At 61.2% G+C, this 230,686-nt stretch carries 177 protein-coding genes, 2 tRNA genes and 9 pseudogenes (1 of these 188 cut by a window edge); 128 read left to right on the top strand and 60 right to left on the bottom strand.

The window, feature by feature from the left end; translation table 11 throughout:
• On the bottom strand, nucleotides 1-833 hold an 833-nt coding region (locus BISU_RS07000), incomplete at its 3' end, for a helix-turn-helix domain-containing protein (RefSeq protein ID WP_162178598.1).
• Between the two features lie 56 nt (nucleotides 834-889).
• Here BISU_RS07000 and BISU_RS07005 point away from each other — a divergent pair.
• The gene (locus BISU_RS07005) at nucleotides 890-1,576 is read left to right on the top strand and encodes a DUF6037 family protein (protein ID WP_034535655.1); all 687 of its coding nucleotides are present in this window, start codon (nucleotides 890-892) and stop codon (nucleotides 1,574-1,576) included.
• Here the strand turns inward: BISU_RS07005 and BISU_RS07010 are convergent.
• The 8 genes from BISU_RS07010 to BISU_RS12535 form a co-directional block, all read right to left on the bottom strand.
• Entirely contained in the window at nucleotides 1,555-2,241 is a 687-nt protein-coding gene (locus tag BISU_RS07010) for a hypothetical protein (protein WP_024464174.1), read from the bottom strand. The genes BISU_RS07005 and BISU_RS07010 overlap by 22 nt on opposite strands.
• Nucleotides 2,238-2,594 carry a helix-turn-helix domain-containing protein gene (locus BISU_RS07015; RefSeq protein WP_033502829.1) on the bottom strand — a complete coding sequence of 119 codons (357 nt, stop codon included), beginning with the start codon at nucleotides 2,592-2,594 and terminating at the stop codon, nucleotides 2,238-2,240. The genes BISU_RS07010 and BISU_RS07015 overlap by 4 nt, the downstream gene beginning before the upstream one ends.
• Complete coding sequence (locus tag BISU_RS07020; RefSeq protein WP_024464172.1) at nucleotides 2,591-2,782, bottom strand: hypothetical protein; 192 nt, start codon at nucleotides 2,780-2,782, stop codon at nucleotides 2,591-2,593. Before BISU_RS07020 ends, BISU_RS07015 begins: the two co-directional genes overlap by 4 nt.
• Nucleotides 2,779-3,000, bottom strand: coding sequence for a hypothetical protein (locus tag BISU_RS07025; protein WP_024464171.1), 222 nt, complete (start codon nucleotides 2,998-3,000; stop codon nucleotides 2,779-2,781). The genes BISU_RS07020 and BISU_RS07025 overlap by 4 nt, the downstream gene beginning before the upstream one ends.
• Nucleotides 2,994-3,173, bottom strand: coding sequence for a hypothetical protein (locus BISU_RS07030; RefSeq protein ID WP_024464170.1), 180 nt, complete (start codon nucleotides 3,171-3,173; stop codon nucleotides 2,994-2,996). Before BISU_RS07030 ends, BISU_RS07025 begins: the two co-directional genes overlap by 7 nt.
• Nucleotides 3,173-3,433 (bottom strand): hypothetical protein, encoded by a 261-nt coding sequence (locus BISU_RS07035; RefSeq protein ID WP_024464169.1) that lies wholly within the window; start codon nucleotides 3,431-3,433, stop codon nucleotides 3,173-3,175. Before BISU_RS07035 ends, BISU_RS07030 begins: the two co-directional genes overlap by 1 nt.
• Nucleotides 3,430-3,918 carry a hypothetical protein gene (locus BISU_RS07040; protein ID WP_024464168.1) on the bottom strand — a complete coding sequence of 163 codons (489 nt, stop codon included), beginning with the start codon at nucleotides 3,916-3,918 and terminating at the stop codon, nucleotides 3,430-3,432. Before BISU_RS07040 ends, BISU_RS07035 begins: the two co-directional genes overlap by 4 nt.
• 139 nt (nucleotides 3,919-4,057) lie before the next feature.
• The gene (locus tag BISU_RS12535; protein ID WP_152580534.1) at nucleotides 4,058-4,303 is read right to left on the bottom strand and encodes a helix-turn-helix domain-containing protein; all 246 of its coding nucleotides are present in this window, start codon (nucleotides 4,301-4,303) and stop codon (nucleotides 4,058-4,060) included.
• 92 nt (nucleotides 4,304-4,395) lie between these two features.
• Here BISU_RS12535 and BISU_RS13545 point away from each other — a divergent pair.
• Nucleotides 4,396-4,647: pseudogene (locus BISU_RS13545) on the top strand (helix-turn-helix transcriptional regulator); the annotation flags it as partial.
• 65 nt (nucleotides 4,648-4,712) lie between these two features.
• Here the strand turns inward: BISU_RS13545 and BISU_RS07045 are convergent.
• Nucleotides 4,713-4,786 (bottom strand) — tRNA-Lys (locus tag BISU_RS07045).
• Between the two features lie 468 nt (nucleotides 4,787-5,254).
• Between BISU_RS07045 and BISU_RS07050 the strand changes: the two genes are divergently transcribed.
• Nucleotides 5,255-6,565 (top strand): glutamyl-Q tRNA(Asp) synthetase, encoded by a 1,311-nt coding sequence (locus BISU_RS07050; RefSeq protein ID WP_081672784.1) that lies wholly within the window; start codon nucleotides 5,255-5,257, stop codon nucleotides 6,563-6,565.
• A 947-nt stretch (nucleotides 6,566-7,512) separates the two neighbouring features.
• Here the strand turns inward: BISU_RS07050 and BISU_RS07055 are convergent.
• Entirely contained in the window at nucleotides 7,513-7,815 is a 303-nt protein-coding gene (locus BISU_RS07055) for an acylphosphatase (RefSeq protein WP_024464166.1), read from the bottom strand.
• A 415-nt stretch (nucleotides 7,816-8,230) separates the two neighbouring features.
• Here BISU_RS07055 and BISU_RS07060 point away from each other — a divergent pair, with 415 nt between their 5' ends.
• From BISU_RS07060 to BISU_RS07085, 8 genes and pseudogenes are all read left to right on the top strand, one after another.
• Entirely contained in the window at nucleotides 8,231-9,172 is a 942-nt protein-coding gene (locus tag BISU_RS07060; protein WP_024464165.1) for a YggS family pyridoxal phosphate-dependent enzyme, read from the top strand.
• A 630-nt stretch (nucleotides 9,173-9,802) separates the two neighbouring features.
• Nucleotides 9,803-10,618: a fumarylacetoacetate hydrolase family protein gene (locus tag BISU_RS07065; RefSeq protein WP_024464164.1), complete on the top strand. Its 816-nt coding sequence runs from the start codon at nucleotides 9,803-9,805 to the stop codon at nucleotides 10,616-10,618.
• Nucleotides 10,619-11,447: 829 nt separating this feature from the next.
• Nucleotides 11,448-13,055, top strand: coding sequence for an FTR1 family iron permease (locus BISU_RS07070; protein WP_051246232.1), 1,608 nt, complete (start codon nucleotides 11,448-11,450; stop codon nucleotides 13,053-13,055).
• Nucleotides 13,056-13,262: 207 nt separating this feature from the next.
• Entirely contained in the window at nucleotides 13,263-13,514 is a 252-nt protein-coding gene (locus BISU_RS07075; RefSeq protein ID WP_226839202.1) for an iron transporter, read from the top strand.
• Nucleotides 13,484-13,660: pseudogene (locus BISU_RS12070) on the top strand (ABC transporter permease); the annotation flags it as partial. The gene BISU_RS07075 and the pseudogene BISU_RS12070, both read left to right, overlap by 31 nt.
• An 11-nt stretch (nucleotides 13,661-13,671) precedes the next feature.
• Nucleotides 13,672-13,815 carry a hypothetical protein gene (locus tag BISU_RS12545; RefSeq protein WP_155803839.1) on the top strand — a complete coding sequence of 48 codons (144 nt, stop codon included), beginning with the start codon at nucleotides 13,672-13,674 and terminating at the stop codon, nucleotides 13,813-13,815.
• A 104-nt stretch (nucleotides 13,816-13,919) separates the two neighbouring features.
• A pseudogene (locus tag BISU_RS07080) lies at nucleotides 13,920-14,717 on the top strand (ABC transporter ATP-binding protein).
• A gap of 494 nt (nucleotides 14,718-15,211) precedes the next feature.
• Nucleotides 15,212-15,775 (top strand): FMN-binding protein, encoded by a 564-nt coding sequence (locus BISU_RS07085; protein ID WP_024464163.1) that lies wholly within the window; start codon nucleotides 15,212-15,214, stop codon nucleotides 15,773-15,775.
• Nucleotides 15,776-15,857: 82 nt separating this feature from the next.
• Here the strand turns inward: BISU_RS07085 and BISU_RS07090 are convergent, their stop codons facing one another.
• Nucleotides 15,858-16,874 carry a ketopantoate reductase family protein gene (locus BISU_RS07090; RefSeq protein ID WP_024464162.1) on the bottom strand — a complete coding sequence of 339 codons (1,017 nt, stop codon included), beginning with the start codon at nucleotides 16,872-16,874 and terminating at the stop codon, nucleotides 15,858-15,860.
• Nucleotides 16,875-17,447: 573 nt separating this feature from the next.
• Between BISU_RS07090 and BISU_RS07095 the strand changes: the two genes are divergently transcribed.
• The 11 genes from BISU_RS07095 (at nucleotide 17,448) to BISU_RS07140 (ending at nucleotide 27,288) form a co-directional block, all read left to right on the top strand.
• Nucleotides 17,448-18,674: an aspartate aminotransferase family protein gene (locus BISU_RS07095; RefSeq protein WP_024464161.1), complete on the top strand. Its 1,227-nt coding sequence runs from the start codon at nucleotides 17,448-17,450 to the stop codon at nucleotides 18,672-18,674.
• A gap of 467 nt (nucleotides 18,675-19,141) precedes the next feature.
• Nucleotides 19,142-19,654 (top strand): transporter substrate-binding domain-containing protein, encoded by a 513-nt coding sequence (locus BISU_RS13345; protein WP_267881522.1) that lies wholly within the window; start codon nucleotides 19,142-19,144, stop codon nucleotides 19,652-19,654.
• A complete protein-coding gene (locus BISU_RS13350) occupies nucleotides 19,546-19,857 on the top strand; it encodes a transporter substrate-binding domain-containing protein (protein ID WP_051246226.1) in 312 nt (103 codons plus the stop codon). Before BISU_RS13345 ends, BISU_RS13350 begins: the two co-directional genes overlap by 109 nt.
• Nucleotides 19,858-19,914: 57 nt before the next feature.
• The gene (locus BISU_RS07105; RefSeq protein ID WP_024464160.1) at nucleotides 19,915-20,568 is read left to right on the top strand and encodes an amino acid ABC transporter permease; all 654 of its coding nucleotides are present in this window, start codon (nucleotides 19,915-19,917) and stop codon (nucleotides 20,566-20,568) included.
• Nucleotides 20,565-21,299 carry an amino acid ABC transporter ATP-binding protein gene (locus BISU_RS07110; protein ID WP_275039969.1) on the top strand — a complete coding sequence of 245 codons (735 nt, stop codon included), beginning with the start codon at nucleotides 20,565-20,567 and terminating at the stop codon, nucleotides 21,297-21,299. The genes BISU_RS07105 and BISU_RS07110 overlap by 4 nt, the downstream gene beginning before the upstream one ends.
• A 102-nt stretch (nucleotides 21,300-21,401) precedes the next feature.
• Nucleotides 21,402-22,286, top strand: a complete 885-nt coding sequence (gene dapA / locus BISU_RS07115) for a 4-hydroxy-tetrahydrodipicolinate synthase (protein WP_024464158.1) — start codon at nucleotides 21,402-21,404, stop codon at nucleotides 22,284-22,286.
• A gap of 91 nt (nucleotides 22,287-22,377) precedes the next feature.
• Nucleotides 22,378-23,481: an iron-containing alcohol dehydrogenase gene (locus tag BISU_RS07120; protein ID WP_161787737.1), complete on the top strand. Its 1,104-nt coding sequence runs from the start codon at nucleotides 22,378-22,380 to the stop codon at nucleotides 23,479-23,481.
• 549 nt (nucleotides 23,482-24,030) lie between these two features.
• Entirely contained in the window at nucleotides 24,031-24,672 is a 642-nt protein-coding gene (locus BISU_RS07125; protein ID WP_024464156.1) for an amino acid ABC transporter permease, read from the top strand.
• On the top strand, nucleotides 24,672-25,331 hold the full coding sequence (locus tag BISU_RS07130; protein WP_024464155.1) for an amino acid ABC transporter permease: 660 nt from the start codon (nucleotides 24,672-24,674) through the stop codon (nucleotides 25,329-25,331). The genes BISU_RS07125 and BISU_RS07130 overlap by 1 nt, the downstream gene beginning before the upstream one ends.
• Nucleotides 25,332-25,543: 212 nt before the next feature.
• The gene (locus tag BISU_RS07135; protein ID WP_024464154.1) at nucleotides 25,544-26,407 is read left to right on the top strand and encodes a substrate-binding periplasmic protein; all 864 of its coding nucleotides are present in this window, start codon (nucleotides 25,544-25,546) and stop codon (nucleotides 26,405-26,407) included.
• A 110-nt stretch (nucleotides 26,408-26,517) separates the two neighbouring features.
• Entirely contained in the window at nucleotides 26,518-27,288 is a 771-nt protein-coding gene (locus BISU_RS07140) for an amino acid ABC transporter ATP-binding protein (protein WP_024464153.1), read from the top strand.
• Nucleotides 27,289-27,541: 253 nt separating this feature from the next.
• Here the strand turns inward: BISU_RS07140 and BISU_RS07145 are convergent, their stop codons facing one another.
• The gene (locus BISU_RS07145; RefSeq protein WP_024464152.1) at nucleotides 27,542-27,910 is read right to left on the bottom strand and encodes a hypothetical protein; all 369 of its coding nucleotides are present in this window, start codon (nucleotides 27,908-27,910) and stop codon (nucleotides 27,542-27,544) included.
• 692 nt (nucleotides 27,911-28,602) lie between these two features.
• Between BISU_RS07145 and BISU_RS07150 the strand changes: the two genes are divergently transcribed.
• The 4 genes from BISU_RS07150 to prdB all read left to right on the top strand — a co-directional run bounded on the left by BISU_RS07150 (nucleotide 28,603) and on the right by prdB (nucleotide 32,970).
• Nucleotides 28,603-29,898 (top strand): NADH dehydrogenase, encoded by a 1,296-nt coding sequence (locus BISU_RS07150; protein ID WP_024464151.1) that lies wholly within the window; start codon nucleotides 28,603-28,605, stop codon nucleotides 29,896-29,898.
• Between the two features lie 133 nt (nucleotides 29,899-30,031).
• On the top strand, nucleotides 30,032-31,858 hold the full coding sequence (gene prdA, locus BISU_RS07155; RefSeq protein WP_024464150.1) for a D-proline reductase (dithiol) proprotein PrdA: 1,827 nt from the start codon (nucleotides 30,032-30,034) through the stop codon (nucleotides 31,856-31,858).
• Nucleotides 31,859-31,936: 78 nt separating this feature from the next.
• A complete protein-coding gene (locus BISU_RS07160; protein ID WP_024464149.1) occupies nucleotides 31,937-32,125 on the top strand; it encodes a CBO2463/CBO2479 domain-containing protein in 189 nt (62 codons plus the stop codon).
• A gap of 116 nt (nucleotides 32,126-32,241) precedes the next feature.
• On the top strand, nucleotides 32,242-32,970 hold the full coding sequence (prdB, locus tag BISU_RS07165; protein WP_024464148.1) for a D-proline reductase (dithiol) protein PrdB: 729 nt from the start codon (nucleotides 32,242-32,244) through the stop codon (nucleotides 32,968-32,970).
• On the opposite strand, the gene BISU_RS13550 is transcribed toward prdB, so the two are convergent.
• A complete protein-coding gene (locus BISU_RS13550) occupies nucleotides 32,885-33,091 on the bottom strand; it encodes a pentapeptide repeat-containing protein (protein WP_081672781.1) in 207 nt (68 codons plus the stop codon). The two genes, prdB and BISU_RS13550, sit on opposite strands and share 86 nt — an antisense overlap.
• 211 nt (nucleotides 33,092-33,302) lie before the next feature.
• On the opposite strand from BISU_RS13550, the gene BISU_RS07170 reads away from it, so the two are divergent.
• Both BISU_RS07170 and BISU_RS07175 read left to right on the top strand, forming a co-directional pair.
• Nucleotides 33,303-33,881, top strand: a complete 579-nt coding sequence (locus BISU_RS07170) for a TetR/AcrR family transcriptional regulator (RefSeq protein WP_024464147.1) — start codon at nucleotides 33,303-33,305, stop codon at nucleotides 33,879-33,881.
• Between the two features lie 135 nt (nucleotides 33,882-34,016).
• The gene (locus BISU_RS07175) at nucleotides 34,017-35,186 is read left to right on the top strand and encodes a proline racemase family protein (protein WP_024464146.1); all 1,170 of its coding nucleotides are present in this window, start codon (nucleotides 34,017-34,019) and stop codon (nucleotides 35,184-35,186) included.
• A 145-nt stretch (nucleotides 35,187-35,331) separates the two neighbouring features.
• Here the strand turns inward: BISU_RS07175 and hypD are convergent, their stop codons facing one another.
• The 6 genes from hypD to BISU_RS07200 all read right to left on the bottom strand — a co-directional run bounded on the left by hypD (nucleotide 35,332) and on the right by BISU_RS07200 (nucleotide 45,799).
• Nucleotides 35,332-37,821, bottom strand: a complete 2,490-nt coding sequence (gene hypD, locus BISU_RS07180) for a trans-4-hydroxy-L-proline dehydratase (protein ID WP_024464145.1) — start codon at nucleotides 37,819-37,821, stop codon at nucleotides 35,332-35,334.
• Nucleotides 37,721-37,975 carry a hypothetical protein gene (locus tag BISU_RS12805; RefSeq protein WP_152599121.1) on the bottom strand — a complete coding sequence of 85 codons (255 nt, stop codon included), beginning with the start codon at nucleotides 37,973-37,975 and terminating at the stop codon, nucleotides 37,721-37,723. The genes hypD and BISU_RS12805 overlap by 101 nt, the downstream gene beginning before the upstream one ends.
• A gap of 266 nt (nucleotides 37,976-38,241) precedes the next feature.
• Entirely contained in the window at nucleotides 38,242-39,015 is a 774-nt protein-coding gene (locus BISU_RS07185; RefSeq protein WP_024464144.1) for a radical SAM protein, read from the bottom strand.
• A gap of 296 nt (nucleotides 39,016-39,311) precedes the next feature.
• Nucleotides 39,312-40,226, bottom strand: coding sequence for a TetR/AcrR family transcriptional regulator (locus tag BISU_RS07190; RefSeq protein ID WP_161787736.1), 915 nt, complete (start codon nucleotides 40,224-40,226; stop codon nucleotides 39,312-39,314).
• 51 nt (nucleotides 40,227-40,277) lie between these two features.
• Complete coding sequence (locus BISU_RS07195; protein ID WP_024464142.1) at nucleotides 40,278-42,635, bottom strand: YhgE/Pip domain-containing protein; 2,358 nt, start codon at nucleotides 42,633-42,635, stop codon at nucleotides 40,278-40,280.
• Entirely contained in the window at nucleotides 42,632-45,799 is a 3,168-nt protein-coding gene (locus tag BISU_RS07200; protein WP_024464141.1) for a YhgE/Pip domain-containing protein, read from the bottom strand. The genes BISU_RS07195 and BISU_RS07200 overlap by 4 nt, the downstream gene beginning before the upstream one ends.
• 828 nt (nucleotides 45,800-46,627) lie before the next feature.
• On the opposite strand from BISU_RS07200, the gene BISU_RS12810 reads away from it, so the two are divergent.
• The 3 genes from BISU_RS12810 (at nucleotide 46,628) to BISU_RS07215 (ending at nucleotide 53,276) form a co-directional block, all read left to right on the top strand.
• Nucleotides 46,628-50,779, top strand: a complete 4,152-nt coding sequence (locus BISU_RS12810) for an HAD-IC family P-type ATPase (RefSeq protein ID WP_152599119.1) — start codon at nucleotides 46,628-46,630, stop codon at nucleotides 50,777-50,779.
• Nucleotides 50,780-51,005: 226 nt separating this feature from the next.
• The gene (locus BISU_RS07210; RefSeq protein WP_051246240.1) at nucleotides 51,006-51,956 is read left to right on the top strand and encodes an alpha/beta hydrolase; all 951 of its coding nucleotides are present in this window, start codon (nucleotides 51,006-51,008) and stop codon (nucleotides 51,954-51,956) included.
• A gap of 249 nt (nucleotides 51,957-52,205) precedes the next feature.
• Nucleotides 52,206-53,276, top strand: a complete 1,071-nt coding sequence (locus BISU_RS07215) for a phosphotransferase (RefSeq protein ID WP_024464138.1) — start codon at nucleotides 52,206-52,208, stop codon at nucleotides 53,274-53,276.
• Nucleotides 53,277-53,314: 38 nt separating this feature from the next.
• Here the strand turns inward: BISU_RS07215 and BISU_RS07220 are convergent, their stop codons facing one another.
• Complete coding sequence (locus BISU_RS07220; RefSeq protein WP_202805569.1) at nucleotides 53,315-54,586, bottom strand: alpha-amylase family protein; 1,272 nt, start codon at nucleotides 54,584-54,586, stop codon at nucleotides 53,315-53,317.
• A gap of 340 nt (nucleotides 54,587-54,926) precedes the next feature.
• On the opposite strand from BISU_RS07220, the gene BISU_RS07225 reads away from it, so the two are divergent.
• Nucleotides 54,927-55,538: a TetR/AcrR family transcriptional regulator gene (locus BISU_RS07225; protein WP_024464136.1), complete on the top strand. Its 612-nt coding sequence runs from the start codon at nucleotides 54,927-54,929 to the stop codon at nucleotides 55,536-55,538.
• Nucleotides 55,539-55,592: 54 nt separating this feature from the next.
• Here BISU_RS07225 and BISU_RS12560 read toward each other — a convergent pair whose 3' ends face one another.
• Nucleotides 55,593-55,937, bottom strand: a complete 345-nt coding sequence (locus BISU_RS12560; protein ID WP_156100195.1) for a hypothetical protein — start codon at nucleotides 55,935-55,937, stop codon at nucleotides 55,593-55,595.
• A gap of 357 nt (nucleotides 55,938-56,294) precedes the next feature.
• On the opposite strand from BISU_RS12560, the gene BISU_RS11660 reads away from it, so the two are divergent.
• On the top strand, nucleotides 56,295-57,149 hold the full coding sequence (locus BISU_RS11660; RefSeq protein WP_024462914.1) for a hypothetical protein: 855 nt from the start codon (nucleotides 56,295-56,297) through the stop codon (nucleotides 57,147-57,149).
• Between the two features lie 279 nt (nucleotides 57,150-57,428).
• Complete coding sequence (gene aroA, locus BISU_RS07240; RefSeq protein WP_024462915.1) at nucleotides 57,429-58,868, top strand: 3-phosphoshikimate 1-carboxyvinyltransferase; 1,440 nt, start codon at nucleotides 57,429-57,431, stop codon at nucleotides 58,866-58,868.
• Nucleotides 58,869-59,087: 219 nt separating this feature from the next.
• On the opposite strand, the gene BISU_RS07245 is transcribed toward aroA, so the two are convergent.
• The 3 genes from BISU_RS07245 to BISU_RS07255 all read right to left on the bottom strand — a co-directional run bounded on the left by BISU_RS07245 (nucleotide 59,088) and on the right by BISU_RS07255 (nucleotide 64,971).
• Nucleotides 59,088-60,317, bottom strand: a complete 1,230-nt coding sequence (locus tag BISU_RS07245) for an acetate/propionate family kinase (protein ID WP_024462916.1) — start codon at nucleotides 60,315-60,317, stop codon at nucleotides 59,088-59,090.
• A 131-nt stretch (nucleotides 60,318-60,448) separates the two neighbouring features.
• Nucleotides 60,449-62,140, bottom strand: a complete 1,692-nt coding sequence (gene pta, locus BISU_RS07250) for a phosphate acetyltransferase (RefSeq protein ID WP_024462917.1) — start codon at nucleotides 62,138-62,140, stop codon at nucleotides 60,449-60,451.
• A gap of 353 nt (nucleotides 62,141-62,493) precedes the next feature.
• Nucleotides 62,494-64,971 (bottom strand): phosphoketolase, encoded by a 2,478-nt coding sequence (locus tag BISU_RS07255; protein WP_024462918.1) that lies wholly within the window; start codon nucleotides 64,969-64,971, stop codon nucleotides 62,494-62,496.
• A gap of 524 nt (nucleotides 64,972-65,495) precedes the next feature.
• Between BISU_RS07255 and guaA the strand changes: the two genes are divergently transcribed.
• Complete coding sequence (guaA, locus tag BISU_RS07260; protein WP_024462919.1) at nucleotides 65,496-67,058, top strand: glutamine-hydrolyzing GMP synthase; 1,563 nt, start codon at nucleotides 65,496-65,498, stop codon at nucleotides 67,056-67,058.
• Between the two features lie 130 nt (nucleotides 67,059-67,188).
• Here the strand turns inward: guaA and BISU_RS07265 are convergent, their stop codons facing one another.
• Both BISU_RS07265 and BISU_RS07270 read right to left on the bottom strand, forming a co-directional pair.
• Nucleotides 67,189-67,827, bottom strand: coding sequence for a response regulator transcription factor (locus BISU_RS07265; RefSeq protein WP_024462920.1), 639 nt, complete (start codon nucleotides 67,825-67,827; stop codon nucleotides 67,189-67,191).
• Between the two features lie 36 nt (nucleotides 67,828-67,863).
• Nucleotides 67,864-69,333 (bottom strand): sensor histidine kinase, encoded by a 1,470-nt coding sequence (locus BISU_RS07270; RefSeq protein ID WP_051245938.1) that lies wholly within the window; start codon nucleotides 69,331-69,333, stop codon nucleotides 67,864-67,866.
• Nucleotides 69,334-69,562: 229 nt separating this feature from the next.
• On the opposite strand from BISU_RS07270, the gene BISU_RS07275 reads away from it, so the two are divergent.
• The 3 genes from BISU_RS07275 to BISU_RS07285 are packed head-to-tail and all read left to right on the top strand — an operon-like array spanning nucleotide 69,563 to nucleotide 73,072.
• Entirely contained in the window at nucleotides 69,563-70,546 is a 984-nt protein-coding gene (locus BISU_RS07275) for an ABC transporter ATP-binding protein (protein ID WP_051245939.1), read from the top strand.
• An 8-nt stretch (nucleotides 70,547-70,554) separates the two neighbouring features.
• A complete protein-coding gene (locus tag BISU_RS07280; RefSeq protein WP_024462923.1) occupies nucleotides 70,555-71,745 on the top strand; it encodes an ABC transporter permease in 1,191 nt (396 codons plus the stop codon).
• Complete coding sequence (locus BISU_RS07285) at nucleotides 71,732-73,072, top strand: ABC transporter permease (RefSeq protein WP_081672609.1); 1,341 nt, start codon at nucleotides 71,732-71,734, stop codon at nucleotides 73,070-73,072. Before BISU_RS07280 ends, BISU_RS07285 begins: the two co-directional genes overlap by 14 nt.
• A gap of 93 nt (nucleotides 73,073-73,165) precedes the next feature.
• Here the strand turns inward: BISU_RS07285 and BISU_RS07290 are convergent, their stop codons facing one another.
• The 3 genes from BISU_RS07290 to BISU_RS07300 all read right to left on the bottom strand — a co-directional run bounded on the left by BISU_RS07290 (nucleotide 73,166) and on the right by BISU_RS07300 (nucleotide 76,752).
• Nucleotides 73,166-74,503 carry a hypothetical protein gene (locus BISU_RS07290; protein ID WP_024462925.1) on the bottom strand — a complete coding sequence of 446 codons (1,338 nt, stop codon included), beginning with the start codon at nucleotides 74,501-74,503 and terminating at the stop codon, nucleotides 73,166-73,168.
• Nucleotides 74,504-74,681: 178 nt separating this feature from the next.
• Nucleotides 74,682-76,031 carry a nucleobase:cation symporter-2 family protein gene (locus BISU_RS07295; protein WP_033502551.1) on the bottom strand — a complete coding sequence of 450 codons (1,350 nt, stop codon included), beginning with the start codon at nucleotides 76,029-76,031 and terminating at the stop codon, nucleotides 74,682-74,684.
• A gap of 142 nt (nucleotides 76,032-76,173) precedes the next feature.
• The gene (locus BISU_RS07300) at nucleotides 76,174-76,752 is read right to left on the bottom strand and encodes a xanthine phosphoribosyltransferase (RefSeq protein WP_024462927.1); all 579 of its coding nucleotides are present in this window, start codon (nucleotides 76,750-76,752) and stop codon (nucleotides 76,174-76,176) included.
• Nucleotides 76,753-77,069: 317 nt separating this feature from the next.
• Here BISU_RS07300 and BISU_RS07305 point away from each other — a divergent pair, with 317 nt between their 5' ends.
• The 11 genes from BISU_RS07305 (at nucleotide 77,070) to BISU_RS12565 (ending at nucleotide 91,441) form a co-directional block, all read left to right on the top strand.
• The gene (locus BISU_RS07305; protein ID WP_024462928.1) at nucleotides 77,070-79,805 is read left to right on the top strand and encodes an ATP-dependent helicase; all 2,736 of its coding nucleotides are present in this window, start codon (nucleotides 77,070-77,072) and stop codon (nucleotides 79,803-79,805) included.
• A 204-nt stretch (nucleotides 79,806-80,009) separates the two neighbouring features.
• Nucleotides 80,010-80,636, top strand: coding sequence for a 30S ribosomal protein S4 (gene rpsD / locus BISU_RS07310; protein WP_024462929.1), 627 nt, complete (start codon nucleotides 80,010-80,012; stop codon nucleotides 80,634-80,636).
• Between the two features lie 324 nt (nucleotides 80,637-80,960).
• Nucleotides 80,961-82,253 carry an urea ABC transporter substrate-binding protein gene (urtA, locus tag BISU_RS07315; protein WP_024462930.1) on the top strand — a complete coding sequence of 431 codons (1,293 nt, stop codon included), beginning with the start codon at nucleotides 80,961-80,963 and terminating at the stop codon, nucleotides 82,251-82,253.
• A gap of 15 nt (nucleotides 82,254-82,268) precedes the next feature.
• Nucleotides 82,269-83,153 (top strand): urea ABC transporter permease subunit UrtB, encoded by an 885-nt coding sequence (gene urtB / locus BISU_RS07320; protein ID WP_024462931.1) that lies wholly within the window; start codon nucleotides 82,269-82,271, stop codon nucleotides 83,151-83,153.
• A gap of 13 nt (nucleotides 83,154-83,166) precedes the next feature.
• Nucleotides 83,167-84,399: an urea ABC transporter permease subunit UrtC gene (gene urtC, locus BISU_RS07325; RefSeq protein ID WP_226839076.1), complete on the top strand. Its 1,233-nt coding sequence runs from the start codon at nucleotides 83,167-83,169 to the stop codon at nucleotides 84,397-84,399.
• Between the two features lie 14 nt (nucleotides 84,400-84,413).
• Nucleotides 84,414-85,352: an urea ABC transporter ATP-binding protein UrtD gene (urtD, locus tag BISU_RS07330; protein ID WP_024462933.1), complete on the top strand. Its 939-nt coding sequence runs from the start codon at nucleotides 84,414-84,416 to the stop codon at nucleotides 85,350-85,352.
• A 141-nt stretch (nucleotides 85,353-85,493) separates the two neighbouring features.
• Nucleotides 85,494-86,195, top strand: coding sequence for an urea ABC transporter ATP-binding subunit UrtE (urtE, locus tag BISU_RS07335; protein WP_226839075.1), 702 nt, complete (start codon nucleotides 85,494-85,496; stop codon nucleotides 86,193-86,195).
• A 469-nt stretch (nucleotides 86,196-86,664) separates the two neighbouring features.
• Nucleotides 86,665-87,954, top strand: a complete 1,290-nt coding sequence (locus tag BISU_RS07340) for an ATP-binding protein (protein ID WP_033502467.1) — start codon at nucleotides 86,665-86,667, stop codon at nucleotides 87,952-87,954.
• 85 nt (nucleotides 87,955-88,039) lie between these two features.
• Nucleotides 88,040-88,720, top strand: a complete 681-nt coding sequence (gene ureA / locus BISU_RS07345) for an urease subunit gamma (protein ID WP_024462936.1) — start codon at nucleotides 88,040-88,042, stop codon at nucleotides 88,718-88,720.
• Between the two features lie 21 nt (nucleotides 88,721-88,741).
• Nucleotides 88,742-90,463, top strand: a complete 1,722-nt coding sequence (ureC, locus tag BISU_RS07350) for an urease subunit alpha (protein ID WP_024462937.1) — start codon at nucleotides 88,742-88,744, stop codon at nucleotides 90,461-90,463.
• A gap of 339 nt (nucleotides 90,464-90,802) precedes the next feature.
• Nucleotides 90,803-91,441 carry a PBECR4 domain-containing protein gene (locus BISU_RS12565; RefSeq protein ID WP_152599031.1) on the top strand — a complete coding sequence of 213 codons (639 nt, stop codon included), beginning with the start codon at nucleotides 90,803-90,805 and terminating at the stop codon, nucleotides 91,439-91,441.
• 135 nt (nucleotides 91,442-91,576) lie between these two features.
• On the opposite strand, the gene BISU_RS12085 is transcribed toward BISU_RS12565, so the two are convergent.
• The 4 genes from BISU_RS12085 to BISU_RS07370 form a co-directional block, all read right to left on the bottom strand.
• Nucleotides 91,577-92,569, bottom strand: coding sequence for an urease accessory protein UreD (locus tag BISU_RS12085; protein WP_081672611.1), 993 nt, complete (start codon nucleotides 92,567-92,569; stop codon nucleotides 91,577-91,579).
• Nucleotides 92,570-92,574: 5 nt separating this feature from the next.
• Entirely contained in the window at nucleotides 92,575-93,183 is a 609-nt protein-coding gene (gene ureG / locus BISU_RS07360) for an urease accessory protein UreG (RefSeq protein ID WP_024462939.1), read from the bottom strand.
• A 107-nt stretch (nucleotides 93,184-93,290) separates the two neighbouring features.
• Nucleotides 93,291-94,331, bottom strand: a complete 1,041-nt coding sequence (locus BISU_RS07365) for an urease accessory protein UreF (protein WP_024462940.1) — start codon at nucleotides 94,329-94,331, stop codon at nucleotides 93,291-93,293.
• Between the two features lie 88 nt (nucleotides 94,332-94,419).
• Entirely contained in the window at nucleotides 94,420-95,181 is a 762-nt protein-coding gene (locus BISU_RS07370; RefSeq protein WP_024462941.1) for an urease accessory protein UreE, read from the bottom strand.
• Nucleotides 95,182-95,538: 357 nt separating this feature from the next.
• Here BISU_RS07370 and cbiM point away from each other — a divergent pair, with 357 nt between their 5' ends.
• The 3 genes from cbiM (at nucleotide 95,539) to BISU_RS07385 (ending at nucleotide 98,696) form a co-directional block, all read left to right on the top strand.
• Complete coding sequence (gene cbiM / locus BISU_RS07375) at nucleotides 95,539-96,786, top strand: cobalt transporter CbiM (protein WP_051245940.1); 1,248 nt, start codon at nucleotides 95,539-95,541, stop codon at nucleotides 96,784-96,786.
• The gene (locus tag BISU_RS07380) at nucleotides 96,783-97,634 is read left to right on the top strand and encodes an energy-coupling factor transporter transmembrane component T (RefSeq protein ID WP_024462943.1); all 852 of its coding nucleotides are present in this window, start codon (nucleotides 96,783-96,785) and stop codon (nucleotides 97,632-97,634) included. Before cbiM ends, BISU_RS07380 begins: the two co-directional genes overlap by 4 nt.
• A gap of 135 nt (nucleotides 97,635-97,769) precedes the next feature.
• Nucleotides 97,770-98,696, top strand: a complete 927-nt coding sequence (locus BISU_RS07385; protein WP_024462944.1) for an energy-coupling factor ABC transporter ATP-binding protein — start codon at nucleotides 97,770-97,772, stop codon at nucleotides 98,694-98,696.
• On the opposite strand, the gene BISU_RS07390 is transcribed toward BISU_RS07385, so the two are convergent.
• Nucleotides 98,691-100,328 carry a PucR family transcriptional regulator gene (locus BISU_RS07390; protein ID WP_024462945.1) on the bottom strand — a complete coding sequence of 546 codons (1,638 nt, stop codon included), beginning with the start codon at nucleotides 100,326-100,328 and terminating at the stop codon, nucleotides 98,691-98,693. The two genes, BISU_RS07385 and BISU_RS07390, sit on opposite strands and share 6 nt — an antisense overlap.
• A 316-nt stretch (nucleotides 100,329-100,644) precedes the next feature.
• On the opposite strand from BISU_RS07390, the gene BISU_RS07395 reads away from it, so the two are divergent.
• From BISU_RS07395 to BISU_RS07410, 4 genes and pseudogenes are all read left to right on the top strand, one after another.
• A complete protein-coding gene (locus tag BISU_RS07395) occupies nucleotides 100,645-100,887 on the top strand; it encodes a hypothetical protein (RefSeq protein WP_024462946.1) in 243 nt (80 codons plus the stop codon).
• Nucleotides 100,884-102,326, top strand: coding sequence for a sodium:solute symporter family protein (locus BISU_RS07400; protein ID WP_024462947.1), 1,443 nt, complete (start codon nucleotides 100,884-100,886; stop codon nucleotides 102,324-102,326). Before BISU_RS07395 ends, BISU_RS07400 begins: the two co-directional genes overlap by 4 nt.
• Nucleotides 102,327-102,329: 3 nt before the next feature.
• Nucleotides 102,330-103,754, top strand: a complete 1,425-nt coding sequence (locus BISU_RS07405; protein WP_024462948.1) for an amidase — start codon at nucleotides 102,330-102,332, stop codon at nucleotides 103,752-103,754.
• Nucleotides 103,755-103,822: 68 nt separating this feature from the next.
• Nucleotides 103,823-104,662: pseudogene (locus tag BISU_RS07410) on the top strand (nitrilase-related carbon-nitrogen hydrolase).
• Between the two features lie 333 nt (nucleotides 104,663-104,995).
• Here the strand turns inward: BISU_RS07410 and BISU_RS07415 are convergent.
• Entirely contained in the window at nucleotides 104,996-105,361 is a 366-nt protein-coding gene (locus tag BISU_RS07415) for a phage holin family protein (RefSeq protein ID WP_024462949.1), read from the bottom strand.
• 101 nt (nucleotides 105,362-105,462) lie between these two features.
• Here BISU_RS07415 and BISU_RS07420 point away from each other — a divergent pair, with 101 nt between their 5' ends.
• The 6 genes and pseudogenes from BISU_RS07420 to mltG all read left to right on the top strand — a co-directional run bounded on the left by BISU_RS07420 (nucleotide 105,463) and on the right by mltG (nucleotide 111,999).
• Nucleotides 105,463-106,137: a histidine phosphatase family protein gene (locus BISU_RS07420; protein ID WP_024462950.1), complete on the top strand. Its 675-nt coding sequence runs from the start codon at nucleotides 105,463-105,465 to the stop codon at nucleotides 106,135-106,137.
• A gap of 537 nt (nucleotides 106,138-106,674) precedes the next feature.
• Nucleotides 106,675-107,072 (top strand): annotated as a pseudogene (locus tag BISU_RS07425) (DUF948 domain-containing protein).
• The gene (locus BISU_RS07430; protein ID WP_024462952.1) at nucleotides 107,072-107,308 is read left to right on the top strand and encodes a hypothetical protein; all 237 of its coding nucleotides are present in this window, start codon (nucleotides 107,072-107,074) and stop codon (nucleotides 107,306-107,308) included. Before BISU_RS07425 ends, BISU_RS07430 begins: the two are co-directional and overlap by 1 nt.
• A 264-nt stretch (nucleotides 107,309-107,572) precedes the next feature.
• Nucleotides 107,573-110,251: an alanine--tRNA ligase gene (gene alaS / locus BISU_RS07435; RefSeq protein WP_024462953.1), complete on the top strand. Its 2,679-nt coding sequence runs from the start codon at nucleotides 107,573-107,575 to the stop codon at nucleotides 110,249-110,251.
• 6 nt (nucleotides 110,252-110,257) lie between these two features.
• Complete coding sequence (gene ruvX, locus BISU_RS07440; RefSeq protein WP_024462954.1) at nucleotides 110,258-110,740, top strand: Holliday junction resolvase RuvX; 483 nt, start codon at nucleotides 110,258-110,260, stop codon at nucleotides 110,738-110,740.
• A complete protein-coding gene (gene mltG / locus BISU_RS07445; RefSeq protein WP_024462955.1) occupies nucleotides 110,740-111,999 on the top strand; it encodes an endolytic transglycosylase MltG in 1,260 nt (419 codons plus the stop codon). Before ruvX ends, mltG begins: the two co-directional genes overlap by 1 nt.
• Here the strand turns inward: mltG and BISU_RS07450 are convergent.
• Complete coding sequence (locus BISU_RS07450) at nucleotides 111,996-112,472, bottom strand: prepilin peptidase (RefSeq protein ID WP_024462956.1); 477 nt, start codon at nucleotides 112,470-112,472, stop codon at nucleotides 111,996-111,998. The two genes, mltG and BISU_RS07450, sit on opposite strands and share 4 nt — an antisense overlap.
• Before the next feature lie 45 nt (nucleotides 112,473-112,517).
• On the opposite strand from BISU_RS07450, the gene aroC reads away from it, so the two are divergent.
• The 11 genes from aroC to BISU_RS07505 all read left to right on the top strand — a co-directional run bounded on the left by aroC (nucleotide 112,518) and on the right by BISU_RS07505 (nucleotide 130,430).
• Complete coding sequence (aroC, locus tag BISU_RS07455; protein WP_024462957.1) at nucleotides 112,518-113,705, top strand: chorismate synthase; 1,188 nt, start codon at nucleotides 112,518-112,520, stop codon at nucleotides 113,703-113,705.
• Between the two features lie 72 nt (nucleotides 113,706-113,777).
• Complete coding sequence (locus tag BISU_RS07460; RefSeq protein WP_024462958.1) at nucleotides 113,778-115,418, top strand: bifunctional shikimate kinase/3-dehydroquinate synthase; 1,641 nt, start codon at nucleotides 113,778-113,780, stop codon at nucleotides 115,416-115,418.
• A gap of 108 nt (nucleotides 115,419-115,526) precedes the next feature.
• Nucleotides 115,527-115,997, top strand: coding sequence for a type II 3-dehydroquinate dehydratase (locus BISU_RS07465; RefSeq protein WP_024462959.1), 471 nt, complete (start codon nucleotides 115,527-115,529; stop codon nucleotides 115,995-115,997).
• A gap of 324 nt (nucleotides 115,998-116,321) precedes the next feature.
• Entirely contained in the window at nucleotides 116,322-121,412 is a 5,091-nt protein-coding gene (pulA, locus tag BISU_RS07470; RefSeq protein ID WP_152599032.1) for a type I pullulanase, read from the top strand.
• A 195-nt stretch (nucleotides 121,413-121,607) separates the two neighbouring features.
• Entirely contained in the window at nucleotides 121,608-123,269 is a 1,662-nt protein-coding gene (locus BISU_RS07475) for a CTP synthase (protein ID WP_024462961.1), read from the top strand.
• A gap of 374 nt (nucleotides 123,270-123,643) precedes the next feature.
• Complete coding sequence (gene sufB / locus BISU_RS07480; RefSeq protein ID WP_275039966.1) at nucleotides 123,644-125,104, top strand: Fe-S cluster assembly protein SufB; 1,461 nt, start codon at nucleotides 123,644-123,646, stop codon at nucleotides 125,102-125,104.
• On the top strand, nucleotides 125,104-126,327 hold the full coding sequence (gene sufD / locus BISU_RS07485; protein ID WP_033502469.1) for a Fe-S cluster assembly protein SufD: 1,224 nt from the start codon (nucleotides 125,104-125,106) through the stop codon (nucleotides 126,325-126,327). Before sufB ends, sufD begins: the two co-directional genes overlap by 1 nt.
• A 2-nt stretch (nucleotides 126,328-126,329) precedes the next feature.
• Nucleotides 126,330-127,109: a Fe-S cluster assembly ATPase SufC gene (gene sufC / locus BISU_RS07490; RefSeq protein ID WP_024462964.1), complete on the top strand. Its 780-nt coding sequence runs from the start codon at nucleotides 126,330-126,332 to the stop codon at nucleotides 127,107-127,109.
• Nucleotides 127,110-127,717: 608 nt separating this feature from the next.
• Nucleotides 127,718-128,989 carry a SufS family cysteine desulfurase gene (locus BISU_RS07495; RefSeq protein WP_024462965.1) on the top strand — a complete coding sequence of 424 codons (1,272 nt, stop codon included), beginning with the start codon at nucleotides 127,718-127,720 and terminating at the stop codon, nucleotides 128,987-128,989.
• A gap of 133 nt (nucleotides 128,990-129,122) precedes the next feature.
• Entirely contained in the window at nucleotides 129,123-129,677 is a 555-nt protein-coding gene (gene sufU, locus BISU_RS07500) for a Fe-S cluster assembly sulfur transfer protein SufU (protein WP_024462966.1), read from the top strand.
• Nucleotides 129,678-129,815: 138 nt separating this feature from the next.
• Entirely contained in the window at nucleotides 129,816-130,430 is a 615-nt protein-coding gene (locus tag BISU_RS07505) for a metal-sulfur cluster assembly factor (protein WP_024462967.1), read from the top strand.
• Nucleotides 130,431-130,602: 172 nt separating this feature from the next.
• Here the strand turns inward: BISU_RS07505 and glgC are convergent, their stop codons facing one another.
• From glgC to BISU_RS07520, 3 genes are all read right to left on the bottom strand, one after another.
• The gene (glgC, locus tag BISU_RS07510; protein ID WP_024462968.1) at nucleotides 130,603-131,847 is read right to left on the bottom strand and encodes a glucose-1-phosphate adenylyltransferase; all 1,245 of its coding nucleotides are present in this window, start codon (nucleotides 131,845-131,847) and stop codon (nucleotides 130,603-130,605) included.
• 198 nt (nucleotides 131,848-132,045) lie between these two features.
• A complete protein-coding gene (locus BISU_RS07515) occupies nucleotides 132,046-132,921 on the bottom strand; it encodes a TrmH family RNA methyltransferase (protein ID WP_024462969.1) in 876 nt (291 codons plus the stop codon).
• A gap of 190 nt (nucleotides 132,922-133,111) precedes the next feature.
• Nucleotides 133,112-133,199: transfer RNA gene (locus BISU_RS07520), tRNA-Leu, on the bottom strand.
• A gap of 104 nt (nucleotides 133,200-133,303) precedes the next feature.
• Between BISU_RS07520 and BISU_RS07525 the strand changes: the two genes are divergently transcribed.
• From BISU_RS07525 to era, 6 genes are all read left to right on the top strand, one after another.
• Nucleotides 133,304-134,101 (top strand): 16S rRNA (uracil(1498)-N(3))-methyltransferase, encoded by a 798-nt coding sequence (locus BISU_RS07525; RefSeq protein ID WP_024462970.1) that lies wholly within the window; start codon nucleotides 133,304-133,306, stop codon nucleotides 134,099-134,101.
• Nucleotides 134,102-134,232: 131 nt separating this feature from the next.
• Nucleotides 134,233-134,571, top strand: coding sequence for a histidine triad nucleotide-binding protein (locus BISU_RS07530; RefSeq protein WP_024462971.1), 339 nt, complete (start codon nucleotides 134,233-134,235; stop codon nucleotides 134,569-134,571).
• A 7-nt stretch (nucleotides 134,572-134,578) separates the two neighbouring features.
• Nucleotides 134,579-135,865 (top strand): PhoH family protein, encoded by a 1,287-nt coding sequence (locus tag BISU_RS07535; RefSeq protein ID WP_024462972.1) that lies wholly within the window; start codon nucleotides 134,579-134,581, stop codon nucleotides 135,863-135,865.
• Nucleotides 135,862-136,404 carry an rRNA maturation RNase YbeY gene (ybeY, locus tag BISU_RS07540; protein WP_024462973.1) on the top strand — a complete coding sequence of 181 codons (543 nt, stop codon included), beginning with the start codon at nucleotides 135,862-135,864 and terminating at the stop codon, nucleotides 136,402-136,404. The genes BISU_RS07535 and ybeY overlap by 4 nt, the downstream gene beginning before the upstream one ends.
• Nucleotides 136,405-136,419: 15 nt before the next feature.
• A complete protein-coding gene (locus tag BISU_RS07545; RefSeq protein WP_024462974.1) occupies nucleotides 136,420-137,949 on the top strand; it encodes a hemolysin family protein in 1,530 nt (509 codons plus the stop codon).
• A gap of 226 nt (nucleotides 137,950-138,175) precedes the next feature.
• Entirely contained in the window at nucleotides 138,176-139,153 is a 978-nt protein-coding gene (gene era, locus BISU_RS07550; RefSeq protein WP_033502561.1) for a GTPase Era, read from the top strand.
• A gap of 119 nt (nucleotides 139,154-139,272) precedes the next feature.
• Here the strand turns inward: era and BISU_RS07555 are convergent, their stop codons facing one another.
• The 3 genes from BISU_RS07555 to BISU_RS13355 form a co-directional block, all read right to left on the bottom strand.
• On the bottom strand, nucleotides 139,273-141,309 hold the full coding sequence (locus BISU_RS07555) for an AMP-dependent synthetase/ligase (protein ID WP_024462976.1): 2,037 nt from the start codon (nucleotides 141,307-141,309) through the stop codon (nucleotides 139,273-139,275).
• Between the two features lie 219 nt (nucleotides 141,310-141,528).
• Nucleotides 141,529-142,602, bottom strand: a complete 1,074-nt coding sequence (locus tag BISU_RS07560) for an alpha/beta hydrolase (protein ID WP_081672612.1) — start codon at nucleotides 142,600-142,602, stop codon at nucleotides 141,529-141,531.
• A gap of 123 nt (nucleotides 142,603-142,725) precedes the next feature.
• Complete coding sequence (locus BISU_RS13355) at nucleotides 142,726-142,851, bottom strand: hypothetical protein (RefSeq protein ID WP_264298183.1); 126 nt, start codon at nucleotides 142,849-142,851, stop codon at nucleotides 142,726-142,728.
• Nucleotides 142,852-143,049: 198 nt separating this feature from the next.
• On the opposite strand from BISU_RS13355, the gene BISU_RS07565 reads away from it, so the two are divergent.
• The 3 genes from BISU_RS07565 (at nucleotide 143,050) to BISU_RS07575 (ending at nucleotide 146,172) form a co-directional block, all read left to right on the top strand.
• Nucleotides 143,050-143,679 (top strand): 50S ribosomal protein L25/general stress protein Ctc, encoded by a 630-nt coding sequence (locus tag BISU_RS07565; RefSeq protein ID WP_024462978.1) that lies wholly within the window; start codon nucleotides 143,050-143,052, stop codon nucleotides 143,677-143,679.
• 200 nt (nucleotides 143,680-143,879) lie between these two features.
• The gene (locus BISU_RS07570) at nucleotides 143,880-145,007 is read left to right on the top strand and encodes a branched-chain amino acid aminotransferase (RefSeq protein WP_024462979.1); all 1,128 of its coding nucleotides are present in this window, start codon (nucleotides 143,880-143,882) and stop codon (nucleotides 145,005-145,007) included.
• Between the two features lie 358 nt (nucleotides 145,008-145,365).
• Nucleotides 145,366-146,172: a trimeric intracellular cation channel family protein gene (locus tag BISU_RS07575; RefSeq protein ID WP_024462980.1), complete on the top strand. Its 807-nt coding sequence runs from the start codon at nucleotides 145,366-145,368 to the stop codon at nucleotides 146,170-146,172.
• A 309-nt stretch (nucleotides 146,173-146,481) separates the two neighbouring features.
• Here BISU_RS07575 and rpsT read toward each other — a convergent pair whose 3' ends face one another.
• Nucleotides 146,482-146,742, bottom strand: a complete 261-nt coding sequence (rpsT, locus tag BISU_RS07580) for a 30S ribosomal protein S20 (protein WP_024462981.1) — start codon at nucleotides 146,740-146,742, stop codon at nucleotides 146,482-146,484.
• Between the two features lie 259 nt (nucleotides 146,743-147,001).
• Between rpsT and lepA the strand changes: the two genes are divergently transcribed.
• From lepA to BISU_RS07655, 15 genes and pseudogenes are all read left to right on the top strand, one after another.
• On the top strand, nucleotides 147,002-148,879 hold the full coding sequence (gene lepA, locus BISU_RS07585) for a translation elongation factor 4 (protein WP_024462982.1): 1,878 nt from the start codon (nucleotides 147,002-147,004) through the stop codon (nucleotides 148,877-148,879).
• A gap of 360 nt (nucleotides 148,880-149,239) precedes the next feature.
• Nucleotides 149,240-150,592, top strand: a complete 1,353-nt coding sequence (gene hemW, locus BISU_RS07590; protein WP_024463953.1) for a radical SAM family heme chaperone HemW — start codon at nucleotides 149,240-149,242, stop codon at nucleotides 150,590-150,592.
• A 462-nt stretch (nucleotides 150,593-151,054) separates the two neighbouring features.
• Nucleotides 151,055-151,585: a YbhB/YbcL family Raf kinase inhibitor-like protein gene (locus tag BISU_RS07595; protein ID WP_051246193.1), complete on the top strand. Its 531-nt coding sequence runs from the start codon at nucleotides 151,055-151,057 to the stop codon at nucleotides 151,583-151,585.
• A gap of 105 nt (nucleotides 151,586-151,690) precedes the next feature.
• Nucleotides 151,691-153,274, top strand: a complete 1,584-nt coding sequence (locus BISU_RS07600; RefSeq protein WP_033502470.1) for a xylulokinase — start codon at nucleotides 151,691-151,693, stop codon at nucleotides 153,272-153,274.
• A gap of 240 nt (nucleotides 153,275-153,514) precedes the next feature.
• A complete protein-coding gene (locus BISU_RS07605; protein ID WP_024463956.1) occupies nucleotides 153,515-153,982 on the top strand; it encodes a VOC family protein in 468 nt (155 codons plus the stop codon).
• Nucleotides 153,983-154,519: 537 nt separating this feature from the next.
• Complete coding sequence (gene gltB, locus BISU_RS07610) at nucleotides 154,520-159,097, top strand: glutamate synthase large subunit (RefSeq protein ID WP_024463957.1); 4,578 nt, start codon at nucleotides 154,520-154,522, stop codon at nucleotides 159,095-159,097.
• Nucleotide 159,098: 1 nt separating this feature from the next.
• On the top strand, nucleotides 159,099-160,646 hold the full coding sequence (locus BISU_RS07615) for a glutamate synthase subunit beta (RefSeq protein WP_024463958.1): 1,548 nt from the start codon (nucleotides 159,099-159,101) through the stop codon (nucleotides 160,644-160,646).
• Nucleotides 160,647-160,846: 200 nt separating this feature from the next.
• The gene (locus tag BISU_RS07620; RefSeq protein ID WP_024463959.1) at nucleotides 160,847-161,302 is read left to right on the top strand and encodes a membrane protein; all 456 of its coding nucleotides are present in this window, start codon (nucleotides 160,847-160,849) and stop codon (nucleotides 161,300-161,302) included.
• A gap of 147 nt (nucleotides 161,303-161,449) precedes the next feature.
• Entirely contained in the window at nucleotides 161,450-162,685 is a 1,236-nt protein-coding gene (glgA, locus tag BISU_RS07625) for a glycogen synthase (protein WP_024463960.1), read from the top strand.
• A gap of 179 nt (nucleotides 162,686-162,864) precedes the next feature.
• Nucleotides 162,865-163,746: pseudogene (locus BISU_RS07630) on the top strand (ABC transporter ATP-binding protein); the annotation flags it as partial.
• Nucleotides 163,747-163,837: 91 nt separating this feature from the next.
• Complete coding sequence (locus BISU_RS12575) at nucleotides 163,838-165,106, top strand: tRNA (adenine-N1)-methyltransferase (RefSeq protein WP_411431490.1); 1,269 nt, start codon at nucleotides 163,838-163,840, stop codon at nucleotides 165,104-165,106.
• Nucleotides 165,107-165,195: 89 nt separating this feature from the next.
• Nucleotides 165,196-165,753 carry a SixA phosphatase family protein gene (locus tag BISU_RS07640; protein ID WP_024463963.1) on the top strand — a complete coding sequence of 186 codons (558 nt, stop codon included), beginning with the start codon at nucleotides 165,196-165,198 and terminating at the stop codon, nucleotides 165,751-165,753.
• Nucleotides 165,754-165,868: 115 nt separating this feature from the next.
• Nucleotides 165,869-168,199 (top strand): 5-methyltetrahydropteroyltriglutamate--homocysteine S-methyltransferase, encoded by a 2,331-nt coding sequence (gene metE / locus BISU_RS07645; RefSeq protein ID WP_024463964.1) that lies wholly within the window; start codon nucleotides 165,869-165,871, stop codon nucleotides 168,197-168,199.
• Nucleotides 168,199-169,086, top strand: a complete 888-nt coding sequence (gene metF, locus BISU_RS07650; protein ID WP_024463965.1) for a methylenetetrahydrofolate reductase [NAD(P)H] — start codon at nucleotides 168,199-168,201, stop codon at nucleotides 169,084-169,086. The genes metE and metF overlap by 1 nt, the downstream gene beginning before the upstream one ends.
• 60 nt (nucleotides 169,087-169,146) lie before the next feature.
• The gene (locus tag BISU_RS07655; protein WP_024463966.1) at nucleotides 169,147-172,311 is read left to right on the top strand and encodes a bifunctional [glutamine synthetase] adenylyltransferase/[glutamine synthetase]-adenylyl-L-tyrosine phosphorylase; all 3,165 of its coding nucleotides are present in this window, start codon (nucleotides 169,147-169,149) and stop codon (nucleotides 172,309-172,311) included.
• Nucleotides 172,312-172,344: 33 nt separating this feature from the next.
• Here BISU_RS07655 and BISU_RS07660 read toward each other — a convergent pair whose 3' ends face one another.
• From BISU_RS07660 to BISU_RS07670, 3 genes are read right to left on the bottom strand one after another with little or no spacing between them, the layout of a single operon-like run.
• Nucleotides 172,345-173,001: an ATP-binding cassette domain-containing protein gene (locus BISU_RS07660; RefSeq protein WP_051246195.1), complete on the bottom strand. Its 657-nt coding sequence runs from the start codon at nucleotides 172,999-173,001 to the stop codon at nucleotides 172,345-172,347.
• Between the two features lie 2 nt (nucleotides 173,002-173,003).
• The gene (locus BISU_RS07665; RefSeq protein WP_024463967.1) at nucleotides 173,004-174,770 is read right to left on the bottom strand and encodes a hypothetical protein; all 1,767 of its coding nucleotides are present in this window, start codon (nucleotides 174,768-174,770) and stop codon (nucleotides 173,004-173,006) included.
• Nucleotides 174,771-174,815: 45 nt separating this feature from the next.
• Nucleotides 174,816-175,100 carry a hypothetical protein gene (locus BISU_RS07670; RefSeq protein ID WP_024463968.1) on the bottom strand — a complete coding sequence of 95 codons (285 nt, stop codon included), beginning with the start codon at nucleotides 175,098-175,100 and terminating at the stop codon, nucleotides 174,816-174,818.
• A gap of 437 nt (nucleotides 175,101-175,537) precedes the next feature.
• On the opposite strand from BISU_RS07670, the gene BISU_RS07675 reads away from it, so the two are divergent.
• On the top strand, nucleotides 175,538-176,722 hold the full coding sequence (locus BISU_RS07675) for an ABC transporter permease (RefSeq protein WP_024463969.1): 1,185 nt from the start codon (nucleotides 175,538-175,540) through the stop codon (nucleotides 176,720-176,722).
• A gap of 11 nt (nucleotides 176,723-176,733) precedes the next feature.
• Here BISU_RS07675 and BISU_RS13555 read toward each other — a convergent pair whose 3' ends face one another.
• On the bottom strand, nucleotides 176,734-176,964 hold the full coding sequence (locus BISU_RS13555; RefSeq protein WP_161787724.1) for an Abi family protein: 231 nt from the start codon (nucleotides 176,962-176,964) through the stop codon (nucleotides 176,734-176,736).
• A 276-nt stretch (nucleotides 176,965-177,240) separates the two neighbouring features.
• Here BISU_RS13555 and BISU_RS13560 point away from each other — a divergent pair.
• Nucleotides 177,241-177,423: pseudogene (locus tag BISU_RS13560) on the top strand (type II toxin-antitoxin system RelE family toxin); the annotation flags it as partial.
• Between the two features lie 18 nt (nucleotides 177,424-177,441).
• Here the strand turns inward: BISU_RS13560 and BISU_RS07680 are convergent.
• Complete coding sequence (locus tag BISU_RS07680) at nucleotides 177,442-177,654, bottom strand: helix-turn-helix transcriptional regulator (RefSeq protein ID WP_024463970.1); 213 nt, start codon at nucleotides 177,652-177,654, stop codon at nucleotides 177,442-177,444.
• Nucleotides 177,647-178,093 (bottom strand): hypothetical protein, encoded by a 447-nt coding sequence (locus BISU_RS07685; RefSeq protein WP_024463971.1) that lies wholly within the window; start codon nucleotides 178,091-178,093, stop codon nucleotides 177,647-177,649. The genes BISU_RS07680 and BISU_RS07685 overlap by 8 nt, the downstream gene beginning before the upstream one ends.
• A 239-nt stretch (nucleotides 178,094-178,332) precedes the next feature.
• On the opposite strand from BISU_RS07685, the gene BISU_RS07690 reads away from it, so the two are divergent.
• The 5 genes from BISU_RS07690 (at nucleotide 178,333) to BISU_RS11665 (ending at nucleotide 185,373) form a co-directional block, all read left to right on the top strand.
• Nucleotides 178,333-179,499: a P-loop NTPase gene (locus BISU_RS07690; protein WP_033502567.1), complete on the top strand. Its 1,167-nt coding sequence runs from the start codon at nucleotides 178,333-178,335 to the stop codon at nucleotides 179,497-179,499.
• 48 nt (nucleotides 179,500-179,547) lie between these two features.
• Entirely contained in the window at nucleotides 179,548-180,426 is an 879-nt protein-coding gene (locus BISU_RS07695) for an ABC transporter ATP-binding protein (protein WP_211222957.1), read from the top strand.
• A 7-nt stretch (nucleotides 180,427-180,433) separates the two neighbouring features.
• Nucleotides 180,434-181,756: an ABC transporter permease gene (locus BISU_RS07700; protein ID WP_202805570.1), complete on the top strand. Its 1,323-nt coding sequence runs from the start codon at nucleotides 180,434-180,436 to the stop codon at nucleotides 181,754-181,756.
• Nucleotides 181,757-181,759: 3 nt separating this feature from the next.
• On the top strand, nucleotides 181,760-182,422 hold the full coding sequence (locus tag BISU_RS07705; protein WP_024463975.1) for a TetR/AcrR family transcriptional regulator: 663 nt from the start codon (nucleotides 181,760-181,762) through the stop codon (nucleotides 182,420-182,422).
• A gap of 878 nt (nucleotides 182,423-183,300) precedes the next feature.
• Nucleotides 183,301-185,373 (top strand): ATP-binding cassette domain-containing protein, encoded by a 2,073-nt coding sequence (locus BISU_RS11665; RefSeq protein WP_024463976.1) that lies wholly within the window; start codon nucleotides 183,301-183,303, stop codon nucleotides 185,371-185,373.
• A gap of 213 nt (nucleotides 185,374-185,586) precedes the next feature.
• On the opposite strand, the gene glnA is transcribed toward BISU_RS11665, so the two are convergent.
• The 4 genes from glnA to BISU_RS07730 all read right to left on the bottom strand — a co-directional run bounded on the left by glnA (nucleotide 185,587) and on the right by BISU_RS07730 (nucleotide 190,340).
• A complete protein-coding gene (gene glnA, locus BISU_RS07715) occupies nucleotides 185,587-187,023 on the bottom strand; it encodes a type I glutamate--ammonia ligase (protein ID WP_024463977.1) in 1,437 nt (478 codons plus the stop codon).
• Nucleotides 187,024-187,286: 263 nt separating this feature from the next.
• The gene (locus tag BISU_RS07720) at nucleotides 187,287-188,072 is read right to left on the bottom strand and encodes a DUF4191 domain-containing protein (RefSeq protein ID WP_024463978.1); all 786 of its coding nucleotides are present in this window, start codon (nucleotides 188,070-188,072) and stop codon (nucleotides 187,287-187,289) included.
• 128 nt (nucleotides 188,073-188,200) lie between these two features.
• Nucleotides 188,201-189,703, bottom strand: coding sequence for an FAD-dependent oxidoreductase (locus tag BISU_RS07725; protein WP_024463979.1), 1,503 nt, complete (start codon nucleotides 189,701-189,703; stop codon nucleotides 188,201-188,203).
• 28 nt (nucleotides 189,704-189,731) lie between these two features.
• Entirely contained in the window at nucleotides 189,732-190,340 is a 609-nt protein-coding gene (locus BISU_RS07730) for a DUF3043 domain-containing protein (RefSeq protein WP_024463980.1), read from the bottom strand.
• A gap of 358 nt (nucleotides 190,341-190,698) precedes the next feature.
• Here BISU_RS07730 and BISU_RS07735 point away from each other — a divergent pair, with 358 nt between their 5' ends.
• From BISU_RS07735 to BISU_RS07745, 3 genes are all read left to right on the top strand, one after another.
• The gene (locus tag BISU_RS07735; protein ID WP_024463981.1) at nucleotides 190,699-192,066 is read left to right on the top strand and encodes a dipeptidase; all 1,368 of its coding nucleotides are present in this window, start codon (nucleotides 190,699-190,701) and stop codon (nucleotides 192,064-192,066) included.
• A gap of 358 nt (nucleotides 192,067-192,424) precedes the next feature.
• Complete coding sequence (locus tag BISU_RS07740) at nucleotides 192,425-193,051, top strand: ECF transporter S component (protein WP_024463982.1); 627 nt, start codon at nucleotides 192,425-192,427, stop codon at nucleotides 193,049-193,051.
• A 240-nt stretch (nucleotides 193,052-193,291) separates the two neighbouring features.
• A complete protein-coding gene (locus tag BISU_RS07745) occupies nucleotides 193,292-195,973 on the top strand; it encodes an ATP-binding cassette domain-containing protein (protein WP_081672770.1) in 2,682 nt (893 codons plus the stop codon).
• 500 nt (nucleotides 195,974-196,473) lie between these two features.
• On the opposite strand, the pseudogene BISU_RS07750 reads toward BISU_RS07745, so the two are convergent.
• Nucleotides 196,474-197,199, bottom strand: a pseudogene (locus tag BISU_RS07750) (ABC transporter ATP-binding protein); the annotation flags it as partial.
• Between the two features lie 131 nt (nucleotides 197,200-197,330).
• Nucleotides 197,331-198,968 (bottom strand): ABC transporter permease, encoded by a 1,638-nt coding sequence (locus BISU_RS07755; RefSeq protein ID WP_033502473.1) that lies wholly within the window; start codon nucleotides 198,966-198,968, stop codon nucleotides 197,331-197,333.
• 239 nt (nucleotides 198,969-199,207) lie between these two features.
• Here BISU_RS07755 and BISU_RS07760 point away from each other — a divergent pair, with 239 nt between their 5' ends.
• From BISU_RS07760 to BISU_RS07840, 17 genes and pseudogenes are all read left to right on the top strand, one after another.
• Nucleotides 199,208-200,146 (top strand): TrmH family RNA methyltransferase, encoded by a 939-nt coding sequence (locus BISU_RS07760; RefSeq protein ID WP_024463986.1) that lies wholly within the window; start codon nucleotides 199,208-199,210, stop codon nucleotides 200,144-200,146.
• Between the two features lie 127 nt (nucleotides 200,147-200,273).
• Nucleotides 200,274-201,329: a phenylalanine--tRNA ligase subunit alpha gene (gene pheS, locus BISU_RS07765; protein ID WP_193039359.1), complete on the top strand. Its 1,056-nt coding sequence runs from the start codon at nucleotides 200,274-200,276 to the stop codon at nucleotides 201,327-201,329.
• Between the two features lie 7 nt (nucleotides 201,330-201,336).
• Nucleotides 201,337-203,946, top strand: coding sequence for a phenylalanine--tRNA ligase subunit beta (gene pheT, locus BISU_RS07770; RefSeq protein ID WP_024463988.1), 2,610 nt, complete (start codon nucleotides 201,337-201,339; stop codon nucleotides 203,944-203,946).
• Nucleotides 203,947-204,001: 55 nt separating this feature from the next.
• Complete coding sequence (locus tag BISU_RS07775; RefSeq protein ID WP_024463989.1) at nucleotides 204,002-204,691, top strand: hypothetical protein; 690 nt, start codon at nucleotides 204,002-204,004, stop codon at nucleotides 204,689-204,691.
• Nucleotides 204,692-204,942: 251 nt separating this feature from the next.
• Nucleotides 204,943-206,037 (top strand): N-acetyl-gamma-glutamyl-phosphate reductase, encoded by a 1,095-nt coding sequence (gene argC, locus BISU_RS07780; protein WP_024463990.1) that lies wholly within the window; start codon nucleotides 204,943-204,945, stop codon nucleotides 206,035-206,037.
• Nucleotides 206,034-207,200: a bifunctional glutamate N-acetyltransferase/amino-acid acetyltransferase ArgJ gene (gene argJ / locus BISU_RS07785; RefSeq protein ID WP_024463991.1), complete on the top strand. Its 1,167-nt coding sequence runs from the start codon at nucleotides 206,034-206,036 to the stop codon at nucleotides 207,198-207,200. The genes argC and argJ overlap by 4 nt, the downstream gene beginning before the upstream one ends.
• A 137-nt stretch (nucleotides 207,201-207,337) precedes the next feature.
• On the top strand, nucleotides 207,338-208,297 hold the full coding sequence (gene argB, locus BISU_RS07790) for an acetylglutamate kinase (protein WP_024463992.1): 960 nt from the start codon (nucleotides 207,338-207,340) through the stop codon (nucleotides 208,295-208,297).
• Nucleotides 208,287-209,630 (top strand): acetylornithine transaminase, encoded by a 1,344-nt coding sequence (locus BISU_RS07795; protein WP_081672761.1) that lies wholly within the window; start codon nucleotides 208,287-208,289, stop codon nucleotides 209,628-209,630. The genes argB and BISU_RS07795 overlap by 11 nt, the downstream gene beginning before the upstream one ends.
• Nucleotides 209,631-209,875: 245 nt before the next feature.
• A complete protein-coding gene (gene argF / locus BISU_RS07800) occupies nucleotides 209,876-210,841 on the top strand; it encodes an ornithine carbamoyltransferase (RefSeq protein WP_024463994.1) in 966 nt (321 codons plus the stop codon).
• A 215-nt stretch (nucleotides 210,842-211,056) separates the two neighbouring features.
• Complete coding sequence (gene argR, locus BISU_RS07805) at nucleotides 211,057-211,575, top strand: arginine repressor (protein ID WP_033502574.1); 519 nt, start codon at nucleotides 211,057-211,059, stop codon at nucleotides 211,573-211,575.
• A gap of 306 nt (nucleotides 211,576-211,881) precedes the next feature.
• The gene (locus tag BISU_RS07810; protein WP_024463996.1) at nucleotides 211,882-213,120 is read left to right on the top strand and encodes an argininosuccinate synthase; all 1,239 of its coding nucleotides are present in this window, start codon (nucleotides 211,882-211,884) and stop codon (nucleotides 213,118-213,120) included.
• Nucleotides 213,121-213,444: 324 nt separating this feature from the next.
• A complete protein-coding gene (argH, locus tag BISU_RS07815; protein ID WP_024463997.1) occupies nucleotides 213,445-214,938 on the top strand; it encodes an argininosuccinate lyase in 1,494 nt (497 codons plus the stop codon).
• A 129-nt stretch (nucleotides 214,939-215,067) separates the two neighbouring features.
• Nucleotides 215,068-216,393, top strand: a complete 1,326-nt coding sequence (gene tyrS / locus BISU_RS07820; RefSeq protein ID WP_024463998.1) for a tyrosine--tRNA ligase — start codon at nucleotides 215,068-215,070, stop codon at nucleotides 216,391-216,393.
• 756 nt (nucleotides 216,394-217,149) lie between these two features.
• A pseudogene (locus tag BISU_RS13190) lies at nucleotides 217,150-218,529 on the top strand (tetratricopeptide repeat protein); the annotation flags it as partial.
• A 519-nt stretch (nucleotides 218,530-219,048) separates the two neighbouring features.
• Nucleotides 219,049-220,095 (top strand): HAD-IIA family hydrolase, encoded by a 1,047-nt coding sequence (locus tag BISU_RS07830; protein ID WP_024464000.1) that lies wholly within the window; start codon nucleotides 219,049-219,051, stop codon nucleotides 220,093-220,095.
• A 14-nt stretch (nucleotides 220,096-220,109) separates the two neighbouring features.
• Entirely contained in the window at nucleotides 220,110-220,382 is a 273-nt protein-coding gene (locus BISU_RS13195; protein ID WP_024464001.1) for a hypothetical protein, read from the top strand.
• Between the two features lie 91 nt (nucleotides 220,383-220,473).
• The gene (locus BISU_RS07840) at nucleotides 220,474-221,244 is read left to right on the top strand and encodes a TlyA family RNA methyltransferase (protein WP_024464002.1); all 771 of its coding nucleotides are present in this window, start codon (nucleotides 220,474-220,476) and stop codon (nucleotides 221,242-221,244) included.
• Here BISU_RS07840 and BISU_RS07845 read toward each other — a convergent pair.
• The 3 genes from BISU_RS07845 to BISU_RS07855 form a co-directional block, all read right to left on the bottom strand.
• Entirely contained in the window at nucleotides 221,193-221,891 is a 699-nt protein-coding gene (locus BISU_RS07845; RefSeq protein ID WP_024464003.1) for a hypothetical protein, read from the bottom strand. The two genes, BISU_RS07840 and BISU_RS07845, sit on opposite strands and share 52 nt — an antisense overlap.
• Before the next feature lie 176 nt (nucleotides 221,892-222,067).
• The gene (locus BISU_RS07850) at nucleotides 222,068-222,721 is read right to left on the bottom strand and encodes a potassium channel family protein (RefSeq protein WP_024464004.1); all 654 of its coding nucleotides are present in this window, start codon (nucleotides 222,719-222,721) and stop codon (nucleotides 222,068-222,070) included.
• A gap of 29 nt (nucleotides 222,722-222,750) precedes the next feature.
• A complete protein-coding gene (locus BISU_RS07855) occupies nucleotides 222,751-224,109 on the bottom strand; it encodes a TrkH family potassium uptake protein (RefSeq protein ID WP_033502577.1) in 1,359 nt (452 codons plus the stop codon).
• Between the two features lie 171 nt (nucleotides 224,110-224,280).
• On the opposite strand from BISU_RS07855, the gene BISU_RS07860 reads away from it, so the two are divergent.
• The 3 genes from BISU_RS07860 to BISU_RS07870 all read left to right on the top strand — a co-directional run bounded on the left by BISU_RS07860 (nucleotide 224,281) and on the right by BISU_RS07870 (nucleotide 227,959).
• Nucleotides 224,281-225,282 carry an NAD kinase gene (locus BISU_RS07860; RefSeq protein WP_024464006.1) on the top strand — a complete coding sequence of 334 codons (1,002 nt, stop codon included), beginning with the start codon at nucleotides 224,281-224,283 and terminating at the stop codon, nucleotides 225,280-225,282.
• Complete coding sequence (gene recN / locus BISU_RS07865; RefSeq protein ID WP_024464007.1) at nucleotides 225,282-227,144, top strand: DNA repair protein RecN; 1,863 nt, start codon at nucleotides 225,282-225,284, stop codon at nucleotides 227,142-227,144. The genes BISU_RS07860 and recN overlap by 1 nt, the downstream gene beginning before the upstream one ends.
• Before the next feature lie 125 nt (nucleotides 227,145-227,269).
• Entirely contained in the window at nucleotides 227,270-227,959 is a 690-nt protein-coding gene (locus BISU_RS07870) for an HAD family hydrolase (protein ID WP_051922010.1), read from the top strand.
• A gap of 410 nt (nucleotides 227,960-228,369) precedes the next feature.
• Here BISU_RS07870 and BISU_RS07875 read toward each other — a convergent pair whose 3' ends face one another.
• Nucleotides 228,370-230,202: a cation:proton antiporter gene (locus BISU_RS07875; RefSeq protein WP_024464009.1), complete on the bottom strand. Its 1,833-nt coding sequence runs from the start codon at nucleotides 230,200-230,202 to the stop codon at nucleotides 228,370-228,372.
• A gap of 293 nt (nucleotides 230,203-230,495) precedes the next feature.
• On the opposite strand from BISU_RS07875, the gene BISU_RS07880 reads away from it, so the two are divergent.
• Nucleotides 230,496-230,686, top strand: the 5' end (the start) of a protein-coding gene (locus BISU_RS07880; protein ID WP_024464010.1) for a GntR family transcriptional regulator. Its footprint extends 262 nt past the window's final position; 191 of the gene's 453 nt are visible here — the first part of the coding sequence; its start codon is at nucleotides 230,496-230,498; the stop codon falls past the right edge of the window.

Here is a 230,686-nt window from a genome sequence, read left to right on the forward strand (position 1 = left end):
GGACGGCGCAGCGCCCATTCGGCCACGGCCAGGCTCAGGTCCGGGCCGTGCGCGTCGAGCAGGCTGCGGGCAGCGTGCAGCTCGCGCTTCGAGCGCGGCCCGCCATCGGCTCCCGGCTGCAGGCCGCTGGGCACCGGCAGCCCGGCGTCGGCCAGCAGCAGGCGGAACCGGTCGCACAGCCGCCCGGCATCGGCGTCCGGCTCCAAGCCGCCCGCTCCGGCCTCGAATCCCGATCCGGGGGATCCCCCGGTGGGGGGATGCCCCGTAGGGGCAGAGGGGTATTTGTTTGTTATTTGTCTATTGGTGGACATTTTCGACACTTTTCCGGTCAGAATGTCCACTCTCGAATCCGGCTCGGGGTGGGTGGACATTTTGTCACTGTCGAAAATGTCCACCCACGAATCCGGCTCCTCGCCCGCCGCGTCGGGCTCCTCGCACGCCTCGGCTCCGGGATACTCCTCCGCTGCCTGCACCGGCTCGGTCTCGTCGGGCTCCTCGATGTCCTCGGGCTCGATCTCGACGGGGCAGCCGCGCATGACCACGTTCCACACCGTGCACCGGTGCCCAGGCCTGACCGTCAGCCCCGTGCGCGGGTTGTGCGCGCTGAAGTCCTGATCGCCCGGCTCCAGATAGCCCTTCGCCACCAGGCAGTCCAAGGCGCGGCGCACCGTGCGCTCGTTGCAGCAGCACGCATCCGCGATGCTCGCCAGGGCCGGCCACGCGGCCTGCCCATCGTCGTAATACGCCTTCCTCGCCAGGAACACCAGAATGTTCTTCTCCGACGGCTTCAGCCCGCGCACCGTCCACGCCCACGCCTCGCACGCCCCGCTCATGACTCGCCCTCTTCGGATAATTCGCGCACGTCGCCGCGAGCGGGCACAATGGGATGATGGAACTCGCGGGGCTGACCAGAATCGTGGATACGGTCATGCGCGAGGAAGCCATCGACGCGCCCCGCCTGGCATGGGACTTCACAGACGGCCCGGCGGCCTTCCAGGCGACCTACGTCCATCAGATGGACCACAAGGACGAGTACGGCGATTACGCGCAGATGCTCGTGGCCCAGATCCTCAAGGACACCGGAGGCGAGCGGCCGTGGTCGCACATATTCCACGTGCATCAGGGCCGCGCCGGGCTGTGGATGAAGCCCTGGATCGGAGAGGACTACGCCACGCTCAAGAAGATCCTCGGCATCGAGGCAGGCCGGAACGGGCCGAGATGGTCGCCCGTCAGCTTCATCCAGCACATCGACGACGCGGCGGGCGCCATGCGCTTCCCAGGAAGGCATCTGATCAGATACGCGGCAGCGCTTCCCGAACGGCTCAGACGCGACGTGGACGAGGCGGACAAGACCATACTGCTCGGCTTCCGGCACAACACCGGAAACGCCCACCAGACCGCTGAGAACAATGACAAGACCAGAAGGCTGATATCCAAGCAGGTCGCCGACTACTGCCGGGAGACGAACCAGTCGAGCTGCTGGACCGACCAGCTGAGGAACGGGCAGAGGGAACTGCCCATACCCAGGAACGTCATGGAGCTGCAGAACTCGCATCAGTACAGCCTCCCCGCCTGAATCGCCTCGAGGACGCCCTGCACGGCCATATCCGCGCACTGCATGGCGAGCGGCTCCAAGCGCCTCTCGAACGCCTCGATATCGGCAGGCGGATCGGCCAGAAAGGCATGGACGCCCTTGCGCAGCGTGTCATCGAGAAACTCGTAGACCTCGTCCTTCATGGCCCGCTCCATGCTGTCCGTGAAGTCGAACGCGCGCGCCAGCACCAGCCGGTCGTGCTCGCTCAAAGCGGTCCGCGGATCGCGCCAGCTGCCATCGGAAGACGACTGCGGGCAGCGCTCCCTCACGGGAGGACGCCCGAGCGTGCCGGATTCCAACGCCTTGCGCGCCTGATCCGTCTCGCGCTCCACGCGCCTGGAATAGGCGTCGAACGTCAGCGACCAGCGCCGCTCGCGGCTGGTGCGCGCAGGGAGCTTCAAAAGCTGCTCGAATTCGAGGATCCGCAGGCAGTCCATAACCGACAGGTCCGGCGCATCCCGCTCCGTGGTCTGCTCGCGCAATCCTGTCTCCTCGGCCAGGCTCGCGGCCATGTCTCCTATCAGCGGGCCGGCGGGCGTGACATGGCCCTCGTCGTCGGCCCGGCCGGCCAATGCCAGCAGCGTGAGCTTCCCGCCCGGCCACGGCAGCCGTACCTCCAGCGCCCGCGCCATCATTCCCCAGCTCATAGCATTGCCTCCTTCGCATGCCTTCCGGATACAGGGTCCCTGCCTGGCAGCAGGTGCCAGTTCTCCTCCTGCAGGTCGTCGTCCCCGCCGCATCCCGGCCAGCCCCACATCGGCCGGCCGCGGCATTCCAGATAGTTCTTCCTGATCAGAGCCGAGAGCGCTTCCCGCACCTTGTCCTCGCTCAGGGCGAGGACGTCGGCGAGGTCGCCCACGCTCGCCCTGGCCTCGAGACGGCCGGGCGACGCGAAATGCGCCAGAAACGCCAGCACGAGCCGCGCGTTCGGCTCCAAGCCATACGCGCGCCACACCCACTGCGAGACGGCCTCCCGGCTCATCGGATCCACAACCCTCATCGCGACCACCACCCGAACATCGCTTCGAGGACATAGACGATCATGACGCCCGCCATGAGCGCCAGGAGCGTGGCGGCGAAAAGTATCCGGTCATGCTCCTGGGGGTCGCCTTGCAGACCGCGCACCACCACGCCGAGGCCGAGTTGGCAGGCCAGCAGGCCAATCAGCACAATGTAGAACCAGCTCATCGCCCGCCTCCCTGCGTCGGGGCGCCGCGCAGCGTGCGCTCACGCTCGGCCCGGATATCCGCGTCCATGCCCAGCGCCTCAGTCAGGGAGTCACGCAACGCCCTGGCCTGCGCCTCGTCCAGCGTCACCACCTGGCCGCGCAGCCCGTAGGCCGAATCGTCCCGGATGCGCACCTCGAAAAAGCCCTGCACGACCCGCACCGCAACCATGCTCAACATTCCGACCGCCTCCCCGCCGTCACCAGCCGGCGCAACGCGCCGACCATCACCTGCGGCACGCCGATTGTTGTGCTCACATAGCAGTCCATCGACCCGTCACGGGCGCTGGACGCCAATACCTGCTCGTCTGTCCTGCTCAAGCGCTTGCGCAGGCGCGTCACCGTCGACTCCATCACTCGGCCCCCTTATCGATCTCGGCCATCTCAGGCGCGACGATCAGCTCGTGTGCCAGGAAGGCGACCGTGGTGACGACGGCGAAGAATCCGCCGGCCGCGACGCACACCAGGTACGAGGGATGCCAGACACCGGCCAGGCCAATGAGGAAATAGAGCAGGAAGCCAAGCCCCGCATACACGCCCAGGCACATCGCCAGCACGCCCAGCCAGAACAGCACACCACGCAGCAGCGCGAAACGAGAAGAATCATTTTTCATCGGGATGCCTCCGAATCGGCAGTCGAGCGCCGACGCTCGGCGTTGAGGAAATCACGGGACGCCCGCCAGTCCAGGACGGACGCGGCCAGCCACGCCGAGCACCCCGCCAGAGCGAGGAACACGGCAGCGCCTGCGGCCAGGAGAGCGACGCCCCGCCCGGCGGACGAGACGCATTCGATCAGCAGCAACGCCAGGAACAAGGCCGAGACCGCGGCAAGCACGATATTCTGCATGTAGCGGCGCGCCCGGCCATGCCAGTACGCCACCTCATCCACCACATCGGCAGCATGGGAGACAGTCGGACGCTTATGCCCGCCGTTCGCGGGATGCGCCGCCATCGCACGCCGGCGCTCGGCCGACGACACGCCCGGAGCGGAAAAATCAGGAAAAGTGACGCATGCGCCCGCCACGCCCCGCACGACACGCATACCATTGTCATCAGGCACCAAGGAAAAACCCAAGGTGCGCCTGTTAAAATCAGTCATCGCAATGACTCCTTACTAGGGATCTGGACGGAAGAAGTTTCTGAAGGCTCATTCGTCCGGGTTCTTGTTATTGCACGCCGGCCCGGTGGTCCTAAACACCGGGCCGGCATTCTTTTATTTATCTGCAAAAGCAACTTGGCTACACGAGTACCTCGGCAGCGTATGGATTATCGGAAAAACCAAAAACGAAATCAGAAGAAAGCCCATATCGGTTATGGAGAATCGCAATATCCCTGCTGTTCCAAGTAACTTTCTTATTTACTTTTAGAGAGACGGATGAAGCGGACAGGCCCATTACAGTGGCGAGAGCTCGGTAGCTAATGTTCTGGTCTTTTAGCCATTGTTTCATTGGATTGACCGCCATTTCGCCCTTTTGTTCATCCACATTCAACAGGATAGCGTTGATTTTGCTTAAACGCAAATTAACAGATAGACTGTGTGTTGAATCAGTTCGAACAAATGACAAGAAGGATGAAAATGGCTTTGCAAACCGTGAATGGCGTTGGTCTCGACGCAACCCGCGTAGAGGAGACCATCTCCTTCAATGTGAAGATCCGACTTGCTGCCTTAGGCCTGAATCAGTCTGCGTTAGCGGATTACCTAGGTATTAAGCGTTCTACAATTTCTGTGAAATTAAACGGCAAAAGCGTATGGACTGTGCCTGATCTTGTTAATACTGCGAATTATTTAGAAACGACGCCTGAGGCTCTCATGGACGATTCCATGATGAGTCAGATGCCGAGCAGAAATAAAAATGCCGCAGTCGCTGATACGCGACCACGGCATTCGGCAAGTGCCCCCGCGGGGATTCGAACCCCGGACACGCTGATTAAGAGTCAGCTGCTCTAACCAACTGAGCTACAGGGGCATTGGTTAGTTCCTTGAACCGAGTGACTACTTTACTCGTAAATCACCCCGTCGCAAACCGGCGTGTCGGACCGTAAGCGAACAGTGCAGTGCGCTGTTCGTAGGTTCGACTGAGCAGCCGCTAAGGCTGCGAAGAGCGAAGCCGAAGGCTGAGCTACGGCTGGATGACTATGAGGCCGGGCCTACGGTTTTGTTTTGCACTATAAAGTCGAGCCGTTAAGCGGACAGTCCACGAACTGTCCGTAGGCGAAGTGAGGCTCCGCCAAAGCCGAAAGCTGGGCTACGATTAGCATGCTGTCAGACCAAAGCCTGCGGATCGCGGGGACCGTTAAACAGGCAACGCGGTCGTTGCCTGTAGGCTCGACCGAGCGCCCGCCAAGGCCGTGAAGCTGAGCGTTGAAGCGAGTAACGGTAACGCGGCGTCGGCTGGAATAGTGAATAATGGATGCGTGGAAACGAGGTGAGATATATGCCGGAATGCACAGGGCATGCGGGGCGTTTTGCGCCGACTCCCTCGGGGCGTCTGCACATCGGCAACGTCTACGCGATGCTGGCCGCGTGGCTGTCGGCGCGTGCTTGCCCCGGCGGCCGTATCGCCTTGCGCATCGAGGACATCGATGTGCCGCGCGTTGTGCCCGATGCTGACCGGTGGATCATGGACGATTTGGCGTGGCTTGGTCTTGATTGGGACGGCGAGCCCGTATACCAGTCGCAGCGCGGCGAGATTTATGAATCGGCGCTGCGGGCGCTCGCAAGCCGACCGATGCCCGAGGCGGCAGCCGCTGTGGCGATGGCTGCTTCGAGCGATTCGCACGAGAGTGAGTGCGGTCGAGCAGGAATCGATAGCACAGGAATTGGTGACGCGGGAACCGGCCCTCGCAACGCTATACGCGGTGTCCCTCTGACGGCTGATGCGGCAGCAGCGCCAACGGCCGCCGGCCTCGTGCACGATTCCTCGTTGATTTACCCGTGCTTTTGTTCGCGTGCGGAAATCCGCGCGGCGTCCGCGCCGCAGGAGGGCGATGGCTTCACCGTCTACCCGGGGACATGCAGACAACTGCTGCTCAAGAACCCCGACGAAGTGCGCGGCAGACTGGCCGCAGGTGCCCAGCATTCGTTCCGCATTGCGATGCCTCCGGCGCAGTCCCCGCTGGCGTCGATTGCATTCGAGGATCAGATTTTCGGCGTGCAGCGTTTCGACCTCGCCCGCGATGTGGGCGATTCGGTCGTGCGGCGCTCGGACGGGCTGTTTTCCTACCAGCTGGCCGTGGTGGTCGACGATCTGCTCATGGGCGTGGACGACATCGTGCGCGGGCGGGATTTGCTGCGCTCCACCGCGCTACAAATTTGGATTCGTCGCCAGTTGCTCGCAGCCGGATTCGGAGTCGACTCCATGCAAGGATTTGGTAGCGTCGCGGCTTCCGGCACGAATCACGGTGCGGTGCAGCAACCAGACCAAAATCCGAGCGCGGCGAACCCGCGATACACCCATCTGCCGCTGATCGATGACGGCACGGGCCGCAGACTCGCCAAGCGCGACCGCGATCTCGACATGGGCGCGCTGCGGGAGTCCGGGGCCAATCCGCGCCAAATCATCGGATACTGCGCGTGGCTGCTAGGTCTGCGCGAGCCGGGCGACCCCGTCCCTGTCCCCATGACGCCAGACGAGGCGCTGAAGTTGTTCAGGCGCGATGGTTGGAACGACCTACGCACGGATCCCACGGATCGTGAGATTAAGCCGGATACGATATCCCATTTCATGGATTGCAGGGATGCTTAACCATAGCCGAGCCGCGTATCTCGCCTATCTGTAGTGCATTTCGCGGGTTGCCTAGGTGTATCTCGCCTATCTGTAGTGCGGATATCGCGCCATTCCGCCTATCAGCGGCCGAAAATGGCTGTTATGGCTCTGTGATACCCGGCATGCTGTTACCGAGGCACTACACATAAGGGAGATAGATATCCGGATACTCGCAAATCAACTACAGATAGCGTAGATATGCCTTGTACGACCCGATTTCGGCGAGCGAAACAGATCTGTTGCTGCAATGAATCGAGGCGTTGCCTATTCGACGGATTCAGGCCATGAGTATGCACAAGTTTTATCGTAATATCGTTGTATTTTGGTCATTTCCCATGCTTTTGCATGGCGCGTAGCCTTTTCACGGTTCATTAGGCACATTTTCGGAAATATGCCATCGCGTGCAGCGAAATGTTCCTGCCTTACGTTTTGAAGAATGGCGGTACTCCGCCAAAGTAGCGAGTGCATGATGTGGTGTCTACTTGGCGAAGTGCCTAACGAGCGAAAAAAAGACCTAATGAATGACGATTGTGGCCGCCCGACTGCCCGACGCCATCCAAAGCCGACTCCCCGGCGCAAATGGCATGACGTAAACGGCATGACAGTGAGGCAGCCACTCTTGCAGCCGCGAAAACCCATTCATTAGGTCTTTTTTTCGTTCATTAGGCCTTTTCGAAAGTATCCGAATGTTTCGCCTTTCATGCAATCCCTGAAATTCCGCCGTTTCTTGGAATGCGGCGCAATCGGAAAAGTCCTTGCGCGGATGGGGTTGCGTAATAATGTGCCTAATGAACGACGGGTGAGGTGAGCGGGAATAGGCATTAGGCATCGCGGCATCGCTTGAAAACGCCTGAAAGCGCTTGAAATCAAGCAACTCAGGGTGTTTGAGCTGCTTCGAGGGAAAACCCAACACTGCGCAACCAGCCTCAGTACCCCGGCTCCACGCGGAACTCCTTGGCCCCGGCACCGTGGCGAAGCGCAATCGGATGAGCTTCCACGTTGTTCACTTGGGACCAGCGCGGGCCGAGCTTGAGCTGGGAGAGGAACTGTGCGATGGCCGTGCGCCCGCCCTGCGCTTCGGCTTCGACCGAACCGTCGACGCAATTGCGTACCCAGCCGGTGAGATTGAGCCGCCGCGCTGCATTGAACGCGAAGTAGCGGTATCCGACGCCCTGTACGAGGCCGGTCACCCGCACATGAATCCGAATCTCATCCGCAGTATCGTTCATTCGCAATGCCTCCGATTCGCAGTGGCTCCGCCTCGCGCGCAATCCGCAATGTCTTCGATCCATAGCCTCATAACGCCTCCATCTCGCAGGGGTGCCTATCCGTGTGCGGCCAAGGGTGGTGCCGCAACGGGTTCCCGGAGTCTGGCTCCACGCGATTGTTTGCGGGATGCGCCAGCCGGCATTGCCATTCGCGCCGAGGAATGTTTCGTCGCGGCCGACTCATGCCCTTGTCATGATTCACCATAACGCGCTTTGCGCACGCAATCCAATACAATCCAATGCACCCTCAATACACTCCATTACCAGCTATGGCAACGCGCCATAATCATGCGATATAGCGCCTTCGGCCAATTCCGCGCTCTTCGGCCGGCGCGCGGCTACCATAGGAACGGCGAAACGATATGGAGAGGCAATCATGACGTCGTATATGGAGCACAGGGATTTGGCGAATGAGACCATCGAGGCACCGCGCGCGCAGGAGATCGCCGATAATGTGCATCGGGTGCTCGACCGCGTGCGGGCGGCCGAGGAGTCCGCTGGCCGAGAGCCCGGTTCGGTGCGGCTGCTCGCGGCGACGAAGACCCGCGACGTCGGGGAGATCATGGCGGCGATTGATGCCGGCATTCGCATGATTGGCGAGAACCGGCCGCAGGAGATTGCGGCGAAGGCTGATGGCTTGCGCAAGCTCTGTGCCGAGCGCGGGTTCGCGTTGGGACGCAGCAAAGGCGGCGATGGCGGCGAGGGCGATGCGGCGGGTGTCGGCACTGCGACGGTCAGCGGTGCTCCGGTGGCAGCGACGGCGGCAAATAGTCAGGCGGCAGATGCTCCGCAGCCCGGGCAGCCCGGGCAACTGGCGCTCGCCGACTCAACCCACATCCCTTTCCACCTCATCGGCCAGCTGCAGACGAATAAGATTGGCAAGGTGCTTCCCGTGGTGGACACCATCGAATCCGTGGATTCGCTGGCGCTCGCCGAGCGCATCGCTCGCCGAGCGGTCGCGCGGGGCATCGAGGTCGGCGTGCTGCTTGAGGTGAACGAGTCGGGCGAGGAATCCAAATCGGGCTGCAACCCGAAGAACGCGATCGACATCGCGCAACGCATCGGCATCATGGGCGGTTTGCGGCTGCAAGGCCTGATGACCATCGGTGCGCATGTGGACGACGAATATGCGATTCGCAAGGGATTCGAGCGGCTGCGCAACACGCGCGAGCTGATTCTCGAGTCCAAAGCCCCGGGCGTCGAAGGCTGCACGGAGTTGTCGATGGGCATGACTGGCGATATGGAATACGCCATCGCCGAGGGCTCGACGATCGTGCGCGTGGGCACCGGCCTGTTCGGCGAACGCGAATTCATCTGAATTCGGGTAGAATTCGGGCTTCTGGTTGTGCGCGGTGACATCGTGCCGCGTGATTTTTTGGATGGTTCTTCCTGACTGATCATCTATTAAGCAGATTGCTGGGTGAAACCGCCTGTATGCGTCTCCTCGAAACGGTATCGGTTATCGAAGAATGGCTAGATTCCAAGGATTTCATGAAGTCCGAAACGGACGTGTACTTGCGTGAGGCGCTGAATAGACGAAAAAACTGCTGAATAAACGACCAACACCGCATATTGCGCGCATTTGGAGGGTATCGAAGGCGGCGAAGGGAGAGGGGCAGCGACCGGTGCCGCCTTCCATGCGATTCCACGCGCACATCTGGTGAAAATATGGCGCTGAGACAATCTTCTCAGCACTTTTTTCGTCTATTCAGCACTTGGCACAGTAGCCACCGAAATCGCGGAGCAGCATTTTGGCGGAATGCCGCCATTCCTGATTCCTCGTGGACGTGCGTTAGCGTTCGAATGTGGTTGAAAATGCATAAATCTGCTGAATTAATAATCCGCGAGGGGGAAAATTCGCGAATCTGCGAACTCTTTTTGCGATGTTTTTCGCCCTGTTTCACGCACTGATAACCCCGCTGACGCATGCCGGCGGTAGGGTAGTCGTATGAGAATCGCACGCTTTTCACATAATGACGTTCCGCAGTATGCCTTTGTGCAGCAGGACGAATCCGACGGCAGAGACTACCTGGTGGCGCTTGACGGCTTCCCCTTCGGCGCACAGCCGGTCAAGCCGACGGGCGACCGCTACGAGCTGGACGGCGAGGGCATCCGTCTGCTCTCCCCGGTGATCCCTTCGAAGGTCTACGGCCTGGCGAAGAACTACGAGGCTCATGCCGAGTTCATGCACGAGCACGGGCATTCCGACATCGCCCATGCCCCCGAAGACATGGTGATCTTCATGAAACCGAGCACGTCGGTGATCGGGCCCGACGACCCGATTGTGATTCCCTCGTATTCGCACGACATGAACTTCGAGCCGGAGGTCGCCGTGGTGATCGGCCGCATCGCCAAGAACGTGCCGGTGGAGCATGCCATGGAATATGTGCTCGGCTTCACCTGCGTCAACGATGTGACGCTGCGCGATCTGCAGGGCCCCGACCCGATGTGGACGCGCGCCAAGGGCTTCGACACCGCCTGCCCGCTCGGGCCGTGGATCGAAACCGAGCTGAACTGGAAGGACACGAAGATCTCCTTCTCGCTCAACGGCGAAGACGTACCGAAGGCCAGCGGCACTACAGCGGAGCTGATTCACGGCATCCCCGAGCAGATCGCCGCCATTTCCAGCTTCACGACGCTGCTGCCGGGCGACGTCATCATGACCGGAACCCCCGATGCCTCGGGCCATCTCGACGCGGGCGACGAGCCGGTGGTGCACATCGAAGGCATCGGCTCGCTGCGCAATGTGGTGGTGCGTGAGTAATGCTGCAATGGCGGTTCAGTAACAAACGTAAGTGACGCAAGCCGTGGTGCCGACCGATTGCAGTCGAATGCGATCGGTCGATACTGTGGCTTCGTGTTTAAGGACTGCGCGATTAGGTGCTGCGCGGCCGATCCTGCAAGACAGTCAATCCTGAAAAGTCCGTGCGCAGACGATGCAAGTGGGCAGTCGGTGCACTGTTTGGCCACTTGTTGGCTACTTGTGAAGAGACCGCGCATTGGCAGAGCGGGCGGCAGGTCTTGCGCAGCTCATGCGCATACAACGCGAATGGCAACGAGGCCATCATGAAAGAGCTGTTGCACATTCGTCCGTATGATGGACGTTGTACAATTTCCCCAGCTCATTTGCTCACATATTGAGACGATATAGAGAATTTTTGTCGCAAAAACTGCTATATCAACATGCCAAAATACGACAAAATTTCGCGAATGTCAAGACTGTTGATTCTTCGTATTTCCCCTACGTTATTCCACAGAGAATGTAACTCTGCCGAATCATCATGGGAAAGAGGGGTCGGAATGCCTCAGTCTCGTCGCAGCCGGCTGCGCGCTTCGTTTGCGGTGCTGGCCTTCGCGCTGATGCTTATATGCTCCTCAATGCTCGCCGCTGGAATTCCAGCCGACCGAGCCTACGCGCAGGATGCGGCGCAAGGTACGGCTGCCACGTCGGCAGCTGGGGAAGACGGCGCCCTGTATGCGGAAGTTGGCACGACGGCCTCCGCCAACGAAATCGCCGCCGTTAGGCCGATTGCGGACAAAACCGCAACTGCCCCCGCCGATCCCACCGATTACGAAAGCTGGGCGCGGTCGCCGTGCAGATTAACGCGCAGCTCGATGCCGCGCTCAAATCGTATGCCGCGGGCGATGCCAGCACCGCCAACTCCGATGTAAGCACCGCTTACAACACCGGGTATATCGCCAGCAATTTCGTCATGGTGACGCGCGATACCTTGGGCGCGGATCGCCAGCAGGCGCAGGCCGCGCTGTTCCAGTCGATCCAGCAGCTCGCGTACGCTGCCGGCCATGACGCGGATCTGCAAGCTCAGATCACCGCGTTGCAAGGCGAGCTCACCGGCGGCGCGAACACCCTTGACGCAACGCAAGGTCTCGCGAACCCCCGCGACTACGCCGCTACACGCGCCAAGACGATTCAGCAGCAGCGCAAAAAACTGCAATCCGAGAAGAAGGGCGTCTTCAACGGCAAGGGCAATCGGTCCTGGGCGCAGGTCGCCAAGGAGATGGGCACAGTGCTCGACAGTGCTGTGCGGCAGGCCCGCAGTGGTGACAAGCGGGCCGGCGTCAACAAGGTCAACGAGGCGTATTACCAGTACTACGAGAAGCTCGGCTTCGAGAAGAACGTGATGAACGCGATCAGCGGCAGCCGCGTTTCCCTGATCGAAAACCAATTCGCGGAAACGCGCAAGTCCATACTCGATGGCGACCCGATAAGCCATACCACTGGTCTGGTCAATCAGCTCAAATCCATGCTTGGCGAGGATGCGGCGAAGCTGGATGGCGGCAGCGCGAATCAGGGGAACGGCTTCACGCGCTTCGTCACCAGCGCGTTCGGCCAGGCCTTCGTCATCCTGATTCGAGAAGGGCTTGAAGCCCTGCTGGTCGTGACTGCAATCATCGCGTATCTCGTCAAATCCGGCAACCGCCGCCTGGTAACCTGGATCTACGTCGGCGTGGTCGCTGGGTTGATTGGCTCAGGAATCGTGGCGGTGCTGTTTGGTCTGCTGTTCAGCGGCAGCGGGCCGCAGCAGGAGATTATGGAGGGCGTCGTCGCGCTCATCGCCATGGGCATGCTGCTATACACGAGCAACTGGATGCTGTCGAAGTCCAGCGTCGAAGCGTGGAACAGCTACATAACGTCCAAGGCGCACGCCGCCGTCGACAGTGTGACTTCGCAGCAGCACATGACGTTCGGCGGCGTGATTTCGCTCGCGATGCTCAGCTTCCTCGCGGTGTTCCGTGAAGGCGCGGAAACCGTGATGTTCTACCAGAGCATCTACTCGATGAGCCGCGATTCGGCGGGCATGTGGGCCGGCGGGCTGTCGGCGGCCGTGGTTCTCGTAGTGATCTTCCTGCTGCTGCGCTTCACTTCGGTCAAGATTCCGCTGCGGCCGTTCTTCATGGTGACGTCGATTCTGATGGCGCTGCTGGTGATTACGTTCGCGGGCGGCGGCGTGCATTCGCTTATCGAAAGCACATTGCTCAGCGGACGTTATATTCCCAGCGTGCCCACCAACGACTGGATTGGGCTGTATCCCTACTGGGAAACGATTAGCGCCCAGATTCTTGCGGCGATTGCGGTCGTTGCGTCGTTCGCGATCTACGCGGTCAAAGAGCGTCGCAAACGGGAGGTTCGCGCATCCAGCGAACTTGCCGAGTCTGCGCGGTCTGGAGCATCAGCATGACCCGCCAATCGCGTGTTCTGTCAGGCTAGACGCCAAGTTCGCCCGATTTTCCGAACTCGCAATTTACCATCTGCCGTTTCCCGAAGCAATATTTCCCAATCACTACCAATGTTGCGATTCACCATGAATCCACACGACAAGAAAGAGAAGAAGATAATGAAGAACAAGACCCTCTCCGGCCTTCTGGGCCTGGTCGTCGCCGGCGCGATGGCCTTCTCCCTCGCCGCATGCGGCAATGCGGACAATGCGTCGGACACCGGATCCGCGAAGGATTCGAGCTCGAAATCCGCCGCGTCGGACAGCAGCTCGCAGGCGGCTCCCAAATTCGAGGAGATCAAGATCGGCGATGACCAGCAGAAGTTCCCGCTGAACATCGGCGCGGTCTACTTCCAGCCGGTCGACATGTACCCTGCGGGCATGGGCCTGTCGGCGGCGGATTCGCGCGGGTGCTTGGCCTGACGGTATTCCATCGCGTCATCGGTTTCGACTGGGCGCTCGGCACGGCCTCGATAGCGCTGAGCGTGCTGGTGGCTGTCGCCGCCTCCATCCCGCCGGTGCGCCGAGCCACGAGAATCGACCCGGCAGTAGTGCTGCGGGAGGAGTGAGGGAAGTGGACATGACCATGAACAACGCAGGGAACAGTGCAAAAACATCCGCGAAGACACTGCCGCTAACCGTGCAGGAAGCCATGAAAATCGGAAAGGCGATGCCAACAGCCTGCAATGCGATCGCCGCACATGCGAAGGAGGTGCAGCTATGACGCAAACGCCTGTCAGCGCGCATGGAATCGAAGCCACGAGCACCGCAACTACAAACACCGCAACTACGAGCAGCGCAACTACGAGCACGACGAAAGGAAGCGATATGCTGCTTGAACTCGACCATATCTCCAAGATCTACGGCGATCTGCATGCCGTGGACGACCTGAGTCTGACCGTGCCCGAAGGCGAATGGCTCGCCATCGTCGGCTCGTCGGGGTCGGGCAAGACCACGCTCATGAACATCATCGGCTGCATGGATGCGCCTTCGCGCGGTTCGGTCGCGCTCGAAGGACGCCGACTCGAAGACCTCAACGCCACGCAGCTGGCCGATGTGCGCAAGAACGTCATCGGGCTGGTGTTCCAGAAGTTCTACTTGGTGCCGCATCTCACCGCCGTCGAAAACGTGATGATGGCGCAGTACTACCATTCCGTCGTCGATGAGCAGCAGGCTTTGGAAGCCCTCGACCACGTCGGGCTCAAGGACCGCGCACATCATTTGCCCGGCGAGTTGTCGGGCGGCGAGCAGCAGCGCGTATGCATCGCGCGCGCTCATCAATCATCCCAAGCTGATTCTGGCCGACGAGCGACCGGCAACCTTGACGAGACCAACGAGCGCATCGTGCTCGATCTCTTTCGCGAGCTGCATGGCCAAGGCACGACGATCATCGTCGTCACGCATGATGCTCTGGTGGCCTCCTGCGCCGAACGCGAGATCATGCTCAACCACGGCGTGCTGGTCGGTGAGCGGTGGAACGACGAGCAGGCGAAATCGGCCTACGAGCAGTCGGGCGGCCGTCCGGCCTTCACCGGCTCCAGTGCGCAGGATGCGCAGCACGAGGGCGCGGCCCTCGACTTCGCCGACCCGACCAAAAAAGCCAAAACCACCGGGCTGGCGGAATAAGGCCATCGGGCGATGATAACGCCGGTCATGCCGAACTGCCGAATACTGGATATCGGATTCGTTCAGGTGCTGCAGCGGAATGGCGCACGTGGCTATCGGAGCGCACTTGCCCGCGGCTCGTGCGCTAGACGGTCTCAGCGTTCGCATTCGGCCTGTTGGATGGTTCAGTGTTGTGGGATTTTTCGTGTTCTGGCGCATATGCTCCTCGAAATAAGGGGTATTTGCGTTGCGTGAGGCGTTAATTCACTCTTGCGGAGGTCTATCTGCGTTGTGTGAGGCGTTAATTCCGTGGTACCCCGAGTATCGGCGGCTTAAAACGGCGGTTTCGAGCCAGCGCTACTCGATGCTTCGCGAAATAGCGCCTCACATAACGCAGATAGACCTCCGCAGCATGCTAATAGCGCCTCACATAAGCGAGATAGCCTTGAGACTTCCCGTCACGGCGAGGGTGTTATAGCATGAGTGCGATAAAGATACATATAAAGGAGTAGGGCATGGCGAGCGAAAAGGAATCGCAGCGGCGGAATTCGACGATCAAGGCTCGCAAGTCGGGCAGCGCGGGAGTCAAGTCGGCCACAGTTGCCGCAGTGGGGTTGATCGCGGCCACGACGCTGCTCGCTGGGTGCGGCAGTAAGGATGCCATCCCGGCCGACGATGCCTATCAGGGCAATTCAGGCGAATCGATGGCTGCGCCAAGCTCTTCGGAATCGGCAAGCGGCGCGGGCGGTGCGGACAACGGCGCCAAAGCGCGTGACACCGGAAAGTACCGCGATGGGACATACAGCGTCGATAATCAGCCCGACCCGTCCGGCAAGGCCCCCATCGATGTGACGGTCAAGGTCGCCCAAGGTGATATCACGGGCGTCACCGTCGTCGGCCACACTTCGAACGACATCTCCAAGAAGCATCAGGCCGCCTTTATCGAGGCCATCCCGGGCGTGGTGGTCGGTAAGCCGCTCAAGGGCCTCAAAGTCGACAAGGTCGCCGGCGCAAGTTGGACCACACAGGCGTTCAACGACGCTCTGGACAACGCTCGCAGCCAGGCTTCGGTGCAATAGTGCCCCTTTCGTGACGGATATCGTGAATCAGCGTCACAAAAGGGGCAGCCGTGGACGAGTTCGCCCGTGGCTGCCCCCAATTTCAGGCGAGCGCGAGCACGGGGACTGGTGCGGCGGCAATCGGCTGCGCGGCCGGAGCAGCAGATGCATCGGTGAACTGTCGCATCGTCTCAGCCAGATGCATCTGCTTGGTCACGAATTCGTGCACATGGCAGATGTAGTCGTTCTCGCGACCGAGTTTGGCGATGTAGCCGTTGATGTAGTCGATCTCGGTGTTGCGGCCCTTCGAGAAGTCCTGGTACATGGACGGGTAGTGCAGCGGATTCGCAATGCGGCTGACGTAGTCGATCGATTCGACCTCCTCCTGCCGGGTCGAGATGAGCTGGATGCCGGCGCGCTCGCAAGCATCGTAGGCTTCGTCCAGCATCATCCGCGATAGTTCAGGCACGCCTTCATAGACGGCGAACTGGCCCATCTGCACGCGGAACATCGTGCACAGCGTGTTGACCACCGCGTTGAAGACCACCTTGGCCATGAGCGTGCCCATGAAGTTGTCGGTGAGCACCGGATTGAGATTGGCGGTGCGGAAGTCAGCCTCCATTTTCCGGGTGGTGTCGTCGGCTTGCTCGGTACGATTGCACATGTGCATTTCGCCGGCGCCGGACTTGCCGATGAAGTCGACGTCGCCGGGGCCGTTGAGCACGGTGGCAATCATGGCGGTCCCGCCCACGATATGCTGGTCGGGGAAGTGCTGCTGCAGCTTTTCGATATGCCCCATGCCGTTCATGGCGCTGAAGACATACTGGCCCGGGTGGAACAGGTGGGCGCAGCGCTGCAGCATATCGGCCAGCTGCATCTGCTTCATAAAGACGATCCACGCATCCGGTTCGCCGTGGTACTCCTCAGGCGTATATATATTGACGGGGACGAGGTGGCGGTTCTCGTGATCGCGGGAGACGTAGACGCCGCCCTGCTCGCGCACCGCGTCTATGTTGGGCTGCCAAGCGTCGATGAAGTCGACGTCAAGCCCGGCCACCTCCTGCAGCAAAACTCCGTAGCGGTATCCCATGGCTCCTGCGCCGATGACTGTGTATTTCATAAGATGCTCCATTCTGATGTCTGATGGTTAAGCGGGCGCGGAACTCCTGCATCGACGCACTCGCAGTAATAGGGAATAATGATTGACTTAGCGATCGGCCGGAATATGGCCGAGCCTCGTTCGCTGGATTGCCGTGGAGAATCCCCTCTTGGGTTCCAGTCCGGTGAGGGTCGCAGGACGGCGGCGATGGCCTTGTGAGCACGCGCCTTACGCTAGCACCGTGACCAGACGCTGAAACCGAAAATATCCCGTTCCTGTGTACCTATCCAAACGCGGACGCGAAGAGCCTCCCCGCCCCAATGTGACGAATGGGTTATGCGAACGAGCGATTTGGAAACATAAGCTCACTAGACTCTAGTCTAGATTACGTTCCACAAGCGGCCGCGTATTTCGGCTGTGCAGTCGCAGGGCTGCTCGACGCAATCGGTGAAGCAATTCACGCAGGCAATCCGCAAAGACAATCCAATAACGCAATTGAGTGACACAGCTGATCGGTCCGATCGATCTGCACAACCGCGTCATCCGCGATACGCCCGCCGCCGTTGCGACGGCTGGGTGCGAAAGGAGCACAGGATGAAACTATCCGACACCGGCTTGAGTGAGCAGGAGCTCAAGGACATGGCGAAGACCTACATGATCGAGACCTACGAGCGCTACGATTTCGTGGCCGAGCGGGCCGAGGGCATGTACCTCTACGATCCGCAGGGCAACGCGTACCTTGACTTCTACGGCGGCATCGCGGTGAACAACGCGGGCAACTGCAATCCGAAAGTCGTCGCGGCCCTGCGTGAGCAGGTGGGCGACATCATGCACACCTTCAACTACCCGTACACGATTCCGCAGGTGCTGCTCGCCAAGCAGGTGTGCGAGGCCTCGGGCTTCGACAAGATCTTCTTCCAGAATTCCGGCACCGAGGCGAACGAGGTGGCCATCAAGCTGGCCCGCAAATACGGCATCGACCATTTCGGCAAGCATAAGTTCGAGATTCTTTCTGCGCTCAACTCCTTCCACGGCCGCACCTTCGGCTCGCTGGCGGCCACCGGCCAGCCCGGGTCGCTCGCGCAGGACGGCTTCGGCCAGATGACGCCGGGATTCACCTATGCCAAGTTCAACGATCTGGAGGATTTCAAGGCGAATGTCACCGAGAACACCATCGCCATCATGATCGAGCCGGTGCAGGGCGAGGGCGGCGTGAACCCGGCGACGCCGGAGTTCATCGAAGGCCTGCGGGCGCTGTGCGACGAGAAGGACATACTGCTCATCTTCGATGAGGTGCAGACCGGATGGGGCCGCACCGGCTCGATCTTCGCCTGGCAGGGCTACGGCGTCAAGCCGGACATTCTCACTATGGCCAAGGGGCTCGGCGGTGGCGTGCCGATCGGCGCGATGGTCACGACCGATGCCATCGCCGCAGCGCTGACCCCGGGCACCCACGGCAGCACCTTCGGCGGCTCGCCCATGTGCACGGCCGCGGCACTGGCCGAGACCAGCGAAATCATCGAGCGCAATCTGCCGGCGAACGCCAAGACGCTGGGCGAGTACATGATCGAGCGCGGCCGCGAACTGCCGCATATCAAGGAGTCGCGCGGGCGCGGCCTGCTGGTCGGCTTCGAATTCGACAGCACCGTCAACGCCGTGGACATCAAGCACGCGGCGCTCAAGCGCGGCCTGCTGACCACCGCCATCGGCGATTCGATCATCCGCTGCATCCCGCCGCTGATCGTCACCAAGCAGCAGGTGGACGAGGCCATCGGCATCCTCGTCGACGCGGTGAATGCCGTCGCGGCGGGGGAGGAGTGAGCGCGAGCCTTGCGAGGTGTCCTTTGACGTAGAAATAGAGAGATGTAGCGCACGGCTGCATCGATCGATTGATTGAATGAATAAACGCTCGTCAAAGGCGTGTAAAGGAGCTTGGGCGCGGCGACTGCGCAATGCGGTCGCCGCGCCCAAGCTCCTTTTATGTTGAAAATAGAATCAAGTATATTACGCAGTTTACACCGTAGTAAAAAAGTAATACGAAGTTTTCCGGGCAGTAATGCGGATGATGCTCTTGAGCAGTACGTTATTCATCAAACAGAAAGGTATCTGGCTTCAGTTCTGTGACTTCCCATTCCAAGATCTTATGACTACTCACCATATCTCAAGTCAAAAAAGGAAAGATGACATGGCAAACACGACAAAGAATCACATGACAAAGAATCGCCTAAATTCAACATTTGTATTTTTGTTTAGCGTAGTTGTCACCATAGTTCTTTTGGTGGCGGGCTGTGGCACTCCCCCCCCCCCCCCCCCCCAGCTCTTCAGCTGGTTCTGAGCATCTAACAATTAAAGTTGGGGCGCTTGATACCTATCCGCCCATGTCCTTCCAGCAAAATGGGAAATTAACCGGTTTCGAAGTCGATCTGCTAGACGCCATATGCAAAGACCAGAATATGACGGCGAAGTATCAGGTCATGAAATTCGATGGACTTATTCCAGCGCTTCAATCAAAACAAGTGGACGTGGCGCTGACGATTCTTAAAAAGCCAGAGAGAACAAAGATTGTTGACTTCTCTGATGTTTATATGACCAGCGGCCTTGTTGTTACGGTGAAGAAAAGCAGCGGCATCAATTCGTTCAGTGATTTGCGCGGCAAAAAATCGTCGGCACCCAAGGGTCGTCGACCTATACGATGGCGCAAACGCTGGCAGGCAAATACGGCGCAACCGCATCGCCTCTTACCGATACGAACTCGCTGTATATGGCCGTCGAGAGCGGGACCGCAGATGCTTTGGTCATGAATTCTCCAACCAATGATTACCGGCTGCAGCAAAGCGGCGGGCAGGATCTCAAGGCGGTTGGCGACAAGCTTTCAACCGATGAAAGCTCCTATGCGGTCACCAAGGGCAATGCAGAGGTGCTGAAAAGAATCAACAAGGGTTTGAAGGACACCAAGGATTCTGGAAAATTTAAGGAATTGCACGCCAAGTGGTTCGGCAAGTAAATCGGCGAAATCTCATGAGCCGCAAATTCTGTCTGATTCCAGCAAAGGTGGGCATCCATGAATATTATATTTGAATTATTGAGAGACACTTTTCCATTGCTTATGCATGGATTGTATTTCACCTTGCTGGTATCAATCGTCTCGAATGTCATCGGCCTGATCCTGGGCTTGATTTTCGGACTTATGCAAGTGTCGAAATTGGCTATTCTTAAGGTAATCTCGACGGTGTACGTTGACGTTATTCAAGGTACGCCGCTGCTGATTCAATTGCTGTTCGTCTATTTCGGCATCCCTATGGCGTCGCATATCTCGATGACGCCGCTAATTGCCGGGTTCATAGCGATGAGCATCAATACCGGCGCATATATGACCGAAATCTTCCGGGCGGGAATCAATTCAATCGACACAGGTCAAACCGAGGCAGGCCGTTCTTTGGGATTGCCCTATGGAAAAACCATGCAGCTTGTCATACTGCCGCAGGCGGTAAGGCAGATGATACCGCCTTTCGTGAATCAGATCACCCACGAGATCAAAGATACTTCGCTCTTGTCCGTTATCGGAGTCGCGGAACTGACCATGACCGCGCAATCGATATATGCGCAGAATTTCAGGGCATTTGAAATGCTGTTCATTGTCGCGATGATCTATTTGATTGTCATTTATTTGTTCAGAACGCTAGCGAAGGTTCTTGAAAGGAAGCTGTCAAATTGACCGAGCAGATCATCGATATAAAGAGCCTGAACAAGTTTTTCCGAAAAACGCAAGTGCTGACGGACATCAATCTGTCGATTCAGCCCGGAGAGGTCGTTGCAATAATCGGGCCGTCCGGTGCCGGGAAATCGACATTGCTGCGGTGCATTAACTTTTTGGAAGAACCGAGCTCCGGGAATGTATATTTCATGGGCAAGGAAGTGCAGCAGAAATCGTCTGAACTCGATACATTGTGTCGGGACATCGGCATGGTGTTTCAGAATTTCAATTTATTCCCGCATTACTCGGTGTTGAAGAACATAACGCTTGTGCCTGTCGCGCTGGGTCTGCTGAGCAAAACCGAAGCGAATGAAACCGCGGTTCGGCTTCTCGAACGTGTCGGTTTGGGTGATAAGAAGGATGCCCATCCGCAGTCTCTCTCCGGAGGGCAAAAGCAACGTGTGGCTATCGCTCGCGCGCTCGCCATGAATCCGAAGGTAATGCTATTCGACGAGCCGACATCCGCGTTGGACCCGGAAATGGTAGGCGAGGTGCTTGCGGTCATGAAGCAGCTTGCCGTGGATGGCATGACGATGGTGATTGTCACTCATGAAATGGCTTTTGCCAGGGAAGTAGCCGATCGCGTTGTTTACATGGAGTCAGGAAATCTGGTGGAGGTTTCCGATGCGGCGGGCTTCTTCGCTCAACCCAAGACCGATAGCGCCAAACGTTTTCTGTCACGTGTGCTGTAGACAACTCGGCAACATGGCGCAGATCGATTGCGTTTCGTGAAGCCGTTAACCGTTTTTTGCACAATACATATTCATACCTAGATAAAGGATGGAACATATACCATGTTGGACGAATACAAGGGAATAACGACAGCGCTGACCACCCCCTTTGCCGAAGACGGCTCGGTAGACGCTGAGGCGTTCGAGCGCCAGATAGAATTCCAGATTCAATCCGGTGTATCTGCGCTGCTCGTATCGGGCGGAACGGGCGAGTACGTAGGCATGTCGGCTGACCAGCGGGTAGAAGCCATTGCTTGCGCTCATCGCGTTGCCGCTGGGCGAGTTCCGGTTATGGCGGGTGTCTTGGAAGCCGGTTTCAGCGATGCGATTCAGGAAGGGCTTCGGGCAAAGGACGCAGGAGCCGATTCCTTGCTGGTTATCACTCCCTACTATACGGTTTGCAGCCAGGAGAACCTGTTCGAGTATTATGCCGAATACAGCAAGCAACTTGATATGCCGATTTTCCTTTATGACATCCCGTATAAGACGTATATCCAGCTGAGTCCTGCGGTTGCCGAAAAACTTGTTGACCAATGCCCTCATATCGTAGGCATCAAAGAGTGCACGTCGGATCTGAGCATAGCTGTTGACACGCTCAACAGGCTGCATGGAAAATCCATCTTCCTGAGCGGCGAAGAGTTTCTCGTTCCTGCTGAGCTTATGCTCGGTGCGGATGGCGCGGTCATGGCTTCGGCCAATGTGGTGCCTCAGGTATGGGTTGATCTGTACCAATCAATAGCTGGGGGTGATTATCAACAGGCAAGGTCGAATTTCGCCGGTTATTTCCAGCTGTTCAAGCATATATTCCAAGAGCCGAATCCTGTGCCCTTGAAGTATCTCATGCAGCAATTGGGCACTGATTCGGGGCGTATGTCATTCCCCTTGGGGAAGCCTTCGGATGCCCTGCAGCAGCTGCTCAAGGACGATATACAGCGGCTCGGTCTGTAGCAGGCAGTTTTGCACGGGTTTCAATTTCGTGCATGGCAACAATCACGCATTTCAGCAGGGTGCTCACTTATGTATTGCCGAAAGGTTGGGAATGAAGAAGTCAAGTGAATATCGGATCGTCAAACCTTCGCCACAGGTTTATCTCAGTGGGCCGGGGGTGATTTCCGAGGTTCCTAGGCTGCTGGGTGAGAACACATTCCGCAACCGCATTCTTGTGCATGGCGGCAAAGGGTATGACGCGGTTCGACAACAGCTTAATCAATGGAATTGCGATTTTGTCGATGAGTTTATATTCAGAGGCGAATGCTCCATGTCAGAGATCAAGCGGCTTCAGGATGCCATATCGAATGCGCATGCGGATGTCGTGGTCGGGGTTGGCGGAGGAAAGATCATGGACTGCGTGAAGACCGCATGCTTCCTCTCGAACATTCCGGAAGTGCTTGTGCCGACTTCGCCCTCGAATTGCGCCAGCTGCTCGGGCCATTCCGTGATTTATACGGAAGACGGCGTCTGGGAAAGCAACATCTCCTATACCGATACTCCTTATGCGGTCATCGTGGATACGAATGTCATGGCCGCCGCTCCTCGACTGCTGCTGCTCGCCGGTTTCGCCGACACGCTTTCGAAGTGGTACGAAGGCCAGATTGGGCTGTCATCAGACGAGGCATGTGATTTGGCATTGGACTTCGCCAGAGAATCTGCAGCAGTATGCGGTCCTCAACTGGTCGAACGATTCGAAAAACTCTCGGCTGATTTCGATGGAAGCGATGTAGGTTTCCGTGCAGTCGTCGACACTATTTTTCTTGCTGCGGGGCTGGTCGGCGGCATCGGCGGAAAGTACGCTCCTTCGGCGGCCGCGCATGCATTCTATAATGCGGTGACTTCTGTTCCTTCGAGTCATGCGCTTCCGCATGGCATTCATGTGGCCTTCGGGTTGCTGTTCCAGCTTGAATTGTGCAAAGCGGAACAAGAATCCGTGCAATTGGCGCAGGTGTTCTCCCGCATTGGGATGCCGATAGGACTGGGGAGTTTGGGCATTGGCGCGGGGAAGCCCGTCTCGATAGAGGATTTCGCTGAGAAAATCTGTTCGGTTCATCCGCTGATCGATAATGTGGGATTCAAGGTTTCACCAGCCGATGTCGCCGAGGCGCTGATTGCCGCTGATGAGCTTATCGCGGAGCCGTTGTCCGTTTAGATAAAGTGCGCTAGGGCAGTATAGCAGGGGATTGAAATGAAGTAGCACCTGAACCGAGTTCGAAGGAGCTTGGGCGAGGCGATCACATGAAGTAGTCGCCTCGCCCAAGCTCCTTTTGCGTTGTGCGGCGGATGTGGCTCACACTTTTTGGCCTGACATCGCACGCTCAAAACCGGGCACACCATACACGCCTTTTGCTTTCCCAATGTGGTGGGCATGTGTCGGTCGTGTAAAAACTAGACTACGAACTAAACCATAGTTCACTTTTGTTTTACGTCGTCGCAAACAATGAAGTGAATAACTCCTCTATTACTTAGTGACAAGAACATCAACAACATACCGTTCGAACGGCGTTGCGAGGAGTTTGCAGCAGGTGGTGCCCGGTGAATTCAGCGTGGCCTGAGCACGATCCGCGCAGCAGATTGCAGCCGTGGGCGGGGGCGGGAGGAAGGCGGCCTGGCGCTTGGGCGACTAGGCCGCAGCCAATGCGCGGCGGCGCCACTGCCGCTCATTCGTTGAAACTGTAAAGCTTAAAGTTAAGGAGAGCTTATGGAACCGGTTCTTGTGGTTCTGCGCGGCTTGCCGCTGACGCTGCTCATCACCATAGTGTCCTTCGCCATCGGCGCGGTGCTCGGCATTCCGCTGGTGCTCGGGCTGCGCACGGTCGTCGCCCCTGTCCGATGGCTATCCCGTCTGGCTGTGGATCTGCTCAGAGGCGTGCCGATGATCGTGTGGCTGTTCGTCCTCAAATTCGGTCTCTCCACGCCTGCATTCCGGCTCAGCTCGCTGGAGGCGGCGATATTCGGGCTTGGACTTATTTCCGCTGGGTATTTGGCCGAGATTTATCGCGGCGGTATCCAATCGGTGCCGCGCGGCCAATTCGAAGCCTCGCAAGCCTTGGGAATAGCCGGTCCGATATCGTTCCTGCGCATCATCGCGCCGCAGGCCGCGCGCATCGTCAGCCCATCAATCGCCACCTATCTGATCGGCCTGCTCAAGAACTCATCTATCGCCTCCACCATCGTGGTCAGCGAAATGGTGTTCCAGGCGCAGTCCTACGCGAGGCAGAATCCGACCATCGCAGGCATTCTGCCGTATGCGATCGCTGGCCTGCTCTACATCGTGCTGAGCGTGCCGGTGGCGATGTTCTCAAGAATCCTGGATGAGCGTCTCCGTAAGGCGGTGATCTGATGCAAACACCATTGCTCACCTCGTGGGGCCAGTACCTTCCCCCGCTGCTTTCCGGACTCGTGCAGAGCGTGTGGCTGGCGGTGGCGGCCATCGTAATCGGTTTGCCGCTCGCCTTCCTGTTCTGCACGATGGTGATGTCCAAGAACCGCCTGATCGGCGCGTTGGGATTGGTCATCGTCGAAATCGGCCGTGGCATGCCTGCGCTGGTCATTTTGTACCTGGTCTATTACGGTTTGCCGCGCTTCGGCATCAGCTTGGCCAATGTGGCTGCGGCCATCATCGCGCTCGCGTGGAACTACTCCTGCTACTGTTCGGAGATCATTCGTGCCGGCATCCAGTCTGTGCCGCGCGGCCAGCTCGAAGCGGGTGATGCGCTCGGCTTGGATTCCCGGGTCACTTTCCTTCGGGTCATCGTGCCGCAAGGCCTTCGCTCCGCGATTCCCGGCCTGCTTGGGCAGTCGATCCTGGTGTTCCAGGACACGTCGCTGGCTTATACCATCGCCGTGCCTGAGCTGATGAAGCAGGCATATTCGCTGGGCGGCGAGAACTACCAGTACCTGCGGGTGTTCGTGCTGACCGGCTTGGTATATGCGGCCGTGACTCTGCCCGCCACTTGGATCACCGTGTGGATGGAGAGGAGACTCGGCAAGTCCTATTAACCCGCGATTCGCGGCTGCCCGCGGCGCTCTTTGGAGGCGGGCGGGCTCGGTTGCGACAGCATCCGACATATAACGCATATCATCTAACGCATATCAACGCATATCATCTAACGCATATCAACGCATAAGTCCATGGTGGCGGAACCCGCGATTCCGCCTCGATGGGCGATGCAGACGGCAAGCAACACACAGCAAACAGAAAGAAGTGCACCATGAACCACTCTCGAATCGCCAAGGGAATCGCCCTCGCTTGCGCCGCAATCATGTCCTTCGGGACCTTGTCGGCCTGCGGGGGATCGTCGTCAGGCTCCAGCTCCGACTCCTCGGTCACTACGGTGGCCTCAGGCAAACTCACTGTCGGCGTCATCGACATCCCCCCCTTCTCCAGCTATAACGGCGGCGATCCCAAGGGCATCGACGTTGAAATCATCAAGAAGATTGCCAAGGACAACAATCTGACGCCGGTATGGCAGCAGGCCACCTACGCCGATGCGGTGCAGTCGATTTCCAGCGGCATCATCGACGTGGCGATCGGCACCATCGACGCGACCGCGAAGCGCAAGCAGGCAGTCGATTTCTCGGCCTCCACCTACCTGGACGGCTTGGGCATCGCCGCGAAGGCCTCGAAGAACGTCACCACCATCGCCGGTTTGGAAAAGCTCGGCTCGGTCGGCACGGTCGACGGGTATCTGTGGGTCGAAGACCTGCGCACGATACTGGGCGGCAAGCTCAAGACCTACCCGAGCTCGGTGGAGCTGAAGGCCGACTTCGATGCCGGGCGACTCGACGCGGCCATTGACGCATACGGCGTGCAGGTGCCGCAGTTCAAGGCCGACTCTTCGATCAAGGTGGCGCTGGCCAACGAGCATCCGGACAAGCGCGTGCGCTCCACCGTGCAGGCTCCAGAGGCGGCCTTCCCCTTCACCAAGGGCAATGATTCGCTAGGCAAGGCGCTTAACGATGGCATCAAGTCGATGCGCGCCGATGGCTCCATCAAGAAGCTCATCACCGACGCAGGGCTGTCCGAGGGGCTGGCCAAGGTGGCCGACAAGCAGTACGTCGTGCCGTTGAACTGACGTCAGCGACGCCTGCAATCCGCCGCCCGGCCTTGCCTCGCATGGTAGTCGGGCGGCGCGGGGGCGCGCTATACGCGTCGCAGCCGGGCAAATACAATCGAAGGAGAATGATGACCGCAGAACAGAAGCCAGCCAGCGACTACATGCTGGAGCTTGGCGCGATAACGAAATCTTATGGTGGCAACACGATACTCCACGGCGTCTCGCTCCGCGTCGCGCGCGGCGAAGTCTGCTCCATCATCGGCCCTTCGGGAGCCGGAAAATCAACGCTGCTCAGGTGCATCAACCTGATCGAGCAGCCTGATTCGGGCAATATGCTGATGGACGGGCATTACTTCGACCTCTCCCAGAAGCTGGGCAAATCCGACCTCATGGCGCTGCGCCGCAAATGCGGCATGGTGTTCCAGTCCTTCAACCTCTTCCCGCATATGACCGTGCTGCAGAACATCACCTTCCCGCAGCGCCATGTGCTCGGCAAGGACGAGGACTCCGCCAGAGAGTCGGCGCTGGCGCTGCTCGACCGCGTCGGGCTGAAGAACAAGGCCGATTCGCATCCCGGGCAGCTCTCCGGCGGGCAGCAGCAGCGCGTCGCGATCGCCCGTGCGCTGGCGTTGGAACCGCAGCTCATGCTGTTCGACGAGCCGACGTCCGCCCTCGACCCCGAGCTGGCGCATGAGGTGCTTGAGGTGATGCGCGAGCTGGCCGAAAGCGGCATGACCATGGTCGTGGTGACTCACGCGATGAACTTCGCCCGCACGGTTGGCAGCCATCTGGTCGTGATGGCCGATGGCGCGATCCTTGAGGAAGGAGTGCCGGAAGAGATCATGTCGAACCCCTCGAAGGAGCGCACCAGGCAGTTCCTCAGCGTTGTGGAACACTGAGCGTTATGGGGTGCTGAGGGTTTGATGCTGGAGGCCGACGTAATCGAGAGGTCACGTCGGCCTCCAGCGTTGTTATGAGAGACCAGTGTGTTGACTGGTATGGAAAGAAAAAGAGGGTCCAACGCATCGGACCCTCCCAGGTGTCACGCGAAGGCTTCCGCCGCAATTACTTGTCAACCGTAACATGGTGTTTGTTTATGACTGAGGTTCCTGAAAAAATGACTGATATCTCGGTCGTGTCGGCAGTTCGAAGTCACGCCACGGATGGCTGATTCTGGGCGAGGTTCAGGACCTTGTCTATGCGCTGATTGACAGAGTCGAAGCGCTGGCTGACGGCATCGAAGCGGCGATTGACGGAGTCGAAGCGCTGATTGACAACGTCGAAACGGTGATTGATGTCGATGAACTCGTCGCTGAATTTAGCATCCAGGGCTCGAATCTCGCTGCTGTTCTCGTCGATGCGTTTGCCGAGATTGTCTTCGAGGCTGTCGATGCGTATATTCGTGTCATCGATGCGCCTGGCAAGGCTTCGGTTGCCGGTCAGGACAATCCTAGCCAGTGCCGCGCCGATGGCGAGGATTGCCGCGAGAGTGGGAATGCTACTGATGATAAGCGTGTTCATGGCCAGGTTCCTTTCGTATGCCTCCAAGCATAGGTGGTTGCTGCTACCTACGCTATCGGCCGGGTTCTCAGGCGTGCAAGCGAAACAGGGCTATGTGGTCGAACGCTTAGGCCTCCGGCGTGTCGTGGATAATACAGTGTGGATAACTCAACGCGCTATAGCTGTTGCGTCCTTCTTTATATAAAGTCCGACCTCTGTGGAAGGAAAGGAAGTAGAAGCCGGGTTCCCTGTGTATCACGGGGTCTGCTCCCGAGACCGGCCGCGTCGAAGACGCGCCGTCGGCAGTGGCACTGCAGCGGGAATCTGCGAGGAGCGAGTTTGAAGAAATTGTGGTGCGGCTGCTCAGGCAGAACGACTCTATCGCCAGCAGCCAGCTTGCGCAGGCTGCGGATGTCACCTCGCGCACGGCGCTGCGCCACCTGACGGGTATGGTCAGGCAAAGGAAACTGGTAGCAAGTGGGCAAAACTGCAGCCGAGTCCACACATTGCGGTCGTAGACCATGCGGATCAATCCGCGGCTGCACTCGTTGTTCAGTTCCTTATAACCCAGTCTTTCGATGCTTTCGTGTTACGTCGTCTTAACACGAAAGTATAAGCCGCGAAACACGGCGATCGTATCTTATAACTAGAACGCATTCTAGAACACGGAACAAAACAGAATTCGGCAATCGTATTCCAAGAAAGGGGACGCCATGGTTCGCAAGCATTGCATCGTCAAGGCCGAGAGTCTCTTCGCGCAGCAGAGTCAGTACGTCAGCAGCGTAGTGCCGTACGATAGCGCCGCTGCGCTCAGCAGCGATGCCGCTCCTGCCGCACGGCTAATCCCTGACGACCCGCAGGCCGATGCGCTGAGTCTTATCCGTGAGGCTGGGCTGGTTGGCATGGGCGGCGCGGGATTCCCCACGTGGAAAAAGCTCGAATTCGGCAAAGGCACTTCGGTCGTCATCGCGAATGCGGCGGAGTGCGAGCCACTGCTGGCGCATAATATTGCGCGGCTCGAAACCGACGCCGAGCGCATCGTTTCCGGGCTGATGATCGCCATGCGCATCGTCGGAGCGAGCAAGGGAATCGTGGCCATCAAGGCGAAGAACGCCGCAGCTGTTGCTTCGTTGCAGTCGGCGTTGCAGACCGCAGTGCAGTCAGCAACGCACTCGGCGCTTGAGACAGCACAGGGAAACCTCGACCTGTCCGTGTTCTTTCTGCAGGATCGTTACCCCGCGGGCGATGAACGCGCCATCGTGCGCGACGTGCTCGGCACGCTGATTGCGCCTACGTCGATTCCGGGCGAGGCCGGGGCAGTGGTCATCAACGTGGAAACGCTGCTGCGCGTGCATGAGGCCGTGGTGGATCGCAAGCCGGTCACCGCCAAGGACATCACGGTGGCGGGCCTGATCGACGGCAGCGGCTACGAGCGCGACACCAGCATCGTGGTGTATGACGTGCCAATCGGCATCAGCCTGCGCGAAGTGCTTGCGGCTCTGAACATTGCCGAGCCGGGGCCGGATGCGCAGCTGCTCACCGGCGGCCCGTACATGGGCAATGCGGCGCAGCTGGACGACACCATCACCGCGACCTGCGGCGGCATCATGATCGCCGGCCCGGAAATCCCGGATCCCGGCCCGGTCGGCATCATCGTATGCGCGTGCGGGGCCAGCGATGAGCGGCTCAAGTCCATCGTCGCGGCCGAAGGCGCGAGCCTCGCCGGCATCGAATTGTGCAAGAACGCCGTGCGGCTGCCCAACGGGCGGCTCAAATGCGCCAATCCCGGCATCTGCCCGGGCCAGGCGCAGGCGGTCTTGGCCTTGAAGAAGCAGGGAGCGACCGGCTTGCTGATCGGCCACTGCACCGACTGCAGCAACACGGTCATGCAGATCGCTCCCAAGCTTGGCATGCGCGTGCACCACGCCACGGATGCCTACCTGCGGGCGGGCGACGAGCATCTGGTGCGATCCTTCCGCAAAACCGAGCCGGTAACGGCACGCGGGTGACCTGCTCGGTGAGCGCCTGCGCAACCAGTGATCCAGCGATTTTGTAACCAGAATCAACCAATATTTGCAACCAATATATGCAACCAATATCCAGTCAGTTTGTAGCCAGTGGTGTTAAGAAAGGAAGAGACGAATGTCACTCTCACTCAACGAGCTTGAGGTCCATATGGCCGATCCGGCGGTGCTGTGCTGCCGACGCCCGGCAGGAACCGTCCTGAGCGCGCAGGATTTCGAGGACCCGACGATCTTCGACGATATGGTCGAATCGAATCTCATGACCCTGAACGATGACGGGCTCACCATCGGCCAGGCACTGGGCGGCACGCTCAAGTCCGACGGCGAAGCGCTGACGCAGCTGACCGCCGATCTGGTGGAAGGCAGCGCGACAGCGGCGCCGAGCGAACCGGAGGCATCGGCTGAGGCCAGTGCCGATGCCGTTTCTGCCGGCGCTACGCCGGTGGTTCCTGCCACGCCTGCTGTACCCGCTCCTCCACTTGCCGCACTTGCCGGTGCTCCGGCTGATACGCCGAGCGGATACATCCACCTGCACCTCGACAAGGCTGAAGGGCTTGACCTCGTCTTCCCGGCTGGTGCGGGCCTCTCTGCAAACATCGCGCAGACCGCAACTGCCACGCCTGCCGCCGCCTATGCGCTGGACGCTGCCGAATCCGAACCCGCCCCCGAAGAGCGCGTCATGCGCACGCTGGTCAAGAAGGACTATCCCGTTTCCAGCGTCGTCATCGGGCAGACGACCTCCTACGCCGACGGCGTGCTGAGCATCGATGGCGCGCTGATCGAGGCCGCTGAACAGGCCGATCCGCTGGTCAAAAAAGTCACGATGGATGTAATCGCGCCCGAGGATCGCCATGTGTACTCCAACACGATTATGGACGTGATTCCCATCGCCGCCAAGGCCGAGGGCTCGCTGGGCGAGGGCGTCACCAACGTGCTCTCCGGCGCGGTCTTCGTGCTCACCGGCATGGACGAAGCCGGCGTGCAAATTCATGAATTCGGCTCCTGCGAGGGCTTCCTAGACGAGAAGATCCGCTACGGCCGCCCCGGCTGCCCAGACGAGGGCGACATCATGATTCGCGTGGACGTGCAGATCGAGCAGGGCACTGGTATGGAGCGCCGCGGCCCCTTCGCCGCGCACAGCGCATGCGACGCCATCGTGCACGCCATCCGCGAGCAGATCAAAGATCTTTCCGAGCAGACTCCGATCGCGCAGGAGACCTTCAAGGACGTGCGCCGCAAGGACCGACCGCGCGTGGTGCTGGTCAAGGAGATCATGGGCCAGGGCGCGATGCACGACAACCTGCTCGTCCCGACCGAGCCGTGCGGCGTGCAGGGCGGCGAGAAGAACGTCGACATGGGCAACGTGCCGGTCGTGCTCAGCCCCAACGAAGTGCTCGACGGCGGCATCCATGCGCTCGCCTGCATCGGGCCGGCCACCAAGGAAATCACGCGGCACTTCTTCCGCGAGCCGCTGGTCGAGGCGCTGCAGACCGATGAGGAGCTGGACCTGACCGGCGTGGTCTTCATCGGCTCCCCGCAGGTCAACGACGAGAAGAGCTTCGTCTCAGGCCGGCTCGGCTCGCTGATCGAGGCGATGGAGGTCGACGGCGCGATCATCACCACCGAGGGCTTCGGCAACAACCACATCGACTTCTCGGAGAACATCGCGGCCATCGGCTCGCGCGGCGTGCCGGTTGTGGGCGTCACCTTCGCGGCCTACCAGGGCCAGCTCGTCGTGGGCAACAAATACATGGACGCCATGATCGAGCTGAACAAGGACCCGGGCGGCTTCGAGAACGAGATCCTCGCCGACAACACGCTCACCGAGGATGACGCCGAACGCGCGATTCTCATGCTCAAGACCAAGATGGCCGGCATCCCCATCGCCGCGCCGGAACGCAAGTGGGACGAGAGCGTGATCGAGGCCAATCAGGCGCTGGTCTGAACGGCTGGTCGCCGCCTCTTTCACTGCCAACTGCTCACTGCCCAATATCAACCACCAACCACCAAGGAGGAAGCCAGCATGAACATCGAGCTGCGACCCGTGCTGCTGCACGGCGTCATCAAGGAGATCACCGAAGTCGGCGTGCGCATCGGCGTCAACGGCCGCATGGGCGTGCTGTCCCTTCCTCTGCGCAGCATCTACACCGACAAGCCGCTGGCGCTGGGGCAGGAATGCGAGTTCTACCTCAGCTACGTCAATGTGCTGTAATGCGAGCCGTATTACAGTCCGCAACACGGCACCTGCAAAGTCTGCCAATTCCAGACATATCAATTTCGTCAATCAATCGTCTATTAGTCGTCTATTAATGTAGTAAGGAGCGCATCATGCCAACACTGACAACCGCACCAGGGCTTCGATCGGAGATCTTCGTGCCCATCACGCCCGCGCCCGTCTGGACGCCGATCACCAAGCCGCTCAGCGAATGCACCGTCGCCTTCATCACCTCCGGCGGCATCCACAAGAAGACGCAGACGCCGTTCAACACGGCCGGAGATTACACCTTCCGCGAAATACCGAGCGATACGCCGAGCGACGAGCTGATGGTCACCCACGGCGGCTTCGACAACTCGGACATCAACAAGGACATCAACGCCATGCTGCCCATCGACCGCCTGCGCGAGCTGCGCGACGAGGGCGTTATCGGCGGTCTGGTCGACACCTTCTTCGGGTTCATGGGAGGCGGCGGCAACGTCGATAAGTTCCGCAACGAAACCGGCCCGGAGATCGCCAAGCAGCTGAAGGCCGAGGGCGCGGACATCGTGCTCGCCACCGGCGGCTGCGGGACATGCCATCGTTCCGCGACCATCGTGCTGCGGGCCTGCGAGGCGCAGGGCATGAGCACCTGCCTCATCGCCGCGCTTCCGCCAATCGCCCGGCAGCAAGGTGCGCCGCGCATCACAGCGCCGCATGTGCCGATCGGGTCGAACGCCGGCGAGCCGAACAACAAGGAGATGCAGACCGGCATCCTCAGGGACACGCTCGACGCCGTCGAGAGCTTCGACCACTTCGGGCAATTGAAGATGCTGCCGTACGAGTACCGCCACAATGTGTGAGATCGCAATGCGTGAGATCGCAACGCGCGAGCCGGCATCGCGCGAACCGGCATCGCGCGAACCGGCATCGTGCGAGGCGGCAATGGGTGAGACGGCAATGTGTGATGTTGCTCTCTTCCACGTGCCGGCGGCAAGGCCGAGATCAGGGCTGCGCTGCAGAGCCAGCCCTGCCGCCAGCTCTCATTAGCCTGTTGTCAGCGGCCTTCTGTCAGTGTCCCGCTAGCCTCGCCAGTCTTGGACGATACCAAGGCGCGGCAGGATATGGTAACTTCCGCCATTCGCCTTCTGAGCTATAGTGCTTAAGGACTTATGTCGACTGGTGGGAGCCATGTATGCAGCGCGATGCAAGAGCGGATATCATCCACGCCTCGTGGGAGCTATTTCGAGCCAAGGGCTTCGAGAGAACCACGGTGGATGAAATCATCGAACGTGCGGGCATAGCGAAGGGAACGTTCTACCACCATTTTCAGGGCAAGGCGATGCTGTTGGGCACGCTGAGCGACGTGCTCGACGACAAGTACCGCGAACTTGAAGGGGAACTGTCGACCGATCTCAGCATCGTTGAGCAGATCAAGACGCTGAACGTGCAGCTGTTCACCTTCATCGAGCAGAACGTGCCCGTTGATCTGCTGCGGGCCCAGCTCGCCTCGCAGCTCAACCCGCGCGGCGACCGGTCGCTGATGGACCAGGAGCGGTACTACTTCGCCATCCACCGCAAGCTCGTGGCGGAAGGGCAGGACAAGGGCGAGATAACCCGCTCGACATCCGTGCACGACATCGTCCGCTTCTATGCGATGGCCGAGCGCTCCATGCTCTATGACTGGTGCCTGTACCAGGGCGCCCAGCCTCTCGTCGGGGAACCCACCAGAATCGTGGCCGGGGTGCTCGACTTATTTGTGATACAGCCGTAAATCCGGGCTATCTCCTCGCTGCGGGGTGGGCGCCTGGACGCTGCCACCCGCATGTTCGCATTGCCTTGGCCTTGTTTGGCTTTGGCCGGTCGGCGGCACGCGCAACCGGCATCCGAGGCATCCTGAGGAGGAGCCATGACGACGACAAGCACCATTCCATCTGTTTCAACTGTTGTACCCGTTTCGTCCGTGCAATCCGCGGCAGCGGTTCAGCGCGGCTCGTTTTATAACGCGACGGGGTCTGCGGCCCTCTCCCTGCTTGAGAACAAGTCGCTCGCGGGGCGGCCGCGCATCGTCACAGTCGAATCGCATACGCAGGGCGAGCCGACGCGCATCGTCGTGGGCGGGCTGCCGGAGCTGCACGAGGCGAACGCCATCGCCACGAGGAACCGCTTCGAAGAGGAGTGCGATTCGATTCGCCGGCTGCTCATGCTGGAGCCGCGCGGGCATCGCGATATGTTCGGAGCCTTCCTCTTCCCGCCCACGCGCCCGGACGCCGATCTGGGCGTCGTGTATTCGCACAGCGAAGGCTTCTCGAACATGTGCGGCCACGGGTCGATAGGCGTGGGCACGTTTGCGGTTGAATCCGGCCTCGTGACCGGCAAATACGACTCGTTCGCCGAGATTCGCAACGACGACATCGATGTGCGCCTCGATACGCCGGCCGGGCTGGTGACCGTCTGCGTGCATGTGCGCGAAGGCAAGGTGACCGGGGCGACGCTGACCAACGTGCCCTCCTTCGTGGCGCTGCGCGATGTGACTTTGGAACTCGATGTGCCCGGCGTGCCAGAGGTCAGGACGACCATCGCCTTCGGCGGCAACTTCTTCGCACTGGTCGACGCGGACGCCTTGGGTCTGGACATCACGCTGGCGAACTCGCGCAAAGTGGCGGATCTGGGCATGGCGATCTTGGCTGCAGCGCGCGAGCAATGCGAGGTGAAGCATCCGCTGGTCGACATCTCCGGCGTGGACCTGGTCGAATTCGGCAGCGTCTCGCCCAACAAGCAGCATTATTACCGCAACGGCGTGGTGTTCGGCGAGCTGCAGGTCGACCGTTCGCCCTGCGGCACGGGAACCAGCGCGAAACTGGCCACGCTTGTGGACTCCGGTGCCATCGACTTCGGCGAACGCGGCGTGTTCTCCTCGATCACCGGCTCGACCTTCCTCGGCGAGCCGGTCAAGCGCACCGCAGTCGCCCAATACGACGCGGTCATCCCGCGCATCACCGGCAAGGCCTACACCACCGGCGTCAGCACCTACGTCCTCGACGAGGACGACATCTACCCCGAAGGCTTCCTGGTGTAGGCGGTTGGGTTTTTCATGAGGACTCATCGGGGCACATACGCAACGTGGGTCTGCTCGCGCAATGAAGAGCGAGCAGACCCACGTTGTGTCATTCGCGGCGCAAGTCAGTGCCGCTCCTACAATCCCGCCTCCTACAGTCCCAGCCCTACAGTTCCTGCTCGGTGCGGGCGATGATCTCGTCCTGCAGGGCCTTGTCGAGGTTGTTGAAGTAGTCGCTGTAACCGGCCACGCGCACGATGAGATCCGTGTAGTCCTCCGGATGCAGCTGGGCGTCGAGCAGCGTGGCGCGATCGATCACGTTGAACTGCAAATGGTGGCCGTCCATCGCGAAGTAGGTGCGAATCAGCGCGGACATGCCGAGGATGCCCTTCTTGCCGGCCACTACCGAAGGCGTGAACTTCTGGTTGAGCAGCGCGCCGCCGGTTTTGAGCTGATTGAGCTTCGCGGCCGAGCGGATCACCGCGGTCGGGCCTCGGCGGTCGGCGCCCTTTTCGGGCGAGATGCCGTCGGGGAGTGGAATGCCTGCGTGGCGGCCGTTCGGCGAGGCGATCATCGTCTGGCCGAAGTACACGTGGCAGGTCGTGGGCAGGAATTCGACGATCGTCTTGGAGCCTTTCGGCGTGGGCCGCCCGGCCACGATACTCTGCAGGCTGCGGTCCACGCTGCGCAGAATATCGTCCGCGTACTCGTCGTCGTTGCCGTATTTCGGCGTCTGATTGAACGCCAGCTCGTGCAGCTCGTCGTAGCCGTCGAAGTCGGCCTCGCAGGCGTCAATCACCTGGGTCATGGTCGCCGCGCCGCTATCGAACACCTGCTTTTTGAACACCGCCAAGGAGTCGGTGACCGTCGCGATGCCGACGCATTGGATGTAGCTGGTGTTGTATCGTGCGCCGCCGCAGTTGTAGTCCCTCGCGGAGGCGATGCAGTCGTCGGTGATCACGGACAGCAGCGGGACGGGCATCGTGTCCATGAACAGCCGCTCGATCAGGTTGTTGCCGGCCACCTTGACGTCGACCACATAGCGCAGCTCGCGTTCGAAGGCGTCGTAGAGCTGCTGGTAACCGCTGAATTCGCGCGGATCGCCCACATCGATGCCGATTTGCTTGCCGCTGTAATGGTCGTATCCGCGCGTCATGACCAGTTCCAGCGCCTTCGGCACATTGAGATAGCCGGTGAGCACGTAGGCTTCCTTGCCGGCGGTTCCCGTCTCCACGCAACCTGAGGCGATGCCGGATTCGCGGGCGTCTTCCAGCGACTTGCCCATCGTGAGCAGCTCCTGGATGAGGGCTTCGGAATTGTAGAACGCCGGCTGGCCCCAGCCCTTGCGCGAGACCTCGCAGGCCTTGTGCAGGAAGTGCTCCGGGCTTTTGCGCGATATCTGCACGTTGGAGCTGGGCTGCAGCAGCTTCATCTCGTCCATAGTGTCGAGAATCAGGTAGCTGACCTCCGATACGCCGCTGGTGCCGTCGGGCCGCAACGCGCCGGTGTTGATATTGCAGAAATCGGTGTAGGTCGCGGATTCCTTGAGCGTGATGCCGACCTTCGGCGGCGCGGGCTGGTTGTTGAACTTCACCCACAGGCATTCCAGCAGCTCCTGCGCGGCGTCGCGGGTGAGCGAGCCGTTGGTGATTTCGGCCTTGTAGAACGGTTCGAGATGCTGGTCGAGCTTGCCGGGGGAGTAGGAGTCCCAGTTGTTCATCTCGCTGGTGACGCCCACATGCGTGAACCAGTACATCTGCAGCGCCTGGCGGAAGGTGCGCGGCGCGTGGGCGGGAACCACGTCGCACACCGCTGCGATGTCGAGCAGTTCGGTGGCGCGTTGCGGGTCGGCATCGGCGCATTCGGCAGCCGTGCTGCGCGCCAGTTCGGCGTAGCGCTGGCCCAGAATCAGCATGCCTTCGCACACCAGCCGCATGCCTTCGAGCTCGTCGCGTTTGGCGCCGGCCTGCATATCACTGTTGAAATCGAGCTGGCTCAAGCGTGCGTCGATATCGTCGATGAAGTCCAAGTAGCCCTTGCCGTAGATCTTGCCGTCGGCCACGGTGTGGCCCGGACCGCGCTGCGCCATGAATTCGGTGAACATGCCGCCGTCGAACAGCAGATGCCACTGCTCGGGCAGCTTCGCGAGCATCTTCGTCATGGTCGCGCGCTCGTACCAGAACGGGATGATGATGTCGCGCTGCGTCTCCTTATCCTGCGCGGTGACGGAGAACGAAACATGTTCGCGATTGTTCATATTGTCGAAATCGGTCAAGGTGTGGCAGCACAGCTCGGGGAAGGTCGGCGCGGACTGCGGGCCGACGCCCTTCTCGCCGACGATCAGCTCGTCGTTGCCCAAGTACAGCGTGCGCCGCTGCATCAGGGTTTTGAAGAACAGCCCGCGCAGGACGGGCGCGGGAACCTTGCCCTCGTAGCGCTGATAGACCTCGGTTTCGATAAGCGCGCGTTCCAGCGAGATTGAGGGATGCGTGGATTCGCTCAGCTGCCGCAGCCGCTTGGTGCGCGGGGTGGAGCCACGCTCGTAGCGGCCGGATTCACTGGGTTCTGTGCTGGCTGTTGTGACGGATGCGGCGCTGGATTCCTTTGGTTTTCTGGTTGCGATGAATGGTGCTGGTGCTGTTTGCGTAGCGGTCATGATTGCCTCGTTTAGTGAATTCTATAGTTGCGATGTGGCGCGTGGTGACGATTGTTTGATGGAAATGCTGAAGCGCATGCAGCGTGGTGACAATGGCGATAGCGGCGGCGATGACATAACGGTGATGTTGTGCTGTCGATGTTGCGTATGCCATGTATGAGAACGATGCTGCATGCGGCCAGTTGTCACGGTTTCCAATATAAGAAAACGTATGCAGAGGTCAGTGAAAGTCAACAGTCGATAGAAGCTCTTGCGACTGACCTAGGCGGCTGGCCGGCGATTGGTGTGCACAGGCGGAGGCAAGCAGCACGCCTGCGCACAGAAGAGAGTCTCAGCGTCTGCTGATGGTCTCCGCGCCGCTTCGGGCACCCGGATGGCCTTTGGAGCGGTTGCGGGCGAATGGTGCTGTGCGCATATGGCTCATCCTCCTATCGTCACGTTGTCGTAGAAGCGCTCGATCTGGGTTTTGACGCCCGCGAGCTCATCCTCCTGCGGCACTTCGAAATACTCGACTTCGCGGCCGAGTTTGGCGTATTTGTTCATGCCGTAGGTGTGGTAGGGCAGCAGATCGATCTGCTCGATGGCGATGTCGTGGGTGCGCAGCCAGAGCATGGTGCGCTCGATGGTGTCCTTGTCCATGTTGATGCCCGGCAGCATGATCAGCCGCAGGACGATGCGGGCCTGGCGGCGCGAAAGCACTTCGAGATTGCGCAGCACCAGGTGGTTCGAGCCGCCCGTATGCTGCTTGTGCAGCGCATTGCTGATGAATTTGAGGTCGTAGAGGAAGAAATCGGCGTCATCGCAGATGTCTTCGACCATGCGCGTGGGGGCCACGCCGCAGGTGTCGATGCCGATGCTGATCTCCCGATCCGCAAGCCTGCGGACGAGTTCGAGGATGAAGCCGCGATCCTGGGAGAGCACTTCGCCGCCCGAAAGCGTGACGCCGCCGCCCGACTGGTCGTAGATCATCTCGTCCGCCGTGACGTCCTCGATCAGCTCGTCAACGGAATACTCGCGGCCTACCGCTTCGCGCACGCCGTTCTCGTCCACCATGATTTCGGGCGTGAACAGCTGGCTTTCGGGGTTATGGCACCATGCGCAGCGCAGCGGGCAGCCCTTGAAGAAGATCGTCGTGCGGATGCCGGGGCCGTCATGCGTCGAAAAGTGCTGGATATTGAAGATATTCGGTATCATGCGGCCCCTCCTTCCTGCGTTCCGGCTTTGTCGTCTCTGGGCGTGCGCCTTAAGAACGCCTTCATTCTAGAATGCGTTCTGTTTGTGCAAGATGATGGTTATGTTTCCGCAGTATTTCGACGGGTCGGGGGATGGTCGCCGGGCACGCCAATCCATGCGACACGCCCGGGTTAAGGTGCGCAAGGCGGCCGATAGCTTTCAGGATTGGCGGATTTTCAACGGTCGAAAATCGCTATTGCCCGACGTGTGTATGGGGCCTCGGGCGTGTCTCGCGAGGCGGCTGCCCGGCTGCTCGGCTAAACGGCGATGGCGGGCCAGATGAGGTCGGCCATGCGTTTGGCCCATTGGATGTTGTGCGACTGGTTGCCTGATGGCGACGGCAACGACGGCAATGCTGCCGCCGCCGCAGGTTGACGATTGCCGGAGGGCAGCGAGTCTTGTGCCATCGCATTTTCGCCATCCTCGCCACCGCGCAGCGACAGCGCCTGGCTGGCGATCATCGAGCCGATGATGGTGTTGAAGAGGAATGCGGCGTCAAGTCCGCCTCGCAGCACGCCGGCGCGTTCGCCGCGATGCAGGAAATCGGCGAAGCGGCGGCGTTCGGGGAGAATCGCCTGCTCGACGATGCGGTTGAAGTAGCGGTTGCGTGTGGAGAGCACCATGCCGACGGCTTCGATGCCGATCTGCGAGCTGAAATGCTGCACGATGCGTTCGAGCATGAGCTGCAGGTTCGGGCGTGTGGCGCTGAGCTCCGCCAGCTCTGGGGTGCGGCCGAATTCCAAGGTCTGCACTTGCCGAAGCATGTCCTCAGCGTTGCGGTATCGGCGGTAAATCGTGGTTTTGGCCACGCCACTGCGTTTCGCCACCTCCTCGATGCTGACCGCACCGATGCCCTGCGTGATGGCGATCTGCAAACATGCCTGCAGTATTTTGCGATCGGTTTCCGCGCGCATCCTCCTGCCGCGTCTGCCGGCAGTTGGAGCATCGGGGGCGGCAGCGTCCGTAGTCGGTCCGCCTGCTGCATGTGCCGAAACCGCTGATGCCATGCCGGACGCTGCGCTTGCTGCCGTATCGGCTGATGTCTTGGCAGCCTGGTCTGCCGTGTCCATCGTTGTGCCGGCTAACCTGTCGGGTAGCGTGGCGACTGTGTGAGCAGATACCGCGCGAGTGAATACTACGCCGGCTAACGCCGCGTCATTGCTGCGTTTCATGGTCTCTCCCTCTTCGACTTCTGAATTCTCAGATTGCAATACGCGCATATCTCACAGCACCTTCGTGCTGGCGGTCTGCCGCTCGACCCAACGATTGAAGCGCACCAGCGGTTTGCGCAGCAGCAATCCGACAGGCAACATTGCGGCGGCATATATCAATACGATGCCGAGCTGTTGGAACAGGTCGTTCATGTAGATGCCCGCGACGGCGGCACGCACGGCTTCGATTGCGTGGAAGGCTGGCAGGAAAGGACTCAGATTCTGAATGAATCCGGGCACGACCTGCAACGGATATGCGCCGCCGGTGCCGGAGACCTGCATGACGAGCACGATGACGACTATCGCCTTGCCGATGTTGCCGAAGCTCACCAGCAGGGTGTAGATGAAGAACATGAACACGAGGGAGCTCGTCCAGCCGCAGAGCATGAACAGCCATGGGTGCGCGGCATGCACGCGCAGGAACAGCAAGGTTCCGGCGCAGGAGAAGGTGCTTTGCGCCAGCGCGATCAGCGCGAAAATGCCGAAATGGCCAAGGAAAAGCTGATGCGGCTTGAGCCGCTGCGCCTTCGCGTCGTCCGCTGCGGTGCCGGGGGCGGCGGCGTGCATGCCTCGGCTGGCGTGGCTCGAATGCCCGGCGTCATATGCTGCATTATTATTGCCTGATTTGCTATCTTCGCCGTCCTGTGCTTCGCCTCGTTTACCTCCGTTGCCGCTACGCGCAGCATCCAGCAAAGCCTGCTGCCGCTGGCGCGACACTCCGGTTTTCAACATCATCACGGCAAGCAGCGCACCCACCCACAGCGGAATAATGGTGTAGAACGGCGTCATCGCGGTACCGAAATTCTCCACGGGGAACACGGCCTTGCGCTTCAGCTGCACCGGGGCGGCCAGCGCCGAAGCCAGCGTCGCGGGGTCCTGGCTGAGCAGCCGCCGCACGGCTTGCATGTCGCCGCTAGACAAGGCCGCGCTGAGCTTGCCACTGAATTCGGACAACGTCTTGCTCGTGCCGGTAAGCAGATCGGCCATCGAATCGAGCACCTTCTTGATGCTGTCCATGTCGGTATCGGCCGATGTGGCGGTGCTGTGCAGCGAGTCGACCGCGCCCTGCAACGCTCCGGAATTCGCGTCCAGCGTGGATGCCGCGTCGTTCAGGCTTGCGGCGATGCTGGCGATCTGCGGCTTGAGCGTGTCGTCCACATTGGCATTCAGGCTGTCGATGGTCGAAGAGGCTTGCGATGCCAACTGCTTGATTTGCTTACGCTGCTCGATGGCGTCAGCGCCTTTGGCATCCACATTGTTGGCTGCGTCATTCAGTGAATCGCGCAGCATAGTCAGTTGCTCGATGGTGGTTTGCAGGCCGCCTGCAACATGTGCAAGCTGGTCATGGGCCGGCGAGGATTCGGGCGTCGCATCGGCGAGCTGCTGCACGGCGCCGCGCAGTGCGCCGTACTGGTCGAGCTGCTGCTGCACGGCTGTGGCTTGCCGGCGCAGTCCGGCTGACACGTCGCTTGCGCTCGCCGGCGCGCTTGCAAAGGTCTTGTCGATGGAATCGTTGACCGCATTGAAGCTGGAGCCGCTGGCCGATAAGGCTCCGGATAGCGTTGCCGCGCTCGCCGACAGCGCCGAGCCAATATCACCGACCGAGTTTCGAGCCTTTTTGAGCTGACTGCCAGCCTTGGAGGCGCTGCTCGAGGTGGCGGCAAGCAATTGGTCGGAGCTGGTGAGCAGTGATCCCGAGGCATCGAGCATCGCGCGGTAGGCGTGCAGCATGGAGGCCGTGTCGTTCAGCTGATTGGCGAGATCGGTCACATTGCCGCTGAAATTCCCGAGCCGCTGCTGGGCCTGCGGCTCGTCAAGCTGCTTGATGACGGTTCTGGCGAGGCGCAGCGCCGTGCCGGTCAGCGTCGTTGAGAAGGTCGTATTGACTTCGGCCGCGATCTGGTCGGCGCCTTCCCCGGTGAGTTTCGGCGCGACCGCGTTGAGCTTCTCGTTGGTGACATAGGTGAGTTTGGGATGCTTGGCGCCCGGCGAGAAGAAGGTCAGCATGGTGGCGCTGAAATCCTTCGGGATGATGACCGCCGCGTAGTATTTGCCGGATTTCGTGCCGTTGATGGCCTCATCCTTGCTGGTGAATGCCCAGTCAAGCTCCGTGTTGGTCCGCAGCTCGCTCACGACCTGGTCACCGACGTTCACGGTTATCGGCAGATTGTCGCTCGAATAGCCCGCGTCGGTGTTCGCGATGGCGACTTTGAGGCTTTTCGTGTTGCCGAAGGGATCCCAGCTGGCCGCGATGTTAAACCAGGCGAACAGGCCCGGAATCATTACGAGCCCGACGGTGATCACGATGGTCACGACGGTGCTGAGCAGGTGGCGCACGTCGTCGACGAACAACTTCCATATCATGGTCATGCCGTGTGCCCCCTTTCGTCGTAGGTCGGGTTGTGGTGTGGGTCGTGGATCGGGTCGAAATGTGGGCTGGTGGTGTCGGCTGGGTTGACTTTGCTTGGGCTATTGGCGCCGTGGCTGTCAGAATTTTCGGCTTCATCACTGCCGGCAGTGTCGGTGTCGCGCTTGGCGTTGTGACGGTTATCGCGCGGTGCGGCATCGTGCAGCGCGGGCAGTTGCTGGGTTTGCTCGATGTCGCTGCTGCTGCCGCTGTTTCCGCCGCTGTCAGCCGCGCCGATTCCATTCGCTTCGCCCGAAATGAGCATTGCAGCCGTGGCGATATCGCCGACAAGACCAGCGCTGTTGTCAGCAGTATCGGCAAAGTCGCTTGTGTCGCCGCTGCCGCTGCTGCCAATGCCGCTGCCAACATCATCGTGGCCCGTATCGGTATGTCCACTGCGATGTGCGTCTGTGCCAGCACTTGCATCCGTGCCACCACCCCGCGCATGCGTCCCGTAATGCCACCTCGACGCAGCGTATTCGCGCACGATGCCCCGCACGCGCTCGTTGCTGAGCGTGCCCAGCCGCAGCTGGCGTTCGAGGCTGTCGCGCATGAGTTCGATGGCCATCAGGAATTGCACGATGAGTAGCAAATAAATCAGCCAAGCGGCCAGCGCGACGAGTTTCGTGCCGGTGGTCAGCGAGAAGGTCACAGCCAGCACCAAAGGAACCACTAGCCCGGCGACCAATGCGCCGTGGCGAAGCCGAGGATAGAGCTCGGCGAACCGGGCGGCCTTGCGCTCGATCATCGCGCGGTACTCGGCCTTGTCGGCCAGCACGCCGATGGCCTGCGAAAGCCGGTATTCGCGGCCGTGAGACATCACCGGCTCGCTCACGATCATGTCGCTTTGCGCGATTTCCTTCGCCGCAAGCCGGTTGAGCGTGATCAGATGCGGGCGAGCCACCAAGCCGAGCAGGAAGGCCGCGACGGCGAACAGCAGCAGACGGAAGATATCGGCCGCCCAATGCCCGTCGTAGAAGCCGCCGATCGTCTCGCGCTGCGCGTTGACGGCGTGCGTGAAGGGGAGGAATGGGCTCATGGCCCGGAAGAATCCGGGCAGCAGTTCGATCGGGTACATGCCCGAGGAACCGGGTATCTGCACCATCACGAGCACGATCCACAGCACTTTGCCGATATGCATGAACGAGACCGACAGCGCGTATGCGATGCTTATGTACACCAGCGAGGTGATAAGGCTCGTGACGACGAAGGCGAAGGGGTTCACGCTCTGCACGCCGATGATGAGATTGCCGATTGCCGTCACCAGCCCTTGCATCGCGGCGACCAGCGCCAGCAGCATCCAGCGGCCCCAGTAGCGCTGATTCAGCGTCGGCCTGCGTTCGCCGAGACCTTCGTCGTCGACTTCGAGCTTGATAAGCAGCACGAGCATGAACGCCCCGACCCACAGCGACAGGCTTGTGAACAGCGGGGCCATGCCTGAACCGTAGGAGTTGACCGGGTAGACGATCTGCGTGTCGAGCAGGGTGGGGGAGAGCATGAACGAGGCGATGGCGCCGGCGTCGAGCCGGCCGTTGGAGTCGAGCGCGTTCGTGCCGTTCGCGCCGCCGAGTCCGGCATCATTGAGTACGTCGGCGAGCAGATTCGAGCTGTCGAGGGTTCCGAGGTCGACAATCAGCGTATCGAGCCGCGTCGAAAGGCCGCCCAGCCCGGCGTCCGTATCTGCCAGCGAGGAGTCGGCGGTGGAGATCGCCTGATCGAGCTGATTGAGCACCACATTCGCCTGCGCGATCAGTGCGCCTTGGGTGCTTAAGCCCGTTCCCAAATCGTTGGCGGAGCCGGCCAGCGAGGTCAGCGAATTGTTTAGATTCGGCAGCGTGCCGGATACCAAACTGCTGCGCGCCTTGCCGAAATCGTTCAACATGGTCTGCGTGGCGGCATCCAGGCTTTTCGAGGCGTCGGCGGTGTTTGTGACGGTATTGCCGGTGTCCGTATTGAGCTGCGATAGGCCTTTGATGGAATTGCTCAGCGCCGTGTTCTGCTCCTGCAATTTGGCGATGATATCGTCCGCGCCCTGCACGCCCGAGTCGTTCTGCAGCTGCTTGAGATCGGCGATGAGCTGCGCATTGCTCTTGTTCAGAGTCGTGGCGGTGTCAAGCGCCGAAGCGACCTTGCCGTTCGCCTGGGTGAGCTGCGCGGCAAGCGAGGAAACCGTGAGACTGGTCTGCCCGCTGGCCTGCGCGAGTAGCGACGAACTCTGATCGAGACCTGTGGACGATGAGGCGAGCAATCCGCCGACATTGTTTTGCGTTTCGCCGATGAGTTTCGACGCGTTCTGCAGGCTGGTTCCGGCCTGTTTGCCCGCCGAGTCGGCCGATTGCAGTGCCGCGCGTGCGTTCTGGGTCTGCTGCGGGGCTGCGGCGAGCGTGGCGCGCAGATGAGCGATGACGGCTCTGATGTCGGTTATGTCCTGTTTGGCGGTGCGCAGGTCGCGCAGCGTCTGGTTCGTCGTGCTGTCGGTCTGCGCGTTGATGGCGCTGGCCGCATTGTTCGTCGCCGAGGATATGGCCTTGCTGACCGCTGACACGAAGGCGTCGTTGACTTGCCGGTCGACGGTGTTCGCGCCGGTGTCGGTGATTTTCGTCGCGATGCCGTTCTTTTTCTCGTTGACGTAGTATTCGAGCGTTGGGCGCGTTGATGCCGCACGTGATTTTGTTTTCGACGGTGAGTCTGTTTTCGCCTGCGATCCCGGCTTTGCGGCGGATGCTGTGGCTGACTCCGTGGCTGCACCTGTCGTGATGTCGCTGATCTGCCTGCTGAAATCCTTCGGGATGATGATCGCCGCGTAGCTGTCGCCCGAATAAACCTGGCGCATGGCCTCAGGCTGGCTCACGAAGCGCCATCCGAGCGTGTTGTCGGTTTTGAGCTGGCTGACGATCTGATCGCCAAGCTCGATGCGCCCCATCACATCGTTGTCCGCGCCCTGATCCTCGTTCGCCACCGCTACATGGATGCCGTGCGTGTTGCCGTACGGATTCCAGAACCCGATGATGTTGAACCAGGCATACAGCGGCGGCAGAAATACGAGTCCGAATAGAATCACCCACGCCGCTGGCACGCGCAGCAGCCGCATGAGGTCACGGCGGAAAATGGCGAAGGCATTGCTCATGCTGGGTGCGTGGTCCTTTCGTAGGGAGCTGGGGGGTGTTAGGGGCGGTTGCGCGGGTCGCGCACGCCGTGTTGCGTGGTTGTGGCGCGGTGGCTGGTCACGTGATTTGGTTATAAGGTCGGTCTGGTCAGCCGCGGCTGTTGCCGATTCGGCTGGCTGACTGTGTCATTCTATAACGATACGGATAACGTAGCGCTACGAATCTAGTAGCGTAATGGAACTTTTCGACAAATTACGACAAAGATGACGCTGTCGGCTCAATAAGAGGCTGGTGCAATGGCCGAAGTCGTGAATCGTTCGGCTGCGGCGCATGTATCTCGCTTATGTGTGGCGCTATTGGGGTGCTGCCCAGGTCTATCTGCGTTGTGTGAGGCGCTATTTTCTGGAGCGTCGAGTATCGGACGGTGCGGAACCGCCGTTTTCGGCCAGCGATACTTAGGATGCCACAGGATTAGCGCCTCACATAACGCAGATAGACCTCCGTAAGGTCAAGTTAACGCCTCACATAACGAAGATAGGCTCATGTGAGAGGAGTCGCGCCCTGCAAGAACGATTCGTGTGGATGGTAGCGCGGCCGTGTTCGCTGAGGGCCTGAGCGATTGCTGGGCGGCGCATGCCGGTATATCCTAGGTCTGTAAATATACCCCCATAGGGTATACTAAGGGATATGGAAGCGCAAAGTATAAAGCGCTGAAACTGTTCGCTTGGCATATGCGAGCTTATGAACACGGAACTGTGAACGTGAATATGTGGCAGACGCTCACACGGCAGGATGCTTATGCGATGGTGTGTTTGCGTGCTTGCGCGACGGAAGATAGAGGAGGAACGATGACACCGATAATGGGAATAATTGCGGTGGTGGCTGTGGCAGCGCTGCTCACCGTGGCGATTGTGTGGCTGTTGTTGCTGCCACGCAAGGATGCGCCGGCGACGCAGGCGGGTGTGGGCGACGGCGGCGTGCAGCAGATCGATGTGGTGGTCAAGGGCGGGTATTCACCTTCGACGATCGCCGTGCGTGCAGGTACTCCGGTGCGGCTGATGTTCGACCGGCGCGAAAGCGGCGAATGCTCCTCGCATGTGGTCTTCTCGGATTTCGGCATCGACAGGACGCTACCGGCCTTCGAAACGACGCCGGTCGAATTCACGCCCGAGCATCCGGGCGAGTACGAGTTCGCCTGCGGCATGAACATGCTGCACGGCAAGCTCATCGTGCGCGATGCTGACGAGACCGATGACGATGAGCGTACAGAGGAGGTTCGTGGAAGTCATAATGGCCGGATCCAGGATGGCCGCGAATCGCAAAGCGATCAGCATGTGGATATGACTATGGACATGCACGACATGCATATGGGGCACGATGATCAGCATATGGGTCATACGGCTATGGACCATGTTCATCATGGCGAACATGAATGTGCCTGTCATATGTCTGAGGCTGGTAACGCCTCTGTCGATTCCGAATCTGACGAGCATTCCGACGGCGATTGCCATGATAATGATGATAATGGCAAAGCTCGGGGAGTCGTTGAAGCGCGCGGCGACCAGCATATGGATATGAGCCACGTCCATCATGGTGAGGACGAATGCGCGTGCTGTGTCTCCAAGGCTGGGGACGCCTCTGCATCCGCCGATTCTGGCGGCCATGCAGATGCTGTCTCGCATACTCGAACTGAAGCTTCAAATATGCGTTCCGGCAGCGGATCAGATGCTGTGGTCGGTGCGTCCGATTCGTCTGATTCAGATCGTATATCCGATACGTCCAGTGCATCCGACTCTAAATCGGCTTCCTCGCCCGACGAGCAGGATCGCTCCGACGCCGCGCGTCGCACGGAGATTCGTGATTTATGGCGCAGGCTGATCGTCGCCGTCGTGCTGACGCTGCCGGTGTTCGTCGCCACGATGTTCATGGTGTTCCACATGAGTCCGTGGATTCAGCTCGTGCTCATCACCCCGGTGATGTTCTACTCAGGCTGGCCGATTCACCGCACCGGCTGGACTTCGCTGCTCCACCGCTCGCCCGAAATGAACTCATTGGTGGCGCTCGGCACCGCGGCCTCCTACCTGTTCAGCGTGGTCGTGACCGTTGCGCCGCATCTGTTGCCAGTAGGTTCGCGCGAGCCGTACTTCGAGGCGGTCGGCACGATTATCGCGCTGATGCTCGTCGGGCAGCTGCTTGAGGCCAAGGCTCGGCTGGGCACGGGCGAGGCGATTCGAGGACTGATCGGGCTCAAGCCTAAGACCGCGCGGATTGTTGATCGGAATGTGCTCGAGGCGGCGCAATCTGGGCAATCGATGCAATCCATGCAGCCAGCGGAATCCGAAGAGCACTCCGATATTGCTAACTCGGGCAACGCGCAGCACAACGACCACAGCATTCATGCAGATTATGCCGGGTATGCCGCCGCCGGTGAGGAATCGCCTTCGCTGCCCAAGTCCGTCATCGAATCGACGCAAACGCAAGACATCTCTGTCGATGACGTGCGCGTGGGCGATATCGTCGTCATCCGGCCGGGAGAGAAGCTGCCGGTCGACGGCATCGTAGTCGCAGGGGAGTCCGCCATCGACGAATCGATGGTGACCGGTGAGCCGCTGCCCGTGCGCAAAACGGTTGGCGATGCCGTGACCGGCGCGACGGTCAACGGCTCGGGAAGCCTGCGATTCCGAGCAACTAAGGTTGGTGCCGACACGATGCTCTCGCAGATCATCGAACTGGTGCGCCGCGCGCAGACCTCCAAGGCGCCGATCCAGCGCATGGCCGACCGCATCGCGAGATACTTCGTGCCAGCGGTCTTCCTCATCGCCATCTGGACCTTCGTGGCCTGGTGGGCGTTCGGCCCGGCTCCGCAAGGGGTCCATGCCCTGGTCGCCGCGGTCTCGGTGCTGGTTATCGCCTGCCCCTGCGCACTCGGCATCGCCACGCCGCTTTCGGTGACCATCGGCACTGGCAAGGCTGCGCAGAACGGCGTCCTGATCCGTTCGGCGCAGGCGCTCGAAACCATGCACAAAGTCGACACGATCATCCTCGACAAGACTGGAACCATCACCGCTGGCCAGCCGAGCCTGACCGATATCGAAGTTATTGCAGGGCGGGGCGAAGAAGACGCCAACGAGCTTTCCGAATCCGAAACGAGTCAGGTTGCCGCCGCTGCCGCAGCAGGGTCTTCTGCGTCGGGTGCTTCGCATCCCGTAGCCAATGCCACGTCCATGCCCGAACATTCCGGTGACGACACTGCGGAAAACATCGACGATGCTTTGCGCAACCGGCTCCTCGCCTTGGCCGCCAGCGCCGAGCAATCGTCGGAGCATCCGCTCGCCCAGGCCATCGTGCACGGCGCTCGCGATCGTCAGCTGACATTGCTGCACGCCGAATCCTTCTCATCGGATGCGGGCGGCGGCGTTTCGGCGCGCATTGACGATCACGAGATCATGGTCGGGAACGCCGACTATCTGCGGCATGCAAATGTCGATAATGTAGCCGCAGCCGAGCAAGCTGCCACTCGTTTTGCCGCAGAAGGCGCGACGCCGGTGCTGCTCGCAGTCGATGGCCGACTCGCTGCGGTGTTGGCCGTCGCCGACGCGATCAAGCCAGGTTCGGCTGGGGCCATAGCGGCGCTGCAGCAGCGCGGACTCGACGTGGTGATGGTGACCGGCGACAACGAGATCACCGCGCAGGCCGTCGCCCGTCAGGTCGGCATCGAGCAGGTCGAGGCGGGCGTGAAGCCCCAGGATAAAGGCAGCGTCGTGACCCGTCTTAAGGCGCAAGGCCACAAGGTCGCGATGGTCGGCGACGGTATCAACGACGCGCCTGCGCTTGCCGCAGCGGACGTGGGCATTGCCATCGGCACCGGAACTGATATCGCCATCGAATCCTCGGATATCACGCTGATTTCCGGCGAACTGGGCGGACTCGTGACTGCCTACGACCTGTCGAAGGCCACGATGCGCAACATCGTGGAGAATCTCTGGTTCGCCTTCGGCTACAACGGTTTGGGCATCCCGGTCGCCGCCGGCGTGCTGTATCCGTTCACGGGGCTGCTGCTCAACCCGATGATCGCCGGGGCCGCCATGGCTTTCTCCTCTCTCTCGGTCGTCATCAACGCCAACCGGCTGCGTGGCTTCCGCCCGGCCAGAATTGGGCAGCAGCGTGCGGCTTCGGACTCTGATTCGGGTTCGGGCGTAGCTTCGGGCGAACAACCGGAGCACTATTCCGCTGCTGGCACGAATTCCCGTGAGGTGCGGCAGCATGAAATGCAGCACCATCACGAGATGCATCATCACGATGCGCCGGGAATCGCTACAATAACCAATGCGGCAAACGAATCAGCCCCCGTTTCAGCCGGTACGCCAGCCGGCGAAGCGACTGATCGCGCCGAGAAAGAAGCAAACGACATGTCCATATTCCACAGGCATGAGCACCACGACCATGCCGATACTGCCGCAGCCCAAGGCCAAGCTGTTGCCGTTGAACAGCACGAGTGCCATTGTCAACATATGGAGGCCGACTCGGATGACGGACATGCTGCACATCATATGAAACATATGGATATGGACCATATGCATCACGACGCCGCCTGCTGCCACGCCGACTTATCCGACTTATCCGGTTCAACCGACTCGTCTGGCTCGCTCGCTGCGGGCCATCGCCACGGCACCATGACCATGAATAGCAAGCATTGCGCATGCTGCGGCCCGGATGATGCCGATTCGGCACCTGCAGCTCAGAAATCCCAGCTGTCGCCGACGCTGGAACAGTCCCAACCGGCCCAATCGACTGAATCGTCCGAAAACCTGCCGTCCGTTGGCTCCAAGCCCCAAACTGAGGCGCCTGCAAAGGTCACCGACCCGGTCTGCGGCATGACCATCGACCCTGCCGACGCCTCCGACACGCGCGACTACAACGGCACGACCTACTACTTCTGCAACCCAGGCTGCGCCGCGAGCTTCGATAAGGATCCGGCCAGCTTCGCCAGTGCCAGCTGAAGACAGATAGCTGCATATGAAGCGCGAGATTGGCACCATAATGCCGATTCCGCGCTTTTCATATCTCAGACGGTACTATTGGCATAAGTTGAGTGGCATGAGTTGAGTGGTACAAAGCAGTCCAGATTCGTATCGGAGGTAGGCAAAGCGTATGGAACACGATATGTATGATGGTCGCGCAGACCAGCCGGAGCGTAGCGTATTCGTATCGGATGGCGACGGACCGATGCCGAAGAACCTATCCGCTCGCGAGAAACCGATCCCATCTCCCGCCGAGTCGTCCGCTGTCCATGTGCCATCCAATCCGACGCTGGCAAAGATGGCGCGATTGACCCGTGATGTGGCATACAAAACCGGTGCCGACCACTTGGTGATGGACATTATCGCGCCGCAATCGTTCGGCGAGGACGACAAGCGGCGATACCCGGCCGTGGTGTTCGTGCAAGGCAGCGCATGGACCACGCCGGACCGCGACACGGAGATTGCGCAGCTCTCCCAACTGGCTCGCGAGGGGGTTGTGGTCACCACGGTGAATCATCGCGACGCCTCGCGCAACCCGAAATATGTGTTCCCGGCGTATCTCGAAGACGCGAAGTCGGCGGTGCGCTTCCTGCGCACCAATGCCGACGAGTGGCAGATTGACGCCGACCGCATTGGCATCTGGGGCACATCCTCGGGCGGCAACACCGCGCTGCTCATCGGGTTGACTGCCGACGATCCGCGCTATGAGGATGGCACGAATTCCGGTGTGAGCGATGCGGTCGACTACGTGGTCGCCTGCTTCCCTCCCACCGACCTAATCGAGGCGGTTGAAGCGTTCGGGCATGAAGACAACGAATTTCGGCTGTATTACACAGGCCCGCTGGCAGCCGTGCTCGGTGCCACGCCGCAGACGGGAATCACCGACGAAGTGCGCCAGCGGGCGGCGGATATGAGCCCGTATCTACAAGTAAATCCGGGGCGGCGCTACCCTCCCATGCTCTTGTTGCATGGCACCGGCGACCGCGTGGTGCCATACCAGCAGTCGGTCAAGATGTGCGACAGGCTGGTTGAGAATGGCAATGACGCGCGTCTTGTGCTGGTCGACGGCGCTGATCACGAGCACGACTTCTGGAGCCAGCGCGTGCTCGACATCATCAGCGATTTCATAGCGGAGCACAGTAATACGCCGAAGTGATGCGACGGTGCGGCATGCCGCAGCGTTTCGCGATGTGATCAGCTATGTGAAATCGATGAGATTTATGGCTGATGCCAGCTGTTGACTCAATCTTTCTTGACGGACTGGTCGACCAGAACGAGACCGTTGACCGGGGTGGATGTGCCTTGCCGGCAAGGCAATAGCCATGGCGGTACGGTTGATCGCGTTTTTCGCCGGCCAGTAAAACGGATGCGTAGGTTTCATTTGGCCTTCGTGTAGAATCGGATCATGACGACGAGCATGGGGCGGCCGCGAATCGAATCGCTGATTGATGCCGTGCTCGGCGCACGACCGGGCACGGAGCTGTTTCGGTATGAGCATTTGTCGCTTGCGCTGGGCCTGCTGCTGGATGATGGGCGCGCGATCGTGGTGAAGGTCCGGCCGTACGAGCGCAGGCATGCGGCGTGCTCCGACGTGCAGCGCGTCTTGTATGCCGCCGGATTCCCTTGCCCGGAGCTGCTTGCCGGGCCGATCGAATCTGATGATTCCGCAGTGCTTCCGCCTGAGACGCCTGAGGCATACTCTTCGGCGCCTTGCGTGGCGCGTTCATCCTCCGCTGCGTCTTGGTCGGTATCCATGGAGCGGTACGTTGAACCGCCGGCTGGCGACGCTCGGGGATTCGCGCCGAAAGCTCGATTGTCGGGCGAGGCCTTATGCCGACTGATGAGCTTGGCCTCGCATGCCAATGCCAGCGCGATGCCGAGCTTAGCGCCGCCTCCCGCATGGCTTGCTTGGAATCATCCAGAACCCGGCTTCTGGCCGGCGCCGGATGATGGCGACGAGGATCTTAACGCCATCGACGCGCCGGATTGGCTCAATGAGGCAGCACACCACGTTCGAGAGGTTTTGCAATCCGCGAGCGCGAGGCCGGTGATCGGTCACGGCGATTGGGAGTCGCAGAACGTGTTTTGGGGGGAGGGCCGTCTTGCCGTCGTCCACGACTGGGACAGCATAGTGGCATTGCCCGAGCCGGCAATCGTCGGGGCTGCGGCAGGCGTCTTCGCTGTGAAAGGGAGCGAGCCGAGCTGGCCGACGCTGAAGGATTCCCAAGATTTCCTCGCTGGATATCTCGCCTCCCGCGGCTGCGATCGAGTAGGATCCGGCAGCGCGATGAATGCCGAATGGGCCAAGGAGTATGACCGTATCTTCTGGGCCGCCGGCCTGTGGGTGCATTGCTTCAACGCGCAAAAGGCCTTGGCGCGCGGCGCCTCTGCCGCAGACCTTGAGCGTACGAGGCTGCTCATCCGGGAACGATTGGCGTTGACTGGCTCGCAAGATGCCATGAGAGCCCAGTTCTAACCGAGTTGCGCGATCTGCATCGCCCGTTGCTTGCTGGCTTACGTGCGTTTCTGGCGCCACACAATCTGCCCGCTGGCATCGGTTATGGTCGCCGAAGGCACTGTGGTGAGGTCGATGTCGACATCGAGATGGGCGCTCGCGTCGGCTGCTGTGCTGCGGTAGTGGTAGCGCTTGTTGTCGAGGTGCAGTTTGGTGGTGGTGGCGGTCGTGAGCCAGGGATTGCGGCGGCGCAGACCGATGAGATCCTGATGAGCGCGGTAGATGGTTTGCGCCTGAACGGACAGTTCGCCTGGTGTTTCAGGAAATTCGGGCCGTACGGCGTCATCGCCGCCGAGACGTTGCTCCTTGATGCCGGTGAGGCCTTGCTCGTCGCCGTAATATATCGACGGTATGCCGCCGAGCGTGAGCAGGATGGCCAGCGCGGTCACTGCGCCGTCGGGGCCGAGGGCGCTGGCGATGCGGGTCACGTCGTGGTTGCCGATGAAGGTGTTCGGCGTGAACGAGGCAAGGAAATCGTTGTGGCGGGTCAGCGTCCAGTCGAGTTCGAAGAGGTTCCGATCTTTCAGGGAGGACCAGATCGCCTTCCAGAGTTCATATTGGGTGACCGAATCGACGCCGGATTCGGCGACGAATCGGCTGTAGTCTCCGTGAATCATCTCGCCGAGGAGCCACGCGTCGGGGTACTGCTGCCGAACCTGCGGAATGACGCGCGCCCAGAAGCCGGTGCTGACGGAGTAGGCCGCGTCGAGCCGCCACCCGTCGATGCCTCGCGCCAGCCAATGATTCATCACCTGTGTTGTGTATTCCGCGGCTTGATCGGAGGCGTGATTGAGCCGCACAAGCGATGAGTGCCCCTCGAACACCCGAGGAACAGCCCCGCCCGGCGCATTCCAATCGATATCGAACAGGCCGGCTTTCAAACCGTTCGGTCCCTCGGCCAAGGCGCGGAGCACGTCGGGGTGTTGCGCGCCGACATGGCTGAACACCCCGTCGAGCAGTATGCGCAGGCCGCGTTCCTTGCAGGCGGCTACGAAAGCATCGAAATCAGCGTCGCTTCCCAGTCTGGGGTCGATGCGGAACTGATCCAGCGAATCGTAGCCGTGCGACTGCGAGGCGAAAATCGGCCCGAGCAGCAGGCCCGAAGCCCCGAGTTTCACTGCATAATCCAGCCAGTTGATAAGCCTGCGCAGGCGCGGAACAGGCGTCATATCCGCGTCGCGTATCGGTGCTCCGCAGAATCCCAGCGGGTAGACGTGCCACCAGATTGCGTGCTCGGTCCAATTCGGGGTCATTGTCGTTTTCTGTGTCATCAATTTCCTTGTAGCCAGAGGTGTTCTCGTGCCCGTGGAATCATCTTCACCGACGCATTCGTGGGCGAGTGGGTTGTGTGGGGTTAAACAGTGCCTTTTATTTGTTGGTATCTTTTGAAACGGCGGCATCTTCGCGCGATGCCATCTTTTCAGGCGGCGGTGTTGTCTGCGGTTGCATTGTATTTAGCGATGTTGGGGTGGTCACCAGTATTTTCACGTATTTGACCCCCTCTCGGTCGGCGCCCACCGGCCGTCACCCCGGTGTTCGTCATCTGTCATTTTACTGAACTGTGTTTACTAATAATTAGTGACTGTAGTTCACTAGCGATAGGCTGTCAACATGACACGTATTGACCGCAAGCCGCGTCACCGGCTCGACCCCGACTCCCGCCGCGGTGCGATACTGGATGCAGCGGCAAACGCTTTCGCCGAGCGCCCTTACAGCGAAGTGACCATTGCCTCGATTGCCGCCGACGCCGACGCCTCGAACGCCTTGGTCTACCGCTATTTCGCCAACAAAGAGGACCTCTACGCCGAGGTCGTGCGACTGGCCATAGCGGATCTCATGAGCCGCCAGGCCGCCGCGCTCAAGGCGTTGCCAGCTGGCGTTCCCGTGCGTGATCGCATCGCGGCAGCGACTGAAGTCTACCTCGACCATATCGCCCACCATCCGGATGCCTGGGCCATGCCCATGCGCCAGCCCGGCGGCGAGCCGCCCGCTGCCGCCGAACTGCGTGCCGATGCCCGCCGCCGCTACGTGCAGGGTCTCGGCAGTCTGCTCGACCCCAGCGATCAGGAGCGCCACGGGTACGCCTTGTGGGGCTATTTCGGCTTCATCGATGCCGCCTGCCTGCGCTGGGTCGACAAAGGCTGCCCAGACGCCGAGCGGTGGCCGCTCATCGATGCCGCCCTAGGTGCGCTTCAAGGCGCGTTGGGGGATTGGGGCGCGTAGGGGGAATTGCAGGGCTCAAACGAATCTCGTCGGAACGTATGAAAGAAGTCGCTGTTACGCTTCAAGTCTCGCGGCAAAGGTCGCCAGCCCGGCCTTTTTCAGTCCAGCATATTCTTCGGTCATAATGCGCGGTGGATGCTTCTTGCGCGCTGCCATCCGTGTTATTGCGCGACGAACGGCTTCGGGTGATTCGTCGTAGACTCGTGAGAGGAACGCGTCGGGATGCTCTGCTCTGATGCCGTACTTTTCCAGTGTTTTCGGTGGAAAATCGGCAAGGTTGATGGTGGCGATAATCGTAGTGTGCCCGTTTGATAGGGTTGAAGAGATATTTGCAGCGGCATTGTTGCAGTTCCTTGGCAAGGGGGCCTTGTATGTGGTGCCAAGGCGGGCAGATGTCAATCAAGAAAGGAGCTTTCCATGAGCGACGAAAACCAGACATCGGATACGGACTAGACGCGATTCGATAACGAGAACCCGACAGGTGATTCCGGCCCTGCGCAGGTTCCGTTCGGACAGACGCCGTCTGAACAGCCACAGCAACCCTCCCAGCCGGCGACGGCTGCATACGGTGCGAATGCTTTCCAGCCGGCAGGACCGCAATTCGGCCATGCTCCCCAGCAAGGTCAGCATGTTCCCACGAACGGGCAGGCTCCCCAGTGGGGCGCTCCGCAGCAGCCAGGCGGCCCGGGGCAGCCCGTTCCTCCTCAGTTCGGCAGCCCGGGGCAGTCCGGCTGGCAAGGGCAGCCGGGGGCGCCCATGCCTCAGTTCCCGAATCAGAAGCCGAAGAAGGGCTTGCCAACAGGCGCCATCATTGGCATCGTCGTGGCGGCGGTAGTCGTCGTCGCTCTGATTCTCGCCGTCGTGCTGGGCAGAGGGCTGGGCAAGCTCTCGGCTGACGATTACTCTGATGGCAGCAACACGATCAACACCATGCAGAAGAAATACTATCGTATCGACACTGAGATTAGCGATATCTATACCGCCTCCTATTCCTCCGGCAAGAAGGTAGACGATGAGGACGTGGCCAAGATCAAGAAGCTGATCAAGGAATACCAGGACGCCAACACGCAATTCGGCCAGCTCAAGATCATGCGCGACCAGAAGGTGAAGGACGGGTATGGCAAATACTCGGCCAAGGCGAAGAAGTATACGCAGTACGCCAGCAAGATCGCCGATTCGGCGATTCCCATGGTCAAGGCGTCGCTGAGCTGCTCCAAAGCTCCTACGGTCTTCGACTACGACAGTGATTTCTACTCGAAGTATGATACCTACATCAGCACATGCCAGTCGGATCTGGACGCGTTGAGCAACGCGCCCGACAAGGCCATCTCCGATTACGCCTCCTCGCTCGGCGACTACATTTCGAAGCTGAGCGACCTGATTGGCAAGATGAAGGCGATCGGCGATCCGAGCAAGATCGAATACGGCAGCGACGCCTACAACCAGTACCGGGATCTGCAGGATCAGTTCTACGATCTTCCCAGCATCTATGACACCGTCGATACATTCCAGCAGGACATGAAGGACGAGGAGGACAACGCCAATCCGACCGACGAGCTCAAGGACCTGTCCGACATCGTCCAAGACGGTTTCGATGAGGCAGTCAAGTAATGCGTCTCACGGAAACGGTGCGATGACATAGCGATTCGTGCCGTATGCGGGGCCGCCTCGGAACGCTTAGGCATTCCGAGGCGGCCTTTTGCATGCCGAATCCGCAAGTCGGTACGAATCTTCAGCCTCGTTGCAGCTTGACGATAAGAGAAAAACCGCGCCTCAGCATGTCTTTTCGCAATACCGAGTTAATTGGCATGAAAGTACGTCATGACTCCAAGGCATAAGGCAACGCTGCGTTTGCTGTCCATGTATCGTTCTGCCGATACGATGGCTGGCATGACAAGTATTGCAACGGGTTTTCCCGATCCATGGCCTGCGCCGCTTGCTATCCATCCGCTTGACGCCGTTGTCGAAGTGCCGGGCAGCAAATCGCTGTCGAATCGCTATCTCGTGCTGGCGGCATTGGGAACCCGTCCAGTCACGCTGAAGGGTCTATTGCGCTCGCGCGATACAGAGCTGATGATGACGGCTTTGGAGCGGCTCGGCGCAGGACGCGAATCGCTGAACGACGACGGCACGACAGTGCGCATCATGCCGCCATCGAACGGTGTTTTTCACGGCAGCGTGACGATCAATTGCGGGCTGGCCGGCACGGTGATGCGCTTCGTTCCATGCTTGGCGCTGTTCGCGGATGGGCCGGTTCGCTTCGACGGCGATGAACAGGCATATGCGCGGCCCATGCAGCCGGTGCTCGACGGGCTCGAACAGCTGGGCGCGCGCATCGAATACCATGGCGAACGCGGATTCCTGCCGTTTACGATTACTCCGCCGCCGTATGGTGACGAAGGCTCTGCTGGCGGTGATGGTGAGAGTCGCGTGGCGCATATCGCCATCGATTCCTCGGCGTCATCCCAGTTTATTTCGGGCCTGCTGCTCGTCGCCTCACGGCTGCCGCATGGTTGCGAACTCGTGCATACTGGCGAAAAACTACCCAGCATGCCGCATATCCGCATGACCATGGAAGATGTGAATCGCGCTGGAGGGCATATCGAGATGTCCCAGCTTGGACGTTGGGTCGTCGATCCTGCGGATCTTGCTTTGCCGTCTGAGGTCGTCGTGGAGCCTGATCTGTCCAATGCAGCGCCGTTCCTGGGCGCGGCGATGATCGCCGGCGGCTCGGTCAGTGTGCCGCATTGGCCGAAGGAGACCGCGCAGCCTGGCGGACTGCTGCCCGCGTTGCTGCAACGCTTGGGCGCATCTGTGAGCTGGGACGGGAAGCCGTGGCCGACCGATGATGCTGGTGACACTGCCGCTAATAACACTGGTTTTGCCGATGATGCTCCTGCTGCCGCGACGTTGTGCGTCACCGGCACAGGCATGATTCATGGACTTGGCCGCTATGACCTGAGTGCGGCGGGGGAGATTGCGCCGAGCATCGCGGCGCTGTGCGTGCTGGCTGATGCGCCGACCGCTCTAGTGGGCATCGGCCATCTGCGCGGCCATGAGACGAACCGGCTGCAGGCGCTCGTCACCGAAATCGAACGCATAGGCGGCACCGCTGGCGAGTTGGAGGACGGCCTCGAAATCATCCCCGTGGCTAGGCATCGTCTTCATGGTGCGGTGATGCAAACCTATGCCGACCACCGGATGGCGACCTTCGCGGCCATGCTCGGTCTGGCGATTGACGGCATCGACATCGTGAACATCGCCACCACACGCAAAACCCTGCCCGATTTCACCGGCATGTGGACCGGCATGCTCCAGGCCAAAGGCTGAACGCGCCTTAGCTTAGCGATGCAACGAAGTTTGGCGTCACAAATCCCGCACTACCTTCGTGATAGTGCGGGCCTTGTGAAGCTCTCCGGGATATGAGGGTTAGAGGTCAACCCGTGCATACATATGGCTGAGGGCCCCGCATTGCGCGAGACCCTCAGCCATCAAACTATATGCATGCGGCTCAATCGAGCAGCTACATCAGCAAACGTTCACAGTGCGTCAGCGCGTGAACACGTTGCCGTAGGAATCCTCGCCGGCTTCCGCAAGCGCCGCGGACTTATGGGCGATGGCGAGCTCTTCGTTCGTCGGGATAACGGCGATGACGACCGAGCTGTCGGGCGTCGAGATAATGCGCGGCTCCTTGGAGCGGGTGCTGTTCTTCTCTTCGTCGAGCTTGACGCCGAAGGGCGCGAGCTTCTCGCACACGGCGCGGCGCACGATGTCGTCGTTCTCGCCGACGCCTGCGGTGAAGGTCAGCACGTCGAGGCCGCCCATCTGCGCGGTGTAGTTGCCGACGTAGCCGACGATGCGATGAATGTAGACGTCGAGGGCCAGCTTGGCGTCCTCGTTGCCTTCGGCGACGAGACGGTGGACCTCGCGCATATCGCCGAAGCCGGTCATGCCCATCATGCCGGAGCGCTTGTTGAACAGCGTATCCAGCTCGTCGACGTTCATGTGGGCGTTGCGAATCAGGTGGAAGACCACAGCCGGGTCGATGTCGCCGGTGCGGCCGCCCATGACCAGGCCCTCAAGCGGGGTGAGGCCCATCGAAGTGTCGACCGGACGGCCGGAGATCTGCGCGGAGGCCGAAGCGCCGTTGCCGATGTGCAGCACGATCTGCTTAAGGCCTTCGGCGGGCTTGCCGACGACCTCGGGAACCACGGAGCCGATGTACTCATGCGAGGTGCCGTGTGCACCGTAACGGCGGATGTGGTAGCAATCGGCGATGTCCTTGTTCAGCGCGTAGGTGCTGGCTTCCTTGGGCAGCTGGAAGAAGAAGGAGGAGTCGAAGACGAAGACCTGCGGAACGTCGGGCAGCAGCGCGCGCATGACTTCGGCGCCGGTTGCCTCGGGGCCGTTGTGCAGCGGGGCGAGCACGGCGAGATCCTTGACCTTGCCGATGGTCTTGTCGTTGACGAGAGCTGGCTGCGGGAAGACCGAACCGCCCTGGACCACGCGGTGGCCGACGGCGACGATGCCGGCTTCGTCCAGCTTGGGGCCGAACTCGCCGAAGAGTTCGAGGACGCGCCTGAGGCCCTGCTCGTGGTCGTGGATGGGCTCTTCCAGCTCATGCTTTTCGCCATTGAATTCATGCTTGTAGTGACCGTCGATCGGCTCGCCGATCTTCTCGACCAGGCCCGAGGCCAGGCCTTCGCCGGTTTCCAGATCCACCAGCTGGTACTTGATCGAGCTGGAACCGGAATTGATGACAAGGACGGTTTTCGCCATTGTGGGCTTCCTCCATGTTGTTGGTATGATGTGTTGCGTGCGTTCCGTGCGGATACGCATGTACCGCATTCGAGACTACTCGGCAGCGGCTACAAAATGCCTGCAAAGCGGCTGTAAATGGCGCACTTCGCTCATTGCTGCGCCTCGACGGCGGTCAGCGCCACTGTATTGACGATGTCTTCGACCAAAGCGCCGCGCGACAGGTCGTTGACCGGCCGGTTCAGGCCCTGCAGCACCGGTCCGATGGCGATGGCTCCCGAGGTGCGCTGCACGGCCTTGTAGGCGATGTTGCCGGCGGCAAGGCTGGGGAAGACGAAGACATTGACATGGCCGGCCACATCGTTGCCTTTGGCCTTCGTCGCCGCCACGGTGGGGGACCATGCGGCGTCGAACTGGATGGAGCCGACGACCGGAAGCTCGGGTGCCTTTTCTTTGACGATGGCCGTGGCCTGCTCGACGAGATCGACATCCGGCCCCTTGCCCGAGCCGAGCGTCGAATAGCACAGCATGCCCACCTTCGGGTCAATGCCAAAGGCCTTGGCTGTTTTGGCCGACTGAATGGCGATGTCGGCCAGCTGCTCGGCATTCGGATTCAGATTGATAGCGCAGTCGGCGAAGATGGCGACATGATCTTTGAAGCACATGAGGAACGCGCCGGAGACCAGCGATGCGCCGGGCTTGGTCTTGATGACCTGCAGCGCCGGACGCACGGTGTTGGCGGTGGAGTTGATCGAGCCGGAGACCAGTCCGTCCGCTTTGCCGAGCACCACGAGCATCGTGCCGAAGTAGCTCGCGTCGCGCAGCTGCTTGCGTGCTTGCTCCTCGCACATGCCTCTTTTAGCCCGCAGCGCGCACAGCTTGTCGACCATCGGCTTCAGTACCGTTTCGTCGTCCAAGGGCTGATATGCGGCCTTGCCAAGCGATTTCAGTCCAAGTTCCTCGCCGCGGGAGAGGGCGGCGTCTTTGCTGCCCACGATGATGAGATTGACGATATCGCGTTCGAGCAGGTAGTCGGCGGCTTTGAGAATGCGGTCTTCGCAGCCTTCGGGCAGCACGATAGTCTTCTTGCCCGCCTTGGCTTTGGCGAGCAGCTCGTTCTGGAAGGCGTATGGGGTGGTCGGCGCCGCGAATGGAGCGTCCAGCGCGGCGAGAATCTCGTCGGTCGGTGCGTTTTCCCGGAAGGCCTGCTCCACCTTGACGGCGGCCTGCGGATCTTCATCGTCTGGGAAATCCATTTTGGGCAGCGTCCACACGGGCACCGGAAAGCCCGTCAGCGCCGCCTTGGCGTCAGCGGCCTTGTCGCCGGTGCATCCGGTCACGAATACGCCGGCGACCTTCGATCCTGCCTGCTCCACGGTCCGTGTGCAGGCTTCGACGGTCTGCTTCACCTGCTTGCCGTTGCGCGGAATGGTACATACCGCCAGAAACACCGGGGATTTGAGATCGGCTGCGATTTCGGCGTTGAGCACGAAGCCCTCCGGATCGAAAACCTCGGATTTGTCCAAGCCGACAACCACCATGGCCTGTGCCTGCGCGGCCTGTGCGGCCTGTGCAACGCGGCCGTAGCCGGCTACGATGTCGCCGCGTGCCCCGGCTTTGTCTCGGCGCGCCTGACACGGGCATACGCCCCGCACATCTTCGAGACGTTGGCCGGCATTCGCGCCTTCAAGCAAGGCTTGGGTGAATGTTTCTTTTCTGCATGCCACGGGCCGGAACACGCCGGTGCGGCAATGCGAGGCGAGGGCTCTGACTACGCCATAGGCCGCGACATTACGGCCGTTAGCCCCTTCAGGGCTGACGATGGTGATGATGGTGTTGGACACGATGAATACTCCTTGGTGTGCATCGGACGAGGCGTAGTATTGCATTCGCCGCAATCATTGCATTCATGCGGATGCCATATGGCGCACGCACCCATTGTAGATGGGGGAGAAGGCATCGGTGTTCCATAGGCGGCATATTGGCGTGTCTGCCAAGCGATGCAAGGAAGCACGGAGGAATCACGCAGAAAGCGCGCATCGCAATAACCTGCGGAGAACGCGGAAGCGAAGAGGCGATACGCGATGCAGAAGCGTGCGCAGGACCATAAAAAGGGACCATAAAACAGTGAGGGCACCAGGTTCCCCTGATGCCCTCACTGCGCAATTAGCAGTCGCTTGCGAAAAGCGTCACGCTGTTACTCGTTGTCGCCCGCGGTTGCGGCGGTGGCGGTAACCGCGCCCGGCTTCTCGGTCTTGACGCCCGACCACACCCAGTCGGTGTAGTCCGGGTGGTCGAAGCCCTTGTCGACGGCGAACTGGAAGGCTTCGTCGCGGAAGGCCTCGAGCTTGTCGATGTCGGCGGCGAACTTGTCGGCGTCCACCATGCGCAGCGCCTCGGCGGTGAGCTCATAGCGGTCGATGTCGTTGACGCGCACCATGTCGTACGGCGTGGTGGTTGAACCCTGCTCCTTGTAGCCGTGAACGTTGAAGTTATCGTGGTTCGGGCGATCGAAGATCAGGCCGCGCACGTCATGCGCATAGGAGTGGTAGGCGAACAGGACCGGCTTGTCGGCGGTGAACAGATCGGCGAACTCCTCGTCGGAGAGGGCCTCGTTGTTCTCCTTGGCGGACTGCAGCTTGAGCAGATCCACCACGTTGACGACCTTGAACTTGATGCCGAAGTCATTGAGCTTGTCGGCGGCGGCCATCAGCTCCTGCGTCGGAACATCGCCTGCGGCGGCGAGGACAACCTGCACCTCGTCGTTGCTTTCGGCGTTCGACGCCCACTTCCACTCGGCGGCGCCCTTTTCGAGCTCCGCACGGGCTTCGTCGAGGGACAGCCAGGTCGCGGCCGGCTGCTTGCCGGCGATGATCGCGTTGATCTGGTTGGTCGACTTGTACACGCGCTCGCCCACGGCCAGCAGCATGTTGGAATCGACGGGGAAGTAGATGTTCACGACGTGATCGTTGTTGAACGTCTTGTTCAGCAGCAGCGAGGTGACGCCCGGGTCCTGATGCGAGAAGCCGTTGTGGTCCTGACGCCAGACGTGCGAGGAGACCAGCAGGTTCATCGAGGAGATCGGCTTGCGCCACGGAATCTCGCGCACGACGGCCTCGAGCCACTTCGCATGCTGGTTGAGCATGGAGTCGATCACATGCACGAAGGACTCGTAGGAGCTCCAGATGCCGTGGCGACCGGTGAGCAGGTAGCCCTCGAGGAAGCCTTCCATCTGATGTTCGGAAAGCTGCTCGGTGACCTGGCCGGTGACGGCCATGTGCTCGTCGACCTGAGATGACAGGTAGCCGGCGTCCCACTGCTTGTTGGTCACTTCATACGCGGCCTGCAGACGGTTCGACGCGGTCTCGTCCGGTCCGAAGATGCGGAACGAATCCGGGTTGAGCTTGATGATGTCGCGGGTGTAGGTGCCAAGCTTGCGGGTAGCTTCGAGCTGGCCCCAGCCGTGTCCGTACTCCTTGACTTCCTTGACCTCGTAGTCTTCGAGCTTAGGCAGAACGAGTTCCTCGCGGATGCGGCCGCCATTGGCGTTCGGGTTCTCGCCGATGCGCAGCTCGCCTTCGGGCATGAAAGCGGTGACGTCGTCCTTGAGGGCGCCCTTCTCATCGAAGAGCTCTTCCGGCTTGTAGGTCTTCAGCCAGTTCTTGAGAACCTCGAAGTGCTCCTCGGTGTCGCGGGCCGAAGCCAGCGGAACCTGATGGGCGCGCCAGGAGCCCTCGGTCTTCTTGCCGTCGATGAACTTCGGGCAGGTCCAGCCCTTGGGGGTGCGGAAGATGATCATCGGGTAGAACGGACGGGTCATATCGTCGGTCTGCGCCGTGGCCTTGATATCGCAGATCTCATCGAAGATGGACTCGAACAGGTCGGCGAAGCGACGATGGATCGAGAGATGGTCCTCGTTGTCGAAGCCGGCGACGAACTCGTAAGGCTCGTAGCCCATGCCGTGGAAGAAGTCGTGCAGCTCCTCATCCGAGATGCGCGCGAGGATTGTCGGGTTGGCGATCTTGTAGCCGTTGAGGTGCAGGATCGGCAGCACGATGCCGTCGGTGCGCGGGTTGACGAGCTTGTTGGACTGCCAGCCGGTGGCCAGCGGGCCGGTCTCGGCCTCGCCGTCGCCGACGATGGCGGGCACGAACAGGCTCGGGTTGTTCATCACTGCGCCGTAAGCGTGGCTCAGTGCATAGCCCAGCTCGCCGCCTTCGTGGATCGAACCCGGGGTCTCAGGCGCGTAGTGGGAGGGAATGCCGCCAGGATAGGAGAACTGACGGAAGAACTTCTGCAGGCCGTCCTCATCCTTGGTGATGTTCGGGAAATACTCGGTGTAGGTGCCGTCGATGTAGGACTGCGCTGTTCCTGCAGGGCCGCCGTGGCCGGGTCCCATGATGATCACGGTGTTCTGCTGGTGATCAGCGATGAGGCGGTTGATGTGGCCGATGAGGAAGTTCAGACCAGGGGTGGTTCCCCAGTGACCCACCAGGCGGTGCTTCACATCTTCACGAGTGAAGGGCTCCTTCATCAAGGGATTGCTGCGAAGATAAATCTGGCCAATGGACAGATAATTGGCTGCGCGCCAATACTTGTCGATGCCTTCGAGGGCGTCCTCGGAAACCGGAGCGTCAAGCTTCTTCCAAGGGGTGCCAATAACAGGACTCGTCATATGTACTCCTGTACTCCTGCACAATGCTGTGCGATTGGTTATTGTTTCGGGAATGAATTCCGCCAAACCTTGCGATTACAGCGGTTTCCAATTCCAATCGAGACCTATCGTATGTGATGTGGGCGACTTTTGAACGTTTTTTTGCAGGTATGTTTGAAACTGTTCCTTTTATTTCATCTTTTGTTCATTATGACGGATTATTTGTGCAGGTCTCAGGCAGGCGATGAAAGCTATAGACTGGCTTTATAGCAACGATGTTAGCGCTTCTTATGATTTTTCTCACGTTCGTTTCGCAACTCTGATCATTGGCGTGTTGTTTCGTTTCCGTTATCTTTCGTGCGCGTTGTCTGCCGAAGCGCACCGCGTGCCGATGAGGGATATATGGCATGTCGGCGGTGATAGGGGCGTATACGCGATGGCGGGACGCAATGTCGTCTCGGACCGTCACAATGGAGCCGTTCATGCTGATGGGGTCGTTCATACGACCCGTTTTGACCAATTTCACGTATCGATAGGAAGATTTCATGGCAACAGGTCCTGTGCTCGTCGTTGATTTCGGTGCCCAGTACGCGCAGCTCATCGCTCGGCGCGTGCGCGAGGCTCGCGTGTATTCGGAGCTCGTGCCCCATTCGATGCCCGTCGACGAGATGCTGGCCAAGGACCCCAAGGCCATCATCCTCTCCGGCGGCCCGGCCTCGGTGTATGAGCCGGGCGCACCGCAGATCGATCCAAAGATATTCTCCGCAGGCGTTCCCGTGCTTGGCATTTGCTATGGCTTCCAGGTCATGGCCCACGAGCTCGGCGGCACGGTGGACAAGGCCGCCCAGGGTGAATACGGCAAAACCGAGGCGAGCATCGATCGCGCCGACGGCGTGCTCGACGGTTCCCCGGCCGACCAGAGCACGTGGATGAGCCACGGCGTCGCCGTGGAAAGCGCACCAGAGGGCTTCGAGGTCCTCGCGCATACGCAGGGCGCTCCGGTGGCCGCGATGCAGGACCCTTCTCGCGGGCTGTACGGCGTGCAGTGGCATCCGGAAGTCAAGCACACGCCGCTTGGGCAGAACCTCATCGAAACCTTCCTGCACCGCTGCGCGGGCCTTCCCGACGACTGGGACGCTTCGGGCATCATCGAGGACCAGGTCGCAAAGATCCGCGCCAAGGTGGGCGATGCGCAGGTGATCTGCGGGCTGTCCGGCGGCGTTGACTCCGCAGTGGCCGCGGCGTTGGTGCACAAGGCGATCGGCGAGCAGCTCACCTGCGTGTTCGTGGACCACGGCCTGCTGCGCAAGGGCGAGGTCGAGCAGGTCAAGCATGACTTTGTCGCCGCGACCGGCATCAAGCTCATCGCCGTCGATGCCGCCGACGACTTTCTTGAAGCGCTTAAAGGCGCGAAGGAGCCGGAGCACAAGCGCAAGATCATCGGCGAGAAGTTCATCCGCACCTTCGAGAAGGCGCAGGCTCAGGTCATCGAAGAGGCCGGCGCACAGGGCAAGGAAGTCAAGTTCCTCGTGCAGGGGACGCTGTATCCGGACGTCGTGGAGTCCGGCGGCGGTGACGGTGCGGCGAACATTAAATCGCATCACAACGTCGGCGGTCTGCCCAAGGACATCACCTTCGAGCTGATCGAGCCGCTGCGCACCCTGTTCAAGGACGAAGTGCGAGCCATCGGCACCGAGCTGGGGCTGCCTGATGAGATCGTATGGCGTCAGCCCTTCCCCGGCCCTGGCCTGGGCATCCGCATCATCGGCGAAATCACCAAGGAACGGCTCGACCTCCTGCGCGAGGCCGACGCCATCGCCCGCGAGGAGCTTTCCAAGGCCGGACTCGACCGCGACATCTGGCAGTGCCCGGTCGTGCTGCTCGCCGACGTGCATTCGGTCGGCGTCCAAGGCGACGAGCGCACGTATGGCTCGCCCATCATCCTGCGCCCGGTCAGTTCCGAGGACGCGATGACCGCCGACTGGTCGCGCGTTCCCTACGACGTGCTGGCCGCGATCTCCACCCGCATCACCAACGAATGCCCAGGCATCAACCGCGTGGCGCTCGACTGCACCTCCAAGCCGCCGGCCACCATCGAGTGGGAGTGAACGCCTAACCTCAGCCGGGCGTGATTTCATCGCATCGCTATGCAGCGAGCCGGGCATGGCCCCCAGCTTGGCTCAGCTCCGAATGAGACTGTGGATGCCGCTGCGCTGGATGCCGCTAGTTGGCAAGTCGTCAGCGACGTTGCGCGTCGATCCACGCCACGGCCAGCTGGGTGCGGTTGGCCATGCCAAGCTTGTCGAGGATTCCGCTGATGCGGTTGCGCACCGTGCCTTCGCTGAGGAACAGCTGATGCGCGATATCGCGGTTGTCCAAACCCTGCGAAACCAGTTCGGCGATGTCTCGTTCCCGCTCGCTGAGCGCATCAGAGAGCTGCTGTCGGCCGGATCCCGCCTCGTTGCCGGGGAGCTGCAGCGTATCCAGCACTCGTGAGCCCAGCACGATCTGACCGGCCATGACGGCCAGCATCGCCGGGGCCACCGATTTCACGTCCTGCTTGATGAGATAGCCTTTCGCGCCCAAGGAAAGCGCCTGCGCGATGTAGCTTTTGTCGGCAAAGGTCGTGAGAAACAGAATGCGAGCCGCCTTGTCCCGCTGCAGAATGCGCCGGGCCGCCTCCAAGCCGTCGGTGCCGGGCATCTGGATGTCGAGCAGCAGCACATCGGGGCGGTTCGCCGGGTCCTGTTCATAGAGACGTACGGCATCGTCGCCGTTATCGGCGGTCCAGAGCACTTCAGCGGCGCCGCTCGCCGTTACGATGGTGGACAGCGATGAGCAGACGATGGGATCGTCGTCGACGATGGCCGTTTTCATGATGATGCATCCTTTGGCGTGATTAGCGTGCTGTGATTATCGTATTGCGCTCGACGCGCTGTAACTGCTGTGGAGACTACTGCTACTGCGGGAAGTTGCCGCGCTTGCGCGATTCGCAACTCCATGCCGCATATCGTCGGCAGCTTCTGCACGGCCGCTACTGTCTGCATCGCCCATGCCTGCGGTTGAGCCGCTGCGCTCGCGCTTGGCCCACGGTGCCTTGGGAATCGAGACGAAAACCCTCCAGCCGGTGCTGTAAGGGCCGCACAACGAGGTGCCGCCAAGCGTGCGCACCCGCGCCTCGATGTCGGCCAGCCCCATGCCGCGCACATTGCCGGAGACACCGCCGCCGCCCGGCTGCGGGCTGGAATGGTCGCCGGCGCTGCCGATACCGCTGATGCCGCTGGCACGACTGATGCCAGCGATGCCAGCGGAGGATGCGGCCGAAGCGCCTGCGCCGCGTCCGGCCTCGCCCGGGTCGAATATCACCAGCTGCCATAGCGCCGGGTAATCCCGCAGCGTCACCGTGGCGGTGCGGGACGCGCTGTGCCGCACCACATTGGTCAGGGCCTCGCGAATCACGCTGGTCAGGCAGCGGGCCACCGGCGCGGGAACCTGCGCGATGCCGTTGTCCACGGCAACAGCGAAGCCGGGGGAGACTTCGTCGAAGGAGCTAATGGTCTCGTCGAGCTGCCTGCCGAAATCGGTTCCGTGGTCATCGAGGTCGTGGACGGATTTGCGAATCATCGTCATCGCTTCGTCAAGTGTCGTGCAGATTGCAGCGAGATGCTGCGCGGACTCGGCGTCACCCCGGGCTTCGGCCACGACTGTGGAAGCCTGGGCCTGCATGATGCCACGCGTGAGCAGATGACCGACATTGTCATGGATTTCGCGGGCTATGCGCGTGCGTTCGTCCAAGGTGGCGGCACGCACCGATCGGCCGCGTTCCTGCTCGTTGTCGGCCATGGTCGTGCGCCAGTGACGCCGCATGGCGCGGAATCGGTCCTTTTCATCCCGGACTACAGATTCCATCATGGCGTTGCGCAGCCCCAGCGCACCTGCTGCGAAGCCTAGAATCGCCAGGGCGATCATGCTGACGGCATGCAGCCGATCCATGTCGGAAACGAACAGCAGCGAGCGGGCCAGAGGCACAGTCCATAGCCAGCGCTGGGCGTTGCGCAGCCGCGTGAACAGAAGCGTGCGAGCCACGGACATGGAGGACGGGCTAGGCGAACGCGCCGCATCGTAGGCGATGATGGGGATGAATGCGGCGAAATGCGGGATGACGATCGCCAGCACTGAGAAAATCGCAGCTGGCAGCCCTGGGCGCGACGGGCGCACCAGCAGCAGCCACTGCGCCAATGCGGAGCAGGAAATCGCGAGCAGAGCGCCGGCGAGTCGAGAGACGGGAATGTCATCGGTAACCGGCAGGAACGCGGCGAGCAGACACACCGCCGCAAGCGCTGCCTTGCAGGCAATCTCATGCGTCTTGTGTCCGCTTTCCACACTCTGAGCGTAGCAGCTTAAGCGTCGCAGCGGAAAGGAGATGCAACCGGCCAAGTCACGCAACAAGTCATGAAAAAGCCGTCGGAAAACCATGGCAATGAGCTCATGACGACAGTCGTGACAAATGTCATCGTCATGGGACGGTTTCGTGACGACACTCATCATGCCCGGCCGCGTGCCGTAGGGGAATATGGAGTCATCAGGCACATAACATCGGGAAAGGAACGTCATGGGCAACACTGTGGACCTCATGGACGGCACTGCCGCCGAGCTAGCCTCGTCGGCGGTGCTTGTGAACGGGCTGGTCAAGCGCTATGGCGATATGGTCGCGCTGGATTACCTTGATCTTGACGTGCACGAGGGCGAGATTTTCGGCCTGCTCGGGCCGAATGGGTCAGGCAAATCCACCGCGATCAACTGCATTCTGGCGCTGCTCACCTACGATGCGGGGTCGGTGCGTGTGCTCGGGGATGCGATGACGCCGACCTCGTACGCGCTCAAGCGTCGCATCGGCGTCGTGCCGCAGAATGTGGCGGTGTTCAACGAACTGAGCGTCGAGCAGAACATCGACTACTTTTGCTCGCTGTACGTCAAGGAGAAGCCTCGCCGCAAAGTGTTCGTCGAAGAGGCGCTGGACTTCGTGGGACTGCGAGAATTCCGCCGATTCCGCCCGGGCAAGCTCTCCGGAGGACTGCTGCGGCGGCTGAACATCGCCTGCGGCATCGCGCACCAGCCCGATCTGATCATCTTCGACGAGCCGACCGTCGCCGTCGACCCGCAGAGCCGCAACGCGATTCTCGAAGGCATCCAGCGGCTTAACGCCGCTGGCACCACGGTGATCTATACCAGCCATTATATGGAGGAGGTCGAGCAGATATGCGACCGCATCCTCATCATGGACCACGGCAGGCAGATTGCGCTGGGAACCGCGCAGGAGCTCAAAGACATGATTTCGATCGGCGAACAGATCAGCGTGGGAACCCTCGATCTTAGCGAACGGGCGCTGGACGATGTGCGCCAGCTGGCTGCCGTCATCGATGCGCATTACGACGGCAAGGAGCTCGTGGTCCGCTGCGGCAGAGGCGAGCACAATCTCATCGACGTGCTGGGACTGCTCGAGCGCGAACATGCCACCATCGGCCATATCGCTTCACGGGCTCCGACGCTCAACGATGTCTTTCTCGAAATAACCGGCAAAGGTCTGAGGGATTAGGAGGAGCCATGTGGACGACATTCCTGGTGCAGATCAGAACGTTGGCGCGGCAGCGCGGCACCATCTTCTGGGTGATGGTCTTCCCGATACTGCTGGCTACGCTCTTCTACGGCATGTTCAGCTCGCTGGACAAGGCCTACGTCACCGAGACCCAGTCGGTCGCCGTGGTGCAGGACTCGGCATGGAAAGCGAACGAGCAGGCGGATGCGCTCCTCGACGCTCTGGCCCGCGGCGGGAAGAACACCGCGCTTATCGCCAGACATGATGTGGAGAGCGCCGCGCAGGCGATCGATCTGGTGAACTCCGGCGAGGCCATCGGCTATCTGCGCATCAACGGCGCAGGCGAGTTCTCGCTGGCGATTTCGGATAATGCGGCCAGCACGAGCGATTACGCCCGCGAACTGACCATCAGCGTGCTGAACAACGCGATAGCGCGCGCCAACGAGTCGCGCTCGCTGCGCTCCTCGATTGGCGAAAGCCGTCCACAGGCCTTCGCCGACCCCAAAGTCATCGCCAGCATCGCGTCGAACGACGCATTCACGCGCGAGACAACGCTGACCCACACCAAGCCGGACCCTGCGGCGCGCTACTACTACGCCCTGCTGGGCATGGCATGCCTCATGTCGATGTCGCTCGCCATCACATCCATTGCGAGCTCCCAAGCCAATCTTTCGCCGCTTGGAGCCCGCAGGGCGCTCGCCCCGCTGCCCAAGCACGGACTCGTGCTCTCAGCATTCCTCGCAGCATGGCTTATGGCGTTCGCATGCATGTCGATCGCCTTCTTCGTCATCAGAGTCCCGTTCGGCGTGCGCGTGGGAGGGCGCGAAGCTGCGGCATTCGCAGGTCTTGCCGTCGCCACCTTCATGTCGTCGGCGCTTGGCTCCGTGTTCGGCGCCATCCCGCGCATACCATTAGGGCAGAAGCTGAGTATCTGCAGCGCTTTCAGCTGCATAGCCGCCCTGTTCGCCGGACTGTACGGGGAGCCGGCCATGAAGCTGGGCGACTTCGTGCAGCGCGAGGCACCCGTGCTTTCCGACCTCAATCCGGCGAGGCAAGTCTCCCTGCTGTTCTACGACATCCTGTACTACGACAGCTACGCGCCCTTCCTGCGTACGGTGGGCATGCTTGCCGCCATGGGGCTGTTCTTCCTCGCCATCGCCATCATCCTGCTCAGGAGGCAACGCTATGAGTACCTTTAATACCGCAATGCGCATCGTCTGGCGGCACAAGTCCTATCTGCTCATCTATTTGGTGGGGTTGAGCGTCATGATGGTCGCGATGCTGCTCGGAACTGTCGGCGGCGGTGCCAGAACCGCTGACGGGACGCCCTCATATGCTCCGAGACGAGCACAGGTCGCGGTGGTGGATCGTGACGGCAACCGGGGAGGAGTGGCACAAGGTCTGCGTGAATATCTGTCCGCCAGCGCCGATCTCATCGATGTCGACGATACGACGCAAAGCCTGCAGGATGCGGTGACGACCAATCGCGTGGACTATGTGCTCATCATCCCGAATGGGTACGTGCGCAATTTCGCGGACAAGGCCGCGCAGGGCGAGGCTATTGAACCGCTTGACACCGTGACGAGCTACACCTCGGCCGTGGGAGCAATGGCCAATATGCGGGTGCAGGGCTTCTTCGCCTCATTGCGCACGGCATACCTCGCGCAGATTGCCGGCGCAAATGGCGTTGTTGCCGGTGATATTGCCACAGCCAATGCGCCGGCTGCCGTGACCGACATGGCGAAAGCCGTCGCGCAGGTCGTACGCACTGCCAAAGGGCCGCAGGCACGCACGCAGGTGAAGGTGGTGCAAGCCGAAGGCGAGGCTTCGCGCTATGCCAAGCGGGTATACGCCTCCGGGCTGAAATTCGGGGGATACCCGATTGTGGCCTCCATGATTATGGTGATCTCGCTGGTGGTTGGCATATTCGGGCTTCCCGAGACACGCCGACGGGCAAGCGCCTCGCCGCTAAAGCCCTTGGAAAGCAGCGTGTCGCTGCTTTCCGCCTGCGCTGTCGTCGGAATCGGAACTGCGTTGTACTATCTGGCGCTGTGTTTGGGGCCGGTTGGCTATCTTGGCGGCGACCTTGCCGCGATTGGCGCTGGTCCTGTGCTCATGGGCGCGGGAACGATGCTGGCCTATATCGTCGTTGCCATTTCGATCGGCTTCGTGCTCGGGCAGTTCGGCGTTTCCGAGGGGTCGGCGAACGGCTTCGCGAATATAGTCGGCTTGATCATCGTCTTCACCTCGGGTATCTGGTTCGATCCCTCGATGATGCCTGCCACCCTGATTGCCGTAGGCAAGATGCTGCCCGGCTGGTGGTATGCCGATGCCATCGACCGGGCTCTGGGCACCGGAGCCTACCTGGGCGAGGCTGCGAATGTCGCGGGCTGGGCATCATCGACCGCGCTGATGCTGCTCTTCGCCTTCGCGCTGCTGTGCATAGGTCTGGCCGTCGGCGCGGTACGCCGCAGAAGACCGGGCACGACGGCTGCCGGCGTCACCGTGCTCTCTACTGTCGTGTGATGAGCGTTGTCGTGCGTGACAGAGGGAGAGCACCGCGTTTGTTGCCATGCGACGGGATTGCTGCCACAATGCCGCTGCGGAAGTCCAAAAGCGTTAGCTCCGAACGAGTCTGCGGATGCCGTTGAGCGGAATGCTGATCCAGCTGGGCCGGAATTTCGCTTCGTACTGCAGCTCGTACAGGGCCTTCTCCAATTCGTAGGCTGTGATCATGCGGGCGTCCGCCGCGGATATGGCTCTGCGGCTGCGGTATCCTGCCAGGAACGCGGTTCTTGCCGTGCTCAGCCAATCGGCGTCGAAGGCGCCGGACGATTCGGCGGCGTAGTCGAAGGAACGCAGCATGCCTGCGATGTCGCGGGCGGGGGAGTCGGGCTTGCTGCGCTCGGCGATGGGCCGCAGCGGTTCGCCCTCGAAGTCTACGACATTCCAAACCCCGTTGGAGCCCAACAGCAGTTGGCCCAGATGCAGGTCGCCATGAACCCGAATGGCTTTCGCAGACGAGCCATCGCTGGCATCATCGTCTGCAGCGCCGTCCGCATCGGTCAGTGCGCGAATCGTCGATTCGATAGCTGAAACGTCCTGTGCGGACAGCGTCCCGTCGATTTCGGCTGCGGCGGACAAGGACCGAGTCAAGCGCTGCTTCAGAGTCTCGTTCGATGGGCCTTCGCCGCTGCCGAATGCCTCTTCGAGCCGGTTGTGCATGTGCGCAATCAACGCGCCGATCTGCGTCGAAACAGGAGTCGGATCATCGCCGCGCTTCGCCATAGCTTGCAGAGTAACGAAGCCGTCCTGTGCGTCGTTCACGGCATCAGCGACGACAATGGCGCATGCCGAGCCGCCGAGCGCATCATGTTCGAGATAGCTGTAGGCGTTCAGGCGTGGAATGCCTTCCCAGTCGCCAAGAGCCGACGGCAGCTGTACCTCAGGATGCTCTCCGCAATGCAGCACGCGGAACACTTTGGCGATCAGCGGCTGGTCATCGCCAAGCAGCAATACCGAGGTGTTGGATTGCTCGACGCCCATCGGCTTAATCAGGCTTGCGGCGCGGTCCAGTCGTTCTCGCGCCTGCTGGTCGGTTTCGCCGCGAGCGGGAATGAGCGTGGCGGACTTCGCCCATGCGCGCCAGAACTCCGGTTCGGCGGTGCCGTCGAGGAGCGCAAGGCCGTCGACAGTGCCTATTGCCTGGCTGCCATCCTGACTGCTATGGTGCACGGTGCCATGTGCTTCGCGATCTTGTGCCCTGATCAGCAACGGAACCTGCACGATGAGTTTAGATTCGCTGATCTTCAGCAGAGCTATAGTGACACGAGAGCCTGCTGAATCATCGAGCAGCACCTCGCCAATGACTTTAGCGGGCTGCTTGGGGTCGACGGGCCACCAGCGCTTGCTCTGCGCCCACGGGAGTATCGCCGCAGACCAATCTTCAATGTTCACAAGAGCCTTCTTTTCCGTTGCGCTTCCGTTGTATCAGCCGGCAACATCGCCGGATCTTCTAACAAATTAACACATTGCGGAGTCGACCAAGTGCCGTGCGCAAATTGCCGATTCACATATTGAAACAGGGACTTGTATTCGGACTTCTTGGGCGTGGTGCGTGAAAGTTCGAACACCACTACTTGTCGGAAGCATCATCCATGTCCGCCACGTCCGGCTTCGGCGCGGCGGAGGCAAGGAATCGCTCTTCGCCGGGCAGCAGCGCGTTGAGGAGCACGGCGACGACGAAGGACAGCGCGATGCAGTTGCTGGCGAAGACGGACTGGAAGAGCGCAGGGAACTGCACGAAGATGCCGGAGACCTGCGTGAACCCGATGCCGACGGTCAGCGAAAGCGCGGCGATGGTGATGTTGCGCTGCGTGAACCCGGCTTCGGCGATCATCTGGAAGCCCGAAAGCACGATATTGCCGAACATCATGATCGTGCAGCCGCCGAGCACGGCCTGCGGCAGCGAGTTGAACACGCCGGCGATGGCGGGCACGAAGCTGGCGAGGACGAGGATGAGCCCTCCCGAGAGAATCACCTTGCGGTTGACGACCTTGGTCATGGCCACCAAGCCGATGTTCTGCGCGAACGACGTCAGCGGCAGGCAGCCGAAGGCGCCGGATATGGTCGAGATGAATCCGTCGCCGGCGATGGCACCGGCCGTCTCGCGCTCAGTGGGAAGCCGTCCGAGGCCGACTTTGGACAGCGCCGCCGTGTCGCCGAGCACTTCGACCGAGGAGACGACGTAGAGCAAGGCAAAGGAAATGATCGAGCCGGCGTCGAAAGTCGGCGCGAAGGGCATCACATGCGGCAGGCTGACGACCTGCAGATGGGAGAAATCGGAGAAATCGACCTTGCCCATGACGATGGCGAGCAGATAGCCGACGACCAGCCCGAACAGCACGGAAAGCTGCTTGGCGGTGCCTTTCATGAGCAGTTGGAAGGCGAGGCAGGCGACCAGCGAGACCAAGGCCAGCGTGAGATTCTGCCAACTGCCGAAATCCTTGGCGCCGTTGCCGCCGCCGAAGGACGACGCGCCGACCGACAGCAGCGAGAAGCCGATCGAGGTCACGACGATCGCGAAGACTACCGGCGGCACGAAGCGACGCCAGAAGCGCGCCGTCAGGCCGAGCAGCAGTTCGAGGAATCCGCCGATGATCACTGCGCCGACGACCGCGCCATAGCCTTTATGCGACACGATCGCCGTGGCCGCAGCCACATAGGTGAAGGAGATGCCGGTCACCATCGGCAGCCGGCTGCCGATGCGCCACAAGGGGTAGAGCTGCAGGCAGGTGCCCAGGCCGGCGACGAGCAGGCCGTTCTGGATGATCAGCGCCGACTGCTGCGCGTTCAGATGGGCGGCGAAGGTCACGAGGAATATGGGTGCCAGATTGGCGACGAACATAGCCATGACATGCTGCAATCCAAAAGGTATGCCACGCCAGAAGGAAACGGGGCCGTCCAACGAGGACAGCGCCTCCATGCTCACGCCTCGGGATCGCTTCGACTGCTTCGACTGCTGCTGCGGCGTCTGATCGTCGTGTTGACTTGTGGACATTGCTTCTTCTCTTCCGTTTTCCTTCTCGACTTTGTTCCTGCTGCAGCCTTGCGCAACCGCGAGTAGATCAGGCGAATTCGATGGTGCCGGTCCCGGCATCCATCGAGCTGACGATGGCCAGCGATTCCACCTCGTAGCCCGCGTCGCGCAGTTCTCTGCCGCCGGACTGGAAGCCTTTCTCGACGGCGATGCCGATGCCTTCGATCACCACGCCGGCCTTGCCGCACAGTTCGATCAGGCCGTTCATGGCCTTGCCGTTGGCCAGAAAATCATCGATGAGCAGGATATGCTCGCCGGCATTGAGGAATCGCTTGGCGACGATGACGGGGAACTCGCGCTGCTTGGTGAAGGAGTAGATCCTGGTGACGTACTGCTCGCCGTCGAGATTGATGGATTGCGTCTTCTTGGCGAACACCACCGGCACATTGCCGAAATGCCGCGCCGCGCAGCACGCGATGCCGATGCCGGAGGCCTCGATGGTCAGAATCTTGTCGATATGCTTGCCAGCGAACAGCCTGGCCCATTCGGCACCCATATGGTCGAACAGCTCGACGTCGCACTGGTGGTTCAGGAAGGCGTCGACCTTCAGCACATTGCCGGGCTTCACCGTTCCGTCCTGGCGAATCCTGTCCTCAAGTTCCTTCATGGCCATCCTCTCGCACGATGATTGAATGCTGCGTAATGAATCTGCAATGACGACGCGACCGGCGCGTATGGATGTAGAGCTTAGCGCGAACGGCGGCCAGCGCACTATCGATGCGGGGTTAGTTGCGTCGACTGACAAGCTGATGTGGTAAACATGGTGTGCGCTGCCTAGAGTTGCTCTGACGGCGGCGAACGGCGGCGGACGGCAGCAGGATGCGGCAGAGCGCGGCAATCGCCCAGCAAAACAGCAGGACAGCAGGGCAATAGCCGAAACGGCAACGGACACATTTAGGCAAAACCATGAGAAGGGAGCGAAGGGTGCTGACAGATCCCGATTTCATCGCACGCGACGCGCAGGAGCTGATTGCGGATTTGAACCCCGAGCAGGCGCAGGCCGTGCAGTACGAAGGGCCGGCGCTGCTCATCGGCGCGGGCGCGGGATCGGGCAAGACGCGCGTGCTTACCCGGCGCATCGCATGGATTCTGACGCGCTTCGGCGCGTGGCCCAGCCAGATTCTGGCCATCACCTTCACCAACAAGGCCGCAGCGGAAATGCGCGAACGCCTTGCAACGCTTATCGGCCCGGTGGCCGGGCGCATGTGGGTCTCCACCTTCCATTCGGCATGCGTGCGCATGCTGCGGCGCGACGGCAAATCGATCGGCCTGAACTCCGGCTTCTCCATCTATGACACGGCTGACTGCGAGCGGCTCATCAAGCTCATCGGCGCCGACCTGAACATCGATCTCAAGCGCTACACGCCGCGCACCATCCTCAGCCGCATCTCCGACTACAAGAACAATCTGCAAAGCTGGCAGACCCAGCTCAAGACCTATGCTGCCGACTACAAGCCCGGTCAGCGCGGCTACCAGCTCGGGCGCTTCGGCAATGTCGAGGAACTGTATGCCGTGGTGTACGCCGAGTATCAGCATCGTCTCGCCGCCGCGAACGCCGTGGACTTCGACGATCTGATCGTACGCACCGTCGAGCTGCTGCGCAGCGATCCGATGGTCGCGGAGTATTACCACCACAAGTTCCGCTATATTCTCGTCGACGAGTATCAGGACACGAACCACGCCCAGTACGAGCTCATCCGCGAGCTCGGCGGCGTGGATGCGGGGGAGCAGCGCTCTTCCAGCGCGGTCGCAGCAGGCAAGCAGGGGCCGGCATGGGTGACGGTCGTGGGCGACTCGGACCAGTCGATCTACGCCTTCCGCGGCGCCGATATCAGCAATATCAGGGATTTCGAGAAGGATTTCCCGCGCGCGAAAACCATCATGCTCGAGCAGAACTACCGCTCCACGCAGACGATTCTCGACGCCGCCAATGCGGTCATCGCCAACAATGCAGACCGCAAACCCAAAAAACTCTGGACCGCGTTGGGCAAAGGCGAGCCGATCGTGGGCTATGCGGCCGACAATGCGCAGCAGGAGGCCGCGTGGATCGCCGAGGAGATCGCGCGGCTGTCCAGCGAGGAAAACGTGCAATACAGCGACGTGGCGATCATGTACCGCGCCAACGCGCAGTCGCGCTCGCTTGAGGAGGCGCTCATCAACGCCGGGATCCCATACCAGCTCGTGGGCGGCACACGGTTCTACGAGCGGCGCGAAATCAAGGACGCCATCGCTTACCTGCAGGCCATCGTGAATCCGGCCGACAGCGTGAACATGCGCCGTATCATGAACGTGCCCAAGCGCGGGCTGGGCGCGCGGGCCGAAGCGCTCGTGGCCGGCTACGCCGATGCGCATGACACGAGCTTCTGGCAGGGCGTCGAGCATATGGACGAGATCGACGGCATGCCGACGCGCACCGCCAAAATGCTCTCTGGATTCCGCGACATCATGCGCTCGCTGGCTGCCTTTGCGCAGGGCCACAACGACAAGCCGTCCGAGGTCGTTGCCGAAGTGCTGAACAAGTCGGGGCTGCTGGCTGAGCTGCAGCGTTCTGAGGACCCGCAGGACGCTTCGCGCGTCGAAAACCTTTCGCAGCTGCAATCCGTGGCCGCCGAATTCGAGCAGAACACGCCCGACGCCACGCTCGGCGCATTCCTCGAAACCACGGCGCTCGTGGCGGATTCCGACCAGCTGCCCTCCGAAGGCGAGGACAGCGGCAAGGTCACGCTCATGACCCTGCATACGGCCAAGGGCTTGGAATACCCGGTCGTGTTCCTCACCGGCATGGAGCAGGGGACATTCCCGCATTCAAGGTCGCTGGAGGACAACGACGAGCTGAGCGAGGAGCGCAGGCTTGCGTACGTCGGCATCACGCGCGCGCGGCGTCGGCTCTACCTCACCCGTGCAGCCGTGCGCGCGCAATGGGGGCAGGCCAACGAGATGCTGCCCAGCCAGTTCCTTGACGAGATACCCGACACGCTGATCGAGTGGAAGCGCCGCGAAGCCAGCGCCGAGCGCATGCGTGCGGGCTGGCGTTCGGATGACGATGACGAATTCGGCGGCTGGGCCGATGACGACGACTTCTCCGGCGGCGGCTTCGGCGTCACGAGCCGCGGTGGGTCATCGTCTCGCGGCGGCGGTTCGAGCTATGGATCCGGTTACGGATCGGGTTATGGCGCAAGCTATGGTACCGGGAAGTCGGGGTATGGCTCCCGTTCTGGTTCCGGCTCGTATGGCTCCGGTTCGCGCTACGGCTCCGGATCAGGCTCATCCTACGGCTCGGGTGGTTCGGGCTCGGGGTACGGCTCGCGTTCCGGCTCCTCGTACGGTTCCCACGGTTCCAGCAGCTCCTATGGCTCCTCGTCACGGCGCGGAAGCGGTTCGACCTATGGCGGTTCCGGCTCACGCGGCGGCAAGGTGACGACGCGCCGCATCGCGCCCACGGCTGCCTCCAAGGCGTCCCCAGCCTCCTCGATCGCCAAGGACAACAAACTGGATATCGCCGATTTCAGCATCGGCGACAAGATCTCGCACGATCAGTACGGTCTCGGCACGATTCTCGACACGCAGGACAAAGGCCGCAACTCGGTCATCACGGTCGATTTCGGCTCCGATGGCGTCAAGCGGCTTATGCTGCGCGTCGCGCCCATCGAGAAGCTGTGAAGCCGCCCACGTCCATAGGTGCCGTGTAGACTGGTCGATTGTGCCTGCCATCAGGTGGGCGCTATCTGGAGTCTTAGCCCATCAGTGGGTCGGCGGCGTCTTGCGCCGCTCGTGCCTGGCACGACGAAGCACTGGAGAGGCCGGCTCAGCGAGGGTTCGCCCGCGCTTCCGTTCAGATAACGACAGAAATATAAAGGAACAAGAATGACTAACGTTCAGCGTTCTCGCCGTCAAGTGCGTCTTTCGCGCGCCCTCGGCATTGCACTGACCCCCAAGGCCCAGCGCATCTTCGAGAAGCGTCCGTATGCTCCCGGCGAGCACGGCCGCACCCGCCGCCGCACCGAGTCCGATTACGCCGTCCGTCTGCGTGAGAAGCAGCGTCTGCGCGCGCAGTACGGCATCTCGGAGAAGCAGCTTCGCGCCGCTTACGAGAAGGGCACCCACACCGCTGGCCAGACCGGCGACGCGATGCTCATCGATCTCGAAACCCGTCTTGACGCCCTCGTGCTGCGTTCCGGCTTCGCCCGCACCACCGCACAGGCCCGCCAGTTCGTCGTGCACCGTCACATCCTCGTCGACGGCAACGTGGTGGACCGTCCGTCCTACCGCGTCAAGCCCGGCCAGACCATCCAGGTCAAGGCCAAGAGCCAGACGATGGTGCCGTTCCAGATCGCCGCCGAAGGCGTGCACCGCGATGTGCTGCCCGCCGTCCCCGGATACCTGGACGTGAACCTCGCCTCGCTCAAGGCGACCCTGACCCGCAAGCCTGAGACCGAGGAAATCCCGGTGCAGGTCAATATCCAGTACGTCGTCGAGTTCTACGCTCGCTGATCTGGATCCTTCCCCGATAGGGACATACATCGAACGGCCCCGTGCATTCACGCACGGGGCCGTTCCTTTCTTCTCTTGCGATTCCGCATACACGAAGCCGACACGCAATCCGTAATATGCCCGTTACCTGCGAGACGTGCGCGTAACACAGCGGCAACACAACGATGTGGACGCGCTGCCATCATGATTTTTGTTTGATGCACCCGCATCATGCGGCGTAATGATTGCGTTTCCGCCGAATGCAAGGGCGCGTCGGCATCGGAGGCACAGCCAGCTGGACGCCGTGGGGAACCGCAGCAGTCATATGCAGAGAGGAAGAGGTATATGGCCCGATTACAACGAATGAAGATAGGGGCGGCACTGTGCGCCATGGCGGCGTTGCTGGTCACCAGCGGCTGCGGTTGGGGCAGAACGGTTGCCGAACGCGATGCGCAGGAGAAGAACGGCACGGCATCTGGAGATCATGCGTCATGCGTAGACACGTCGGGCAGCACCATAAAAATCGGATTCGTCAATTCTTTGTCCGGTACGATGGCTATCTCCGAGCAGACGGTCAGCAATTCGCTGCATATGGCGGTTGACGAGATCAATGCCAAGGGCGGCGTGCTCGGCAAGCAGCTGAAGATCGTCCAGCAGGACGGCAAATCAGAGCCGGCCGTATTCGCGGAGAAGGCCAAAACGCTGATCGAGAAGGAATGCGTCGCCGCGGTCTTCGGCGGCTGGACCTCCTCCTCACGCAAGGCGATGCTCCCCGTGTTCGAAGCGGATAATGCCCTGCTCTTCTACCCGTTGCAGTACGAGGGCATGGAATCCAGCCCGAACATCTTCTACTCCGGCGCCGCCCCGAACCAGCAGATCGTGCCCGCCCTTGACTATCTCAAGGAAAAGGGCTACAAGAAGCTGTTTCTGGTAGGCTCCGATTACGTGTTCCCGCAGACCGCGAACCGCGTGGTCAAAGCATATGCGCAGGGCAATGGCATGCAGGTGGTCGGCGAGGAATACACGCCGATGGGCTCCACCGACTTCACCACGATCGTCAACAAGCTCAAGTTCTCCGGGGCGGATGCAGTGGTCAACACCCTGAACGGCGATTCCAATGTCGCTTTCTTCAAGGAGTACAAGGCCTCCGGCCTCAAGCCCGCCACCACTCCCGTGATCTCCATGTCGATCGCGGAGGAGGAGGTCTCGGCCATCGGCGTCGACAACGTCAAGGACCAGCTGACCGCTTGGAACTACTACCAGACGCTTGACAACCCGCAGAACAAGAAGTTCGTTGCGGACTTCAAGGCCAAGTACGGCCAGAAGCACCCGACCTCCGACCCGATGGAATCCGCATACACCTCCGTCTACCTGTGGAAGGGCATGGTCGAGAAGGCCAAATCCTTCCAAGTAGACAAGGTCAAAGCGGCCGCCGACGGCGTTACCTTCAACGCCCCGGAAGGCAAGGTCTGGGTGGATGGGCAGAACCACCACATCTACAAGACGTCGTATATCGGCAAGATCGGCGACGACAGACTCATCCACACCGTATGGAAATCCAAGGGGCCCATCAAGCCCGATCCGTATCTCAAAACCTACAGCTGGGCCAAGAGCCTGAGCGCAGGCACGGACAAATAAAAGGAAGGACTCGAAATGGGCATGATATTCCCTCAGATCGTGGCGGGGCTTTCCAACGGCTCGATTCTGCTGCTTGCCGCCCTCGGACTCTCATTGACCTTCGGCCAGATGGGAGTCATCAACAACGCGCACGGCGAGTTCATGATGGCAGGCGCCTACACCGCCTACGTCATGAGCACAGTGATCGGCAACAAGACGCTCTCGTTGGTCGTGGCGCTGGTGGTCGGATTCGTCGTGGCGGGCCTGCTCGGCCTGCTGCTCGATGCGTTGCTGCTGGAACGCATGCGCAGTCGGCCGCTGGACACCCTGCTCGTCACCTTCGGCGTTTCGCTCGTGCTGCAGCAGCTGGCGCGCGATATCTTCGGAGCCACGCCGGTCTATGCTTCGGCGCCTGATTCGCTGAGCAGCCCGGTGACCATGTTCGGCTACAGCTTCTCCTCCGGGCGTCTGTTCATCTTCCTGCTCTCGATCGTGTGCGTCGCCGCATTGTACGCGGTTCTCAAGCTCACGCCGCTGGGCCGTCAGATACGCGCCACCTCGGAGAACCGTGATCTGGCTGAGGTCTCCGGCATATCCACCAGGAAGGTCGATTACGTCACGTTCTTCCTCGGGTCGGGAATCGCCGGCATCGCAGGTGTGGCGCTGAGCCTGCTCAATTCCATCAGCTTCAACTTCGGCACGACCTTCATCGTGCAGGCCTTCCTCGTGGTCGTGGCCGGCGGCGTGGGCCAGCTCAAGGGCGCCGTGGTGGCCTCGTTCGTGCTGGGGCTGTGCCAGTCGTCCATCGAATTGCCGACTTCCGCTTCGATCGGCCAGGTCGCTGTGTTCCTGATCGTCGTGGTGTTCCTGCAATTCCGTCCGCAGGGTCTGGTTTCCATCCGTTCCAGGAACCTCGCGTAGCAAGGGAGAGGCAATGAATATGAATCTGAGTGACTTCAGCGCTAAGATCGCGAAGAACAAGGCGCTTATCGGCACGATCATCGCCGTGGCGCTGATTTTCATCGCGCCCTCCGTGATGAGCGGCTACAATCTCGGGCTGCTCTCGAAATATCTGTGCTATGCAATGGTCGCCGTAGGCATCGGCCTTGCCTGGGGGCAGGGCGGCATGCTGACGCTGGGCCAGGGCCTGTTCTTCGGGCTGGGCGCATATGTCATGGCCATCCATATGAACCTTGAGGACATCGGCCCCGGTCAGGTGCCCGACTTCATGGCTCAATACGGCATAACGAGCGTTCCTGGCTTCTGGGAGCTGTTCCGCAACCCGGTCATCGCCATCATCGGCGTTGCGGCCGTCCCCGGCATCGTCGCCGCAATACTCGGCTGGGCCGTCTTCGGACGCGGCGTGCGCGGCGCGTACTTCGCCATCCTCTCGCAGGCCTTGGTCGCCGCATTCGCCGTGCTGTTGATCGGCCAGTCGAAAACCACCGGCGGCACCAACGGACTGAACAACTTCAAGGGCTTCTTCGGCTATGATCTCACCGATCCCGCCAATCAGCGGATGATCTTCCTCATCTGCGCATTCCTGACGCTGGCCATGGTGCTGATCGTGTACTGGATTCGCAAATCGTTCATGGGCGACCTCGTCATCGGCGTGCGCGACCAGGAGAACCGCATGAAGTTCCTCGGCTACAATCCCGCGTCGATCAAAGTGTTCGCGTTCACTGTGGCCGCGATGTTCGCCGGCATCGGCGGGGCCATGTTCGTGCCGGTGGTCGGCATCATCTCGCCCTCCGACATCGGCGTGACCCCCTCGATCCTCATGCTGGCAGGCGTGGTGATCGGCGGACGCACCACGCTGCTCGGCCCGGTGGTCGGCACGTTGCTGGTACGCTTCGCCGAAACGCAGCTTTCCGAGGCCTATCCTTCGGCCTGGACCTATATCGAAGGACTGATCTTCATCCTCGTCATCGCCTTCGTGCCGTTGGGATTGGGTCAGTTCAAGGGCGTGTGGCCATGGATTAAAGAGAAAATCGGACTGGGCAAAGGGCAGCCGGGCGGCAGACCGGCCGAGGTTTCCGGCAGCTTATCCGCTCAGCATGTGGGCGTGGACTCGGCAGCGACAGCTGAGGCTGTTGCAGCTCCTTCGATTGGCGCCTCACCTGTTTCCGGCCCGCATCCGATGCAAGCGAAGGTGGTGAAGGCATGAGCGAGGAGAGCACTATGAACGCAACCACGCCTGTGGAGTCGTGCAGCGGCTCTGCTCCGGCATCGCAGGAGGATTTGGCCCAGCTGCGCGCCGAAATGGCGCAGATGCGCGAGGAAGCCAAACGAATGCGCGACGAGGCCGAGCAGATGAAAGCCGAAATCGCCCAGGATCGCATCGCGATGAGCGACCAGCTCAGCGTGCTCGACGATCGCGGCGGGCAGTGGAGCGACTATTTGGAAATCCAAGGATTGCATGTTGAATTCGATGGATTCGTGGCCGTGGACAACCTCAACCTGACCGTCGAACATGGCGACCTGCGATTCCTCATCGGCCCGAACGGCGCAGGCAAGACCACCATCATCGATGCGATAACCGGCTTGGTGTCAGCCTCCGGATCGGCCACGTTCCGCGGCGAGCAACTGCTGGGCAAAAAGCCGAACGACATCGTCAAGCTCGGCGTGGGGCGCACCTTCCAAACCGCATCGGTGGTCGAAGAGCTTTCCGTGGTGGAGAACTTGCAGCTGGCCGAGGGCTTTCGCAGGAAGGGCCGCGAGCTGTTTCGCACCACGGGCGCCGCATCGCAGAATGTCACGTACATGATGGACGTGTGCAGCCTCACCGACGACGCCGACAAACGCGCCGGCATCCTGCCGCACGGCAAGAAGCAGTGGCTGGAAATAGGCATGCTGCTCGTGCAGGACGCGCATCTGCTGCTGCTCGACGAGCCGGTCGCTGGCATGACCCCGGCCGAGCGCCTGCAGACGGGCGAGCTGCTCAAGCGGTGCAGCAAGAACCGCACGGTCATCATCGTCGAGCACGACATGGATTTCATGCGCCAGTTCGCCGACTCGGTCACCGTGCTCAATCAAGGCACCGTGCTCGCCGAAGGCTCGGTCGAGGATATCCAGAACAACGAGGAAGTCGTGCGCATCTACCTCGGCGGCGGGGAATGACCGGCGTCGGTCTGCATCCGTCCGCGATTCGCTTCGACACATCCGAAACAGGAGCGAGCTGCGGACGAGGCGCAGACGGCAGGCGCTGAGCGGAACAGCCTGCAGCATAAGACGGCATAAGACAGAGGGTAAGGAACGCATATGGCAATGCTGGAAGTCAAAGGGCTCGATACGGGCTACGGCAAGGTGACCGTCGTCAACGGCATCGATTTCGATGTGAACGCCGGCGAATGGGTGAGCATCGTCGGCAACAACGGGGCCGGCAAAACCACACTGCTCAAGGCGCTGCTCGGGCTGCTGCCCACGAGTGCGGGGTCGGTGGACTTCGACGGCACGGACATCACCCGCACCGCGCCGAATCAGCGCATCCGCAAGGGCATGGCCTTCGTGCCGCAGGGGCAGCAGTCCTTCGGCACGATGAGCGTGGACGAGAACCTGCATGTGGTGGCCGACCGCTACGGTTCCGAGGCGAAGGAGCGCTACGACGAGGCCGTTGCGATGTTCCCCATCCTCAAGGAATTCGCGGGCCGACGAGCCGGGCTGCTCTCCGGCGGCCAGCGCCAGCAGCTTTCGATCGCGCGTGCCCTGATCACTCGCCCCAAGCTCATGATCCTGGACGAGCCTACCGAAGGCATCCAGCCGAATATCGTGGCCGAAATCCAGCAGGCCATACGCGCTATGGCCGAAGACAAGGGCATCGGCGTGATTCTGGTCGAGCAGAAGGTCCAATTCGCTATCGAACGCGCCGACCGGTACTACGTGCTCGCCTCCGGCCGGTTCATCGCTTCCGGCGAAGGTGGCCCCGACCAGGTGGAAGCCGCGAAGGAAGCCATGCGCGTGTAGGGGGGCTGCTTGCGTGGCTGCGCGTGTGGCAGATTACGCGGCAGGTTGCGTGTGGCTGCTTGTACGGCAGTTTGCGTCGCCTTTTAGCCGCTATCGTGACCCTACCGTGCAAAAGGTAACGTTAATGGTCTGTTCTGCGTAACCTTTTGCACGGTAGAGTCGGGTTGCCGTACAAAAGGCGACGCATATGCGTTACAACCCCCGCATGATAACGGAGCTTATGCGGGATTCGCGTCGTTTGAACGGCCTGAAACGTTACAATGCCCGCACTGTCTTGATAGTGCGGGCATTGTAACGTTTGACCGTGGGGAGCGCGACGACTCTGGAACCCCAATGACCAAACCTGGCAAACTCGGTTAAATTCAGTTAAGTGGGGAAAAGTGGTGTAAACTACATTTTTAGATGGATAAAAATGTAGTTTACACCACTTTTCCATAGATAAGGGTTGATGATGCTACGTCGAAGCATAATGAATCAGCTGATCAGCTGGGCTGACTCACGTGAGCGCAAGCCCTTGCTGCTGTACGGCGCACGGCAAACGGGGAAGACCTTTCTGCTCAACGAGCTGGCGGCAAAGACTTTTCCTGGCGACTCCGTGCGCTTCGATTTGGAACGGGACGCTCGTGCTCGGCAGGCTTTTGAGTATGACCTCAACCCGGAGGCGTTGATTCGTCGTCTTTCGCAAGTGGCAGGCCAGAGTATCGACTCCGAACGCACGCTGCTGATTCTCGATGAGGTGCAATCTTCGAACCGTGCTTTGACCTCGCTGAAGTATTTTTGCGAAGATATGCCGCAGCTGCATGTAGCTGCAGCAGGCAGTCTGCTGGGCGTTGCCGTTAACCAGCAGGGGTTCAGCATGCCGGTAGGCAAGGTGCAGACGATGACGCTTCATCCTATGAGCTTTGACGAATTCCTTGATGCGATGGGGGATGGCGGCATTATTCCCGAAATCCGGGATTGCTATGAGCGTGCGGAGGCGTTTTATCTGCATGATGCGATGCTTGAACGCTTCTGGCAGTATGTGATTGTCGGAGGCATGCCGGAGGCGGTCGCCAGATTCGCCGAGGACGGTGACTATGCTGCTGCCCGCGATGTGCAGTCGACCATAATCGATCTGTATGTGGCCGATATGGCGAAATATGCGACGCCAACGGAAACCGCTCGCATTCGCGATACGTGGAACAGCATCCCCGCGCAGCTTGCCAAGGAGAATCACAAGTTCCAGTACAAGCTGGTGAAAAACGGCGGACGGGCTTCGCTGTATGCCTCATCGATTGCATGGCTGCTGGCAGCCGGTCTCGTGGAACGATGCGCGCGGGTAGCCAGCGGACGGCTGCCACTGGCCATGCATGAGGATGCCTCGGCGTTCAAGATTTATATGTCCGACACAGGGCTGCTGTCGGCTCGTGCGGAACTGGACCCCTCCACGCTGCTGGATGCAGATTATCGCAAACAGCTTGATCTCGTCGGCATCGTTGAAAACTACGTTGCGCAGGCATTGGCAGCTAACAACATTGCGTTGCGCTATTGGACAAGCGGCAATATGGCAGAGGTGGATTTCGTCATGCAGCCGCATGATTCGACCAGCGCCATGCCGATTGAAGTCAAGTCGTCGGATAATACCAGGTCGCGCAGCCTTGCAACATATCGCAGCAAATACGAACCAACTGAGTCCATGCGGCTTTCGACCAAGAACTTCGGAGTGGATAATGGTATCCGCAGCGTGCCGCTGTATGCGGCATTCTGCATCGGAAGGTGAGTCGGCGTGGAAATCTGCCGTTCTTATTGGCGTTCTAGAATATGCTGTATTTGGCAATTCATGCTGACGCGAGGATAGGGGCGTGATGAGACTTACTCCACGGGAAACCGACAAACTGATGCTGTATGTGGCGGGGCGGCTCGCCGAGGATCGCAAGGCCAGAGGCGTGAAGCTCAACTACGTGGAGGCGGTTGCGCTCATCGCCTCGCAATGCGTGGAGCGGGCGCGCGAAGGCTCCATTGTGGCCGAGCTGATGGCGTACGGACGCACGCTCCTGAAGCCCGAGGATGTGATGGATGGCGTTGCGGAGATGCTTGACGTGGTGGAGGTGGAAGCCACCTTCCCGGACGGCACGAAGCTCATCTCCATCCACAACCCCATCGAAACCACCGAGCAGCTCGTCCCCGGCGAGTACCTGCTTGCCGACGACGACTTGGAGCTGAACGACGGCACTGACGCCATCGAGCTCGATGTGGTCAACACGGCGGACCGGCCGATTCAGATCGGCTCGCATTTCCACTTCTTCGAAGTCAACAAATACCTGAAATTCGACCGCAAGGCCGCTTATGGCAAGCGCCTCGACATCGCGGCGGGCACGGCCGTGCGTTTCGAACCGGGGGAGGCGCACCGGGTGCGGCTCATCGACATCGGCGGCACGCGCGAGATCCACGGCTTCAACGCGCTGGTGGAAGGCAAGCTGGATGATCCGACGGTGCGCGAGGCGGCGTTCGCCAAGGCGCACGAACAGGGATTCCTAGGGATTTAAGGGCGAAGGGGCGTTAAGGATATGAAAACCATCACACGCAGCGACTATGCGGGCATGTTCGGGCCGACTACCGGCGACCGCGTCCGGCTCGGCGACACCAGCCTGATTATCGAAGTCGAACGCGACTACACGCACTACGGCGACGAACTCAAATTCGGCGGCGGCAAATCCTTCCGCGACGGCATGGGGCAGTCCTCCGTCCAAAGCGACGCCGAATCGCCCGACACCGTCATCACCAACGCCCTCATCGTGGACTACACGGGCATCTACAAGGCTGATATCGGCATCAAGAACGGCCTGATCAGCGCCATCGGCAAGGCGGGCAACCCGCAGACCATGAGCGGCGTGACACCTGGGCTTGAAGTCGGGTCGGGCACCGAGGCGCTCGCCGGCGAAGGGCTCATCGTCACCGCAGGCGGCCTGGACACGCATATCCACTTCATTTCGCCGCAGCAGATACGCACCGCGCTTGCCGGCGGCGTGACCACGATGCTGGGCGGCGGCACTGGCCCGGCCGATGGCACGAATGCCACGACCTGCAATCCTGGCGCATTTCACCTGACCCGCATGATCGAGGCGGCCGAGGCGCTGCCAGTGAACATCGCGTACTTGGGCAAAGGCAATGATTCCAGCCCCGAACCGCTGTGCGAGCAGATTCGCGCCGGGGCGGCGGGATTGAAGATCCACGAAGACTGGGGCTCGACCCCGGCGGTGATCGACACCTGCCTCGGCGTGGCCGAGGAAACCGATACGCAAGTCGCCATCCACACCGATACCCTGAATGAGGGCGGCTGCGTGGAGGACACCATCGCCGCGTTCAAAGGCCGTGCCATCCACACCTACCACACCGAGGGTGCGGGCGGCGGGCACGCCCCCGACATCATCCGCGCCGCAGGCTTCCCCAACGTGCTGCCCAGCTCGACCAATCCGACGATGCCGTTCACACGCAACACCATCGACGAGCATCTCGACATGATGATGGTCTGCCACCACCTCGACCGCAACGTGCCCGAGGACATCTCCTTCGCCGACTCGCGCATCCGCCCCGAGACGATCGGCGCCGAGGACGTGCTTCATGACATGGGCATCATCTCTATGATGAGCTCCGACTCGCAGGCCATGGGCCGCGTCGGCGAGGTCATCACCCGCACCATCCAGACCGCCGACAAGATGAAGAAGCAGCGTGGCGCCTTGCCCGAGGACGAGCACGACGGCAACCGCAACGACAACTTCCGCGTGAAGCGCTACGTATCGAAATTCACCATCAACCCGGCCATCACGCATGGCATCGCGCAGTACGTCGGCTCCATCGAAGTCGGCAAGATGGCCGACCTTGTGCTCTGGCAGCCGTCCATGTTCGGCGCGAAGCCCGAGATGGTGGTGAAGGGCGGCTCTATCGCCTACTCGCGCATGGGCGATGCGAACGCCTCGATTCCGACCCCCGAGCCGGTCTACTACCGCGATATGTTCGGGGCGCTGGGCCGCGCGCTCGGCAAATCCTGCGCCACTTTCGTCTCGCAGGCCGCCTATGACGACGATATCAAAGGCAAGCTCAGTCTTTCCCGCCAGGTGCTGCCCGTGCACGGCTGCCGCACCGTGGGCAAGAAAGACTTGAAATTCAACGACGTCCTCGCTGACATCCAAGTCGACCCCGAGACCTTCCGCGTGACAGTCGACGGCGAACTCGTTCACTCCGACCCCGCCTACGAGTTGCCCCTGACCCAGCGGTACTTCCTGTTCTGAGTGCAGGGGCGGAGGGTATGGAATATGGATAGCATATGCTAGGCTTCTTCTTGAAAGCCGAGACGCGCAGTTGAAACTTTCCGTGTTGGTCCTCACGATAAACGAAACTGTCGCCTGATGCGAAGGGCGTCAGAGGTTGAAAAGCCTTTGGAACGCATCTAGTCCCAGCCGTGGGACGATAATGCCGAGCGGGGTATGCAATTATCCGCGAGGTGGTACGGCAGCAGGGCCTTCCTTCGGGAGGGCGAGAGTCGTCGCGGGCGACAAAAAAGGATGAGGGACGCCGGGCCTTAGGGATCGGCGTTCTTGCTCTTCTGACTAGTGCAAAAGGACAGCACGATGCCTACAAGAGAGTCTGCAGCAGCGTTGATACATAAGGTCGCCCTCCTGTATCAGAGTAATTTACTTAACCGCTATGTATTATTTATTCCAGAACGCAGTGAGCCAATAGAGACTTTTTATTCCGCTCGTAATTTTCAACATCTCTGCGGATATGACTACCGTCGTCGAATCAGCCCGGAAGTCTTCTTTGAACAAGCTTTGGCCAATACGCTGAGCGACGCATCTTTGGTAGCAAAATATGTACGAAATACGCGTGCAAAAATGCGGATTCTTCCAACTATCATGCACATCGACACCAAGGCATCCACTTTGATTAGGAATCCGGTTTTGCCCGGTCTTATAAGAACTGATGCCGTATGCATCCACGTTGATGCTCTTATCGGCTATCGTAATACCGGCGCGCAGATGGTGCCATGCACTGCCCTGCAAATGAATGGGATGATTGCCGGGCAGGAAGTAATCATCGGAGTAGTCAAAACGGAACCGACGGAGAGCTCATATACGATTTACTCCAAACGGGTTAAGGCACAAGATCCAAAAGGTGCTACAAGAAGAAGAATTCTTGCTGCTCTGAAACGAATATCGGATTCTCGAAACGTGTCTCCATCTTTGTTAAGCATGGTGCAAGAGTTATAGACGTAATCGGTCGACGTCAAACATCGTACTCGGAATAGGTGCATGTATATGGCCGGATAGCTGTGTTTCTGTGAGGCAAACGCACGAAGCTGGTTGATAACCCAATGGTTCATCAATGCAGTAGCCGCCGTGGGTTTACGAGCCGGTGACGATGTCGGCTATGTCCTTGATGAAGTCGAAGGCGTTGTCGCCGCGAGTAGTGAGCAGGCGTACGCATAGGCCGTTGACGACGCGGCTCACGCCGAGTTCGCCGACGAAACCAACTGCGTCGGCATGCGAGCGGATGCGGCTTATGAGGTCGTCTTCGGCGGCGATGCGGGCGGACTCGATTTGTGCGCGGATTGCCTCGGGGGAGGCGGACGAATCGGCGGGGACTCCATCTACATCCAAAGCAGATTCGGCATTGTTGGTCGCAGCGTCCAGTTCGGGAAGATGCACGTATACGACGCCGCAATGGGTGAACTCGCGCCACATGCCGAGATTCGTGTAGTCGAAGGCGTCGGGTTCGAGCAGCATACGGTCGGCGAACGCCAGATGCTCGCGCAATTGCGGTTCGGTGCGTTTCGGCGGACGGCCACGGCGATGCGCGGAGGCGCGCTCTGACTCAATCTGATTATGCAAGGCCTGCTCCACCGCCGCAGGCTCGGCTACATACACGCGCAGTCGGTTCGTGAAGCGCCGCATGGCCCAGCGCTCGTCCATACCGACGCGCCCGCAGGTCACCACATCCGCGTAGATGAACGTGGATTCCGCGGCGATGTGTGCGGTCGTCACATTGGTGAAGGTGCTGTTGCGAAAAGGAATAACGGGGAAGGGCAGGAACACGGCCTTGGCCTCGCCTTGCGCGCGCAGATCGATGGTGCGCGACGCGGAGCCTTCCGCCGTATTGAGCACTTTCTCATAGCTTTGCGTGGTGATGGTCGCATCGCTGCCCGGGCCGAAATCGATGTCGATATGCGCCTCGTCGCCCTGCAGGAAACCGGGGGAGGCGAACATGACGATGAAGTCGGAATGACGCCCGTTGGTGAACGGGGTCATGAGCTTGAACGGCGCCTCGAAATATACATCGTCGATTTTCGTGCGTCCATGACGCAACGCGGTGGCGAGACGGAATATGCTGCTGCCCATCGGCGTCACAGCTCCTCGAACAGCACGCTTTTGCGAATCCAGCCGATGACATCGTCCACGCCGGCCCCGCCCATCAGATCGGTGACGATGAACGGGCGCTCGCCGCGCATCTTGCGCGAATCGCGCGCCATGACATCCAGATCGGCGTGCACGTACGGCGCGAGATCGGCCTTGTTGATGACGAGCAGATCGGAGCGCGTGACGCCCGGGCCGCCCTTGCGCGGAATCTTGTCACCCTCGTCGGTCGCGATCACGTAGATCGTGGCGTCGGCCAAATCGGGGCTGAAGGTGGCGGAGAGGTTGTCGCCGCCGGATTCCACGAACATGATCTGCACGTCCGGATGGGTGCGGGCCATGTGCTCGCAGGCTTCGAGGTTCATCGAGCAGTCCTCGCGTATCGCGGTGTGCGGGCAGCCGCCAGTCTCCACGCCAGCGATGCGGTCGGCGGGAAGCCGCGAATGCTGGATGAGGAATTCGGCATCCTCCTTGGTGTAGATGTCGTTGGTGACGACGCAGATACTGTAGTCGTCGGCCATCTTGCGGGTCAGACGCTCGATCAGCGCGGTTTTGCCGGAGCCGACCGGGCCGGCGATGCCGATGCGTACGTAGGACATGTGGTCTCCTTGATAATGGTGAACGGTGGTGGTTGATTGATGGCGGGATATGAGATACGGGGTGTCGAAGTGCCGGATATCGAAATGCTGGGATGGCGAACAGGCTGCTAGCTCATATACAGCCTTGAGTACAGCGTCTCATGCTGCATGGCGGCGATGTCGATGAAGGCTCCGGAGATGCCCAGATCCTCCGGCCGCAGCGTCATGGCGATATCCACGGCGCGCACGAGACGCGGGAAGGAGTTATGCAGCGCCACCTGACCGGCGTACTGGCTGAGCGGAATCGCCTTCGCCGCGCACATGGTCAGCGCGCTGAGCAGCGAGTATCCGTACATGATGGCGGCGTCGCGGATGTCAGGCGCGTGGTCGGCCGCATACACGCCCATCGCAATCGGGTGCAGGCCACGGCATTGACCGGTGCTGATCAGCTCGGCGTATAGCGCCAACGCGGGCGAGCCGTACAATCCGTCCGCCGCGTCCTGCAGCCGATGGCGTTCGGTGCCTTGCGCATGCACGGCGATGACATCATGCTCCCGATCATCGGCGTGGGGAATGCCGGATTTATCGGATTCGGCTGTGGAGCTGGCGGTGCTAGCCTTGGCGATACTAGTGGCGTTGGCGTTGGCGCTGGAATCAGTGGCGTCAGTGATGCCGTTATCCGCGCTGCCATGCGTCGCCGCAACGGAGTCAGACTGCGGATTGCCGCGCCGCCCGTCCGAACTCTGTCCGTCCGAATGATGTCCGCCTGAACGGTGCCCGTCTGAGGTCTGTGCCTGACCGGCATCCATCTGCGTGGCAAGCGTCACCAGGCGCGAGCACATGCGCTCGCTGCCCTCGCGGATTTCACGGGCCGATTGCAGCGCCGAAGCCAACTCATCCAGTTCGATGAGGTGCTTGGCAAGTCCTGCGCGGCGCATGCGTGAGTCCGAAGCGTATTTGCCGGCGAGTACCATCTGCCCGATTTCCTTGTATGGAGCGATGTCGAGGTAGTTCTTCACATATTCCTCGAAATCGCCACCGCGCCGCAGCATGTCGCGCTGCACGAAAGTCTCCATGCCGTTGGACAGCGCGAATGCGCCGACCGGGAACACGCTGTCGCACACCTGCAGCATGGCGAGGCGGCGGGCTTCGGTCTCGTTGGCGTTCATGGCATGCGCCGGCTTTCGTGATTCAGAGTGGTCATGGACAATGGGAATGCAATGGGAATGGCTGCTGACTGCAAGAATATGCTTGGCGTCAGTGGGTGTGCCAGGTCACGCCGCCGTCATGGCTGTGGGAACCATCGGGGCGGTGCAGCACGCCGTTCAGCTCGTATTCGCCGGGGGCGGGAGCATGCGCGGCATGACCGGTCTCGTCGGCGTGGCTGTGGGCGTCGGAGCCGTGTTCGTGATGATGATGCGCGTGCGCATGTTCGTCGGTCTGTGCCTGATCGGCCTGAGCGTCCCCGGTCTGCACCTTCCTGTTCTGCGACTCGCGAAACGCCTCGTCGGCCTGCGCTTCCTGCTCCTCCTCGGCCACATCGCCGGTGGTTTTGCTGGTGCCGGGAATCAGCGTGCCTGTGCCGGCGTGCGCCTTGACAATCAGGAAGCCATCGAACTGGCCCTCGCTCAGATGCGGCTCGTATCCAATCTTCTTCGTGTATTCCATCGTCGGATGGTCGTAGGGCACCAGCACCCGGTCCTCCTCCACCTTGAGACTCAGGTGACGGTTGCCCAGCTCGAAGCACAGGCGACCCATCTCCTTCATCGAGGAAACTGGAATCTCAATCAGCTGAGCGGCTGCTATCCGCGCGAAATAGCGCTTGTCGTCGGTTTCGGCGAGCACATCGCCATCCGCGATGGTCCTGCCCACCATCACACCGAATTCAGTGCCGTCCTCGGCCACCTTCAGCATGCGCTTCTTGTTCGTCTCGAACCAGTCGAAGGCGATCGGCACCTCAAGCTTGCCGTCGTCGTAATGCTGGCTGATGATATTGCCCGTTATCGTGTTGGCGATCATCCGCCCTCCTTGCAAAGCCCGAGGCAGACGCCGCAATACATCATGCGGCCCTGCCCTTGTCATGAGCGAGTATAGAGAGCGCTGGCGCGAATTATGTAACGAACTGCCGAAAACAGCGCAAAATGCTGCAAAAATACGGCTGGAAGTGCTTACTCAGGAGATGACTCTCACGGCGTGTCGCTTGTGGTGCGAAGGCTTTGCGCGACCCTGTGCCCGGATTGAATCACAGATGTGATATTACGGTTCACACTTATAAGGCACATGCGCAGCCGGATACGTGGTGCATCTGAACATACTGTGCAGCTCGCTGTTCGCCGGGCAGCATGACGACGAAGCTTACGATGGAAAGAGGTGGCAATGCTCGGTGCGTCTCACGCGGCTGTTCTGGCGATGCATATCCCGGACAATTTCATATCGCCATCCACCTCGGCGCTGTTCTGGGCTGTGATGATACCGGTCTGGGCGCTGTGCCTGCGCTCCGTGATTCGCCACAGCACGGCAGAGAATATGGCGTATCTCGGCGCAGGAGCCGCATTCTCCTTCCTTATCATGATGTTCAATGTGCCCACGCCCGGCGGCACCACCGTGCACGGCGTGGGCGGAGCGCTTATCGCACTGCTGCTCGGCCCGCAGTACGCGACGGTGGCCATATCCGTGGCGCTGCTGCTGCAGGCGCTGCTCTTCGGCGACGGCGGGCTGCTCACGCTGGGCGCGAACTGCTTCAACATGGCCTTCGTGCTGCCGTTCTGCGCCTACGGCATCTTCATGCTGCTGCGCAAAGTGCTGCGCGCCAAGTGGAAGGACCGCGTGGCTGAATTCGTCAGCGCGTATGTCGGCATCGTGCTCGCCGCGTTCTGCGTAGCCATCGAACTGGGCGTGCAGCCGCTGCTGTTCCGGACCCCGGACGGTCAGGTGCTCTATTTCCCCTTCACCTTCAACGTGACTATTCCGGCGATGGTCATACCCCATCTTGTCGCCGCAGGAGTCGTTGAAGGCCTTGTCGCCGTGATGGTGATCGAATTCGTGCGCCGCACTTCGCCGGAGATGATCGCATGGGAGGCTTCGAGCGCAAATACAGCGGAAAGTGCGTCGAGCCAGCAGAGTGGTTCGAGCCGGGGCGGTTCGGGTAGCTCGGGCGTTTTAGATGGCTCAAATGCCTTGGACAGCTCGGGCAGTGCCTCCGGTCCGAAGGTGCGCGAATACGCATGGATTGCGCTGGGCGTGGCGGCGATCCTCTCTCCGGTCGGTCTGCTGGCGGCAGGAGACGCGTGGGGGGAGTGGGGCGCTGAAGGCTTTGCCCAGGCCACCGGACTGCACTATGTGCCGCACTACATCGCTCACGGCTTCTCTTGGAACGCGATGCTGCCTGACTATTCGATGCGCGGCTTGCCGAGTGCCGTCGGCTATATCCTCTGCGCGATTATCGGAGTCGCCGTGCTGATTATCGTCTTCCGGCTGCTGGCGCTGGCAGTGGATGGACGGGAGCCCGAGATCGTGGCCGTATCTTCGTCTGCATCTGTATCTGCATCTACGATCTCGTCTGCCGCCGCGCATGCGGAGAGCGCATCGGATCCGAACCATAACAGCAGCCGGAGCGGCACATGAATTCCAGCCCCTCGCTAGGCATTCCTACCAATGAAACGGTGACGCTGCCGGCGTGGCTGTGTGAGTCTGAGTGTTACACGCCGCCAAACGACCGGTCCTCGTTCATCCAGCGCAACCTCGGTCATATGGGCCAGGTGCTCTCACGGGTCGGCGCAGGTGCTCCGATCAGTCAGAGTCCTGTCGATCGTGCGCTGCGCACGGTTTCGCCGGCTGTACGCATTGTCGGCATCGTGGCAGTGATCATCGCCGTGAATATCACACGCAATATGATGTTCTCTTACGCTATGCTTGCCGCCGCGCTCGTGCTGCTGGCCGCGCGACCCGCATGGCTGATGCGCTCGATACTCATGCCCGCGCCCGCGATATGCGCATTCAGCCTGGCGATTTCGCTGCCCGGCGTGTTCGTGGGACAGTACAATACTCCTGCGCGGCTGGCTGTCAAAGCATTCGTCGCGGCTTCCTTCGTCATAGCCTTCGGCTGGACTGTGCCGTGGAACCGCCTGATTGCCGGGCTGCGCGGCATCGGATGCCCCGATTCGCTGATCTACATCTGCGATGTGACGATGCAGTTCATCGATATACTCGGCCGCTCCATGATGCGTCTGCTCGATGCGCTGCAACTGCGCAGCGTCGGGCGGGACAGCCGCAAACTCATGTCGGCCGGGCATGTGCTGGGCACTTTGTTCGTGCATGCCCACGCGCAGGCGCGGCGCATGGCCGAGGCTATGGCATGCCGGGGATTCGACGGCAGCTACCGCATCCAGCGCGAACGTCTGCTGACGTGGGCCAATGGCGCGTATAGTGCAGTCATTGTGGCGATGGCGGCGCTGGCTATGTATCTGGGTTGAACGGTCAGGGAATAGCATGGGCGAATATGGTGAATCGACGCAATGGGCCGATTGGAAACAGGTCGATAGGGAACGAATCGATAGGGAACGGGCAGGTTGCTGAGCATGGGTATCGTGAATCGTAGAAGGCGCTCTGTGGCGCAGCCTGATGCAGGCTGGTTCCAAGGCGAACCGCTTGTGGAGCTGCGCGACATCGATTTCTCCTACCGCGAGTATGAGACGGCAGAGGGAGGCGATGACGGCTCTAAGAACAGCAGTCGAGGCAATGCCGACAACAGCGACGTGCGAAGCGATGTTGCTACAGTCGGCGCACGAGGCGATATGCGGGGCGGCGCACGGGATGGGCCGCGCGGCGACACGCAGGGCACCGCGCAGGGCAATACTCGGCAGATCAATGCGCAGCAAGGTTTCGCAAGCAGACAAGGTCATAACAGGAGACCGTGGACCGCGCACACAGTGCTTGACAAGGTGTCGCTGACCATCGAACGCGGCGAATGCGTGGCTCTGCTCGGTCCCAACGGCAGCGGCAAGACCACGCTCATGCGCATCATCAATGCCTTGGAATTCCCCGATGCGGGGGAGTACCGCTACGCAGGCACCTCGGTGACCCGCAAGCTGGTGCAAGCCAAAAACAGCGCATTCGCCAAGACGCTGCATCAGCGCATCGGATTCGTCTTCCAGAATTCCGACACCCAGCTGTTCTGCCCCTCCGTCGAGGAGGAGATCGCCTTCGGCCCCTTGCAAATGGGCCTATCGCAGACCATGGTCCGTCAGCGTGTAGAAGACATGATCGGCATATTCGGTATGGAATCCATGCGGCAGCGGGCCCCGTACCGGCTCTCGGACGGCGAGAAGAAGCGCGTTGCCATCGCCGCGTGCCTATCGCTCAACCCCGAACTGCTGGTGCTCGATGAGCCGACCGACGGCCTGGACGAGCGCAACACCGACATGGTCGTGCGTGTGCTGCAAGCCTTCGTCGCCTCCGGCAAAACCATACTGTTCTCCACTCACCATCGCGACATCGTGCGCCGCCTCGATGCGCGCGTGGCCGACGTCTTATAGCGCGTGTGGTGCTTCGTCATCTGCGACATCGGGCAGCTTTTTCCCTTCCGATTCCAGCCCCACCCACAGGGCGACGCGTGTGCGCGCATCGTTGATGTCCACGCCGAGAATGCTGGCCGCCCGTTCGACTCGAATCTGGGCCGTATGCCGGTGCACATCCAATGCCCGGCCGGTTTTGTCCCATGAGCATCCGGCATTGAGCCAGCATTGCAGCGTCAAGGCAAGCTGTGTGCCATTGCGCGAATCATACTCGAACAATGGCGTAAGCGGGCTGACCTCAGTGTGATGATCCCGATATGAGCGAATCATCAGTTCGCTCACATCGCTGAAGGTCCGCAGCGGCATGAACTGCACAATGCGGCGATGCTCTGCCGTGATTGCCTCTTGCAATGCCTGAGTCGCCTCGTCATAGGCCTGCTTGATATTCGTGTACAGCGCAGGCCGTGAAATGCCGGCGTATACGGACTGCTCGAAAACCTGTTCAAAGGGGTAATCGCCGTTTTCCAGCAGCAGAATAGTCGAGCCGTTGAACTCAGCGAGAAACATAGCGGCCCCGTGGGTCGCAAGTGCTGCTCTTTTTCGTATCCTGTAGCGGTCCATCGTGCTGCCAGACGTTGCGCTGTTTGGTTGCTCGCACAACGCTATGAGCAGGAACGGTTCGTGTGGCATGCTGTCGAAAATCGGTCCGATCTCACGTACCTTACCCACATCGACGCCTGCGAACAACATGGTGAGCAAGGTGGAATTCAGATGCTCCACTTCGAGATGCAGTTTGCTCATTCCCTGGAAAAAACTGTCCATGAGAAAGAGCACGTGCGCAATAAGCTGCCGCGCGTATTGCGAGTCCTCGTTTGTTCGTCCATGAACGAGCACGCCGGAGAGATCGCCCGACTGTCCGAATGATTCCAAATGCGCGTAAAAAGCCGCTTTTTCTATCTTGCAGGCCGACTTCCTGTTGCCATACAGCAGCTTTCGAACCTGTTTTTGCACGATGCCGTAATGCTGTCCGTATTGATGTTCAAAGCTCTCGGAATGAGACAGCAACATGCCTTGGCTGTCGAAGCACAATACCCATGTATGCAATTGACTTTCGAGCTTGGAGAAGACAGGCGATGCGCTATTGGATTCGAAAGCGGTTTTGCTCAGCACTTGCTTGGCTGCTGCGATTCTATTGATCTGCTGGTTGGTGTCCTGCACGATCAACGAGTCGATGTATTTGGTCATTTCAATGAATGAAATGTCCTGGGAAACGAAGATCGGTATCCGCGTGCCGACACTGACTTCGGACTGCGACAGAAATTCAGCCAAACGCCTGCATTTCTCCAAAAAGGACATATCTGCCTTTTTGGAAAAATTGATCTCTTCAGGACCGATGATCACTGCAGGCACATCGCGGACAGTGAGATTACGCAGATAACTGAGCGCCGTGTAACGGTTGAGATTGCGTTCCAGCAGATGCCCCGTAGTGAGAATCAGGGTTTTGTTTGCGATGAACGGCGAAGGATTGATCAGATTCGTGAAGTTCACCGCATTGATGCTTTTGCTCAAGGTCGCTTCGGATAATCCGAAAAGCGATGCGACGCTGAGGTTTCTGCCAAAGTGATGAAAAACAGTTGATAATGTCACGGCCATGCATCCATGCTGGTGCCTGTATGTTGCCTTGGGGTTTCCTAGTGCGGCTTGTATTTCCTGGACGTTATTTCGATGTAACTTCGCACCTAGGAGATTACAGAGTCTTCAATCCGCGAAAAAGGCGCGATATTCCCTCTGAACGGCTCCACGCTTGCACAATCAGCAGTACACAATGTCGTTACGGCTGGTGCTTGACAGGACTTTTTGTTCATGGCCGAGCCGTTTGCGCCTCCTACATTGAGCAGCACGAGAGGAACAGCCAGCCTCCGTCTTCTCATGATTCGCACCAGCATGGGGCGATGAAAGGAATGAAGAAATGAAAACGAATACATTGCACTATCTGCTGATAGTGCCTGTTGCGGCACTGATTCTGGCGCCGCTGCTGCCCTTCGTGAACGGCCCGGGGTCGCTGTTCGGCGTACCGGTCATTCTATTTTGGGTAGGCGGCTGGGCCGTGGCTACAGCCGCGTTCCTATATGTTCTCTATTCCAAAGAAATCGAACTTGACGACGAGGACAGCCCTATCGTCGAGTCGCAAACCGAAGGGCGAAACTCATGATCGTTGCAACAGTTATCGGCATAGGCCTCGTCGCCCTTCTGGGCTTCCTAGGTAAGAATCAGCAGCTGGATACCCATGTGGGCTGGTCCATCGGCAACAGGACGATGAGCACGGTCACGACGTTCTTCCTGCAGGCCGGAGCGATTTTCACCAGCTTCACATTCTTGGGAATGTCGGGGCTCACGATTTTGGGCGGCATATCGTCCGCATACATGCCTTCGTATCTGATCATCGGATATATCGGCATGTTCCTTATCGGACCTCTGATTTGGAAGCTCGGAAAAACCTATGGCTATAGGACCAATGCTGATCTGGTTGGGCATCAGTTCAAAAGCAAGTTTCTGGAGAAAGCCATCGCGGTCATCGCCGTGGTCTTCTTCATGCCTATCGTGCAGGTTCAGATCGTAGGCCTGGGGACCATGGTCTCCTTCGCTACTGGACAGAAACAGGCCGGAACGTGGAGCATGGTTCTAGCGACATTACTGATACTCGGCTTCGTTTCGTGGGCGGGCTTGCGAGGCGTGGCCACGACCGCGTACTTCAAGGATGTGGCCATGGTGGTGGCGCTGGTCATCATTCTTATCGGTGTGCTCGTCCTTGACAAAGGGACCGGCTTCATGGCGGCGGTGACGGATAAGATGCCGAACCTGCTGCAGATCAAGCCAGGATCGCAAGCCTATGGAATCACGTGGTACATCACCAGCGTTATCATTTCCGGCGTGGGTTTGGGAGGGATGACGCTTCCCGAAAGCTGGCCGGCCGTGCTGAGCGCGAACAAGTCGAAGGCCGTCTCCAAGAATCATGTTTTCCTGCCGCTCTATACGCTGGGCACATTCATTCCCATCATTTTGGGGTTCTTCGCCGTGCGAATGGTGAAGATCGTTCCCGGGGACGAGAATTCCGCGATTCTGAGCCTGGCTAAAAACAGCCTTCCGGGATGGCTGATGGGCTTTGTGCTCATCAGCGGCATAGCCTGCGCGATTGTGCCGGCAAGCCATTGCGTGCTCTCGATCGCCACGCTGATCTCGACCAATCTCGTGCCGAAGTCGACGCAGGAGAAATCCAAGCTCACTGTCGGCAGGGTATCCGCCGCCGTGATACTGCTGCTCACATTGGCGCTGTCTCTGCTGCGCCCTGATCTGATGGCTAACCTCTACTTGCTCACGTATGCCGGTCTCGCTCAAATCGCTCCCGCCAACATACTGTCCGTTACGAAGCAGAAGTTCATCAACGCCAAGGGCATAGCCGCAGGACTCGTGGTCGGCGAAGCCATCGTCATCGTGTTCACCTTCGGAAAGATTTCGTTGTTTGGTATGAACAACGGTCTGGTCGCTTTGGTGATCAACCTCATCATCATGGTCGTGGTGTCGGCCGTCACGGGCGAGGCCCAGCGCCCTGAGGCAATGGCATTGCAGACCGCAGCAGGAAAGGAAGCATAGCGTATGACGCAGGAAGAGTCTAATACATATGCCTACGCCAGTGCTGAGTCGCTGGTAGAGCGCTACCAGTCCGGAGATCTTGAGCCATCAGCGGTTATCGATAGGCTCATCTCCCGAGTGGAAGAGGTCAATCCCGCCATCAATGCCGTAGCCGAGAAGCTCTATGACACAGCTAGGGAGAAGGCCTCGAAAGCAGATGAGAGCTACGCGAACGGGAAAAACGACCATCATACGCAGCCGCTTTTGGGAGTGCCGGTCATTCTCAAGGAGAAGCATCAGCTTGCCGGCCACCCGGTATCGCAGGGCGTAAAAGAGCTGGAAACGGTTCCTGATTGGAACCATCCAATCGTGGAGAGGATTCTTCAGGCTGGCGGTGTTCCTTTGGTACGAAGCACCACACCGGAATTCTGCTCGGCCACGGTGACCGAATCGAAGATGTGGGGGACTACGGTCAACCCCTGGAATGCCGAAAAAACTCCTGGCGGCAGTTCAGGTGGATCCGGTGCCTGCTTGGCTTCGGGTTTCGCTCCTGTGGCTACCGGCTCCGACATAGGAGGCTCGACGCGCATTCCTTCCGCATATTGCGGGGTGGTGGGCTACAAGGCTCCATACGGCGTCGTGCCAGGGTTGCATCCATCCACAATGGACTGGTACAGAAGTGACAACGCCATGGCCCGTTCAGTCGGCGACGTCCGTCTGCTCCACAATGTCATCGCTGGGCAGCATCCGAAGGACCAGCTTTCCGTTCCCTTCCGGCCGGTTCCGGAGCCAGCGGACAAAACCGATCTGCATGACGTCACCGTTCTGGTCAGTACGACTGTGGGCGATTACCCCACGCAGCGGGCCACGGCGGAGAATCTGATGGAAGCTGCCGAATCATTGCGACAATTGGGCGCAACGGTAAAGGAGTGCCAGCTTCCCTGGCATGCTGAAGAGATCATGGACCTCGCCTTCGCGCATTACGGGCATATACTCGGTCCCCTCACCCTACACGATATCGTTCGTTCCCATGCCACGGTATCGCCGTACATCCATGAATGGATCGAACGGGCGCAGGAGGCGGCGGATGCCATGCCGCTCGATGTGACGCTGAGCAAAGAAAGCGTCATGCGCGACCAGCTCAGTGCAGTCATGGACGGGGCTTCGGCGCTGCTGTGCCCGGTCTCTGCCATTGACTCCATGGGCTGCCATGCACCGGTGAACTCAGTAGGGCAGTGCGGGCACTTTTACTGGCAGGATCAGATTGCGTTGCCGTTCAATATCAACAATCGCAATCCATCGCTTGCAGTGCCGTCGGGCTTCGGCCCCGAAGGAGTGCCTACAGGACTGCAGATTGTCGGCAAGCCGTATGACGAGGCTTCGGTGTTCCGAATCGGCTACGGGCTTGAAATCACGCACCCGTGGAGTTCGGCGCATCCGAAGTTCTGAGTAAAGGCCAAATCGTATTGGCTGAAAAACATCGCAACGAATGTATTTGGAGAAAGACAGGAAATGCAATGAAAGTAGCGTTGACGCAAACACCGTGGACTGGCGACAAGGCTTCCATGCTGGACAAGCATGAGCAATTTGCCCGGGACGCCGCAGCGCAGGGGGCAAAGGTCATCTGCTTCCAGGAGCTGTTCTATGGGCCGTATTTTGGCATCGTTTAGGACAAGAAGTACTACGACTACGCCGAATCCGCCACTGGTCCGGTCGTCCAGCGCTTCGCAGCGCTGGCGAAGGAGCTTGGCATGGTGATGGTTCTTCCCATTTACGAGGAGGAGTTTGCGGGGCTGTATTACAACACAGCCGTCGTCGTGGATGCGGATGGCACTATTGCCGGCAAATATCGCAAAACGCATATCCCGCATTTGGAGAAGTTCTGGGAGAAGTTCTACTTCCGGCCTGGGAATCTGGGATTCCCTGTTTTCGATACGCAAGTAGGAAGAATCGGCGTATGCATATGCTATGACAGGCATTTCCCGGAATCGTGGCGGGAGCTTGGCCTCGCCGGTGCGCAGATAGTGTTCAATCCGAACGCGTCGAAACCGGGATTGTCCGACAGGCTGTGGGAGATCGAACAGCCGGAAGGCGCGGCTGCGAACGGGTATTATGTCTGTGTTCCCAATCGCGTAGGCAGCGAAGAGAACGAATTCGGGACGGAGGCGGTAAATTTCTACGGCACCTCGTATGTTGTCGATCCACGCGGCAATTTCGTGGGCGAAAAGGGTTCATCGGAGCATGAGGAGCTGCTCGTGCGCGACATCGATCTCGATGCGGTGCGCCAGACGCGCAACGATTGGCAGTTCTTCCGCGATCGAAGACCGGAGATGTATACAGAGATAGCCGCTTCCTGAAATTCGGGAGGCGTGCGAATGCTGCTGTAGAACGTGCGCGATTGGCGTATGCATTGAGATAATTGCGCCTTCTCGCATGACACAGCCACATTAACGGCATACGTGGCCGCGCCGAGACGTCACGAATCCCGCACTAAGTCGTACCTACTGCGGGAGCTGTGACGTTAGAACGTGGTCATACGTCACAACTCCCGCCCTGCCTTCGTGATCGTGCGGGTGTTGTGTCGTGTCAGGCCGTTCAAACGGCGCAATTCCCGCACAGGCTCCGTCATCATGCGGGAATTGTGACGTATAACGCGATAACGCGGGTTCTGCCGTACGCTGCGTTTGCTGCTACTCGCCGATGATCGCGGTGGCGACGCTGGAGACGATGGCTATGATGATCGAGGCGAGAACCGACCACCAGAAACCGCCGACATCGACGCCTACGCCGAAGATTCCGATGGCCAGCCATGAGGCCAGGCGCATGAACAGCCAATTGATGATGAGCGCGAACAGCCCCAGGCTGAGAATGCTGAACGGCAGCGCCAGCATATGCACGATCGGCTTGATCGAGGCGTTGATCAGCGCCATGAACAGGGCGAACGCGGCGAAGCCGAAGATCGGCGGATCGCCGATCGCATGCATGCCGGGCAGAATGAGCACCGTGATTGCCACGGCGATGGTCATCACGAGCCAACGAATCAGAAAACGTGTCATACCACGATTATGCCAGCAGGTCGCCATAACTGCCGTAACCGCTAATAGCTGCCGTAATCCAGACGGATCCCGTAATCGAAACCGTGACTTACTATGAAGCCATGATTGTGCATTTGCATCTTGTGCGCCACGGACAGACGACATTCAACCGATACAACCGACTGCAGGGCTGGTCCAACGCCCCGCTCACCGACAAAGGGCTCGCCGACGCCGACAAAGCCGGCGACAAGCTGCGCGACATCGATTTCGCCGCAGCCTACTGCTCTGATACCACGCGTGCCCAGACTACGGCCCAGCGCATTCTCGACATCAACGAGCAGAACGGGCACAAGCGCCCCGAACTGCATGCCGACATGCACTTCCGCGAGCAGTACTACGGCTACTTCGAAGGCCAGGACATGAACGTGGCATGGTGGGCGGCGGGCGCTCCGCACGGCGCGCCGACCTACAATGCGATCATCGAACAATACGGGCTTGGCGCCACCAAGGACTTCCTCAAAGAGGCCGACCCCTTCCACGACGCGGAATCCGACGAGGAATACTGGCAGCGGATCGAAGGCGGCTACGCGCTTATCGCGAACAATCAGGCCTTGCACGACGGCGATCACGTGCTGCAGATATCGCATGGCAACACGCTGCTCAGCCTCATGCACCGTTTCGCGCCCGAAGGCTACGATCTGAGCGAACGGCCGGCGAACGGCAGCGTGACCTGCTTCGACTTCGACACCGCCCAGCCGATCGACCGTGCTTTCACTGTAGCGTCCTACAACCAGTAAGAGGAAACCGGCTTCTTATGCCCATGCTCGTATGGGCCGGATGCCCGTGGAGCCTTCATGAACCGCTGGGGGCACCGCTGAGGCACCGTTGAGGCGTTGTGGAACTGCATGACTACGCCCGAAACCGTTGTATCTGTGTTATGTGTGGCGTTATTGGGAGGTTCCCCGGGTCTATCTGCGTTATGTGTGGCGTTAATTCCTTGGCACCTTGAGTAGCGCTGGCCGAAAATGGCGGTTTTGGAGCGCCTGATACTCGGGTCTCCTCGAAATAGCGCCACAGATAACGCAGATAGACCTCTGCAGGGTCGGTTTAACGCCACACACAACGCAGATACATACGCAAAACGGGAAACCTTGTACGCTGAAACATGAAAATCCTAAATCCGGGCGATGCTTTGTCGCATTATGCGTCGGGCCATATTTGCGTCTGGGGCGTTGGCTAGGGTAAAACCCATATTGTATGCGCACGCCAGAAGGCATCGGCCGCTTTCGATGCCTTGCGATGCAGATGTGACGTTACGAGGAAAGAGGTTCATGATGGGTGTCGGAGACATCGCCGGACTTGTGGCGGCGATTGCGTTCGCTGTGCTTTCGGGCTTTCTTATCTACCACTGATCCGCCTGGGCAAGCTGCTCGACCAGATCGCCGAAACGGTGAAGCAAACGGGTGACCACGCGATGCCGACGCTCGATGAGAGCGTGACGACCATCAAGCAGGTCAACAAGTCGCTGGAGGATGTCAACAAGATATCGTTGGCGGCCTCCACCACCGCGAACAACGTCGGCGCACTCACCGATCTGTATGGTTCCTTCCTTGGCAAGCCGGTAATCAAACTGGCTTCGGCCGCCTTCGCGCTGAAGACCACAGCGCAATCCTTCCTTTCGAAGAAATCCAAGGGCAAGCCCGTCGACACTGCAACCGGCAAGGAGCTGTGATGTTCAAGCGAATCGTGTGGATTGGCGTTGGCGTCGTCATCGGCGTCATCGCCGTGTCCAAGGCGCAGTCCTACGTCAAGGCGAACACGCCGGACAAGGCACGTCAGTTTCTGCTCGGCCCAGATCAGGAACAGGTGGCATCCAAGACGCTCGGCGGGCTGATCGCCGAATTCAACGCCGCGCGGCAAATCCGGGAGGAAGAGCTCAACAGGCGCTACATCGATCGTGCCGGCTGATGGCTGCAAGATCTCGCCAGATCGGCAGCTGAAATCCCTGCAGTAAAAACTGCAAAAACATAGCGACTCGCCATTGCCACGGTGCCGGTTCCATGATCGTCTTGCACGGAATACCAAACCGCCGGACTTGTTCAAAGCCTCGCAGCACTGAGCGTCAGTGCTGCAGCGGTACCCGGACGGCAACGGCACAGTAGTTTTTCAATATCGTGATATAGCCACGCCTCCGCGTGGCAACATCCAAACACCCAAGGAGCTAACGCCCGCATGCGCACCTCGCAAATCGCCAAGCGTTTTTTGAACTACTTCGAGCAGCAGGGACACCTCGTCGTCCCCTCGGCCTCGCTCATCTCGCCGAATCCGACCACGCTGTTCACCATTGCAGGCATGGTCCCCTTCATCCCGTACCTGCTGGGCGAGCAGACCCCACCCGCGCAGCGCATGGCTTCGAACCAGAAATGCGTGCGCACGCTGGACATCGACGAGGTGGGCAAGACCACGCGTCACGGCACCTTCTTCCAGATGCTGGGCAACTTCTCCTTCGGCGACTACTTCAAGGAAGAGGCGATCCATTACGCGTGGGATTTGCTGACCACGCCGCAGGACAAGGGCGGCTACGGCTTCGACCCGGAGCGGCTGTGGGTCACCACCTACACGGATGACGAGGAAGCCCGCTCGCTGTGGCGCAACGAAGGCTTCGACCCTGCGCACATGCAGATCTTCGGCATGGAAGACAACTTCTGGACGACCGGCGGCCCCGGCCCTGGCGGCCCCTGCTCCGAAATCTATGTCGATCGCGGTCCCGAATACGGCAAGGACGGCGGCCCTGCGGCCGACGAGTCGCGCTTCATCGAGATCTGGGACCTCGTGTTCGAGAACTATGAAGTCGACAACGTCAAGTCGAAGACCGATTTGCATATCGTCGGCGAGCTCGAGCACAAGAACATCGACACCGGCGCGGGCCTTGAGCGCCTGGCCTACCTGCTGCAAGGCAAGCAGAACATCTACGAGACCGATGAGGTCTACCCGGTCATCGAGGCGGCCGAGCGCCTGAGCGGCAAGACATACGGCGAGGACGAGGAATCCGATGTGCGCTTCCGCGTCGTGGCCGACCACGTGCGCTCCGCCCTGATGATCATGAGCGACGGCGTGCGCCCGAGCAATGTGGGCCGCGGCTACGTGCTGCGTCGCCTGCTGCGCCGCACCGTGCGCTCCATGCGCATGCTGGGCGTGAACGACCCGGTGCTGCCCGAGCTGTTCCCCGTGTCCAAGGATGCGATGGCTCCTAACTATCCCGAGTTGGAGACGACCTTCCATGAAGTGTCCGAATCCGCGTACGGCGAGGAGGATGCCTTCCGCCGCACGCTTGAAAAAGGCACGACGATCCTCGACACTGCCGTATCCAAGGCCAAGAGCTCGAAGGCTCCGCTGGTCTCCGGCCAAGACGCGTTCACGCTGCACGATACCTACGGCTTCCCGATTGAGCTGACGCTCGAAATGGCGCAGGAGCAAGGCGTGCAGGTTGACGAGCACAAGTTCCGCGAGCTGATGGACGAGCAGAAGTCGCGCGCCCGCGCCGATGCGCTCAAGAAACGGCACAACGTCGATGTGAGCGTCTACGACGACTTCAAGAAGCAGCTCGTGCAGCCGATCGACTTCCTGGGCTACACCGACTATTCGAGCCGTTCGCGCGTGTTGGGCATCATGCAGCCGGGCAAGGGCTCGGTTCCGGCAGTCAGCGCTCCGGCCACGGTCGAGGTGATTCTGGACCGCACGCCATTCTACGCGCAGGCCGGCGGACAGCTAGCTGATCAGGGCGAGATCATCTCCGATGAGGGCGCCGTGCTCGAAGTCGACGATGTGCAGAAGCCCATCAAAGACCTCATCGTGCACCAGTGCCGCCTGAATGAAGGCACGCTGGTGGTCGGTTCGCAGGTCAGCGCGAATATCGACATCGCTCGCCGCGGTGCCATCGCGCGTTCGCATACGGCCACGCATATGGTGCACAAGGCCCTGCGCGAGGAGCTCGGCCCCCAGGCCACCCAGCGCGGTTCCGAGGATGCGCCGAATCGTCTGCGTTTCGACTTCCAGTGGTCCAAGGCCCCAAGCAGGGACGCGATCGACACGGTCGAGGCCAGGGTCAACGACCGGCTGCGCGACAACCTGAGCGTGACCACCAAGGAAATGAAGTTCGACGATGCCATCGCCTTGGGCGCGATGCATCTGTTCGGCGAGAAGTACGGCGACATCGTGCGCGTCGTCTCGATCGGCGAAGACGGCTGGAGCCGCGAGCTGTGCGGCGGCACCCACGTCGATCAGGTCGGCAAGATCGGCAGCGTGAACATCATGGCCGAGGCCTCCATCGGCTCGGGCGTGCGGCGCGTCGACGCCGTGGTGGGCCAGGGGGCGTATGAGTTCAACGCCCGTGAGCACGCGCTCGTCTCCCAGCTTTCGGACACGCTCAACGCGAGGCCCGACGAGCTGGCCGCGAGGATCAATGTGCTGCTGGCCAAGCTCAAGGATTCCGACCGCAGGCTCGCCGCGATGTACGAAAGCCAGCTCGCCGCAGCAGTGCCGCAGCTGGTCAGTCAGGCCAAGGACTCCGCTGCTCCGGTGAAAGTCGCGGCCAGGAATGTCGGCCATTTCGGATCCTTCGAAACGTTGCGCAAAACCGTGCTTGACGTGCGCGGCCAGCTGGGTGAGGATGTACCGGCGGTCGTCGCGCTGGCCGGCGTCAATGAAGAAGGCAAGCCCATGGTCGCCGTGGCGACCAATGAGGCGGCCCGCAAGTCGGGCATCAAGGCCGGAGATCTCGTGCGCGGCGCATCGAAGGTGCTCGGGGGAGGCGGCGGCGGCAAGCCGGACTTCGCCCAAGGCGGCGGCGCCGACGCCACGAAGATCGATGCGGCATTGAACGCGTTGGCGCAAGCTGTGGCGCGGGTCTGAGCCGGCATGGCATGGCTTGGCGTCGATCTCGGTGACGCCCGGGTCGGACTCGCATCGTCCGACCCGGAGCTCACCTTCGCCCACCCGCTGGAAAACCTCGACGCGCGGGGCGATTCCTTCCGCACGCTTGACGCCGTGGTCGAAATCATCGAAGATCATGCGGCCGCCGACCAGGCAATCGACCATATCGTCGTAGGGCTGCCTTTGCAGCTCAATGGCAGCGAAGGCAAAAGCGCGAAAAAGGCCCGACGCTGGGCCGCGAATCTCACCAAGCGGCTGACTACGCTCAGCGAAGACGAGTCGTCACCGATTCATGACATACCTTCGATAGCATTGGTGGATGAACGATTGACCACGGTCAGCGCACATCGCCAGCTGCATGAGGCGCATGTCGCAGGCAGACGCCACCGACCCGTGGTCGACCAGCAGTCGGCAGTGGTGATTCTGCAGTCGGCGTTGGACGCCAGGACCAATCAGAGGAGCGATTAGTGCCCGAGGATTTCAACACCTTCTTCGACGATACCGGTTTCGACGCTGATGCGTCGGATGACAATGCGCTCGAAAACACTGCGTCAGGCGGCGCCGCGTCAGATGGCATGGCTCGTGATGCACAGCCGGAAGCGCAGTATGGCGCGGCGTTGCCCCTGCCTCCCAGCCCTCCCAAATCCCGTCGAGAGATGAGGCGGCAGCGCGAGCGTCGACGCAACACCAAGCTCAAGGCCGCTGTCATCGTGATCGCCCTTATCGCCGTCGTCGTAGGCGGCGGATATTTCAGTTATACGAAGATCAAAGCTTGGACCTCCGCGCGCGATGCCCCTACCGCACAGCTCGCAGACTATCCCGGCCCCGGCTCGGGAAGCGTGCTCATCACCGTCGCCAACGGCGATGATGCGGTGCAAGTCGCCAAGAAGCTCAAAAGCGCCGATGTGATCAGATCCGAAGCGGCCTTCACCAGCGCGGTCGCGGCGAACAGCAGCACGCTGTACCCGGGCACCTACGAGCTGAAGCGGCACATGGCTGCGATTGACGTCGCCAAGACGCTTTCCGATCAGAGCAAGGCGACCGGTTTCCTTGAGGTGCGCTCGGGCGAGCGGGTCTCCGATGTCATAGCCAATGCGGCAAGCTTGTCCGGCATTGCCAAATCCGAGTTCCAACGCGTGCTCGATTTGGGCGGATCGGGCATTCTGCCTGCTGAGGCCGGCGGCAAATTCGAAGGCTGGCTTGAGCCGGGGTCATACGATGTCAAGGCGATAGACTCTGCCGAAGAAATCATGAAAACGATGGTGAGCAAACGCGTCGCTCAGCTCGACGCCATGGGGATGCCTTCCGGAGCGCAGCGGGAACGGCTGCTCACGATCGCTTCGATAGCCGAATCCGAGGTCAATTCGCAGGAATACTACGGCAAGGTCGTGCGTGTCATTCTCAACCGGCTCGATAAGAACATGAATCTGGGCATGGATACCACGGTCGCCTATGGGCTGGGCATCAGCGCAGACAAGCTCACCGACGATATGCTGGCCGACGGGTCCAATCCGTATAACACCCGGGTGAACGCCGGACTGCCGCCGACCCCGATCAGCAATCCCAGTGACAATGTGCTCAAGGCCGCAATGAATCCGCCGGAGGGCGATTGGCTGTATTTCGTCACGACGAATCTGAATACCGGCGAAACCAAATTCGCCACGACCGAGGACGATTTCTGGAAGATTCGCGACGAGTACAAGCAGACGAATTCCAATGCGAATTAGAAGATTAGTATTCCGGGCAGCAGCGCGGCGCACACGCCGGAGATGACGATGACCGGCACGAACGGCGCTCGGATCGGTGCCGGGGCATGGCTGAATCTGCTGCGAACATGCCAGCCTCCGATCCAGAGCAGGCCGACGACCCCCATGAGCAGCCACCAGCTCAGGAAGGCCATCAGGCCGAGCCAGCCGACTGCCTGCCCGACCAGCGCGGCACAGGTGACATCGCCGAATCCCAGGCTGCCCGGGCGCAGCGAGGACAGCAGCCATTGCAGCAGCGCGGCTGCGACGGCATAGCTCAAAGCCGCCAGAAAACCCCAAGGACGGCCATGCGACGCGCCGTATATGATGAACGCCGCGCACTGCGTGACCATGCCGAAGGCGACCCAGATGCGCGGCACGCGCCGGGTGCGCAGGTCTTCTATGGCCAACAGGATTCCGCATAGCAGACTGGGCAGCATGGCAAAGTAGGACATGACAGTAAGATAGTCGAAGTTGATCGTATAGGCGAAGGAGAAGGCATGTTGCGCTGGCAGACTGCGGGTGAATCGCACGGTGAGGCGTTGGTCGCGATGATCGAGGGGCTGCCCGCCGGCATCGAGGTCACCAGCGCGGATGTGGTCGATGCGCTGGCACGTCGGCGGCTGGGGTATGGGCGCGGCTCGCGCATGAAGTTCGAACAGGACAAGGTGCGGCTGCTTACCGGCGTGCGCCACGGCAGGACGCTCGGCTCGCCTATCGCCATTGAAATCGCCAACACCGAATGGCCCAAGTGGACGGAGGTGATGAGCGCCGATCCGCTCGATCACGAGCTTGCCGACACCGGCCGCAACGCGCCGCTGAGCCGCCCGAGGCCAGGGCACGCCGACCTGACAGGCATGCGCAAGTACGGCTTCGATGACGCCCGCGAGGTGCTTGAACGTTCCAGTGCCCGCGAGACCGCCTCCCGTGTGGCGCTCGGCTCTGTCGCTGCGCGATTCCTTGAACAGGCAGTAGGTGTACGCACTGTCGCGCATGTCGTTTCGATCGGCGGCACGGGCGTCGGCGACGACTACGAGCTGCCCACTCCCGACGATGTGGAGGCGCTTGACGCCTCTCCGGTGCGCACCTTGGACGCCGAGGCAGCGCAGCGCATGATGGCACGGGTCGACGAAGGCAAGGCGGCGGCCGATACCATCGGCGGCGTCGTCGAGGTGCTTGCCTACGGCATGCCCGCCGGCGTGGGCACCTACGTGGAATCCGACCGACGATTGGATGGCGCTCTGGCCGGCGCTATCATGGGCATTCAAGCCATCAAGGGCGTGGAGATCGGCGACGGATTCCGAGAGGCCGAGCGCTTCGGCTCGCAGGCGCATGACGAAATGGTGCCGGGCGAGGACGGGCGCATCGCACGGCTGAGCAATCGCGCCGGCGGCATCGAAGGCGGCATGTCGAACGGCGAGATTATCCGCGTGCGGGCCGCCATGAAACCGATTCCCTCGATTCCGCGCGCGCTGCGCACTGTCGACGTCAACACGGGCGAGCCTGCGCAGGCCATCAACCAGCGTTCCGACAGCACGGCGGTTCCGGCCGCCTCGGTCGTGTGCGAGGCAATGGTCCGGCTCACGCTTGCGCGTTTCATTCTTGAGAAGTTCGGGGGCGACAGCATCGCTGAGACCCGGCGCAACGCCGAGCAGTACCTCTCCTCCTGGCCTGAGCATATGCGCTGAACGGCGCGTTGCCATAGTCGTTCAGATCCGCTGGCATCGGTATTCGGTCGTTTCATGAGAAGGACTTCCTCTATGAGTGCACATCACCCGCTCGCCGTCATCATCGGCATGCCCGGAGCAGGCAAGACCCGTGTCGGGCATCAGGCCGCATTGATGCTCGGCGTGGCGTTCATCGATGCCGACCAGCGCGTCGAGGATGAGGCGCGCATGGGCATTCCGCAGTACTTCGAACGCTACGGCGAGAAGGCGTTCCGCGATTTGGAATCCTCACTGATCTGCGAGCTGCTCGACGGCTACGACGGCCTGCTTTCCCTCGGCGGCGGCGCCCCGATGACCCCGGCCACCCGGCAGGCCCTTGCCGACTATGTTCGCGATGGTGGCCGGCTTATCTACTTGCAGGCCGACTCGAAGGAAGCCATGGAGCGCGCACGGCGCGGCGGCAACCGGCCAATGCTCAAAGGCGACCCCGATGCGCGCTGGAAGCAGTTGTTCGAGGAACGCGACCCGGTATTCTCCGAGCTGGCGAATATCCACGTGCGCACGCACGGGTCGACGCCGCAGATGGCGGCGAGAAAACTGACGGAGGCGATTATGCAACGAACAATCCATGTCACCGGCTTGTCCATCGAGCCATACGACGTGCGTGTCGGCGAAAGCGTGATGCAGCAGCTGCCCGAGATCCTAGGGGAGCGCCCCACGAAGATTGCGCTGATCCACACCCAGCCGGTACAGCGGCATAGCGATCATGCGCGCGCGCTGCTGCGCCGAGCGGGCTATAGTGTCTCGGACGTCGTGATACCCGATGCCGAAGCAGGCAAAACCAATCCGGTGGCCAATGGCATCTGGGAGCGACTGGGCAATGAGGGCTTCACCCGGTCCGATGCGGTTGTCGGGCTCGGCGGCGGGGCGGCCACCGATCTGGCCGGATTCGTGGCCGCGACCTGGATGCGCGGCATCCGCTACGTGAACTGCCCGACTTCGCTGCTGGCGATGGTCGACGCCTCGACCGGCGGCAAAACCGGCGTCAACACGCCGCAAGGCAAGAATCTGGTCGGCTCCTTCTACACGCCGGCAGGCGTGCTCGCCGATCTCAAAACGCTGGCGACGCTGCCCAACGACATCTTCACCGAGGGACTCGGCGAGGTCGCCAAATCCGGACTCATCATGGACGAGGGCATCCTCGATCTGCTTGAGGATCACGGCGAGGAGCTGCGCGCATTCGACGGCGCGGCGTTCCTCGGCTCGCCGCTCGAAGGCGTCGTCTCCGAGCTCATCGAGCGCACCGTGCGGGTCAAGGCCTACCATGTCTCCAGCGACCTCAAAGAGGCCGGGCTGCGCGAATTCCTCAACTACGGCCACACACTGGCCCATGCCATTGAAACGCTTGAGCACTTCCGCTGGCGCCACGGCAACGCGGTCGCTGTCGGATGCGTCTATGCGGCCGAGCTGGCTGGCATCCTCGGCTATCTCGACAAGGACGAGGTCGATTACCACCGTTCGCTGCTCGGGTCCTTGGGGCTGCCCACATCCTGGCATCATGAGAACTGGGACGAGGTGCTCGCCCTGATGCATCGCGACAAGAAGGCGCGCGGCAATCACCTGCGCTTCGTGATCCTGGACGGCATCGGGCACCCGATTCACCTCGAAGACCCGCCGCAGGACGCCGTGCACGAGGCCTTCGTGCGCATCCAGCAGGCCCCCGCGCATCGATAGCCGCCACATTGCGCCGACCTGATAGGAAACGGGCGGGCAGGCGCAGGCAGACAGGCGAGCAGGAACGTTCTGAATGGACATACATGAAGAGAAAGAGGCAGCACAGCCATGGAAACGATCAACACCGCAGCGGCGGCACGCCACATCATCGTCGTCAACGGACCGAATCTGGGGCGCTTGGGCGTGCGCGAGCCCGACGTCTACGGCAGCGACGACCTGGCCGCGCTGACCCGGCTGTGCGAAGGCTGGGGCGGCGAGCTCGGCCTGCATGTCGAAGTGCGCCAGAGCGACGATGAGGCTGAGATGATCGGGTGGATGCACCGCGCCGTCGACGAGAGAACCCCTGTGGTGATGAACCCTGCCGCCTTCACCCATTACAGCTACGGGCTGTCCGACGCGGCGCACATGGTCACGGACACCGGCCTGCCGCTTATGGAGGTCCACATCTCCAACCCTTCGGCGCGCGACGCCTTCCGCAAGCACAGCGTGATCTCCCCGGTGGCCACCGGCACCATCACCGGCATGGGGTTCTACGGCTACCGGCTGGCCCTGGAAGCCGTCGCCCACCTCATCGAGTAGCGCAGGCTGGCTGCAGCCTACCTGCGCCATGCCTGTTTCATTGCATTTGCATAAGATCCGCGTTACACTATCGGCATCCGGCGGTTGCAAACGTATGCATACGTTGATGCGACTTGGCTATGGAATTCCGCATTGCTGCGGCATAGGCAAGGGCATACGTTCGCAAACGGAGGTTGGGATCACGCACATCGAACGGTTAGGGCCTGTGCGGCGCAAAGGCTCGCGCAGCGGTTTGCCGCAGATCCCAAGCTGTGTACGCTGCCGGTAAGCGGCGGCGAAGGCCGCCGGCCGCACTCAATGAAGAACATGGAAGGACACGTGGTCATGCAGCATATGAACTTGGAACGGCTTGGCTCCGCAATCAGACGGATAGCCGCGCTCGCCGCCAGCGCCGCGCTGGCGCTCACCGGTCTTGCCGCGGCGCCGAGCATGGCGCTGGGCGAGCAGACGTCGCCAACAGGGGCAAAGGATGTCATCGTCATCGCATTCCAGCAGAACTGGGAATCGGTGGCTCGGCAATGCACCGACGTCTACGGTCCTGAAGGCGTAGGATACGTCGAAGTTTCCCCGCCGCAGGAGACGATCCAGGGCAAGCAATGGTGGACTTCGTACCAGGTTGCCAGCTACAAGCTCGATTCGAAGCTCGGCACGCAGGCGCAATTCGAATCCATGATCGCCACTTGCAAGGCAGCGGGTGTAGGCGTCATTGCCGACGCGGTGATTAACCACACCTTCGGCACCTTTGATGGCTCGCCGCGCTATGGCGCCGCCGGCGAAGGCAAACAGGGCAGCGAGTACGACAGCGACGGCACGCTCAAGGCAACGCCGGGCTACACTCCTGCCGATTACCATTCATGCACGAGCAATATCAGCAACTACAGCGACGCCGGCAACGTGCAAAACTGCCGCCTGTCTGGACTGATGGATTTGGACACTGGCAAGCCGGAAGTCCAGGAGAAAATCGCCGACTACCTCAACGGCCTGCTTAAACTTGGCGTCTATGGCTTCCGCGTCGATGCGGTGAAGCATATCGCCAGCGCCGACGTGACGGCGATAAAAACCCTTCTGGCTCAGAAGTCGGGTCGTGATGCTGATAGCATCTTCTTCGAGCAGGAGGTCATCGGCAGCGCATCCGAGGCCGCGCAAATCCAGCCCGCCAACTATCTCGGCACCGGCAAGGTCTCGGAATTCAACTTCACCAACCATCTTGCGGTGGCTTTCTCCAGTGACATCACCGATGAGAGCCGGGGTCTGGCCAAAGTCGGTGGCCCGGATTGGGTGAGCTCCGACAAGGCCGCGGTTTTCGTGACCAACTGGGACACTGAACGTGGCTCGGCCCTGACCTACAAGAAAGGCTCCGCATACCTGCTGGCCAACGCCTTCATGCTGGCCAATGGCTACGGGCAGCCGCACGTCTACTCCGGCTACTACTTCAATGGCAATGACGACGGTGCTCCCGGAGCGGGCGATGTTTCTGTGCCCGACGTGACCTGCCCGAGCGATGGGTCGATGACCCCCGGTACTTGGCAGTGCACGGAGCGCTGGACTGCCATCCGTGGCATGATCGGCTACCATAATGCGGTCGCCGGCACTGCAGTGAGCAACTGGAAAACCTACGGCGCCAACGTGCTCGGCTTCGGACGGGGCTCGAAAGGCTATCTGGCGATCAATAACAGCGACAACGACTCCCACCAGTCTTTCGCCACCTCACTGCCCGCCGGCACTTACTGCAACGTCTACGCCACCGGCGATTGCTCGCAGACTGTCGACGTGCGCTCTGACGGCAGCTTCACCGCTGATCTGCCTGCGCATGCCGCGATTGCAATCCATGTCGGAGCGACGCAAGGCCAATGGACGGGCACGCAGCGGCGCGACCCTAGCGACCCCGATCTTGCGCGTAACGATAAGCAAGCCAAGCCCGCGACAGATACGAGCCGGACAGTCTACTACAAGCTTCCTGCAGGCTGGTCCAGCGCCACGCTGCACTACGGCATTGACAATTGGCAGCAACAAGGCGACCTCGTCATGCAGGAGGCAGGCAAAGGCTGGGTCTCGGTCACGCTCGATCCCAAGGGCAAGCCGCTCGAATACGTCTTTACCAACGGATCCGGCGCATGGGACAATCCTGACGGCGGCGGCAATTACACGGCGCTCGGCCACTGGACCAGCGTCGATAACCATGCCGCGTCCGCCGGCATACCCGGCGACTTGCAACCCTATAGCCCCAAGACAAAAGTGATTGTGCACTACAAGCCTGCGGACAGCGCGCAGCGCGGCGTGTACCTGTGGGCCACGGATAAGGATGGCGCATCGATTGACGGCGCACATCATGCCTTCACTGGCACCGATTCGTACGGACAGGTCTTCGAAACCACGCTGAACGGCGCCTTCGCAGCTGGCAAGATCGGGGTTATCATCACCGACGAGCAGTGGAACAAAGTCGGCGACAACCGCATGATCGACGGCTCGAACGGCACTGCGGAGGTCTGGATCGATGGCTCCAAGCCTGACGAGACTTTGAGCCAGGCCCCTGCCGGGTATGAGAAGCAATTCAGTAGCGTCAACGTGACGATTCACTACCACCGCTTCGCCGACGACTACGCGAGCGCCGACGGGAACAAGGCCTGGGATATCTGGGGCTGGTCAGATTCAGCCAATGGCGCCGCATACCCCTTCTCCTCGCATGATCGTTTCGGACTCACCGCCAAGTACACGCTCGCCGGCTCCAAGCCTGCATTCCTTGTGCGATACGGCGGGGACGGTTGGGAAGCCAAGGATCCCAACGGCGACAATCGCGCGATTCCAGCCTCGGCGGTATCCGTGAACAAGGATGGCAGTGCGAACGCGGAAATTTGGCTGGTTCAAGGCGATCCAACCGTCTACACCAACAGCACGCTGCTGGTGACCAAGGATTCCATCGCCAAAGCGCAGCTGGATGCATTCCGCACCATCACGGTCAAGCTCAGCCGCACGACCGCCACAACGCCTGCAGTTACGGTCGATGGCACCGCAGCAGCGAGCGTCAGCGTCGAAGGCAATGCGCTCACTGTGGGCACCGACAAGGATCTCGACGTCACTGCGCCGCACACGGTCGCGGTCGAAGGCTTCGGACAGGCTCCGGTTTCGCTCGGGGCCGTGGTGCGCAGCGACGCCTTCGACAGGAAATACGCGTACGACGGCGATGATCTGGGCGCAACGGTGAACAGCAAGGACACCGTCTTCAAGCTCTGGGCGCCGACGGCGAGCAAGGTCGAACTCAACCTGTACCGCGACGATTCGGAGCACGGGGCCAAGCAGGATTCGATCGCGATGACGCACGGCACGCACGGTGGCACTGGCAACGATCTGGGCGTGTGGACGGCCACCGTGCCCGGCGCCGACCTCGTGTATGATTACACGCTCACCTTCGCCGACGGCACCGTCAACCAGTCGTCAGACCCGTATGCCAAGGCGTCCGTGGTCAACGGCAGACGCTCGGTGGCGCTGGCGGCCAAGGAGATCGCCGTCACGGCGCCGCGCATGAAGCCTTTCGGCAAGACGAGCGATGCGGTGATCGCAGAGACGAATATCCGCGATTTCTCGATCGCGCCGAACTCCGGCATCGCGCCCCAGAACAAGGGCAAGTACCTGGGCATGACGCAAAGCGGCACGACGACGCCCGACGGCGCGGTCTCCGGGCTGGACTACTTGAAAAAGCTGGGCGTCACCCATGTCCAGATCATGCCGATGTACGACTATGGCAGCGTGGATGAGAACACGGATCTGTCCTACGACCCGAACAACGAGCGCGGCGCGCAGAACTGGGGCTACGACCCGGTGAACTACGACGTGCCCGAAGGCTCGTATTCCTCGGACCCCAAGAATCCCGCGACCCGCATCAAGGAGCTCAAGGAGATGGTTGCCGGGCTGCATACCAGCAACATCCGCGTCATCATGGACGTGGTCTACAACCATGTGCAGGATGCCGGCACGCACGCCTTCAACGAGACCGTGCCCGGCTACTATCTGCGCTACGACGCGAACGGCAACCTCGTCAACAATTCCGGCGTGGGCAACGACACCGCCTCCGAACGGGCGATGATGCGCAAATACATCGTCGATTCGGTCACCTACTGGGCCAAGACGTACAAGCTTGACGGCTTCCGCTTCGATCTGATGGGGCTGATCGACCTCAAGACCATGCAAGAGGTGCGCTCGGCGCTCGACAAGATCGACCCTTCGATCATCGTGCTCGGCGAAGGCTGGGACATGAACACCACCATGCCCAAAGCGGACATGACCATCCAGCCCAACGCCTACGAAGTCGCCGCCAAGAACGGCGACAACGGCATCGCCTTCTTCAACGATTCGCTGCGCGACGCGCTCAAAGGCTCGGTGTTCAACGACACGGACACGGGCTTCGCCTCAGGCGCGGAAGGCAAGGAAGACCTCATCGCCAACAACATGATGGCCTGCCCCAACCTCGCCGGAACAGCCCCCGAAGCGCTGTGCACCAACGGCAATGCCACGAACAAGTACGGCGACCCGGGGCAGGTGGTGCAGTACGCCGAAATACACGACAACCTGACCCTGTACGACAAGCTCCTGAAAAGCGTGCCGCGCAAGGACGGGCAGAGCGAGGCGCAATACCAGGCCGAGATCCTGGCGCGGGCCAAGCTCGTCGATTCGGCTGTGATGCTCTCCCAAGGCACCGTCGCATTCCAGCTCGGCCAGGAGTTCCTGCGCACCAAGGGCGGCGATGGCAACAGCTACAAGTCCGGCGACGCGGTCAACGCGATCGACTGGGACCGCACGGTCCAGCAACGCGATTCGGTGGCGTATATGCGCGGGCTCATCGCCTTGCGCGCATCGGTGCCGGCGCTGCATATGGCCACCTACGAGGACATCGCCAAGAACATGACGATGCTCGCGCCGGCCAACGGCAGGCAGGTCAGCGGCAAGCAGATCAAGGGCAATCAGGTCAACGGCGTCGTGGCGTTTTCGCTCACAAGCGGCGGTGAAATCTATGTCGTGGTGCTCAACGCCAACGAAACCGCCGTTCAGCTGCCTCAGATCACAGCCGGCGAATACACCTCGCTGGTCGCTGGCGGCAAAGTGGAAACGACTGCGGTCACAGTCGGCGACAAGGGATACAGCGTCCCCGCGCTTTCCGCCGCCGTGCTCACCACGAAGGCTGCAAGCAGTAAGCCCGAGCCAAGCAAACCCGGGTCGAGCAACCCGAAGCCGGATGGAAGCCAGCCGGGCGACAGCACCCGACCTGATGGCACGCATTCCAGCGCGCACAATGATGGCCAGCATGCACGCGTCGCAACGACAGGCAGCTCTGTAGCCGTCATCGTCGTGATCGGACTGGTGCTGATGCTGACAGGCGCGGCGGTGATTATCGTGCGAGCCATCACGCGCAAACGCCGGTGAACGGCGGCTCTGCACGGCCTGCATGGAAGCCGTGCAGAGCCTTTCGGAGGGGCTGCGCGTGAGACTGTGCACACGCACAGCCCCTCCACAAGGCTCGCAAGGGAATACGTCGGTTCGCGGCGTCTTCCGCGCGTCCGCAGTGCGTCTACTGTGCGAAACACGCCGAGTCACACATGAATGATAGATTGAAGTTCCATGGTTAGAAGACAACATGGCAATTCGCAAGAGCACATCACCAAGCATATTTTCGTCACCGGCGGCGTTGTCTCGTCCCTCGGCAAGGGACTGACCGCCTCATCGCTGGGCAGGCTGCTGCGCAGCCGCGGCATCCGGGTGCTGCAGCAGAAGCTCGACCCGTACATCAACGTGGATCCGGGCACGATGAACCCGTTCCAGCACGGCGAAGTGTACGTGACCGAGGACGGCGCGGAAACCGATCTCGACATCGGCCATTACGAGCGTTTCCTCGACGTGTTCCTGTCGCAGAAGGCCAATGTGACCACTGGTCAGATCTACCAGTCGGTGATCGACAAGGAGCGCGCGGGGGAGTACCTCGGCCAGTGCGTGCAGGTCATCCCGCACATCACCAATGAGATCAAAAGCCGCATGCGCGCGCAGGCCTCCGACGATGTCGATGTGATTATCACCGAAATCGGCGGCACGGTCGGCGACATCGAGTCGCAGCCCTTCATGGAGGCGGCCCGCGAGGTGCGCCGCGATCTGGGCAGCGAGAACTGCATGTTCGTTCACGTCTCGCTGGTGCCGTACATTGACGCCGCGCACGAGCTGAAAACCAAGCCCACCCAGCATTCGGTCATGGCGCTGCGTCAGCTGGGCATTGTCCCCGATGCGCTTGTACTGCGTTCGGATCGCCCGCTCAACCAGTCGATCAAAGACAAGATCTCGCTTATGTGCGACGTGGACCCGCAGGGCGTAGTCAACTGCGTCGACGCGCCGAGCATCTACGACGTGCCCAAGATTCTCTTCGACGAAGGGCTCGATGCCTACGTCGTGCGCGAGCTTGAGCTGCCCTTCCACGATGTGGACTGGGCCGAGTGGGAGAATCTGCTCGACCGCGTGCACCACCCCAAGCATGAGGTCAACATCGCCATCGTCGGCAAGTACATCGACCTGCCTGATGCGTATCTCTCCGTCACCGAGGCCATCAAGGCCGGCGGATTCGCCAATCATGCAAAGGTGAACGTCAAGTGGGTGCCGGCCGATCTGTGCGAGACCAGCGAAGGCGCGCGCGAGCAGCTCGCCGACGTCGATGGCATCGTGATCCCCGGCGGTTTCGGCATCCGTGGCATCGAGGGCAAGATCGGCGCGCTCAAATTCGTGCGCGAGAACAAGATGCCCGCCCTCGGCCTCTGCCTCGGCCTGCAGTCGATGGTCATCGAATACTCGCGGCACGTTCTGGGCCTTGAGGACGCGAACTCCTCGGAGTTCGAAAGCGATTGCGAGAACCCGGTGATCGCCACGATGGAGGAGCAGAAGGACATCGTCGCGGGCAACGGCGACATGGGCCACACCATGCGTCTAGGCTCTTACCCGGCCGAACTTGAAAAGGACTCGCTGGTTTCGCAGCTCTACGGCACCACGCATGTGACCGAACGCCACCGCCACCGTTACGAGGTGAACGTGGCCTACAAGGACCGCTTGCGCGAGGCCGGCCTCACCATCAGCGGCCAGAGCCCGGACGGCGAGCTCACCGAATTCGTGGAGCTGCCGCAGGATGTGCATCCGTTCTACGTCGGCACTCAGGCCCACCCCGAGTTCAAGTCCCGCCCCACCAAGCCGCATCCGCTCTTCGCCGGGCTGGTCAAGGCCGCGCTTGACCACCAGACCACGCGCTGAGAAGTGGGCTATTGGTATGAAAAGGCCGCTGACCACTCGTCAGCGGCCTTTTCGCGCTAGGCGCCAATAAGCCGAGGCTATCGCTACAAAACGGACGCTGGCAACTAGTTATAGGCAGTTTTGTAGCGTCAGGCTTGAATTAACGCTACAAAACGGACGCTAACAAGGCGCATTGCCGAAGAGAGTCGACATTATCGACCATGATCGCAACGTGACTCCTAACTGTGCGCAATATCACGTCCTCCCTTAGCCGATAGGTGAACCTTTGTCTAGTATTTCGGCCTGGATTCTGTTAGGTTTACCACTGATACTTTCCCAAGGAATGGAGGCCGCGTACGGTGGTGGACGAACAAACACCCAACGCCGCGTCTGACATGGAGATGAGCCAGTATGTGGCTGATCGAGCCAATGTCAACGAGGAGAAAATCAAACAGGACGAAGAGATCCTTGATCAATTCGGCGAATACGGCTATGGCTGGCATGATTCGGATGCCGCCGGCGAAGCCGCGCAGAAGGGCATCGACGAGAGCGTGGTCCGCGCCATATCGGCCGATAAGGGCGAACCGGAATGGATGCTCGACTATCGCCTGAAAGGCTATCAGGCGTTTCTCGACAAGCCCATGCCAGACTGGGGCGTGGATCTTTCGGAGTTCCATGCCGAGAACTTCAAGTATTACGTGAAGCCGCTCGCAAACCAGGCCAAGAGCTGGGAGGACTTGCCCGACGACATCCGCAACACCTATGACAGGCTCGGCATCCCCGAGGCGGAGAAGAAGCGTCTGGTTTCCGGCGTCGCGGCGCAGTACGAATCCGAGGTCATTTACAATTCGATCCGCGAGGACCTCAAAGAGCAGGGCGTCATCTTCGTCGACACCGATACCGCGGTGCGCGACTACCCCGAGCTGGTCAAAAAATACTTCACGACCGTCATTCCGGCCGACGACAACAAGTTCGCTGCCCTCAACACGGCCGCATGGTCAGGCGGCTCGTTCGTCTATGTGCCCAAGGGCGTTCATGTCGACATCCCGCTGCAGGCCTACTTCCGCATCAACACGCCGAACATGGGCCAGTTCGAGCGCACGCTGATCATCGCGGATGAGGGCTCCTATGTGCATTACGTAGAAGGCTGCACCGCGCCGATCTACGCCACTGACTCGCTGCACGCGGCCAACGTCGAGATCGTCGTGGAGAAGGGCGCACGCGTGCGCTACACGACCGTGCAGAACTGGTCGACGAACGTCTACAACCTCGTCACCCAGCGCGCCTACGTGCGCGAAGGCGCTACGATGGAATGGATCGATGGCAACATCGGCTCCAAGGCCACGATGAAGTACCCCTCGTGCATCCTCGCCGAGCCGTATGCCAAGGCGGAGACCATGTCGCTGGGCTTCGCAGGAGAAGGCCAGTATCAGGATACCGGCGCGAAGATGATCCATCTGGCGCCGCACACCAGCTCGACCATCGTCTCCAAGTCGATCTCCCGCTCCGGCGGGCGTGCCGCCTACCGAGGACTCGTCAAGATCATCAAGGGCGCGGAAGGCTCAAGCTCCTCTGTGGTGTGCGACGCGCTGCTGGTTGATGAGATTTCGCGCTCCGACACCTACCCGCATGTGGATGTGCGCGAGGATGACGTCTCGATGGCCCACGAGGCTACCGTTTCCAAGGTCTCCGAGGATCAGCTGTTCTATCTCATGAGCCGCGGGCTCGAAGAGAAGGAGGCTATGGGCATGATCGTGCGCGGCTTCGTGGAGCCGATCAGCCGAGAGCTGCCGATGGAATACGCGCTGGAGCTGAACAGACTTGTGGAACTGCAGATGGAAGGATCGGTAGGCTGATGCCAGTAAAGGAAATCAAGATACCAGTTGCGGATCCGGGCAATCCCTACGCCATGCCGGCCACCATGCCGTCGAGCGCCGACAAGGAGCCGCGCTCCTTCGACCTTGACGTCTTCGCGATGCCGACGCGCAAGCAGGAGGACTGGCGTTTCACGCCGATCGACCGCATCAGCGAGTTCTTCAGCGTCTTCAAGCCCAGCGGCCATACGACGATTGCCGTATCGAATATCGACGGCTCCGCGCTCGACGAATCACATGTCGCAGTGAGCACGGTGGCATTGGGCGAAGGCCCTTCTGGCACAGTGCACAAGCCCAGCGACCGCGCAGCTGTAGTCGAATGGAACTCAGGCACGAAGGCCGTCGTAGTGCGACTTTCCGGCGAGCTCACGCAACCCGTGCTGGTCAAGATTCAGGGCCAGGACTTCGACATGGACGCTCTTCATCTGGTGATCGTCGCCGATGACAAGTCCCACGGCGACATCGTGGTCGAACATGCCGGACAGGCAAGGCTCGCCGAAGGCATCGAACTGACCACCGGCAAGGATTCGCATATCTCCGCGACCTTCATCCAGGAATGGGAGAAAGGGTCGAAGCATGTCGGCAACCACCGCATCCACGTCGGCGAAGGCGCATCCCTGCGCCATTCGGTCGTGACGCTCGGTGGCGACGCCGTGCGCATCCGCATGGATCAGGACTTCGGCGGCGAAGAGGGCGACCTCAACATGCTCGGCATCTACTTCGTCGATCCCGGCGAGCATATCGAGCATCGCACGATGGTGGTGCACAACCATCCCGAATGCAAGTCGCGCGTAGTCTACAAGGGTGCGCTCGACGGCAAGAACGCGCATTCGACGTGGGTCGGCAACGCGCTCATCCTGCCGACCGCACCAGGCACCGACTCGTACGAGCTCAACCGCAACCTCGTTCTGACACCCGGCGCAGTAGCTGATTCCGAGCCGAATCTGGAGATCGAAAACGGCAACATCATCGGCGCAGGCCACGCCAGCTCGGTCGGACGCTTCGACGACGAGGAGCTGTTCTACTTGCAGTCGCGCGGCATCCCGGAGGTCGAAGCCCGCAAGCTGGTCGTGCGCGGCTTCTTCGGAGAACTCGTCGAAGAGATCGGCGTGCCCGCGATATCCGAACATCTCATGACCGTGATCGACCGTCGCCTGTCTCGAGGAGAAAGCGACGCTATGCAGGACGTACTGGAGGAAAAATAATCATGTCAACACTCGAAATCAAGGATCTCTACGCTTCCGTCGAAACCAAGGAAGGCCGCAAGCAGATCCTCAAAGGCGCAAGCCTCACCGTCAACTCCGGCGAAACCCATGCGATCATGGGCCCCAACGGCTCGGGCAAGTCGACGCTGGCCTACACGCTGGCCGGACACCCCAAATACATCGTAGACTCCGGACAGGCGCTGCTCGACGGCGAGGACCTGCTCAAGATGACCGCCGACGAGCGCGCCCATGCCGGGCTGTTCCTGGCCATGCAGTATCCGGTCGAAGTGCCCGGCGTGTCGATGACCAACTTCCTGCGTACCGCCAAGACGGAAATCGACGGCAAAGCTCCGGCGATTCGCTCGTGGACCAAGGATCTGAACGAATCCATGAAGCGACTGCGCATGGATCCGAAGTTCGCCACGCGCTCCGTGAACGAAGGCTTCTCCGGCGGCGAGAAGAAGCGCGCCGAAGTGCTGCAGCTCGAACTCCTGAAGCCAAAGTTCGCAGTGCTTGACGAAACCGATTCCGGCCTCGACGTCGACGCGCTGCGCATCGTGTCCGAAGGCGTCAACCGCGCCAAAGAAAACACCGGCCTAGGCATTCTCATGGTGACGCATTACACGCGCATCCTGCGCTACATCAAGCCCGACATCGTGCACGTCTTCGCCAACGGCCGCTTCATCAAGACCGGCGGTCCGGAGCTGGCTGACGAGCTTGAGGAATCCGGGTACGATCAGTATCTGCCGGAAGGATCGGATTCCGAGTCCGCCTTGGCTTGATTTCCGTATTGGTTCTGTCGTGAATCGGGAAGATATGTGTTGCTCCGGACGCTCAAGGCTGCTGAGCCGTTAAGCGGACAGTCCTGTGGACTGTCCGTAGGCGAGGTGAGCGACCGCTAAGGTCGCGAAGGCGGAGCTGCAAGCTCCGCACCAAGCCTACGCCGGAGCAACACATATCTTCCCGATTCACTAGTGGTAAAGAGTCGCTTCGGCAGTTTGTTTTTTGAGCGGCTGAGATGGTTTGTGGCGCATCAAGCGCCACAAACCATTGCGCTTCGCTTGAATAGTTTTGTGCTGGATGAATATGACCTTTACATGTGGGTGCGGGGTGCCTAGGCTGGTAGTAGACGTTTCGACGTGTGTGGTGATTATTTGCGGTTGAGCGTGTGGGAGTGGAATGTGGTGTTCGAGACCGTAAAGACTTGCCGAGCCGTTAAGCGGACAGTCCTGCGGACTGTCCGTAGGCGAGGTGAGCAGCCGCTAAGGCTGCGAAGTCGCGTAGCGAAGCGGCCCGGAGCGTGTCGCGAACACCACATTCCCCTCCCACACGCGGCAGTTGCTTCGGATGCCACAGTTGCTATAACAGTGGTGAAGCAGAGGAGAAGATGATGGTGGACTTTGGGGTTGTTCGGGGGGAGTTTCCGATTTTGGATCAGCGGGTGCATGGGCATCCGCTGGTGTATTTGGATTCGGCGGCTACGGCGCAGAAGCCGCAGGCGGTGATCGACGCGGAGAGCGAGTTCTATCGCACCATCAATGCTGGCGTGCATCGCGGGGCCCATGAGCTTGCCGCGCTCAGCACCGAAGCGTTCGAGACGGCCCGCGCCAAGGTCGCCAAGCTGGTCGGTGCCGACAGCGAAGAAGGCCACGAGGAGATCGTGGTCACTGCTGGGGCCACCGCGGGGCTCAATCTACTCGCCACGGCGTTCGGCAACGCGTCGCTGGGGCGCGGGGGAGCGGCGGCGCAGCGCTTCGCATTGAAGCCGGGCGATGAGATCGTCGTCTCCAAGGCTGAGCATCATTCGGTGCTGCTGCCCTTCCAGGAGCTTGCCGCGCGCACGGGGGCCACGCTGCGCTGGTTCGATCTGAGCGAGGACGGGCGCATTCACGCCGACACAGCCAATGAAGTGATCACGCCGCGCACGAAAGTCGTCGCTATCACGCATGTGTCGAACGTCACCGGTGCGGTGACCGAGCTGGCGCCGATTGTCGCACGGGCGCATGAGGTCGGCGCGGTATTCGTGCTGGACGCCTGCCAGTCCGTGCCGCATATGCCGATTGATTTTCATGCGCTTGATGTGGACTTTGCCGCGTGGAGCGCTCACAAGATGTATGGCCCGACCGGGGTCGGCTTCCTCTATGGCCGCCGCGAGCTGCTTGAAGCGCTGCCGCCGGCAGCCTTCGGCGGGTCGATGGTCGAATTGGCTTGGATGGATCAGCCTGCGCAGTATATGGAGCCGCCGGCACGCTTCGAGGCCGGCACGCAGCCGGTTGCACAGGTCGTCGCAGCCGGAGTGGCAGCCGACTGGATGCGCGAGATCGGCATGGAGAACATCGCGGCGCACGAGCATGCGATAGCCGGGGAACTCCTGCATCTTGGCGATATCGAAGGCGTGCGTATTCTCGGTCCTGCAGACAATCACGACCGCATCGGCACGGTGGCCTTCGATGTCGCCGGCGTGCATCCGCATGACGTCGGGCAGTTCATCGACGCGCAGGGCATCGCCATCCGCGTCGGCCATCACTGTGCGCAGCCCGTGCACCGGCATTTCGGGCTGTATGCGTCTAACAGGGCCTCCACCGGCGTCTATACCAGCATCGAGGATGCGCAGACGCTGCTTGAGGCGGCAAAGCATGTCCGTGCCTTTTTCGGACGCTGAGCGCTGTGTTCTACAGTGTTCTGGAATGGCTGTGTATTGTAAGATGACTGCGGTTTTTTTGATGACTGCGGAATAAGAGCGACTTCGTTGTACCGATGGCTTTGCCATCCGACGGCTGTAAAGGGTTACCACTATGAGCGATTTCGGGATGAGCGATGACGAGCTTGAACAGATGTACCAAGAGGTCATCCTCGATGCTGCGCGCAATCCGCATGGCAAGGAGAGCTTCGCGCAGGATCTCGTAGACGAGGCTTCGTCGGCTGCGGGCGAGACCACGCTGCGGGCGAGCCACGAATACTGCACGTCGGGGGAATCCCACCAGTTCAATCCGACCTGCGGCGACGAGGTCACTGTGCACGTCGAGGTCGGTGATAAGGATCCGCGCCGCATCGAGCGCTTGATATGGGATGGTCAAGGTTGCTCCATCTCCCAGGCGAGTCTGTCGGTGATGACCGATCTGGTCAGCGGCAAGACGGTGGACGAAGCCATGCGATTGTTTGCGATTTTCCATCGTCTGATGCAGTCGCGCGGGGCCGGGCTCGATAATGAGGCGGACGACGAGGCGCTTGGCGATGCCGTGGTGTTTCAAGGCGCGTCGAAATATCCGATGCGCATCAAATGCGCACTGCTCGGTTGGGAAGGGCTTAAGGACTCGCTGGCCAAGGCACTGGCCACGCAGCCTCAATGATGGAAGCCCGAAATGAGTTATTTGAATATGGCCCGATAGCGCAATTGTATTGCAGTGAACGCCGTCGTGGTGCAACATTGGGTTATGAGCGCCGGGTAATGCACAATTTACAGGGCAAAAGCGAACAAAGGACAAGACATGAGTGAGAACAACCTCGTCCCCGAGCCGCAGTCGTCGATTTTTGATTCGATCAACCGGGCTGTCGGCAACGAGAAAACCGCGCGACAGGTATTCGCCAACCCGCAGCTGGCCGCGACCCTGACTGCCGAGAATGCCGAAAGCGGCGCGTCTCCGAATGCCCACCATGGCAGTCACCATCACGATGACGCGGATGGCTGCTGCGGCGGGAATGGCGAATGTGGCTGCGAGCATAACGTCGATGAGCAGTCTGACGACATTCCGCTCACGGCAGTGGACGACATCGGCCGGGCGACAGCGGCCGACATCAAGGAGGCGCTGCATCAGGTCATCGACCCAGAGCTCGGCATTGACGTCATCGACTTGGGGCTGGTGTATGGCATCGAAGTTGATGAACTGGGCCGAGCCATCATCAGAATGACTTTGACGACTCCGGCCTGTCCGCTCACCGATTTAATCGAGGACGAGTGCGCCAGCACACTGGCTGGTCTGGTGGAGGAGTTTCGCATCGACTGGACTTGGGATCCGCTGTGGACAATCGACAAAATCACTCCCGAAGGTCGCGACCAGCTTGCCGCCATCGGCTTCAACTTCGCCAATATGCCGAAGTACTGACGTCGTAGCATCGATGGCACGGTGCTGATGGCCGACTGATGGCGCAAACGTAGGCAGCGTTCCGAAACAGACAAATGGCTGGTTAGTTCACCATGATGATGAACTAACCAGCCATTCATTTGCCGACCGTCTGAAGTCTAACGGTCTGCCAACAGACTGGACTGGGCAACTCCTAGTTCTCGACCACCGTGCCTTTGGGAACCACGGTGATGCCGTCGGGGGTCACCGTAAAGCCGCGAGCCAAGTCGCGCTCGGTGTCGATGCCGACAGTGGCGTTCTCCAGCAGTACGACGTTCTTGTCGAGAATCGCCTTGTAGACGCGTGCACGACGATTGATAGTCACGCTATCGAAGAGGATTGAGTCGACGACCTGCGCCCACGAGTGGATGCGCACGCCGGGGGAGATCACCGAGTGATGCACTTCGCCGCCCGAGACGATGACGCCATTGGAGACGATCGAATCGGTTGCGTGACCGAGACGATCGCGGCCGGCGTGCACGAACTTGGCGGGCGGCAGATTGCCCGACATCGTGTAGATGGGCCAGTCCTGGTTGTAGAGGTTGAACTCCGGCGTATAGGCAATCAGATCCATGTGCGCGTCATAGAACTGCTTGAGCGTGCCCACATCGCGCCAGTAGGCGTGATCGGTTTCCGTAGCTCCCGGCACTTCGTTCGAATTGAAGTCGTAGACGCCGGCCTGGTTGCGCTCGGCGAAGAACGGAGCGATGTCACCGCCCATATCATGCTTGGTATTGTCGGCCTTCTCATCCAAAGCAAGGGCCTCGAACAGCGCATCGGTGTTCGCTACGTAGTTGCCCATCGACGCGAGTATCTGGTCAGGCGCATCCGGCAACCCTGTTGTGACCTTCGGCTTCTCCTGGAAGCTTTTGATCATATTGGAATGCTCGGGATCCACCTCGATGACGCCGAACTGATCCGATTGGCTGATCGGCTGACGAATGCCCGCCACCGTGAACTCAGCACCGGATTCAATGTGCTGGCGCACCATCTGCTCGAAGTCCATGCGGTAGACGTGATCGGCTCCGACGATTATGACGATGTCCGGACGCTCATCCTCGATGATGTTCACGGTCTGGTAGATGGCGTCCGCGGAGCCGAGATACCAATGCTTGCCGAGACGCTGCTGCGCGGGGACAGGGGATACGTACTCGTCCATCAGCTGTGAGAATCGCCAGACGCGCGAGATGTGGCGATCCAAGGAATGCGACTTGTACTGCGTAAGCACAACTGTTTTCGAATATCCGGAATTGACTAGATTGCTCAGTGGGAAATCAATCAGCCTGAAGACTCCGCCGAATGGCACAGCCGGCTTGGCACGATCTCGGGTCAATGGCATAAGGCGCGTCCCCTCACCGCCTGCCAGAACTATCGATAGAATCTTCGGATTCTTCGCCATCTGAACTCCTCTCCTATGAGCGCCTTTACGGTACCGGTGCTGACTTGGAAGGCCGCGTCCTCGCAAACCTATGTCACGTTTATTATGTTACATATGCCATGACACGCAAGGCACATCGACGGGCGAGTCTTTTGATAAGGCCGGTTGCGCACGTCTTTGTGCGGTGACATTGCAGTGTTATTCACACAGTGTCGTATCTCATGCATTCAGCGTCCGGCGGGTCGCGTAGAAGGCGACGGCGCTGGAAGCGGCCACGTTAAGGCTGTCCACATCGTGGCTCATGGGAATTCTGACGGTCAGATCGGCATTGGAAATCGTGCGACGCGAGAGCCCGTCGCCCTCGGTGCCGAAGATAAGCGCGAGCTTGTCGATATGGTTTGGCTCCTGTGGAGAGGAGTCCAATCGTCGTGTCAGTTCGGCCAGGCTTATGGAATCATCCTCAAGAGCCATGGCGACCGTGGTGAAACCGAGGCTTCTCAACTCGGTCATGCCCTGCACCGGCCAGTAATGGCTGTCGTCTCCGCCGATTCTGGTCCACGGAATCTGGAAGACGGTGCCCATCGACACCCGTGCGGCGCGGCGATACAGCGGATCGCCGCAGGAGGGCGTGACCAGCACCGCATCCACGTCGAGTGCGGCCGCCGAACGCATCAGCGCGCCGACATTGGTATGGTCCACGATGTTCTCCATGACGGCGATTCGGTGCGCGTCGCGGCACACTTCGGCGACAATCGGCAGCGGCCAGCGGCGCATCGCTGATAGCGCTCCACGGTGCAGACGGTATCCGGTCAGCTGCTTCAGCTGGGCTGGCGAAGCGACGTACACAGGGATATCCGCGCCCCAGCGCTGATCGATCTGCGCGAAGGTCGATGCCATGCCGTCGATCCACGGCTCCTCGACCAGCAGTGATATCGGCTCGCGGCCGGCGGCCAGCGCACGGTCGATGACCTTGGGCGATTCGGCGATGAACAGACCCTTCTCGGGTTCAAGGCGATTGCGCAGCTGCAGCTCGGTGAGATTCGTATAGGCCGCGACCCGTTCGTCGCCGACCGAATCAATAACGATGAAGCGCATGGAAGCCTTTCCGCTGTGTTGCTACTGCCGTATTGCTGCTGTTCAGTGGTGTTGTTCAGCAACCGGTTGCGTTCCCGTGTGCCCAGCCCGGCGCAGCCAGAATTGCCAAAGCATCAATGCAGCCGTTTCGCAAGCTTGGAATATGCGAAAACCCTCGGTTTCCCAAGGGTTTCAGATGCTTGTTGAGCGGTGTCCGGAACGGGACTTGAACCCGTACGCCTGTATAAAATAGGCACTAGCACCTCAAGCTAGCGCGTCTACCATTCCGCCACCCGGACAGGTTGCTGTAGGCAACGTGTAGAACTATATCACTTTTTGCCTAGCTGGCTACCGGTGTGTCGTAAAACCCGCGCTCGGCTGACTGCTGTGTAGCCTTGGACCCATGACCGACCCCTTATTCATACTGGACACCACGCATGACGACACCCCGCTCAACAGCGACGAACTGCATACCGGGTGGAATCTCACGCTGCCCGACGCCGTGCGCAGGCATGCGGCGCAGGCCATGCGGCTGGGCGATGGCGACGCTTTGCAGCTGAGCGACGGCAAGGGGCTGCGCGTGCGTGCGAACTTGCTCGACGCGCGCCAAGGCGTTGCGCAGGTGGTTGAGGTCGGACGCGAGCCGCGCCCCATGACCCGGCTGGCGCTGATCCAGGCGCTGGCGAAAACCGGCCATGACGAGCAGGCCATCGATATGGCCACGCAGATCGGCGTCGATGCGGTGATTCCGTGGCAGGCCGAGCGTTCCATCGCCAAATGGAAGGAAGGACGCAGCGACAGGAAATGGCGTCAGACCCTCGCTTCGGCCACGGAGCAGTCGCGGCGGGCATGGATGCCTGAGCTTGGCGCATGCGTGAGCAGCAAGCAGGTGCTCGCCATATGCCGGCGGGCCAGCGTGCATGGCGACTTGGTCATCGTGCTCCATCAGGACGCGACGACGACATGGGGCGGCATAGAAGACGATGTTGCCGCACTGGCCCAACGCTGCCTTGACGACGGCCGGGAGCGCACGATTTCAGTGGTCGTGGGGCCGGAAGGCGGCATCAGCGACCATGAGATAGCGCAGTTCGCTGCGGCTGGTGCTCGCGTGTGCGTGCTGGGGTCGAGCATCATGCGGGCCTCAAGCGCGGGGCCGGTGGCGCTTTCGCTGCTCTCAAGGGCGCTGGGTCGGTTTGCATAGAATGTTTCGTATAACATGCGCTCCGTTTCGCCTAAAGCAATCCGGCAGCCAACTGGGTTGGGAATTATCCGTGCGGCACAATAGCATGGAGCTGGGCGCATACGACACACGAACGCCTGAAAAGGAGCATGATGAGCGCATCTGACGATTGCCTGTTCTGTGCAATAGCCGCAGGGCAGATTCCCAGTGAGACCGTATATGAGGACGAGACCACCTACGCGTTCAAGGACATCAATCCCAAAACCAAGGTCCATGTGCTGATCATCCCGCGCAAGCATTACGCCAACGTCGCCGAACTGGCCGAGGATGACCCTACGCAATTGGCGCATATGGTCGCGGTGGCCCAGTCAATCGCCGACAAGACCTTCCACGGCGAGTTCCGCTTGGAATTCAATACCGGCCGCGACGCCGGGCAATCCGTCTTCCATGTGCATGCGCATGTGCTCACCGGCGAAGTCCTGAGCGAGTAGGGGTTCCGTGGCCACAACGACACGCACCATCACGATTCCGCGCGAACTCGACCCCGTCGCCGTATTCGGCCCGGTCGACGAAGTCATCCGAGAGGTCGAAAAGGCCTTTCCCGAACTGACCTTCGTCGTGCGCGGCGACCGCATCGCCATTCTGTCGCGCTCCAAGAACACCCAGAGCGATGCCGACAAGGCGCAGAACATCATCGAAACGATCATCCAAGCGGCCTATAGCGCCCCGCTGGACGCCGACTCGGTGCGGCGGATGCTCGAACGCGACGTGCTGCGCAACCATGTGCGCACCCGCGAGACGGTATTCGCCTCCGATCCGCCGACTCGGCGCGGCGCTGGCAGCACTGCGCATACAGCAGGCAGCGGCGTCAATGCCTCTCGCACAGGAAACAGAGGAGCGACCGCCGCTTCGCAGCGGCTACATGAGGGCGATGCATCATCGACCGGCAAGCCCCGTGTCCCCGGCGTTATCACGTTTGCCTCCAATGTGCCCATCCGACCCAAGACGCCAGGGCAGATTCACTATGTGAACGCCATCGAATCGCATGTCATCACCTTCGCGATCGGGCCTGCGGGCACCGGCAAGACCTATCTCGCCGTCGCCAAGGCCGTGCGCGCCTTTCAGGACAAGCGGATACGCCGCATCGTGCTGACGCGGCCTGCGGTCGAGGCAGGGGAGAGCCTGGGCTTCCTGCCCGGCACGCTCAACGAGAAGGTCGACCCCTATCTGCGCCCGCTCTACGACGCGCTGTCCGATATGCTCGGCGCCGAACAGCTCAAGCGCTATATGGACGACGGCACCATCGAGGTCGCGCCGCTGGCCTATATGCGCGGGCGGACGCTCAATGACGCCTTCGTGATCCTCGACGAGGCGCAGAACACGACCGAGCAGCAGATGAAGATGTTCCTCACGCGCCTGGGCTTCAACACGACGATGGTGATCACCGGCGATGTCACGCAGATCGACTTGACCGTCCCGCGCTCCGGACTGGCGACGATCGAAGGCATCCTCGGCGGTATCAATGACATCGCCTTCGTGCATCTCGACGCCCGCGATGTGGTGCGCCATGAGTTGGTGGGGCGCATCGTCGAGGCATATGACCGTCATACGAGCAAGAGCGGCAAAGACAACGGTTCCCGCAGCGGTTATGAACGCAGCGAGAACGGCCGTAGCGCTGACCGAGCCAACGCTGAGCACCAAATCAGTGCCGTCCAACGCAGTGCCACCCAACCCAATGCTGAAGAATCCAGCGTTGAACAATCCAGTGAGAAAGGGCATCGATGAGCGTCGAAGTCACCAACGAGACCGTCTGGCAGCTCGATTCCAAGGTCTTCTCTGAACTGGGGCTGTGGGTTATGGACCAGATGCGGGTGAGCACGCAGTCCGACCTGACGATCATCTTCGTGGATCCCGACCCGATTGCGCATCTGCACGAGCGCTGGATGAACCTTGATGGGCCGACCGACGTGATGAGCTTTCCCATGGACGAGCTGCGACCTGGCGATGGCAAGACCACTATGGAAGGGGTGCTCGGCGACATCGTGATCTGCCCATGGGTGGCGGCGCAGCAAGCTGCCGCCGCCGGGCACAGCACCATGCAGGAGATGATGCTGCTGACTATTCACGGCACGCTGCATCTGCTGGGCTACGACCACATCACCCCGGAGCAGGAGCGGCAGATGTTTGCGCTGCAACGGCAACTGCTGCTGACCTTCATGGCTGCTCGGGGGTCTTCGATAGGCAATGCTCAGCTCCCTGCCGGAACGAGCGACGCGTTGGCCGCATACGATGCCGCGCAGGCTTCGCACGGCATCGGCAAGTAGGGGAGAGGCGAACTGATGTCCCTTCCTGATACGACCGCCCTGCTGCTTGTCGCAGTGCTTGCCGTGGTCACATTGCTGCTGGTATGGCTTTCGCTGTCCATGGCGGCCGCCGAAGCCGCCGTTGGCCGCGTGACGCGCGCGAGTCTGAACAATCTGATTTTCGAGGTGCAGACCGACACTGAAACCAGCCGATTCACGCGCCTGAAAAAGATTGCGAAAATCCATACGGTCCAACGTCTGATCGCCGACCGCTTTGCCACGGCGGGATCATGCGCCTTCTTCCGCATCGCCTGCAATGTACTGGATGGCGTGCTGGTGAGCAGCATCGCCTCGCTGTTCGGAGCTGTGTTGTGGGAGCAGCTGCTCGCAGGCCTCGTGTTCGCGCTGATCGTAGCCGTTGTCTCGATTCTGGTGCGACCACGCTCGGCTGGCGCTTCCAAGCCGGTTGACATCATGCTGGGCCGGGCTCGGCTGGTGTCCTTCGCTGTGGCGATCACGCCGTTCGCCCGCGTTGGCGGTCATCAGACCTCGAAGCGACGAGGGCGCGAATCGGAACTCTCCGATGACGAGGAGCTTGAGAAGATCCAGCATGAGCAGGGCCGTGCGGCCATCGACCGGCTGGTGGAATCCAACGATTTCGACCCCGAGGTCTCCGAGATGCTGCGCAATGTGCTCACGCTTTCGGATACGCTCACGCGCGAAATCATGGTGCCGCGCACCGATATGATCTGCATCGAACATGACGCCTCGCTTGAGGACCTGCTCAAGCTCTGCACCCGCTCCGGCTTTTCGCGCGTGCCGGTCATCGGCGAGGATGTGGACGATCTGGTGGGCATCGTCTATCTCAAGGACGCGGTGCGGGCCACGGCCTTCAATCCGGCCGCGGGTACGCGCAGCGTCGAGACGATATGCCGCCAGCCGATGCTCGTACCCGAATCCAAGCCGGTTGACGACCTGTTCCACGAGATGCAGCGCACCCGCCAGCATGTGGCGATGGTGGTCGATGAATACGGCGGCATCGCAGGCTTGGTGACGATCGAGGATACGCTTGAGCAGATCGTGGGCGAGCTTGAGGACGAGCATGATCGCACCCAGCGCAGCGAACCGGAGCGAATCGGAGAGCGTACTTGGCGCATGCCGGCGCGTACGCCGATCGCTGACCTGGAGGAGATTTTCGAGGTCGATATCGATGAAGACGATGTCGACACGGTGTACGGCCTGCTGACCAAGCTGCTCGGTCGGGTGCCGATTGTCGGCATGAGCGCGATGACGCGAGGACTGCAGCTTACCGCTGTCGATTCCGCGGGGCGGCGCAAGAAGGTGTCCACCGTGCTGGTGGAACCGGCCGGTGAAGCGAACGGCGAGACGGCCGGCGAGCACAGGGAGGAAGAAGCCAAGACCTCGTCCTCTTCCGAGTCATCGGATGCTTCGCGGCGCGAGAAACCGAGCAACAGCGGTAGCCGTGGCGACGGCGGCCGCAGCAGCGACAAACGCAGCAGCAGCAAACACGGTACTGATAAACACAGTGACGATGCGGCACAGTGACGAGACAGCACGGTAATGGTGCAACACGGCAGTCAGAGCAAGTACAGTGACCGCTTTGTATAACAATCACAGCAATCACGACATCATGGCAATCACAGCAAGGAAAAGCATGAACGGACATGACGAGACAGCGGCACAGGATGTGTCGGCGATACAGGGTGTGTCGGCAACGCACAGCCAATCGGCAACACGCGATGAGTCAGCGACCCCAGTCAATACAGCGGCGATGGCTCCAAGTGAACCGGCGACCCAGAGCGAGGCCTACCGATCAGGATTCGTGGCGGTCGTGGGCCGTCCGAATGTCGGCAAATCCACGTTGATCAACGCCTTGCTTGGCACGCAGATCGCCATCGCCTCGTCACGGCCTGAGACCACGCGCAAGGCCATCCGCGGCATTCTGACGACCCCGAACGCGCAGCTGGTGCTGGTCGACACGCCCGGCATCCATCGCCCGCGCACCCTTTTGGGCCAGCGTCTCAACGATGTGGTCGACGAGTCGCTGAGCGATGTGGACGAAATCGCCTTCCTGCTGCCCGCCGATCAGGAGATAGGCGCGGGGGACAAGCGGATTCTGAGCCGTCTGCGCAGCCAGTTCGCCATCAAGCGCGACGATGGCACGTTCAAGTGGAAGGTGCCGCTTATCGCGATTGTCACGAAAATCGACACGCTGGGTCGTCAGCAGCTGGTCGCCAAGCTTATCGAGATTGACGAATTCGCCGATTTCACCGCGTTGGTTCCGGTCAGCGCGCTCGACCGCGACAATCTTGACGAGGTCAGAAGCGTGCTCATCAACCATATGGTCGAAGGTCCGCAGATGTACCCGGACGATCAGATCAGCGAGGAAAGTCCCAAGGACACCATCGCCGAGCTGGTGCGCGGCGCCTTCCTAGAAGAGCTGGACGATGAGCTGCCGCATTCGCTCGCCGTCGTCGTCGACTCCATCGAATACCCCGACAGCCCGGATGCCGAGCTTGGCGTGGCCGCCGACGGCAAGGCGCATGTCATCGTGTCGATTTATGTCGAACGCAATTCGCAGAAGCCCATCATCATCGGGCACAAGGCTGAGCATCTCGTGCAGGTGCGCAAGCGTCTGCGTACTCCGGTCAACCGCATCGTCGGTCAGAAGTCGCGTCTCGATCTGCAGGTCAAAGTCGCCAAGGACTGGCAGTCCGACCCTAAGCAGCTCGAAAAACTCGGATTCTAGGCTTTATGCGCTAACGTGAATCTAGCGGACAAAAGGCGACGCAAAACAACCTAAGAACGTTGCGAAATTTACGCTAGGCTCGAGCTAGCGCATAAAAGACGACGCCGGCGAGCAAACCCTTATTTGCGCTTGGTGTACATCTGCGTGTTGAGCAGGGTGGCGTAGCGGCGGATGACCTTGGGGCGGATGACCTTCATCGAGGCGGTGAGCAGACCGTTGTCCTGCGTGAACTCCTCGGGCAGGATGATGAACTTGCGCACGGATTCGGCGCGGGAGACGCCCTCGTTGGCCAAATCCACGTAGTTCTGCACTTCGGCGCGCACGGCGGCGTTCTCGGCCGCCTGCTCCAAGGGCATATCACGGTCGAGTCCCTTGGATTCCAGCCACATGCGCAGCGAGTCCTCGTCCATCGTGATCAGCGCGGAGATGAACGGGCGTTTGTCGCCGAGCACAAGGGCCTGGGAAACGAAAGAGCAGCGCTGGATGACCTCTTCGATGGGGCCGGGAGCCACGTTCTTGCCGCCGGCGGTGATGATGAGATCTTTCTTGCGCCCGGTGATGGTCAGGAAGCCGTCGTCGCTCAGATGGCCCAGATCGCCGGTGGCGTACCATCCGTCGGGGGTGAAGGAGGTTTCGGTGGCCTCGTCGTTCTTGTGGTAGCGCTTGAAGACGCCCGTGCCGCGCACCTGAATCTCGCCGTCACGCGCGATGCGCACGGAGAATCCGGGGAAAGGAATGCCGACCGAACCCTCATGGAAAGGCGTGCCGAGCGGATTGAACGAGCACGGCGCGGTGGTCTCGGTCAGGCCGTAGCCCTCGTACGCCGGCACGTCGGCACCACGGAAGAAGGCGAGCAGCTGCGGATCGAGGGGTGCGCCGCCGGCGACTATCCACTTGGAGCGCCCGCCGAGTACGTCGCGCAACGGACGGTACACGGTCGGGTCGAAGGCCGCGCGACGCATTTTGAGTCCTGCGCCGACTTTGCCCTTGGAGCTCAGCTCCTTCATATAGTTCTGCGCGGCGACCACGGCCGAAGCGAACGCCATGCCCTTGAGACCGGTTCCTGCCTTCTGTGAGGCGGCGTTGTAGACTTTCTCAAGCACGCGGGGCACCACGATCATGATCGAAGGTTTGGCTACCTGCAGGTCGGTGATCAGCGTGGAGATGCCGCGTGCGATGTAGATATGCATGTCGCTGGCCGCGACGATGTAATTGATGGCGCGCGCGAAGGTATGCGCCTGCGGCAGGAACAGCAGTACGGTGTTGTTGGGGTCGGCAAGCAGTTCGGGCATGTAACTGCATAGCGCTAGCGCGGTCATGCAGTAGTGCTCGTGCGTCATCTCCACGCCCTTGGGGGAGGCAGTGGAGCCAGAGGTGTAGACGATTGAGCACAGATCGGTTTTCTTGATCGAATCGATGCGCTCGTCCAATGCCGTGTCATCGATGCCTGCGCCGTAGGCCTGCAGCTCGTCAAGCCCGCCCGTTTCGATGCAGATGATGTCTTCAAGCGTCGGACAGTCCTCGATGGCGCCGTCGGCCTTGTCTCGCATCTCCGTGGTTTCGACGATGAGCAGCCGCGCATCCGAATTGTTGACGATGTTGCGAATCTGCTCGGCCGAATCGGTGTCGTAGATCGTAGCCAGCACGCCGCCGCAGGCCAGCACCGCGGCATCGGTCACGTCCCATTCGTACGAAGTGCGGCACATGAAGGCGACGGCGTCGCCCTTGTTCAGGCCGTAGTGCATGAGTCCTTTGGCCACTTCGCGCACCTGTGCGAGGAATTCGTTGGCGGTTTTGCTGATCCAAACGTCGCCGGACTTGAACGTATAAAGCGGATCGTCGCCACGGCGTTCGGCGCGTTCGGCGTACAGATCGTAGACGGACATGCCCTCGTCGATCGGATCGATGCTGGCGGTGGTCGCGGTCAGCAGCCCGGTGTGCGGGTCGATGAAGGTGGTGGTGGGAAATCCCGTACGCCATTCGTCGGCGTGCGGCAGGTCCCTGGCCTCGTTCTGTGCCGGGATGTCCTCGGGCCTGACGTAGTCGGGGATCTCAGGCGTGTCGTCGCTCGTGGGATGCGAGAAGCCGGAGCCGAGGCTGAGCGCCTTGCGGGTGAGTTTCATGGCTTGTTGTTCGATCGAATTGATAACAGACACGTGATGCTCCTTGGCCTTCAGCCTTCGTCGTCCTGCCATGCAGCGGATTTTCGCCATTCGACTCCTACCGTCGCCGGCATCCGCCCCTGTGGCGTTCTCCTTAGTGATAGTAATCGCTTGCGGCGCGTCCGTCACCTTACGGTAGCGTAGGCGTCTGCGTGCGCCGATGCAGCTTGGAGACCGTCTGGAGCTGATCGTTCAGAGAGACGCCTATGGCACTCACAAGTCGAAAAGCGGCGACACGAATGCGTTCACTCGCCGCCAATACGCCGCCGGATCGGTGCTGGCGCTCATGGCGTGCCCGGCGCCGGGAATCAGCAGTCGTTGCTTGCGGGGGCTGGCGCAGGCTCGGAACACCCGGTCAAGCGATGCTGGGGACACGAAATCATCCGCACTGCCGTGGATGAACAGCATGGGGATGTGCGCATTGTCCAGCTGATTCACGCAGGAGGCCTCGCGGAACCCGTATCCTGCCCGATGCGCAGCGATCAGGCTCATGGACTGCACGAGTGCGCCGGCCATCAATCGAGGCAGATGATATAGCGTCCGCGCATTGAACATGCACTGATCCCACACGCTGGCAAAGCCGCAGTCGGCGATTGCCGCCACCACATTGGACGGCAGGCTTTCCTCGCCGCAGGCCATCATCACCGTTGCCGCCCCCATTGAGACGCCGTCGAGCAGCACCCGCGCCTGGGCATCCTGGGCCACTATGAATCTGACCCACTGCAGCAAATCGCGTCGTTCCAACCATCCCATGCCGATGTAGCGCCCTTCGCTCAGCTCATGGCAGCGGCTCGCCGGCGTGAGCACGGTGAAGCCCATCGCGGCGAAGCGATGCGCATACTTCGCCATTTCCGCAGGCCCGCCCGAGAAACCGTGGCAACAGATGGCGTAGCAATGCGGCTTCGGGCTGGCGCAGTCCGGGTCGAACGACCATGCGTGCAGGCGCAGCCCGTCCTCATTCGTGATGGTCACGGGGTGCTTGGCGTCATTGAACCACTCCTCGGCCTCGCGCTCTTCGGCGGCGTCATGGTGAAGCGGCTCCGCGTGGTTTCTGCGCCCCCGGCGGCTCCGACTTGCCCGGCTGCTGTGGTCCTTGGACAGAGCGAGCAGCGAAAAACGCGAATTGGCGTCCAGCGTGAATCTGAACTGATGATCGGCAAACATGTAGAGGGCAGCGCCGCCTAGAATTGCCGCAGCTCCTGCATAGGCCGTCAGCCGCCGGGCGGTTGCCGGCTGCCGCTGTACTTGGTGCGTGCGCTGCCGCGCCCTTATCTCCTGCGTGCTCATGTCGCCTCCCCGCTTCAGTGCCGCGTGTCGTGTGCATCCGCGTTCAATCATATCGGGCTATCATGTCGTGCGTTCGAGGGGAGGGAACGCTGCGCATATGTGTCACAAGTCGGGATGCGCATATTAAGCCAAGCTATTCGATGACGCGGCTCGCGCATCCTGTCCGAGCATCTTGTCCGAGGTCACGGTAGACTGGTGGATGTTGCTGTGGCGAATGCCGATGCATGCGATGCTGATGAAAGTACTCATGGTGGGAAAGCCCATCGTGGGAATGCTTCTTCTCGAGGAATCGCGTGCGTAGGAAGTTCGTCGTGCTTTGGCGAGGGAACGCAAGATTCCGTAATCGACTGAGCTGATGGCGGTTATCGTACGATGCCGTTCGTTGGTGCGCCGATGCGCCGAACGAGGCAGAGAACCGTACGAATAAAGTACTTATAAGGAGCCATCATGGCAGATACCATCACACTCAAGGGCGAAGTCCGCGACGAATTCGGCAAGGGCGTAGCCCGCCGCATGCGCGTGGCCCAGCAGATCCCCGCGACCATCTACGCCGGCGGAGTCCAGCCGGTCTTCATCAAGCTGCCGATGCGCGAGACCACGCTGGCGTTGCGCCGCACCAACGCGCTGTTCACGATTGAGTTTGACAACGAATCCAAAATGGCCGTTGTCAAGGACGTGCAGCGCAACCCCGTCAAGCGCATCGTCGAGCACATCGACTTCTACGAGGTCAAGGCCGGCGAGAAGATTGAGGTCTCCGTCCCGGTCTTCGTCGAGGGCACTCCGAAGGGCGCGGCTGTCGCGTTCGTCGACATTCAGGAGCTCACTGTGCGCGCCGACGTTTCCAACCTGCCTGAGCGCATCGTGATCAATGTTGAAGGCCTGACCGACGGCACCAAGGTGTTCGCCAAGGACGTCGAGCTGCCTGAGGGTGTCGAGCTGGATGCCAGCACCAACACCGAGGAATCCGTCGTCACCGTCGAGGTGCCGGAGGATGCCTCGGAGGCCACTGCGGCTGCCGAACCCGCTGCCGCCGAGCCGGCCGCTGATGCTGAAGCCGCGCCCGAGCAGGCTGCGTGAGGCCTGAAACAGCGGTCTGAAACGACATGGTGAAAGTCAAGGAGCCTGCATTCGCGTGCAGGCTCCTTTTCATAATGTGAACCGCCCGTTATCGCGATGTGATTTGTGTGTCTAGAATATGGAGCAGCGCCACGCCATAAGCGTCGACGTACCTGAACCTGCACCGTGAAGACGATGAAAACAGAAAAAGAAGCCAAGGAATGAGTGAAAACAATCATCATGATCCCGCAGCGTTGAACAAGCTCGCCGAGCCGTTCGAAGTGCTGCCCAACGACAATCCCGCCTCGGATGCCAAGCGTCAGGAGCTGACGGACAAGCCGGCCTTCGGCCAGGTCTTCTCCGACAACATGACCCACATGTCATGGACCAAGGGCGAAGGATGGTCGGATCGCCGTGTCGAGCCGTACGCGCCGCTGAAGCTGGACCCGGGCGCTTCGGTGCTGCACTATGCGCAGGAATGCTTCGAAGGCCTCAAGGCCTATCACCACGACGACGGTTCGGTATGGCTGTTCCGCCCGGACGCGAACGCCAACCGCTTCCGCAACTCCGCCAAGCGCCTCTACCTGCCCGAGCTGCCGGTGGACGACTTCCTGGGCTCGGTCGCCGCGCTCGTCAAGCGCGATGCGGCCTGGGTGCCGACCCGCCGCGAATACACGCTGTACATGCGCCCCTTCCTGTTCGCCTCCGAGCCCTTCCTCGGCGTGCGCGCGCCTGAAGAGGTCGACTACTGCGTGATCGCCTCGCCGTCCGGCCCGTACTTCCCCGGCGGCGTCAAGCCCGTGAACATCTGGGTCGAGGACACCTGGTTCCGCACCGGCCCCGGCGGCACTGGCTTCGCCAAGTGCGGCGGCAACTACGCAGCATCCCTGGTCGGCGAATACCGCGGCATCGAGAACGACTGCGAGCAGGTCTGCTTCGTCGACGCGGCGACCAAGACCTATCTCGAAGAGCTCGGCGGCATGAACATGTTCGCCGTGCACAAGGACGGCCATCTCGAAACCCCGTCGCTCACCGGCAACATTCTGCCCGGCGTGACCCGCAACTCCATCATCCAGCTCGCGCAGGATGAGGGCCGCGACGTGGTCGAGACCATGATCAAGCTGCAGGACCTGCTCGACGACATCAAGTCGGGCGAAGTCACCGAGGTATTCGCCTGCGGCACTGCGGCGATCATCACCCCGATCGGCCACTTCAAGTCCGAGAAGTTCGATGTGACCGTCGGCGACGGCGGCTCGGGCGAGTACACCGTTGCCACCCGCAACAAGCTGCTCGGCATCCAGCTCGGCGAGATCGAGGATCCGCACGACTGGATGTGGAAGGTCTGCTGAGCGGTTTTGCTTGCTCTGCCGGGCAGTCGCCAAATTGCGGCAGTTGCGGCAATCCGGCGAATCGACTGATTCATAGGATATAGGCCACGAATAACCGGATAGACGAGGGTCTGTTGGAAATGCGCAAGCGTTCCCGGCAGACCCTCGTTGGCGTTGAACTTCGTCGAACAGGACTGTACACAGGACTATACGAGGACCGAGCAAAAACCGTAAAAGGCCCGGAGTCCTGGCCTGATTATGGCGATTCGAAATACGACGGCGTCTGTGTCAGCCTGACCCTCTATTCTTCGATACTGCAATGCATCAGCGATGCATCGGAAAGTCGCTGTATATCGAGGAGACGGGCAGGGGCGTGAGCATGGAACCGGTGTTGGAGAGCAATGCGTTTTTCATGGCCATCGAGTATCTCGCCATCTTCTGCTGCGGGCTTTCAGGCGGACTGATGGCTGTGCACAAGGGGTATGACCTGTTCTCCATCCTCATGACGTCCTGGCTCACGGCTGTGGGCGGCGGCATCGTGCGCGATGTGCTGCTTGGCATCTTCCCGCCTGTGGGCATATCGGACAGGGGACTGGTGCTGACCACGCTGGCTTCGGGCCTGGTTGTGGCGGTCATCCACCCGGAAGTCGACAAGCTCAAGTGGACCATGCTGGTGGTCGACGCGCTGGCATTAGGCCTGTTCGCGGTCAATGGCACTTCGAAGGCTCTGATCTATCACGCTTCCGGCATGACCGCAGTGTTCATCGGCATGTTCACTACGTTGGCCGGCGGGCTGATACGCGACGTGCTGCTCAATGAAGTGCCGGCGGTCATCAGAGACCGGCACTGGTATGCGGTGCCATCGTTCGTCGGCTGCGTGCTCACCGTGCTGCTGGACAAGGCGCTGAGCGCCGGACTGGTCACGTTCAACGCCGAGATGATCGGCGATGTGCTGATCGTAGGCATCGTGGTAGCGATGCGCATCCTCTCAGTGGTGTTCAACATCCAGCTTCCCGGTGCGCTGCGACGTCACGAGGCGCATCTGCCGCCGGTACAGCCCAGTCGGTACTTGCGCCGGCCGGTCATCCACCCGCAGGCCCACGGTTCGGGTGTTTCAGGTCATAGCCGAAGGCGGAATGACGACGCCGACGATGATGGATCGCGGACGTCGGGCGGCGCGAAGTAGCGCGAACCGGCCGGCTGATGATCCGACCGAATGGATGACGCGCCTGTCCGGCGAGAGCGAGCAGACGATTCTTGCAGGGCCCTGGTAGGAATATCACGTTAACGCGACGATTCGCGTGACGTTCCTACCACGTGACATTCCTACAAAAAGCTTGTGCTGCTTGTATGTTTATCACGCTAACCGCGTGTTTTGCGTGAAGTCGCTACGAGTTGCGGATGATATCTGGACCGCGCAAACCAGGTATGCAAAAAGCCCGCAGGCGTGAACCTGCGGGCTTTTTACAAGCGATGGGTCGTCAGACCCGTCACATCACAGCGCGTTGATCGCGACGGCGAGACCGGACTTGCGGTTGGCGGCCTGATTCCTGTGAATCACGCCACGGCCTGCAGCCTTGTCGAGCTTCTGCGCGGCAACCTGGTAAGCGGCCGTGGCAGCTTCCTTATCGCCCTCGGCGATGGCCTGACGCGTGGCGCGAATCGAGGTCTTGAGACCGGACTTCACAGCCACGTTGCGCTGGTGCGCCTTCTCATTGGTGAGAACGCGCTTCTTCTGCGACTTAATGTTTGCCACTATCTACTCCAAACAACGTTTTCTATAAGGACATACAAACAAATATGTTAACACCACATTCGGATAATCCCTATGCGGCAGTCTGAGTGTCGCACTGAGAACTCATATTGTGTGTCGTACTGCAATGCCTACAGGAGTCGATAGACTGGTGTGGTTGTGAAGCAGTGGCTGCGATGGCGTTTGTTGGAGACACAGTCGTGGAAGCAGCGCATGGAAATGGCAAGTTGGCAACAACAAGTGGCAAGGAGACGCACATCAAGTGATTGAACCGAAGAACAGGCCCGGGTTTACCGATCAGTCGCTGATTCGCAACTTCTGCATCATCGCGCATATTGACCACGGCAAGTCCACCGTCGCCGACCGCATCTTGCAGCTCTCCGGCATCGTGCCCGAGCGCGAGATGCGCGACCGCTTCCTCGACCGCATGGACATCGAGCAGGAGCGCGGCATCACCATCAAATCGCAGGCCGTGCGCGTGCCGTGGACTGTCGACGGCACCGAATACACGCTCGGCATGATCGACACTCCCGGGCATGTCGACTTCACTTATGAGGTCTCCCGTGCGTTGGCCGCGTGCGAAGGGGCCGTGCTGCTGGTCGACGCCACGCAGGGCATCGAGGCGCAGACGCTGTCGAACCTGTACATGGCGATGGAGCATGATCTCACCATCATTCCGGTGCTCAACAAAATCGACTTGCCCAGCGCCGAGCCGGACCGTCACGCCGAGGAGATAGCCGGGCTGATCGGCTGCGAGCCACAGTCCGTGCTGCGCGTGTCGGGCAAAACCGGCGAAGGCGTGCGCGATCTGCTCGACCAGATCGTCATGGACGTGCCTGCGCCTTCGGGCGACTCGCAGGCTCCTGCCCGCGCGCTGATCTTCGATTCGGCCTACGACTCCTACCGGGGCATCGTGACCTACATCCGCATGGTCGACGGCAAGCTCGCATCGCGCGAGAAGCTGCATATGATGGGCATCGGCATGACCCATGAGCCCATCGAGATCGGCGTGATCAGCCCGGACATGGTGCCGACGAAGGCGCTCGCCGCAGGCGAGGTCGGCTATGTGATCACCGGCGCGAAGGACGTGAGCCAGTCGAAGGTCGGCGACACGGTCACCTCTGCAATCAGGCCGGCGAGCGAGCCGCTGCCGGGCTACCGCGACCCCAAGCCCATGGTGTACTCGGGGCTGTTCCCGATTGACAACGCGCAGTTCCCCGAGCTGCGCGAGGCGCTCGACAAGCTCAAGCTTAACGACGCCGCGCTCGTCTATGAGCCGGAGACCTCGGTAGCGCTCGGGTTCGGCTTCCGTTGCGGATTCCTGGGGCTACTGCATATGGAAATCGTCTCGGAACGGCTCAGCCGCGAATTCGGGCTGGATCTGATCTCCACCGCGCCCAACGTCACCTACGATGTGACCGCCGAAGATGGCACGCTGCATCACGTCACCAATCCGAGCGAGTTCCCCGAAGGCAAGATCAAGAAGATCATCGAGCCGATGGTCGCCGCCGACATCATCACGCCCAAGGAATTCATCGGCTCGGTGATGGACCTGTGCCAGGAGCATCGCGGCGAAATGGGCACGATGGAGTACATTAGCGCCGAGCGCGTCGAGATGCACTACCGCATCCCGCTGGCGGAGATCGTCTTCGACTTCTTCGACCAGCTCAAAAGCCGCACCAAAGGCTATGCGTCGCTCGACTACCATGAGGACGGCGAGCAGAGCGCCGACTTGGTCAAGGTCGATATCCTGATTCAAGGCGAGAAGGTCGATGCTTTCAGCGCCATCGTCCACCGCGATAAGGCCTATGCGTATGGCGTGATGATGACGAAGAAGCTGCGCGAGCTCATTCCGCGTCAGCAGTTCGAGATTCCCATTCAGGCCGCCATCGGCTCACGCATCATCGCGCGCGAGACCATCCGCGCGCTGCGCAAGGACGTGCTCGCCAAATGCTACGGCGGCGACATCACGAGAAAGCGCAAGCTGCTCGAAAAGCAGAAGGCCGGCAAAAAGCGCATGAAGATGCTCGGCCATGTCGAAGTGCCGCAGGAGGCGTTCATCGCCGCGCTGTCCACCGACGACGGCGCGACCGACCGCGACACCAAAGACAAGATTCGCGCCGCGCAGAAGGGCGAATAGCGAGTGATGACATCGTCATCGTCAGTTCGCAGCCGAGGTGAGCAGCCGTTAAGACTGCGAAGGCAGCGTCGGGGTAGGACGGTTATTGATGTTTGAAGTGTATATTCATGTGCCTTTTTGCTTAAGATGCCGAGGCGTTAAGCCGAGAGTCCTGTGGACTCTTGGTAGCCGAGGTGAGCAGCCGCGAAGGCTGCGAGGGCAGCGTCGGAAGTTGGCATATTATCATGTTTGAGGTTTACATTCATGTGCCTTTTTGCTTAAGATGCCGAGGCGTTAAGCCGAGAGTCCTGTGGACTCTTGGTAGCCGAGGTGAGCAGCCGCGAAGGCTGCGAGGGCAGCGTCGGAAGTTGGCATATTATCATGTTTGAGGTTTACATTCATGTGCCTTTTTGCTTAAGACGCTGCGGCTACTGCGATTTCAACACGTACACTTCGCCGGATATGGGCGGCGGGGCGAGCCGAAGCAACTACGCCACAATGGCGATTGCGGAGATGCGGCTGATCAAGCGCTGGCAGTACGAGCATGGCATCGTAGAACCTGCCGCATCGACGGTGTTCTTCGGCGGCGGCACTCCCACGATTTTGCCAGCCGATGACCTCGCACGCACGCTGCACGCCGTCGAGCAGCTCTGGGGGCTGGAACCAGGTGCGGAAATCACCACGGAAGCCAATCCCGACACCGTCGATGAGGACTATGTTGCCGTGCTCGCGGACGCAGGTTTCACACGGATTTCCTTCGGCATGCAGTCGGCGGTGCCGCGCGTGCTCAAAACGCTCGACCGCACGCATACGCCCGCGAGTGTCGAGGCAGGGGTTCGGGCCGCCGACAAAGCCGGAATCCGCTCAAGCGTGGATCTGATCTACGGCACGCCGGGGGAGAGTCTGGGGGACTGGCGCTACTCCGCGAAAACGGCAGTCGATCTGGGCGTCAACCATATTTCCGCGTATGCGCTCACGTTGGAACCGACGACGAAAATGGGCCGCATGGTGCGTTCTGGCCGGCTGCCGAAGCCCGATGACGATGACGAGGCGAACAAGTACGAAATAGCTGAGGATCTGTTCTCCGCAGCGGGATTGCAGTGGTACGAGGTCTCGAACTGGGCGCGGCCGGGCTATGAGAGCCAGCATAACCTCGGCTATTGGCGCAACGTCGATTGGGCGGGCATCGGGCCGGGTGCACACAGCCATTACAATCGCGCGTCAGCGAGCCGCCTGACTGGACTTGCGCAGCCCAATGACCACGACGCGGCAAAGTATAAGCCGCAGCCGCTGCAGACAGGGGTCAGGGCCTGGGATATCAAGCATCCGCGCGTATGGGGCGAATCGATTTCTAGCGGCAACGTGCCGTGGCAGGGCCAGGAGGCCATCACCGCCAAGGAAAACCTCGAAGAGCTCATCATGCTCGGCTTGCGCCTGCACGAAGGTCTTGATCTGAACCGGATCGATCGGGCGATGCACGAGCCTGATGGCGACAATGCTATAGACAGTGCTCATGCGAATTATTCCAGTATGGACGATATTGCTTCGACTGATTCCGTTGCCCCCAGCACAGCTAACAATCGCAACGATTTCGCCCTCCGGCGCACTCGTATCGCCAAACTGGCCGATGACGGCCTGCTCACGATTCACGGCAACCGCGTGGTCCCCACTTTGCGCGGCCGCCTGCTCAACGACTACCTCATCGAGCAGTTTTTCGACATGGTCGGCTTGTGATTCACACATGATTCGGCTCACGCTTTTCTGCCGATACATGTGCTGCTGCGTGATTTCACCGTTGCACGCAGCTATCGGCGTTATGTGAGGCGCTAATCCACCCTTGCTGAGGTCTATCTGCGTTGTGTGAGGCGTTATTTCGTTGAGAGTCAAGTATCGGACAGCCAGAAACCGCCATTTTCGGGCGGCGCTACTTGAGGTGCCACCGATTTAGCGCCTCACACAACGCAGATAGACCTCAGCAGCACCCCAATAACGCCTCATATAACGCAGATACACTGGTTTTCGGATGCCAACGAGAGATTGTCGACATGATTGGTCACTCAGGAGACTAGAACGCGCGTTCTTGCATGCATAACCATGAGAAACGCCCACAGGGCAAACCAAAAGTGTGAGTCGCAATCTTGGTGCACAGCTCAACTATCAGGATTTCAGGTCTTCGACCGGTGGCGATTGGTGGATATGATGGGCAAAACAGTTGTCGGCTCCATCAGTGCGCGATTCGCGGAGCTACGAAGAAAGCTGGGTGTCATGCAGGAATTCCTTGTACAGTGCGGCGGGATTGGCGAAGACCACAGGTTTTTCACCGAGTTCACGGGGCGAGGCGACGATATTTCGCCGAGCTTCCATTTGTTGTCGATTCCCGAGGGAACTGAGACGCTGGCGATAGTCCTGAGAGACGAAAGCCACCCGATTTTCGGTTCGATGACGCATTGGCTTATCTGGAATCTGCCAGTCGACCCTGACATTGCTGCGAATATCGCCAAAGGAACTCGATCTGGAAGAGGGAACGCGCGGCAGGGCGTCGCTTATGGCTGGCATCGGTACCGGGGTCCGAAGCCGCCCAAGGGAACGACGCACCGGTATGTTTTCACCGTGTATGCGGTGAACGGCGAACTTGACCTCGGCGGCATGACAACGTTGAGAAGACTGCGCAAGGCGATGCGCGGGAAGGTTTTAGGCATTGGCCGCGTCGAGGGTCTTTTTGAATGAGCCGGGGCTGCGATGCATGCCCGACCATGTCGTTGGCAGTTCCAGACGCAACTTTGACGTTTGCTCGCTGCATTTCATAACCCAGCCTGACTACCATAGGCCTGCATGAGCTATGTTGCGACATTCGATGCGGGTACTACGGCGGTCAAGGCGGCGCTGACTGACGACGATGGCGGCATTGTTGCGTCGTGCTCGAGCGATGCGATGCCATTATTCACTGGCGATGGGCATCAGGAGCAGGACCCGCGCGACTGGTGGCGGGCCTTCCTGCAAGCGGCTCACGCCATGCTGGCGCAGGCTGCGCAATCCGTGCCAGAGTTCGACCCGGCCGATATTCTCGGCATCATCATGAGCGGACAGATGCAGGATGTCATCGCGCTCGATGAGCAGCTGAATCCGGTGCGCCGTGCGGTGCTCTATTCAGACGGTCGGGCGGATTGCGAGGCTCGTGAATTGGCCGAAATCGTAGGCGACGCGACCTTTCACAACCTGACCGGCAATCAGCTTGAAGGCTCGTTGCCGCTGCCCAAGCTTATGTGGCTCAAACGCCACGAACCGCAGAATTTCGCGAAAACACGCCACATATTGTTTGATGCCAAGGACTACCTTATCGCCCGGCTGACAGAGGCATTGGTGGCCGACGTCGTCGCCAGCTCCACAGTCGGGGCGATGGATATTCGCCAGCGCGCATGGAGCAGCAGCCTTATCGATGCGGCGGGCATGGATGAGTCCTTGTTCCCCGCATTGCACAATCCAGAGAATCGTGTGGGCGAAGTCACCAATCAGGCCGCCGAGTTGACCGGGTTCACGCCCGGCACACCCGTGTTCGCCGGCATCGGGGACGCGGGAGCCACCACGCTCGCCAGCGGCGTGACCAAACCGGGCGAATACAACATCAACATCGGCACCTCCGGGTGGATCGCCACCGTCTCGCCCGAACCGATTACGGACCGGGCAGGCGTCGCGAACCTCGCGTGCACTACGGCGGGAGGCACACGCAACAATGTCAGTAGTGGTGTCAGCAGCGGTGTCATTAATGGCGTGCCGTTCCTTAACGCCGGCAACGTGCATCGCTGGATCACGTCCGTATTCGCGGGGAATCGTGATGATCAAGGTCATCATGACCAAGACTGTGATGGTGAAGGCACCAGTTGCGGCGTCGATTACGGCCGTATGGGTGCGATGCTGGCCCGCAGCACGCCTGGCAGCAACGGCGTGCTGTGCCTGCCATACCTCTCCGGCGAGCGCTTCCCCGTGATGAATGCCTCCATCCGCGGTGCCTACGTTGGTCTCTCATCCGACACGACGGCTGCGGATATGGCGCGGGCGGCGCTCGAAGGGGTTGCGTTCTCCATCCGTCAGGGCTTGGAGACCTTCGACGCCGCAGCGTCGGAGATCACGCTGATTGGCGGGGGAGCGCGGGAGCATGTCTGGTGCCAGATTATGGCCGATGTCCTCGGCCACCCCATCGAAGTGTTCCGCAACGCGGACGTCATGCCGGCCGCTGCGCTTTCGTTCCTGGTGCATTACGCGCTCGGGCGCTTCACTTCGCTCGATGAGGTCACGGCTCGGCTGCGCGCCTGCCGCGACAGCGTCAGCTATGAGCCCGATGCGGCAACCGTGCGCCTGTACGATACGGCCTATAACCGTTACCGTGCGCTGTATCCGGCCATTAATGGGCTTGGATAAGCGGGATTCGATGCCATCGCAGGGGCTATGCATCAGTAGTAACGCTAAGCCGAAGCAAAGGGCAAACTGATGCAGTGTCCCGGAGGAATGCCCCTTTCGTGACGCTAATGCGGAACCAGCGTCACAAAAGGGGCAGTATCCCTTGAGCAGTGCCCCTTTCGTGACGCTTACCGGCAGTATTCGTCACGAAAGGGGCATAGTAGGTGGCCGGGACTGAGAATACAAGTCGGGAGGCATATCATGATCGACCATATGACGCTGCATGTGCGCGACATCGAGCGCAGCACCGCATTCTATACGGCGGCGCTTGCTCCGCTTGGCTACGTCGTGAAGGCGCATCATGAGCCGACGCTCGGGTTCGGCGTCGACGATGGCACGTTGCATTCTGATTTCTATGTTTCGCCGCTTGATGATGACGCGGCTAACGGCGTGGCTAACGGCGTGGCTGACAGCGCTACTAACGCCACGTCTGATGATTCGCCCGATCAATCATCGCAGCAGCCATACGCGCCAACCCATATCGCCTTCCTCGCGCCGGATCACGCCGCAGTGAGGGCATTCTACGATGCGGCGCTCGCCGCCGGAGGGCGCGACAACGGGGCTCCCGGTCCGCGCCCGTACCATGCGGGCTACTACGCGGCGTTCGTGCTGGATCCGGACGGCAACAACATCGAGGCCGTGGTCGATTGGAGTCATGGCGACGCGTGAAACATGGAAGAGGTGTTCATATGGGCAGGGGCGGTAAGTAGTCGTGAACTTGGCCTGTTCTCTGCGTGTTTGCGCTGCTCCGTGGGCGTTGCATGTTAGGTGCACGGGTGACGCCTGCGCCTTCTTGTGGAGGTGCGAGGAATCCAAGGTCATATGTCACAACTCCCGCATTATTACGAGGTATGTGCAGGCGTTGTGACGTATACTCGCGGTCATGTGTCACAACGCCCGCATGAGGGTCGAACTAATGGGGGAAACGTGTCGCGAGAGACACGGTGAATGCGAAGACCCGACAATCCGGCAAACCATACGCAGGCAGTGGGTCAGCCATTGGACAGCGATAGCTCGGCAAAACCTCACAGATATGCCAAATGGCTCGAGGATTCTTCAAAACTTTGCGAAACTCCGCAAAACCCAGCCAATTAACTCGGTATATGGACTTCCGAAATGCTCTTGACATTGCCGAGCGGTATTCTATCCAAGCACTGGCAAAGAACCGCGGGTAGCACCCCGCCAAAAACGATGAAGGTGGTTTCGGTGACTTTCCACGCTCCGCTTGATCTAACGGTCCATGAAGCACAGGGCATGTATGACCCTTCGCAGGAACACGACGCATGTGGCGTGGGTATGGTCGCCACCCTGAACCGCCGCGCTGAGCGCAGAATCGTCGATAAGGCCATCGAGGTCCTCGTTAATCTCGACCACCGAGGCGCGGTCGGCGCAGAAGAGAACACCGGCGATGGCGCTGGCATTCTCATATCGATGCCGGATGAATTCATGCGCGCCGTCATCGACGTGGAGCTTCCGTCCGAGGGCCACTATGCCGCCGGCATCGCGTTCCTCGACCGCGATATCGCAGGCTCCGGCCGACAGGAGCAGGCCATCGCGCAGATCGCCAAGGAAGAGGGCCTCGAAGTTCTCGCTTGGCGCGTGGTCCCCACGAATCCTGACGGGCTGGGTCTGCAGGCGCTCGCCTCCATGCCCTCGTTCAAAACGCTGGTCGTGGCGGATGCGAATGATGCCGCAGGCACAGGCGGCTTGGAACTGGACCGCAAGACCTTCCGACTGCGCAAGCGCGTCGAGCACGAGGTCGGCGTCTACTTCGCCTCGCTCTCCGCTCGCACCATCACCTACAAGGGCATGCTCACCACGATGCAGCTCACTTCCTTCTTCTCCGATCTCACCGACGAACGCATGAAGGCCGCCATCGCCATCGTGCATTCGCGCTTCTCGACCAACACCTTTCCGAGCTGGCCGCTGGCACAGCCCTTCCGCCTCATCGCGCACAACGGCGAGATCAACACCATCCAAGGCAACCGCAACTGGCTTTCGGCCCGCGAAGGCCGACTGAGTTCGGAGCTGTTGGGCGAATTCAAGCCGCTGCTGCCCATCGGCACGGCGGGGGCCTCGGATTCCGGCACTTTTGACGAATGCCTTGAGCTGCTACATCTCTCCGGCCGCAGCATCACGCACGCCATTTCGATGATGCTGCCGCCCGCGTGGGAGAAGGACGAGTCGCTCGCTCCGGACATCCGCGCGTTCTACGAATACAACAACACGCTCATCGAGCCGTGGGACGGCCCGGCGAACATCGTCTTCACCGACGGCACGCTGGTCGGTGCGCAGCTTGACCGCAACGGCTTCAGGCCGGGGCGTTGGCAGCTCAATGATGACGGCACGATCGTGCTCGCCTCGGAAGCTGGCGTGCTGCCCGAGATCGAGCAGGAGCACATCATATCCAAGGGCAGGCTTGAGCCTGGCAAGATGTTCCTTATCGACACCGAACAGGGCCGCATCGTGCCCGACGAGGAGATCAAGGCGAATCTGGCCGCGCTGCACCCCTACCGTCAGTGGGTTGAGGGTAACACCGTCGAGATGAGCGAGCTGCCCGCGCGTGAGCATGTGCGGCATTCAGGCCAGTCGGTCCAGCGCCGTCAGCGAGCCTTCGGCTACACGCAGGAGGATCTGAAGATGCTCCTGATCCCCATGGCGAACAGCGGCAAGGAGCCGCTTGGCGCGATGGGCAACGATGCGCCGATGGCGGTGCTCTCCGAACGCAGCCGCATGCTTTTCGACTACTTCACGCAGAAATTCGCCCAGGTCACCAACCCGCCGCTCGACTGGGAGCGCGAGGAGATCGTCACCTGCCTCGAATCGGCCATCGGCCCCGAGCCGAATCTGCTCGAGGACTCCGAGCTGCACGCCAAGAAGATCCTCATCCCGCTGCCGATCGTGAACTCCGACGAAATGGCGCAGCTCAAGCGCCTCGACAAGGCGAAGATTCTCGGCGACTACTACCGCCCATACATCGTCAAAGGCCTGTACCAGGTGGCCGGAGGCGGCAAGGCGCTGGAAGAGCGGCTCAACGAGATCTTCGATGAGATCGATGCGGCCATCGTCGGCGGCAAGAACTTCATCGTGCTTTCCGACCGCGATTCGAACCATACGTGGGGCCCGATCCCTTCGCTGCTGCTGACCAGCGCCGTGCAGCACCATCTGCTGCGCACGCATACCCGCACGCAGATCTCGATGGCCGTAGAGGCCGGCGATGTGCGCGAAATCCACCATGTGGCGCTGTTGATCGCGTATGGCGCGGCCTGCGTGAATCCGTATCTGGCCTTCGAATCGGTCGAGGATCTGGCCAACACCGGATACCTGTCCGTCAACGCCGAAACTGCGGTGAAGAACCTCACCAAGGCGCTTTCGACCGGCGTGCTCAAGATCATGAGCAAGATGGGCGTCTCCACGATCATGAGCTATCGCGGCGCACAGCTCTTCGAAGCCGTAGGACTGAGCCAGGATGTGATCGATAAGTACTTCACCGGCACCACGTCGCGCGTCGGCGGAGCCGGGCTGGACGAGATCGCCGAGGAGGTTGCGATCCGGCATCGCGTGGCCTATCCGAACCAGTGGACGGCCACGCCGCATCGCAAGCTGCGCACCGGCGGCGACTACAAGTGGCGTCGCACCGGCGAGGACCATCTCAATGATCCTGAGGCGATCTTCCTGCTGCAGCAGGCCACGCAGCGCGACGACTACGACATGTTCAAGCAGTATTCGAAACACATCAACAACACGTCGAACCGGCTCATGACCCTGCGCGGGCTCATGTCCTTCACCTCGGATCGAAAGCCGATCGATATATCCGAGGTGGAGCCGGCGAGCGAAATCGTCAAGCGCTTCTCCACTGGCGCGATGAGCTACGGCTCGATCTCGCAGGAGGCGCACGAGACGCTGGCCATCGCGATGAACTCGATCGGCGCACGCTCGAACTCCGGCGAAGGCGGCGAATCCGATGATCGCATCGTCGACCCGCGCCGCTACAGCCGCATCAAGCAGATCGCCTCGGCCCGCTTCGGAGTCACCAGCGACTACCTCGTGCATGCCACCGACTTGCAGATCAAGCTCGCGCAGGGCGCCAAGCCCGGCGAAGGCGGGCATCTGCCGGGCGCCAAAGTGCCGCCGTGGATCGCCAAAGTGCGCCATGCCACGCCTGGCGTCGAGCTGATTTCGCCGCCGCCGCATCATGATATCTATTCGATCGAGGACTTGAAACAGCTCATCAACGATGCCAAGATGGCCAACCCCAAGGCGCGCATCCATGTGAAGCTGGTTTCCGAGTTCGGTGTCGGCACCATTGCGGCCGGCGTGGCCAAATGCCATGCCGATGTGGTGCTCATCTCCGGCTACGACGGTGGCACCGGCGCGGCTCCGCTCAACGCCATCAAGCACGCGGGCACGCCATGGGAGATCGGTTTGTCCGAAACCCAGCAGACCTTGATTCTCAACGGCCTACGCTCTCGCATCGTCGTGCAGTGCGACGGCGAGCTCAAAACCGGCCGAGACGTCATGGTCGCAGCGCTGCTGGGCGCCGAGGAGTTCGGCTTTGCCACGGCGGCGCTGATCGTCGAGGGCTGCGTGATGATGCGCGCATGCCATCTGAACACGTGTCCTCAAGGTATCGCCACGCAGGATCCCGAGCTGCGCGCGCGCTTCACTGGCAAGCCGGAGCATGTCATCAACTTCTTCATGTTCATCGCGCAGGAAGTGCGCGAACTGCTCGCCCAGCTCGGTTTCCGCACGCTCGAAGAGGCGGTGGGCCACGTCGAATGCCTCGACCAGAACGAGGCCGTGAGCCGCTGGAAGGCCGACGGCATCGATCTGTCCAACGTGCTCATGCAGCCCGGCCCCACCCCCGGCACGACTCTGCATCAGACCATCGAGCAGAACCATGAGCTTGAGAAGGCCCTCGACAACCGTCTCATCGACTTGGCCCGTCCAGCGCTCGAACGCCGCGAGCCGGTGCGCATCGAAGTGCCTATCCGCAATGTGCATCGCACGGTCGGCACGATGGTCGGCTACGAGATCACCAGTCGGTACGGCGCCGAAGGCCTGCCTGACGACACCATCGACATGACTCTGCATGGTTCGGGAGGCCAGTCCATCGGCGCGTTCATCCCGCGCGGCGAGACCCTGCGCGTCTACGGCGAAGTCAACGACTACGCGGGCAAGGGACTGTCCGGAGGCCGCCTGATCGTGCGCCCCGAGGAAGGCGCGAACTTCGACCCGCATGAGAATGTCATCGCAGGCAACGTCGCCGGATTCGGCGCGACCTCAGGCGAAATGTTCATCGCCGGACGCGCCGGCGAGCGCTTCGGCGTGCGCAACGGCGGGGCCACGTTCGTGGTCGAAGGCGTGGGCGACCACGGCTGCGAGTACATGACCGGCGGTCTTGTGGCGATTCTTGGACCCACCGGGCGCAACTTCGGCGCCGGTTTCTCCGGCGGCGAGGTCTATGTGCTCGACTTGGACATGGGCAAGGTCAATCCGCAGGCCGTGAAGACCGGCGCACTGCTCTTCCAGCGTCTGGACGACGGGCAGGAGCGCTTCGTTCACGATCTGGTCAAACGCCATGCCGAGGAGACCGGATCTGCATTCGCGGCGGAGCTGCTGAGCGACTGGGAGCACACCGCCGCCCGCTTCACCCACGTAGTGCCGAGGCAGTATGTGGCGATGACCGACGCGATGCGCCGGGCCGAGGCACAGCATGTTGATTTCAATGCGCCGGGCGCATGGGAGCATGTGTACGAGCAAGTCATGGAAGGAGCCCACTGATATGAGCGACCCCAGAGGATTCCTCAAAGTCCGCACACGCCGTGAAATGGCCGAACGGCCCGTCGAGGAACGCATCAAGGACTGGTTCGACGTGCACGCCGAGCATGGCGCGCAGCCGTGGACCCGCGAACAGGCCTCGCGCTGCATGGATTGCGGCACCCCGTTCTGCATGACCGGCTGCCCGCTGGGCAACGTCATCCCGGAATTCAATGACCTGGTGAGCCAGGGCAAGTGGGAGGACGCCTACGACCGGCTTTCCATGACGAACAACTTCCCGGAGGTCACCGGCCGCGTGTGCCCCGCGCCGTGCGAGCACGCCTGCGTGCTGGCGATTCACCAGCCGGCCACGGCCATCAAGAACGACGAGGTCACCATCATCGATCAGGCCTTCGCGCTCGGCTATGTCAGGCCGATGCCGCCGCAGCGCCTCACCGACATGACCATCGCCATCGTCGGCTCCGGTCCTGCAGGACTGGCCTGCGCACAGCAGCTGACCCGCGCCGGGCATACCGTCGTCGTCTATGAGCGTGATGACGCCATCGGCGGGCTCATGCGCTACGGCATCCCGAACTTCAAGCTCGACAAGCACTTGATCGACAAGCGCATCGAGCAGATGGAGGATGAGGGAACCCGATTCATGACCAACATGGAGATCGGCAAGGACATCAGCTGGGACGAGCTGCGTTCGCGTTATGACGCCGTCGTAGTGGCCATCGGTTCCGGCGCTCCGCGCGACGTCGCCATTCCCGGCCGCGATCTGGACGGCATCCACTTCGCGATGGACTTCCTGCCTGATACGACCCGCCGGCTCTACGGCGTGCAGCCCCATGCCGACATCAGCGCCAAGGGCAAGCATGTGGTCATCATCGGCGGCGGCGACACCGGCTCCGACTGCCTGGGTTCCTCGATCCGCCAAGGCGCGAAGGACGTGACCGTGCTGCAGATCAATCCGCAGGAGCCGCTTGAGCGCCCGGAGAACCATCCATGGCCTACCTATGCGCGCACCTATCAGAAGACCACTTCGATGCAGGAAGGCGGCGAGTACCTCTACAGCACCGACTCGGTGAGCTTCGACGGCCTTGAAGATGACCTCGACCGTGTCGACGTCGATGAGACCTCAGTGCCCGCAGGATTCGTCGCCGATAGTCACGGCCATGTCAGAGGACTGAAAATCGTGAGCGTCGAACTTGACGAAAACGGCAGACGCGTGCATGTCCCCGGCACGGAACGCGTGATCCCCGCCGATCTGGTGCTCATCTCCGTCGGCTTCGCCCACCCTGACACGGCTACGCTGCTTGATCAGCTGCCCGTCGAGCTGGACGGCCGCGGCAACGTCTCACGCGACGCCCAGTTCTCCACCACGCAGGATGGCGTCTTCGTGTGCGGCGATGCCGGACGCGGCCAGAGCTTGGTCGTGTGGGCCATCTCCGAGGGCCGCAGCTGCGCCGCATCGGTTGACAAATACCTCACCGGCGTCACCGAGCTGCCCTCGCCGATCGCGCCGACCGACCGCCCGATGACGTTGCCGCTCAAGGCTCTGGTTCACTGACCGAGTGTCTGCTAAGGGCGCGAGAGTTTGAGTTGTGAACCTGAGACGCCGGCAGTGCTTCATTCGTGACAATTACCCGCTTTGCGAGGCACAAATGATGCAGCAAGCCTTGAGACACGACCGAAGGTTCATGCCTTATCCCGCCTATGTGACGCGGTACACTGGAACGCGGAAAACCGTTGTTTCATGGAGGAGAAGCTATGCCGAATCGCGCCGAACGCCGAGCTCAGGACAAGCGCAGCCGCAGGGGAGTGCCTGCGCAATACGATCAGACGCAAGGTCGTGCACGGTCGGGCATGGTCGATGAGCGTGCTCTGCAGGAGAAGTCGCGTCGACTCGAAGAGCATGTCGACGGCGAATGGAAGCCTTCGGCCAGCACCGTTGGCGAAGGCGCGGGCGCGGACGACTTCGAGATGCGCGACCCGGCGATTGTCAAGGCGCCGCATTCGGTGCGTCAGGCGTTCCGCATCGTCAGTTGGACGCTTATTGGCCTTTCGATGATCGCGTTCCTTGTCATCATGTGGCTGCCGAGTCATCCGCTGTGGCTGATCGTCACAGTCAGCGCCGTATTCGTCGTCGCCGTGCTGAGCCTGTTCGTCGTGGCGGGCGACCCTAGGCATAATCCCAATCTCGATGCCAATGGCACTGCCGTATAGCCGAACTTGCTACCGTGCGCGAATCGGTGCTTTCCGATTTTTCGTCCAAAATTCATGCCGATGGCGGCGCATTGCTGGCATAGGGCATAGACTTGTCGTTGTACGCCCAAGATGTACGCCCAATGAAGCGCAACTGAAGGAGAAACCATAAAAGTAGACATTCTGACCCGGGAATACCCTCCGCATATCTATGGAGGCGCAGGCGTTCACGTCGACGAGCTGGCGAAGGTGCTGGCAGAACGCATCGATGTGACGGTGCGGGCCTTTGACGGTCCGCGTACCCCGGCAGACGTCCCGGCGATACCAGGCCAGAATCCGAAAGGCTCGCTGAGCGTTTTCGGCTATGACACGCCGACCGAGCTAGCGCAGGCCAACGCCGCGCTCAAAACCTTCGGCACCGACCTGCAGATCGCCAATGATGTCGACGCCGATCTGGTGCACGTGCATACATGGTACGCCTGCCTCGCCGGGCGCTTGGCGCAGCAGCTGCACGAGGTGCCGATGGTGATCACCGCACACAGCCTCGAACCCTTCCGCCCGTGGAAGAAGGAGCAGCTTGGCGGCGGCTACAACCTGAGCTCCTGGGCCGAGCGCGACGCCTACGAGCACGCCGAGCGCATCATCGCCGTCTCCGCAGGCATGCGCAACGACATTCTGAGTGCCTACCCGAATGTGGATCCCGAGAAGGTCGCCGTGGTCCACAACGGCATCACGCTCGATGATTTCGCCACGCCCGCAGCCGATGATGAAGGCTGGAAGGTCTTCGAGCGCTACCATATCGACCGCAGCAAGCCCACGCTGCTGTTCGTCGGCCGCATCACCCGCCAGAAAGGTCTGCCATACCTGCTGCAGGCGCTGCACCTCATCAACAAGGATATTCAGGTCGTGCTGTGCGCCGGCGCCCCCGACACCCCGGAAATCGCCGCCGAGGTGAAGTCGGCCTTCGCCGAGCTCAATGACCAGCGCGGCAACATCATCTGGATCGAGGAGATGCTGCCCAAGCCCGAGCTCAACGCATTGGAGCATGGCAGCACGGCCTTCGTATGCCCGAGCATCTACGAGCCGCTGGGCATCGTGAACCTTGAGGCGATGGCCTGCGATCTGCCGGTCGTCGCCAGCGCCACGGGCGGCATCCCCGAAGTGGTCGAGGACGGCGTGACCGGCCTGCTGGTGCCGCTTGAGCAGCTTCATGACGGCACGGGCACGCCGACCGACCCAGATACCTTCGTGCACGACATGGCCCACGCCATCGACGAGGTCATGGCCGACCCCGAGCGGGCCAAAGCTATGGGACGCGCCGGCTACGAGCGCGCACGCGACAAATTCAGCTGGGAGTCCATCGCTGAGCGCACGATCGACGTGTATCGCGACGCGCTTCGGTAAGAGTGATTTGGCAGGGCTGTCTAGCGCGGCAGCTGCCGTCACGGTATCGATAGGGTAGTGACGATATCGTAGAGGCGTAGACGCAGCAGACGTAATGGTGCGATGGGTCATTGCTGGCTCATCGCACCATTGCATGCCGGACACGGCGTGATATGGACACGACGTGATGCGAATATGGCATGCTGCGAATAGGAAAAGGTTCAAGAGGAGGCACACATATGGGCGACGCGGTCGCATTGCAGCTCAAGGGTGTGGAGTTCCGGCGGCAGCGTCGCGTGATCCTCGCCGATGTGAATCTGGAATTGAAGGCCGGGGAGAAGTGGATTCTGTTCGGCCCTAACGGCATCGGCAAATCCAGCCTCGTGCAGATGATGAGCACGCGCGGCTTCCCCTCCGAAGGCACGGTCGACATCCTCGGCAATCGCCTGGGCAAGGTCGACGTGTTCTCCTACCGGCATCGCATCGGTCTGAGTTCGGCGGAGCTGTCGCGTGCCTTCCCGCCGCAGGAGGACCCACTTGATGCCGTCGTGACCGCGCTGACCGCCACGACCGGGCGGTGGCGCGACAACTATTCGCAGGAGCAATACGATCAGGCTCGCGGTTTGATGCACCAATTCGGCATCGCCTATCTCGAAGGCAAGCAGATGTTCAAGCTCTCCCAAGGCGAGCTGACGCGCGTGCTCATCTGCCGGGCGCTGATGGCCGACCCCGACCTGCTGATACTTGACGAGCCGACCACCGGGCTTGATCTGGGTGGCCGGGAACTGGCGTTGCAGGCGCTCAGCCGCATCGGCGAGCAGGATAGCGAGCGGACCGTGCTGCTGGTCACCCACCGGCTTGAGGAGATACCGCGCGGATTCGACCATGTGGCGATTATGGGACGCCGCGCAGGTAACGAGAACGACGCCTACCAGGACAATGTCGCTGGAAACGATCCGCAGCCCGGCACGATCCTGTACACGGGGGACCTCGAACACGGTTTCACTGCGGAACGGCTCAGCGCCATCTTCGGGCTACCGCTGAAAGTCACGCACGATGACGGGCGCTGGAACGCATATGCGCGAAGTGCGCAGACGATCAGCAGCGAAGGAATTGGTCGCGAAAAAGACGGCCGCGAAGAAGGCAGTGGTAAAGAAGGCAGTGGCAGCACCGATGCCGGCAATGCTGACAGCACTGCTGAAAAGACCGACAGCAACGAGGAGACCCATGCCTAGACGAGGAGCGCTGCAAGCCGGCGAAAAGGTCCAGTTCGCCGACCGCAAAGGCAAGCGCATCACCGCGCAGCTGGTCGCCGGCGGTACGACGCAGACCGAGCATGGACTGATCCTTCACGATGACATCATCGGCGGCACGGAAGGCATTATCGTCACGACCGTGCATGCCAAGCGGCAGGCCGAGCCGAAGACGGAGACGAGCGGTTCGGCGCGGCCTATGCGGCCTGCAGCGTTTTCGCAGTCCTCCCAATCCGCGGAATCGCAGCAATCCCTACGGTTTTCGCGATCTGCGCAAGATCAAGTCGCATTGCCTCCGCAGCCTACGCAATCCCTGCAATCTCAACAGCCCGGGCCATCCTCACGCGACGCTGCCAAGCCATGGAAGGCCGCACGCGCGATAGGCGGCTGGCAGTATGCGGTGATGCGGCCGCGGCTGGCTGATTACGTGCTGTCGATGCCGCGCGGAGCACAGATCATGTACCCCAAGGACATCGCGCAGGTCATTCAGCTTGGCGACATTCGCAAGGGATTGAATGTGCTCGAATCAGGTGCGGGCTCGGGCGCGATGAGCCTGAATCTGCTTGACGCGGTGGGGGAGCAGGGCCGGCTGACGACCATCGAGATGCGCGGCGAATTCGCCAAAATAGCGCAGGCGAACGCCACGCTGTATTTCGGAGAGCGGCCCGCATGGTGGGATCTCAAGATCGGCGACTTCGATTCGGTGGCTGCCGGTTTGCCGGCGCATTCCTTCGACCGCATCGTGCTCGACATGCTCGACCCGTGGAATCGGCTCGACCAGGCCCGTCGGGTCATCGCGCCGGGCGGGGTGCTTGTGGCCTACATCACGACCACCACGCAGCTGAGCAGACTTGTCGAGGCGCTGCGCGAGGCCGGAGTGTGGACCGAACCGGAGATTCAGGAGACGCTGGAACGTGCTTGGAAAGCGCAGGGGCTGGCGGTGCGGCCTGATCATCAGATGATCGGACACACCGGGTTCCTGGTGATTAGCCGCGCGATGGCCGAAGGCTTTGAGGCGCTGCGCAAACGCGACCGGGCCTCGAAGGACACGCATACCGACATCGATGCGATGAGCGAGGAGGAGCGTGCCGCGCAGTTGGAGGATCTGGAGCTGCGTGACATCTCCGACCGTAAGCTGCGCAAGGTGCTGCGTGACTTGGATGCTCAGGTCGGCGTGCTTGGGGCGTGATGCGGGCATAATCATGTATTGGATACGGATACGTCTACGCGCATAGCGGCCGCCCGCCGGCCGATGCCAATGGTGACAGGAGCAATGCCATGGGAGTCAATCTGAAGAAACTCGCCAAGAAAGCCCGGCACTACGATCATGTGCTGCTGGTGATGCGGCACGCGAAGCCCGAAGCATCGAGCGAGGGCGGCGATCAGGCCCGCGAGTTGACGGACAAAGGCCGCAAGCAGGCGAAAAAGGTGGCCAAAGGGCTTGACGAGATGGGGCTGGTGCCGGATCGCATCGCCTGTTCAGGCGCCACGCGCGCACGCCAGACGCTGGAAAAGATGCTCAAGGTCTTCGGCGACAAGCCCAAGGTGGACTATCGCCAAAGCCTGTACGATGGCGGCCTGCAGGGGTTGTTCGATGAGCTCGCGCACACCAGCGAGAAAACCCGCGTGCTCATGGTTCTGGGCCATGAACCCACAGTGTCGATGGCGAGTCAATGGTTGGCGAGCGAGAGTTCCGATTCGGATTCCTTCGACTTGCTCAATCTCGGGCTGTCTCCCGCAGCGGTGGTCGTTTTCGGCTTGGACAAGCCTTTCGACGCATGGCAGACGCATGACGCCGAACTGCTCGCCGTCATCAACCCAAAATGTTTCGAGTAATTGGTTTTCCGCCGTTATAAATCTGATTTATGGCGACACCTTATTGTTGTCTATGCCTCGAATGTCGCGTTTGTTGATAGGCTAGGCCAGTTAATACTGTTGCATTGGAGGACGCATGCCTGCTCTTACTTCCGTCTCGGGATTCCCGCGCATCGGGGCGAATCGTGAACTGAAGAAAATCATCGAAGGCTATTGGAAGGGCGCCAATTCGCTTGACGACGTGCGGGCCACGGCCAAGGAGCTTCGCGCCAAGCACTGGAAGCTTCAGGCCGAGGCGGGCATCGAGCTGATCCCCAGCAACGACTTCAGCTACTATGATCAGCTGCTCGACACGGCGATTCTGCTCAACGCGGTGCCGCAGCGCTACCAGCGCCTCGCCTTCGAGAACGCCGAGGACACGCTGTTCGCCATCGGCCGCGGATACCAGGGAGAGCGCGGAGACGTCACCGCGCTGCCGATGAAGAAGTGGTTCACCACGAACTACCACTACATCGTGCCGGAGATCGAGCCGTCGACCGACATCAAGCTCGTGGGCAGCAAGCCCTTCGAGGAGTTCGCTGAGGCGAAGGCGCTCGGCATCCTCACCAAGCCGGTGTTCATCGGGCCGTATACCTTCCTCAAGCTCGCCCGCAACCCGCAGGCCGAGGAGCTGAATGTCGACCGTGGCCTTATCAACGTGACCGCTGCGGCCTATGCCGAAATCCTGACCAAGTTCGCCACGCTGGGCGCGCAGTGGGTGCAGTTCGACGAGCCGTACCTGGTGCTGGACAAGGAGCCGGGCGACGTCGAGCTGTTCAAGGCGCTGTACGCGAAGATCCTGCCGGCGCGTGAAGGCGTCAACAGCGAAGGCGGCAACGGCAAGGTCAAGCTGCTGCTGAATACTTATTTCGGCCATATCGCCGACATCTACGAGACGGTGAACCTGTTCGGCTTCGACGGCATCGGCCTCGATCTGATCGAAGGCAAGGACGAGAATCTTGCCGCAGTGGAGAAGTTCGGCGTCGCGCAGGATACGACGCTGTTCGCCGGCGTCATCAACGGCCGCAACATCTGGCGCAACGATTATGCGGTGTCGCTTGGGCTGATCGACGCGCTGAAGCAGAAAACGGGCAAGGTCGCCGTCTCCACCGCCAGCTCGCTGCTGCATGTGCCGTTCAGCACGGCGGGCGAGAGCGGGCTGAGCGACGAGGTGCGCAGGCATTTCGCGTTCGCGGTCGAGAAGCTTGGCGAGCTTGAAGATATCGCTGAGCTCGCGCAGCTCGATGACGATGCCAAGCGTTCCTCCCAAGCGCTGCAAGGCAATCAGGCGCTCTTCGATGGCACGCGCGTGGCCGAGGATGCGGCTGTCTCCCAGCGTCTCGCGGCGCTGAGCGATGCTGATTTCGTGCGTCAGCCGGCTCGCGCCGAGCGCCAGCAGCTGCAGCGCGAGGCGCTAAATCTGCCGCTGCTGCCCACGACTACGATCGGCTCCTTCCCGCAGACCAAGGATGTGCGCGCCGAGCGTGCGAAGCTGCGCAAGGGCGAGATCGATCAGGCCTCGTATGACGAGTTCATTCGCGGCAAGATCGACGAGGTCATCGCCCATCAGGAGCAGATCGGCCTCGATGTGCTCGTGCACGGCGAATTCGAGCGCAACGACATGGTCGAGTACTTCGGCCAGAACCTCAACGGCTTCCTCTTCACCAAGAACGCCTGGGTGCAGTCCTACGGTACGCGCTGCGTCAAGCCTCCTATCGTGTGGGGCGACGTGTCGCGCGCCAACCCGATCACGGTCGAGTGGAGCGCCTACGCGCAGAGCCGCACGAAGCATTGGATGAAGGGCATGCTCACCGGCCCGGTGACGATTCTCAACTGGTCGTGGCCGCGCGAGGATGTGTCGCACGAGCTGCAGACCAGGCAGTTGGCCTTGGCCATCCGCGACGAAGTGCTGGATCTTGAAAAGGCCGGCATCCGCATCATCCAGATCGATGAGGCCGCGCTGCGCGAGAAGCTGCCGCTGCGCAAGACCGACTGGCACGCCAAGTACCTGGACTGGGCGGTTCCCGCCTTCCGCCTCGTGCATTCGGCTGTGCAGCCGACCACGCAGATCCACACGCATATGTGCTATTCGGAGTTCAACGACATCATCCGCGACATCGATGCGATGGACGCCGACGTGATCTCTTTCGAGGCGTCGCGCGGCGACCTCGTGGTGCTCGACGCGATCCACGACGCTAACTTCGAGACCGAGGCCGGCCCGGGCGTCTACGACATCCATTCGCCGCGCATCCCCAGCGAGCATGAGCTGGAAGAGCGCATCGACGCAATTCTGGAGAAGATCGACGCCAGCAAGGTGTGGATCAACCCGGACTGCGGCTTGAAGACGCGCGGCAATGCCGAGACCTGGCCGAGCCTGACCAATCTGGTCGAGGCGGCGAAGGCCGAACGCGCGAGGCTCGCCCGCTGATGCACGCCCCGATGTTCTCGCTTGAGGTGTTCCCGCCCAAGCGCAACGCGCCGGTCGGCACGATCTACGACACCCTCGACGGGCTGCAGGGCGTCGACCCGGACTTCATTTCGGTGACGTACGGGCACGGTTCGCAATCGGATCGCACGGCGACCGCGCGCATCGCGCACACGATCACCGCCGAATACCGGATTCCCGCCGTCGCCCACCTCACCGCGCAATACCTTGATGAGGCGCAGGCCGATGCGACGCTCGACATGTTCGAGCAAGCGAACGTCAGTGCGGTGCTGGCGTTGCGCGGCGACAGGAATCCGGACCGCGAGCCGCTCGGCGTGTTCGAGCATGCAAGCGATCTGGCGGCCTACATCCGCCGGACCAGGCCGGGCATGACCGTGTTCGGCGCTTGCTATCCGGAAGGTCATCCGCAGGCGCACGACCTGGACGAGGACATCCGCAATCTGAAGATCAAGGTGGATGCCGGCGCGACGCACCTGATCTCGCAGCTGTTCTACGATAATCAGGATTTTCTGCGCTTTCTCGACAAGGCCCGAGCCGCTGGCATCAACGTGCCTATCGAAGCGGGCATCATGCCGGTAACGAACGCCGGTCAGGTGCGCCGCATGGTACGCACTTGCTCGTCGCGCGTGCCGCAGCGTCTCGAAACGATGCTCGACAAGTGGGGGAGCGATCCCACCACGTTGCAGGATGCAGGCATTATCTACGCTTCGGAGCAGATCGCCGACCTCGTGGCACGCGACGTCGAAGGCATTCATCTCTACACGATGAACCGCCCGAGCGTCACCCGAGGCATCTGGCGCAACGTGCAGCCGCTGTTCGCGAAGGCCGCTTCGACTGCGCCGGTTTCCGCGGTTTCGGCGGCGGTGTAGAACCAGTGTTCTCTCGTAGCGTCGTTCCGCAACGTCGCGCATCCATGTAGATTAGTGGCTATGGATTCCATATCTCTCTCTGTCTCCACCCGCGATCTCATCCGCGCAGGGTTGCAGGATTTCGACACGGCGACGGCGCTGTTCGGCGATCTTGCAGCCGAAGGATGGGAACCCGCTCAGCTGCGGGGCGTGCTTGATGCCTTGGAACGCGCCTGCGATCCGGACATTGCGCTGCGTCATCTGGTTGACATCGTGCTTACGCAGCATATCGGCGCGATGCGAGACCAAGAGCTCGCCCGGCTGATCAGGGTACTGGGGGCTTCCGAATCCATGGGCACCCTTATGCGTTTCCGCCCTGCGCTCGTGCGGGCCGCAGCTGCAGATCCTCAGGAAAGCTACTTGTTCAATCGCGACCAACGCCGCGCACGCATTTTGCGTGCGGTCGGCGTGGGTTCAGATGATTCAAACGTTTCTGACGATTCCGCTGACCACGCTACACGAGCTGCCGGCGCATCTGCAGCGGCTGCGACAACTGTCGCCCCGGCTGCCTCGTCTGCTCCGACCGCTACCAAGCCGTTAGCCGAGGCCACCGAGGCCTTGCGACTGTCCTATTTCTACCAGCTCGCCGCGATTATGGCGCAGGATGTGATTGCGGCCGATCCGTTGGAAATCCAGCCACGCATCAGCCAGGAGCTCTCCGATTTGGCCGATGCCGCTCTTGAAGGCGCACTGGCCATCGCACGGCATGAGGTCGAGGGAAGCGAAAACTGCCGGTTCGCGATCATCGGCATGGGCAAGCTCGGCGCACGCGAGCTGAACTACGTTTCGGACGTGGATCTGATCTATGTCGTGGAGCCGGCCGACGAGGACACTGACGCCAGCCAGCTGACCAGAATCGGCACTAGAATCGCCACCACGCTGCAGCGTGTGTGCCAGTCGGTCGTCCCGGGCGTCGGCGTGCCCGCGCTCTGGCAGATCGACGGCGGGCTTAGGCCCGAAGGCAAGGACGGCCCGCTGGTGCGCCGCCTTGCCTCGCATCGCGGCTACTACGAGCAGTGGGCGAGCAACTGGGAGTTCCAGGCGCTGCTCAAGGCGCGGCCTGCGGCGGGGGACGGGCGTGTCGGGCGCGACTATATGGCCATGACGAGGCCCTTCGTCTGGTCGGCGTCGAAGCGCGACAACTTCGTGCACGACTGCCAGCAGATGCGCAAGCGGGTCGAGGATCTTATCCCCAGCGCCCTCAAGGAGCGCGAGATCAAGCTCGGGCGCGGCGGCCTGCGCGATGTGGAGTTCACCGTGCAGATGCTGCAGCTCGTGCACGGCCGTTCGGACGAATCCCTGCGCATCACCGCCACGCTTGATGCCTTGCAGGCTTTGTCCCAGGGCGGCTACGTATCGCGTCGGCAGGCCGCGAGACTCTCTGATGACTACCGGTTTGAACGAGTCCTTGAGCATCGCCAGCAGATGTGGGCGCTCAAACGCACGCATCTGTTCCCAGATATCGGCGTGGCCGATGGCGAGACGCCGCTTGGGCGAGGGTCGAGGATCGAGCCCCTTGACCAGAATGCTGAGCTGCGTCGGCTCGCACGTGCGCTGCGATTGCTCCCCGAAGAACTGGTCGAACGTTATGAGAGCACCCGCCAGGAGGTGCGGCGGATGCATATGGATATTTACTATCGTCCGATGCTGCCGGTCAACGCCCAACTCGAAGACGACCAGATCGTGCTGAGCAGGCAGGCGGCGCGTGACCGCTTCGCCTCCATCGGCTTCGGCGATGCCGATGCCGCGATCCGTCATGTCTCCGCGCTGACCGAGGGCATATCCCGCGCCGCCAAAATCAACCGCTTCCTGCTGCCTGCCGTGCTGCAATGGCTCGGCGAGGGCCAGAACCCCGATATGGGGCTGCTCAACTGGCGTCGGCTTGAGGAGAACTTCGGCACGGGCAGCCCCTATCTCGGCTTCCTACGCGATTCACCGATGGCCGCGCGGCGCCTGTGCCATATCCTCGCCAACTCGCGTTTCCTTGGCGATGCGCTCAACAAATCCGTGGAGTCGATCACCTGGCTGGGCAATGACGATATGCTGCGTGCTCGCGACAGAGCAAGCCTGGACGTCCAGTGCCACGCGACATTGGAACGCTACGCTGATTCCACCGCCGACTTCGCGCATTCGATGCGCGCGATGCACCGCCACGAAATCGAGCGCGTGGGGCTGTCCTGGATGGCGGGCGTCATGGATTCGGATGCCTGTCTGGCCGGCATGACCGACGTGTACGACGCGATACTCGATGCCGCGCTGCAATGGTCAATCCGCTCGCAATGCCGGGTGAAGCGCTACTGCGACCCTCCCGCAGCCTTAGCTGTCATCGGCATGGGGCGCTACGGCGGACGCGAGATTAATTTCAGCTCCGACGCCGACGCGATTCTGATCTATCGTCCTTGTGATGGGTTCTCGGAGGAGGATGCCGGCATCTTCGCGCAGGCGGTCGTCGAAACGTTGCGCAACGTGGTGCTGGGTCCGGTGACGGTCGAGCCGAAAATCGATCTCGACCTCGATCTGCGCCCCGAAGGCAAGAACGGCCCGCTAATGCGCTCCTACGCCTCCTGCGAGGAATACTATGCGCAGTGGGCCGCCACCTGGGAGCATCAGGCGCTCTTGAGGGCGCGTTACGCCGCAGGCGACAGCCAGCTTGCCGAGGATTTTCTGCACAACATCGCCGATCCGCTGCGCTATCCGAGCGGGAAGGTATCCGATGCGGCCGTAGGCGAGATCAGGAAGCTCAAGGCCCGCATGGAGGCCGAGCGACTGCCGCGCGGCGTGCCGAGGCACCGGCACTTGAAACTCGGCAAGGGAGGGCTATCCGACGTGGAATGGACCGTGCAGCTCATGCAGCTGCGCCATGCCGGGCAGCACGAAGGCCTGCGCGTGAACTCGACCTTGGCCGCCCTTGATGAGTTGGAACGTTTAGGCTACATCGAATCGAAGGATGCTCACGTGCTATGCCGCTCCTGGTGCATGTGCACCGATGCGCGCAACGGCAACTATCTGTGGACCGGCCGGGCCGCGCGCGCCGACATTCTGCCCGAAGACCTCGACTCCCTTGGTGCCATCGCGGTGTATTTGGGCTACGAGTCGCACCACGGCCAGCACTTCGAAAACGACCTGCTCGGCACGCTGCGCCAATGCCGCGAAGTCGTGGAGCGGCTGTTCTACGGGGAGGAATGAGCGGGGTGGCGTGAACAGTGACGTCAGCTCGCGTTATCCCAGTTCGATGGTGGCGTCGCATGCGTTGGCGACCCGGTCGGAGTGGGTGGCGATGATGATGACGCCGCCGTGATCGGCCATGTCGCGCAGTGTGGCGATGACCATGTCGGCGTTGCCGTGGTCGAGGGCGCCCGTGGGTTCGTCGGCGAGGATGATGCCTGGCCGTTTGACGATGAGCCGCGCGAGCGCGACGCGCTGCTGCTCGCCGCCGGAGAGCTGGAATACGGGCTCGCGCTCCCGCCCCTTGAGTCCGACGCGATTGAGCGCCTGCCGGGTCAGGGCATGCCATTCGCTTCTGTTGGCGGTGCTGCGCAGCGCCACATCGAGATTCTGCTCGATGGTGGCGTTGTCGATCAGCGCATAGTCCTGGAACAGGTAGCCGAGCGTGCGTTTGCGGAATAGTCGCGCCTGTCTCGAATTCATGGCGGTGAGCTCGCTGCTGCCGCATGACAAGGTTCCGGCGCTGGGGCGTTCGAGCAGGCCGATGCAGTTGAGCAGCGTCGATTTGCCTGATCCCGAGGGGCCGGTGAGCGAGATCATCCGCCCCGGTTCGATGCGGAACGTGAGGCCGCGCCACAGCACCCGCCGTCCGAAGGTTTTCTCAAGCTTGGCGGCGATAACGGGCTCGCCGGGCAGGGAGAAGTTCTGCATGCTTATTCCTCTCTGGAATGGTTGGCTGCCAGCGCACGCGAGTAGCGCGCGGTCGCCAGCAGGTACATGAGGATGTTCACGAAGGTCACGGCGGCGACGAAGGCGGACTGCCATCCGCCCAGCAGATAGATGTCGCTGGCATCGTTGGAGGCTGCTGACGGGCCGGCGTCCTGCCTGCTTTGGATGACCATGCAGGCCGAGTACAGGACCGGGACGAGCGCCAGGGCGGCTTCGGCGATGATGAACGGCCGGTGGGTGGCGGCGAATCCCCAGCCGTGCGCGTATCGAGCGAAGATGCGCTGCGCATCGCTGCGCACATGCGTCTGGGCGGCGGCGATGGCCGAGGCGACAAGGATGCCGATGGCGACGAGCACGTTCATCACATGGATGCGCAGATTCGCCTGAAGCCTGGCGAAGTCGGCGGCCGCCTTCGAGCTGACGCTGCTCACGGCGAAGATGAACGGCTGCAGGCCCGCCTCGCGCAGCGAGACGAGCGCCTGGTCCGGGTCGGTGAGCATGGCATTGCCCCCGGAGGCGAACGCCGTGTAGTCGTCGGGAGAGAACACGCCGGCGCCCGCGTCCACGCCGATGAGCACCGCGTCATGGAACACCGCCTTCTGGCTGGGCATGTTCTGTTCGCCATAGCCGAACAGCGATTGCCCCGGCCTGCCCATCAGCACGGTGATCCGAGGCGTCGCGACATGATACATTTGGCATTGAGACGCCACGAACGCTTGTATGACGCTCTCGATCTCCTGGCGCTGACGCTGCTTCGAGGCCGGTATTACCACCAGCACCTCATGGTCCGGCACCTTGGCGATGCGCCGGCCCGAGGCGTCCAGCACCGTCTGAGCACGCAGATAATTCGAATTCACAGTCAATGCATCTCCCGACAGCGATGGCGTGTTGCGCCCGGCCGCGCCCGGCTGACTCGCATAGCGCGAAAGCTCCTTCAGCGTGTACCCTTCCTCGGCGAGGATCATCCTGCCCTGCCGCTCCTGCGAGATGAGCCACCGGCCCGTTCTGACCGAGTACCGGTCCTGCTCATCCTGCGAGAGCCGGGGATTGAGACTGATGGCGCTCGCCTGCCCGGCTGTGCTCCATGCCTGCCGCGCCTCGGCCTGATCTATGGCCTGGCCGACGGCGAGACCTGCGTAGATGACCGCCCAGGCGGCCAGGACCACGGCGGGGGCCCGCACGCAATAGATCGCCCCGGAAGCCAAACGGGCCGGCAGCCGGCCCTTGAGAGCGGCGAGCAGCGGCGAGCGCGACGCTACCGCGAACCCTATGAGATACGCCACCGCGATCACCGCGAGCAGCGCAGCAAAAATGCCGGACGCCAAGCTCAGCGCCATGCCCATATGCGCGGCATGGTTGTACAGGCCCAGGAACCCGACGAAGCCAAGCGCGGCGATCAGCGTCACGGCGAGGCTTTGGCGGATGTTGGCCCGTGCGTCGCGGGCCGCGATGCTCAGGGCGGAGCTGCCTTGCAGTCGCTGCACGGCGTATCCCTTGGCGTTCATCAGCGCGAACATGCCCGTCAGCATGGCGCAGAGCAGAAGGGTCACGGGGAAGCTGACGCCCAGGGGCTGGTTGGCTAGCCATTGCATGAAGGAGGCCGTGTAGTCGGTCTTGACGGCGACCTCGTACCCGTCCGCGCGGAACCGGCCGGCGAATGCCTGCGTGGCGGCGGCGTCGCCGAACACATAGTAGTTGCCGCGCGGGTCCTGCCCCGCAAGCCGGTCGAAAGGCAGCACGGCGGTCTTCACCGAGCGCGTGAACCTTGGATATCCACGTGCAAGCCAGCCGGAGGGTTAGCCAGACTTGTCGCCAGCCGCCACATAGAGCGTGCGAGCGCCGCCGGGATCGCGGATGTCCTCCACCAGCTTGACGATGTCAGCGCCTTCGCTGCGAGCCGTCCGCCCGATCCCCCCAACGGTTGCCTCGCTGGGCACGGGAGGCGTGGATCCTGACACCTGCACTGTGCCCTGGACTCCCAGCGGACCCATGGCATCCAGGCCGCTGAGAATTACGAATGACCCGACAGCGGCGACAAGAACTGCAACAAGCACCGCCAGCTGAATCGTTCTGCCCTTCATCGGCCCTCCCTATATGAAGCGGTGCCTGAACCTTATTGTTTAGGCACCACGATACTCGGTATCTACACTCATGAATCAGGCATACCGCCAATACGCATGGTCGACGCGGAATGGGTTGCTGCCCCAAGCCGAGGAATACGACCATCGCCCGGCACCAACATTAGGCGAGCGTACGAGCCCTGTAATTGAAGTTGAGGTGTGATTCACTCTCCAACTCTGGTTTCGAGAACACGCCGCTGGCTGGGAATACACATAGTTTCTCGACTGGCAGCGTGTTTTCTCTTGCGCTAGCGTATGAGATGACTTGAAGATTAAGGTGAGGCTGATCAGCCAAGCCGATGAAAGGGCGGCAAGTCATGCGAAGCAGAGGATCTTTATATCGTGCCATCGCCCCATTGGTTTGCGTATGCGGCTTATTGATTCTGACAGTGCGCTTGATGGCTGGAAACGATGGCGAAGAGAGCAGCATCGATCATTTTGTGATGAACGGATGGGGAGTGGCATTCTTTTTGTTTTTCCTCGTTGTGGCGGGCATCACGATATTGCTTAGACGAGATAATCCCACAGCGATGATTGTAATCGGGTTTGGCGAATTGCTCCTCTTCATGATCGTTGGAATAGATCCGTATTCTTATTTGCAGTTGCCTATATTCTTGTGTGTTTATCTTTGCGTATGGCTGCCGCAGTATCTTCAGGCAATCTGCGATGTTCTGGCTGTGGCTGTAGTCGCTGCTCGTTGCTTATATCCTGTAGCGCATTTTGATGCATACTATTCCATCGCCTTTGTTGCCATGGCCGTATTCGCGTTGGGGGCTTCTGTGTATCGAATTTTGAGCGAGCGGAGAAATGCTTCTCTGAAGGTCAAAAGACTTGAGGAGCAATCACATGAGTTGGGTGAGCAGCGAGATAAGGCCGTGACTCGCTCTAGGATGGCTTTGGTGGCAGCTGGGGCGGTTGTGCTCCCGGTGCTGCTCGCCTATGCGTCTGGTTTGAATAGCGCCAGCCATGCCGCAATGAGGATCGCAATGCGGGACCGAGGCTTCGAGGCGGCCGGTTTTGGCCAGCCACTCATTATCCTCTTGGCCTCGCCGATCGTCAGCAGCGAATACGCAAATGGGCAGATCAGAACGAGCCTAGCCGCCGCACCTAAAAGAACGCGCCTGTTGACGGCGAAAACGATTGTGACCGCAGTCTTGTCCACGCTGATCGGCCTGGTCGCCACTCCTATAGCGGTCCTTCTCGAACAATGGACCATGGCGAATTCGGCAGGCAGCGGATTCGTGCCTGTTTTCACCCGAGAAATGCAAGGCAATGTGCTTACCGTGGCGTTGAACTATATATTGATCGCGCTGATCGCTCAGTCATTGACCGTCATCACGCGCAGCATCATCGCGACCATAGTGGTTCTGGTCCCGATGGTGCTCGGATTCACCATCGGCCTTGTTCCGATGTTCCCCATCCTCAGATTCCTCCCCGACCTAGCTGGTATCCAGCTGCTCACCCGATACCCAGGTATTCCCCTTCTTGCGCCTCTACCAGGAGCGCTGGTCATGACAACATGGGCGATTATGATGCTCGTTCTCTCGATGGTCTTTTTCGACCGGCAGGATATCAATGCGTGAGCGGACAGCGGTCATTTCCAGTGCACACCTATGGCTTCTGTGACGCATCTTGCTGGACCGGGGTCTTTCATATAGGTAAGCATGTTAGTGATTCGACCGAAAGACATGACTTCAACAGCAACCCAAATCGGTGCTTCTCTATAGCGAAAGGCGTAATCTAATGTGTCACGTTCAGTTGGGCTTACATAGTGTTTGATCATTTGACTATTCGAACGGCTTAAATCGCGATGTATGCCGTCCACTATAGATTCCAGCCTTCCATTAATGTCAACATAGGTTTTCGTATCGGGATGTCGCGGAATACCGTGAGGCCAAGGCTGTGGATGGTGGCACTCGGGTCAGTTTGGGTGAACTTCGTGCCGGCCTGGTTCAATGACGCATCGCAGTGAGACGGTTTCATGAGCTATCGCAATTGAATTCACGACGGCGGCCGCGCGACAAATCCGCAAACCTCCCCGTCAGGTATCGACTCGGATTTTTGAGACAATCGAAGACCTTGGCGAAGACCCGCGGCCGCACGGCTGCAAGGGGTCGGCGGGGAGCAAACTGCATGGCGCATACGCATCGGCAGCTATCGAGTCGTCTGCGACGTCATCGGTACGACGCTTACCGTGTGCGTTGTTCGAGTCGGGCATCGTCGGGAGATTTACCATGCGCTGTGGTTTCCGGCAGGATGCACACTTGGCGAATGTATGGCATGAGAGACGGCGAGCTGCGGATTACGACTCGGGCTCAGGGAGGGCGAAGAGGTCTTCGACGCTGACTCCCAGCACTTGGGCCAGGCGCAGGGCGAGCGGGGTGGAGGGGATGAAGACGCCGTTCTCGACGGTGTTGACGGTTTTGCGCGAGACGCCGACTTGGCGGGCGAGTTCGGCTTGGGTCAGGCCGCAGCGGGTGCGGTACTCTTTCAGGTGGACGATCAGATCAGGCATTGGCCCGCATGTCGGCGATGGCGAAGCTGATGCCAGCGGCGACAAGCGCCGCGCTGACCGAGGCTATGGGCCACCATACTGGGGCGGTCCAGGCGTGGAACGCCGAAAGGCATTGCAGGAATCCGCTGGCGCAGAAGACTCCGAACGCCCAGCGGGTGGCGTTGGCGCGATTCGCCTTGGTGAACTCGTCGTTGAGGATGCGGCGTTCGGCGCGCGTCCAGCTCAGCCAGCCGGGAGTGCCGTATATCCATATCGAAAGAGCAAGTGCATACACGCACCAGGTCAGTGCTTGAGCGGATATGTTCGGTTCATTAAGCCCGGAGGTGTGGCGTGTCTCCAGACAGGCGCTAACCGAGAAGCACGTGAAGGCGAGTGTCATCAACAGCACCACTCGGCCGCGACGGGCCGTGTATTCCTCAATGGTTTGTCGTTTCTTCATGATTGGCTTCTTTCGCCGAAATGTAACCTATAGGTGACATTGTAATCCTAAGGTGACATGTGACACGCCGCGTCCATGGCCGCGGTTGAAGCCGACTTGAGGAATCGCTCTGGCATGCCGTGCGACGAGGCGCTAGGGTGGTTGGGGCAAAACGATGGGTCGAAATAAGGAGAAGACGGATGAGCGATGCGCAGCCTGACTCGACATCTAACGTGCAATCTGACGCACGGCCTGCGCCGATGCGAACCATAGAAGCTGAGCTGTACGAGCGCCTGAGCAAAGTGATCGACCCCGAGCTGGGCCGTTCGATCACCGATGTGGGCATGATCGCCGCCATCGAGGCGAAGCCTGCCGGAAGGGTTGGCGCTCGCGAGACTTCCGAGGTTTCTTCCGATGCTGCTGGTGATGCCGACTTCGCTGATTCCGCCGATAGCTACGATGTGACGGTAAGGGTCGAACTGACCGTCAAAGATTGCCCGCTCTCGCAGACCATCACCAATCAGATCAATGGCGCAGTAACCTCCTATCCTCGTGCCACGCTCATACCGCATATCGAAGTGTCGTCGATGAGCCGTGACAAGCTCGCCGACTTGGTGGCCGGGCTCAAAGCCGAGCGACGGCAGAACCCGTTCAACAAGCCGGGCGTCAAGACGCGCATCTTCGCCATAGCCTCGGGCAAGGGCGGCGTCGGCAAATCCTCAGTCGCGGCGAATCTGGCCGCCACATTCGCGGCCCTCGGCTACGACACGGCCGCCATCGACGCCGATATCTATGGTTTCTCGCTGCCGAAACTCTTCGGCGTGCACACCCAGCCCACGAATTTGAACGGCATGCTCATGCCTGTCACCGCGTGGGGCGTCAAGATGATCTCCATCGGCATGTTCGCCGGCTCCGAACGCGCTATCCTGTGGCGGGGGCCGCGTCTGCAGCGCTCCTTGGAGCAGTTCCTCGCCGACGTGTGGTGGGGCAGCCCTGACGTGCTGCTGCTCGATCTGGCCCCCGGCACCGGGGATATGGCGATTTCCGTGGCGCAGGCGCTGCCCAACGCCGAGCTGGTCGTGGTCACCACGCCCCAGTCCAGCGCTTCTGACGTGGCTGTGCGCTCAGGACTGGTGGCATTGCAGGTGCCGATGAAGGTGCGTGGAGTCGTGGAGAATATGAGCTACTTCGACCATAGCGGCGAGCGGCTGCGGCTCTTCGGCGAAGGCGGGGGAGCGCGAGTCAGCCAGCAGCTGACTGACGCGCTCGGCACCGACGTGCCGCTGCTCACCCAGCTGCCGCTGCAGCCCGAGATCCGTGAGATTGGCGAAACCGGCCGCCCGGCAGTCCTGACGCCCGAAGGCGCGCTGGACTCAAGCCCGCTGGCGCAGTCATTCGAGGCGCTGGCGAAGCGGCTTATGAGTTGAGTCTCCTGGTGATGGAATTTGACACAGACTGCTGATGCCGTACGCTAAGTGAGTACTCACTCACCTAGTGATTGGAAGCAGCATGGCGAACATGACCACGACTATGGCTACGGCCACGACTGGCCGCGAACGGCGGCAATGCTGATGCCGCAATCAGATAACAACAGGCCGGGCGGCGACAACACCGACGATGCCGTGGTGTCGGTCTCGCATGTCTGCCAAAGCTACGGCAAAACCGAGGTGCTGCATGACGTGAGCCTGACAATCAGGCGTGGGGAGATCGTCGCGCTTATCGGGCCGAGCGGCTCGGGCAAGACCACGTTGGTGAGCTCCATCATGGGGATGCTCGCCCCGCAGTCAGGAGCGGTACAGGTGCTCGGCGAGCATATGCCCAATCGCAGGCTGCTCGGCGGCATCGGTTACATGGCGCAGAATGACGCCCTGTACACCGATTTGACAGCCTTGGAGAATCTTCGATTCTTCGGCACCGTTCTTTCGATGAGCAAACAGCAGCTGCATGCGGCGATTCCGCAGGTCGCGGGCGTCGTCGGGCTAGCGAAAGATCTGCATACCAAGGTCGGCAACTTTTCCGGAGGGATGAAGCGGCGGCTGTCGCTCGCCATTGCGATGATCAGCAATCCGCCCATCCTGATACTCGACGAGCCCACCGTCGGCATCGATCCCGAGCTGCGCAGGCAGATTTGGACTGAGCTGCGCCGATTGACCGGTGAGGGGAAGACGATTCTGCTGACGACGCATGTCATGGAGGACGCGCAGCAATCAGACCGGCTCATCATGATTCGGGACGGCATGAACATCGCCGAAGGCACGCCTGATGCAGTTGTCAGGCAGTTCAGCGCACCCACGCTTGAGGATGCGTTCATTGCGGCGGGAAAGGGACAAGATGCGCACCATAGCAATCGTTAGGCGAGTCATGCTGGAAATGCTGCGCGACAAGCGCACTCTGGCGCTCATGCTCGTCGCGCCGCTGCTCATTCTCACGCTCCTGTATTACCTGTTCCAAGGAGTCGGAACCACCAGCGCCGACCTTGGCGTGCGGTCAGTGGATTCCCGGCTTGCTGCGGCGCTTGCATCCGACGAACTCACCGTGCATACGGTATCCACGAGCGGCAAGGACGCGAATACCAGTGCTGAGCGCATCATCAGAGACGACGGTTATGCAGGATTGCTTGAGCAGCACGGCAGCACACTGACCCTCACACTAGCGGGCGATGACATCAGCAAGAATGCGCTTATCGAGCAGCGCTTGCATGCCGCGCAGGTGACACTGCAAGCCAAAGCTGCTGAAACGACCATTGCTGCGCAGACCCAGGCCTTGACAGCGATGCAGCAGCAGCTTGCAAACCTTACGTCGATGCTTACGGCAGCGAATATCCCGCTGGCGGCTCCTATGCCCGCAGCGTCTGCGCAGCCTTCGACTCCCGCTATTCCTTCGACTTCCTCGGCTCCTCCAAAGACAGCACCCGCCACGGTTTCGGTTCACTACCTGTACGGCACCAAAGACTCCACCTTCTTCACGAATCTGTTGCCGGTGTTGATGGCATTCGTCGTGTTCTTCTTCGTGTTCATCATCTCCGGTATGGCGCTGCTGCACGAACGCACCACTGGAACGCTCTACCGGCTGCTTGCTACGCCAATCACATTCCGCGAAATCCTTGGAGGCTATCTCGCGGGCTACGGGCTGTTCGCCGTCATCCAGACCTGCCTGATCATGCTGTTCGCCATCCAGGTGTTCAAGATTCAGATTCTGGGCAGCCTGTGGCTGGTCATGCTTATCAGCATCCTCATCGCGCTGACGGCGCTCGCCCTTGGCCTGCTGATTTCGGCTTTCGCGAAAACCGAATTCCAGATGATGCAGTTCATCCCCGTCGTCATCATTCCCCAGATATTCTTCTCCGGCCTTATTTCCGTCGATTCCATGCCGCGCTGGCTGCAGGTGATCGCCCATATCATGCCCCTGTATTGGGGCGCCACGAGTATGAGCGATGTTATAGAACGAGGGAGTGGCTTCATCGATGTCGCGCCGCATCTTATGGTGCTTGTGGGATTCCTGCTCGCATTCTTCGTGCTCAATATGCTGACCATGCGTACGCTTCGGCGCTCTGGAACGATGGGAGCGCCGCTGCATAGGCAGCACACACCTCATGCTTCGGTGGAATCGCGCAGTTCGAGCGCCACGAGCGCATCGAGCGCATCGAGCGCATCGAATGCTTCGTTCGCGCCTGCGGAGAGGTAGATCATGACCCAATCAAACCGACCAGTCGAAGACGCTTTCGCGGCGAGTCTGCGAACGTCCGATCTCACCGACAAGCAGCAGGCCGTGCTCACGGCATGCCTCGCACTGTTCTCGCGCAAGGGATTCGACGCCACCAGCACCAAGGACATCGCGCAGCTTGCGCACGTTTCCGAAGGGACCGTGTACAAGAAATACCGCAGCAAGCAGGGCCTGCTGGACGCGCTGCTCGCGCCGCTGGCCACCGTGGTGGTGCCGCGCCTCGCCAAGGAATTCATGGGGGAGATCGCTCGCAACGATTCCGCGGACTTTCGGGCGTTCTTGGATTTTATTGTGCGCGACCGCATGGCCTTCGCCATATCCAATCGTCAGCTCATTCGCATCATGATCGGCAGAGTGCTCAACGACCCTCAGATGCTCACGACGGTGCTGGGGCAGTTCTCCGATGCCATCACCGAGACGATCGAGCCAATTCTGAAGCGCTATCAGCAGGCGGGCCAGCTCGTCGATTGGCCCGCTACGACAATCATGCGCACCATCGCCTCCACCGTCATCGGCACCACGATGCCTTGCATCCTTCTTGATACGGCAGACCTCGACATCGACTCCGCCACCGCCGAAGTAGTCGATTTCCTCGCGAAGGGGTTGTCGCCGGGTGAGAGTCGTTGAATTTTCTCATTTTTTGATGATTCATGCCAAAGATTCGGTTGCAGCTATCTTGTCTGATTATTTACTAAGCAGATTTTTGAGTGCAGTTGTCTAATGGGGTCTTTCGAGCATGTCGGCACATATCCGGGAATGACGGAATTCCAAGGGTTAGGTGAGCAATCAAATCGACTCGAATGGGTTTATACTTTTGCAAGTGCTTAATAGACGAAAAAAGTGCTGAGAAGATGAAAATACTAGGGGCAGATATCGCAAGAGCCACAAAACCACGTTTATTAAGCACATTTTTCGTCTATTAAGCACTTCGGAAAGTAGACGGCGAATCTGGCACTCAACATTTTGGCGGAATATCGCGGTTCCAAAAGAATGAACTTTTTTCGTTTCATCGCATACGAAGGCTTTATTCACGAAAATGTGCTTAGTAAAATTGCGTGCAGCGGTCACATGCCAAGAAGGCTGCTGATAAAGGCTAAAATCCATAGTTTTCGCCCCCCCCAAAAAAAAGCTGCCGAAATATCTGTGGTTTTCGCACTTTTTCGCGGATGACCGAAAGACGTGTGTTGTGGCATGGTATCGTAGGGTTCCAGATGGAGATTCCTGATATGCCAAGGGGTCTAGGGTTTTGGAGAAAGGGTTACTGGCCTTGCTTTTGTGATGAATGATGGATGCGCGAGACGGCTGTGCTGTATGCATGGCTCGATCTCGTAGTGCGTGCGCGTTGAGGCGCATTGCCGCGCTCGTCCCATCACATCGCTTCGCAGACTAAGCCACGCCATACCAGGGTGTTGAGGCTGCGAGCGTCGGTTGGGTTTCACCGCATACCGTCAGCATCATTGAAACTCTTTGCAATGCGCCACATTTCATGATTGGACTGACCCACTATGGCGCATATACAAGTACTGACGTTGAATGACATCAGCTACGAATATCCCGGCTCTTCGACGCCGCTGTTCGAACATATCAGCGTGACTTTCCCTCCCGGATGGACTGCGGTGCTGGGCGATAACGGCATTGGCAAAACCACGTTGATGCAGATTGTGCTGGGACGTCTGAGGCCTGACAAGGGCAATATCGCGCCGAAACCGGGCAGCCTCATCAGTACGTATTGCCCGCAGCGCACCGACGAAGCCCCAGAAAACCTTGAGGATTTCGCCATCGACTGGTCGCCGGAGACTTTGCGGATACGCGAGGCATTGGGCATTGGCGATGACTGGGCGTATCGCTATGACAGCCTGTCAGGCGGCGAGGCGAAGCGGCTTCAGCTTGCTTGTGCGCTTTCGCTACGTCCCGACTTGCTGATTCTTGATGAGCCGACCAATCATGTCGATGAATCCACACGCTTGGCTATTGCCGAAGCGCTGCGCTCTTTCGGTGGCATAGGCATCGTGGTGTCGCATGACGTGGACCTGATCGAGGCCGTATGCTCGCGCTGCGTGGCATTCGAACGACGGCATGTGGAAGGCCGCAATGTCACTGCGATTCTGGAATTCGCTGGCGGATATAGCGATATGACAGTTCAGGTCGAGCGCCGCGACCGGGCAGCCAGCGATGCCGCAGCGAGTGCGAACAAGGAGGCGAAGCGTTTGCGGCGCATACGTGCCGAGCGCTTTCAGCAGGTGCAGAAGGCCGACGCGATCAAGCGGCACGGAGAGCGGATCGACCCCAAGGATCATGATGCGCGCAATCGCCGAATCGGCGCGAAGGCGCTGAGCCTCGACGCCAATCCCGCGCGGCAGTACGCACAGCTGGGCGGGCGTTTGGCTGCTGCCGATGAGCGTGCGGCGAGCATAGCGACTGCGGCGAAGCGCTACGACAGCCAGGTCTGGTTCGATATCGAGCCAAGCCATCGCCGGGAGCTGGTGCATCTGCCTGCGGGGGTTATTCGTTATGGCTCTGACAAGATACTGACTGAGCCGGTCGTAGATCGGCAGGCACAGCTGACTCGATTGCGCGTCGTTTCGCAGGAGACTGGTTCGACGATGGCCAGTTCGGCAATGGCTCACCCATCAGCGAGCGATTCGGTCATGGCTGACGCTGAAAGTTCGACGTCGGCTATTGATGATGCGGCCGATGTTACCACCGATACCGCAGATACCACTGCAACCAGTGGCACGAAAGTTGGATTTTTGTCCACGTCATTGCCGAAAACGACTGGCTCGGAGCCTGAGTCGATACTGCAGCAGCTAGAGCAGTCGCAAGAGTCGCCGCAAATCGCAGACGGCATAGCACTTGCAGCCGGAGCAGCGGATTCCCCTCGCGTGGGTGTGGCGATTCCCGTGCTGAGCGTCGGTCCGCAGGATCATATTGGCGTCGCCGGCCCGAACGGCGGCGGCAAGACCACGGTGGTGAATGCCGTGCTGAGAAGCCTGGTGAATCGGAATAGGACCGACGGCCGGAACGAGGCAATCGGTCCGAGCACCGATAGCAGCCCAAGCGAGGCAAACAGCCAGAGCGGTCCGGACGAATCGAGCAGCCAGAATCAACCGAATAGTCAGCATGACCGGAATAACCGAAAAACCCCAAGCACTCAGAACATCCAGAATATCCATAGCATTTGGAGCAACGTGGATGAGGGCAATGAAGTGCCCTACCTCATGATTGCGCAGAACACCACCGACGATGATGCGAAGCGCGCGCTGACGCAGTTGCGCGAATTGCCAAGCGAAGTCAAATCGCAGGTCCTGAGCTCCTATGCCCAGCTCAACGCCGACCCGGACCGGCTGTCTGCCGGCGCATCGCCTTCGCCGGGGGAGCTGCGCAAACTGCTGCTGTGCCTGGGGATCGCACGTCATCCGCAGCTCATCATCATGGATGAGCCGACCAATCACCTTGATCTGCATTCCAAACAGGCGTTGGCCGCAGCGCTGCAAGCCTACCCGGGTGCGCTGATCGTGGTCTCCCACGAGCGCTGGTTCCTGCGCCAAGTCGCTTCGACGCTATGGGAGGTCGGCTGACCCAGGGGTGAACCAGGCTAGTGGCCGGGTCGGTCGCAGCATAGAACCGTTGGGAAAGCTGCACAGACGGGAAGCTGCACAGACGAGCCCGGATATATAGTGAAGCCCCGGCAGCATGTAGCTGCCGGGGCTTCACTATATATCCGCCATGACTGCCGTTAGCTATCTAGGAAACAGAAAACGCAAATTCCGAAGACAGCCAAACGCACTGACTCAGATGTGGAAGTACAGCTCGTACTCCAGCGGGGTCGGGGCGAGGCGGGCGAGATCGATTTCGCCGCGCTTCAGATCGAGCCACGTCTCAATGAGATCGTCGGTGAACACGTCGCCAGCGGTCAGGAAGTCGTGATCCTCTTCGAGAGCGTTCAGGGCTTCGGCGAGCGAACCCGGAACCTGCTTGATACCGGCATGCTCTTCCGGCGGCAGCTCATAGAGATCCTTGTCGACCGGGGCCGGGGGCTCGATGTGGTTGAGGATGCCGTCGATGCCGGACATCAGCTGCGCCGAGAAGGCGAGGAAGGGGTTCGAGGAGGGGTCAGGCGCACGGAACTCGATGCGCTTGGCAGCGGGGGAGGTGCCGGCCAGCGGGATACGGATAGCGGCGGAACGGTTCCTCGCGGAGTACACCAGGTTGACCGGCGCTTCGAAGCCGGGGACCAGACGGTGATACGAGTTGAGCGAGGGGTTGGTGAAGGCCAGCACCGACGAAGCGTGCTTGATCAGACCGCCGACATACCAACGAGCGATATCGGAAAGCCCACCGTAGCCCTGCTCGTCGTAGAACAGCGGCTTGCCGTCCTTCCACAGGGACTGATGGCAGTGCATGCCGGTGCCGTTGTCGCCATTGATCGGCTTGGGCATGAAGGTGGCGGCCTTGCCAGCCAGCGCGGCAGTCTCGTGCACAACGTACTTGTACTTCATGAGATCGTCGCCCGCATGCTGCAGCGTATTGAAGCGATAGTTGATCTCTTGCTGGCCTGCGCCGGCGACCTCGTGGTGCGAACGCTCGAGAACCAGGCCGACCTTCTGCAGGTTGGCGACCATGTCGTCGCGCAGATCCTGGTTGTGGTCCTGCGGCGGAACGGGGAAGTAGCCGCCCTTGACGCGGTTCTTGAAGCCGATGTTCGGCGTGCCGTCCTCTTCGTACTCGGTGGCGCTGTTCCACGGAGCTTCGATGGAGTCGACCTCATAGAAAGAACGCTGCATCGAATTCTCGAAACGCACCTTGTCGAAGATGAAGAACTCGGCTTCGGGGGCGAAGGACGCAGTGTCGGCGATGCCGGTGGACTTCAGATACGACTCGGCCTTCGCGGCGACCTGACGGGGATCACGGGAATAGGGCTCGCCGGTGACCGGATCGACGATGGAGAAGGCCACGTCGAGCGTCTTATGCTTGCGGAACGGATCGATGAACGCGGTGCTCACATCGGGCACCAGATTCATATCGGACTCGTTAATCGCCTGGAATCCCTTGACGGAAGAGCCATCGAAGGGCATGCCATCGGTGAATGCATCCTTCAGGAATTCGCTGGCCGGCACGGTGAAGTGCTGCTGTACGCCGATCAGATCGGTAAAGCGTACGGAGACATACTCCACGCCTTCCTGATTGATGAGGGCCTCGGCATCGGCCTTAGTTTCAAGTGCAGTCAATGGACCGCTCCTTTCATGTGGACTTACGAAATCCAAGTGTAAAACAGAGGGTTTCTCCGGCTCGCGCGTCAGGTTACGAACATGTTTCGTAAATCAGGTGCGCACGGTCTTTCCCAAAGGCGAACAGCTTGTGCCGAACACGGTGATTTATGAGTATTTGCAAGGCATGGGAGCAAAAAATAATGTGCCCCGCCAGCTATTGACGACGGGGCACATTATTTGCTATGGAAAAGGGAAAATTTAGTTCGAAGCTGCGAGAGGCATCAGCGGCCACGCATGGCGCGCCTGCTGATGCGCTGCGGGCGCGTGGGATCGATGCCCTTGGGAATGCCGAAGCCGGACTTCGTCTGCAGCGTGCGCAGTCGATCGTTGAGCATGGCGAGCTCCTCCTTGGTCAGGATGAAGCGACGCCGAGGATGAATCTTCGCGATGAGCGCGTTCTTATGATTCGTCGGCTCGTAGCTTTTGCACTTGAGCACGGCCTTGCGCAGCTCCTTGAGACGCACCTGCTTCTCACCCTTGCCCACCACGATACGGTAGACCGGGATGGCAGACCCGGCCGTCACGCCCTTGATGTTGTGCTCCTGGCGGTCCATCGCATGCATTACGCGGCCGTAATCGCCTTCGCCCAGCAGATAGACGCCGCTGTAGCCCGTGCCGCGCCAGATGGAGTCCTTGGTCTTGGGATCCATCCATACCGGCTCTTCGGGGAAGCTGTAGCCGGCCTTGTTGATATTGCTCAGCACGCTGATGGCCGCGCCCGGGCGCCCTTCGATGCGCGCGTAGCCGACTTTGTCGGCGCGATTGGTGAGCAGAATCGTGAAAAGAAGCACGCCCAGCATCGCTGCCGTGATCATGAGGAATATCCAGACGAACACGGACCAGTGCATGAGCACGCCGGCCACGGCGAACACTATCACCGGCAGCAGGAAGGCGCTGGCCAAGAGCCAAGGCAGAGGCTTGTCTTCCGGAGCCGTGTATCGATAGATCTGGATGATCTGCTTGACGATGTTCGGCTTCTTGCCCGCCTTCGAATCCTGCGCTGCCATCTGCTTCCTCACTTGCTGTTGAATTTGCTGTTATACGATGCTGCCGTCGCAATGCCGTTTTCACGATGCTGTCGTTGGGCAATGGACATACCGACCCTATAGTTTAGCAGCAGGCTCGCCGAACCTCGCTAGCGCGTGTGCAGCGGACGGCCATCGGCCTTGAGCAGCGCCTCGCCGAAGGTTTCGCTGAAGGTGGGATGGGGATGGATGAGACGCGCGGCATCACTCAGCGGCACATGGTTGCCGACCAGCTGCTCGGCCTCGGCGATGAGGTCGCTGGCGCCGGGGGCGACGATATGCGCGCCAAGCACGACGCGTCTGCCCGGCGCCTGCGCACGCTCGCCGCTGACCAGGCTCATGGAACCCGCGGAACCGCTCATGAGCATGCGGGCGTTGGACATCATAGGGAACATCGTCTCCTCGACGTTCGATAGGTCCTCGCGGCTGCGGGCCTGCTCGAGCGTGCAGCCGACCGATGCGGCCTCGGGCGAGGAGAAGACGACCTTCGCGACCGTATCGTCATCCAAAGGCGTGGGATCCAGTCCGGCGATGCTTTCCGCGATCACGATGCCCTGTTCGAAGGCCCGATTGGCCAGCGCATCGCCTTCGGTGATGTCGCCGGCGGCCCAGATGCCCGGAACGCTGGTGCGGCCCAGCTCATCGGCGCGCACGAAGCCGTCGTCGGTCAGCTCGATATGGCTGCCTGCGAACCAAGCCGCCTGCGTGTTGGGGTCCCGTCCGATCGCGGCCATGGCGACCTCTCCGAATGCGGTGGACTCGCCATCCTGGTCTTCTCGCAGGTAGTGCACGGTCGCGCCGAGATTCACGCCGACATCGACGGCGGTGACGTCGGCGTGCGTGATGATGTTGATGCCGCGACGCTTGAGTTCACGCGTCAGCGTCGCTCCGGTACGGCGGTTCCATCCGGAAAGCACCCGGTCCTTGCGAATCAGCAGCGTGACATTGCATCCGCCTGCATTCCACAGTCCCGCGAACTCGACCGCGACCGCGCCGGAGCCGATGATCACGGCGCTGGCAGGGACACGAATAAGCGAAAGCGCCTGCGTGGAGTCAATCAGAGCCCCGGAGAAATCATGCTGGGGCAGGGGCTTGGGCCTGGAGCCGGTCGCCAGAACGATGTCGGTGGCCTGCAGCGTGACCGACTGTCCCATATCCTCGCCGACGCCGGATCGCGTAAAGCGCCTGACTTGGGTTTCCGGTGCGCTTGGCGTAATTTGCATGACGTGCTCGGATGCGTCGGTTATCGCCGCCTCGCCACGCAGCACCGTCACTCCGCGATGCGCGAGAAGCCCTGCCAGTCCGGAGGTCATGGTGTCGACCATGCGCGTCTTGTAAGCGAGCAATGTGCCGAAATCGACGCTGTTGATCGTCGCGTCGATGCCGACCTCGCGAGCCTGATGAACAGTATCCATGGTGCGCGCCGCGGTGATCAGCGCCTTTGAAGGGATGCATCCGCGATTCAGGCAGGTGCCGCCGAGCGTCTCGTCGCGTTCGATCAGGATGACGGACTTGCCCAGCTGCGCGGCGCGCAAGGCGGTGGCATACCCTCCCGGCCCCGCGCCGATGATGGCTATATCGATCTGCTGGGTGGTGGTGTTGTCTTCGGTCATGGCTTTCGATCCTGTTTGGGATGCGGCGTTACTTGGGCCAGTGTCCGCGCTTGGGGTAGCGCGGCTTCGGCAGCCTCCAGCGACGCAGCTGGATGGCGCGGCTCCAGGCATATGATGCGGAGCGCGAACCCTTGCCGACGGCGGCCTCGCCGTACTTCTCGACAAGCTTCTTGCGCAGCTTGCGCCACATGATGGCCACGTCGATGACGGCGATGAGCAGATACACGTACATGAGCAGCAGGAAGGGATTGGCCAAGGCGGGCCACTTTATGGACAGCAGCATGGTGATCAGCAGGATGACGAAAGTCGCGGGAATGAAGAATTCTCCGAGGTTGAAGCGGGCGTCCACATAGTCGCGGATATACACGCGCCACGGCAGACGCTCGGCCTTGGGCATATGCGCGACGTCGCCGGAGCGCATCGCGTCATACTCGGCGTTTTCCTTTGCCCGTACTCGCGTCTTGGCTTCCTTGGTCGCGGCCTTGCGATCTTTGGGGACCAGCGGGCGCAGATTCTGCCTTTCCGCCTGCCTGCGCTTGGGTGTCGGACGGCCTTTTCCTGTGCCCCGAGGAGGCTCCTGAACGGGCGTTTGCGCCGTCTCTTCGTCGGCGCGTTTGCTAAAGGGGTTCCATGTCATGCTTGCAGGTTACGGTGACGCCTAGACGCTTGCGGGGCACGGAAACCGATGCCAATTACTCTGTTATCATCATGCAAACGACCTGCAATTCACGGGCTTGACGAGGAGTCTTTTCGAAACGCCGGACAAGCCCGGTCCAGCAGCCATCGGCGCTCGAAGACGGACGATAGCCGCAATCGCCATGACAATGATCATGACCGTGCGATAATGGCAATCGCATAACACTCTCCGACTGCCCAGCTGCGCGATGGCAGATCGCAATGAGTGGTTGGAGCAGCAGTGAGCGATGGATTGGCAATTGGACTGGCGATAAGCGGCAAACAGCGGGCTGGCGATTGCCGAGGATGAAAGGAGCATCATGGCGGTTTTGAGTCTCGATGAGGTGCGGGCGCGAGCGGATAAGGACTTTACGCGCGTGATGGACGTGCTGTCGAAGAAGATCGCGCTGAAGTCGGTGTCCGCGGAAGGCATCACCGGCGAGCATATGCGCCGCTCCGCCGAGTTCGTGGCGCAGGAGCTGCGCAAGGTCGGCGTGGAAACCCGCGTGGTGCAATCGAGCAATCCCGATGGCACGGCTGGCGCTTATGAGGTCGTCGGCTCGAAGATCGTGGATGCCGACGCGCCAACCGTCTTGCTGTACGCGCATCACGATGTGCAGCCGGTGCCCGATCCCTCCGCATGGGATACGGAGCCTTTTGCGGCGACTGAGGTTGACGGGCGGCTCTATGGCCGTGGCTCGTGCGACGATGGCGGCGGCATCGCGATCCACTCCGGCGCGCTGGCCATCCTCGGCAGTGATCTCAACGTCAATGTCAAGGTGTTCATCGAGGGCGAGGAGGAGATGGGTTCGCCCAGCTTCATCCCGTTCATCGAGGCGCATCGTGACGAATTCGACTCCGACGTGATCATCGTGGCCGATTCGGGCAACTGGTCGCCTGACATCCCCAGCCTGACGACCAGCCTGCGCGGCAACACGAGCGTGGACGTGACCCTGAGGGTGCTGCGGCATCCGGTGCACTCCGGACAGTACGGCGGGCCTGTGCTCGATGCGAACACGCTTGGGGCGATGCTTGTGGCTTCGATGTACGACGAGCATGGCGAGCTGGTCATACCGGGTCTTGAGGCCGGTGAGCCGATTGGCGGCTTGCAGCGTGATCTTGACGAGGCCAGCTTGCGCGAGGATGCGTCGGTTGTCGATTCCTACGAATTCGCCGGCATCGGATCGCTGGCGTCGCGCATCTGGAGCAAGCCGAGCGTGACGGTTATCGGCTGGGACGCGCAGCCGGTGGACACGTCCTTCAATGTGATCGCCGACGCGACTCGCATCAGGCTCTCCCTGCGCACGGCGCCTGGCCAGCGGCCCGACGAGGCGCAGCGCGCTCTGAGCGATTTCCTGCTCGCCCATGCGCCGCTCGGGGCCGAAGTGCACGTCACGCCTCTTGATGGCGGCATGGGCTGGGCCATGAATCCGGACGTCGAAGCCACCAAGGACGCGATTGAGGCGATGCGGCAGGCGTTTGGCGTTGACCCGATCAACAAGGGCGAAGGCGGCTCGATTCCCTTCATCCCCGAACTGCAGCGGCTCTTCCCCAAGGCGCAGGTGCTGGTCACCGGCCCGGAGGACCCGAAGTCAAACGCGCACAGCCCCAACGAGTCGATCAGCCTCGCCATCCTGCGTAACGGCATTGTCGCCGAGGCCCTGCTGCTGGACAAGCTCGGGCAATGATGGGCGGCGGAGTCATAGGATTCGAGCAGTCCAAGAAAGTTGTGGAATATAATCGACGATTTTATGATTTCGACAATGAATGTGGATTGTAATCGACAATGTTGGCTGGCTTGTAGCAGGCATATGCTGGGTGCAGACAATACGTGACACCCCTAGCGGATGACGCCGGGAGGCTCTATACTGCTGAACTGACACGGGGGCTGTGGCTTGAGCAATAGGCGAAGGCCGTGGCTGAGATGAGGGCGACCTCGACCGATTGAACGTGAGTCCGGACAATGCCGGCGCACGGACGTCTCTCTTCACCCGTGCCTTGCAACCGCACGCCGAAAGCCGGCCGTGCGCGAGAGAAAGGCACATCATGAGTTCAACGCAATCAGCAGCCAAGCCACGGCCGAATCTGCAATGGCGCGTCGTCGATATCGCCGTCGCTTCGGCGATTGGCGTTGCCAGCGCCTTCATCTATTGGGTCGCGGCGCTGCTCTACACGCCGATCGGCGGCCCGCTTGAGGTGCTGCTGCCTGGGCTTTCCGGCCTGATGAACGGACTGTGGCTGTTCGCAGGCCCGCTGGCGGCCGTCATCGTGCGCAAGCCTGGTGCCGCCATCTATGCCGAAGTGGTCGCCGCGGTCCTGGAAGCCCTCGTGGGCAATCAGTGGGGCGGCGCGGAGACCTTCTTCATTGGCCTGGTGCAGGGCATCGGCGCCGAACTCGTGTTCCTGTTCGTCGCGTATCGCGTATGGAACGTGCTCACGCTGACATTGTCAGGAGTCGTCTCGGCGGTCGCCTGCTGGGGATACACCTTCCTGACGCATCTGCAGGGCTTCGACATGACCGGCGCGTACGGGCTGTGGTATCTCGTCGCTACGGTCATCTCCGGTGCGCTCGTCGCCGGGGTGCTGATGTGGTACCTCTATATTGCCATCGCGAAAACCGGCGCGCTCGACCGCTTCTCCTCGGGGCGCGAAGTGCGTGGCACGAATGCCTGAAACCGCACTCGAACCGCACTCGAAACCGCGAGCGATCGCCTGAAAACCGCCGTAAACCCTGATCCTGCCGCCGCTGGATTTTCCCGTAAGGAACATACCGTGCCCGAAGAACGACTCCCGCAACGCGCCTTGGCGCTCGATGTCGTCTCGCCATCCCCATCGGACAGCGCCACGCTGCGCTTCGATCATTGGGGGTACCGGCACTCCTCGCGTCGGCATTTCGCCGTGCGCGGACTCGATATGACCATCGAAGCCGGGCAACGGGTGCTGTTGCTGGGCGCATCGGGCATCGGCAAGTCCACGATTCTCGAAGGCGCGGCCGGGCTGCTCGGCGGCGACGAGGCGGATATGGAGGCCGGTGACGGCTCTGTCGTCGAACCTGATGCCGGTGCCGATGCACAGGACGGCGTGCCGACCTGGGTCGATGCCGAAGGCGGCACGAGCGAAGGGCGCATACTGGTGGACGGCGTGCCCGTCCAGCGTGCGCGAGGGCGCGTCGGCCTGGTATTGCAGGACCCCGATGCGCAGGTGATCTTCGAGCGGCTTGGCGACAACGTCGCCTTCGGCCCGGAGAACATGAACATCGAACGCGACGAGATCTGGCGGCGCGTGGCGCACAGTCTGTCGGCTGTGGGCTTGGGAGGGCTGCAATTGCACCGCCCTACGCTGCACTTGAGCGGCGGGCAGATGCAGCGGCTCTCCTTGGCCGGGGCGTTGGCGATGCAGCCGGGGGTGCTGCTGCTGGACGAGCCTACGGCCAATCTTGATCCGGATGGGGTGCAGCAGATCGTCGGCGCCGTCGGTGATGTACTGGATGCCCAGAGGTGCACGATGATGCTCGTCGAGCATCGCGCAGAACCGTGGATCGACCTGATCGACCGCGTGATCGTGCTCGGTCTGGAAGGCGGCACAGCTAGCGAGGAGTCTCACGGGGAGGATTCCGAGGAACCATCAATCGAACAGTCGCAGGCTTCGAGCGAGAGTCAGGGGAGCGCCCACCCGATCTTCCGCCGGACTGTGATCGTCGCCGATGGCACACCGGACGAGGTGTTCCGCGACGATTCGATCGATTTCGCTGGACTCGGCATCTGGGTGCCGGAGCGCTACCGCCGACCGCAGGATAACATCACGCGAATCCACAGCGTTGACGAGCCCTCATATTCTCCGGAAACGGGGAACGGCGATCCACTGCTGTCCACGCAGGGCCTTGCGATCGGGCGCGGAGGCGCGGCCATCGCAAGCGATATCAACCTGGCATTCCGCCCCGGTCAGATCACTGCGCTGGTCGGCGCGAACGGGGCCGGCAAGTCCACGCTGTCCTTGACCTTGGCGGGGCTGCTTGAGCCTGTTGGCGGACAGGTGGTTGCGTCGCGTTTTCTGCGGGGCGATGCTGACCACGATGCGCCGAAGGACTGGCGTTCGACCGAGCTCGCCTCCCGCATCTCCTACGTGTTCCAGAATCCCGAGCACCAGTTCGCCCGGGGGAGCGTGCTCGACGAGGTCATGCTCGGCCCGCTGCGCACCGGGGCCGACGAAACGAGCGCGAAAACGATCGCCATGCGGCTGCTGGAGCGTTTCGGACTGCGCCAATATGCCGCAGTGAATCCGTACACGCTGTCGGGCGGTGAAAAGCGCCGGCTTACCGTCGCCGCCTCGCTTGCAGCTGCGCCGCGCGTGCTGATTCTCGATGAACCGACCTTCGGGCAGGATCGACGCACCTGGATGCAGATCGTCACGTTGATTCACGGGCTGCGCGGCGATGGCGTCAGCATCATCGTGGTGACGCACGATCGCGAACTGGTGACAGCTCTCGGGGCGCGCATCGTGGAGTTGACGCCGCAGGGCGCATCCGGCGAGTGGCAGCAGGAATCGGATGCGGCCGCGCCCGATAGCCGAGGGCTGCTGGCGGCAGATAGGGCAACGGATGGCTCAGCGAGCGGCGTTTCAGCCAATGCAGCCGCAGCTGTCGCACCGTCGGCCATCACGCCAGTCGATGCCGTGTCCGGAGAAAACGCGTCGGCGGATGCTTCGCCAACGGACCTTGCGACGACGGTCGTCGCGCGAACGGGCGATAAGCCGATAGCTCAGGCAGCACAAGGCGACGCCGCTCGCATCGTCGTCAGCCCGGTGAACGCGCGCGATGAGGAGCCGCGGCCGGCAAGCCGTTCGCCGTTCCTTGCCTCGCTGAATCCCTCATTCCGCCTATTCGGCGGCTTCCTGGCCTTGCTGCCGATGATGATTTCGCTTGACTGGGTGTCGGCCACAACCGCGCTGTGTCTTGAATTGGTGGCGCTGATGGCCATCGGCTTCACGCCCTGGAGGATTGTGCGCTCGACCTGGCCGATTTTCATCGGCGCGCCGGGATCGGCTATGGCCGTGCTGCTCTACGGCAAAAGCGGCGGCGCAGTGTGGTGGCAGTGGGGCATGATCAGCATATCCGACCGCTCCGCCGAACTGGCGGTCGCCACAGGCATCCGTATTCTCGCCGTCGGCATTCCCGCGATTATCGCGGTGCTCGGCATTGACGCGACCGATCTGGCCGACTCCTTCAGCCAGAATCTGCGTTTGTCCGATCGCTTCGTGTACGGCGGCTTGGCCGGCATGAGGCTCTTCTCGGTGCTGCGCGACGACTGGGCCGCGCTCAGCGCCTCGCGTCGCTCGCGCGGGCTGGGAGACGAAAGCAGGATCAAGGCCTTCTTCCCGCAGGCTTTCGCGTTGCTGGTGCTTTCGATTCGACGCTCCACGATGCTCGCCACCGCCATGCAGGCCCGTGGATTCGGCGGCGCCGGGCCGCGCAGCCACGCCCGCACCGCCCCGGTGCATGGCCGCGACTACCTGTTTCTCATCGCTTGCTTCGCTGTGCCGGTTATCGCGCTGAGCGTCGCGGGCGTTGCCGGCACCTTCGCGTTCTTCGGCGGCTGAGCCGTTAAGCGGAGAGCCCAGTGGGCTCTCCGTAGGCGAAGTGAGCAGCCGCCAAGGCTGCGAAGGACGATGCCATCGGCATCGTCGTCTGTAGGCGAAGTGAGACCTCGCCAAGGGGTCGAACGACAATGCCTCAAGTCGTTGTTGCGGGACTCTGTCTCGTTTATGACTCTGGCCGGAGCTAATTGTCGTAAACAAGACAGAGTGACCGCTGTTGATGTCCGACCTGCCAGTCCACTGCCCCTTTTGTGACTGTTTTCGCCGATAAGCGTCACGAATGGGGCATAATGCGATGGATATTGCCCCTTTTGTGACGCTACAGGGCGGGTTTGCGTCACGAATGGGGCATTATGCCTCTGGTCATGCCCCATTCATGACGCTTTCCGCTGACCGGTGCGGGGAACGGCTGATATGGCGTCGTGACGTCGTTGTGTTGGCTGACGCTGCGCTGATTTGCGCTGTGCTGTTCCGCGCTGTGCCGACCCGCGCTGGGACGTGCGCCGCAACGGCGCCAATGCGAATACTTCGTCGCAAGCCTGCGCCACATCGGGGCTGTGGGTGACGATGATGACGCAGCGGCCTTGATCGTGAGCCAGCGAACGGAAGATGTCCATGATGTCGCTCTGCGTGGCCAGATCGAGATTGCCGGTCGGTTCGTCGGCGACGAGAATCTGCGGATCATAGCTGAATGCCCGTGCGATGGCCACGCGCTGCTGCTCGCCGCCGGACAGATGCAGCACCCGCTCGTTGGCATATTCCTCAGGCAGATGCACTTGGGACAGAAGCTCCAAGGCGCGCTGGCGTTTGGGCGTGTCGAAGCGCTTGCCCGAAGCATCCATCGACAGCATGATGTTTTCGGCGGCGCTCAGCGCAGGCAGCAGATTGAAGCTCTGGAAGATCACGCCGATGTCGTGGCTGCGATACCGATAGCGATCGAGCTTCGCCAAGTCCTGGCCATGGTACAGCACTTGGCCCTGCGTGGGGTTGGCGAGACCCGAGATAAGCGACAGCATGGTAGTCTTGCCGGCGCCCGAGGGGCCGGTGATCGCATAGGCCTTGCCGGAGACGAAACGGTGGCTGATGTGCTCGAGTACGTGCTTGCCGCCTTTGGAATAGGCGTAGCTCACGTCATTGAGTTCGAGTACGGGTTCTTTCAGAACGTCGGCGTTGCGGGGCGCGGCGGCCTCGCCTTGTTCGACGTCCGGGGTGATGTCATTCGTGGTCATGATGCTCCTTGCGGTAATAAAAGTGTGGGAAATACTCGTGCTAACAAATGCTCGAAAATCAGCGGAATAATATGGAGAAATACGCGGCGGCCAGGGATGTCGGGATATCGAGGAATCGGCGGCATCGGCGGCTACGACCGGTCGGCCAGTATCTGCAACGGTTCGTAGCGCATGATGACCACGACTGCGGCCAGCGACGAGATCACGGTCAGCGCCAGGCCGATCAGTACCAATTCGCCGACGACGGACACATTGACCGTGGAGTTGATCGAGGAGACGTAATCAGTGGCCTTGCCGAACGCCGAGGCGCGCCGCTCATAGCGTCCTGTTGTCGAAGGACCCTGTGCATTCGAGGCCCCGCCTGGCTGCGAACCGGTCTGGCCTTGGCTGCCGGACGGCATGCCGCCGCCCTGCATGCCGCGCCCGAACTGCGCCAACTGAGTAGCCTGCTGGCTTTGCTGCGCGGCCACTTGGCTTGCCAGCAGATGGTTGGAAACCGGCACCGAGGCGGCCGCTCCCGCCGCAGCGCCAAGCGCCAGACCGGCCATGGTCACGATAAGCAGCTCGAACACGAACTGCGCGGCCACTTTGGCTTTGCGCACGCCGATGGCGGTGAGCACGCCCACTTCGTACTTGCGCTCGCGGATGTTGAACACATTGAGCGCGACGAGCACTGCGCCGCCGACGCCAAGCACGATGAGCAGCAGGGTCAGCGCGAATTTCGCGAGGTTGTCGAGCGGCACCAGGCTGGCTTCGTATTCCTCGACGTCAGGAGACGAGACCGTGTAATCGCTGGACAGCCCTGCCGCCTTCACATCCTTGGCGAAGGCCGCGTAGCCGGCTTTGTCGGATACGACATAGGTGAAGTTCAGCTGCATTTCCGGGGATTCGCCAGTGCTTGCGCTGCTGAGGCTCAGGGAATCAAGCGTGGCCATTGATGTGTAGATGGCGTTGTCGGGGTCGGCGGCGTTGCCCATGCCTCCAGAGGTGCCGCCCGCAGCGCTCGTGTTCGTGTAGATGCCTGCCACGGTCAGCTTGTATGTCTTCGTCGAATCCGTCGCATTCGCCACGGTTATGGTGTCGCCGACTGCGATGCCATTGAATTGCGCGAGCGCCTTCGAGATGATAATCTGGCCGGCGGAGACTTTGTCGTAGCCGAAGACCTTGCCCGAACTCATGGTGAACTTGCCGTTCGTCGCATGGTCAACGGCGGTGTCGGAGGAGAACCCGGTGAGCTTGAAATCGCCGGACTGCATGCCTCTGCCGCCCATCGCCTCGCGTGCTCCGTATCCTTGCGAGTCTTGCGATGATCCGGAGGAGCCTTGTGAGTCGGATTGGCCCGATGCGCTGGAATCAGTACCGGCACTGGTATCAGAGCTGGAAACCGGTTGGAACCCAGTGGTGGCCGAGAGCCCTGCCGACTGCGAGTAATAGGTGGCTTTCACTGCCGAAGAGGCTTTCGCATACTTCTGATAATCGGCCAGACTCAGCTGCTTGCCTGCCAGGCTTTTACGCAGCGCCTGAAAATCAGGCTGCCCGCCGTTCGCGCCTTGCTTCTGGGCGGCAGCCAGCAGCGTGTTGCGATCCAGCGAGATCTGCGCGGTGACTGTTGTATCAGCCAGTCCTGTCGTCCGCGCATTCTGCGCGGACTGCCGGATCGAAAGTCCTATGGTGGCAGCGGCGGCGATCAGAGCGACGATGACCAGCACGAGCAGATTGCGCCCTTTGTTGCGGATCACGTTTTTCCATGCGTTGGTAATCACGAACATATGTACCCTTTGGTTGTTGAGTTACGCGGCCGCGGTGGATACGGCAGCCGGCACGATTCATACAAGACCGGATTGTTGGCAAAACGCTTCGCTTTTTCTGGAACGTCTCGGCGGCAGTTCTGTGAAGACGCTGTGAAGCTCTGAGAGAACGCTGTGAGCATGCAGGACAGTTTGCTGCCCGGAACCCATGACGGCTCTGCGCCGATAGGCTGTAGCGCTCGTCGCGTAAACTGAGCAGCATGCCGATGAATCCCGAACTGCTCGCCAATCCCAAGGCCGAGCGCATCCGTCGCGTCGCCGAGCTGGCGAACGCCAAGGCTCGCAGGCGCACAGGGCATTTCCTTGTGGAGGGGCCGCAGTCCGTGCGTGAAGCCGTTGCCTGCTGTCCCGACTCAGTGCGTGACCTGTACGTTCAGGCTAATGATGCGGCCGATGCCGGCAATGGCCGCACTGCGGGGCAAGACGACAGTGCGCATACGGCTGCGTCGGTGCGCTCGCGCATCGTGGAAACGGCATTGGAAGCGGGAATCTATGTGCATGAAGCAATGCCGGAAGTCATGTCGCGCATCAGCTCCAACACACAAGGCATCGCAGCCGTAGTCGAGACCGAAAGGCTGCTTGCGAATGGCGGATCCGTCTCCTGGCCGGACGGAGCCGACGACACTCGGGACGCTGGCGATGCGGGCTCCACCATGATCGCCGCGTTCTGGCAAGTGCGGGACCCAGGCAACGCGGGAACCGTGATCCGCTCCGCCGACGCCGCCGGATGCGCCGCGGTGGTGTTCGTGGACGACTGCGTGGACGTCTTCAATCCCAAAGTCGTGCGCTCCACCGCTGGATCCCTGTTCCATGTGCCGGTGCTGAGCATGGAAACCGAAGAGTTCTTCGCATGGATGTCGGGTCATGGTTGCCCGGTGATCGCCGCTGACATCTACGGCACGGCTGAAAACCGACCGCAGAGCCTGCCCCGCCTCCTGCGCGACGGCTCGCTCGGCATCGCAGCCAAGGCGGTGCTCTTCGGCAATGAGGCGCGAGGGCTGCCCGAGGAGATACTTGCTCAGGCGCAGCGCATCGTTTCGATACCGATCTATGGAAAGGCGGAATCATTGAACTTGGCGACCAGTGCTGCGGTGATGCTCTTCAGCATGGCTATGTCGAGTCATATTGGGACAATGTGAAGTCGGAAAAACGCTTCATAACACGCGTAACACGCGTTTTGCTGCGCTTTTTGATGCGCGTCGCGTCCTGTGTCTGCAGGAAAACAGCGTTGGTCAGAAAACAGAAAGGGTACTCGTGGCAGAAAGTATGGCATTCGACGCCCAGGCGGTGAGCGATGCAGTCGCCGAAGGCATCGAGAAAATCGATAAAGCCTCAACGTTGGACGAATTGAAGACGATCAAGACGCAATTCGTCGGATCGGGGTCGGTGATGACCCAGGCGAGCAAGTCCATCGGCTCACTGCCTGCGGATCAGAAAAAGGATGCTGGCAAGCTCATGGGCAAGCTGCGCGCCGATTTCGGTCGTGCCTTCGGGGCGAAGCAGGAGCAGGTGCGCGCCGATGAAGAGGCCCGCGAGCTGGCCGCGCAGCGAGTGGATATGACGCTGCCGATGAACCGCAAGCCCTTGGGGGCGCGCCACCCCATCGCCAAAGTCATGGAGGATATCGAGGATCTGTTCGTCTCGATGGGCTGGCAGGTTTCGCAAGGCCCCGAGGTGGAAACGGAATGGTACAACTTCGACGCCTTGAACTTCGGCCCTGACCATCCGGCGCGCCAGATGCAGGACACGTTCTATGTCAAGGGCAACCAAAGCAAGGACGCCGCCGGCTTCGTAGGCTCCAACATGGTGATGCGCACGCAGACCTCGTCCGACCAGGTGCGGGCGCTTATCTCGCGCGGCGTGCCGCTCTACATCGTCTCCCCGGGCAGGGTGTTCCGCACGGACGAGCTCGACGCGACGCACACCCCGGTATTCCACCAGTGCGAGGCGCTGGCGGTCGACAAGCATCTGACGATGGCCGATCTCAAAGGCGTGCTCGACAAGTTCGCCGTCGCCATGTTCGGCCCGGAAGCCAAGAGCCGGCTGCGCCCGAGCTACTTCCCCTTCACCGAGCCGAGCGCCGAGCTCGACCTGTGGTTCCCCGATAAGAAGGGCGGACCGGGATGGATCGAATGGGGAGGCTGCGGCATGGTGAATCCGAACGTCCTGCGCTCCGCCGGCATCGATCCGGACGTGTACACCGGATTCGCCTTCGGCATGGGCATCGAGCGCACGCTGCTGCTGCGCCACGACATCAACGATATGCACGACCTGGTCGAAGGCGACGTGCGATTCAGCAAACAGTTTGTGATGGGGGAGTGAACAGCCCATGCCAATGGTAGATATTGACTGGCTCAAGGAGCATGTCGAAGTTCCGGACGATCTGTCCTACGATCAGCTCGCCAAGGACTTGGTGCGCGTCGGCCTTGAGGAGGAGGAAATCCACGCCTCGCAGGTGACCGGGCCGATCGTCGTCGGCTATGTCGTCGACGCGACGCCGGAGCCGCAGCATAACGGCAAGACCATCAACTGGTGCCATGTGGACGTCGGAGAGGAATACAACGCGACGGACGAGCAGGGCAACAAGGTGCCGCGCGGCATCGTGTGCGGCGCGCCGAATATGGCGGCCGGCGAGAAGGTCGTCGTCACGCTGCCCGGGGCGGTGCTGCCGGGCGACTTCCGCATCGAGCCGCGCAAGACCTACGGGCATGTCTCCGACGGCATGTGCGCCTCGGAGCGCGAGCTGGGCCTGGGAGACGATCACAACGGCATCATCCTGCTGCGCCACTACGGCTTCAGCCCCAAGGAATACGAGGCCCTGAAGCCCGGCGACGACGCGATGCACCTGCTGCATCTCGACCAGCCGCTGCTGGAGATCAACATCACTCCGGATCGCGGCTACGCGTTCTCGTATCGCGGCGTGGCGCGTGAATACCATCATTCCACCGGAGCGGCATACACCGATCCAGTCAAGGAACTCGCCGCCAAGGCACCGGTCACCGCAGGACTCGATCCCCGCTCCGTCACCGATATCGAGGTGAGCCTCGAGGACGACAACCCCATTCATGGCGTCGCCGGCTGCGACCGCTACCATGCGCGTGCCGTCAAAGGCTTCGAACCGCAGTCGCGTACGCCCAACTGGATGCGGCGGCGCCTGATTCGCGCCGGCATGCGTTCGATCTCGCTGGCCGTGGACGTCACGAACTATGTGATGCTCGATCTCGGCCAGCCGATGCACGCCTACGATCTCGACAAGATCGAGGCGCCTATCGTCGTGCGCCGCGCACGCCAGGGCGAGCATCTGGTCACGTTGGACGGCAACGATCACGCGCTCGACCCCGAGGATCTGCTCATCACCGATTCGCCCGACGGCCGGCGCGGCTCGCGCATTCTCGGCTTGGCGGGCGTAATGGGCGGACTGTACGGCGAAGTGACCGCCGAAACGAAGAACGTGCTGTTGGAAGCCGCGCACTTCGATCAGGTATCCATCGCCAGAAGCGCACGGCGGCACAAGATTCCCTCCGAGGCTTCGCGTCGCTTCGAACGCGGCGTCGACTGCAAGCTGCAGCCAGCGGCCTCGCAGCTGGCCTCCGAGCTACTCGAACGCTACGGCAGCGGGGAGGCCTCGCAGCATCCCACCGATGTGAATCGCACCGGGCGCCCCAAGGCGATCGCCTTCAAGGCCAGCGAAGTGGCTCGCGTGGCCGGACTGGACACCGAGACGAACACCATCAGCGATATTCTCACCGACATCGGCTGCAGCATGGCCGGCGGTGGCAACGGCGTGTTCTCGGTCACGCCGCCCACATGGCGGCCGGATATCACCGAGCCGTGCGATCTGGTTGAGGAGGTGGCTCGTCTCGTCGGTTACGATGAGATTCCATCCATCGTCCCGCCAGCGCCGATCGAAGGCCTGGTCGGCCTGGACGCCGATCAGCGGCGCTTCCGGCAGGTCGCCGACGAACTTGCCGAATACGGCTTGGTGGAAACGCTGAGCTACCCCTTCGTAGGCGATGAGGACTTCGGGAACTTCTCGTATGACCCCAGCGAAATCGCGAAGGTCAGCGTCGAGATCGCCAACCCGCTCGCCGCTGATAGGCCATATCTGCGTCGCTCCCTGCTGCCGACTCTGGCGCAGACCGTGCAGCGCAACCTGCGCCGCGGCATCGAGAACATCGCGCTCTACGAGATCGGGCATGTCTACCTATGGGATCCCAATGCTCCGGCGATCCCGGCCTTCGAGGGCGGCAAGCGTCCCACCGACGAGCAGCTCGCCGCGCTGGACGCCGGATTGCCCGATCAGCCGAAGCATGTCGCTGGTCTGCTTACCGGCATGGTCGAGCAGACGAATTGGATGAACGCTGGGCGAGCCGTGGACTGGAGCGACGCAGTCGAGGCCGTGCAGCGCATCGCAAGCCGACTCGGGGCGGATATCTCCCTTGAGCAGCTCGCGGCGCAGGACGCCCCGATTCAGTGGCATCCGGGCCGCGTGGCCACGGTTGCGGCTGCCGGCAAGCCTGTTGGCCTGGTGGGCGAGCTGCATCCGCATGTCGATGAGCAGCTGGGGCTGCCTGAGCACAGCGCCGCCTTCGAACTGGACCTTGACGCGTTGTTCGCGACGCTGGACACCAAGCCGGTGCAGGCCAAGCCGATTTCCGCTTTCCCGCCCGTGCGGCAGGACTTGGCGTTCACGGTGCCGGATACGCTGCCTGCGGCACGCTTGCAGGACGCCATCGAGCAGGCCGTGGGCGACAAGCTGGAAGGCATCACGCTGTTTGATGTGTTCACCGGCGAGCAGCTCGGCGAAGGCATGAAGTCGCTGGCTTTCGCGGTCACCTTCCGCGCGGCGGACAGGACTTTGGACTCCTCCGACAGCGAAGCGCTGCGCAAGGCTATCATCGAGAGCACCACACCGCTGGGTGCGCAGCTGCGCGCCTGACGTAGAAGCCTAGCGTACGGAATCCGAGCGTACGCAAAGAAGGAGCCACGCGCATATGAGCGAATTGGAGCAGGAGCACTCGCAGAACGGCCGCGCTGCCGGGCAGCCGGAATATCGGCAGCCTGAGTATGGGCAGATCGCGCAACCGGAATACGGGGCGCTCCTGAGCCAGTTCCCGCCCAATTACGACCCGTATGCGTACGGGCGTCCTGAGGAAGTCGATTCCGACCAAGCGGCACAACCCGCCCAAACGACCCGGGATGCAGGCCGGTCGGGTATGTCTGCGCCATACGGGAACGGTCAGCAGCCCGGCAATGCCGCTGGCGATTCTGCGGCGCAAGGCGGTGCAGCGGGAAATGGGCGCGGCTCGTATCCATACAACGGGAACGGCGATAACGGAGTCAGGCCCAATGGCTTCGATCCCAACGGCATTGATCCGGATGATCCACAGCGCAATCCATTGTATGGCCGCTGGGATCCCTACGCCATCGTGGCCCTCGTCCTGTCGTTTTTCCTGCCGCTGCTGCCGGCGCTTTTAGGCGCGGCGGCAATGTGGCGCACCAGGACTTTTCATATGAAGGGCTTTGGACTGGGACTCGCAGCCGTGATCATCAACGTGCTCAACATGCTGCTTTCGCTGTGGATGATGAGCCAAGGCATCACCACTGATGAGCTTCTGCAGTGGTCGCAGGGGCAGCTCAACGAGACTTCCGGTCAGCAGGTCATGGCGCTGCTTCCGATTTAATGTGCATCATGCCTTATGCCCCTTGTATGGCTGCTGCTGAAAGGCCGTCACGCAAGGGGCATTGTCTTGCCGCATCCCTTGGGACGCTGCTCCTGATGCGCCTTATGCAGCTTGCCAGCGTCGTCAATTGGGGGCAAGAGCGCTTCGAATGCTGCGTCCGCAACACGACACGAACTGCATAATTATGCAATATACCGCATAACATGTATACTGGCCGATGTCGTTGCAAAGACGTTCGGAAGGTGGCAGACATGTCCAGGTATTCGGTGGCCGTAGCGGGCGCTACGGGCTATGCCGGCGGAGAGGCGGTGCGCATCCTCGCGCAGCACCCTGATTTCGAGGTGGCCTGCGTGACGGGCCATGCCTCGGCCGGCGAGCGCTTCGGCCGTCTTATGCCTCATATTCCGCAGCTTGCCGATCTCGTGATCGAAGAGACCACTCCCGAAGTACTCAACCATTACGACGTGGTCGTGCTCGCGCTGCCGCATGGTGCCTCTGGCCCGTTGGCAGACAGGCTTGACCCTTCGGTTCGCGTCGTCGACCTTGGTGCCGACCATCGTCTTGAGGAGCAAACGGCGTGGGACAGCTTCTACGGCGGCGATTTCCACGAGCATTGGGCGTATGGCATGCCCGAGCTGGTCACGGGAACGCATGATGACGGTTCGTATCGCCGCCAGCGCGAGACGCTTGCCGGAGCTACCCGTATAGCAGGCCCAGGCTGCAATGTGACCGCGGTCACCTTGGCATTGCAGCCGGCCATCGCGCACGGGCTTGTCGATCCCAAGGGCATTGTGGCGGACCTGGCCGTAGGCTATTCGGGCGCAGGTAAAAGCCTGAAGCGCACGGATCTGCTCGCATCCGAGGCCTTCGGCTCCGCGCATGCGTATGGCGTCGGCGGAAGCCATCGGCATATTCCTGAGATCCTGCAGAATTTCGCCCATGCGGCGGGTCTTGAGGCGCGGGATGCCGAACGCTTCGCCATCGGGTTCACCCCGATACTCGTGCCGATGGCCCGCGGTATTCTCGCCTGCGTCTCCGCGCCTTTGAGCGAGAAGGCGCAGGGCATGAATGATGCGGCGATTCATGACGTGTGGAGCGGGCTGTATTGCGACCAGCAGTTCATCACCGTGCTGCCGGATGGGGAGCTGCCGGCCACGCAGAACGTCCTGGGCTCGAATGCCGCGCAGATCCAGGTTGCCGTGGACCATAACGCCAATCGGCTGCTGGCCATCGCCGCGATTGACAATCTCAATCGCGGCACCGCAGGGCAGGCGGTGCAATCTCTCAATATCGCCCTTGGGCTGCCTGAGGACAAAGGACTCAACAAGATAGGAGTGGCGCCATGAGCGTGACGTATGCACAAGGATTCAAGGCGGCGGGCGTGGACGCGGGCATATCCGCGAAGCCGGGCAAGAAGGATCTGGCCTTCGTGGTCAACGAGGGACCGCTCGATGCGGTAGCAGGCGTGTTCACATCGAACCGTTTCTGTGCAGCACCGGTGCGCTGGTCCAGAGCTGCGGTGGCCGATGGCCATGCCAAGGCCGTCGTGCTCAATTCGGGCGGTGCCAATGCATGCACCGGCGAGGCCGGCTACGAGCAGTCGCACGCCACCGCGCGGACGGCTGCTGAGCTGCTCGGCATCGAAGCGGAGGATGTCGCGGTGTGCTCCACCGGGCTGATAGGAGAGCTGCTGCCGTTGGAGCATGTCACCGCCGGCGTTCATGCCGCCTATGACGCGCTGGCAGCGGGTGAGCAGGCTGGCGTCGATGCTTCGCACGCGATTATGACAACCGACACGAAGCCGAAGACCTTCGCCGCGCAAGGCACGGGATACCGGCTCGGCGGCATGGTCAAAGGCTCAGGCATGATCGCGCCGCAGCTGGCGACGATGCTGTGCGTCATCACCACGGATGCCGTCGTCTCCGCAGGCCAGCTGCAGGCGGCGCTGGGCGTCGCTGCCGAGTATTCCTTCAATCGCATCAATGCCGACGGATGCATGTCGACCAACGACACCGTGCTGCTCATGGCTTCGGGGGCTTCGGACGTGGAACCGGACCCGGACGAATTCAACGATCTGGTGGCGCAGGCCTGCGCGAGTCTGGCCCGGCAGATCGTGGGCGACGCCGAGGGCGCGAGCCATGACGTGAAAATCACCGTGGCTGGCGCGCGCAGCGAGGATGAGGCGCTGGTGTGCGCCCGTGCGGTCGCCGCGTCGAACCTGCTCAAATGCGCGATCTATGGCAATGATCCCAACTGGGGCCGGGTGGTCAGCTCATTGGGCGCGATACCCGAGCAGGATGCGGCCTTCAACGCCGACGAGGTCGACGTGTCGATCAACGGCGTGCAGGTATGCGACGGCGGCAAGCCGGGACGCGACCGCTCCGAAGTCGACATGACGCCGCGCGAAATCCTCATCGACATCGATCTGCACGCCGGCGAGCAGCAGGCCACGGTGTGGAGCGACGATCTGACTCATGAGTACGTGAACATCAACGCCGCGTACGAGTAAGCCGACTGGGAACATGCGGGTAGCACAGGGAGCGGGATGGCTGTGAATAAGGCACTGAATACGGTGATGCCCGATACCGCTGTGGTCAAAACAGTTATGTTCAATACGATTATGTTCAATATATGGGAAGGACGCTGATGGCGGCGCAGGAATTACGGGGGCCTGGGTTTCATTTCGATGTGCACACCGATTTGAGGCCCGACCAGAAGGCCGAAGTGCTGATTGAGGCGCTGCCTTGGCTTGAGGAATTCTCCGGGCAGCTCGTCGTGGTCAAATACGGCGGCAACGCCATGGTCGACACGCATCTCAAGGAGTGCTTCGCGCAGGATATGGCCTTCCTGCGGCAGGTAGGCATGCATCCGGTGATCGTGCACGGGGGCGGCCCGCAGATTTCGCAGATGCTCAAGGCGCTGGGCATCCGCTCGGAGTTTCGGGGCGGGCTGCGCGTCACCTCTCCCGAGGCGATGGAAGTGGTGCGCATGGTGCTCACCGGCAAGGTCTCGCGCGAACTCGTCGGGCTGATCAACATCCACGGGCCGCTTGCCGTAGGGCTTTCCGGCGAGGACGGCGGTTTGTTCTCGGCCATGAAGCGCAAGCCGATAATCGACGGCAAGCCGACCGATATCGGGCTGGTCGGCGACGTCGTGAGCGTCGACGCCTCCGCCGTCGAGGATCTGATTGCCGCCGGGCGCATTCCGGTGGTCTCCTCGGTGGCTCCGGACGAGGACAATGCGACCCAGGTGCTCAACGTGAACGCCGATACGGCCGCTGCCGCGCTGGCCTCGGCGCTGGGGGCACGCAAGCTGATCATCCTCACCGACATCGAAGGCATGTACGCGAACTGGCCCGACCGCGAGTCGTTGGTCGGCCAGATCGGCGTCGAGAACCTGCGCGACATCCTCGGCGATCTCGAGTCCGGCATGCGCCCCAAGATGGAGGCGTGCGTGCGGGCGCTGGATGGTGGCGTAAGGCAGGCGCATATCATCGACGGGCGCAAGCCCCATTCCATACTGAACGAAATCTTCACCTCCGCGGGCATCGGCACGATGGTCGTTCCGGAGGACGGCATATTGATGAGGAACGCATATGAGCACTGAATCGCAGCAATCAACCACATCCAACTCCTACGTCGGCGGCACTGCCGACGGCGAAGCTCTCTGCAAGCCCGGAGCGCAAAGCCATGCGCTGCTCGACGAGTACGCGCAGGTGCATATGGGCGTGTTCGGCCCGCCGCTGCGCGTGATGGACCACGGCCAAGGCACGCATATCTGGGACGTCGACGGCAATGAATACCTCGATTTCCTAGCGGGCATCGCCGTCAACGCGCTTGGCTACGCGCACCCGCAGTGGGTGCAGGCCGTCAGCGAGCAGGCCGCCAAGGTGGCGCACACGAGCAACTACTTCGCCACCCGCCCGCAGATCGAGCTTGCCGCCAAGCTCATCGAACTGGCTGGCGCACCCGCTGGCTCGCATGTCTACTTCGGCAATTCCGGCGCCGAAGGCAACGAGGCGGCGCTCAAGCTCGCCAAGCTGTACGGTAGGACGCTGCCGGGCACGGATCCGGAGCAGGGCGGCAGCCCCGCGCGCATTCTGGCAATGACGCAAGGATTCCACGGCCGTACTTTGGGCGCGCTGAGCGCCACATGGAAGCCGTCCATCCGCGAACCCTACAATCCGCTGCTGCCCGACGTGCAATTCGTGCAGGCCGGCGACGAGGCGGCGTTGGAACAGGCCTTCGCGCAAAGCGGTCAGGATGGCAAAGGGCCGGTCGCCGCAGTCATCCTCGAACTCATTCAGGGCGAGGCCGGCGTACGCCCGCTCGGTGCCGAGTACGTCAGCACCGTCAGGCGGCTGTGCGACGCCAATCATGCGCTGATGATCGTCGACGAGGTGCAGACCGGCATCGGGCGCACAGGGGAGTGGTTCGCCTTCCAACGGACCGACCTCTCCGGCGGCGCGATTCCCGATGCCATCACCTTCGCCAAGGGTGTGGCCTCAGGCTTCCCGATGGGCGGCATGATCGCCTTCGGACAGCAGCTCAGCGACCTGCTCGGGCCGGGATCACACGGTTCCACCTTCGCAGGCAACCCGCTCGCCGCAAGCGCGGCGCTCTCCACGCTGAAGGTGATCGAGGACGACGATCTGGTGGCCAATGCCGAGGCACGTGGCCAGCAGCTCAGCGTTGGCATTATGGCGACGGGCAACCCGCTCTTCGAGCAGGTGCGCGGGCGCGGACTGCTTCGTGCCGTGCAGCTGACGCATCCCTGCGCGCACGCGGCGATGAACTGGGCGCTTGAGCATGGCCTGATCGTCAACGCCGTGGCGCCGGACGCGCTGCGCCTCGCCCCGCCGCTCATCGTCAGCGAGAGCGACGTGCGCGAGGCGGTCGCGATACTCGCGGCCATCCCCAGCGATCTGCCCGATGACTGAGATGGCTGAACGCATGAATCGCAACTACTGAATATATGAAGTACTGAACATATCAACAACTGAAGGTATTCATTGCATAGTGCTCGTTGCATGCGGCCGCGCGAAGCGGCCTCATGCAGCAGGCGGTTCGTGATAACCGATGCGACGATGGGCATTGCAATGACAATGACCATGGAAACGACAATGCGCATCGAAACGATGGGTATGATGAACAGCAATGCAGGGAAGCCACAAGGAGGACGCTTATGACCGGCCAACTACGCCACATGCTGCGCGATGACGACATATCGCACGACGAGCAGCGCGAGGTGCTCGAACTTGGAATGCGATTCCGCGAGGACCGCTTCTACCACCGACCCTTCGACGGCCCGCAGGCGGTGGCTGTCCTCTTCGACAAGCCGAGCACGCGCACACGCTCGAGCTTCTCGGTCGGCGTCGCCGAACTCGGCGGGTATCCGCTCGTCATCGACAAGGCGGGCTCGCAGCTCGGGCGCGGCGAGCCGGTCGCCGACACCGCCCGCGTGCTGACACGCATGACCTCGGCCATCGTGTGGCGCACCTTCGGGCAGGAGCGCGTCGAAGAGATGGCCAAATACGCCACCGTGCCGGTCGTCAACGCGCTGACCGACCAGTTCCACCCCTGCCAGGTCCTGGCCGACTTCCTCACGCTGGCGCAGCTGCGCGGCGGGGTCAACGCGCTTGAGGGCATGAGCATCGCGTACCTGGGAGACGCCGCCAACAACATGGCCAATTCCTACCTGCTTGGCGGTGCCACGGCGGGCATGCATGTGCGCATCAGCGGTCCGAACGGCTACCTGCCCGATGCCCAGATCGTGGCCGATGCCGAGCGCATCGCCGCAACCACCGGCGGCTCGATACTCGTGACGACGGATCCGGCCGAAGCCGTGTCGGGCGTCGACTGCGTGTTCACCGACACCTGGGTGTCAATGGGCGAGGAAAGCGAATACGCGATTCGGTCCAAGCCCTTCCGGGCATATCAGGTCAATGACGAGCTTATGGCGCTGGCCAAGCCGAACGCGCTGTTCCAGCATTGCCTGCCGGCATATCGCGGCAAGGAAGTCACCACCTCGGTCATCGACGGGCCGCAGACCGCGGTATGGGACGAGGCGGAGAACCGCCTGCATGCGCAGAAGGCGCTGCTCACCTGGCTTATCGGCAAGCAGCGCGGCGATGAAAGCCTGCTGTCGTGAGCACTGCTGACGCAAGTGACCGTGCTATGCATGCCATGAACAGCGATGAGGCAGACAGCAACGATATGGGCGCTGACGGCGTGCATTATGACGGCGTGAACCGTGATGATGCAAACCATGATGATGATGCGAATCGGGCTGCCTCGAATCATGGCGACGTGGGCGGTGCCGATTCGGACGGCGCTGATTCGAACGGCGCCGACGTGGCCGGATTCATCGACAGTCCGCGCCCTGCGCTCCACCGCCCGGCGACACGCGCGGCGCGGCTGAGCGCCATCGAGCAGGCGCTGCTGACGCATATCATCACCTCGCAATCGCAGCTCTCCTCGGTGCTGGCGGACGAGGGCATCGAGGTGACGCAGGCCACGCTGAGCCGCGATCTCGACGAGATGAACGCGACCAAGGCCCGGCTCCGCGACGGCACGGTTGCATACACGCTCGGCGATGAGCCCGCGGACGATGTCTCCGGGAGCGGCTCCGAACGCATCGAGCAGCAGATATCGCGAGTGCTTTCCGGGCTGGTGGTTTCGGTCGCCGATGCCGGCAGGCTCGTCGTGATTCACACGCCCTCCGGCGCTGCGCAGTATGTGGCGAGCGTGATCGATCGGCAGCCGCTGGACGGGGTGCTCGGCACGATCGCCGGCGATGACACCGTGCTGATGATCTGCGCCAAGGAATCGATGGCTCATGAACGGGCCGCCTGGCTGCTGTCCGTGGCCTCGCGCACAGCGTGAGGATTATTGGCGGCGGAGGCGAAATCCACACGGCACAAGTACGCGGCGAAAGAACAAGGCGAGATCATGCTCCGTGCCGCGCGAAAGGGTCCGATGCATCGGGCGAAGGCAGAAGGAACTGGTGAGTCCGGTACCGCGCAGCTGTCTTATGGGCTGGCAGATAGCATGCTCCGTAGCGGTTCCTGCAGCCGCTGTACTGGTTGATAGCAGCGGCGGATTTCGCGTGGGATGGCATGCGACTCACCGAATTGCATAAATATACAGTATTTCGTATATACTCATGATGACGTTATAGAAAGGGTTGCTATGAGCGACAAGAACAGAATCGTCCTGGCGTACTCCGGCGGGCTGGATACCTCCGTTGCGATCGCCTTCCTCAAGGAGCGCACCGGCAAGGATGTGGTGGCCGTGTCCCTTGATGTCGGGCAAGGCGGCGAAAGCCTGGATACGATCAAGCAGCGTGCGCTCGACTGCGGAGCCGTCGAGGCATATGTGGTGGATGCCCGCGAGGAATTCGCCGAGGAATATTGCATGAAGGCCCTCAAGGCCAACGCCATGTACGAAGGCGTGTATCCGCTGGTTTCGGCCATCTCGCGCCCGCTGATCACCAAGCATCTGGTACGGGCCGCGCACCAGTTCGGCGCGGACACCATCTCGCACGGCTGCACGGGCAAAGGCAACGACCAGGTGCGTTTCGAGGTCTCGATCCAGTCCATCGACCCGACGCTCAAGGCCATCAGCCCGATTCGCGATCTTTCGCTCACCCGTGACGTCGAGATTCGCTTCGCCAAAGAGCACGATCTGCCGATTGTGCAGACCGAGAAAAGCCCGTACTCCATCGACCAGAACGTCTGGGGCAGAGCCATCGAAACTGGATTCCTCGAGGATCCGTGGAACGGGCCGACCAAGGACTGCTACAGCTACACTGATGATCCCGCGTTCCCGCCGGTCGAAGATGAGGTCGTCATCGAATTCAAGCAGGGCATTCCCGTGGCGATCGACGGGCGCAAGGTGACCCCGCTGCAGGCCATCGAGGAGATGAACCGCCGCGCCGGCGCACAGGGCATCGGCCGCATCGACATCATCGAAGACCGACTTGTGGGCATCAAGTCGCGCGAACTCTACGAGGCACCAGGCGCCGTGGCGCTTATCGCCGCGCATGAGGAGCTGGAAAACTGCTGCCTCGAACGCGAACAGCACCGCATCAAGCGCGACATCGACAAGCGCTGGGGCGAGCTGGTCTACGACGCGCAGTGGTTCTCGCCTGCGGTCCACTCGCTCAACGCCTTCATCGAAGACACCCAGCAGTATGTCAGCGGCGAAATCCGCATGGTGCTGCACGGCGGACGTGCCGTGGTGACGGGTCGCCGCTCCGAAACCTCGCTCTACGACTATAATCTGGCCACCTACGATTCGGGCGACAGCTTCGATCAAGGCGCTTCGAACGGCTTCATCGAGATATACGGCTTGCCGAGCAAGGTCGCCGCCGCTCGCGACGTCAAATTCGGCAACGGCATCGTCGTGCCGCAGGACGCGGTCGCCTGAGGCGAGGCTGCTGAATAATGGCTTCAGCCGGGGCACGATTGGTATTTCGCGCTCCAGTTAAAGCGGTAGCCATTGGCGAGGGTACCGGCGCGGTAGATCCGCACTGGTACCCTCGCAAGTTGTATGGCTGCTGGATAACTGTTGTTGAATGCCGGATGTATACGTCGATCAATTGGACGACCGGCGTACCCAATGGCAATCGAATGGCTGCTCGGCGGTTGCTGGATATGGCTGCTGGATGGCTGTTCGCCCAGGCAACAGCTTCGGCAGCAATGGCCGATATGACGAATAACGAACATGAAGCGAACGATAAGGAGCATGGCGATGACGGATACGGCGCAACCGCAAGGCAATGGCGAACATCTGGCGTTGTGGGGAGGCCGATTCGCCTCCGGACCCTCGCCCGAGCTGGCGCGGCTCTCGAAGTCGACTCAATTCGACTGGCGGCTTGCCGATGACGACATCGCCGGCTCCCGCGCCCACGCTCGCGCTTTGGGCCGGGCCGGGCTGCTGGGCGACGACGAGCTGCAACGCATGGAAGAGGCGCTTGACGAGCTGCAGCGCCGCGTGGACTCGGGGGCGTTCGCGCCCATTGAAGACGACGAGGATGAGGCGACGGCGCTGGAACGAGGGCTGATCGACATCGCAGGCGACGAACTCGGCGGCAAACTGCGCGCCGGGCGCTCGCGCAACGACCAGATCGCTGCGCTGATTCGCATGTGGCTGCGCCGGCACGCCCGGATCGTGGCCAGCGATGTACTCGAAGTCGTCTCCGCGATCACCGCCCAGGCAGTCGAGGCGGGGCATGCCGTGATGCCGGGCCGCACCCATATGCAGCACGCGCAACCGGTCCTGCTGGCCCACCAACTGTTGGCTCATGCCTGGCCGCTGCTGCGCGATGTGCAGCGCCTGGCCGACTGGGACGCCCGCATTGACGCCAGTCCTTACGGCTCCGGCGCGTTGGCAGGCAACACCTTGGGTCTGGAACCGGTGCTGGTCGCGCGAGAGCTGGGCTTCTCCAAAGTCACCAGCAATTCAATCGACGGCACGTCGAGTCGTGATGTCATCGCCGAGTTCTCCTTCATCGCCGCCATGATCGGCGTGGACATCAGCCGGCTGAGCGAGGAGATCATCATCTGGAACACGCAGGAGTTCTCCTTCGTCAAGCTCGACGACGCCTATTCGACCGGCTCCTCGATCATGCCGCAGAAGAAGAATCCCGATATCGCGGAGCTGGCGCGCGGCAAGGCCGGCCGCCTCATCGGCGATCTGACCGGCCTGCTGGCCACGCTCAAAGGCCTGCCCACCGCGTACGCCCGGGATTTGCAAGAGGACAAGGAAGCGGTGTTCGACCAGGTCGACACCCTCGAAGTGCTGCTCCCGGCATTCTGCGGCATGATCGCGACGATGACCTTCGATCACGACCGGCTGAGGGAGCAGGCGCCCACCGGCTTCGCGCTGGCTACGGATATCGCGGAATGGCTGGTGAAGAACGGCGTGCCCTTCCGCCATGCGCATGAGCTCTCCGGCGCTTGCGTCAGGCGGGCCGAGGAGCGCGGCGGGGAACTCTGGGATCTGGACGACGGCGATTTCGTTGAGATATTCTCGAACTTCCTGCCTGCCGACAAGGCCCCGGCAGTGCGCGAGGTTCTTTCGGTCGAAGGCTCGGTAGCCGCCCGCAACGGCAAGGGCGGCACTTCGCCCACCCGCGTGCGCGAGCAGCTCGCAGGGGCGAGGGCGATGCTCGATGCGCTCAGGTCTTTTGCCCACTCGATCAGCGACGGCTCGGCCTACAAGGCTCCTGAAACCCTGCGTTGATTCGCCGCGCAATCGCCTGGTCTCGTCTGCAGCAGTGCTGTCGCCGCGTCCTGCAAAACTGGAAAGGTTTGCACGGCTTATGTCCGTGCATGTCGTTATCCACAATTTGACAGGGGAGAGGCACCAGACATGGCTCACGTCACCAATTTCAAGGAAGCGGGATTCGACTCCCTCTTCGAGGAGTTGAACTGGCGTGGACTGATCGCTCAGTCCACGGATCGCGATCAGCTCGCGCAGGCATTGGATGGCAAGCCGATCACCTATTACTGCGGTTTTGATCCGACGGCGCCGTCGCTGCACGTCGGCAATCTCGTGCCGCTGGTGATCATGCGGCACCTTCAAGCTGCGGGACACCATCCGATCGCTCTGGTCGGTGGCGCGACCGGGCTGATCGGCGACCCTCGGCAGAGCGGCGAGCGCACGCTCAACCCCAAGGAAGTCGTAGCGGGCTGGTCCGAGCGTCTCAAATCGCAGATCAGCGGCATTCTTGAGGTCGACGGCAGCAATCCGGTGCGCTTCGTGAGCAATTACGACTGGACCGCGAGCATGTCCGTCATCGACTTCCTGCGCGATGTGGGCAAGAACTTCCGCATCGGCACCATGCTGTCCAAGGACATCGTCGCGCGGCGTCTCGAATCGCAGGAGGGCATATCCTTCACCGAGTTCAGCTACCAGGTGCTGCAAGGCAACGATTTCCTGCATCTGTTCGACGAATACGGGTGCACGTTGGAGCTTGGCGGCTCCGACCAGTGGGGCAACCTCACCTCCGGGCTTGACCTGATCCACAAGGTGCGCGAGACGAACGTCAACGTATTCACTAGCCCGATCATCTCCGACAGCCAGGGCAAGAAATTCGGCAAGTCCGAAGGCAATGCGGTCTGGCTCGACCCCGAGATGCTCAGCCCGTACAAGTTCTACCAGTTCTGGCTCAATCAGCCTGACGTCGAGGTTGCCAAGCTGCTCAAGGTCTTCACCTTCCTGCCCAAGGAGGAGATCGCACGGCTCGAAGCGTGCATCGCGACGAATCCCGGCGCACGCGAGGCCCAACGCACGTTGGCGTGGGCGGTGACCAGCCTCGTGCATGGCGATGAGGCGACGCAGCAGGCCATCGACGCCTCATCGGCGCTCTTCGGGCGTGGCGGCGATCTGCAGGCCATTGATTCGCGGACGTTGGAAGCCGCGTTGGACGGGCTCAAGACCGAGATCGGCGATGACGGGTCAGCGTCATTCGCACGGGCGAAGCCGGGCGAGCGGGTTTCCGAGGCAGGAGCCGCGGCAGGACTGTTCAAGTCGATTTCCGAGGCGCGCAAGACTATCGCCTCGGGCGGCGTCTACGTTAACAACGCGCGCGTCTCCGACGCCGAGCAGACGCTGGGCGACCAGGACTTCCTGCATGGCAGATTCGCGCTGATCCGACGCGGGAAGAAAGCCCTCGGCGTGGTCGAGCGGCAGTGAGTATTCGCGGCCGCGTCCCGTGCCGTGAGAAGCCTTCGTGTGGAACACGGATTGAGCCTGGTGCGCAGGCCGGCAAGGGGCATGGTCGCACCAGAACGCCTATGGACGGAATCGCGGCGAAAGACCGCGACAATGGCGGCAATACGCGATGAACAGCAATGCATGACGAGCAGTGACAACGATACAGAACATCATCAACGTTAAGGAATGACTATGGCAGAAGAACAACGCGGATCGCGCGACGGCAAATCACACGGCTCGCATAGGTCGGACTCCCACTCAGGCAATGGGGCCGGCCATGGCTCAGGCAGTGGGCGGTCGGGACGCTCCTATGGCTCCAAGGGAGGGCGTTCAGGCCACTCCTATGGCGAGGGGCGCAGCGGCGGATTCCATCGTTCGAACGACGGCCGTCCGAATCGTGGATATCATGACCACGATCGTGACGGGGAGCGTCGCGACGGCGAAGGCCAGGGACGGCAGTTCTCGGATCGCGGTCGTGGCGGGAACCGCCGGTATGACAATCCGCGCCGCGATGGCGGGCAAGGCGGCTACCGCGGACGGCGCGACGGGGAGAGCCCGCGCTACGGGCACGGCGGCCATCGCGATGGCGAGCAGCGCCGCGATTTCCATAACAAGGGATACCGCAAGGACTTCCACCGCGACGGGGAATCGGGGGAGCGCCGCGAGGGATATCGCCAAAACGGCGAACGTCGTGATTTCCGCCGCAATGACCGCAACGATGACCGTCGCGATTCCTATCGCGGCAATGGCGATCGCCGGGAGAACTCGCGCGGCGGATACCATCATGACGACGATCGCCGGGGCGGCTATCGCGGCAATGGCGAGCACGGTCATCGCGATGATCGCCGGGGCGGTGATAGGCGTGACTTCCGTCGCGATTTCCACCGCGACGCAGAACATGGCAATGAGCGCGGCGGCTACCGTTCGCACGATTCTCAGCGCCGTGATGACAATCGCAATGACGGCGGACGGCGTTCATACGCGCCGCGCCGCGACGGCCAGGGCGGCGGCTATCGCTCAGACGGCCAACGGCATGACGATCGCCGCGATGGTTTCCGCCGCGATGCCCGTGGAGATGATCGCCGCGGTGGCGCAGGTCGCAGATTCGATCGCGACGATCGCGACGGCTACCGTGCGCAGCGCAGAGACGGCTACCTCAACGCTCCGCGACGCAATTCCGACGGCACGATATCCTTCCCCTCGCAGAACCCGTACACGCACCGTCGGCCCGACGAGCCGCGCATGCCACGAGGCATGGAGTGGTCGATGCTCTCCAAGGATGAAAAGGAGCGCCTGCGCGGGCTCGCCAAGGAACATGCCGAGAATACCGGGCTGCATATCCTGGCCGCATACACGCTTGAGGAAAGCGATCCGCAGGCGGCTCTCGAGCACGCCAAATGGGTGGCGCGGCAGGCCTCGCGCATCGATTTCAGCCGCGAGACGCTGGCGTTCATCGCCTATCGTCAGGGCGACTACAAGCTGGCGCTGCGCGAGTTCCAGACCGCGCACCGCATGAACGGCTTCCCGGACTATCTGCCGTTCATGGCTGACTGCGAACGCGGCTTGGGCAACCCGAAGAAGGCCGTCGAGCTGGCGTTGTCCGACGAAGGCAAGGGATTGCAAGGCGAGTCGAAGGTCGAGATGTTCCTCGTGTACGCCGGCGCGTTGGGCGACCTGCAGATGTGGGATCAGGCCGTCGAGGTCGTGCACAAGCTCGGCCGTTCCAAGGGACTTCCCGGCGCCTACCGCATGCGCGCACTGCAGGCGGAGCAGTACTTCCTTGAGGAATCCGGCCACGGCGACCAGGCGGCGGATCTCGATCCGCTGATCGAACGCCTCGAATTGCAGTATGCCGACGAGGATGAGGACGAGGAATCGGACGATATCGTCATCGACTACGATCTTGAGGATCTTCCGGGCGAACTGATGGACAAGCTCGGCATCACTTGGGACGACGCGAAGTATGCGCCGGATGAGCACGTTGACGACGAGCGCGCTGAGGAATCTGCCGGCGAGCCGATGGCTGAATCCGTAGCTGACGCAACAGGCGACGTCTCTGCTGAATCCAACGCAGACGCGCTGGACGATGCATCGGATTCCGCCGAAGCCGCCGAAGAGACTGTCGAACGGAACAGCGACGCTGAGGCGCTTGAGGCACTTGGCGAGGCTGAGGCGTTTGACGCCGCCGAACAGGCTGCTGCGGTCTCGGCGGCTGACGATGCCGCAGCAGACGTTGATGCTGCGGTGGACGTCGATACCGTGCCGTCCAACACGACTGCAGATGCGACGGAAGGCAACTTGCGTGCCCAGTCCGAGGCGGAAGCCGCCAAGGCGCAGGACGATGAGCAGGAGCTGCCGGCGCAGGAGGCTTTGTCCGGCGTGCAGGCCGCCGAGGAGTCTGCCGCGCCTGAAAACGGTGTTGAACCCGAGGCGGATGGCAGCATGTCGGTTGAAAGCGGAGCAGCCGAGCAGGCTGCTGCTGATGGCCTCGCAACCGGGCCGGAGCGGGATGCTGCCGACGAATCTCAGGAAGCGCAGCAGGACGAGTCGTCCCCGGACACGACCAGCGACGAATCCGAGGCATAGAACCGCGCGCTGCGGGCAATGAACGGAACGAAAAAGAGGAGCGAGATCATGACACGTTTTCTGCAGGGAACGATGCAGGCGCTGAGCCAGGCCTATCATCTGGCATTGCTCGATCTGGATGGCGTGGTGTACCTAGGCAAGAATCCCATCGACCATGCGGCCGATTCGATTCGCGCGGCCGAGCATGCCGGGATGACGGTGGAATACACCACCAACAACTCCTCGCGCTTCCAGCGCGTCGTGGCCGAGCAGCTGCGCGGCTTCGGGCTTGATGTCGAGTCGTGGCAGATCATCACCTCCGCCGTCGTGGCAGCCCGCATGGTCGCCCGCCATGCGGATGTCGGCTCGTCGGTGCTCGTGCTGGGCGCCGAGCATCTGCGCGAAGAGGTCAGCGGACAAGGCTTGCGCGTGGTTGAAGGCGCACAGGACAATCCGCAAGCGGTGATTCAGGGCTGGTATCCGGACTTGGCGTGGCATGAGCTGGCCGAGGCCTCGTTTGCCGTCGAGCGCGGCGCGGCCTATTTCGTCACGAATCGCGACCTGACGATACCCCGCGAGCTGGGCATCGCCCCGGGCTGCGGTTCGCTCATCCAAGCCGTCATCACTGCTACCGGCGTCGAACCGGTCGCCTCGGCCGGCAAGCCGGAATCGGCGATGTACGACGAGGCGCGGCTGCTGGCTGCCCGAGACGGCGAGGAGCCGGTGGCGAAGCAGGCGTGCCTGGCCATCGGCGACCGGCTAGACACGGATATCGAGGCGGGCAACCGCGGCAGCTATGATTCGCTGGCCGTGCTCACCGGCGTCACCAACCCGCATGAGCTGATGACCGCGCCGGCGCATCTGCGCCCTACATATATCGTTCCCGATCTGCGTGGTCTCAATGAGGCTCAGCCTGCCCCGACGCGGAGAGAAGACGGCGCATGGCTGTGCGGCGCTGCGGATGGCGCTGCGCAGGCCCGGATCGTGGATGGCGCGCTGCACGTCAGCGACGTCAATGATATCAACGCGTTGCGAGCCGCATGCTGCTTGGCATGGGAATATGCCGATGGCGGCAGGGACATCGCGTCTATCGCGCTCCCTGACTTCGATCTGTGACGAGCCTGGGCACGATGAACAGCGTCACCCACGCCGTGCAAGGCGAAGATTTCGGCGACTCGGACGGATTCGGGAATTCCCATGATTCCGAGGATGCTCGCGCCTGCGCCAGCGGCGCAGCCGAACCTGCCGCCGCCCAAGGATCCACCGTCGAAACCGCCGATGACCTGTTGCGGCGATACCCCAAGCTTGCCGAGCTGGAGGGGCTGGAAGACGAGGAGTGCATCGCGGCGTATTCCAGCGTTCTTGTCCAGTTGCAGCGTGACCTGGATAGCGTTCGTGGCTAGCCGGGAACTGCCGAAGTCAAGCCGTTTCAACGTGTGCTCCGGCGCATATCCTGGTGTTCGTGCCGCCGGGAACGACGCCGCGGGTGCACGGCTGCGCCGGCTGGATCTGTCGCTCGTGGAACGAGGCTTGGTCACGACCCGCTCCAAAGCCCAGTCCTTGATTCGCGCCGGGCATGTCCTCGTCAACGGCGAGGCGGTGCGCAAATCCTCCACGCCGGTGGGAATCGACGACAATCTCAGCGTCGACAAGGGCGAGGACTATGTCTCTCGTGGCGCCTACAAGCTGGTCGGCGCCTTCGAAGCTTTCTCCTCAGTCGGTCTGCCATCTGCGCAAGGCCTGCAATGCCTCGACATCGGCGCGTCGACGGGCGGCTTCTGCGATGTGCTGCTGCGCCGGGGCGCGAGCAGCGTCATCGCCCTCGATGTGGGCCATGGCCAGCTCGATGCGCGTATCGCCGCCGATCCGCGCATCATCGAGATGAGCGGCGTCAATATCCGTGAGGTCATGCCCGGCGACTTGCCGTATGAACCGCACATGGTCGTCACCGACGTGTCCTTCGTCTCCCTGACCTACGTCATCCCTGTTGTCGCACGGCTCGCCGCGCCTGGCGCCCAGGCGGTGCTCTTGGTCAAACCGCAGTTCGAAGTCGGCAAAGGCCGTCTGGGAAAGAACGGCGTCGTCGAAGACCCTGAGCTGCGAGAGCAGGCCTTGCGCACGGTAATGGACTGCGCACAGGAATACGGCTTCGAAGTTCGCGGGCATTGTGTCAGCCCGATCGCAGGCGGATCAGGCAATATCGAATACCTGCTTTACGCCTGTCTGACACGTTCCGAAGGAGATCCGAACGTACGCTGGCTGTGATCGGTGAACAGCGCTACCGAAGATGAACGGTCGAGTTCGAGCTCATCCTGGAACTCGGCGTATTCGATGCGGCAACCATCCAGAAGCGTCGCGGAATCAACGCGAATATGCGAACAGACGAGTTTGCGGGCCGTCAGCCTGCCGGAGTGAATCGTGCGCACCCGGCTTGGTCCATAGTATGCGCGCGTCCGCAAGCGTTTGAACAGCTTGCTTTCGAACGGCGCGATCGCAGTGATTCGCGAATGCATCATCGTCGCCTCGGCCACGCCGCATATCTCGATATGATCCGCTGTCACACCGCCTGAGGCGTTCAACGAGCCGTGCAGGTTCATGCGCTGCATGCAATGCAGTGTCCGCGCTGTTTTGATTTCGCCGGTGAAATCAAGCAGCTCGCAGCGCAGCCGTCCCATAACCAGCATTCGACCGTGCCCCGATATCCGGCGCACCTGCACGTCCCCGTCGCTGATGAGCTCGCCGGAGACGAAGACGATATGACCGCCGACATACTGCGGTCCGCGGACCTGCCCGTTGACGGTAAGCCGCTTGAACCGCACTCCGCCCTCGATGGTGTGGACCCCGTTCAAGATGAGATGGCCGTAGACCCCCGAGCGAATTATGCCGCCAAACGATGTGAGGTTGAGGTTCATCCGTGTGCCCCTTCCACGCGGCGTCGCCGTCGCATCGGCGCGACAGTATCCTCCATGCATACCGGTTTCTTGCGCATGATGCGACTCCATATGCAGGAAACTGCAGAAAACCTAGTACAATTCCTTCATCGTGTTGCAAAGCGCCTGCATGCAGAGCATATGCCAGCAGCGGATCCTCATCCCCGGATGAAGTGGTCGATTTCGTCCTGCGTGCCCATGATGATCAGCTCGTCGTTGCGGTGCATGACCAGCGCATCCGAGCCGTATTCGAAATCCCGCCCCGGAGCCTTGAGTCCGACCAGAGTGATGCCGAAGCGCTCCTTGACGCGTGCATCCGCGACCGAGACGCCGACGACATGCGCGGGAGTGTGGACCTTGACAACCGAATACGGGCCTTCGATCTCGATATAGTCGAGGTATCTGCCGGAGACGAGATGGGCGACGCGCTTGCCGGCATCGGTTTCCGCGTTGATGATGTGGCGCACGCCGATGCGTTCGAGTATGCGGGCGTGCTCCTCGGAGACGGATTTCGCCCATAGGTCCGTGATGCCTGCGTCCAGCAGATTGCCCGCGGTGATCACCGAGGATTCGACGCTGTCGCCGATGGCCACGACTGCGGTGTCGAAGTCCTTGGCGCCGAGCTGTTCGATCGAGATCGCGTCGGTCATGTCCGCCTGCACGGTGGGCAGCTGCGAAGACCAGCGGTTGACGAGTTCAGCGTCGCGGTCCACCGCCAGCACATCCTGACCGAGCGCGTCCAGCGTGCGGGCGACCGCCACGCCGAATCGTCCCAACCCCACGACCAGAACGCTTGTATTCGTGTTCGCCACTGAATCCTCCTACCTGAAAATCCGCGCATCTACCCGACGACGATCGTCTCACAAGGATAGCGCACCACTTCGTCCGCGAGCGGCCGGTTGATGGCGTAGGCGATGGTCATCGGCCCCAGCCGCCCGATGATCATCGTCGCCGCCAGAAGCATCAAGGCGGCCGGATTGTCGGCGCACGCCACGCCGACCGAGTACCCGCCCAATCCGAAGGCCGAACAGGTGTCGAACAGGGCGTCGGTCAGCGACGCGCCGGTGACCATCATCAGCGCCATCGAAGTGACGACCACGACCATGAAGCAGGCGGTGGTCACGCTCACCGCCGTCAAATGGATGCGCGTGGGCAGCCGCCGATGGAAGACGTTGACATCCTTGTGCCCGGTGAAGGCCGCACGACAGATCAGCAGCACTACAGCGAACGTGGTGACGCGGATGCCGCCGGCGGTCGAGGTGCTGCCGCCGCCGATGAACATCATCGCGCTCATGAACACCTTGGTCGGCTCGCTCACCTGCGGCACCCACGAGGGATCGAATCCGGAGCTGCGCGGCATCACTGCGGCCGACAGTGCACCGCGCAGCCGCGATTCGAAGTCGGCGTTGCGGAACAGATACGGATTGCGCCATTCGACGAGCAGGAACCAGACCAGCGACGTGGCGAGCAGCGAGAAGGTCGTCAACAAGGTGATCTTGGTGTGCAGCGTCCATTTGCGCGGCGGGATGCGCCCGTGCGCCGCCCGCATGAGATTCATGAGCACCGGGAAGCCCAGCGTGCCGCAGAACGCGCTGAGCATGATGGGCAGGCCCACCGCCCACGAATTGACATGCAGTCCTGCGCCATCGGGGGTGAATCCGGCATTGTTGTATGACGAAACGGCGTAGAACAGCGCCTCCCACAGCGTGTTGCCGATGCGGCCATGATTGATGTGCAAAAGCCCGGGGAACAGAGCCACGAAGGTGATGGATTCGATGGCCAGCGCGGTGGCGACCACCACGCGCAGCACGCCGCGCACCTCGCCGAGCTTCGTCGTGCCCAGCTCGCTGGCGGTCAGCAGGCGTTGCGAGGCGCGCATATGGCGATTGGCGGCCAAGGCGATCAGCGAGGCGAAGGTCATGACGCCGACGCCGCCGATCTGGACCGACAGGAGAATAACGGCCTGGCCGAAGAAGGTCCAGTGCGTGGTCGTATTCACTACGGGAATGCCGCAGGTCGACAGGGCCGAAACCGCGGTGAAGAACGCGATCGGAATCGAGGTCGGCTGCTTCTCGTGCGAGGCGAGGGGCGTCATCAGCAATGGAGTGACCAGAACGATAAGCACGCCGAAATACAGAATCGTCATCCGCCCGGGGTGCGAGAACATGCGTGCGGCGAGGTGGACTATGCGGTATCGCATGCCCTTGGTGTTCCTGCCCGATCCGGTCTCATGGCGTTCGAAGATGGGATGCGGCATCGCATGCTCCTTATCGCCCACTGCTTATTGCAGTCCTACTGTATGCTGTGCGTTCGATGTTTCCTATAGTATGGGATGTCGCCAAAGGTTTTCGAGCGAGAAAGAAGCGCAACCATGGCCGATACTCGGCATGCGGTGGTCGTCACCCACCCCAGTCTGCGGGAGCAGGGCGTGATATCCGACGCGATCGAGCAGCTCAACTACGCGGGATTCTCCGTCACCATCGTAGACAACACCGAGGCGCCGGCGTTCGGCATGAGCACCAAGGCCGTCGACCCTGACACGGAGATCGTCGTGGTGCTGGGCGGCGACGGCACGATTCTGCGCGCAGCCGAGCTGATCTACTGCACCGACGTGCCGATTCTGGGCGTGAATCTGGGCCATATCGGCTTCCTGGCCGAATTCGAAAGCTTCCAGATGAGCGAGGCCATCCAGCGGGTCGCCGATCACGACTACTCGATCGACGAGCGCATGGTCGCCCATGCCGACGTGTGGCTGCCGGGCGAAAGCGAGCCGATAAGCGATTGGGCGCTCAACGACATCACGCTCGGCACGGCAGATCGCGGCAAAATGATCTCCCTGGCTGTTCGCGTGGATGGCGTGGCGATGAACTCCTATAGCTGTGACGGCACGATTATCTCGACGCCGACCGGTTCGACCGCCTACGCATTCTCTGCGGGAGGCCCGGTGATATGGCCGAATGTCAAGGCGCTGCAGCTGGTCCCCATCGCCGCCCACGCCCTGTTCGCGCGGCCGCTGATCATCGGCTCGGGCTCCAAGTTCACCTTGGACATCATGGAGAATTCGCCATCCGCAGGCTGGATCTGCTGCGACGGCCGCCGCCAGCGCGAACTGCCCAAAGGCACGCGCATCGAAGTGCGCGAATCGCGGGATACGCTCCACTTGGCACGCCTGTCAGGGGTTCCTTTCACGAATCGATTGGTTTCCAAATTCAATCTCCCGGTGGTCAGCTGGCGCGATCAGGATCATCATGCGGATCGCGCGGCGGGCAGGCCACAGACCAGCAACGAGCATAATGACAATGCGCCTAACGACTTCGCTCATAACGATACTGGCGGTGAAGCTGCTGGCTGTGCGGAAGCAGGCGACTGCTGATGCTAAGCGAGCTTGAAATCAGCGCTCTCGGCCCCATCCGCCATGCGAGGCTCGCCTTTTCGCCGGGCATGACCGCGATAACAGGCGAGACAGGCGCCGGCAAATCGATGCTGCTCAACGCCATCCGCTTGATTTCCGGGGCCTCAGCCGACAGCGGCCAGGTTTCCGCGCAGGCCGGCGAGGCATGGGCGCAAGGCGTTTTTGCCGTATCGCCCGATTCTGCGGCCGCAGCCGTGGCACAGGATGCGGGCAGCTCGCTGCCTGAAGACGGCGAGCTGTTCCTTTCGCGCACCGTGCCCAGTTCGGGGCGCTCGCGGGCCGTGCTGTGCGGGCACAGCGTGCCGCGTTCGGTGCTTGCCGACATTGCGGCTCAGCTGGTCACGATTCACGGTCAGGCCGATCAGCTGCGCATCGCTTCAAGTGCGCGCCAGCGCGAGTTCCTCGACATGGTCTCCGGAGACGAGCAGGAGCGTGACGCATACCGTGCGGCGTGGGGCGAGCTACGTGCCTTGGACGAGCGGCTGAGCACGCTCAAATCCCAGGAAGCCTCGGTGCGCCAGCGGGCCGACTATCTGCGCGAATCCATCGAGCAGATCAATGCAGTAGACCCGTATCCGGGCGAGGATGAGGAGCTGAAGGCCAAACGCTCGCGCATCGAGAATGCCGCCGACATCACGCGCGGGGTGGGCCAGGCTTTGGCAGCCCTTGATTCCTCGCAGATCGATGTGGACGCAGCAGGCCCCGGTGCAGCAGGCCTGATTGAGCATGCCCAGCAGTCGCTGCGGGCGATTCATGCTTCCGGGCCGTTCGAAGAGGCTGCTGATCGGCTGGCGTCGATTACCGCGGATATCGCGGATGTGGTTTTCACGCTGTCCAGCCAGCTCAACGCCGACGAGGATGTGGATGACCTCGATTCGCTCAACGCCCGTATTCACGAATTGGGCGAGCTTACCCGGCGCTGGGGGCCGGGCGTGGAGGATGTCATCGCATGGCGAGATCAAGCCGTGCTCGACATGGAGGATATGGATGCTTCGCCAGAGAAGCTTGAAGAGCTTGAGGCGCGGCGCGGCAAGGCCTATCGCAAGGCGTTGCAGGCTGCAGAGGCTTTGAGCCGGGTGCGAAGCGCGGCCGCCAAGCAGCTGTCGAAGACGGTGAGCGAGGAACTGGGTTCGTTGGCGATGGCCGGTGCTCGGCTGGATATTCGGGTCACGCAGCGTGCGGCTGCGGCGCATGCCGGCGCGGAAACAGCGAAGACGACGGGGGATTCGGCGGCGCAGCGCTCGGCGGCACGTCGTTCGTCGGTAGCGCGGCAGACGCAGCGTGAGCAAGCCTCTGATACCGGCTCGCTGGATGCTCACGGACGCGACGACATTGAGTTCCTGTTCACGCCATTTCCCGGGTCGGCGCAGTTGGCGATGGGCAAAAGTGCTTCGGGCGGCGAGCTCAGCCGCTTGATGCTCGCCTTGGAGCTGGCTGCGGCAGACAAGCGCGGCGACCGCTCCGAGATGACCTTCATCTTCGACGAGGTGGATGCCGGTGTCGGCGGCAAGGCTGCGGTAGAGCTTGGCCGCCGTTTGGCGAGGCTCGCCAGGCATGCCCAGGTCATCGTCGTGACCCATCTGGCGCAGGTCGCCTCGTGGGCCGACGCGCAATTCGTCGTAGCCAAGGAAGTCGGCACTGCTGATACCGCCGAAGGCAGTGGGGACACAGGTGACAGGGGAGCGACTCCCGTTGTCGCTACAGGCGTGAGCGCGGTGCATGGCGATGCTCGGGTGCGCGAGATAGCGCGCATGCTCTCCGGCAGCGAATCGGCGGCGTCGTTGAACCACGCCCGCGAACTCCTTGCCTCAAGCGGCCAGTGACGTGGGGAGCATATAATTCGGGCAGTAGTGCTGCGGGAATATGTATTTGCCGTGGCAATAATCGATATGGCAGCGCACCGAAGACAAACGCATCGAAGACAGTTACAGCAAAGAACGGGGAAATTATGGCTCAGCAACGCAGCAAAGCAGCTACGAACGGTGTCAATGCGGGCAAAGGTGCCATCTTCGATTTGGATGGCACGCTGCTCGATTCTATGGGCGTCTGGGATCAGATCGATATCGATTTTCTGCATCGGCGCGGGTTCGAGGTTCCTAGTGACTATATGTCCAAGGTCAGCGCGATGCAGTTTCAGCAGATCGCCGAATACACCATCGCGCGATTTGGCCTGCTTGACAGCCCGCAGGAGCTGATGAACGAGTGGAACGCGATGGCGCAGATCGCCTATTCCAGCGTCGTGGAAGCCAAACCGCATGCGGCGGAATACCTGCAATCGCTCAAGGACTCCGGCGCCAGGCTTGCAGTGGCGACTTCGCTGCCGCCTGAGCTTCGCGAGCCGGCGATGGAGCATGTCGGCATCGCCAAGTACTTCGATGTGCTGTGCAGCGTCGATGACGCAGGCGATGTGGGCAAGGACCGTCCCGATGTCTATTTGCTCGCGGCCCGTAGACTCGGTGTCCAGCCCGCCGATTGCACCGTATTCGAGGATCTGCTTGAGGGCATACGCTCGGCCAAGTCGGCTGATATGAAGGTCTGGGCGATGCACGACGACTCGTCCAACATGAATTGGGAGTCGATCTGCGGCATCGCGGACGGTGTGCTCTTCGATTTCGCTGATGCGCCGGCAGTGCTGTAGAAGCCGAGGACAGGCAAAGTCGAGTCGGTGTAAAGTCGGTTTTCTGTCGAGAGCAGGAGTCCGACGCCGTGCCGATGATTGCCCGGGGGCGTATCTGCGTTATGTGAGGCGCTATCGGGATGCTGTGGAGGTCTATCTACGTTGTGTGAGGCGCTATTTTCTGGATTGTCGAGTATCAGACGGCACAGAACCGCCATTTCTGGCCAGTGATACTCGGGGTGTCAAAGAATTAACGCCTCACATAACGCAGATAGACCTGGACAAGGCCAAGTTAACGCCTCACACAACGCAGATAGCCGGTTTTCGAGAGGTCTGCGAGAACTTTGGCACTCGCCGACTCCCGCAGCATAGAGCGACCAAGCAGCCAATCCACTGACCCATGCGCAAATATGAAATCTGATTTCGTCGTATCAGTTCAGCGAGATGGCTCGTGTTTCCAACGACAGCTGATCGGCGTCGAGGATGTCCAGCGCTTCGCCGATGCCCTCAGGCGAGAACAGACCCGCGTCGTTGGCATCGAGCAGGGCCGTTCTTTGCGCGACGATGATGTCCAGCGCATAATCGTAGGAGATTTCAGCGAGACGGCGGCGGTCCTGCATAGGACCGAGTGGAAGTTGGCCGGGTCCCGAATCCGCGTCATTATCGTCGTCGCCTGAATAATTCCGCATCGCTTCGAACTGCTGGCGTGCCAGCGCCATCGCCGCCCTGCGGATCTGGTCCCTATTGGCGTCCTTGCTCGTCACGTCGATGTTGAACTTGACCAGCAGATTGCAGATGGCCCCGGGCGGCCGCACCGTGCGGGCGGCATGGCGGATGAGCTGGCGAATCGCATCATGCTCGTCGCGGCTGACTCCGACGGTTCGCGCGGGTTTGGCGAGCCGGACGACTTGGTTCAGGGTGGTTCCCTGAATGAGCAGCGAAGCGGCGGCGACCAGGAAGGCGACAAAGATGAGGAACGACCTGTGCGCGGTGCCCAAGGGCAATGTCTGGGCCGCGGCCAGCGTGATGCTGCCGCGCATTCCGGCCCAGACCATGACGCTTCCTTCGCGCGGCCCCAAAGGGTGATCGGTGTGATAGTCCAAATCTGAGACCAATCGCGTCAGCCGCCGTTGAAGCCAGTTGCGCCGCCCTTGATGGGTCGCATTGGCCTGCTGCGGCTCCTGCTGTGCCAGCGCGCTTTCCAAATCGAGCGCCGCACCGACTTTTTCCGAGGCATGCTGCAGTCGAGACTTGAAGCGCGCCCTGCGCCCAGACCAGCGCGCTAAAACACTGAGCAGCGGCATGGTCACGGCGGTGCGCAAAATAAGAGTGAGCGCCAATGTGACGGCAGCGACGCCGAGAGCCAAGCGCCAGCTGAAGGAGTCTCCTTCGAGGTCGCTGACAACGGAGGTGAGTTCCAAGCCCATAAGCAGAAAGACTGACGATTCCAGAATCATCATCAGCGAGTTCCACGTCGTTTTGCTTGACATGCGCTGCGTCGGCGTGAGCGATCTAGGGCCGCGATGACTGACGACCAGCCCGGCGACAACCGCTGCCACCAAGCCCGAGCTGTGCAGAAACTCGGCCGGCAGGAAGGCGACAAAAGGCGTGGCCAGCGAAAGCACGGTGTCAGGCGTGGCGCTGTTGATTTTCGAACGCAGCCAGATCATCACGTGGCCCACAAGCCAGCCAATCACGACGGCCCCCACCACAGCGATAACGAAGTCGAGCACTACCTGCCCCGCGCTGATTCTGCTGGTCATCGCGCCGACTGCGGAACTGAGAATCACCAGCGCCGTGGCGTCATTGACCAGCCCTTCGCCTTCCAGAATCGTCACGACTCGTTGCGAGACGCCAGCCTTCTTCACGATGGCCGTAGCCACGGCATCGGTAGGGCTGACGATGGCTCCTAGGGCGATGCAGGCGGCGATGCCGACGCCGGGGGCCATCAGATTGACAGCGAATCCGATAACGGCAGAGGAGAGCGCCACAAGAACGACGGCAAGCACGCCGATAGGCAGGAGATTGCGGCGGAATTCGGAGACCGACATATTCACGGCGGAGGAGTACAGCAGCGGTGGCAGAATCACGGTAAGCACAAACTCGGGCATGGCCTCGATTGCAGGCATATTCGGAATCAGCGCGACGCCGGCACCGAGCACCAGCAGCAGTATCGGCGCGGCGATCCTGATCTTGTCGGAGAGCAGATCGGCCGCTGCGGTGACAGCAAGCACAGCGATGATGGCGAGCAGTAGTGTGGTCATGACGTTGCCTCGTGCGCGAGATTCGCGTCTGTCTGGGGTTCCATGCCTGTCTCCTTGTACGAAGTTACTTGCGCATTGTATCGAAAGTGCGGCATAGCTGGTGGCGTTGCTGTAATGGCTTATTTCGATGTACGTGCGGCGGACGATGTAATACCTTCCACGGCAGGAAAATTGCCTCCCAAAACTGTTATGTTACCGACTTGCACAGTTGACATGACTGTTATACTGTTATGCAAATCAGCATAACAGTGCTACCGAATTGTTGAATTCAGCAGAGTACAAGAAAGGACATGATGAAACTGATCATCTCATCCGTGTCCGGCAAACCGATTTACGAGCAAATCAAGCAGCAGATACGCGCCGCAGTCCTTTCGGGCGAACTGGCGCCGGGGGAGGCCCTGCCTTCCCTGCGCAAGCTCGCCAAGGAGCTGCGCATCTCCGTGCTCACCGTCACCCGGGCATACAACGAGCTGGCGGACGAGGG

The sequence above is a fragment of the Bifidobacterium subtile genome (genome assembly GCF_000741775.1).
GTDB classification, from domain to species: Bacteria; Actinomycetota; Actinomycetes; order Actinomycetales; family Bifidobacteriaceae; genus Bifidobacterium; species Bifidobacterium subtile.

Coding starts and splice junctions, on each gene's coding strand:
- BISU_RS07005 (WP_034535655.1), top strand. CDS start 890: ATGGAACTCGCGGGGCTGACCAGAATCGTGGATACGGTCATGCGCGAG.
- BISU_RS07010 (WP_024464174.1), bottom strand. CDS start 2,241: ATGAGCTGGGGAATGATGGCGCGGGCGCTGGAGGTACGGCTGCCGTGG.
- BISU_RS07015 (WP_033502829.1), bottom strand. CDS start 2,594: ATGAGGGTTGTGGATCCGATGAGCCGGGAGGCCGTCTCGCAGTGGGTG.
- BISU_RS07020 (WP_024464172.1), bottom strand. CDS start 2,782: ATGAGCTGGTTCTACATTGTGCTGATTGGCCTGCTGGCCTGCCAACTC.
- BISU_RS07025 (WP_024464171.1), bottom strand. CDS start 3,000: ATGTTGAGCATGGTTGCGGTGCGGGTCGTGCAGGGCTTTTTCGAGGTG.
- BISU_RS07030 (WP_024464170.1), bottom strand. CDS start 3,173: ATGGAGTCGACGGTGACGCGCCTGCGCAAGCGCTTGAGCAGGACAGAC.
- BISU_RS07035 (WP_024464169.1), bottom strand. CDS start 3,433: ATGAAAAATGATTCTTCTCGTTTCGCGCTGCTGCGTGGTGTGCTGTTC.
- BISU_RS07040 (WP_024464168.1), bottom strand. CDS start 3,918: ATGACTGATTTTAACAGGCGCACCTTGGGTTTTTCCTTGGTGCCTGAT.
- BISU_RS07050 (WP_081672784.1), top strand. CDS start 5,255: ATGCCGGAATGCACAGGGCATGCGGGGCGTTTTGCGCCGACTCCCTCG.
- BISU_RS07055 (WP_024464166.1), bottom strand. CDS start 7,815: ATGAACGATACTGCGGATGAGATTCGGATTCATGTGCGGGTGACCGGC.
- BISU_RS07060 (WP_024464165.1), top strand. CDS start 8,231: ATGACGTCGTATATGGAGCACAGGGATTTGGCGAATGAGACCATCGAG.
- BISU_RS07065 (WP_024464164.1), top strand. CDS start 9,803: ATGAGAATCGCACGCTTTTCACATAATGACGTTCCGCAGTATGCCTTT.
- BISU_RS07075 (WP_226839202.1), top strand. CDS start 13,263: ATGGCCTTCTCCCTCGCCGCATGCGGCAATGCGGACAATGCGTCGGAC.
- BISU_RS12545 (WP_155803839.1), top strand. CDS start 13,672: ATGACCATGAACAACGCAGGGAACAGTGCAAAAACATCCGCGAAGACA.
- BISU_RS07085 (WP_024464163.1), top strand. CDS start 15,212: ATGGCGAGCGAAAAGGAATCGCAGCGGCGGAATTCGACGATCAAGGCT.
- BISU_RS07090 (WP_024464162.1), bottom strand. CDS start 16,874: ATGAAATACACAGTCATCGGCGCAGGAGCCATGGGATACCGCTACGGA.
- BISU_RS07095 (WP_024464161.1), top strand. CDS start 17,448: ATGAAACTATCCGACACCGGCTTGAGTGAGCAGGAGCTCAAGGACATG.
- BISU_RS13350 (WP_051246226.1), top strand. CDS start 19,546: ATGGCGCAAACGCTGGCAGGCAAATACGGCGCAACCGCATCGCCTCTT.
- BISU_RS07105 (WP_024464160.1), top strand. CDS start 19,915: ATGAATATTATATTTGAATTATTGAGAGACACTTTTCCATTGCTTATG.
- dapA (WP_024464158.1), top strand. CDS start 21,402: ATGTTGGACGAATACAAGGGAATAACGACAGCGCTGACCACCCCCTTT.
- BISU_RS07120 (WP_161787737.1), top strand. CDS start 22,378: ATGAAGAAGTCAAGTGAATATCGGATCGTCAAACCTTCGCCACAGGTT.
- BISU_RS07125 (WP_024464156.1), top strand. CDS start 24,031: ATGGAACCGGTTCTTGTGGTTCTGCGCGGCTTGCCGCTGACGCTGCTC.
- BISU_RS07130 (WP_024464155.1), top strand. CDS start 24,672: ATGCAAACACCATTGCTCACCTCGTGGGGCCAGTACCTTCCCCCGCTG.
- BISU_RS07135 (WP_024464154.1), top strand. CDS start 25,544: ATGAACCACTCTCGAATCGCCAAGGGAATCGCCCTCGCTTGCGCCGCA.
- BISU_RS07140 (WP_024464153.1), top strand. CDS start 26,518: ATGACCGCAGAACAGAAGCCAGCCAGCGACTACATGCTGGAGCTTGGC.
- BISU_RS07145 (WP_024464152.1), bottom strand. CDS start 27,910: ATGAACACGCTTATCATCAGTAGCATTCCCACTCTCGCGGCAATCCTC.
- BISU_RS07150 (WP_024464151.1), top strand. CDS start 28,603: ATGGTTCGCAAGCATTGCATCGTCAAGGCCGAGAGTCTCTTCGCGCAG.
- prdA (WP_024464150.1), top strand. CDS start 30,032: ATGTCACTCTCACTCAACGAGCTTGAGGTCCATATGGCCGATCCGGCG.
- BISU_RS07160 (WP_024464149.1), top strand. CDS start 31,937: ATGAACATCGAGCTGCGACCCGTGCTGCTGCACGGCGTCATCAAGGAG.
- prdB (WP_024464148.1), top strand. CDS start 32,242: ATGCCAACACTGACAACCGCACCAGGGCTTCGATCGGAGATCTTCGTG.
- BISU_RS07170 (WP_024464147.1), top strand. CDS start 33,303: ATGCAGCGCGATGCAAGAGCGGATATCATCCACGCCTCGTGGGAGCTA.
- BISU_RS07175 (WP_024464146.1), top strand. CDS start 34,017: ATGACGACGACAAGCACCATTCCATCTGTTTCAACTGTTGTACCCGTT.
- hypD (WP_024464145.1), bottom strand. CDS start 37,821: ATGACCGCTACGCAAACAGCACCAGCACCATTCATCGCAACCAGAAAA.
- BISU_RS12805 (WP_152599121.1), bottom strand. CDS start 37,975: ATGGCATACGCAACATCGACAGCACAACATCACCGTTATGTCATCGCC.
- BISU_RS07185 (WP_024464144.1), bottom strand. CDS start 39,015: ATGATACCGAATATCTTCAATATCCAGCACTTTTCGACGCATGACGGC.
- BISU_RS07190 (WP_161787736.1), bottom strand. CDS start 40,226: ATGAAACGCAGCAATGACGCGGCGTTAGCCGGCGTAGTATTCACTCGC.
- BISU_RS07195 (WP_024464142.1), bottom strand. CDS start 42,635: ATGACCATGATATGGAAGTTGTTCGTCGACGACGTGCGCCACCTGCTC.
- BISU_RS07200 (WP_024464141.1), bottom strand. CDS start 45,799: ATGAGCAATGCCTTCGCCATTTTCCGCCGTGACCTCATGCGGCTGCTG.
- BISU_RS12810 (WP_152599119.1), top strand. CDS start 46,628: ATGACACCGATAATGGGAATAATTGCGGTGGTGGCTGTGGCAGCGCTG.
- BISU_RS07210 (WP_051246240.1), top strand. CDS start 51,006: ATGCCGAAGAACCTATCCGCTCGCGAGAAACCGATCCCATCTCCCGCC.
- BISU_RS07215 (WP_024464138.1), top strand. CDS start 52,206: ATGACGACGAGCATGGGGCGGCCGCGAATCGAATCGCTGATTGATGCC.
- BISU_RS07220 (WP_202805569.1), bottom strand. CDS start 54,586: ATGACACAGAAAACGACAATGACCCCGAATTGGACCGAGCACGCAATC.
- BISU_RS07225 (WP_024464136.1), top strand. CDS start 54,927: ATGACACGTATTGACCGCAAGCCGCGTCACCGGCTCGACCCCGACTCC.
- BISU_RS11660 (WP_024462914.1), top strand. CDS start 56,295: ATGCCTCAGTTCCCGAATCAGAAGCCGAAGAAGGGCTTGCCAACAGGC.
- aroA (WP_024462915.1), top strand. CDS start 57,429: ATGACAAGTATTGCAACGGGTTTTCCCGATCCATGGCCTGCGCCGCTT.
- BISU_RS07245 (WP_024462916.1), bottom strand. CDS start 60,317: ATGGCGAAAACCGTCCTTGTCATCAATTCCGGTTCCAGCTCGATCAAG.
- BISU_RS07255 (WP_024462918.1), bottom strand. CDS start 64,971: ATGACGAGTCCTGTTATTGGCACCCCTTGGAAGAAGCTTGACGCTCCG.
- guaA (WP_024462919.1), top strand. CDS start 65,496: ATGGCAACAGGTCCTGTGCTCGTCGTTGATTTCGGTGCCCAGTACGCG.
- BISU_RS07265 (WP_024462920.1), bottom strand. CDS start 67,827: ATGAAAACGGCCATCGTCGACGACGATCCCATCGTCTGCTCATCGCTG.
- BISU_RS07275 (WP_051245939.1), top strand. CDS start 69,563: ATGGGCAACACTGTGGACCTCATGGACGGCACTGCCGCCGAGCTAGCC.
- BISU_RS07280 (WP_024462923.1), top strand. CDS start 70,555: ATGTGGACGACATTCCTGGTGCAGATCAGAACGTTGGCGCGGCAGCGC.
- BISU_RS07285 (WP_081672609.1), top strand. CDS start 71,732: ATGAGTACCTTTAATACCGCAATGCGCATCGTCTGGCGGCACAAGTCC.
- BISU_RS07295 (WP_033502551.1), bottom strand. CDS start 76,031: ATGGAGGCGCTGTCCTCGTTGGACGGCCCCGTTTCCTTCTGGCGTGGC.
- BISU_RS07300 (WP_024462927.1), bottom strand. CDS start 76,752: ATGAAGGAACTTGAGGACAGGATTCGCCAGGACGGAACGGTGAAGCCC.
- rpsD (WP_024462929.1), top strand. CDS start 80,010: ATGACTAACGTTCAGCGTTCTCGCCGTCAAGTGCGTCTTTCGCGCGCC.
- urtA (WP_024462930.1), top strand. CDS start 80,961: ATGGCCCGATTACAACGAATGAAGATAGGGGCGGCACTGTGCGCCATG.
- urtB (WP_024462931.1), top strand. CDS start 82,269: ATGGGCATGATATTCCCTCAGATCGTGGCGGGGCTTTCCAACGGCTCG.
- urtC (WP_226839076.1), top strand. CDS start 83,167: ATGAATATGAATCTGAGTGACTTCAGCGCTAAGATCGCGAAGAACAAG.
- urtD (WP_024462933.1), top strand. CDS start 84,414: ATGAACGCAACCACGCCTGTGGAGTCGTGCAGCGGCTCTGCTCCGGCA.
- urtE (WP_226839075.1), top strand. CDS start 85,494: ATGGCAATGCTGGAAGTCAAAGGGCTCGATACGGGCTACGGCAAGGTG.
- BISU_RS07340 (WP_033502467.1), top strand. CDS start 86,665: ATGAATCAGCTGATCAGCTGGGCTGACTCACGTGAGCGCAAGCCCTTG.
- ureA (WP_024462936.1), top strand. CDS start 88,040: ATGAGACTTACTCCACGGGAAACCGACAAACTGATGCTGTATGTGGCG.
- ureC (WP_024462937.1), top strand. CDS start 88,742: ATGAAAACCATCACACGCAGCGACTATGCGGGCATGTTCGGGCCGACT.
- BISU_RS12565 (WP_152599031.1), top strand. CDS start 90,803: ATGCCTACAAGAGAGTCTGCAGCAGCGTTGATACATAAGGTCGCCCTC.
- BISU_RS12085 (WP_081672611.1), bottom strand. CDS start 92,569: ATGGGCAGCAGCATATTCCGTCTCGCCACCGCGTTGCGTCATGGACGC.
- ureG (WP_024462939.1), bottom strand. CDS start 93,183: ATGTCCTACGTACGCATCGGCATCGCCGGCCCGGTCGGCTCCGGCAAA.
- BISU_RS07365 (WP_024462940.1), bottom strand. CDS start 94,331: ATGAACGCCAACGAGACCGAAGCCCGCCGCCTCGCCATGCTGCAGGTG.
- BISU_RS07370 (WP_024462941.1), bottom strand. CDS start 95,181: ATGATCGCCAACACGATAACGGGCAATATCATCAGCCAGCATTACGAC.
- cbiM (WP_051245940.1), top strand. CDS start 95,539: ATGCTCGGTGCGTCTCACGCGGCTGTTCTGGCGATGCATATCCCGGAC.
- BISU_RS07380 (WP_024462943.1), top strand. CDS start 96,783: ATGAATTCCAGCCCCTCGCTAGGCATTCCTACCAATGAAACGGTGACG.
- BISU_RS07390 (WP_024462945.1), bottom strand. CDS start 100,328: ATGGCCGTGACATTATCAACTGTTTTTCATCACTTTGGCAGAAACCTC.
- BISU_RS07395 (WP_024462946.1), top strand. CDS start 100,645: ATGAAAACGAATACATTGCACTATCTGCTGATAGTGCCTGTTGCGGCA.
- BISU_RS07400 (WP_024462947.1), top strand. CDS start 100,884: ATGATCGTTGCAACAGTTATCGGCATAGGCCTCGTCGCCCTTCTGGGC.
- BISU_RS07405 (WP_024462948.1), top strand. CDS start 102,330: ATGACGCAGGAAGAGTCTAATACATATGCCTACGCCAGTGCTGAGTCG.
- BISU_RS07415 (WP_024462949.1), bottom strand. CDS start 105,361: ATGACACGTTTTCTGATTCGTTGGCTCGTGATGACCATCGCCGTGGCA.
- BISU_RS07420 (WP_024462950.1), top strand. CDS start 105,463: ATGATTGTGCATTTGCATCTTGTGCGCCACGGACAGACGACATTCAAC.
- BISU_RS07430 (WP_024462952.1), top strand. CDS start 107,072: ATGTTCAAGCGAATCGTGTGGATTGGCGTTGGCGTCGTCATCGGCGTC.
- alaS (WP_024462953.1), top strand. CDS start 107,573: ATGCGCACCTCGCAAATCGCCAAGCGTTTTTTGAACTACTTCGAGCAG.
- ruvX (WP_024462954.1), top strand. CDS start 110,258: ATGGCATGGCTTGGCGTCGATCTCGGTGACGCCCGGGTCGGACTCGCA.
- BISU_RS07450 (WP_024462956.1), bottom strand. CDS start 112,472: ATGTCCTACTTTGCCATGCTGCCCAGTCTGCTATGCGGAATCCTGTTG.
- aroC (WP_024462957.1), top strand. CDS start 112,518: ATGTTGCGCTGGCAGACTGCGGGTGAATCGCACGGTGAGGCGTTGGTC.
- BISU_RS07460 (WP_024462958.1), top strand. CDS start 113,778: ATGAGTGCACATCACCCGCTCGCCGTCATCATCGGCATGCCCGGAGCA.
- BISU_RS07465 (WP_024462959.1), top strand. CDS start 115,527: ATGGAAACGATCAACACCGCAGCGGCGGCACGCCACATCATCGTCGTC.
- pulA (WP_152599032.1), top strand. CDS start 116,322: ATGCAGCATATGAACTTGGAACGGCTTGGCTCCGCAATCAGACGGATA.
- BISU_RS07475 (WP_024462961.1), top strand. CDS start 121,608: ATGGTTAGAAGACAACATGGCAATTCGCAAGAGCACATCACCAAGCAT.
- sufB (WP_275039966.1), top strand. CDS start 123,644: ATGGAGATGAGCCAGTATGTGGCTGATCGAGCCAATGTCAACGAGGAG.
- sufD (WP_033502469.1), top strand. CDS start 125,104: ATGCCAGTAAAGGAAATCAAGATACCAGTTGCGGATCCGGGCAATCCC.
- sufC (WP_024462964.1), top strand. CDS start 126,330: ATGTCAACACTCGAAATCAAGGATCTCTACGCTTCCGTCGAAACCAAG.
- BISU_RS07495 (WP_024462965.1), top strand. CDS start 127,718: ATGGTGGACTTTGGGGTTGTTCGGGGGGAGTTTCCGATTTTGGATCAG.
- sufU (WP_024462966.1), top strand. CDS start 129,123: ATGAGCGATTTCGGGATGAGCGATGACGAGCTTGAACAGATGTACCAA.
- BISU_RS07505 (WP_024462967.1), top strand. CDS start 129,816: ATGAGTGAGAACAACCTCGTCCCCGAGCCGCAGTCGTCGATTTTTGAT.
- glgC (WP_024462968.1), bottom strand. CDS start 131,847: ATGGCGAAGAATCCGAAGATTCTATCGATAGTTCTGGCAGGCGGTGAG.
- BISU_RS07515 (WP_024462969.1), bottom strand. CDS start 132,921: ATGCGCTTCATCGTTATTGATTCGGTCGGCGACGAACGGGTCGCGGCC.
- BISU_RS07525 (WP_024462970.1), top strand. CDS start 133,304: ATGACCGACCCCTTATTCATACTGGACACCACGCATGACGACACCCCG.
- BISU_RS07530 (WP_024462971.1), top strand. CDS start 134,233: ATGAGCGCATCTGACGATTGCCTGTTCTGTGCAATAGCCGCAGGGCAG.
- ybeY (WP_024462973.1), top strand. CDS start 135,862: ATGAGCGTCGAAGTCACCAACGAGACCGTCTGGCAGCTCGATTCCAAG.
- BISU_RS07545 (WP_024462974.1), top strand. CDS start 136,420: ATGTCCCTTCCTGATACGACCGCCCTGCTGCTTGTCGCAGTGCTTGCC.
- era (WP_033502561.1), top strand. CDS start 138,176: ATGGCTCCAAGTGAACCGGCGACCCAGAGCGAGGCCTACCGATCAGGA.
- BISU_RS07560 (WP_081672612.1), bottom strand. CDS start 142,602: ATGAGCACGCAGGAGATAAGGGCGCGGCAGCGCACGCACCAAGTACAG.
- BISU_RS13355 (WP_264298183.1), bottom strand. CDS start 142,851: ATGAGTACTTTCATCAGCATCGCATGCATCGGCATTCGCCACAGCAAC.
- BISU_RS07565 (WP_024462978.1), top strand. CDS start 143,050: ATGGCAGATACCATCACACTCAAGGGCGAAGTCCGCGACGAATTCGGC.
- BISU_RS07570 (WP_024462979.1), top strand. CDS start 143,880: ATGAGTGAAAACAATCATCATGATCCCGCAGCGTTGAACAAGCTCGCC.
- BISU_RS07575 (WP_024462980.1), top strand. CDS start 145,366: ATGGAACCGGTGTTGGAGAGCAATGCGTTTTTCATGGCCATCGAGTAT.
- hemW (WP_024463953.1), top strand. CDS start 149,240: ATGTTTGAGGTTTACATTCATGTGCCTTTTTGCTTAAGACGCTGCGGC.
- BISU_RS07595 (WP_051246193.1), top strand. CDS start 151,055: ATGATGGGCAAAACAGTTGTCGGCTCCATCAGTGCGCGATTCGCGGAG.
- BISU_RS07600 (WP_033502470.1), top strand. CDS start 151,691: ATGAGCTATGTTGCGACATTCGATGCGGGTACTACGGCGGTCAAGGCG.
- BISU_RS07605 (WP_024463956.1), top strand. CDS start 153,515: ATGATCGACCATATGACGCTGCATGTGCGCGACATCGAGCGCAGCACC.
- BISU_RS07615 (WP_024463958.1), top strand. CDS start 159,099: ATGAGCGACCCCAGAGGATTCCTCAAAGTCCGCACACGCCGTGAAATG.
- BISU_RS07620 (WP_024463959.1), top strand. CDS start 160,847: ATGCCGAATCGCGCCGAACGCCGAGCTCAGGACAAGCGCAGCCGCAGG.
- BISU_RS12575 (WP_411431490.1), top strand. CDS start 163,838: ATGCCGGCAATGCTGACAGCACTGCTGAAAAGACCGACAGCAACGAGG.
- BISU_RS07640 (WP_024463963.1), top strand. CDS start 165,196: ATGGGAGTCAATCTGAAGAAACTCGCCAAGAAAGCCCGGCACTACGAT.
- metE (WP_024463964.1), top strand. CDS start 165,869: ATGCCTGCTCTTACTTCCGTCTCGGGATTCCCGCGCATCGGGGCGAAT.
- metF (WP_024463965.1), top strand. CDS start 168,199: ATGCACGCCCCGATGTTCTCGCTTGAGGTGTTCCCGCCCAAGCGCAAC.
- BISU_RS07655 (WP_024463966.1), top strand. CDS start 169,147: ATGGATTCCATATCTCTCTCTGTCTCCACCCGCGATCTCATCCGCGCA.
- BISU_RS07660 (WP_051246195.1), bottom strand. CDS start 173,001: ATGCAGAACTTCTCCCTGCCCGGCGAGCCCGTTATCGCCGCCAAGCTT.
- BISU_RS07670 (WP_024463968.1), bottom strand. CDS start 175,100: ATGAAGGGCAGAACGATTCAGCTGGCGGTGCTTGTTGCAGTTCTTGTC.
- BISU_RS07675 (WP_024463969.1), top strand. CDS start 175,538: ATGGCTGGAAACGATGGCGAAGAGAGCAGCATCGATCATTTTGTGATG.
- BISU_RS07680 (WP_024463970.1), bottom strand. CDS start 177,654: ATGCCTGATCTGATCGTCCACCTGAAAGAGTACCGCACCCGCTGCGGC.
- BISU_RS07685 (WP_024463971.1), bottom strand. CDS start 178,093: ATGAAGAAACGACAAACCATTGAGGAATACACGGCCCGTCGCGGCCGA.
- BISU_RS07690 (WP_033502567.1), top strand. CDS start 178,333: ATGCGAACCATAGAAGCTGAGCTGTACGAGCGCCTGAGCAAAGTGATC.
- BISU_RS07700 (WP_202805570.1), top strand. CDS start 180,434: ATGCTGGAAATGCTGCGCGACAAGCGCACTCTGGCGCTCATGCTCGTC.
- BISU_RS07705 (WP_024463975.1), top strand. CDS start 181,760: ATGACCCAATCAAACCGACCAGTCGAAGACGCTTTCGCGGCGAGTCTG.
- BISU_RS11665 (WP_024463976.1), top strand. CDS start 183,301: ATGGCGCATATACAAGTACTGACGTTGAATGACATCAGCTACGAATAT.
- BISU_RS07720 (WP_024463978.1), bottom strand. CDS start 188,072: ATGGCAGCGCAGGATTCGAAGGCGGGCAAGAAGCCGAACATCGTCAAG.
- BISU_RS07725 (WP_024463979.1), bottom strand. CDS start 189,703: ATGACCGAAGACAACACCACCACCCAGCAGATCGATATAGCCATCATC.
- BISU_RS07730 (WP_024463980.1), bottom strand. CDS start 190,340: ATGACATGGAACCCCTTTAGCAAACGCGCCGACGAAGAGACGGCGCAA.
- BISU_RS07735 (WP_024463981.1), top strand. CDS start 190,699: ATGGCGGTTTTGAGTCTCGATGAGGTGCGGGCGCGAGCGGATAAGGAC.
- BISU_RS07740 (WP_024463982.1), top strand. CDS start 192,425: ATGAGTTCAACGCAATCAGCAGCCAAGCCACGGCCGAATCTGCAATGG.
- BISU_RS07745 (WP_081672770.1), top strand. CDS start 193,292: ATGACCATCGAAGCCGGGCAACGGGTGCTGTTGCTGGGCGCATCGGGC.
- BISU_RS07755 (WP_033502473.1), bottom strand. CDS start 198,968: ATGTTCGTGATTACCAACGCATGGAAAAACGTGATCCGCAACAAAGGG.
- BISU_RS07760 (WP_024463986.1), top strand. CDS start 199,208: ATGCCGATGAATCCCGAACTGCTCGCCAATCCCAAGGCCGAGCGCATC.
- pheS (WP_193039359.1), top strand. CDS start 200,274: ATGGCATTCGACGCCCAGGCGGTGAGCGATGCAGTCGCCGAAGGCATC.
- pheT (WP_024463988.1), top strand. CDS start 201,337: ATGCCAATGGTAGATATTGACTGGCTCAAGGAGCATGTCGAAGTTCCG.
- BISU_RS07775 (WP_024463989.1), top strand. CDS start 204,002: ATGAGCGAATTGGAGCAGGAGCACTCGCAGAACGGCCGCGCTGCCGGG.
- argC (WP_024463990.1), top strand. CDS start 204,943: ATGTCCAGGTATTCGGTGGCCGTAGCGGGCGCTACGGGCTATGCCGGC.
- argJ (WP_024463991.1), top strand. CDS start 206,034: ATGAGCGTGACGTATGCACAAGGATTCAAGGCGGCGGGCGTGGACGCG.
- argB (WP_024463992.1), top strand. CDS start 207,338: ATGGCGGCGCAGGAATTACGGGGGCCTGGGTTTCATTTCGATGTGCAC.
- BISU_RS07795 (WP_081672761.1), top strand. CDS start 208,287: ATGAGCACTGAATCGCAGCAATCAACCACATCCAACTCCTACGTCGGC.
- argF (WP_024463994.1), top strand. CDS start 209,876: ATGACCGGCCAACTACGCCACATGCTGCGCGATGACGACATATCGCAC.
- BISU_RS07810 (WP_024463996.1), top strand. CDS start 211,882: ATGAGCGACAAGAACAGAATCGTCCTGGCGTACTCCGGCGGGCTGGAT.
- argH (WP_024463997.1), top strand. CDS start 213,445: ATGACGGATACGGCGCAACCGCAAGGCAATGGCGAACATCTGGCGTTG.
- tyrS (WP_024463998.1), top strand. CDS start 215,068: ATGGCTCACGTCACCAATTTCAAGGAAGCGGGATTCGACTCCCTCTTC.
- BISU_RS07830 (WP_024464000.1), top strand. CDS start 219,049: ATGACACGTTTTCTGCAGGGAACGATGCAGGCGCTGAGCCAGGCCTAT.
- BISU_RS13195 (WP_024464001.1), top strand. CDS start 220,110: ATGAACAGCGTCACCCACGCCGTGCAAGGCGAAGATTTCGGCGACTCG.
- BISU_RS07845 (WP_024464003.1), bottom strand. CDS start 221,891: ATGAACCTCAACCTCACATCGTTTGGCGGCATAATTCGCTCGGGGGTC.
- BISU_RS07855 (WP_033502577.1), bottom strand. CDS start 224,109: ATGCGATACCGCATAGTCCACCTCGCCGCACGCATGTTCTCGCACCCC.
- BISU_RS07860 (WP_024464006.1), top strand. CDS start 224,281: ATGGCCGATACTCGGCATGCGGTGGTCGTCACCCACCCCAGTCTGCGG.
- recN (WP_024464007.1), top strand. CDS start 225,282: ATGCTAAGCGAGCTTGAAATCAGCGCTCTCGGCCCCATCCGCCATGCG.
- BISU_RS07870 (WP_051922010.1), top strand. CDS start 227,270: ATGGCTCAGCAACGCAGCAAAGCAGCTACGAACGGTGTCAATGCGGGC.
- BISU_RS07875 (WP_024464009.1), bottom strand. CDS start 230,202: ATGACCACACTACTGCTCGCCATCATCGCTGTGCTTGCTGTCACCGCA.